Source organism: Streptomyces sp. NPDC002306, from assembly GCF_053593435.1.
Genome location: NZ_JBSFCK010000001.1, coordinates 339256 through 569941 on the forward strand (window position 1 = coordinate 339256; position 230686 = coordinate 569941).

Annotated in this window: 192 protein-coding genes, 3 tRNA genes and 1 pseudogene (2 of these 196 running past the window's edge); 99 read left to right on the forward strand and 97 right to left on the reverse strand. The window is 72.3% G+C overall.

Translation table 11 applies throughout. The features are described from left to right. A protein-coding gene (locus ACWCQK_RS01485) for a Tex family protein (protein WP_451150626.1) crosses the window boundary here: on the forward strand, window positions 1–1075 show its final stretch. Its footprint begins 1397 nt before the window's first position; the window shows 1075 of its 2472 coding nt (coding positions 1398–2472); the start codon falls outside the window, past its left edge; the stop codon is at window positions 1073–1075. A 52-nt stretch (window positions 1076–1127) separates the two neighbouring features. Here ACWCQK_RS01485 and ACWCQK_RS01490 read toward each other — a convergent pair whose 3' ends face one another. The 3 genes from ACWCQK_RS01490 to ACWCQK_RS01500 all read right to left on the reverse strand — a co-directional run bounded on the left by ACWCQK_RS01490 (window position 1128) and on the right by ACWCQK_RS01500 (window position 6085). After that, window positions 1128–2768: an ABC-F family ATP-binding cassette domain-containing protein gene (locus ACWCQK_RS01490; RefSeq protein ID WP_451150628.1), complete on the reverse strand. Its 1641-nt coding sequence runs from the start codon at window positions 2766–2768 to the stop codon at window positions 1128–1130. A gap of 73 nt (window positions 2769–2841) precedes the next feature. Further along, on the reverse strand, window positions 2842–3867 hold the full coding sequence (locus ACWCQK_RS01495) for an oxidoreductase (RefSeq protein ID WP_451150630.1): 1026 nt from the start codon (window positions 3865–3867) through the stop codon (window positions 2842–2844). A gap of 256 nt (window positions 3868–4123) precedes the next feature. Then, window positions 4124–6085, reverse strand: a complete 1962-nt coding sequence (locus ACWCQK_RS01500) for a Xaa-Pro dipeptidyl-peptidase (protein ID WP_451150632.1) — start codon at window positions 6083–6085, stop codon at window positions 4124–4126. Window positions 6086–6315: 230 nt separating this feature from the next. Here ACWCQK_RS01500 and ACWCQK_RS01505 point away from each other — a divergent pair, with 230 nt between their 5' ends. Continuing rightward, entirely contained in the window at window positions 6316–7803 is a 1488-nt protein-coding gene (locus tag ACWCQK_RS01505) for a M1 family metallopeptidase (RefSeq protein ID WP_451150634.1), read from the forward strand. 150 nt (window positions 7804–7953) lie between these two features. On the opposite strand, the gene ACWCQK_RS01510 is transcribed toward ACWCQK_RS01505, so the two are convergent. From ACWCQK_RS01510 to ACWCQK_RS01520, 3 genes are read right to left on the reverse strand one after another with little or no spacing between them, the layout of a single operon-like run. After that, window positions 7954–8877 carry an adenosine kinase gene (locus ACWCQK_RS01510; RefSeq protein WP_451150636.1) on the reverse strand — a complete coding sequence of 308 codons (924 nt, stop codon included), beginning with the start codon at window positions 8875–8877 and terminating at the stop codon, window positions 7954–7956. After that, window positions 8874–9362: a macro domain-containing protein gene (locus tag ACWCQK_RS01515; RefSeq protein ID WP_451150638.1), complete on the reverse strand. Its 489-nt coding sequence runs from the start codon at window positions 9360–9362 to the stop codon at window positions 8874–8876. Before ACWCQK_RS01515 ends, ACWCQK_RS01510 begins: the two co-directional genes overlap by 4 nt. Before the next feature lie 42 nt (window positions 9363–9404). Next, window positions 9405–10877: an amino acid permease gene (locus ACWCQK_RS01520; protein ID WP_451150640.1), complete on the reverse strand. Its 1473-nt coding sequence runs from the start codon at window positions 10875–10877 to the stop codon at window positions 9405–9407. A 373-nt stretch (window positions 10878–11250) separates the two neighbouring features. Here ACWCQK_RS01520 and ACWCQK_RS01525 point away from each other — a divergent pair, with 373 nt between their 5' ends. After that, window positions 11251–11961, forward strand: coding sequence for a MerR family transcriptional regulator (locus ACWCQK_RS01525; protein WP_451150642.1), 711 nt, complete (start codon window positions 11251–11253; stop codon window positions 11959–11961). An 84-nt stretch (window positions 11962–12045) separates the two neighbouring features. On the opposite strand, the gene ACWCQK_RS01530 is transcribed toward ACWCQK_RS01525, so the two are convergent. The 3 genes from ACWCQK_RS01530 to ACWCQK_RS01540 form a co-directional block, all read right to left on the reverse strand. After that, a complete protein-coding gene (locus ACWCQK_RS01530; RefSeq protein ID WP_451150644.1) occupies window positions 12046–14223 on the reverse strand; it encodes a 3-hydroxyacyl-CoA dehydrogenase NAD-binding domain-containing protein in 2178 nt (725 codons plus the stop codon). 42 nt (window positions 14224–14265) lie between these two features. Beyond that, on the reverse strand, window positions 14266–15480 hold the full coding sequence (locus tag ACWCQK_RS01535) for an acetyl-CoA C-acetyltransferase (protein ID WP_451150646.1): 1215 nt from the start codon (window positions 15478–15480) through the stop codon (window positions 14266–14268). A gap of 63 nt (window positions 15481–15543) precedes the next feature. Next, window positions 15544–16680 carry a CaiB/BaiF CoA transferase family protein gene (locus tag ACWCQK_RS01540; protein WP_451150648.1) on the reverse strand — a complete coding sequence of 379 codons (1137 nt, stop codon included), beginning with the start codon at window positions 16678–16680 and terminating at the stop codon, window positions 15544–15546. Window positions 16681–17099: 419 nt separating this feature from the next. On the opposite strand from ACWCQK_RS01540, the gene ACWCQK_RS01545 reads away from it, so the two are divergent. Continuing rightward, window positions 17100–18278: a saccharopine dehydrogenase family protein gene (locus tag ACWCQK_RS01545; protein WP_451150650.1), complete on the forward strand. Its 1179-nt coding sequence runs from the start codon at window positions 17100–17102 to the stop codon at window positions 18276–18278. A gap of 192 nt (window positions 18279–18470) precedes the next feature. Continuing rightward, window positions 18471–19604, forward strand: coding sequence for a pyridoxal phosphate-dependent aminotransferase (locus ACWCQK_RS01550; protein WP_451150652.1), 1134 nt, complete (start codon window positions 18471–18473; stop codon window positions 19602–19604). Here the strand turns inward: ACWCQK_RS01550 and fxsT (ACWCQK_RS01555) are convergent, their stop codons facing one another. From fxsT (ACWCQK_RS01555) to ACWCQK_RS01580, 6 genes are all read right to left on the reverse strand, one after another. After that, window positions 19605–21752, reverse strand: coding sequence for an FxSxx-COOH system tetratricopeptide repeat protein (gene fxsT, locus ACWCQK_RS01555; RefSeq protein ID WP_451150654.1), 2148 nt, complete (start codon window positions 21750–21752; stop codon window positions 19605–19607). A gap of 89 nt (window positions 21753–21841) precedes the next feature. Next, window positions 21842–22300, reverse strand: a complete 459-nt coding sequence (locus tag ACWCQK_RS01560; RefSeq protein ID WP_451150656.1) for a hypothetical protein — start codon at window positions 22298–22300, stop codon at window positions 21842–21844. A 182-nt stretch (window positions 22301–22482) separates the two neighbouring features. Continuing rightward, complete coding sequence (mmpA, locus tag ACWCQK_RS01565) at window positions 22483–22629, reverse strand: morphogenic membrane protein MmpA (RefSeq protein ID WP_451150658.1); 147 nt, start codon at window positions 22627–22629, stop codon at window positions 22483–22485. Between the two features lie 49 nt (window positions 22630–22678). After that, entirely contained in the window at window positions 22679–23377 is a 699-nt protein-coding gene (locus ACWCQK_RS01570) for an endonuclease V (protein ID WP_451150660.1), read from the reverse strand. Window positions 23378–23449: 72 nt separating this feature from the next. Continuing rightward, window positions 23450–23779, reverse strand: coding sequence for a plasmid stabilization protein (locus tag ACWCQK_RS01575; protein ID WP_451150662.1), 330 nt, complete (start codon window positions 23777–23779; stop codon window positions 23450–23452). A gap of 136 nt (window positions 23780–23915) precedes the next feature. Beyond that, window positions 23916–25049 carry a WD40/YVTN/BNR-like repeat-containing protein gene (locus tag ACWCQK_RS01580; RefSeq protein WP_451150664.1) on the reverse strand — a complete coding sequence of 378 codons (1134 nt, stop codon included), beginning with the start codon at window positions 25047–25049 and terminating at the stop codon, window positions 23916–23918. A gap of 261 nt (window positions 25050–25310) precedes the next feature. Between ACWCQK_RS01580 and ACWCQK_RS01585 the strand changes: the two genes are divergently transcribed. The 7 genes from ACWCQK_RS01585 to ACWCQK_RS01615 all read left to right on the forward strand — a co-directional run bounded on the left by ACWCQK_RS01585 (window position 25311) and on the right by ACWCQK_RS01615 (window position 31730). Further along, window positions 25311–25727 (forward strand): SsgA family sporulation/cell division regulator, encoded by a 417-nt coding sequence (locus tag ACWCQK_RS01585; protein WP_451150666.1) that lies wholly within the window; start codon window positions 25311–25313, stop codon window positions 25725–25727. 428 nt (window positions 25728–26155) lie between these two features. Next, complete coding sequence (locus ACWCQK_RS01590) at window positions 26156–27769, forward strand: ABC-F family ATP-binding cassette domain-containing protein (protein ID WP_451150668.1); 1614 nt, start codon at window positions 26156–26158, stop codon at window positions 27767–27769. 171 nt (window positions 27770–27940) lie between these two features. Next, window positions 27941–28717 (forward strand): dimethylargininase, encoded by a 777-nt coding sequence (gene ddaH, locus ACWCQK_RS01595; RefSeq protein ID WP_451150670.1) that lies wholly within the window; start codon window positions 27941–27943, stop codon window positions 28715–28717. Between the two features lie 228 nt (window positions 28718–28945). Further along, window positions 28946–29923 (forward strand): acyl-ACP desaturase, encoded by a 978-nt coding sequence (locus ACWCQK_RS01600; protein ID WP_451150672.1) that lies wholly within the window; start codon window positions 28946–28948, stop codon window positions 29921–29923. 69 nt (window positions 29924–29992) lie between these two features. Then, window positions 29993–30832, forward strand: a complete 840-nt coding sequence (locus ACWCQK_RS01605) for a hypothetical protein (RefSeq protein WP_451150674.1) — start codon at window positions 29993–29995, stop codon at window positions 30830–30832. 248 nt (window positions 30833–31080) lie between these two features. Next, window positions 31081–31512 carry a VOC family protein gene (locus ACWCQK_RS01610; protein WP_451151768.1) on the forward strand — a complete coding sequence of 144 codons (432 nt, stop codon included), beginning with the start codon at window positions 31081–31083 and terminating at the stop codon, window positions 31510–31512. Window positions 31513–31541: 29 nt separating this feature from the next. Then, the gene (locus ACWCQK_RS01615) at window positions 31542–31730 is read left to right on the forward strand and encodes a bleomycin resistance protein (RefSeq protein WP_451150676.1); all 189 of its coding nucleotides are present in this window, start codon (window positions 31542–31544) and stop codon (window positions 31728–31730) included. 34 nt (window positions 31731–31764) lie between these two features. On the opposite strand, the gene ACWCQK_RS01620 is transcribed toward ACWCQK_RS01615, so the two are convergent. After that, window positions 31765–31840, reverse strand: a tRNA-Trp gene (locus tag ACWCQK_RS01620). Window positions 31841–31931: 91 nt separating this feature from the next. On the opposite strand from ACWCQK_RS01620, the gene ACWCQK_RS01625 reads away from it, so the two are divergent. Together ACWCQK_RS01625 and ACWCQK_RS01630 are read left to right on the forward strand one after the other, a co-directional pair. Beyond that, complete coding sequence (locus ACWCQK_RS01625; protein WP_451150678.1) at window positions 31932–33338, forward strand: DUF2201 family putative metallopeptidase; 1407 nt, start codon at window positions 31932–31934, stop codon at window positions 33336–33338. After that, window positions 33339–35162: an AAA family ATPase gene (locus ACWCQK_RS01630; protein WP_451150680.1), complete on the forward strand. Its 1824-nt coding sequence runs from the start codon at window positions 33339–33341 to the stop codon at window positions 35160–35162. It begins immediately after the preceding gene. A 37-nt stretch (window positions 35163–35199) separates the two neighbouring features. On the opposite strand, the gene ACWCQK_RS01635 is transcribed toward ACWCQK_RS01630, so the two are convergent. From ACWCQK_RS01635 to ACWCQK_RS01650, 4 genes are all read right to left on the reverse strand, one after another. Continuing rightward, complete coding sequence (locus ACWCQK_RS01635) at window positions 35200–36426, reverse strand: ribonuclease inhibitor (protein ID WP_451150682.1); 1227 nt, start codon at window positions 36424–36426, stop codon at window positions 35200–35202. Next, on the reverse strand, window positions 36420–37748 hold the full coding sequence (locus ACWCQK_RS01640; RefSeq protein ID WP_451150684.1) for an SDR family oxidoreductase: 1329 nt from the start codon (window positions 37746–37748) through the stop codon (window positions 36420–36422). The genes ACWCQK_RS01635 and ACWCQK_RS01640 overlap by 7 nt, the downstream gene beginning before the upstream one ends. Before the next feature lie 31 nt (window positions 37749–37779). After that, window positions 37780–37851, reverse strand: a tRNA-Asp gene (locus ACWCQK_RS01645). 155 nt (window positions 37852–38006) lie between these two features. Further along, complete coding sequence (locus ACWCQK_RS01650; RefSeq protein ID WP_451150686.1) at window positions 38007–38252, reverse strand: WhiB family transcriptional regulator; 246 nt, start codon at window positions 38250–38252, stop codon at window positions 38007–38009. 231 nt (window positions 38253–38483) lie between these two features. Here ACWCQK_RS01650 and ACWCQK_RS01655 point away from each other — a divergent pair, with 231 nt between their 5' ends. Next, the gene (locus tag ACWCQK_RS01655; RefSeq protein WP_451150688.1) at window positions 38484–39275 is read left to right on the forward strand and encodes a VOC family protein; all 792 of its coding nucleotides are present in this window, start codon (window positions 38484–38486) and stop codon (window positions 39273–39275) included. 122 nt (window positions 39276–39397) lie between these two features. Here ACWCQK_RS01655 and ACWCQK_RS01660 read toward each other — a convergent pair whose 3' ends face one another. Next, window positions 39398–40435: a LacI family DNA-binding transcriptional regulator gene (locus ACWCQK_RS01660; protein ID WP_451150690.1), complete on the reverse strand. Its 1038-nt coding sequence runs from the start codon at window positions 40433–40435 to the stop codon at window positions 39398–39400. A 99-nt stretch (window positions 40436–40534) separates the two neighbouring features. Further along, a complete protein-coding gene (gene ligD / locus ACWCQK_RS01665) occupies window positions 40535–41677 on the reverse strand; it encodes a non-homologous end-joining DNA ligase (RefSeq protein ID WP_451150692.1) in 1143 nt (380 codons plus the stop codon). Window positions 41678–41750: 73 nt separating this feature from the next. Between ligD and ACWCQK_RS01670 the strand changes: the two genes are divergently transcribed. Next, window positions 41751–42821 carry an ATP-dependent DNA ligase gene (locus tag ACWCQK_RS01670; RefSeq protein WP_451150694.1) on the forward strand — a complete coding sequence of 357 codons (1071 nt, stop codon included), beginning with the start codon at window positions 41751–41753 and terminating at the stop codon, window positions 42819–42821. Window positions 42822–42875: 54 nt separating this feature from the next. Here ACWCQK_RS01670 and ACWCQK_RS01675 read toward each other — a convergent pair whose 3' ends face one another. Together ACWCQK_RS01675 and ACWCQK_RS01680 are read right to left on the reverse strand one after the other, a co-directional pair. Further along, a complete protein-coding gene (locus ACWCQK_RS01675; protein WP_451150696.1) occupies window positions 42876–44066 on the reverse strand; it encodes a zinc-dependent alcohol dehydrogenase in 1191 nt (396 codons plus the stop codon). 107 nt (window positions 44067–44173) lie between these two features. Beyond that, complete coding sequence (locus tag ACWCQK_RS01680; RefSeq protein ID WP_451150698.1) at window positions 44174–44602, reverse strand: hypothetical protein; 429 nt, start codon at window positions 44600–44602, stop codon at window positions 44174–44176. A gap of 333 nt (window positions 44603–44935) precedes the next feature. Between ACWCQK_RS01680 and ACWCQK_RS01685 the strand changes: the two genes are divergently transcribed. After that, on the forward strand, window positions 44936–45952 hold the full coding sequence (locus ACWCQK_RS01685; protein WP_451150700.1) for a DUF3048 domain-containing protein: 1017 nt from the start codon (window positions 44936–44938) through the stop codon (window positions 45950–45952). 78 nt (window positions 45953–46030) lie between these two features. Here the strand turns inward: ACWCQK_RS01685 and ACWCQK_RS01690 are convergent, their stop codons facing one another. Next, window positions 46031–46495 carry a MarR family winged helix-turn-helix transcriptional regulator gene (locus tag ACWCQK_RS01690; RefSeq protein WP_451150702.1) on the reverse strand — a complete coding sequence of 155 codons (465 nt, stop codon included), beginning with the start codon at window positions 46493–46495 and terminating at the stop codon, window positions 46031–46033. 307 nt (window positions 46496–46802) lie between these two features. Between ACWCQK_RS01690 and pcaH the strand changes: the two genes are divergently transcribed. From pcaH to pcaDC, 4 genes are read left to right on the forward strand one after another with little or no spacing between them, the layout of a single operon-like run. Then, on the forward strand, window positions 46803–47576 hold the full coding sequence (gene pcaH, locus ACWCQK_RS01695) for a protocatechuate 3,4-dioxygenase subunit beta (protein ID WP_451150704.1): 774 nt from the start codon (window positions 46803–46805) through the stop codon (window positions 47574–47576). 6 nt (window positions 47577–47582) lie between these two features. Beyond that, window positions 47583–48188 (forward strand): protocatechuate 3,4-dioxygenase subunit alpha, encoded by a 606-nt coding sequence (gene pcaG, locus ACWCQK_RS01700; protein WP_451150706.1) that lies wholly within the window; start codon window positions 47583–47585, stop codon window positions 48186–48188. Then, on the forward strand, window positions 48185–49516 hold the full coding sequence (gene pcaB / locus ACWCQK_RS01705) for a 3-carboxy-cis,cis-muconate cycloisomerase (protein WP_451150708.1): 1332 nt from the start codon (window positions 48185–48187) through the stop codon (window positions 49514–49516). The genes pcaG and pcaB overlap by 4 nt, the downstream gene beginning before the upstream one ends. Further along, window positions 49513–50640, forward strand: a complete 1128-nt coding sequence (pcaDC, locus tag ACWCQK_RS01710; RefSeq protein WP_451150710.1) for a bifunctional 3-oxoadipate enol-lactonase/4-carboxymuconolactone decarboxylase PcaDC — start codon at window positions 49513–49515, stop codon at window positions 50638–50640. The genes pcaB and pcaDC overlap by 4 nt, the downstream gene beginning before the upstream one ends. A 51-nt stretch (window positions 50641–50691) precedes the next feature. Here the strand turns inward: pcaDC and ACWCQK_RS01715 are convergent, their stop codons facing one another. Beyond that, window positions 50692–53373, reverse strand: a complete 2682-nt coding sequence (locus tag ACWCQK_RS01715; RefSeq protein ID WP_451150712.1) for an ATP-binding protein — start codon at window positions 53371–53373, stop codon at window positions 50692–50694. Between the two features lie 308 nt (window positions 53374–53681). Between ACWCQK_RS01715 and ACWCQK_RS01720 the strand changes: the two genes are divergently transcribed. Next, window positions 53682–54662 carry a DUF2510 domain-containing protein gene (locus tag ACWCQK_RS01720; protein WP_451150714.1) on the forward strand — a complete coding sequence of 327 codons (981 nt, stop codon included), beginning with the start codon at window positions 53682–53684 and terminating at the stop codon, window positions 54660–54662. A gap of 195 nt (window positions 54663–54857) precedes the next feature. Here the strand turns inward: ACWCQK_RS01720 and ACWCQK_RS01725 are convergent, their stop codons facing one another. Beyond that, on the reverse strand, window positions 54858–55472 hold the full coding sequence (locus ACWCQK_RS01725) for a TetR/AcrR family transcriptional regulator C-terminal ligand-binding domain-containing protein (RefSeq protein WP_451150716.1): 615 nt from the start codon (window positions 55470–55472) through the stop codon (window positions 54858–54860). Between the two features lie 227 nt (window positions 55473–55699). Here ACWCQK_RS01725 and ACWCQK_RS01730 point away from each other — a divergent pair, with 227 nt between their 5' ends. Both ACWCQK_RS01730 and ACWCQK_RS01735 read left to right on the forward strand, forming a co-directional pair. Continuing rightward, a complete protein-coding gene (locus ACWCQK_RS01730; RefSeq protein WP_451150718.1) occupies window positions 55700–56572 on the forward strand; it encodes a phosphatase PAP2 family protein in 873 nt (290 codons plus the stop codon). Beyond that, window positions 56569–57522, forward strand: a complete 954-nt coding sequence (locus tag ACWCQK_RS01735) for a hypothetical protein (protein WP_451150720.1) — start codon at window positions 56569–56571, stop codon at window positions 57520–57522. The genes ACWCQK_RS01730 and ACWCQK_RS01735 overlap by 4 nt, the downstream gene beginning before the upstream one ends. Before the next feature lie 165 nt (window positions 57523–57687). On the opposite strand, the gene ACWCQK_RS01740 is transcribed toward ACWCQK_RS01735, so the two are convergent. Together ACWCQK_RS01740 and ACWCQK_RS01745 are read right to left on the reverse strand one after the other, a co-directional pair. Further along, window positions 57688–58521, reverse strand: a complete 834-nt coding sequence (locus ACWCQK_RS01740; protein WP_451150722.1) for a phospholipid scramblase-related protein — start codon at window positions 58519–58521, stop codon at window positions 57688–57690. Between the two features lie 76 nt (window positions 58522–58597). Then, a complete protein-coding gene (locus tag ACWCQK_RS01745) occupies window positions 58598–60652 on the reverse strand; it encodes a phosphocholine-specific phospholipase C (RefSeq protein WP_451150724.1) in 2055 nt (684 codons plus the stop codon). Between the two features lie 486 nt (window positions 60653–61138). On the opposite strand from ACWCQK_RS01745, the gene ACWCQK_RS01750 reads away from it, so the two are divergent. From ACWCQK_RS01750 to ACWCQK_RS01765, 4 genes are all read left to right on the forward strand, one after another. Beyond that, window positions 61139–61990 (forward strand): hypothetical protein, encoded by an 852-nt coding sequence (locus tag ACWCQK_RS01750; RefSeq protein ID WP_451150726.1) that lies wholly within the window; start codon window positions 61139–61141, stop codon window positions 61988–61990. A gap of 166 nt (window positions 61991–62156) precedes the next feature. Then, on the forward strand, window positions 62157–62705 hold the full coding sequence (locus tag ACWCQK_RS01755) for a hypothetical protein (protein WP_451150728.1): 549 nt from the start codon (window positions 62157–62159) through the stop codon (window positions 62703–62705). Further along, entirely contained in the window at window positions 62702–64924 is a 2223-nt protein-coding gene (locus ACWCQK_RS01760; protein WP_451150730.1) for a M48 family metalloprotease, read from the forward strand. Before ACWCQK_RS01755 ends, ACWCQK_RS01760 begins: the two co-directional genes overlap by 4 nt. 69 nt (window positions 64925–64993) lie before the next feature. Further along, window positions 64994–65983 carry a hypothetical protein gene (locus ACWCQK_RS01765; protein ID WP_451150732.1) on the forward strand — a complete coding sequence of 330 codons (990 nt, stop codon included), beginning with the start codon at window positions 64994–64996 and terminating at the stop codon, window positions 65981–65983. Window positions 65984–66102: 119 nt separating this feature from the next. On the opposite strand, the gene ACWCQK_RS01770 is transcribed toward ACWCQK_RS01765, so the two are convergent. The 3 genes from ACWCQK_RS01770 to ACWCQK_RS01780 form a co-directional block, all read right to left on the reverse strand. Further along, window positions 66103–66729: a DUF1345 domain-containing protein gene (locus ACWCQK_RS01770; RefSeq protein WP_451150734.1), complete on the reverse strand. Its 627-nt coding sequence runs from the start codon at window positions 66727–66729 to the stop codon at window positions 66103–66105. A 153-nt stretch (window positions 66730–66882) separates the two neighbouring features. After that, entirely contained in the window at window positions 66883–67542 is a 660-nt protein-coding gene (locus ACWCQK_RS01775; RefSeq protein WP_451150736.1) for a hypothetical protein, read from the reverse strand. A gap of 15 nt (window positions 67543–67557) precedes the next feature. After that, window positions 67558–69957: an FdhF/YdeP family oxidoreductase gene (locus tag ACWCQK_RS01780; protein WP_451150738.1), complete on the reverse strand. Its 2400-nt coding sequence runs from the start codon at window positions 69955–69957 to the stop codon at window positions 67558–67560. Window positions 69958–70101: 144 nt separating this feature from the next. Here ACWCQK_RS01780 and ACWCQK_RS01785 point away from each other — a divergent pair, with 144 nt between their 5' ends. After that, window positions 70102–70581 carry a GreA/GreB family elongation factor gene (locus ACWCQK_RS01785; protein WP_451150740.1) on the forward strand — a complete coding sequence of 160 codons (480 nt, stop codon included), beginning with the start codon at window positions 70102–70104 and terminating at the stop codon, window positions 70579–70581. Window positions 70582–70600: 19 nt separating this feature from the next. On the opposite strand, the gene ACWCQK_RS01790 is transcribed toward ACWCQK_RS01785, so the two are convergent. The 3 genes from ACWCQK_RS01790 to ACWCQK_RS01800 all read right to left on the reverse strand — a co-directional run bounded on the left by ACWCQK_RS01790 (window position 70601) and on the right by ACWCQK_RS01800 (window position 72934). After that, complete coding sequence (locus tag ACWCQK_RS01790; RefSeq protein ID WP_451150742.1) at window positions 70601–70885, reverse strand: hypothetical protein; 285 nt, start codon at window positions 70883–70885, stop codon at window positions 70601–70603. A gap of 223 nt (window positions 70886–71108) precedes the next feature. Next, on the reverse strand, window positions 71109–71948 hold the full coding sequence (locus ACWCQK_RS01795) for a family 1 encapsulin nanocompartment shell protein (RefSeq protein WP_451150744.1): 840 nt from the start codon (window positions 71946–71948) through the stop codon (window positions 71109–71111). After that, a complete protein-coding gene (locus tag ACWCQK_RS01800; protein WP_451150746.1) occupies window positions 71945–72934 on the reverse strand; it encodes a Dyp-type peroxidase in 990 nt (329 codons plus the stop codon). The genes ACWCQK_RS01795 and ACWCQK_RS01800 overlap by 4 nt, the downstream gene beginning before the upstream one ends. Before the next feature lie 294 nt (window positions 72935–73228). Here ACWCQK_RS01800 and ACWCQK_RS01805 point away from each other — a divergent pair, with 294 nt between their 5' ends. Then, window positions 73229–75076 carry an FUSC family protein gene (locus tag ACWCQK_RS01805; RefSeq protein WP_451151770.1) on the forward strand — a complete coding sequence of 616 codons (1848 nt, stop codon included), beginning with the start codon at window positions 73229–73231 and terminating at the stop codon, window positions 75074–75076. Between the two features lie 109 nt (window positions 75077–75185). Here ACWCQK_RS01805 and ACWCQK_RS01810 read toward each other — a convergent pair whose 3' ends face one another. The 3 genes from ACWCQK_RS01810 to ACWCQK_RS01820 form a co-directional block, all read right to left on the reverse strand. Beyond that, on the reverse strand, window positions 75186–76043 hold the full coding sequence (locus ACWCQK_RS01810; RefSeq protein WP_451150748.1) for an endo alpha-1,4 polygalactosaminidase: 858 nt from the start codon (window positions 76041–76043) through the stop codon (window positions 75186–75188). Between the two features lie 50 nt (window positions 76044–76093). Beyond that, window positions 76094–77371: a sensor histidine kinase gene (locus tag ACWCQK_RS01815; protein ID WP_451150750.1), complete on the reverse strand. Its 1278-nt coding sequence runs from the start codon at window positions 77369–77371 to the stop codon at window positions 76094–76096. Between the two features lie 146 nt (window positions 77372–77517). Beyond that, complete coding sequence (locus ACWCQK_RS01820) at window positions 77518–78195, reverse strand: response regulator transcription factor (protein ID WP_451150752.1); 678 nt, start codon at window positions 78193–78195, stop codon at window positions 77518–77520. Window positions 78196–78466: 271 nt separating this feature from the next. On the opposite strand from ACWCQK_RS01820, the gene ACWCQK_RS01825 reads away from it, so the two are divergent. After that, on the forward strand, window positions 78467–79000 hold the full coding sequence (locus ACWCQK_RS01825) for an NAD(P)H-dependent oxidoreductase (protein WP_451150754.1): 534 nt from the start codon (window positions 78467–78469) through the stop codon (window positions 78998–79000). A 131-nt stretch (window positions 79001–79131) separates the two neighbouring features. Then, complete coding sequence (locus tag ACWCQK_RS01830; RefSeq protein ID WP_451150756.1) at window positions 79132–80238, forward strand: DNA alkylation repair protein; 1107 nt, start codon at window positions 79132–79134, stop codon at window positions 80236–80238. On the opposite strand, the gene ACWCQK_RS01835 is transcribed toward ACWCQK_RS01830, so the two are convergent. Further along, window positions 80216–80755, reverse strand: coding sequence for a winged helix-turn-helix transcriptional regulator (locus ACWCQK_RS01835; RefSeq protein ID WP_451150758.1), 540 nt, complete (start codon window positions 80753–80755; stop codon window positions 80216–80218). The genes ACWCQK_RS01830 and ACWCQK_RS01835 overlap by 23 nt on opposite strands. A 223-nt stretch (window positions 80756–80978) precedes the next feature. On the opposite strand from ACWCQK_RS01835, the gene ACWCQK_RS01840 reads away from it, so the two are divergent. The 7 genes from ACWCQK_RS01840 (at window position 80979) to ACWCQK_RS01870 (ending at window position 86775) form a co-directional block, all read left to right on the forward strand. Then, window positions 80979–82046: an aromatic ring-hydroxylating dioxygenase subunit alpha gene (locus tag ACWCQK_RS01840; protein WP_451150760.1), complete on the forward strand. Its 1068-nt coding sequence runs from the start codon at window positions 80979–80981 to the stop codon at window positions 82044–82046. Next, the gene (locus ACWCQK_RS01845) at window positions 82043–82309 is read left to right on the forward strand and encodes a hypothetical protein (RefSeq protein ID WP_451151810.1); all 267 of its coding nucleotides are present in this window, start codon (window positions 82043–82045) and stop codon (window positions 82307–82309) included. Before ACWCQK_RS01840 ends, ACWCQK_RS01845 begins: the two co-directional genes overlap by 4 nt. Then, complete coding sequence (locus ACWCQK_RS01850) at window positions 82306–83241, forward strand: PDR/VanB family oxidoreductase (RefSeq protein WP_451150762.1); 936 nt, start codon at window positions 82306–82308, stop codon at window positions 83239–83241. Before ACWCQK_RS01845 ends, ACWCQK_RS01850 begins: the two co-directional genes overlap by 4 nt. A 171-nt stretch (window positions 83242–83412) precedes the next feature. Beyond that, window positions 83413–84384 (forward strand): ABC transporter substrate-binding protein, encoded by a 972-nt coding sequence (locus tag ACWCQK_RS01855; RefSeq protein WP_451150764.1) that lies wholly within the window; start codon window positions 83413–83415, stop codon window positions 84382–84384. Further along, complete coding sequence (locus ACWCQK_RS01860) at window positions 84381–85154, forward strand: ABC transporter permease (protein ID WP_451150766.1); 774 nt, start codon at window positions 84381–84383, stop codon at window positions 85152–85154. Before ACWCQK_RS01855 ends, ACWCQK_RS01860 begins: the two co-directional genes overlap by 4 nt. Then, a complete protein-coding gene (locus tag ACWCQK_RS01865) occupies window positions 85151–85930 on the forward strand; it encodes an ABC transporter permease (RefSeq protein WP_451150768.1) in 780 nt (259 codons plus the stop codon). Before ACWCQK_RS01860 ends, ACWCQK_RS01865 begins: the two co-directional genes overlap by 4 nt. A gap of 20 nt (window positions 85931–85950) precedes the next feature. After that, window positions 85951–86775, forward strand: coding sequence for an ABC transporter ATP-binding protein (locus ACWCQK_RS01870; RefSeq protein ID WP_451150770.1), 825 nt, complete (start codon window positions 85951–85953; stop codon window positions 86773–86775). Between the two features lie 57 nt (window positions 86776–86832). Here the strand turns inward: ACWCQK_RS01870 and ACWCQK_RS01875 are convergent, their stop codons facing one another. The 6 genes from ACWCQK_RS01875 to ACWCQK_RS01900 form a co-directional block, all read right to left on the reverse strand. Beyond that, complete coding sequence (locus tag ACWCQK_RS01875) at window positions 86833–88440, reverse strand: glycoside hydrolase family 13 protein (RefSeq protein ID WP_451150772.1); 1608 nt, start codon at window positions 88438–88440, stop codon at window positions 86833–86835. Between the two features lie 30 nt (window positions 88441–88470). Continuing rightward, window positions 88471–89349, reverse strand: coding sequence for a carbohydrate ABC transporter permease (locus ACWCQK_RS01880; protein WP_451150774.1), 879 nt, complete (start codon window positions 89347–89349; stop codon window positions 88471–88473). After that, a complete protein-coding gene (locus ACWCQK_RS01885; RefSeq protein WP_451150776.1) occupies window positions 89346–90308 on the reverse strand; it encodes a carbohydrate ABC transporter permease in 963 nt (320 codons plus the stop codon). The genes ACWCQK_RS01880 and ACWCQK_RS01885 overlap by 4 nt, the downstream gene beginning before the upstream one ends. Window positions 90309–90314: 6 nt before the next feature. After that, complete coding sequence (locus tag ACWCQK_RS01890) at window positions 90315–91658, reverse strand: ABC transporter substrate-binding protein (protein ID WP_451150778.1); 1344 nt, start codon at window positions 91656–91658, stop codon at window positions 90315–90317. Between the two features lie 154 nt (window positions 91659–91812). Beyond that, a complete protein-coding gene (locus ACWCQK_RS01895; protein ID WP_451150780.1) occupies window positions 91813–92808 on the reverse strand; it encodes a LacI family DNA-binding transcriptional regulator in 996 nt (331 codons plus the stop codon). 290 nt (window positions 92809–93098) lie between these two features. Next, entirely contained in the window at window positions 93099–93761 is a 663-nt protein-coding gene (locus tag ACWCQK_RS01900; RefSeq protein ID WP_451150782.1) for an MmyB family transcriptional regulator, read from the reverse strand. Between the two features lie 240 nt (window positions 93762–94001). On the opposite strand from ACWCQK_RS01900, the gene ACWCQK_RS01905 reads away from it, so the two are divergent. Together ACWCQK_RS01905 and ACWCQK_RS01910 are read left to right on the forward strand one after the other, a co-directional pair. Beyond that, window positions 94002–94664 carry a helix-turn-helix domain-containing protein gene (locus ACWCQK_RS01905; RefSeq protein ID WP_451150784.1) on the forward strand — a complete coding sequence of 221 codons (663 nt, stop codon included), beginning with the start codon at window positions 94002–94004 and terminating at the stop codon, window positions 94662–94664. 32 nt (window positions 94665–94696) lie between these two features. Further along, a complete protein-coding gene (locus ACWCQK_RS01910) occupies window positions 94697–95233 on the forward strand; it encodes a toxin-antitoxin system, toxin component (RefSeq protein ID WP_451151772.1) in 537 nt (178 codons plus the stop codon). Between the two features lie 262 nt (window positions 95234–95495). Here ACWCQK_RS01910 and ACWCQK_RS01915 read toward each other — a convergent pair whose 3' ends face one another. After that, entirely contained in the window at window positions 95496–96443 is a 948-nt protein-coding gene (locus tag ACWCQK_RS01915; RefSeq protein WP_451150786.1) for an alpha/beta hydrolase family protein, read from the reverse strand. Between the two features lie 188 nt (window positions 96444–96631). Here ACWCQK_RS01915 and ACWCQK_RS01920 point away from each other — a divergent pair, with 188 nt between their 5' ends. After that, window positions 96632–97351, forward strand: coding sequence for a TetR/AcrR family transcriptional regulator (locus tag ACWCQK_RS01920; protein WP_451150788.1), 720 nt, complete (start codon window positions 96632–96634; stop codon window positions 97349–97351). Between the two features lie 65 nt (window positions 97352–97416). Here the strand turns inward: ACWCQK_RS01920 and ACWCQK_RS01925 are convergent, their stop codons facing one another. After that, window positions 97417–98466, reverse strand: coding sequence for an alpha/beta fold hydrolase (locus ACWCQK_RS01925; RefSeq protein ID WP_451150790.1), 1050 nt, complete (start codon window positions 98464–98466; stop codon window positions 97417–97419). A 251-nt stretch (window positions 98467–98717) separates the two neighbouring features. Here ACWCQK_RS01925 and ACWCQK_RS01930 point away from each other — a divergent pair, with 251 nt between their 5' ends. After that, the gene (locus tag ACWCQK_RS01930; protein ID WP_451150792.1) at window positions 98718–98957 is read left to right on the forward strand and encodes a hypothetical protein; all 240 of its coding nucleotides are present in this window, start codon (window positions 98718–98720) and stop codon (window positions 98955–98957) included. Window positions 98958–98963: 6 nt separating this feature from the next. On the opposite strand, the gene ACWCQK_RS01935 is transcribed toward ACWCQK_RS01930, so the two are convergent. Both ACWCQK_RS01935 and ACWCQK_RS01940 read right to left on the reverse strand, forming a co-directional pair. Then, window positions 98964–99653 carry a 4'-phosphopantetheinyl transferase family protein gene (locus ACWCQK_RS01935; RefSeq protein WP_451150794.1) on the reverse strand — a complete coding sequence of 230 codons (690 nt, stop codon included), beginning with the start codon at window positions 99651–99653 and terminating at the stop codon, window positions 98964–98966. After that, the gene (locus tag ACWCQK_RS01940) at window positions 99650–100510 is read right to left on the reverse strand and encodes a metallophosphoesterase family protein (protein WP_451150796.1); all 861 of its coding nucleotides are present in this window, start codon (window positions 100508–100510) and stop codon (window positions 99650–99652) included. The genes ACWCQK_RS01935 and ACWCQK_RS01940 overlap by 4 nt, the downstream gene beginning before the upstream one ends. A gap of 330 nt (window positions 100511–100840) precedes the next feature. Here ACWCQK_RS01940 and ACWCQK_RS01945 point away from each other — a divergent pair, with 330 nt between their 5' ends. Together ACWCQK_RS01945 and ACWCQK_RS01950 are read left to right on the forward strand one after the other, a co-directional pair. Further along, entirely contained in the window at window positions 100841–101986 is a 1146-nt protein-coding gene (locus ACWCQK_RS01945) for an ATP-grasp domain-containing protein (protein ID WP_451150798.1), read from the forward strand. Between the two features lie 176 nt (window positions 101987–102162). Beyond that, complete coding sequence (locus ACWCQK_RS01950; protein WP_451150800.1) at window positions 102163–103851, forward strand: carbohydrate binding domain-containing protein; 1689 nt, start codon at window positions 102163–102165, stop codon at window positions 103849–103851. A 198-nt stretch (window positions 103852–104049) separates the two neighbouring features. Here ACWCQK_RS01950 and ACWCQK_RS01955 read toward each other — a convergent pair whose 3' ends face one another. From ACWCQK_RS01955 to ACWCQK_RS01970, 4 genes are all read right to left on the reverse strand, one after another. Continuing rightward, complete coding sequence (locus ACWCQK_RS01955; RefSeq protein WP_451150802.1) at window positions 104050–105300, reverse strand: alpha-L-fucosidase; 1251 nt, start codon at window positions 105298–105300, stop codon at window positions 104050–104052. Between the two features lie 13 nt (window positions 105301–105313). Further along, on the reverse strand, window positions 105314–108385 hold the full coding sequence (locus tag ACWCQK_RS01960; RefSeq protein ID WP_451150804.1) for an alpha-mannosidase: 3072 nt from the start codon (window positions 108383–108385) through the stop codon (window positions 105314–105316). A gap of 114 nt (window positions 108386–108499) precedes the next feature. Then, window positions 108500–109837: a 6-phospho-beta-glucosidase gene (locus tag ACWCQK_RS01965; protein WP_451150806.1), complete on the reverse strand. Its 1338-nt coding sequence runs from the start codon at window positions 109835–109837 to the stop codon at window positions 108500–108502. Further along, window positions 109834–110601 (reverse strand): DeoR/GlpR family DNA-binding transcription regulator, encoded by a 768-nt coding sequence (locus ACWCQK_RS01970; protein ID WP_451151774.1) that lies wholly within the window; start codon window positions 110599–110601, stop codon window positions 109834–109836. Before ACWCQK_RS01970 ends, ACWCQK_RS01965 begins: the two co-directional genes overlap by 4 nt. 147 nt (window positions 110602–110748) lie before the next feature. Between ACWCQK_RS01970 and ACWCQK_RS01975 the strand changes: the two genes are divergently transcribed. From ACWCQK_RS01975 to ACWCQK_RS02015, 9 genes are all read left to right on the forward strand, one after another. After that, on the forward strand, window positions 110749–111768 hold the full coding sequence (locus ACWCQK_RS01975; protein WP_451150808.1) for a carbohydrate kinase family protein: 1020 nt from the start codon (window positions 110749–110751) through the stop codon (window positions 111766–111768). Window positions 111769–111925: 157 nt separating this feature from the next. Next, complete coding sequence (locus ACWCQK_RS01980; RefSeq protein WP_451150810.1) at window positions 111926–113212, forward strand: extracellular solute-binding protein; 1287 nt, start codon at window positions 111926–111928, stop codon at window positions 113210–113212. Next, window positions 113212–114174, forward strand: a complete 963-nt coding sequence (locus tag ACWCQK_RS01985) for a carbohydrate ABC transporter permease (protein ID WP_451150812.1) — start codon at window positions 113212–113214, stop codon at window positions 114172–114174. The genes ACWCQK_RS01980 and ACWCQK_RS01985 overlap by 1 nt, the downstream gene beginning before the upstream one ends. Before the next feature lie 14 nt (window positions 114175–114188). Beyond that, the gene (locus ACWCQK_RS01990; protein ID WP_451150814.1) at window positions 114189–115025 is read left to right on the forward strand and encodes a carbohydrate ABC transporter permease; all 837 of its coding nucleotides are present in this window, start codon (window positions 114189–114191) and stop codon (window positions 115023–115025) included. Beyond that, a complete protein-coding gene (locus ACWCQK_RS01995) occupies window positions 115022–117961 on the forward strand; it encodes a glycoside hydrolase family 2 TIM barrel-domain containing protein (protein ID WP_451150816.1) in 2940 nt (979 codons plus the stop codon). Before ACWCQK_RS01990 ends, ACWCQK_RS01995 begins: the two co-directional genes overlap by 4 nt. A gap of 35 nt (window positions 117962–117996) precedes the next feature. Next, on the forward strand, window positions 117997–119862 hold the full coding sequence (locus tag ACWCQK_RS02000; RefSeq protein ID WP_451150818.1) for a LamG-like jellyroll fold domain-containing protein: 1866 nt from the start codon (window positions 117997–117999) through the stop codon (window positions 119860–119862). 29 nt (window positions 119863–119891) lie between these two features. Next, window positions 119892–121568: a PHP domain-containing protein gene (locus ACWCQK_RS02005; RefSeq protein WP_451150820.1), complete on the forward strand. Its 1677-nt coding sequence runs from the start codon at window positions 119892–119894 to the stop codon at window positions 121566–121568. Then, window positions 121568–122419, forward strand: coding sequence for a hypothetical protein (locus tag ACWCQK_RS02010; protein ID WP_451150822.1), 852 nt, complete (start codon window positions 121568–121570; stop codon window positions 122417–122419). Before ACWCQK_RS02005 ends, ACWCQK_RS02010 begins: the two co-directional genes overlap by 1 nt. Window positions 122420–122570: 151 nt before the next feature. Further along, entirely contained in the window at window positions 122571–123335 is a 765-nt protein-coding gene (locus ACWCQK_RS02015) for an IclR family transcriptional regulator (RefSeq protein ID WP_451150824.1), read from the forward strand. Window positions 123336–123431: 96 nt separating this feature from the next. Here the strand turns inward: ACWCQK_RS02015 and ACWCQK_RS02020 are convergent, their stop codons facing one another. Further along, window positions 123432–124481, reverse strand: a complete 1050-nt coding sequence (locus ACWCQK_RS02020) for a hypothetical protein (RefSeq protein WP_451150826.1) — start codon at window positions 124479–124481, stop codon at window positions 123432–123434. A 425-nt stretch (window positions 124482–124906) separates the two neighbouring features. Here ACWCQK_RS02020 and ACWCQK_RS02025 point away from each other — a divergent pair, with 425 nt between their 5' ends. Continuing rightward, window positions 124907–126310: a glycoside hydrolase family 16 protein gene (locus ACWCQK_RS02025; RefSeq protein WP_451150828.1), complete on the forward strand. Its 1404-nt coding sequence runs from the start codon at window positions 124907–124909 to the stop codon at window positions 126308–126310. 265 nt (window positions 126311–126575) lie between these two features. Here the strand turns inward: ACWCQK_RS02025 and ACWCQK_RS02030 are convergent, their stop codons facing one another. Next, on the reverse strand, window positions 126576–127517 hold the full coding sequence (locus tag ACWCQK_RS02030) for a helix-turn-helix domain-containing protein (RefSeq protein WP_451150830.1): 942 nt from the start codon (window positions 127515–127517) through the stop codon (window positions 126576–126578). A gap of 146 nt (window positions 127518–127663) precedes the next feature. On the opposite strand from ACWCQK_RS02030, the gene tkt reads away from it, so the two are divergent. From tkt to ACWCQK_RS02070, 8 genes are all read left to right on the forward strand, one after another. Beyond that, window positions 127664–129739, forward strand: coding sequence for a transketolase (gene tkt, locus ACWCQK_RS02035; RefSeq protein WP_451150832.1), 2076 nt, complete (start codon window positions 127664–127666; stop codon window positions 129737–129739). Between the two features lie 19 nt (window positions 129740–129758). Next, on the forward strand, window positions 129759–130901 hold the full coding sequence (tal, locus tag ACWCQK_RS02040) for a transaldolase (RefSeq protein ID WP_451150834.1): 1143 nt from the start codon (window positions 129759–129761) through the stop codon (window positions 130899–130901). Continuing rightward, entirely contained in the window at window positions 130901–132487 is a 1587-nt protein-coding gene (gene zwf / locus ACWCQK_RS02045) for a glucose-6-phosphate dehydrogenase (RefSeq protein ID WP_451150836.1), read from the forward strand. The genes tal and zwf overlap by 1 nt, the downstream gene beginning before the upstream one ends. Further along, window positions 132484–133419, forward strand: coding sequence for a glucose-6-phosphate dehydrogenase assembly protein OpcA (opcA, locus tag ACWCQK_RS02050; RefSeq protein WP_451150838.1), 936 nt, complete (start codon window positions 132484–132486; stop codon window positions 133417–133419). The genes zwf and opcA overlap by 4 nt, the downstream gene beginning before the upstream one ends. Beyond that, the gene (pgi, locus tag ACWCQK_RS02055) at window positions 133412–135058 is read left to right on the forward strand and encodes a glucose-6-phosphate isomerase (RefSeq protein WP_451150840.1); all 1647 of its coding nucleotides are present in this window, start codon (window positions 133412–133414) and stop codon (window positions 135056–135058) included. Before opcA ends, pgi begins: the two co-directional genes overlap by 8 nt. 6 nt (window positions 135059–135064) lie before the next feature. After that, window positions 135065–135943 (forward strand): phosphogluconate dehydrogenase (NAD(+)-dependent, decarboxylating), encoded by an 879-nt coding sequence (gnd, locus tag ACWCQK_RS02060; RefSeq protein WP_451150842.1) that lies wholly within the window; start codon window positions 135065–135067, stop codon window positions 135941–135943. Window positions 135944–135951: 8 nt separating this feature from the next. Continuing rightward, on the forward strand, window positions 135952–136539 hold the full coding sequence (locus ACWCQK_RS02065; protein WP_451150844.1) for a histidine phosphatase family protein: 588 nt from the start codon (window positions 135952–135954) through the stop codon (window positions 136537–136539). A 158-nt stretch (window positions 136540–136697) separates the two neighbouring features. After that, window positions 136698–137396 (forward strand): TetR/AcrR family transcriptional regulator, encoded by a 699-nt coding sequence (locus ACWCQK_RS02070; protein WP_451150846.1) that lies wholly within the window; start codon window positions 136698–136700, stop codon window positions 137394–137396. Window positions 137397–137442: 46 nt separating this feature from the next. On the opposite strand, the gene ACWCQK_RS02075 is transcribed toward ACWCQK_RS02070, so the two are convergent. Both ACWCQK_RS02075 and ACWCQK_RS02080 read right to left on the reverse strand, forming a co-directional pair. Continuing rightward, the gene (locus ACWCQK_RS02075) at window positions 137443–137853 is read right to left on the reverse strand and encodes a VOC family protein (protein ID WP_451150848.1); all 411 of its coding nucleotides are present in this window, start codon (window positions 137851–137853) and stop codon (window positions 137443–137445) included. A 135-nt stretch (window positions 137854–137988) separates the two neighbouring features. Next, complete coding sequence (locus ACWCQK_RS02080; RefSeq protein WP_451150850.1) at window positions 137989–138426, reverse strand: PPOX class F420-dependent oxidoreductase; 438 nt, start codon at window positions 138424–138426, stop codon at window positions 137989–137991. Between the two features lie 110 nt (window positions 138427–138536). On the opposite strand from ACWCQK_RS02080, the gene ACWCQK_RS02085 reads away from it, so the two are divergent. Together ACWCQK_RS02085 and ACWCQK_RS02090 are read left to right on the forward strand one after the other, a co-directional pair. Beyond that, the gene (locus ACWCQK_RS02085; protein WP_451150852.1) at window positions 138537–139127 is read left to right on the forward strand and encodes a TetR/AcrR family transcriptional regulator; all 591 of its coding nucleotides are present in this window, start codon (window positions 138537–138539) and stop codon (window positions 139125–139127) included. A gap of 159 nt (window positions 139128–139286) precedes the next feature. After that, a complete protein-coding gene (locus tag ACWCQK_RS02090; RefSeq protein WP_451150854.1) occupies window positions 139287–140516 on the forward strand; it encodes a serine hydrolase domain-containing protein in 1230 nt (409 codons plus the stop codon). Between the two features lie 19 nt (window positions 140517–140535). Here ACWCQK_RS02090 and ACWCQK_RS02095 read toward each other — a convergent pair whose 3' ends face one another. The 4 genes from ACWCQK_RS02095 to ribA all read right to left on the reverse strand — a co-directional run bounded on the left by ACWCQK_RS02095 (window position 140536) and on the right by ribA (window position 144719). Further along, window positions 140536–141687, reverse strand: coding sequence for a saccharopine dehydrogenase family protein (locus tag ACWCQK_RS02095; protein ID WP_451150856.1), 1152 nt, complete (start codon window positions 141685–141687; stop codon window positions 140536–140538). Beyond that, window positions 141680–142816 (reverse strand): saccharopine dehydrogenase, encoded by a 1137-nt coding sequence (locus ACWCQK_RS02100; RefSeq protein ID WP_451150858.1) that lies wholly within the window; start codon window positions 142814–142816, stop codon window positions 141680–141682. The genes ACWCQK_RS02095 and ACWCQK_RS02100 overlap by 8 nt, the downstream gene beginning before the upstream one ends. Beyond that, window positions 142813–143958, reverse strand: a complete 1146-nt coding sequence (locus ACWCQK_RS02105) for an NAD(P)/FAD-dependent oxidoreductase (RefSeq protein WP_451150860.1) — start codon at window positions 143956–143958, stop codon at window positions 142813–142815. Before ACWCQK_RS02105 ends, ACWCQK_RS02100 begins: the two co-directional genes overlap by 4 nt. Window positions 143959–144059: 101 nt before the next feature. Then, window positions 144060–144719 (reverse strand): GTP cyclohydrolase II, encoded by a 660-nt coding sequence (gene ribA, locus ACWCQK_RS02110; protein WP_451150862.1) that lies wholly within the window; start codon window positions 144717–144719, stop codon window positions 144060–144062. Between the two features lie 38 nt (window positions 144720–144757). Between ribA and ACWCQK_RS02115 the strand changes: the two genes are divergently transcribed. Further along, on the forward strand, window positions 144758–145579 hold the full coding sequence (locus ACWCQK_RS02115; protein WP_451150864.1) for a creatininase family protein: 822 nt from the start codon (window positions 144758–144760) through the stop codon (window positions 145577–145579). Between the two features lie 227 nt (window positions 145580–145806). On the opposite strand, the pseudogene ACWCQK_RS02120 reads toward ACWCQK_RS02115, so the two are convergent. The 5 genes and pseudogenes from ACWCQK_RS02120 to ACWCQK_RS02140 all read right to left on the reverse strand — a co-directional run. Continuing rightward, window positions 145807–146865, reverse strand: a pseudogene (locus tag ACWCQK_RS02120) (lysylphosphatidylglycerol synthase transmembrane domain-containing protein); the annotation flags it as partial. Next, on the reverse strand, window positions 146862–148004 hold the full coding sequence (locus tag ACWCQK_RS02125) for a trans-aconitate methyltransferase (protein WP_451150866.1): 1143 nt from the start codon (window positions 148002–148004) through the stop codon (window positions 146862–146864). The pseudogene ACWCQK_RS02120 and the gene ACWCQK_RS02125, both read right to left, overlap by 4 nt. Then, on the reverse strand, window positions 148001–149182 hold the full coding sequence (locus tag ACWCQK_RS02130) for a glycosyltransferase family 4 protein (RefSeq protein ID WP_451150868.1): 1182 nt from the start codon (window positions 149180–149182) through the stop codon (window positions 148001–148003). Before ACWCQK_RS02130 ends, ACWCQK_RS02125 begins: the two co-directional genes overlap by 4 nt. Next, window positions 149179–149577 (reverse strand): 6-pyruvoyl trahydropterin synthase family protein, encoded by a 399-nt coding sequence (locus tag ACWCQK_RS02135; RefSeq protein WP_451150870.1) that lies wholly within the window; start codon window positions 149575–149577, stop codon window positions 149179–149181. The genes ACWCQK_RS02130 and ACWCQK_RS02135 overlap by 4 nt, the downstream gene beginning before the upstream one ends. 113 nt (window positions 149578–149690) lie before the next feature. Continuing rightward, on the reverse strand, window positions 149691–150671 hold the full coding sequence (locus ACWCQK_RS02140; RefSeq protein ID WP_451150872.1) for a dehydrogenase: 981 nt from the start codon (window positions 150669–150671) through the stop codon (window positions 149691–149693). 107 nt (window positions 150672–150778) lie between these two features. Between ACWCQK_RS02140 and ACWCQK_RS02145 the strand changes: the two genes are divergently transcribed. Next, the gene (locus ACWCQK_RS02145) at window positions 150779–151549 is read left to right on the forward strand and encodes a CDP-alcohol phosphatidyltransferase family protein (RefSeq protein WP_451150874.1); all 771 of its coding nucleotides are present in this window, start codon (window positions 150779–150781) and stop codon (window positions 151547–151549) included. A 156-nt stretch (window positions 151550–151705) separates the two neighbouring features. Here the strand turns inward: ACWCQK_RS02145 and ACWCQK_RS02150 are convergent, their stop codons facing one another. Continuing rightward, on the reverse strand, window positions 151706–152446 hold the full coding sequence (locus tag ACWCQK_RS02150; RefSeq protein ID WP_451150876.1) for a YcnI family copper-binding membrane protein: 741 nt from the start codon (window positions 152444–152446) through the stop codon (window positions 151706–151708). A gap of 39 nt (window positions 152447–152485) precedes the next feature. Further along, window positions 152486–153106, reverse strand: coding sequence for a hypothetical protein (locus ACWCQK_RS02155; protein ID WP_451150878.1), 621 nt, complete (start codon window positions 153104–153106; stop codon window positions 152486–152488). Window positions 153107–153354: 248 nt separating this feature from the next. Between ACWCQK_RS02155 and ACWCQK_RS02160 the strand changes: the two genes are divergently transcribed. From ACWCQK_RS02160 to ACWCQK_RS02175, 4 genes are all read left to right on the forward strand, one after another. After that, a complete protein-coding gene (locus ACWCQK_RS02160) occupies window positions 153355–154302 on the forward strand; it encodes an ATP-binding protein (RefSeq protein WP_451150880.1) in 948 nt (315 codons plus the stop codon). Window positions 154303–154349: 47 nt separating this feature from the next. Beyond that, the gene (locus ACWCQK_RS02165; RefSeq protein ID WP_451150882.1) at window positions 154350–154742 is read left to right on the forward strand and encodes an SCO5389 family protein; all 393 of its coding nucleotides are present in this window, start codon (window positions 154350–154352) and stop codon (window positions 154740–154742) included. A gap of 453 nt (window positions 154743–155195) precedes the next feature. Continuing rightward, entirely contained in the window at window positions 155196–156662 is a 1467-nt protein-coding gene (locus tag ACWCQK_RS02170; RefSeq protein ID WP_451150884.1) for a hypothetical protein, read from the forward strand. A gap of 81 nt (window positions 156663–156743) precedes the next feature. After that, entirely contained in the window at window positions 156744–157364 is a 621-nt protein-coding gene (locus ACWCQK_RS02175) for a hypothetical protein (RefSeq protein WP_451150886.1), read from the forward strand. 58 nt (window positions 157365–157422) lie between these two features. Here the strand turns inward: ACWCQK_RS02175 and ACWCQK_RS02180 are convergent, their stop codons facing one another. The 9 genes from ACWCQK_RS02180 to ACWCQK_RS02220 all read right to left on the reverse strand — a co-directional run bounded on the left by ACWCQK_RS02180 (window position 157423) and on the right by ACWCQK_RS02220 (window position 168991). Then, window positions 157423–157608 carry a DUF397 domain-containing protein gene (locus tag ACWCQK_RS02180; protein WP_451150888.1) on the reverse strand — a complete coding sequence of 62 codons (186 nt, stop codon included), beginning with the start codon at window positions 157606–157608 and terminating at the stop codon, window positions 157423–157425. Continuing rightward, complete coding sequence (locus ACWCQK_RS02185) at window positions 157605–158477, reverse strand: helix-turn-helix domain-containing protein (RefSeq protein ID WP_451150890.1); 873 nt, start codon at window positions 158475–158477, stop codon at window positions 157605–157607. The genes ACWCQK_RS02180 and ACWCQK_RS02185 overlap by 4 nt, the downstream gene beginning before the upstream one ends. A gap of 221 nt (window positions 158478–158698) precedes the next feature. Next, window positions 158699–160585, reverse strand: a complete 1887-nt coding sequence (locus ACWCQK_RS02190) for a discoidin domain-containing protein (protein WP_451150892.1) — start codon at window positions 160583–160585, stop codon at window positions 158699–158701. 136 nt (window positions 160586–160721) lie between these two features. Beyond that, window positions 160722–162086: a GH1 family beta-glucosidase gene (locus tag ACWCQK_RS02195; protein WP_451150894.1), complete on the reverse strand. Its 1365-nt coding sequence runs from the start codon at window positions 162084–162086 to the stop codon at window positions 160722–160724. A gap of 44 nt (window positions 162087–162130) precedes the next feature. Continuing rightward, window positions 162131–162985, reverse strand: coding sequence for a carbohydrate ABC transporter permease (locus tag ACWCQK_RS02200; protein WP_451150896.1), 855 nt, complete (start codon window positions 162983–162985; stop codon window positions 162131–162133). After that, complete coding sequence (locus tag ACWCQK_RS02205; protein WP_451150898.1) at window positions 162978–163976, reverse strand: carbohydrate ABC transporter permease; 999 nt, start codon at window positions 163974–163976, stop codon at window positions 162978–162980. Before ACWCQK_RS02205 ends, ACWCQK_RS02200 begins: the two co-directional genes overlap by 8 nt. Window positions 163977–163981: 5 nt before the next feature. Next, on the reverse strand, window positions 163982–165298 hold the full coding sequence (locus ACWCQK_RS02210; RefSeq protein ID WP_451150900.1) for an ABC transporter substrate-binding protein: 1317 nt from the start codon (window positions 165296–165298) through the stop codon (window positions 163982–163984). Window positions 165299–165659: 361 nt separating this feature from the next. After that, window positions 165660–167840, reverse strand: a complete 2181-nt coding sequence (locus tag ACWCQK_RS02215) for an elongation factor G (RefSeq protein WP_451150902.1) — start codon at window positions 167838–167840, stop codon at window positions 165660–165662. A gap of 425 nt (window positions 167841–168265) precedes the next feature. After that, a complete protein-coding gene (locus tag ACWCQK_RS02220; protein WP_451150904.1) occupies window positions 168266–168991 on the reverse strand; it encodes a nucleotidyltransferase domain-containing protein in 726 nt (241 codons plus the stop codon). 318 nt (window positions 168992–169309) lie between these two features. Between ACWCQK_RS02220 and ACWCQK_RS02225 the strand changes: the two genes are divergently transcribed. The 12 genes from ACWCQK_RS02225 to ACWCQK_RS02280 all read left to right on the forward strand — a co-directional run bounded on the left by ACWCQK_RS02225 (window position 169310) and on the right by ACWCQK_RS02280 (window position 182431). Further along, entirely contained in the window at window positions 169310–169615 is a 306-nt protein-coding gene (locus ACWCQK_RS02225) for a hypothetical protein (protein WP_451150906.1), read from the forward strand. Between the two features lie 141 nt (window positions 169616–169756). Beyond that, entirely contained in the window at window positions 169757–170584 is an 828-nt protein-coding gene (locus tag ACWCQK_RS02230; protein WP_451150908.1) for a hypothetical protein, read from the forward strand. 40 nt (window positions 170585–170624) lie between these two features. Beyond that, window positions 170625–171779 carry an NAD(P)/FAD-dependent oxidoreductase gene (locus tag ACWCQK_RS02235; RefSeq protein ID WP_451150910.1) on the forward strand — a complete coding sequence of 385 codons (1155 nt, stop codon included), beginning with the start codon at window positions 170625–170627 and terminating at the stop codon, window positions 171777–171779. Beyond that, complete coding sequence (locus ACWCQK_RS02240) at window positions 171776–172072, forward strand: (2Fe-2S)-binding protein (RefSeq protein ID WP_451150912.1); 297 nt, start codon at window positions 171776–171778, stop codon at window positions 172070–172072. Before ACWCQK_RS02235 ends, ACWCQK_RS02240 begins: the two co-directional genes overlap by 4 nt. Next, window positions 172065–173483, forward strand: a complete 1419-nt coding sequence (locus ACWCQK_RS02245) for an FAD/NAD(P)-dependent oxidoreductase (RefSeq protein WP_451150914.1) — start codon at window positions 172065–172067, stop codon at window positions 173481–173483. Before ACWCQK_RS02240 ends, ACWCQK_RS02245 begins: the two co-directional genes overlap by 8 nt. A gap of 48 nt (window positions 173484–173531) precedes the next feature. After that, window positions 173532–174428 (forward strand): dihydrodipicolinate synthase family protein, encoded by an 897-nt coding sequence (locus ACWCQK_RS02250; RefSeq protein WP_451150916.1) that lies wholly within the window; start codon window positions 173532–173534, stop codon window positions 174426–174428. A gap of 74 nt (window positions 174429–174502) precedes the next feature. Then, window positions 174503–175504, forward strand: coding sequence for a proline racemase family protein (locus tag ACWCQK_RS02255; RefSeq protein WP_451150918.1), 1002 nt, complete (start codon window positions 174503–174505; stop codon window positions 175502–175504). Window positions 175505–175561: 57 nt separating this feature from the next. After that, a complete protein-coding gene (locus ACWCQK_RS02260) occupies window positions 175562–176239 on the forward strand; it encodes a GntR family transcriptional regulator (protein ID WP_451150920.1) in 678 nt (225 codons plus the stop codon). A 315-nt stretch (window positions 176240–176554) separates the two neighbouring features. Beyond that, window positions 176555–177766, forward strand: a complete 1212-nt coding sequence (locus ACWCQK_RS02265; RefSeq protein ID WP_451150922.1) for a hypothetical protein — start codon at window positions 176555–176557, stop codon at window positions 177764–177766. A gap of 143 nt (window positions 177767–177909) precedes the next feature. Continuing rightward, window positions 177910–178881 carry a hypothetical protein gene (locus ACWCQK_RS02270; RefSeq protein WP_451150924.1) on the forward strand — a complete coding sequence of 324 codons (972 nt, stop codon included), beginning with the start codon at window positions 177910–177912 and terminating at the stop codon, window positions 178879–178881. After that, window positions 178878–179990, forward strand: coding sequence for an AAA family ATPase (locus tag ACWCQK_RS02275; protein ID WP_451150926.1), 1113 nt, complete (start codon window positions 178878–178880; stop codon window positions 179988–179990). The genes ACWCQK_RS02270 and ACWCQK_RS02275 overlap by 4 nt, the downstream gene beginning before the upstream one ends. A gap of 125 nt (window positions 179991–180115) precedes the next feature. Next, on the forward strand, window positions 180116–182431 hold the full coding sequence (locus ACWCQK_RS02280; RefSeq protein ID WP_451150928.1) for a hypothetical protein: 2316 nt from the start codon (window positions 180116–180118) through the stop codon (window positions 182429–182431). 24 nt (window positions 182432–182455) lie between these two features. Here ACWCQK_RS02280 and ACWCQK_RS02285 read toward each other — a convergent pair whose 3' ends face one another. The 3 genes from ACWCQK_RS02285 to fxsA form a co-directional block, all read right to left on the reverse strand. Beyond that, window positions 182456–183469 (reverse strand): hypothetical protein, encoded by a 1014-nt coding sequence (locus tag ACWCQK_RS02285; RefSeq protein ID WP_451150930.1) that lies wholly within the window; start codon window positions 183467–183469, stop codon window positions 182456–182458. Between the two features lie 52 nt (window positions 183470–183521). Beyond that, on the reverse strand, window positions 183522–187223 hold the full coding sequence (gene fxsT / locus ACWCQK_RS02290; RefSeq protein WP_451150932.1) for an FxSxx-COOH system tetratricopeptide repeat protein: 3702 nt from the start codon (window positions 187221–187223) through the stop codon (window positions 183522–183524). 145 nt (window positions 187224–187368) lie between these two features. After that, window positions 187369–187587 carry an FxSxx-COOH cyclophane-containing RiPP peptide gene (gene fxsA, locus ACWCQK_RS02295; protein ID WP_451150934.1) on the reverse strand — a complete coding sequence of 73 codons (219 nt, stop codon included), beginning with the start codon at window positions 187585–187587 and terminating at the stop codon, window positions 187369–187371. 286 nt (window positions 187588–187873) lie between these two features. Between fxsA and ACWCQK_RS02300 the strand changes: the two genes are divergently transcribed. The 5 genes from ACWCQK_RS02300 (at window position 187874) to ACWCQK_RS02320 (ending at window position 197476) form a co-directional block, all read left to right on the forward strand. Continuing rightward, the gene (locus ACWCQK_RS02300; RefSeq protein WP_451150936.1) at window positions 187874–189679 is read left to right on the forward strand and encodes an FxsB family cyclophane-forming radical SAM/SPASM peptide maturase; all 1806 of its coding nucleotides are present in this window, start codon (window positions 187874–187876) and stop codon (window positions 189677–189679) included. Then, window positions 189676–191040 carry an aKG-HExxH-type peptide beta-hydroxylase gene (locus tag ACWCQK_RS02305; protein ID WP_451150938.1) on the forward strand — a complete coding sequence of 455 codons (1365 nt, stop codon included), beginning with the start codon at window positions 189676–189678 and terminating at the stop codon, window positions 191038–191040. The genes ACWCQK_RS02300 and ACWCQK_RS02305 overlap by 4 nt, the downstream gene beginning before the upstream one ends. Window positions 191041–191255: 215 nt before the next feature. Then, window positions 191256–191525 (forward strand): hypothetical protein, encoded by a 270-nt coding sequence (locus tag ACWCQK_RS02310; protein ID WP_451150940.1) that lies wholly within the window; start codon window positions 191256–191258, stop codon window positions 191523–191525. An 88-nt stretch (window positions 191526–191613) separates the two neighbouring features. Next, on the forward strand, window positions 191614–192744 hold the full coding sequence (locus tag ACWCQK_RS02315) for a HupE/UreJ family protein (RefSeq protein ID WP_451150942.1): 1131 nt from the start codon (window positions 191614–191616) through the stop codon (window positions 192742–192744). 31 nt (window positions 192745–192775) lie between these two features. Next, complete coding sequence (locus ACWCQK_RS02320; protein WP_451150944.1) at window positions 192776–197476, forward strand: outer membrane protein assembly factor BamB family protein; 4701 nt, start codon at window positions 192776–192778, stop codon at window positions 197474–197476. 392 nt (window positions 197477–197868) lie between these two features. Here ACWCQK_RS02320 and ACWCQK_RS02325 read toward each other — a convergent pair. From ACWCQK_RS02325 to sucC, 4 genes are all read right to left on the reverse strand, one after another. After that, a tRNA-Leu gene (locus tag ACWCQK_RS02325) sits at window positions 197869–197956 on the reverse strand. A 338-nt stretch (window positions 197957–198294) separates the two neighbouring features. Beyond that, entirely contained in the window at window positions 198295–199923 is a 1629-nt protein-coding gene (locus ACWCQK_RS02330; protein ID WP_451150946.1) for an aldehyde dehydrogenase family protein, read from the reverse strand. 175 nt (window positions 199924–200098) lie between these two features. Further along, window positions 200099–201040: a succinate--CoA ligase subunit alpha gene (sucD, locus tag ACWCQK_RS02335; RefSeq protein ID WP_451150948.1), complete on the reverse strand. Its 942-nt coding sequence runs from the start codon at window positions 201038–201040 to the stop codon at window positions 200099–200101. A gap of 14 nt (window positions 201041–201054) precedes the next feature. Beyond that, window positions 201055–202185: an ADP-forming succinate--CoA ligase subunit beta gene (sucC, locus tag ACWCQK_RS02340; RefSeq protein WP_451150950.1), complete on the reverse strand. Its 1131-nt coding sequence runs from the start codon at window positions 202183–202185 to the stop codon at window positions 201055–201057. Window positions 202186–202328: 143 nt separating this feature from the next. On the opposite strand from sucC, the gene ACWCQK_RS02345 reads away from it, so the two are divergent. From ACWCQK_RS02345 to ACWCQK_RS02360, 4 genes are all read left to right on the forward strand, one after another. Then, on the forward strand, window positions 202329–204011 hold the full coding sequence (locus tag ACWCQK_RS02345) for a thiamine pyrophosphate-binding protein (protein ID WP_451150952.1): 1683 nt from the start codon (window positions 202329–202331) through the stop codon (window positions 204009–204011). 10 nt (window positions 204012–204021) lie between these two features. Then, window positions 204022–205272, forward strand: a complete 1251-nt coding sequence (frc, locus tag ACWCQK_RS02350; protein WP_451150954.1) for a formyl-CoA transferase — start codon at window positions 204022–204024, stop codon at window positions 205270–205272. A 4-nt stretch (window positions 205273–205276) separates the two neighbouring features. Continuing rightward, window positions 205277–207421, forward strand: coding sequence for an acetate--CoA ligase family protein (locus ACWCQK_RS02355; RefSeq protein ID WP_451151776.1), 2145 nt, complete (start codon window positions 205277–205279; stop codon window positions 207419–207421). Window positions 207422–207545: 124 nt separating this feature from the next. Then, window positions 207546–208937, forward strand: a complete 1392-nt coding sequence (locus ACWCQK_RS02360; RefSeq protein WP_451150956.1) for an OFA family MFS transporter — start codon at window positions 207546–207548, stop codon at window positions 208935–208937. A 169-nt stretch (window positions 208938–209106) separates the two neighbouring features. On the opposite strand, the gene ACWCQK_RS02365 is transcribed toward ACWCQK_RS02360, so the two are convergent. From ACWCQK_RS02365 to ACWCQK_RS02410, 10 genes are all read right to left on the reverse strand, one after another. Beyond that, window positions 209107–210105: a sugar phosphate isomerase/epimerase family protein gene (locus tag ACWCQK_RS02365; RefSeq protein WP_451150958.1), complete on the reverse strand. Its 999-nt coding sequence runs from the start codon at window positions 210103–210105 to the stop codon at window positions 209107–209109. Between the two features lie 13 nt (window positions 210106–210118). Continuing rightward, a complete protein-coding gene (locus ACWCQK_RS02370; protein WP_451150960.1) occupies window positions 210119–211327 on the reverse strand; it encodes a Gfo/Idh/MocA family protein in 1209 nt (402 codons plus the stop codon). Between the two features lie 80 nt (window positions 211328–211407). Then, window positions 211408–212460, reverse strand: coding sequence for a substrate-binding domain-containing protein (locus tag ACWCQK_RS02375; protein ID WP_451150962.1), 1053 nt, complete (start codon window positions 212458–212460; stop codon window positions 211408–211410). Between the two features lie 17 nt (window positions 212461–212477). Next, window positions 212478–213497 carry an ABC transporter permease gene (locus ACWCQK_RS02380; protein WP_451150964.1) on the reverse strand — a complete coding sequence of 340 codons (1020 nt, stop codon included), beginning with the start codon at window positions 213495–213497 and terminating at the stop codon, window positions 212478–212480. After that, window positions 213494–215011: a sugar ABC transporter ATP-binding protein gene (locus ACWCQK_RS02385; RefSeq protein ID WP_451150966.1), complete on the reverse strand. Its 1518-nt coding sequence runs from the start codon at window positions 215009–215011 to the stop codon at window positions 213494–213496. The genes ACWCQK_RS02380 and ACWCQK_RS02385 overlap by 4 nt, the downstream gene beginning before the upstream one ends. Window positions 215012–215249: 238 nt before the next feature. Continuing rightward, on the reverse strand, window positions 215250–216431 hold the full coding sequence (locus ACWCQK_RS02390; RefSeq protein ID WP_451150968.1) for an ROK family protein: 1182 nt from the start codon (window positions 216429–216431) through the stop codon (window positions 215250–215252). A gap of 388 nt (window positions 216432–216819) precedes the next feature. Beyond that, complete coding sequence (locus ACWCQK_RS02395; RefSeq protein WP_451150970.1) at window positions 216820–217497, reverse strand: GntR family transcriptional regulator; 678 nt, start codon at window positions 217495–217497, stop codon at window positions 216820–216822. A gap of 153 nt (window positions 217498–217650) precedes the next feature. Next, window positions 217651–218598 (reverse strand): beta-ketoacyl-ACP synthase III, encoded by a 948-nt coding sequence (locus ACWCQK_RS02400; protein ID WP_451150972.1) that lies wholly within the window; start codon window positions 218596–218598, stop codon window positions 217651–217653. A 164-nt stretch (window positions 218599–218762) separates the two neighbouring features. Continuing rightward, window positions 218763–218900, reverse strand: a complete 138-nt coding sequence (locus tag ACWCQK_RS02405) for an MFS transporter small subunit (protein WP_451150974.1) — start codon at window positions 218898–218900, stop codon at window positions 218763–218765. Beyond that, entirely contained in the window at window positions 218866–220200 is a 1335-nt protein-coding gene (locus tag ACWCQK_RS02410) for an OFA family MFS transporter (RefSeq protein WP_451150976.1), read from the reverse strand. Before ACWCQK_RS02410 ends, ACWCQK_RS02405 begins: the two co-directional genes overlap by 35 nt. Before the next feature lie 214 nt (window positions 220201–220414). Here ACWCQK_RS02410 and ACWCQK_RS02415 point away from each other — a divergent pair, with 214 nt between their 5' ends. Genes ACWCQK_RS02415 through fdhD form a run of 5 tightly spaced genes read left to right on the forward strand, consistent with a single transcriptional unit; the run spans window position 220415 to window position 226856 of the window. Then, complete coding sequence (locus ACWCQK_RS02415) at window positions 220415–221386, forward strand: 2-dehydropantoate 2-reductase (protein WP_451150978.1); 972 nt, start codon at window positions 220415–220417, stop codon at window positions 221384–221386. Continuing rightward, window positions 221383–223308, forward strand: coding sequence for a molybdopterin oxidoreductase family protein (locus ACWCQK_RS02420; protein ID WP_451150980.1), 1926 nt, complete (start codon window positions 221383–221385; stop codon window positions 223306–223308). The genes ACWCQK_RS02415 and ACWCQK_RS02420 overlap by 4 nt, the downstream gene beginning before the upstream one ends. A 4-nt stretch (window positions 223309–223312) precedes the next feature. After that, window positions 223313–225145 carry an NADH-ubiquinone oxidoreductase-F iron-sulfur binding region domain-containing protein gene (locus ACWCQK_RS02425; RefSeq protein WP_451151778.1) on the forward strand — a complete coding sequence of 611 codons (1833 nt, stop codon included), beginning with the start codon at window positions 223313–223315 and terminating at the stop codon, window positions 225143–225145. After that, window positions 225142–226002, forward strand: coding sequence for a 2Fe-2S iron-sulfur cluster-binding protein (locus ACWCQK_RS02430; protein ID WP_451150982.1), 861 nt, complete (start codon window positions 225142–225144; stop codon window positions 226000–226002). The genes ACWCQK_RS02425 and ACWCQK_RS02430 overlap by 4 nt, the downstream gene beginning before the upstream one ends. 5 nt (window positions 226003–226007) lie before the next feature. Then, window positions 226008–226856 carry a formate dehydrogenase accessory sulfurtransferase FdhD gene (fdhD, locus tag ACWCQK_RS02435; protein ID WP_451150984.1) on the forward strand — a complete coding sequence of 283 codons (849 nt, stop codon included), beginning with the start codon at window positions 226008–226010 and terminating at the stop codon, window positions 226854–226856. Between the two features lie 117 nt (window positions 226857–226973). Here fdhD and ACWCQK_RS02440 read toward each other — a convergent pair whose 3' ends face one another. Both ACWCQK_RS02440 and ACWCQK_RS02445 read right to left on the reverse strand, forming a co-directional pair. Beyond that, window positions 226974–227519, reverse strand: a complete 546-nt coding sequence (locus ACWCQK_RS02440) for an isochorismatase family protein (RefSeq protein WP_451150986.1) — start codon at window positions 227517–227519, stop codon at window positions 226974–226976. Window positions 227520–227538: 19 nt separating this feature from the next. Then, window positions 227539–227976, reverse strand: a complete 438-nt coding sequence (locus ACWCQK_RS02445) for a MarR family winged helix-turn-helix transcriptional regulator (RefSeq protein WP_451150988.1) — start codon at window positions 227974–227976, stop codon at window positions 227539–227541. Window positions 227977–228079: 103 nt separating this feature from the next. Between ACWCQK_RS02445 and ACWCQK_RS02450 the strand changes: the two genes are divergently transcribed. Together ACWCQK_RS02450 and ACWCQK_RS02455 are read left to right on the forward strand one after the other, a co-directional pair. Then, window positions 228080–228220: a hypothetical protein gene (locus ACWCQK_RS02450; RefSeq protein WP_451150990.1), complete on the forward strand. Its 141-nt coding sequence runs from the start codon at window positions 228080–228082 to the stop codon at window positions 228218–228220. A 332-nt stretch (window positions 228221–228552) separates the two neighbouring features. Continuing rightward, window positions 228553–230421, forward strand: coding sequence for an exo-alpha-sialidase (locus tag ACWCQK_RS02455; RefSeq protein ID WP_451150992.1), 1869 nt, complete (start codon window positions 228553–228555; stop codon window positions 230419–230421). A gap of 111 nt (window positions 230422–230532) precedes the next feature. On the opposite strand, the gene ACWCQK_RS02460 is transcribed toward ACWCQK_RS02455, so the two are convergent. After that, window positions 230533–230686, reverse strand: the end of a protein-coding gene (locus ACWCQK_RS02460) for a bile acid:sodium symporter family protein (RefSeq protein ID WP_451150994.1). The gene runs 893 nt beyond the window's last position; the window shows 154 of its 1047 coding nt (coding positions 894–1047); its start codon lies off the right edge, out of view — the gene reads right to left on this strand; its stop codon occupies window positions 230533–230535.

Sequence of the window (230686 nt, forward strand, 5' to 3'; positions counted from 1 at the left end):
GAAGATCGACCCGAAGTCGATCGGTGTCGGCCAGTACCAGCACGACCTGTCCGAGGTGAAGCTGTCGCGTTCGCTGGACGCGGTGGTCGAGGACTGTGTGAACGGTGTCGGCGTGGACGTCAACACGGCGTCCGCGCCGCTGCTGTCGCGCGTGTCCGGCATCTCCTCCGGGCTGGCCGAGAACATCGTGGCCCACCGGGACACGAACGGGCCGTTCCGGTCCCGGTCGCAGCTCAAGGGCGTGGCCCGGCTCGGCCCCAAGGCGTACGAGCAGTGCGCGGGCTTCCTGCGCATCCGGGGCGGCGACGACCCGCTGGACGCCTCCAGCGTCCACCCGGAGGCGTACCCGGTCGTGCGGCGCATGGTGAAGACCTCGGGCCAGGCGGTGGCCTCGCTGGTCGGCAACACGGCCATGCTGCGCTCGCTGCGGGCGGACGACTTCGTGGACGAGACGTTCGGTCTGCCGACGGTGACGGACATCCTCAAGGAGCTGGAGAAGCCGGGGCGCGACCCGCGGCCCGCCTTCAAGACGGCCACCTTCAAGGAAGGCGTCGAGAAGCTCTCCGACCTGTCCCCGGGGATGATCCTGGAGGGGGTCGTCACGAACGTGGCGGCGTTCGGCGCGTTCGTCGACGTCGGTGTCCACCAGGACGGTCTCGCGCACGTCTCCGCGCTGTCGAAGACGTTCGTCAAGGACCCGCGGGACGTGGTGAAGCCGGGCGACATCGTCAAGGTGAAGGTCCTCGACGTGGACATTCCCCGCAAGCGGATCTCCCTGACGCTGCGGCTGGACGACGAGGCGGCGCCGAAGGACGGCGAGAAGCCCGCCGGTGGCGGCCGTCAGCAGCGGGGCGGGCGGCCGCCTCAGCAGCGGCAGCAGCGCCAGGGCGGCCAAGGCCAGCAGGGGCAGGCCGGCCAGGGCCAGCAGGGGCAGGGCCAGGGACAGGGCCAGCAGCGGCAGGGGCGGGCCGGCGGTGGCGGCGGTGCCCGTCCGGCGGCCGCCCCGGCCAACAGCGCCATGGCCGACGCGCTGCGCCGGGCCGGACTGCTGGACCAGAAGAAGAGCCGAGGCTGAAACAGGGACGGGCCCGGCCCCCAGGTGGTACGGGGGGCCGGGCCCGTCGCCGTCAGCGCTCCGTCACCTTGCCGTCCGCCACTTCCAGGCGACGGGTCACCTGGACCGCGTCCAGCATGCGGCGGTCGTGGGTGACCAGGAGGAGCGTGCCCTCGTAGGCGTCGAGGGCCGTCTCCAGCTGCTCGATCGCCGGCAGGTCGAGGTGGTTCGTCGGTTCGTCGAGCACCAGCAGGTTCACTCCTCGGCCCTGGAGCAGGGCGAGAGCGGCGCGGGTGCGTTCGCCGGGCGACAGGCTCGACGCCTGCCGCAGCACGTGGTCCGCCTTCAGGCCGAACTTGGCCAGCAGGGTGCGGACCTCGACCGGCTCGGTGTCCGGGACCGCCGCGCAGAACGCGTCCAGCAGCGACTGCGAGCCGTGGAACAGCTGACGTGCCTGGTCGACCTCGCCGACCAGCACGCCGGAGCCGAGGACGGCGTGCCCCGCGTCCAGCGGCACGCGGCCGAGGAGCGCGCCGAGCAGGGTCGACTTGCCCGCGCCGTTCGCGCCGGTGACCGCGACCCGGTCCGCCCAGTCGATCTGGAGGGACACCGGGCCGAACGTGAAGTCCCCGCGGCGTACCTCGGCGTCCCGCAGGGTCGCCACGACCGCGCCGGAGCGCGGCGCCGCGGCGATCTCCATGCGCAGGTCCCACTCCTTGCGCGGTTCCTCGACGGTCTCCAGGCGTTCGATCATGCGCTGGGTCTGCCGGGCCTTCGCGGCCTGCTTCTCGCTGGCCTCGCTGCGGAACTTGCGGCCGATCTTGTCGTTGTCGTTGTTCGCCTTGCGCCGGGCGTTCTTGACTCCCTTGTCCATCCAGCCGCGCTGCATCTGGGCGCGGTCCTGGAGGGCGGACCGCTTGTCGGCGTACTCCTCGAAGTCGTCGCGGGCGTGCCGGCGGGCCACCTCGCGCTCCTCCAGGTAGGCCGCGTAGCCACCGCCGTAGAGGTTGATCTCCTGCTGGGCCAGGTCGAGTTCGAGGACCTTGGTGACGGTGCGGGTGAGGAACTCACGGTCGTGGCTGACGACGACGGTGCCCGCGCGCAGACCGGCCACGAACCGTTCGAGGCGCTCCAGGCCGTCGAGGTCGAGGTCGTTGGTGGGCTCGTCGAGCAGGAAGACGTCGTAGCGGGAGAGCAGCAGGGAGGCCAGGCCCGCGCGGGCGGCCTGGCCGCCGGACAGGGACGTCATCGGCTGGTCCAGGCCGACGCCGAGGCCGAGCGAGTCGGCGATCTCCTCGGCGCGTTCGTCGAGGTCGGCTCCGCCGAGACCGAGCCAGCGTTCCAGTGTGGTCGCGTACGCGTCGTCGGCGCCCGGGGTGCCGTCGACCAGGCCCTGGGTGGCCTCGTCCATCGCCCGCTGGGCCTCGGCGACCCCGGTACGGCGGGCGAGGAACTCGCGCACGCTCTCACCGGGCCGCCGCTCGGGCTCCTGCGGCAGGTGCCCGACGGTCGCGGTCGGCGGGGAGAGCCTGAGCTCTCCCTCCTCCGGTGTGCTCAGTCCGGCGAGCAGCCGCAGCAGAGTGGACTTGCCCGCGCCGTTGGCACCGACGAGACCGATCACGTCACCGGGCGCGACGACGAGGTCGAGCCCGGTGAACAGCGAGCGGTCGCCGTGTCCGGCGGCGAGGTTCTTGGCGACGAGGGTGGCAGTCATCAGGTCGTCGATCCTAATGGGCGGCGGCGGGCGGGTCGGCGCGCCGGCGCCTCCCGGCCGGGCGGCGGGGCGGTCAGTGGGGCATCGCCTCCACCAGCACGCTGCCCGACGTCCGGGCCACCACGTAGGAGACGCCCCGGACCGCCTTCGCGTCCAGGGCGATGCGGTGGCGGCCGGTGTCCAGGATGCCGTCGAAGACCTCGTGCGTGTGGGCGCGGGAGAGACGGTCGAGGCGGTAGGCGGTGAGGCGGACCCGGCAGGGCGAGGTCACCTCGACGCCCGCCTCGCCGTCGACGGCGACCAGCCTGGTCAGCCGGCGCTGGTCCGCGGGGCTGCGGTCCAGGGCGTGTTCGATCTGGGCGACGAGGAGCGGGACGATCGGGGCGAGGCCGTCGACGTAGGCGACGTCGAGTCCGGCCCGGTCGAAGGAGGCGCGCACGGCGGCGCGTTCCGCCCCGTCGACGGTCGCGCCGAAGGCGACGGCTGCGTAGGCGCGCAGTTCGTCGACGGGGACCTCGTGCGCGTCGTGGGTGATGTCGGCGCCGATGCCGATGGTGCGCAGGGCGGCGGCGAGCTTGGCCAGCAGGGCGACCCGGGCACCGATCAGCAGCACCCGGCGGCGGCCGCCCGTGTGGTCGTGGCCGTTCAGCAGGGAGTGCAGGGCCGCGCGGTACTCCCCGCCGTGGAAGCGGAACGGGCCGATGCCGTGGTAGCCGTTGAGTTCCAGGTCGACGTCCGGCTCCGTCTGCCAGGCGAAGTCCCACCAGACGTAGTCGTCCGTGAGTCTGTCGATGACGGCGGTGACCGCACCGCACGCGAGGTCCGCGCACTCGGGGCAGCCGTAGATGACGTACCGGCCGCCGGGCAGCGGGGCCTCCGCTTCCAGGAGGAGGCTTCTGACCTGCGCGGTGAAGATCGCGGGCGGTACGTCGGAGGCGAGCGGGGAGACGGCGTCGAGGTCGGAGAGCCGGTACAGCAGGGGGCGTCCGTCGACGAGGAAGTCCAGGAAATCCCGGTGGATCTGGTAGCCACCGTCGGCGAGCACGGCACCGGCGCGCATCGCCGGGGCCAGGCCGAAGGTCGCGTACTCGGCAGACATGCTGTGAGTATCCCCAGAGTGAGATGGTTCCGAGCACGGCATGACATATTCCGCTGACGGCCCCTGCGACCGCGCCCAGGAGGCGGCCGCACCGGCCGCCGCCTCCTGAGCACCGACCGACTCCGGTCGTCACAGGGGTCTTACGTCACACGGTTCTGTCATCACAGGGTCCGGCTGTTTCGGGGTCCGGCCGGGACGAGTTGGTCATCGCACAGGCGTCCGACTGTTTCGGGATCCGGCCGGGACGGGGCGGTCGTCACGGGATCCGGGGCGCGGGCAGGGGTGCCCGTACGCCGTCCAGGGGCCCGGCGTACGTCCCGCCCGCCGCCCGGTGGCCCGGGTCGGCCGATCCGGCCGTGGCCTGCGCGAAGGCGGCCGCGCCACCGACGAGCGGGACCCGGGCCGAGGTACGGGCCAGGTCCAGGGTGAGGGTCGGGGTAGTGGACGGCGGGTCGATGAGGTCCCTGTCCGTACCCGCCACGATCAGCGCCAGTCGGTGTCCCGCGGGCACGACGTGGTCGGTGGGGGCCAGGTCCAGGGTGATCGTGTACGCCCGGCCCGGGGTGAGCGGGACGCCCTTGTGGTCGGAGGCGTGGTTGCCGAGGTCGGCCCAGCCACGGCTGAGGACCGTGTACGCGACGTCGGCGGTCTTCGCCCGGGTCTCCTTGAAGCAGGCGCTGTCGCCCGCGTCGCTGGCACCCCAGCAGGTGCGGTCGGTGAGCGTGGTGATCCCCTCGCCGCTCGCCGCGTAGTCGCGGACGGTGTCCGGGCCGAGGTCGACGAGGACGGCCGTGAGGTGGGCCGTCGTGGTCGTCGGGGTCGCGGTGACGGTGACCTCGGAGGAGCCGGACAGCCGCAGGTCGTCGCGGAGCGGTCCGGTGACGAACCCGGCCTTCTCCGGTGTGGTGGTGTCGATCCGGGCGGCCCAGTCGGTCTCGTCGAGCCGCGGGTCGTCGGTGAAGGTCTCGGTGCCGGTGCCCCGGCTGAGGCCGAGAGTGCCGACGCCCGGCAGGGACCCGGTCGCGGGGCGCAGGGTCGTGGTCCGGGTGCCGTGCGGCGGCCAGACCTTGGAGGTGGCCCACTGGTCGGGGTGGCGCTCGATGTCGGCCATGGGTTCGCGGTCGATACCGTTGTCGTAGCCGAGGAGTTCGTGGTCGAACCAGCGGTGCAGGGTGTCGACCCAGGCGGTGCGGCGGAAGTCGAAGGGGTCGACGTGGCCGGTCTGGGACAGCCAGATCTTGCGCTCGACGCCGTTCGCGGCGAGGGCGTCCCACCACTGGCCGAAGTTCTTCGTGCGGACGTTGAGGTCCTGCGCGCCGTGCACGAGGAAGACGCTGGCCCGCACCTTGCCCGCGTTCTTCACGTAGTCCCGCTCGGACCACAGGCCGGTCCAGTCACCGGTGCGCGGGGCCTCGTCGACGAGTTTCCGCTGCACGGCGGCGCACCTGGTGCGGGCGTCGGGGCTGTCGACGTAGTCGGAGAGCCAGTCGGGGCCGGAGTCGTAGAGCGGGGCGCCCTTGGCGAAGTAGTAGTCGTACCAGGAGGAGATGGCGCTGATCGGGACGATCGTCTTCAGGCCCTTGACGCCGGTGGCGGCGACGCCGTTGGCGATGGTCCCGTCCCAGCTCTTGCCGATCATGCCCGTTCTGCCGTTGGTCCAGCCCGCCTTCACCGCCGTCGTGCCGGTGCGGGTGGTGTACGCCCTGGCCCGGCCGTTGAGCCAGTCGACCACGGCTTTCGCGGACTGGATGTCGGAGCGGCCGCCGACGTCGACACACCCGTCGGAGCGATTGGTGCCGGCGAGGTCGACGCCGACGAAGGCGTAGCCGCGCGGCACGAAGTAGTTGTCGTAGAACAGCGGCATCTGGACGACGTCGCCCGCGGCGTCGTACGTCTTCAACTGGCTCTCGTTGCCCCGGCCGCAGCAGGAGTAGTAGGGGCTGGCGTCCATGATGACGGGCACCTTGCGGCCCTGTGCGGCCGCCTCGCGGGGCCGGACGATGTCCGCGGCGACGCGGTCGCTGCGCCCGTCGCCGTCGCCGTCGAGCCCGGTGTCCACCCAGACGGCCTCGCGGACGGCGTCGGCGTAGGAGTAGACGGGCCTGCTCTCCCGGGGCGTGCCGTGGGCCGCCGCCGGTGCGAGGAAGGCGGCCAACAGGGCGGCGACGGCCGCTGTCGCGAGCGTTCTCCAGGTCGTGAAGCGCATGCGTATCGGCATGCGCGGACGGTACATCGGTCAACTCCCGTGCAGAAGAGGGCGATCGGACACCCTCGGGGCGGCGGAGCGCGGGTGGGACGGTGGAGCGCGGGCAGCGCGGCCGCGCTCGTGACGGCCGAATGGCGATCGTGTGACAGCGGGGGCCGTGGACACACGTGGGGGCACGGGGACTCAATAGGCTCCGGACAGCCTTCGTGCCCCTTGGACGTCTTCTACGACTTGGAGCTCTCGTGCACCGCAGAATCCTCGCGCCCGGCGCACTCGCTGCGGCTTCCGTGTTGCTGGCGATCCCGGCGTCCGCCGCGGGCTTCTCCCCCGGCGCGCCGGGCATCGGCGACCCCTACTACCCGGCCTACGGCAACGGCGGATACGACGTCTCCCACTACGACCTCAGACTGACGTACCGGCCGGCCACGGACGAGCTGGAGGGTACGGCGACGATCCTGGCCAGGACCACGCAGGACCTGTCGCGCTTCGACCTGGACTTCCTGCTCGACGTGAGCGAGGTGCGCGTCAACGGCGTCAGCGCGACGTTCGCGACCTCCGGCCAACACGAGTTGGAGGTCACCCCGAAGTCCCCGCTGGCCAAGGGCACGCCGGTCACCGTCGTCGTCCGGTACAGCGGAGTGCCGTCCACGAAGAGCGCGTACGGCTTCTCCACCTGGCACCGCACGCCGGACGGCGCCGTGGCGGCCGACGAGCCCGAGTCGGCCTGGTGGTGGTTCCCGAGTAATGACCACCCGCTCGACAAGGCCACCTACGACGTGTCGGTGGCCGTGCCGGACGGCACCCAGGTGATCTCCAACGGCACGCTCCGGTCGACGAGTTCACGACTCGGCTGGACCCGCTACAACTGGCGGTCCGAGAAGCCGCAGGCGACCTACCTGAGCACTCTGGCGATCGGCGGATTCGACATCACGACCGGCACGTCCGAGGGCGGCGTCCCGGTCGTCAACGCCTACAGCACGGCTCTGGGCGACAACGACGGGGCGGCGCGGGCGAGCGTGGAGCGCACCGGCGAGATCGTCGACTGGCTGAGCGGCTACTTCGGGCCGTATCCGTTCGCCTCGGCGGGCGGCTACGTGCCGAACACGACCACCGGGTTCGCGCTGGAGACGCAGACCCGCGTCTACTACAGCCCGCGGCAGTTCGCGAACGGCTCCAACACCTCGGTGGTCGTGCACGAACTGGCGCACCAGTGGTACGGCGACTCGGTGTCCCTCAAGGGCTGGAAGGACATCTGGATCAACGAGGGCTTCGCGCGCTACGCGCAGTGGCTGTGGTCCGAGCACGAGGGCGAGGGCACCACCCGGGAACTCGCCGACTACGTGTACGCCTCGCACCCGGCCGACGACGTGTTCTGGACCGTCAAGCCCGGTGACCCCGGGCCGGACGCCCAGTTCGACATCGCCGTCTACGACCGCGGCGCGCTGGCGATCCAGGCGCTGCGCGACGAGATCGGGGACGACGCGTTCTTCGCCGTCCTGAAGGGCTGGCCGCGCGAGCACGCGTACGGCAACGCGTCGGTCGCGGACCTGCGGGCGTACGCGGAGCGGGTCTCCGGGAAGTCCCTCACCGCACTGTTCGACACCTGGCTGTTCCAGCCCTCGAAGCCGACGGCGGCGCCGACGGACTCCCTCGCGAGGACCACCACGGCCGCGCCACAACCGAAGTCATGGCGAAAGATCGCGGCCACGAATGATGTACACGAGGACTGACTGACCGCCCCCGGCGGGTGCGATCCGGGGCGGCCGGCCTCGGGGCGACCGTGTTCGAGGCGATCCGGACCTGTGGGCTCGGTCCGGGTCGCCCCGAAGGCGCGAGGGGCAGTCCCAACTGCACCGTCCGGTGGGCCGGGGCAGCCCCCGCTAGCGGGTCGTGGTTCGGGGCTCTGGTTCGGCGGCGCGGGTGAGGAGGTCCTCGCGGGTGATCGCGTCGACCCGGGTCGCCGGGACGGTGCAGGCGTGGGCGCCGGCCACCGCGCCGTAGCGGGCGCAGCGCCGGGGTGCCTCGCGGTTCAGCCAGCCGAAGAGGAACGCGGCCGCGAAGGCGTCTCCCGCGCCGTTGGAGTCCACCACGGGCGACGGCGGGGCGGCCGCCGGTACCCGGGTCAGCTCGTCGTCGGCCAGCAGGTAGGCGCCTTCGGCACCGGCGGTGGCGACGACCACCTCGGCCCGGCCCCGGTCGACGATGCGGCGCATGGTCCGCTCGGCGTCGGGCAGCGCGGTGGCGGACAGGAAGACGACGTCCGCGGCGTACGCGAACGGCTCGTGGTAGGGGTTCACGCCGTCCCAGTTGTGCAGGTCGGTCGAGATGCTCACGCCGGACTCGCGCAGCAGCGGCAGGGCGTGGGCGCACGGCTGGGTGATGGACACGTGCGCGTGGCGGCTGGCCTCGGCCAGGGCACGCACCGTGGCCGGCGGGAGACGGTCGTCGGCGTGGGCGCGGCTGCTGTCGTACAGGGACAGGCGGTGGCCGTCCGGGCTGACGAGGTTGACGGCGCGCTTGGTGCCGGCGGGTTGCGGGATCGCGGTGAGGTCGATGCCCCGCTCCCGGTGCAGGGCGCGCACCAGGTCGCCCTCGGGATCGTCGCCGATCAGGTCGAGGTGGTGGGTGCGCAGGCCGAGGGCGCTCAGACCCAGCGCGACGAAGTCGCCGGTCTGTCCGGCCCGGGCCCGGATGCCGCTGTCGATCATGTAGCTGTCGGCGTACGGGAGCGGCAGCTCCGGCACGGGCACGATGGTGTCCACGCCCGCTCCGCCCAGCACCAGGACGTCGGTGTCACGGCTCAACTCGGACCCTCCCCATGGTCGTACACCGTCACTTGGATGCCCCGTCCGATCAAGCGCTCCTCGATGAGCGGCTCGACGCGGGACCACTTGCCTCCGGCCAGGCCGCAGCCTATCCGGGGCAGGTGGACGGACGCGTCGAGGGCGATCACCCGGTCGGCCAGTCGGCCCAGTGCCGTGTCGATGGCCTCGTAGCGCACGGGGACGCCCTTGCTGCCGGTGCGGATGCCGCGCTGGCCCACCATGTTGGCCACCCACACGTACGGCTCGACCTGGACGAGCTGGAGCGCGCCGAGTGCGAAGTCGTTCTCCGCGCGGGCGCGGTGCCAGGCGCGGTACGCCGCCTCCGGCTCGGGCCAGCGGCGCGACAGCGCGAGCACGAAGCCCTTTCCCCATCCCCCGATGTCGTTGCAGACATGGGCGATCACCTTGACGCCCTTCACCGACGGTGCGGTGGCGTCACCCCGGACATATGTGATCCCCGACATGACGCCACCGTAGGCGATGCCACCGACAATGGCCTTGACCTGCTACTTCGTGTGCTTCGACAGGTCGGTCAGCTCGCGGTCCGCGGTCGCGGCGACCCGGTGGCGCAGCGCGAACCAGCCGACGACCAGCAGCACCGCGACCACCGGGACGAGCAGCAGCGTCCTGCGGCCGACCTCGGGGTCGTTCCACATCAGGCCGAGCACGGCGAGCAGGAAGGCGATCGTGACGCTCTCCGTCACCGGACTGCCGGGCAGCCGGAAGGAGGGCCGGGTCAGCAGGCCGGCCTTGGCGCGGCGGACGAAGACCAGGTGACAGATCATGATGATCACCCAGGTGCTGATGACGCCCAGGGAGGCGATGTTCAGCACGATCTCGAAGGCCTGGCTCGGCATGAGGTAGTTCAGGCCGACACCGAGCACGCACACCGCGCAGGTCAGCAGGATGCCGCCGTAGGGCACCTGGCTGCGGTTCATGCGGGCGGTGAACCTGGGCGCGGAGCCCGCCATCGCCATGGACCGCAGGATGCGGCCGGTGGAGTAGAGGCCGGAGTTCAGCGACGACATGGCGGCGGTCAGGACCACCAGGTTCATCACGTCGTCCGCGGCCGGGACGCCGATCTTCGACAGGACCGTCACGAACGGGCTCTGGTCGGCCGAGTACAGCGAGCCCGGCAGCAGCAGGGCGAGCAGGAAGACCGAGCCGACGTAGAAGAGACCGACCCGCCACATGATCGAGTTCACCGCGCGCGGGACGACCTTCTCCGGCTCGGAGGTCTCGCCGGCGGCGACACCGACCAGCTCCAGGGCGGCGTAGGCGAAGATCACGCCCTGCATCACGAGGACGACGGGCATCGCCCCGTGCGGGAGGAGCCCGCCGTGCTCGGTGATCACGTGCGGGCCCGGCGTACCGCCGCCCACCTCGTGCCGGGTGGCCAGCAGGAAGACGCCGATCAGCATGAAGCCGACGAGGGTGGCGACCTTGACGATCGCGAACCAGAACTCCATCTCGCCGAAGATCTTCACCGAGATGAGGTTGACGGCCAGGACCACCGCAAGGGCGATCAGGGCGAGCAGCCACTGGGGGACGCTCGTGAACAGGCTCCAGTAGTGCGTGTAGAGCGCGATCGCGGTGATGTCGGCGATGCCGGTCGTCGACCAGTTCAGGAAGTACATCCACCCGGCGACGTACGCGCCCTTCTCCCCGAGGAACTCGCGCGCGTACGACACGAAGGAGCCCGAGGAGGGGCGGTAGAGGACCAGTTCACCCAGGGCGCGGACCACGAAGAAGGCGAAGACGCCGCAGACGAGGTAGGCGAGCGCGAGCGCGGGGCCCGCGCTGTGCAGGCGTCCGCCGGCACCGAGGAAGAGCCCGGTGCCGATCGCGCCGCCGATCGCGATCATGTTGACGTGGCGGTGCTTGAGGTCCTTGCTGTAACCGGCGTCGCCCGCGTCCGCGGGCGTCCCGGTCGCCTCGGGACGGGCGACCTGTGCCGTGTGCACGGCGTCCTTGCTCACGGTGTTACCACTCTCTGGTGCGCCCGGTCGTCGTGGTTCCGGGCTTCCGTACGGGGGGTGACGGCCGTGTCCGCCTCTCGTGTCGCGGCACGGACCGAGGCGGTACCGACCAAGGCGGCACCTTCCCAGGGGCCTCTGACCTCATGCGATGGTTCACGTCACATGGCGCCCCTTCTCACACTCCCGTCATATGGATGAGCTCTGTGATTCATCTGCGAGGGATATGTGACCGAAGGGGTGAGACCCGTCGGCGGTGTCGCCGCGGTCCGTGGCGGCCACCGTCATGAACCATGATCATCCTTGGTGGGATCCGTGATCGCCGTTGGTGCGATCCAGGTGTCACAGCGTTGGTGAGACAGCGATACTGCTGCACATGACGACCGACGCCGCGGAGCCGACCCTCACCATCGACGAGCTGGCCGCCCGGGCGGGTGTCACCGTGCGCACGGTGCGCTTCTACGGCACCAAGGGTCTGCTGCCGCCGCCGGCGATCGGTCCGCGCCGGGTGGGACACTACGGACGCGAGCACCTGGCGCGGCTGGAGCTGATCGAGGAGTTGCAGCACCAGGGCATGACGCTGGCCGCCATCGAACGCTATCTGCGCCGGCTGCCGTCGGACCTGAGCGCGCACGACCTCGCCGTGCACCGGGCGGTGGTCGCCTCCTGGGCGCCGGACGCGGAGGAGACGGTGTCCCGTGCGGAACTGGCACGCCGGGCGGGGCGGCCGCTGGCCGAGGAGGAGGTGGACCGGCTGGTGGCGATGGATGTCGTCGAGCGGACCGGGGACGGCTACCGCGTCGACCTCGGGCTGCTGCGGCTCGGGGTGGAACTGCTGGACGTGCCGCTGGCCCACGAGTCGATCCTCGCGGCCAGGAACGTGCTCCGGGAGCACTCCCGCGCGGCGGCGCACGAGCTGTCCCAACTGCTGCGCGGCGAGGTCTCGCAGCGGGACGCGCGGGCCGTGAAGTCGCTGTCGGCGCACATGCAGCCGCTGATCGTGCAGGCGCTGCTGACCACGTTCCAGCGCTCGCTGCGGGAGGAGCTGCGGGAGTGGCTGCCGGACACACCCGCGCCCCGGCCCTGAGGGAACGTCAGCGACGGGGGAACGTCGGCGACGACGGTCTCCGCCCTCGGTGGAGGGAGGAGACCGTCGTCGGCGGACGGAGGGTCAGCGGGCGTCCGTGAAGATCTCGCCGCGCTCGGCCTTCTCCACCAGCAGGGCGGGCGGGGTGAACCGGTCGCCGTAGCGCTCGGCGAGCTCACGCGCGCGTGCCACGAAGCCGGGCAGGCCGCCTTCGTAGCCGTTGACGTACTGGAGGACACCGCCGGTCCAGCCGGGGAAGCCGATGCCGAAGATCGAGCCGATGTTGGCGTCGGCGACCGACGTCAGCACGCCTTCCTCGATGAGCTTGACCGTGTCGAGGGCCTCGGAGAAGAGCATGCGTTCCTGCATGTCCTCGAACGGGATCTCGTGGCCGGGCTTCGTGAAGTGCTCCCGCAGTCCGGGCCACAGACCCGCGCGGGCGCCGTTCTCCCCGTAGGCGTAGAAGCCGGCGCCGCCGCTGCGGCCGGTACGGCCGAACTCGTCGACCATCCGGTCGATGACCGCCTCGGCGGGGTGCGCGGTCCAGGTGCCGCCGGACTCCTCGACGGCCCGCTTCGACTCGTTGCGGATCTTGCGGGGCAGGGTGAGCGTCAGCTCGTCCATCAGGGACAGCACCTTGGCCGGGTAGCCGGCCTGCGCCGCCGCCTGCTCGATGGACGCGGGCTCGATGCCCTCGCCGACCATCGCCACGCCCTCGTTGATGAAGTGGCCGATCACCCGCGAGGTGAAGAAGCCGCGCGAGTCGTTGACGACGATCGGCGTCTTCTTGATCTGCCGGACCAGGTCGAAGGCGCGGGCGAGCGCCTCCTCGCCGGTGCGCTCGCCCTTGATGATCTCGACGAGCGGCATCTTGTCGACGGGCGAGAAGAAGTGCAGCCCGATGAAGTCGCCCTGCCGCTCGACGCCTTCCGCGAGGGCGGTGATGGGCAGCGTGGAGGTGTTGGAGCAGAGCAGGGCGTCGGGCTCGACGATGTGCTCGATCTCCTGGAACACCTTGTGCTTGAGCGACGTGTCCTCGAAGACGGCCTCGATGACCGCGTCACAGCCCGCGAGGTCCTTCGGGTCGGCGGTGGCGGTGATGCGGGCGAGCAGCTCGTCCGCCTTCTGCTGGGTGCTGCGGCCGCGGGCGACCGCCTTGGCGCACAGCTTCTCGGAGTAGGCCTTGCCCTTGGCGGCGGCTTCCGGCGAGACGTCCTTGAGGACGACGTCGATGCCCGCGCGGGCGCACGAGTAGGCGATGCCCGCGCCCATCATGCCGGCGCCGAGCACGGCCACCTTGCGGACCTGGCGGGGCTCGACGCCCTTGGGGCGGTTGGCGCCGGAGTTGACGGCCTGGAGGTCGAAGAAGAAGGCCTGGATCATGTTCTTCGAGGTCTGGCCGGCGGCCAGCTCCACGAAGTAGCGCGCCTCGATGACCTGGGCGGTCTCGAAGTCGACCTGGGCACCCTCGACGGCGGCCGCGAGGATGTTGCGCGGGGCCGGGTAGGGGGCGCCGTTGGTCTGCTTGCGCAGGCTGGCCGGGAAGGCGGGCAGGTTCGCCGCGAACTTCGGGTTGGACGGGGTGCCGCCGGGGATCCGGTAGCCGGGCTTGTCCCAGGGCTGCTGCGACTCGGGGTTGGCCTCGATGAAGGCGTGGGCCTTGGCGAGCAGGTCCTCGGGGGTGGTGGCCACCTCGTGCACGAGGCCGTTGTCCAGGGCGCGCCGCGGGCTGTACTGGGTGCCCTGGAGCAGCACCTTCAGCAGGGCGTCGGCGATGCCGAGCAGGCGCACGGTGCGCACGACGCCGCCGCCGCCGGGGAGCAGGCCGAGGGTGACCTCGGGGCAGCCGATCTTGGAGCCGGGGGTGTCGAGGGCGACGCGGTGGTGGCAGGCGAGGGCGAGTTCGTAGCCGCCGCCGAGGGCCGCGCCGTTGATCGCCGCGACGACCGGCTTGCCGAGGGTCTCGATACGGCGCAGGTTCCGCTTGATCTCCAGGCCGCCGTCGAGGAGCTCCTGGGCGGTCTCGGGCGTCACCCGGATCAGGTCGCGCAGGTCGCCGCCCGCGAAGAAGGTCTTCTTGGCGGAGGTGACGATGACGCCCCGGATGGAGTCCTTCTCGGCCTCCAGACGGTCGGCGGTCACGGCGAGGGACTCGCGGAACGCCTGGTTCATGGTGTTGGCGGACTGGTTCGGGTCGTCGAGGACGAGGGTGACGACGCCCGTGCGGTCCTGTTCCCAGCGGATGGTGGTGCTCTCGGTCATGACTGGTGTCTCCGTAGAAGTCTGAGGTTCCGCCGGGAAGGGTTAGAGGCGCTCGACGATGGTGGCGACGCCCATGCCGCCGCCCACGCACAGGGTGGCGAGGCCGTACCGCTTGTCCTGGCGCTCCAGTTCGTCGACGAGGGTGCCGAGGATCATCGCGCCGGTGGCGCCGAGCGGGTGGCCGAGCGCGATCGCGCCGCCGTTGACGTTGACCTTGTCCAGGGACAGGCCCATGTCCTTCACGAAGCGCAGGACGACCGCAGCGAAGGCCTCGTTGATCTCGACGAGGTCGATGTCGTCGATGGTCAGACCGGCCTTGGCGAGCGCCTTGCGGGTGGCGGGCGCGGGCCCGGTCAGCATGATGGTCGGCTCGGAGCCGGAGACGGCCGCGGAGATGATCCGCGCGCGCGGGGTGAGCCCGTAGCGCTCGCCGACCTCCCTGGAGCCGATCGCGACGAGCGAGGCGCCGTCCACGATGCCGGAGGAGTTGCCCGCGTGGTGGACGTGGTCGATCTTCTCGACCCAGTGGTACTTCTGCAGCGCCACCGCGTCGAAGCCGCCCAGCTCGCCGATGTCGGCGAACGACGGCTTCAGCTTGGCGAGCGAGTCGGCGGTGGTGCCGGGGCGCGGGAACTCGTCGCGGTCCAGGACGACGAGTCCGCTGCGGTCCGTGACGGGCACGACGGAGCGCTCGAAGCGGCCGTCCTTCATCGCGGTGGCCGCCCGCTCCTGGGAGAGCGCCGCGTACTCGTCGACGTCGCGCCGCGAGAAGCCCTCGATGGTGGCGATGAGGTCGGCCCCGATGCCCTGCGGCACGAAGTTGGTGGCGAGGTTGGTCATCGGGTCGTTGAACCAGGCGCCGCCGTCGGAGGCCATCGGCACCCGGGACATCGACTCCACACCACCGGCGAGGACGAGGTCCTCCCAGCCGGACCGCACCTTGGCGGCGGCCATGTTGACGGCCTCCAGGCCCGAGGCACAGAAGCGGTTCTCCTGGACGCCGGCGACCGTGTCGGGCAGCCCCGCCGCGACGGCGGCGATCCGGGCGATGTCGGAGCCCTGGTCGCCGACCGGGCCGACGACACCGAGCACGATGTCGTCGATGGCGGCCGGGTCGAGGCCCGGGAAGCGGTCGCGGATCTCGTGGATGAGTCCGACGACCAGGTCGATGGGCTTCGTGCCGTGCAGGGCCCCATTGGCCTTGCCACGTCCGCGCGGGGTGCGGATCGCGTCGTAGACGTACGCTTCGGTGCTCACTGACAAGCCTTTCGAGGTGGGTTTCTGGCGAGTGGTGTCGGGGGCGTCGGTGCCGTGGGTCCGTCAGGCGCCGTCCGCCAGGAGTGCGGGTACCTCCCAGTCACGGGCCACGTCGGCCGTGTCGGCGCCCGGCTGAGCGGGGCCGGTGCGCACGGCCGTGGGCGTCGCGGAGAAGCGGGGCGCGGGGGCCGGCTGGGTGATGCCGCCGTGGTCGGTGAAGGTGGCGCGGGCGGCCAGGTGCGGATGGTGCGGGGCCTCGCGCAGCGACAGGACGGGCGCCACGCACGCGTCGGAGCCCTCGAAGACGGCCGTCCACTCGTCCCGGGTGCGGGTCAGGAAGCGGGCCGCGACCGCGTCGCGCAGTTCCCCCCAGCGGGTCCAGTCCTTGCGGGCCGGGCCGAAGTCCTTCAGGCCCACGAGGTCCAGGAACTCGTCGTAGAACTGCTGCTCCAGGGCGCCGACCGCCATGTGCTTGCCGTCGGCGGTCTCGTACGTGCCGTAGTACGGGCAGCCGCCGTCGAGGAGGTTGACTCCCCGGCGGTCCTGCCAGCCGCCGGCGGCGACCATGCCGTGGATCATCGCGGCGAGGTGGGAGGCGCCGTCCACGATGGCGGCGTCCACGACCTGCCCGGTGCCGGTGGCGCGCGCGTGGTGGAGGGCGGCGAGGACGCCGACGACGAGGTAGAGGGAGCCGCCCGCGTAGTCGCCGACCAGGTTGGCGGGCACGGTCGGCGGCGCGTCGGGGGCGCCGATCATGCCCAGGGTGCCGGTGAGCGCGATGTACGCGATGTCGTGCCCGGCGCGCTGGGCGAGGGGGCCCTGCTGGCCCCAGCCGGTCATCCGGCCGTAGACCAGCCGCGGGTTGCGGTCGTGGCAGTCCCCCGGGCCGACTCCGAGGCGCTCGGCGACGCCCGGGCGGTAGCCCTCGATGAGGATGTCCGCGCGGGTGGCGAGGTCGAGGACGCGCGCGGCGCCGTCCGCCGCCTTCAGGTCGACGATCACGGAGCGTTTGTTGCGGTTGGTGATGTCGTAGGCCGGGTCGACGGCGAGACCGGTGCCGCCGGGGCGGTCCACCCGGACGACGTCGGCGCCCAGGTCGGCCAGGAGCATGGCGGCGAACGGGCCGGGCCCGATCCCCGCGAGCTCGACCACGCGCACCCCGGAGAGCGGGCCGCTCTGCGGCGTCGTTGCCGTTGTCATCCAGACCCCTGAAGCCGTGACCGTGACACTAATGATGTAACACCGATGATGGTAGGAACACGTTCTACGCAGCACAAGACCTGGGCGAGCAAGCGCTTAGTCAAGTATGGACGGGACCTCGCGGGTCCGCCGCCCGGCGGCACGCCCGGGGACACCGCGCTCGCCCGTTCGGCTGCGCCGCCGCGGCCGCCACCCGGGTCGTCGGCGCGGTCCGCGCCGGGGTCGGCGGCGGGAAGGCCGAAACCGGGGAATCCTCCGCCGACGGGGACGAACCGTGCCTTCTCCCGCTTCTTCCGGGTGTTCCCGGGCACGGCCACCTGCCACCTCCGGGCTCGTCGTCGGGCTCCGCACTCCTCACGCTAGCCTCAGCCACCGACAGCGGCACGGCTGGACGAGGCAAGGGCGAGGCAAGGGGTGTCATGAGCAGGCTGAACAGGTCCGACCGTCCGTACGACATCGTGCTCTTCGGGGCCACCGGCTTCGTCGGCACGCTCACCGCCGCGTACCTCGCCGCCCACGCGCCCGAAGGGCTGCGCTGGGCGATCGCGGGCCGCAGCGAACGCAGGCTCGAGGAACTGCGCGACCGGCTGCCGGGCGGCACGAAGGTGGGGCTGCTGCGGGCGGACGTGTCCGACCCGGCCTCGCTGCGCGCACTCGCCGGACAGGCGCGCGTGGTGGCCACGACCGTCGGCCCGTACATCACCTACGGCGAGGAGCTCGTCGCCGCCTGCGCGGACACCGGCGCCGACTACCTCGACCTCACGGGTGAGCCGGAGTTCGTGGACCTCGTGTACGTCCGCCACGACGCACGCGCGCGTGAGACCGGCGCACGGCTGGTGCACGCGTGCGGTTTCGACTCGGTGCCGCACGACCTGGGCGCGCTCTTCACGGTGCGACAGTTGCCCGAGGGCGTGCCGTTGACGGTCGACGGCTTCGTGACGGCCGACGCCACCTTCTCCGGCGGCACGTTCGCCTCGGCGCTGAACCAGTTCGCGCGCGGGCCGCAGATGGTGGCCGCCGCGCGGGACCGCGCGCGCCACGAGCCGCGGCTCGTGGGCCGCCGGACGACGGCGCCCGTGGGCGCGCCCCGGTTCGCCGGCGAGGTCGGCTCCTGGGCGGTGCCGCTGCCGACCATCGACCCGCAGATCGTGCGGCGTTCGGCGAAGGCGCTGGAGTGCTACGGGCCCGACTTCCGCTACCGCCACTACGCGGCCGTACGGCGGCTGCCCGTCGTGCTGGGCGGGGTCGCCGCCGTGGGCGCGCTGGCCGTCGCCGCCCAACTCCCGCCCGCTCGGCGCTGGTTGTCCGGCCGACTCAAGCCCGGAGACGGGCCGAGCCAGGAGAAGCGGGCGAAGAGCTGGTTCTCGGTGCGTTTCGTCGGCGAGGGCGGCGGCCGGCGGGTGTTCACCGAGGTCTCCGGCGGTGACCCCGGGTACGACGAGACGGCGAAGATGTTCGCCGAGTCGGCGCTCGCCCTGGCCTTCGACGATCTCCCGCCGACGGCCGGGCAGGTCACCACGGCGGTGGCGATGGGCGACGCGCTGACACACCGACTGCGCCGGGCGGGCATCGTCTTCCGGGTGGCCGCCGTCCGCTGACGTCCCCCGGGTCCCCCACGCGCGAGTGCCCGAACCATCCGTACGTCCGCGAACCGACGTACCGGGGACCGTGAAAGTCACCCATAGGGAAATCACGGGGGAGATCGGCACCTTGCGGATGGCGAGGGCCGGGAGAGACGATCAGAAGCGGTACATGGCGAGGGACGGTCGGCCTGGACACAAGGGGTGAGGGTGATCGAGCGCAATCTCACGCAAGAGGAGGTGGACGCCCTCCCGTTCGAACACAATCTGTCGGACGGCCACGCGTTCCGCTCCTGGACCGACGCCGAATCCGCGATCATCGCCGACTCGGCGCGCTTCTTCGCCGAGTCCGACCGCAGGGGCGGGCGGCGGGCCGAGGCCGAGTACATTCGCCGCTACCTGGCGCTCGGGGCGCAGTCGTACCTCCCGGAACACTTCACCGGGCTGATGTCCTACTCCGCCTCGATGGCCGTCGAGATCGTGGCCAACGTGCTGCGTCTGCGGGGGCTTTCCGTGGCCCTGATCGAACCTTGCTTCGACAACATCGCCGACATCCTGCTGCGCCACGGCATACCTCTCCAGCCGTTTCCGGAGACCGCGCTGACCGAGGGAACGGCCGCGCTGGAGAGGCTGCTGGAGACGCTCACCGCCGACGTGATCTTCCTGGTGAGCCCCAACAACCCCACCGGCACCGTGGTCGGCGAGGAGGCGTTCACCCGCATCGTCGAATACTGCGTGGCCGAGGAGAAGCTCCTCGTTCTCGACGGCTGCTTCCGGGTCTACCTGTCCGACGACCAGGTCTACGACCACTACGGGATCCTCGCCGCCTCCGGAATAGACTGCGTGGTGATCGAGGACACGGGAAAGGTCTGGCCCGCGGCCGAGTTGAAGGCGCCCTTCCTGAGCGTCTCGCCGAGACTGGTCGGCGCCGTCGCGGGGATCCACTCGGACTTCCTCCTCCACCTCTCGCCTTTCACCGTCCGGCTGATCACCGAGTTCGTGCGTCTCGCGGAGGCCGACGGCGGCCGCTATCTGCGTGAACTGGTCGCGCGGAACCGGACGCTCTTCCAGAGCGGGATCCCTGACTCGTTCCTGAGAACGGACGACACCCAGAAGCTGGGCCTGGCCTGGCTGGAGGTGACCGCCGACGGGCTGGACGGGGAGGACGTGCGCAGGCTGCTCGCCGAGCGGGGCGTCCACGTCCTCTCCGGCGAGCGGTTCTACTGGTCGTCGCCGCACCTGGGCCGGCGGCATCTGCGGATGGCCCTGCTGCGCGACCCGGACATCATCGCTCAGGCCTCGGCGGTGATCGCCGGTCTCCGGGCCGAGCTCGGTGACGGCTGATCACCTCGGTGCGTCGCCACCGGTTCCGGGCTCAGCCGCGCAGGCCCGGGCCGAGCGCCGGGTGTCCGGGTGGTCCTCGCCCAGCACCTGGCATCGGCGCCGCCAGGTGTCGCGGTGCAGCGCGCGGGCGCGCGCGTGGTCCTCGAGGGCGCGCAGATCGTCCGCGAAGCTGTAGGCGGAACGCAGGGTGTCGGGATGGTCGTCACCGTGCAGCCGTCGGCGCCGGTCCCAGATGTCCTCGTTCAGCGCCCGCGCTTGGGCGTAGTCGGCCATCCGGTGCAGGGTGATGGCCAGGTAGTGGGTCGAGCGCAGGGTGTCCGGATGGTCCTCCCCCAGGAGCTGCCGCCGCCGGGCCAGCACCCAGCGCTGCATCTCCAAGGCGCGCTCCAGCTCGCCCAGGTCGCACAGGTCGGAGGCGAGATGGTGCGCGGAGTGCAGGGTGTCCGGGTGGTACTCGCCGAGGACCTGCCGGCGCCGCTGCCAGACGTCCTCGTTGATGCCGCGGGCCCGCTCGAGCTCGCCGAGCTCGTACAGGTCGGAGCCCAGATAGTGGGCCGACTGAAGGGTGTCGGGGTGGTGCTCGCCGAGCAGGCGGCGGCGATGGCGCCACCCCTCTTCGTCCAGGGCGCGCGCCCCGGCGAAGTCCCCCAGGTCGCAGAGGTCCGCCGCGAGCTGGTGCGCCGACCGGATGGTGTCCTGATGGTCCATGCCGAGGACCCGCCGCCGCCGGTCCCAGACGTCCTGGTCGACCTCTCGGGCCTCGGCGTACTCACCGAGCTCGAAGAGGTTGGACGCGAGGTTGTAGCCGGAGTGGAGCGTGTCGGGATGGTCGGGGCCGAGCCGGGCCGTCCAGGACTCCCTGGTCATCCGGCAGATGTCGACCGCCGACCGGGACTGGCCGGAGAAGTACAGATACCGCTGCACCTTCAGGACCAGGGTGCGGAACGCCTCCGCGTCCAGCGGGATTCCGGGCAGCGCCGCGGCGGAGGACAGGAGTTCCCGGACATGCGGGACGATCAGCCCGTACTCGGGCCAGGCCTCGGGGGTGTCCGGATCGCCCGGGACGATGGTGGCGAGCAGTTCCTCGGCGGCGTGGTGGATCGCCCCGCGCTCGCCGGACGGAAGCCTCGCCCGGAGCAGGGAATGGACGAGGCGGTGCATCTGCAGGGCGTTGTCGGCGTGCCGGGCCAGCCCCAGGGTGACGATCTTGCGGACGGCCAGCGCGGCCGTCGCGGTGTCACCGAGCTGGACGCCGAACCGGGGCGGCCCGACGGCGGGGTCGGAACCCAGCGGGATCGGCTCCGGAGCGAGGAACGCGAGCCGGTCGAGCAGGGTGGCGGCCGCCGGGCCGGCCGTCGTCACCAGTCGGTCGCGGCTGGTGGCAACCACCGACACCAGGCCGGGGTGCGCCGAGACCGTGCGGTCGTCCAGGCCGCTCGCGGTCGGCTGTGACCTGAGCAGCGTGAGGTAGTCGGCGGTCTCCAGACCGGTCTCGTCCAGGAAGCAGCCGACCTGCTCCACCGAGAGGGGCAGATCGCCCACCGCGGCGGCGACCCGGTCGGCGTCGTCGGGCGACAGGGAGGGACAGCGGCGCGACAGCAGTGAGATCGACTCGTCCCGCTCGAACTCGGTGACGTCGATGCGCGTACCGATCCGCCCGATGCGGGGATCGCGGCCGGTGATGAGCAGCCTTCCTCCGTCGGGTGGGAGGAGGTCGTTCATGGCGCCGAGGTCGTCGAGGTTGTCGTACACCAGCAGCCAGTCCCGCCTGGCCGCCAGTTCCACCCACAGGGCCCGGATCAACAGGGACGGCTGGACGGCGGTGAGTCCCAGATGGGAGGCCAGGGCGGTGAGGCTCGCCATGACCGCGGCGAGCTGGTCGGCGCCCACCCACCACACCAGTCCGTACTCATCGGCGTGGCGATGGGTGTATTCGAGGGCCAGTTGGGTCTTGCCGATGCCGCCCATCCCGATGAGCGACACCACGCCGTGTTCCTCGGTGGCGCCCTCTCCTGTGTGCCGCATGCTGACGTCGACGCGTTCCAGGAGGGCGGTGCGCCCGGTGAACGCCTGGTTGCGTGAAGGCAGCGCGTGGATCGGTCTCGCGCGGGTGACCGGCGCGTTCGGCGGCGGGGGTGTCAGGTGCACATGGTCGATGCGCGTGGCGACGACTCCGCCGGCGATCGCCGCCGTGCCGGCCGTGATCGTCGGCTGGGCGGACGTCTCCCCGGAACCGCTCAGCCCTCGTGCGGTCCCGGCGTCGAAGGGTGGTGTCCGGTCGTCACTCCTCCCGAGACATTCCCTCCGACCACGACGCCACCGGTCTCGACCCGCAGGTCACGTTTCGCGCTGACGCCGCTCTGCTGCGCCAGTCCGGCCTCGTGGCGTTGCAGGCGGTCGACGGACGCCGCCAGCTCGGTGGCGAAACCGGAATCCTCCTCCGCCATGTCGGCGATCGCGTCCGTCGCCCGCCGTGTGGTGCGTTCGGTCACCTCACCGTCTCCTGCCTGCTCCAGCAGGCGCGTGACGGCGGGATCGTCGCCGACGACCCCGCTGACCAGCTCGTGCAGGGCGTCCATGCCGTCGTCGAGGACCCGGTCGACCTCCGCGTCGGCACGGGAACCCACCCTCCGGACCTTCCGCACGAGATAGCCGACCGCCGCTCCGGCAACCAGTTCCAGTCCGGGTATGGGCACTGTCCCTCCCACGCTGTCGTCTGAGTCAAGTAAACACCCCGACAGGGCAGTTGCCGCCGGGCATTCCCGACGACATTCGGGCCGGGGCACCCGCCGAAGATCAGGCCGGTGATCCGGAGGTGCGGCTTCCCGCACGTGCCGAAGACCACCTGTCCCACCGGGAACACGGCGCCACGAGGTGGCTACGACTGCCACGCCGCCACGGTGTAGATCATCCCGGCGATCCAGGCCAGTCCCGCCCCCACGGCGAGGATCAGAGCGGCCGTCACGGCGCGCTCGACGGGCCGGTTCGGGTCGGCGAGGGGCTTCGGGGAACGGTGTGTCGTCATGCGGCCCAGCCTGCCGGGGCGGCGGGCCGGGCCACATCCGTACAGGTACTCAGAACCGGTGGGTCGTCGCCTGCTGGAGTGCGCGTCGGCACAGCGCGTCCGCCCGGCGGGTGGTCTCGGGGAGCCGGTAGGCCGGAGTGAGGGCCAGCGTGTGGGCGCAGGCGTTGTCCAGGCTCACCCGGTGCCCCGCGGAGACGAAGACGGGCTTGACGGCGTCCCTGGTGCGCAGCGCGCGGCCGACCTCCTCGTCACCCGCCATGAGGGGAGCGGCGGATCCGCGCCGGGTGCCGGGGTCGTCGTAGGTGAAGGTGAACGGGTTCTTGGCGACGCCGATGGTGGGCAGGCCGGTGAGGACGCCGAGGTGGCTGGCGAGACCGAAGCGGCGGGGGTGGGCGAGGCCGTAGCCGTCGCAGACGACCAGGCCCGGCGGGCAGGGCAGGGCGTCGAGAGCGGCGCGCACGGTGGGGATCTCACGGAACGCGAGCAGGCCCGGCACGTACGGGAAGGAGATCCGCCCGACGGCCGTGGCCTCGGCGACGACGTCGAGGCTCGCCGCGTCCAGGACCACGGCGGCAGCCGCCACCACGTCGTGCTCGTCGTCGTAGGCGACGTCGACGCCGGTGACGTGTCCCGTCCCGGGCGGCGGTCCCGGATCGTTCCGGACCACCTGCCCGCGCAACTCGTCCTGGACGGCGCGGGCCTGCTCCTCGGTCGCGGGCCAGCCCGCGGGAATGGGTACGGTCGTCATGGTGGGGACGAGCGTACGGCTCCCGGCGTGACGGCCGCGGGTGCGGGCGTCACGCCGGGGTCGGCGACGCGGTCAGCTCTTGCGGCCGAGGGCGCGCTGCAGATCGGCCTTGTTCATGTCCGAACGGCCGTGGATGTCGCGTCGCCGGGCCTCTTCGTAGAGCTGGTCGTAGGTGGGGCCCTGGGAGCCCTTGCCGGACCGCAGGCCACCCCGCCTGCCGGACGAGATGTCCTGCGTCGAGGTGCGGCCGGCGGTCTTCGACTCACCGGCCCTGGCGCGCTCCTTGTTGACGGTGCGTGCCGCGATCTCCTCGGCGCGCTTCGTGCTCTCTCCCCGCTCCTGCGCGCTCTCCTTGATGTGTTCGTACTGGCGTTCCCGCTTGGGACTCGATCCGCGTGGCATGGGGGGTCGCTCCTTCCGTGCCTTCGTGCGTGCGCGCCTCCGTGCTCCAGCGCCTTCGCGCCTTCACGCATCCGCGCCTTTCACGACTGCGGGCCGGGTACCCCGTTCGCGCGCCCCGCGACAGCCCCGGTCGGGGTCAGTTCTCCAGCCGGGCCACGCGCCCCAGCTCGCCCGCGGCCCAGCAGCCGAGGTCGGCGGCACAGTCCACGGTGTCGTACGAACCCGTGTCGACCGTCCGCCAGGTGCGGCCGCCGTCCGTCGTCAGGTCCGTGCCCGTGGGACCGACCGCGAGGGCGGCCGTACGGCTGTGCGGGAGCCAGGTGACGCCGGAGCGGTAGGCGGGCGGCGGCACGGCGGCGGCACGCCAGCCGCGGCCGCCGTCGGACGTGCGGGCCGCCGCCCGCGGGGAGAGCTGGTCGGCGCGGTAGTCGCCGCCGACGGCGAGACCGTGCGTCCGGTCGCGGAAGGCGAGCGCGAACACACCGCGGGCCGGGTCTCCCGCGGGGATCGTGCTGTCGGCGGCCTTCCAGGTCAGGCCGCGGTCCGCCGAGTGCAGGACACGCGCGCGTGCGCCCCCGCCGGTGGCCAGCCAGACGTCCCTAGCTCCGGACGCGACCAGGCACTGGCCGCTCGCGGCGAATCCCGCCTCGCCGTCCAGGGCGGCCGGCATGCCGTCGCTCGGCAGGACCTTCCAGGTGCGGCCGCCGTCGCCGGTGGACAGGATGCGGAACCTGCCGTCCACCGGGTCGCTCATCGCCAGGCCATGGCGCTGGTCGAAGAAGGTGAGGCAGTCGTAGAAGGCCTTGGCGTCGGTGTTGCGGAAGGACTCCGTCCAGGTCGCACCGCCGTCCGTGGTGCGGTACACGCGCGACGCCTCGCCCTCGCCGATGGCCAGCACCACGGCGCGCCGCGCGTCGAACGCCTCGATGTCCCGGAACTGGAGGTCGGCGGCGCCCGGCGGCGAGACGTTCCCCCAGCTCTTCCCGCCGTCGGTGGTGCGCAGCACGGTGCCGCCGGTCCCGGCCACCCAGGCGGTGTCACGGCTGACGGCGGACAGTCCGCGCAGGCGCGTTCCGGGAGCGCCGCTGTCCTTCGGCTCCCAGTGCGGGGCCGGGTGCGGTGTCCGATGCGGTGTCCGGTGGGCCGGAGCGTGTGCCTCGGCCGGTACGGTGGCGAGCGCGGCCAGCGCGACCGCGCACACCCCCAGGGCCGCCAGCCGCCGCGTCCGGATCGTACGTCTCGTCTTCCCCAAGTGCCCCAAGCGTGTCATGGCGGGCGAAGCTAGCCCACTCCCCCGGCCGCGTCCAGAGTGCCTGCGGTCGCCACAACTGCCCTTCCGGGCAAGGGAGAAGCTCCCCGTCACGCCCGCGAATGAACGCGGTGACCGAGGTCACTCGGGATCCGGGTGCACGGATCGGCCGCTTCAGACGTCTCTACCAGTGTCGGGTCTCGTCGCCCCGCGTCCGCCCGCCGTCCGTCCGTTGTCCGTCCGGCCGTCACCGTCCGGCCGGCCGTCCTAGGGAGCAAGGCGTTGCCCACCGTCATCGACCAGCCCGTAGAGGCCCGTCTCGTCGCCGCCGCGCCGCGGATGTCGAGCATTCCCGCCACGCTGCACTACGACCGGCTCGACCCGTTCGCGGTCCGCATGGCCTTCCCGGCCCCGGCAACCCTCGAGGGCGTCGACGTCTGCTGGACCTTCTCCCGCGAACTGCTCGTGGCCGGCCTTCACGGCCCCGAGGGACACGGCGACGTGCGCGTCCGGCCGTACGGGTACGACCGGACCGTCCTGGAGTTCCACGCGCCCGAGGGCACCGCCGTCGTGCACGTCCACTCGGCGGAGATACGCCGCTTCCTGCAGGCCACGAGCGAGCTGGTCGCCATCGGGACGGAACACCTCCACATCGACCTGGACCAGGACCTGGCCGAGTTGCTGCGCGACGCCCGCTGAGGACCGCCGACGACGGCTGACGGCTGACGGCCCCCGCTGACAGACGCCCGCCCGACGGCGTGCACGGCGCCCCACGGCGTGCGCCAGCGGACGGCGCGCGGCGCGGACGGCGTGCGGCGCGGACGGCGTGCGGCGCGGACGGCGTGCGCGGTAATTCGATTGACGCCCCCCGAGGGCGTTCGTACGGTGTAGAGCGTTCCTGTTGTCGTCGATCGGAGAAGGACGTTGCTCGTCTGAGGTCCTGAGACACCGCCGCACACCCCCGAGGGGTGTGTTCGCTGTGCGACCTCGGCGCCCGAGCCGTCCTCAGTCCTGCGGAACTCCCGCGTTCCAGAACTCCTGGATTCCGGCACAGGATCCCGACCGGTTGCCCCGCGGTGTCTCGACACGCGCTTGCCCAGACCGCATCAAGCAACCGCGAGGCCCGTATGTCCGCATCACTCACCTGTACCTCCCTCTCCTACTCCTGGCCCGACGGCACCCCCGTCTTCGACGGCCTGGACGCCGCCTTCGGCCCCGGCAGAACCGGCCTCGTCGGTGTCAACGGGTCCGGCAAGTCGACGCTGCTGAAGCTGATCGCCGGGGAACTCGTCCCGGCCGAGGGCACCGTCCGCGTCGCGGGCGAGGTCGGCTACCTCCCGCAGACCGTCACGCTCGACACCACCCTGCGGGTCGACGAGGCGCTCGGCATCGCCGCCCGGCGGGCCGCCCTGCACGCCATCGAGGCGGGCGACGCCTCCGCCGGGCACTTCGACGTCGTCGGCGACGACTGGGACGTCGAGGAACGAGCGCTCGCCACCCTCGGCGAACTCGGCCTCGGCCACGTCGGTCTGGACCGCACGATCGGCGAGGTCTCCGGGGGCGAGTCCGTGCTCCTGCGGCTGGCCTCGCTCCTGCTGCGCCGGCCCGACGTCCTCCTCCTGGACGAGCCCACCAACAACCTCGACCTGTACGCGCGGCGACGGCTCCACACGGCCGTCTCCGCCTGGTCCGGGGTGATGGTCGTGGTCAGCCACGACCGCGAACTCCTCGAGGTGGTCGACCAGATCGCCGACCTGCGCTCCGGGGAGATCGTCTGGTACGGCGGCACCTTCTCGGCGTACGAGGAGGTGCTCACCGCCGAGCAGGACGCGGCCGAGCGCATGGTGCGGGTCGCCGAGGCCGACCTGCGCAAGCAGAAGCGCGAACTGGCCGACGCGCAGGTCAAGCTGGCGCGTCGCAAGCGGTACGGCCAGAAGATGTTCGAGCAGAAACGCGAGCCGAAGATCGTCATGGGGGCGCGCAGGCGCGCGGCCCAGGAGTCCGCGGGCAAGCACCGCATCCTGCACGAGGAGCGGCTCGCCGAGGCACGCGAACGGCTCGACGACGCGGTGGACGCCGTACGGGACGACGACGAGATCCGCGTCGACCTGCCGTACACGGCCGTACCGCCGGGCCGGACCGTCCTCACCCTCCAGGACCTGGAACTCGCGTACGGCGCGCGCCTGGCGGGCGGCCTGGAGCTGCGCGGTCCGGAGCGGGTCGCGCTGATCGGGCGCAACGGCGCGGGCAAGACGACGCTGCTGCGGACGATCGCCGGCGAGCTGGCACCGGTCGCGGGCGAGGCGACGGCGCACGTCCCGCTGCGTTTCCTTCCGCAGCGGCTCGACGTCCTCGACGGCGAGCTGACGGTCGCCGAGAACGTGGCCCGGTTCGCGCCGGGCGCCACGAACAACCGGGTCCGGGCCCGCCTGGCCCGCTTCCTGTTCCGCGGCGCCCGCGCCGACCAGAGGGCGGACACGCTCTCCGGCGGCGAACGCTTCCGGGCGGCCCTGGCCGCGCTGATGCTGGCCGAGCCCGCGCCGCAGCTGCTGCTGCTCGACGAGCCGACGAACAACCTCGACATGGCGAGCGTGCGGCAGCTCACGACCGCCCTGGAGTCCTACGAGGGCGCGCTGGTCGTGGCCGGTCACGACCTGCCCTTCCTGGAATCCCTGGGCATCACGCGCTGGCTGCTGCTGGACGGCGAGCTGCGCGAGACCACACCGGAGGAGATCGGATAGAGCACACCGGCCGGAAGGGGCCGGACAGCCGCCATGGCCCTCCTGTCGTGTCTCAGGAGGGCCACAGCCTGCCCGAGGGGGGTTCTGCCCGCGGCGACCCGCACTGCATGATGGCCAACCGGCGTCGCATCACAGGTGCCGCGTACACACAGCCGACCACGGAGTTCCCTCGTGCCCAGCAAGAAGGCCCTCGTCCGCCGCCCCAGCCCGCGCCTCGCCGAAGGCCTGGTGACACACATCGAGCGGGAGAAGGTCGACGTCGGCCTCGCGGTCGAGCAGTGGGAGGGGTACGTGGCCGCCCTGGGCGCGCACGGCTGGGAGACGGTCGAGGTGGAGCCGGCCGACGACTGCCCCGACTCCGTGTTCGTCGAGGACACGGTGGTCATGTACAAGAACGTGGCCGTGATCACCCGGCCCGGGGCCGAGTCCCGGCGCGAGGAGACGATCGGCGTCGAGGAGGCCGTGGCCCGGCTGGGCTGTTCGGTGAACTGGATCTGGGAACCGGGCACCCTGGACGGCGGTGACGTGCTGAAGGTCGACGACACCGTCTACGTCGGCCGGGGCGGGCGCACCAACGCCGACGGTGTGCGGCAGCTGCGGGCGGCCTTCGAGCCGCTCGGGGCGCGGGTCGTGGCGGTGCCCGTGAGCAAGGTGCTGCACCTGAAGTCGGCGGTCACCGCGCTGCCCGACGGCACGGTCGTCGGACACATCCCCAAGGTCGACCGGCCGTCGCTGTTCCCTCGTTTCCTCTCGGTGCCCGAGGAGTCCGGCTCTCACGTGGTGCTGCTCGGCGGTGAGAAGCTGCTGATGGCCGCGAGCGCGCCGAAGACGACGGAGCTGCTCACCGACCTCGGCCACGAGGTGGTCGTGGTCGACATCAGCGAGTTCGAGAAGCTGGAGGGCTGCGTGACGTGCCTTTCGGTACGTCTGCGGGACCTGTACGCCTGAACGGGTGACTCCACCCCTCGTTCGGCCCTGGGACCTGCGGGTCGCGAGGCTGCCTCTGGGGTCGGGCGTGACGGTTACGCACACCCGCACAGGGGGGCTGATCAGCAGGCTTTACGCGGTACTTAACCTACGGCAACGTAACCTACGGTTTCGTAGCCTACGATTCCGTAAGTTCCGGCACCGCTCGCCGGACGGTTCCACCGTGTATCGCGTCCCCCTGGAGTTCTCGTGACGATCACTTCCCCTCACCTCGGCAGCCCGGCCGTGTGGACCGACGCCAAGCTGTTGTACGCGCTCGAGGAAGTGGTCGAGACGGAACTCAACCGTCACCTGAAGGTCGCCAAGGACTGGATGCCGCACGAGTACGTGCCGTTCGGCGACGGCCGTAACTTCCCCGGCATCTTCGAGGACGGCGAGGCCTGGGGCAAGGAGCAGTCCAAGGTCACGGAGATCGGCCGGATCGCCCTGGTGGTGAACCTCCTCACCGAGGACAACCTGCCCAGCTACCACCACGAGATCGCCTCCCTGTTCGGCCGGGACGGTGCCTGGGGCACCTGGGTGCACCGCTGGACGGCCGAGGAGGGCCGGCACGGCATCGTGATGCGGGACTACCTGCTGACCTCGCGCGCGGTCGACCCGGACAAGCTCGAACAGTTCCGGATGGCGCACATGAGCGAGGGCTTCGAGTCGGACAACCGCCACTCGATGCTGCACTCGGTGGCCTACGTCGCCTTCCAGGAGCTGGCGACCCGTATCTCGCACCGCAACACCGGCCACCAGTCCGGCGACCCGGTCTGCGACCGGATGCTGGCCCGCATCGCGACCGACGAGAACCTGCACATGGTCTTCTACCGGAACCTGCTGAAGGCCGCCTTCGAACTGGCCCCCGACCTGACCATGCAGGCGGTGCGGGACGTCGTGGTCGACTTCCGCATGCCCGGCCACGGCATGCCCGGCTTCGAGCGGGCCGCCGCGCAGATGGCGATCGGCGAGGTCTACAACCTGCGCATCCACCACGACGACGTCATCCAGCCCGTCCTGCGCCACCTGAAGGTCCTGGGCATCGACGGGCTCGGCCCCGAGGGTCTCCAGGCCCAGGAGGAGCTCGGCCTGTTCATGGACGGCCTCGACACGGAGGCCGCGAAGTTCGACGAGAAGCTCGCCACCCGCAAGGCGCGGATGGCGGCCCGGGCGGCCGCGGTCTGACCGCACCCACGCGCGCGGGGGGCCGATTTCCCGGTGCGGCCCGCCACGGGCCTGCGGCATCATGCCGCCATGCGTGAGAACAGCGCCTCGCGGCAGGCGGTCGGCTTTCTGCTGGACCTGGCCGGGCAGGAGACGGCCGGGCGGGTCCGACGGCGGATCAGGCAGGCCCCGCCCGAGCGGTCCGCGGCCGCGCGGCGCCGCCTGATGTCCTCGTGGGCCCAGCAGCAGGTGCCGTCGTCCCTGCTGCTGTGGATCCTGGAAGAGGACGACCCGGAACTGAACGCCGTGGTGTGGCGGCACATCGGCACGGACGAGGCCCTGCGCCGGGCCATCGTGCGCGGTGTGCCGTTCGGACCGGGCCGTACCGAGCGGGTGCGCGTGCATCCCACGCTGGCCGACCAGGCACCCGCGGTTCCGGAGAGCTTCACCCGCCACGGCCTCGTCGGCGCGCTGCGTACGGCCGGCTCCATGGGCGAGGGACGGGCGGCCGCCTCCATGGTCGTGGAACGCGCCGACTGGCGGACGGTCGCCGAGGCGGACCACGAGCGCCCGTTGCCGGGTTACGCCCGCTGGGCCCTGTCCGTACGCCCGGACTGTCCGCCCGCACTGCGCGCGCAGTTCGGCGCGCACCGCAAGTTCAGCCACCGGGTACGGCAGGCCGGAGTCCTTGAGGGCGGCCCGGCCGAGTACGCGACGTCCCACGGCCCCGCCGTCGAGGTGCTGCGGGTGCTGTCCCTGGGCCACCTGATGTTCCCGGCACGCGTGCGTGCGGCCGAGAACGCCCTGCGGCCGCTGGTGCGCGACCACTTGGGCGACCGCGAGGAGGCCTGGGCGGTCCTGGCGCAGCTGATCGAGACGTTCCACGGGACCGCCCCGGAGCTGGTGGTGACCGCGGGCGCCGTCGCCTGAACCCCCGCCGTCGGCGTGCCGCTCCCGGCGGTCGGCGCTCCCTCCGGGCAGCGGCTCCCCGCGCCGATCGATGTCCGTTACGTCACAATTGCGATGTCGCCCGGTTCAGACGTGACCCGCGGCCGGCGGTCGCGGCTCCGTCGGCGACGCCCGGGTCCGACGTCCCGACCACGCCGGGCATCCGTCACGGGAGGTCACCCATGAGCACCCAGCCACAGCAGGACGACGCCACGGGCGGCGAGCCCACCATGGACATGAAGCTGGAGGTGGTCGTCCTGCCGGTGGCCGATGTCGACCGGGCACTGCGCTTCTACCGGGGCCTGGGGTGGCGGCTCGACGCGGACATCGAGGCCGGACCGGACTTCCGGGTCGTACAGCTGACGCCGCCGGGGTCGCAGTGCTCCGTCCACGTCGGCCGGGGGCTCACCCCGGCGTCGCCGGGCACCGTCCAGAACACCTATCTCGTGGTCACGGACATCGAACAGGCCCGCGCCGACCTGGTCGGCAGGGGCGTCGAGGTCAGCGAGGTCTTCCACGCCGTCTTCGAGGACGAGGCCAGGAACCAGGTCGACGGCCCCGATCCCGACCGCAACAGCTACGCCTCGTACGCCACGTTCAGCGACCCGGACGGCAACGGCTGGATGCTCCAGGAGATCCGGGAGCGACTGCCCGGACGGTGAACAGGCCCCGGAACCGAGGAGACAGCCTCATGGACACCGCCACGCTGGCCGACCTGCTGCGCGAGACCGAGGAACGCCACGGCCCCTACGAGGCGTCGGCGCCCGCGCACCACTGGGCGGACTGGTACGCCGCGTACATCGTCGCCCGGGAGACCGGCCGCTCTCCCGACGAGGCGGCCGACGACGCCGCGTTCCACCTGGAGAGGCTCCAGCGCTGACCCGCCCTGGCGCGGGCGGCCGCGCCGCGAGGGGGGCGGGGCGGCTGGATTCGAACCAGCGTGCTCTGGTTTTGGAGACCGGTGCGCCTGCCTCTGCGCTACGGCCCCGCCCTTGAGGGCCGAGCGTAATGCCTTGGCCCGTTGTCGGTGGGGCCTGGTACCAATGTGTCACGGGGGCGAGTGCGACACGGGGGGCACGGGATGGCGTACGGAGAGCGGGGGCGTCGGCGTCCCCCGGTGGTGGACCTGGCCGACCGCAGGGCGCTGGAGCGGTACCGCCCGGCGGATCCGGCGGTGGTGGAGCGGGCCCGGCGGCTCAAGGAGGCCGCGCTGCTGGACTTCGGGCTGACCGAGTCGGCGGTGGCGTCCTGGCTGTACGCGAAGTGCCGTCACCAGATCCCGACGACCGCCGTGGACACGGCCGCGGTGGTCGCCTCCGGCGACGGCAGCTGCCTGCTGCTGTTCAACCCGGACTTCTTCGTACGACTGGGCCTGGACGGCGTCAAGTTCGTGCTGTTCCACGAGGCGCGCCACCTGGTGCACCGGCATCTGTTCGCCGAACCCGAGCTGCGCGAGGACCCGGTGTTCGAGGTGGCCGCCGAGGTGTCCATCAACCATGTGGCGCTGGTCCGCCTCGGCCGGACGGAACTGCCCCCGCTGGACGGCCGGCCCACCGGTGTCGACCCGCGCGAGGTGCACGCGTCGTACCGCGCGGATCTGACGGCACACGGCCTGGAGCCGGTGGCGTACGAGGTGTTCGTCGAGACGGACATGCGGGTGTACGGCGAGCTGAAGCGGATGCGGCACCCTCCGGTGCCGGCGCGGCAGCTGTGCCTGCACCTGACGCGGGGCGGCGTGCCCGCCGACCCGGAGACCGTCGACGCGGTCGCCTCCTCCGTGCTGCTCAACTCCCTGCTGGCGGCCCGGCGCGGGCACGCGGGCGCGGAGCGCGAGCTGCTCGACCTGATGGGCCGCACCGAGGGCGGCTCGGCGCGGGCCGCACGGATCTGGGGCAACCTCGGGGCGGGCGTGCTGCGCGGCGAGACCTCCCGCACCCGCACGGTCCACTGGTGGCAGCGCTGGCTGGTCGACGTCCTCGGTTCGAAACTGCGCGACGGCGAGCGGCTGGTGTACCCGAAGAAGCGGGGCGCCCTGCTCGCGGCCCTCGGCCAGGACCCGATGCTCGCGCGGCGCGGCCCGGTGCGCGAGAAGGTCCTCGTCGTCGCCTACGACACCTCGGGCTCCATGCCCCAGCACGTGATCACCTGGCTGACCGAACTCGTCGGCCGGATCGACGGGGTCGAGGCGCACTGGCTCTCCTTCGACGCCGTGGTGATGCCGTTCGCGCCGGGAGAGCGGGTGTACGGCGGTGGCGGCACGAGTTTCCAGGCGGTCGCCGACTACGTGGAGGGGCGCACGGAGGTGAACGGGCGCCGTCTCGACGTCTCCCCGGACGCCGTCGTCGTCCTCACCGACGGACACGCCCCCGCGATCACACCCGCCGACCCGCAGAAGTGGATCTGGCTGATCACGGCGGGCGGCAGCGAATGGCCCGAGACGCACACACCTGCGATGGCCTGCCATCGCGTGACCACGGGAACACCGTAGATGACCACGCGGACAGAGCGGTCGCCCCGCGGCGACGACGGGCAGGGGCCCGGTGACGTCTCACGCCTGGAGGCGTTCATCGACGCGATGATCGACCTGGGGCAGACCGGACAGATCTTCGGCGAGCACGGCATCGGCAAGACGGCGACGTTCTTCTCGCACGTCGCCCGCGCCCACCCGGACGCCACGCTGGTGTACGTCCCGGCGGCAAATCTGACGCCGGACGACCTGCTCGTCAACGCGCCGGTGCGCGACCCGCACACCGGTGAACTCGTGCTGCGCCAGCTGGTGATGAACCAGCTGAAGCCGGGGCGGCCGTTCGTGCTGCTCATCGACGACTCGCTCCAGGCGGGCGACACCATCCAGTCGCAGCTGATGCAGATCGCCTGCAACTGGACGCTCGGGGAACACGATCTGCGGGCCCTCGGCTGCATCGGTGTCTTCCTCACCGACAACGAGTCACTGGCGGAGACCTCGGCCCGGCGCAGCGACCTGGCGCTGCTGGACCGCATGGTCACTCTCCGGATCACGGCGAACGACACCTCCTGGCGCCGGCATCTCGCGGCCCGGTACCGGCCGTGGGACCTGCGCCCGGTGTTCTCCCTGTGGGCGTCGCTCTCCCCCGCGCTGCGCGAGCTGCTCTCCCCGCGCACGCTCGACCATGTCCTGGCCAACGCCCGGGAGGGCTTCCCGCTGCGCTGGGGCCTGCCCCTGGTCGACGGCGAGCGGCTGCGGCTGGCCGAGCCGGGACCGGACGGCAAGCCGGGCCACAACCGTACGGCGGAGATCCTCGACCGCGTCGCCGAGGCGCTGGGCGTGCCCAACCCGGCGAGGATCCCCGACCCGGTACGGCAGGTGCTGCGGGCCGCGCTGCGCAACCGCTGGACGGTGCTGCTCCAGGGGCCGCCCGGTTGCGGCAAGACGGAGCTGGTGCGGGAGACGGTGCGGGCCGGCCTCGGGCGGGAGGCACTGTACTTCTCGCTGCCGGTGACCAACGTCGAGGATCTGTGCGCGCCGGTTCCGGCGGCGGACGGCACGCTGGACAACCTGCTGGCCGCCAAGTTCACCGGCCCGCAGGCCAAGGCGATCGTCTGGGACGAGTACAACCGGCCCAAGGACAAGGCCGCGTTCGCCAAGCTGATGGAGATCACCCAGGAGTGGTCGCTGGCCGGGCGGCGCATCGAGAACCTGCGGGCGCAGATCGCCGTGCAGAACCCGCCGTACCATCTGGGCCGCAAGCTGCTGGTGTCCCGGAACAACATCGCGCAGGCGACCCGGTTCACGGCGTCGCTGGAGGTGGAACCCGACGACATCCCGGCCAACGAGTGGCTGCTGGCCCGCTACGGCGCGGACGCGGAGACCGTCCTGGAGTGGTGGAAGCACGACATCGACGACGACGGCCGGGCCTGGATCACCAAGCGCACCCTGGAGCGGCTGATCAAGCTGCACCGGCGCGGGCTGCCGCTGGAGATGGCCACGGTCTATCTCGGCGACGGCGAGTACGCGCCCGTGCCGCTCACCGCGCTGATCGACCGGTTCCGGGGACGCCCGGTGACCGGTCTGCGCGAGCTGGCCCGTGACGTGGACGCCTGGGAGGCCCGGCTGCGGCGGGCGGCCGATCACTCCGCCGAGGGCGGCGACGACAGCGACGTGGTGCACCAGATCCTGGCCAACGCGGAGCTGTCCCAGCTGAGGAAGCACCGCGCGGCGGTGACCCGGCTGGTGTCGTTGCTGCCGGCGAAGCTGCGCGCGACCTACCTGGTGGGCGCCGCGCAGCAGCAACAGCGGTTCTGGACCGAGGTGTTCATGGCGATGCGACGCTGACGGGGCTCGCGAGGTCCTGGGAACCCGCGGGCGCGGCTCACTCGCCACGCCGCGGGGGTCCGCCGGACGGGCCCTGCCGCCGGGGCGGTGCCGTGCGGTGGACGCTGCGCACGGCGGCGACGTCGGCGGGGACCGCCGGGGCCGGGAGATGGGCGCTGAGCGCGTCCAGGCGGCGTTTGACGCTGGCGGCGATGCCCTGGCCGAGCACGAAGCGGGTGGCCGTGGCGGCGCGGGGCGCGGTGTCGAGGAGGCGGTGCGCCTCACGGCTGCGCATCCCGGTGTGGGTGAGCACCAGATGGGTGAGGCGGTGCTCGGCGGCCGTGAGGGCGTGGGCGATGGTCTCGGCGGCCGTCAGGTCGACCTGGTTGTCCGCGGCGCCGAGCACGGCCGCCGCCCGTACCCGGCCGAGGTCCAGCAGGGTGACGCCGGCCGTGGCCGCGGCGGTGACCAGCCGGGCCGCGGCCCGCGGGCCGATGCCGTTGCTGGCCGCGGCCAGCCGGGCGAGCCGCCCGTAGGGCGCCCGCTCCAGGGCGTCGGCGAGCAGCAGCGCGCCCGCGTCGTCCAACCGTGCGGCGGACACGTACAGTTCGTCGACCGCGCCCGCGGCGACCACGGCGGCGAGGGCGCGGGCCCCCGCCTCGCCGAGCGGGTTGCCGCCGACGAAGAGCCGTTCGACGCGCCGTCCGTTGCCGGCGGCGGCGAGCAGCGCGTCCGCGAGGACGGCGACGCCCGCCGGGTCGAGCCCGGTCTGGACGAGGTCGAGGGTGCGCAGCGACCGCGCGGAGTCGAGGAGTTCGGCGGCGGCCCCGCCCGCTCCGCTGCCGAGGGGGTTGCGCTTGAGCCACACGCCGGTGACGACCTGCGGTGAGGCGCGCAGGTGGTCGGCGATCCGGCAGGCGCCGCCCGCGGTGATCCCGTTGCAGCCCAGGTAGAGGGTCTCGACGTGCCCGCTCGCCCCCGCGACGGCGGCGGCACCGTCGTCGCCGAGCGCGTCGGTACCGAGCAGCAGATGCCGTACGGGCGAGGGTCCCTGGCCGAGGGCCTCGGCCACCAGGGCGGCGCCCGCCGCGCCCAGCGCCTGCTTGCAGAGGTCGAGCCGGCCGTCGGGCAGCGCCGTGCCGGCCGTGAAGTCCAGTCGCTCCCCGGCGGGGCGGCCGGCCCGCAACCAGTCCAGGAGCGGGGCGAGTTCGGCCGGTGGACGGGGTACGACGGGCGGTACTCCGGCGAAGCCGTCCGCCGGCCGGTCCGGTCGCCCGCTCACCATTGCGCCTCCCGGTAGTCCTTCAGGAACACCCCGGACAGCGGCTGCCCGGCCTCGCCCCGCACGATCGGGTCGTACACCCGGGCCGCCCCGTCCACGATGTCCAGCGGGGTGCGGAACCCCGCGCGGGCCATCCGCTCCTTCTTCGGCGCCGGGTTCTCGTCGGTGATCCAGCCGGTGTCGACGGCGCACATGTGCACGCCCTGCTCGGCGAGTTCGGCGGCGCTGGTGCGGGTGAGCATGTTGAGGGCGGCCTTGGCCATGTTGGTGTGCGGATGGCCGGCGGTCTTGTTGCGCGCGGCGAAACGGCCCTCGACGGCGGTGACGTTGACGACATAGCGACGCGGGTGCGGGGCGGCGAGCAGCAGTGGCAGCAGCCGGTCGCACAGCAGCGCGGGGGCGAGGGCGTTGACGAGCTGGGTCTCCAGCACCTCGGCCGGGTCCAGCGCGCCGAGCCGGGCCGACCAGGAGTTCTCCGGTGCCGGGTCGGGCAGCAGCCCGGCCTCGTCGGCCTCCCGCAGGGCGGCGGGCAGCACGGCCGCCGAGCCCTCCAGCATCCGCATCGGGCGAAAGCCCGGCGCCTGCCGGGCCCCTTCGGGCAGGCCGTCGTACTCGGCGCCGGCCAGCAGCGCGTACGACTGCGGCGGGCGGCGCACGGTCTGCGCCGCGTTGTTGACCAGGATGTCCAGCGGGTCGCCCGCCCGGCGCAGTTCCTCGCACAGCCCCAGCACCTGGCGCGGGTCACGCAGGTCGACGGCGACCACGGTGAGCCGGTCCAGCCATGCCGCGCTGCCGGGCGCGGCCCGGAAACGGCGCATGGTGTCGTGCGGGAAACGGGAGGTGACGAGCAGCTGCGCGCCGTCGCGCAGCATCATCAGCGCCAGCTGGAAGCCGATCTTCACCCGGCCGCCGGTGAGCAGCACCCGACGGCCGTTCAGGTCGGTGCTCAGGTCACGGCGGGCCGTGTTGTCGGCGGCGCAGCGCGGACACAGCCGGTGGTAGAAGGAGTCGACCTGGCGATAGGACGACTTGCAGACGTAGCAGGTGCGCGGGCGGCGCAGGGTGCCACCGGTGCCGGGTACGGCCAGGGGCGCGTCCTCCCGGCGGTCGGTGGCGCCGGTCGCGGTGGCCGCCATGGTCGCGGCGTCGGAGGCCGAGATGTCGGCGCCGCGGGTCTTGCGGCGCCGCAGGCGTCCGTCACGGGCGAAGGACGCGGCGACCTGTTCCGCCCGCAGGCGTACGGGGTCGTCGACGGGCAGGTCGCGCAGTCTGCCGACGGTCCGGTGGAAGGCCGCCAGCTCCGCCTCGGTGATCGACTCGCCCATCCGCCCCGCCCGCCCCGTGTCCGCCGCGCCGTGGTCCCGACCGGATTCGAACCGGCGTATCCACCCTGACAAGGTGGCGAGTCTGCCTCTGCTCTACGGGACCGCGTACGCATCCGGACGGCCGCGTGCGGACCGGCGTGATCCGCCCACAGCGGGCGTGCGCCTGACGCGGCGCCACGTCCGGACGCGCCCCCGGATCCTAGCCGCAGTCATGTCGGCCCGGCGTCCGGATTTCGTGGCGGATCCGACGTCCGGACGTCAGTGGGACGTGCGCCTGAGCTGCAACCGTTCCTTCTCGGACAGGCCGCCCCAGACGCCGAAGCGTTCGTCGTGGGCGAGGGCGTAGTCGAGGCAGGCGGAGCGCATCTCGCACATGCCGCAGATGAGCTTCGCCTCACGCACCGAGCTGCCGGGCTCGGGAAAGAAGAATTCGGCCCCGGTCTCCGCGCAGAGGGCCTGGGACTGCCAGGCGAGATCGGGTGTGGCGGTGGTGTCGGTGTGCATGGCCAGGATCGTGCCGGGCGGCGAAAAACGTTCGATCAACGCGGGATCAACGCCGCCGTTCAGCGCCTCCGGCCGCCCGATGATGCCCCCTCGGCACACCGCCGCGCACGGCGGCGCGCGGGGCGGGGAGGAACAATCGGTACGAGCGCGGTCACGCTCCGGCAGCGCCTGTCAGTGGGCGGTGCGAGACTCGGCAGTGCACGCAACGGGACCCCGTCAAGGAGGGCTCACATGCTCACCACCCGGTTCGTCACCGGCTCCCCCAACTGGATCGACCTCGGCACACCCGACATCGAGGGCGCCACCGCGTTCTACCAGGCTCTCTTCGGCTGGCGGTTCCAGTCGGCGGGACCCGACGCCGGCGGCTACGGCTTCTTCCAGCTGGACGGGAGGACCGCGGCCGGAGGCATGCAGACCACGCCGGACCAGGGGCCGCCGTCCTGGAACGTGTACTTCCAGAGCCCCGACGCGGAGTCCACCGCGAAGACGGCCGAGCAGGCGCACGGCAGCGTGTTCGTCCAGCCGATGGACGTCATGGGCAAGGGCCACATGGCGATCCTCGCCGACCAGGCGGGGGCGGCGTTCGGCATCTGGCAGCCGGGCCGGACCAAGGGCGTGGACGTGGCGAACGAGCCGGGCTCGCTGTGCTGGGTCGAGCTGTACACGCCGGACATCGCGGCGGCGGCCGCCTTCTACCACAAGGTGCTCGGACACGAGACCTCGGCCGCGCCCTTCCCCGGCGGCACCTATACGTGCGTCAACCCCGCCGACGAGGACCAGGACGCCATGTTCGGCGGCCTGGTCCCGCTGGCCGACGACCCGACGGAGGCGGCCGGTGGCCCGTACTGGCTGCCGTACTTCGAGGTCACCGACACGGACGCGGCCGTCGCGAAGGCGCGGGAGCTGGGCGGCACGGTCCGTATGCCCGCCACGGACGTGCCGGACGTGGGCCGCGTCGCCCGGCTCGCCGACCCGTCCGGAGCCCGCTTCGCGGTGATCAGGAGCGCGCCCCGGCAGACGTGAGCCGGGCGGACGTAGGCCCGGAGGCCGTGAGCACGGTCGTGGGCGCGTCGGTCGTCGCAAGCCCGGCGCACACGGGCCCGGTGGGTCGGTCGCGAGCCGGGCGGGCGGGCGGGCGGCAGGTCCTAGGCGGAGGCGCGGCGCACCAGGGTCGTCGGCAGCACGACGGCGTCCGGTGCGCCCTCCTCGGCCCGGCCGGCGGTGCCGCGGTCGAGGCGGCGCAGCAGGAGGCGGGCCATCAACCGGCCCATCTCCTCGATGTCCTGACGGATCGTGGTGAGCGGCGGGTCGGTCTGTTCGGCGACGGGCAGCATGTCGTCGAAACCGATCACGGCGACGTCCTCGGGCACGCGCCGGCCGCGTTCGCGCAGCACCCGCAGGGCGCCGGACGCGGTGAGGTCGTTGGCGGCGAACACGGCGTCCAGGTCGGGGCGGCGGTCGAGGAGTTCACGCATCGCGCGCTCGCCGCCGGCCGGGGTGAAGTCGCTCTCGACGACGAGCGCCGGGTCGGCGTCCCCCATGACGTCCCGGAACCCGTCGAGCCGGTCCACCGCGGACGTCTGGTCGAGGGCCCCGGCGATGTGGGCGATCCGGGTGCGGCCGAGCCCGACGAGGTGGCGCACGGCCTCGCGGGCGCCGCCGCGGTTGTCGCTGTCGACGTACACGGGACCGGGCGTCCCGTCGCTCCAGTCGGGGCGGCCGCCGAACACGGTCGGCACTCCGGCGCCCTGGATCAGTCCGGGCAGTGGGTCGTCGAGGTGCAGCGAGAACACCAGGGCGCCGTCGACATGGCCCCCGGCGAGATAGCGGCCGACACGGACATGGTCGTCGCGGCCCTCGGTGAGCAGCAGGACGAGCTGGCTGTCGTGAGCCGTCAGTTCCTTGCTGATGCCGCGCAGTTGCAGCGCGAAGAAGGGGTCGGCGAAGACCCGGGTCTCCGGTTCGGCGATGACGACGGCGATCGCGTCGTGCCGCCTGGTCACCAGGCTGCGCGCGGCCTGGTTGGGGACGTAGCCGAGTTCCTCCACCGCGCGCCGCACCCGCTCGACGAGGGGTTCCCGCACCCCGTCGCCGCCGTTGACCACCCGGGAGACGGTGGCCCGGGACACACCGGCCCGCGCGGCCACGGCCTCCAGCGTGGGACGGGCGGCGGTCTCGGTCACTTCGGGGCTCCTCACCGGCGGTTGCGGCTCAGGATAGCCCCGGCCCGCGAACGCCCGTGAGCGCGCTCCCGCCTCCGACCTGCGCCTCCCGCGCCCGCGTCACGACCGGTCCTCGCGGTCACCGGAGGCCTTGGACGCCTTGGAACCCCTGGAAGCCTTGGAGTCCCTGGAGTCGTCGGAGCCGTCGCGGTCGCCGGAGTCCTTCGTGTCCGGCGGTGAGGCCGGCGCACCCTCCTCCCGTCGCGCGCGGCTCGGCTGCACCCGCTTGGGCTCTCCCGGCATCTTCGGGTACTCCGGTGGATACGGCAGATCACCGAGCCCGTGGTCGCGTTCGTCCTTCGCCGCCAGGTCGAGCAGCGCGTCGAGGGAGAAGGCGTGGTCGTCCATGTCGGCGTGGACGTCACCGAGTTCGGCGAAGCGCGCGGGCATCGTCGCGAGGTCGAAGTCCTGGGGGCGCGCGCTGTCCACCTCCTCCCAGCGCAGGGGGGCGGAGACGGGGGCGTGCGGGCGGGGCCGTACCGAGTAGGCGGAGGCGATCGTGCGGTCGCGCGCCGTCTGGTTGTAGTCCACGAAGATCCGCTCCCCCCGCTCCTCCTTCCACCACTTGGTCGTCACCCGGTCCGGCATCCGGCGCTCCAGCTCCCGCCCGGCCGCGATCGCGGCCCGGCGGACCTGGGTGAAGGTCCAGCGGGGTGCGATGGGGACGAAGACGTGCAGGCCACGGCCGCCGGACGTTTTGGGCCAGCCGCGCAGGCCGCCGAACTCGTCGAGGACGGCGCGCAGTTCGTGGGCGGCGCGGACGGCGTCGTCGTAGTCGGTGCCGGGCTGCGGATCGAGGTCGATACGGAGTTCGTCGGGGCTGTCGACGTCGTCGGCGCGCACCGGCCAGGGGTGGAAGGTGAGGGTGCCGTACTGCGCAGCCCACAGGACGGCCGCCTCCTCGGTGGGACACATCTCGTCGGCACTGCGTCCGCTGGGAAAGGTGATGTGGGCCGTCGGGATCCAGTCGGGCATGTTCTTCGGCGCGCGCTTCTGGAAGAAGGACTCGCCGGTCACCCCGTCGGGGTAGCGCTCCAGGGTGGTGGGGCGGTTGCGCAGGGCACGCAGGATGCCGGGGGCGACGGCCCGGTAGTACTCGGCGAGGTCCAGCTTCGTGAAGCCGCGCTCCGGGAAGAAGATCTTGCCGGGGCTGGACAGCCGTACGGTCCGGCCGCCCGCTTCCAGTTCCACCGCGTCACCCATGCGGCCACCGTAGGCCTCCCGCGGATACCTCGCACACCGGGCGTGAGCGAACGTATGCGAGAAGAATGGGCCCATGGATCTGCCTGTCATGCCGCCCGTGAAGCCGATGCTCGCCAAGTCGGTGGCGAGCATTCCGCCGGACATGCAGTACGAGGCGAAGTGGGACGGCTTCCGGGCGGTGGTGTTCCGCGACGGACCCGAGGTCGAGCTCGGCAGCCGCACCGGCAAGACACTGACCAGGTACTTTCCCGAGCTGGTCGAGGCGTTGGCGGAGCGGCTGCCCGAGCGGTGCGTACTGGACGGGGAGATCGTGATCGCGCGCGAGGGCCGGCTCGACTTCGACGCGCTCACCGAACGCATCCATCCGGCCGCCTCCCGGGTGCGGACACTCGCCGAGCGGACCCCGGCGTCCTTCGTCGCCTTCGACCTGCTGGCGCTCGCCGACGAGTCACTGCTCGACGTGCCGCTCAGCGACCGTAGGGCGCTGTTGGACACGGCGTTGTCCGGAGTGACGGCGCCCGTGCACCTGGCCCCGGCGACCACGGACATCGAGGTGGCGCGGCAGTGGTTCGAGCAGTACGAGGGGGCGGGCCTGGACGGGGTCATCGCCAAGCCGCTCACACTGCGCTATCTCCAGAACGAGCGGGCGATGTTCAAGATCAAGCACGAGCGGACGGCGGACGTGGTCGTCGCCGGTTACCGCTTCCACAAGAGCGGTCCCGTCGTGGGCTCCCTGCTGCTGGGCCTGTACGACGAGCACGGCGCCCTTCAGCACGTCGGGGTGTCCGCCGCCTTCGCCATGAAGCGGCGGGCCGAGCTGGTGGCGGAGCTGGAGCCGCTGCGCATGGCGGACGCCGAGGGCCATCCGTGGGCCGCCTGGTCGGACGAGGCGGCCCATGAGAGCGCCCGGCTGCCGGGCGCGCCCAGCCGCTGGTCGGGCAAGAAGGACCTGTCCTGGGTGCCGCTGCGGCCGGAGCGGGTGGCCGAGGTGGCGTACGACCACATGGAGAACGGAGCCCGTTTCCGGCACACGGCGCGCTTCCGCCGCTGGCGCCCGGACCGCACGCCGGAGAGCTGCACGTACGCGCAACTGGAGGAGCCGGTGCGCTACGACCTCACGGAGATCCTCGGCTCTCCGGGCTGACCGGACTTCGCGGGCGCTTGGTCACGGGCGCGGTGGAGCACCAGTGCATGATGATCACGGGTGCATGAGGATCTTCACTGCGCCGTCCTGCTTGCGCTGGAACATCTCGTAGGCGTGCGCCGCCTCGCTCAGCGGCAGCCGGTGGGTGGCGAAGTCGTCGACGCCCAGCGGGTCCTCGTCCGACAGGTACGGCAGGATCTCGTCGACCCAGCGGCGCACGTTGGCCTGGCCCATCCGGATCTGGATCTGCTTGTCGAACAGGGTGAGCATGGGGATCGGGTCGGACGTGCCGCCGTACACGCCCACGATCGAGATCGTGCCGCCGCGGCGGACGAGTTCGATGGCGGTGTGGAAGGCCGCGAGCCGGTCCACGCTGAAGTGGTCCGCGAGCGGGCCGCTCACCTTCCGGGGCAGCAGGGTCGTGGCCTGCTGGGCGAGCCGGGCGGCGGCGCTGCCGTGCGCCTCCGTGCCCACCGCGTCGATGACGGCGTCGGGACCGCGGCCGTCGGTCCGGTCGCGGATCGCGGTGAGCAGTTCCTTCTCGCTGTCGAAATCCCTGAGGTCGAACGTCTCGACACCGCGCTCGCGGGCCCGGCGCAGCCGCTCCGTGACCAGGTCCACGCCGAACACCCGTCCGGCCCCGCGCACCTGGGCGACCCGGCAGGCCATCTCACCGATGGGCCCGAGCCCGAGCACGGCGACGTCGGCCCCCGGCTTGAGGCCGGCGTAGGCGACCGCCTGCCACGCGGTGGGCAGGACGTCGGACAGGTAGACGAAGCGGTCGTCCGGCGGCCCTTCCGGCAGCTTGACGGGTCCGAACTGCGCCTGCGGTACGCGCAGATACTCGGCCTGGGCCCCCGGCACCGCGCCGTAGAGGCGGGTGTAGCCGAACAGGGCGGCGCCCATGTGCTCACCGGTGACCTGCGTGGTCTCGCACTGGGTCGGGAGCCCTTCGAGGCACATCCAGCAGTTGCCGCAGGCGATCTGGAACGGCACCACGACCCGGTCGCCGGCCATCAGGTCGGGTACTCCCGCGCCGACCTCCTCGACGATACCGATGGGTTCGTGGCCGAGGATGTCGCCCGGTGTCATGAACGGCGTGAGGACCTCGTAGAGATGCAGGTCGGAACCGCACAGTCCGGTGGAGGTGATGCGGATGACGGCATCCGTCGGTTCCTGGATCGTCGGGTCGGGCACGTCCTCCACGCGCACGTCCCGCTTGCCCTGCCACGTCACTGCCTTCATCGCGTAGCGCTCCCTCCGGCACACCGCGGAGTCTCCGCCCGGTGCGTGGCGCCCGGGTACCCGTGGGGCACACACCGAACCGCGGCCGGCCCGCGGGCGGCGGCGCGCTACCGGGCGCCCTCGTCGAACGGCGGGACCAGCACCAGCTGATCCGCGATCCAGGGGTCGGCCGGTGCCAGTTGGCCGGCGACCCAGGGGTCGGAGCGGACGTCCGCCGCTTCCCGCCCGTCCGCGGACCCGTGAGCGTCGTACACGCTCGCGTGTCCACGGTGGTTGCGGCCGTCGAGCCGGAGTCCGTGCGGGCCGCCGTCACGACCGTGATGACCGCCGCCATGGCCGTGATGACCGCCACCGTGGCCGTGACGCCCGTGGTGGGCGCTGACGGACCGTACGTCCTCGGCCACTGACTGCCGGGCGAGGGTGGGCCCGGCTGTCTGCGGCGCGGCGGTCGCGAAGCTGCCCGAGCCGAGGAGCGCAGCTCCGACGACCGCGACGGAAAGGCCCGCGGTCGTGAGACGCCTCATGAGCTTCTGCATGGTCTTCCCTCCTTGCGCAGCCCCTTCGGTGCGGGACTGCGAGCGGTGAAATCTGGCCGTTGTTCCGGCGGTGTTCAACCTACGTACACCAGAGTGGTTGAACAATAAACAAATACGGTGAAGAGGGTCACCCGGACGTCCGGGAATAGGCCGCCCCGGCCGAGCGGTCCGACCGGCGGGCCGACCGGGCGGCCCGACCAGGCGGCCCGACCGGACAGATCGGCTGGGCCGATCGGCTCAGCCGGCGCGCGCAAACAGGATCGAGCGGGTAGACGCACCGATGAACCTATAAGCGCACGATCAACGGCACGGGACTTGGTGGCAACGGTGGGCATGGGACGAAGAGGGCGCACGCGGCGTACCGCGTCGACGACGGCGCTGCTGGCCGCCACGGTGGCGGCCGCCCTGGTGGCGGGCTGCTCGGCATCGCACGCCCCGTCCGACGACGGGCGGGGCCGTGGGCAGGAACCGGCACGGAGCACACCGCCCGCATCGAACACACCGACCGGGTCCGCGAGCCCGTCGCAGCCGGGCAACAGCGGTCCGGTGCTCGCCGTGAAGATCGACAATGTGGGCGCGGCCCGGCCGCAGAAGGGCCTGAGCGCCGCGGACGTCGTGTACGTCGAGCAGGTCGAGGGCGGGCTGAGCCGGCTGATGGCGGTGTACGCCACCCGGCTGCCTGACGTCGTCGGTCCGGTGCGCAGTGCCCGCGAGTCCGACCTGGAACTGCTGGGCCAGTTCGACCGGCCGACGCTCGCGTTCTCCGGTGCGCAGGGCAAGCTGCTGCCGCTGATCGACGACGCGCCGCTGCGCGCGGAGCCGCCCGGCAAGGTGTCCGGCGCCTACTTCCGCGGCACCGACCATCTCGCGCCGCACAACCTGTATCTCCGGCCGGAGCGGCTGGTCCGCTCCGCTCCGGGTCCGGACGCGCTGACCACGGGTTACCACTACGGCGCCGCACCCGAGGGCGGCCGGCCGAGCAGCACGCGCACGGTCCGCTTCCCCTCCGCCCGCTTCACCTTCACCTGGTCCGCCGACCGGCACCGCTGGCTGGTCTCCCAGGACGGGACGCCGACGGTGACCGACGGCGGCAGGCGGGTGGCGCCGGCGACGGTCGTCGTGCAGTACGTGAAGATCCACAAGTCCGCCTACCACGACGTCCTCGGCAACTACACGCCGTACACCGAGACGGTGGGCTCCGGGAAGGCGCAGGTGCTGCGCGACGGGCGGGCCTACGACGTCCACTGGAAGCGGTCGACGGCCGCCGACGGCACCACGTTCACGACCGGGGACGGCTCACCGGTGAACTTCGCGAAGGGCCAGGTGTGGGTGGTGCTCGCAAAGGCGTGAGGGTGTGAAGGCGTTAGGGCGTGTGGGCGTGGAAGCGTGACGTGATGCGGCGTACGACCTGAAGGCGTGAGGACGCGATCAGCTCTGGCCGGACAAGGGGCGCGCCGGGTCGCGCAGTTCCTCGGCCGCGTCCGAGACCCGGCGGATCAGTTCGAGGAACCGGGTCTGCTCCTCGGCGGAGAGCGGCGCCAGGAAGACCTGGTTCATCCGGGCCGTGCGGACGGTCAGTCTGCGGTGGGCGCGCAGGCCGTCGTCCGTCAGCCGCAGCAGGAAGCGGCGGCCGTCCTGGGGGTCGCGGACCTTGTCCAGCAGTGCGCGCCGGCCGAGCCGGCTGATCACCTCGGCGATGGTGGACCGGTCCAGCCCGACCCGCTCCCCCACCGTCCGCTGGTCGAGGCCCGGTTCGGCGACGAGCGCGTTGAGCACCGCGAACTGCGGCGAGGTGATCTCCTCGGAGACCATCGCGTTCCACAGCAGGTGGTGCGCCTGCTGGAGCCGCCGGGCCAGGTGCCCGGGATGGGTGGTCAGGTCCACCGCGGCCATGCGCGCTCACGCTCCCGTGGTCGTCGTCCGGGGTTCGGATCAGTTCGTGCACTGAACAATACCGGGACGCGGCCCGGCCTTCTCGCGGACGGGCATACGGGCTGCGCGACCTGGAACCTTACGGACCAAGGCATTTCCTCAAGTCTTGACGCCCGACGGCGCCGGTGGCAGCGTGAGGGACGACTCGCCGAAATACTCAGTGCCCTGACTGATGTGCGATCAGGAGACTCGGCCCCGATCCGCCGTCCGGGCCCCGCCAGGATCCGCCCCGGACCGCCAGGAACCCACCGGAACCGCTAGGAACCCCATGGCTCTCACCCAGCAGGACATCGACCGGGAGATCGCGGCCGAGCACGCCGCGTACGAGAAGCGGGTCGCCGACGGCGGTCCCGTCGAACACCACCCACGACGCGGCTACGCCCCCTACCGTTCCTCGGTGCTGCGTCACCCGAGACAGCCGCCGGTCACCATCGATGTCTCCCAGGACCCGGAACTGGTGGAACTCTCCTCCCCCGCGTTCGGCGAGCGGGACATCGCCGAGGTCGACAACGACCTCACCCGGCACCACCAGGGGGCACCGATCGGCGAGCGGATCACCGTCTCCGGCCGGCTGCTGGACCGCGCCGGGCGCCCGGTGCGCGGCCAGCTGGTGGAGATCTGGCAGGCGAACTCGGCCGGCCGCTACGCCCACCGGCGTGAGCAGCACGACGCCCCGCTGGACCCCCACTTCACCGGCGTGGGCCGCACCCTCACCGACGCCCACGGCCACTACCGCTTCACCACGATCCAGCCGGGCCCCTACCCGTGGCGCAACCACGTCAACGCCTGGCGCCCGGCCCACATCCACTTCTCGGTGTTCGGCGCGGCGTTCACCCAGCGGCTGGTGACGCAGATGTACTTCCCGAACGACCCGCTCTTCGCCTACGACCCGATCCTCCAGTCGGTGACGGACGACGCCGCCCGGCGGCGCCTGATCGCCGACTACGACCACGGTCTGTCCGTGCCGGAGTTCTCGCTCGGCTACCACTGGGACATCGTGCTCGACGGACCGCACGCCACTTGGATCGAAGAGGGACGCTGACCCGCCATGACCGAGACCGAGACGAGCGGCCCGCGGAACGTGCCGCCCACCCCGTCGCACACGGTCGGCCCGTTCTACGGATACGCGCTGCCGTTCCCCGGCGGCGGCGACATCGCGCCGATCGGCCACCCGGACACGGTCACCCTTCAGGGGTACGTGTACGACGGGGAGGGCCGGCCGCTGCCCGACGCCCTCGTGGAGCTGTGGGGCGCCGCTCCGGACGGCACCGTGCCACGGGTGGACGGCTCGATCCGGCGCGATCCCGCGACCGGCGGCCATCTCGGCCGCAACGGCGTGCAGTTCACCGGCTGGGGCCGCGTCCAGACCGACGCCGACGGACACTGGTACGCCCGCACCCTGCGCCCCGGCGCACGCGGACACAGCGCGCCGTACCTCAGCGTGTGCCTCTTCGCCCGCGGGCTGCTCGTGCACCTGTTCACCCGCATCTACCTGCCGGGCGACGAGACGGCGCTCGCGGCCGACCCGCTGCTCGCGCGGCTGGCGGCGGAGCGCCGCGACACGCTGATCGCCCGGGACGGCGGCGACGGCACGTACCGTTTCGACATCCGCCTTCAGGGCGAAGGCGAGACGGTCTTCCTGGAGTTCCAGTGACACCTGCCGAACCCGACACCGGTCTGCTCGCCCCCGGCTGGGCGGGCTCCGACGCCGCCGCCGCGACCACCGACACCGCCTATCTGCGGGCGCTGCTGGACGCGGAGGCCGCGCTGACCCGCGCGCAGGCCGCGCTGGGGCTGGCCCCGGCCGCGGCCGGGGCCGCGGTGACCGAGGCGGCCGACGGCGCCGGCTTCGACGTACGCGATCTCGCGGCGCGCGCCCGCGGCGGCGGGAACCCGGTCATCCCGCTGGTCGCCGAGCTGACGACGGCGGTCGGCGCGGAGTACGGCCCCTACGTCCACCGGGGTGCGACCAGCCAGGACATCATGGACACCGCGACGATGCTGGTCGCCCGGCGCACGCTCGGCCCGGTCCTCGCCGACCTCGACCGCACGCAGCGGGCGCTGGCCGGGCTGGCGGCCGCCCACCGCGACACCGTGATGCCGGGCCGGACGCTCACCCAGCACGCCGTGCCCACGACGTTCGGGCTGAAGGCGGCCGGCTGGCGGTCGCTGGTGCTCGACGCGCGGGACCGGCTGACGGCCGTACGGGACGGACTGCCCGCGCAACTCGGCGGCGCGGCGGGGACGCTGGCCGCCTTCTCGGTGTACGGCGCCGACGACGCCCTCGCCCTGCCCGCCGCCTATGCCCGCGAACTCGGCCTCAGGGAACCGGTGTTGCCCTGGCACACGCTCCGTACCCCGATCGCCGACCTCGCGTCGGGCCTGGCCTTCACGGCCGGGGCGCTCGGCAAGACGGCGGTGGACGTGCTCACCCTGGCCCGCACCGAGATCGGTGAGGTCGCGGAGGGCGACGGCGGGGGTTCCTCGGCCATGCCGCACAAGGCCAATCCCGTACGGGCCACCCTGATCGCCGCGGCGGCCCGGCGGGCGCCGCAGCTCGCGGCCACGCTCCACGGGTCGATGGCCGCGGAGGACGAGCGGCCGGCCGGCGCCTGGCACGCCGAGTGGGAGCCGCTGCGTGAGCTGCTGCGGCTGGTCGGGGGTGCCGCCCGGGACGCCGCCGAACTGGCCGGGGGTCTGCGGGTGCGTCCCGATGTCATGCGCGAACACCTCGGCCTGACGCGCGGGTCGATCGTGTCCGAGCGGCTGTCGGCCGAACTGGCCGACGTACTGGGCCGGTCCCGCGCCAGGGAACTCCTCACCGACCTGGCCGGGCGCTCGCACACCGAGGGTCGATCCCTGGCCGAACTTCTCGCCGAGGAGCCCGAGTTGAGGGCGGTCGACCTGACCGAGTCGACCGACCCCGCCCGTTACACGGGCTCCGCCGGAGCCCTCACCGACCGTGCCCTGGAGCGACGTTGACCGCCACTCTCCTCAACCACCTCACCGAGGGTCCCGCCTCCGCTCCCCCGCTGCTGCTCGGGCCGTCGCTCGGCACGTCGTACGCGCTGTGGGACCAGGTGGCCCCCGAGCTGTCCGTCAACCATCGGGTGGTCCGCTGGGACCTGCCCGGACACGGTGGTTCCGCACCGGATCTCATCGGTCCCGGCGCCACCGTCGGCGACCTGGCGGATCTGGTGCTCGCGCTCGCCGACTCGCTCGGCGTCGACCGGTTCGCGTACGCGGGCGTGTCGCTCGGCGGCGCGGTGGGACTGCAGCTCGCCCTGCACCACCCCGACCGGGTCTCCTCCCTCGCCGTCATCTGCGCGTCGGCGCACTTCAACGGCGCGAAGCCGTGGCGGGAGCGGGCCGCGCTGGTCCGGCGCGAGGGGCTGGCCGCACTGGCGAACGGCGCGGACGCCCGCTGGTTCACGCCCGGGTTCACCGTGCCGCGGCTGGTCCGGGACCACCGGGAGGCCGACCCGGCGGCGTACGCCGCGTGCTGTGACGCGCTGGCCGCGTTCGATCTGCGGGAGCGGCTCGGCGAGATCTCCCCGCGCACCCTGCTGGTCGCGGGCCGCCAGGACCCGGCGACCCCGCCCGCGCATCTGCGGGAGATCGCCGACGCGGTGCCGGACGCCACCCTCGTGGAACTGCCCGGCGCTTCGCACCTGGCGCCCGCGCAGTGCCCGCAGGCCGTGCTGACGGCGCTGCGGGCGCACCTCGACGGCGGTGTCCGGCGCGGGATGGCGGTACGGCGCGAGGTCCTCGGCGACGCGCACGTGGACCGCGCGCAGTCCCGGCAGACCCCGTTCACCGCGCGCTTCCAGGACTTCATCTCGCGCTACGCGTGGGGGGAGATCTGGACCGACCCGACGCTCAGCCGCCGCGAGCGCAGCATGATCACCCTGACGGCGCTGGTGGCACACGGCCACCACGACGAACTGGCCCTGCACGTAAGAGCGGCGCGGCGCAACGGGCTCACCCCCGAGGAGATCGGCGCGGTCCTGATGCAGTCGGCCGTGTACTGCGGGGTGCCGGCGGCGAACTCGGCCTTCGCGACGGCCCAGCGCGTACTGGCCGAGGAGGACGAGAGCCGGGAGTGACCCCAGCCCGTCCGCCGGAGGCACCCGCCGGCACCCGCCGCACCCGCTACGTCAGCGCAGTCCGCGCCCCGTGTCCAGTGCCTCCCGCGCCTGTGCGGCCAGACCGTCCGCGCCGCACGAGCGGGCCAGTGCCAGGCCCCGGTTGAGGTCCGCCACCGAGCGGGCGGCGATGCCGTACTCGACGCGGGCCGCGGCGTGTTCGTACTGGCAGGGCGAGGACTCCAGATAGGCGACGGCCTGGCCGGCCAGCCGGACCGCGCGCTGACCGGTCTCCAGGGCGGCGGCACAGCGCAGGGCCTCGCCGATGGCGGTGTCCGTGCCGAAGCGTTCGGCCTGCCGCCGGGCGTCGGCGGCGAGCCGGGCGGCCCGGGCCGGATCCTCGACCGCCAGCGCCCGGGCGAGATCGACGGTCCACGGGGCCAGTACCGGGTTGTGGCCGCCGCGCGCCTCGGCCGCCTTCTCGGCGGCCTCCAGTTCGTTAATGCCGTCCTTGGTATGTCCGGTGGCGAGCAGCAGGCGGCCCCGCACGGAGCGGGTGTCGGGCAGCACGATGGTCGACGGGTAGGGCGGGGCGAAGCCGTAGCGCCCGGCGACCGACCAGGCCTCCTCGACATGACCGCGGGCCAGCAGCGTGTCGATCAGTCCGCAGGTCGCCGACCAGTACAGGGGCAGGCCGCGGCCGACCCGCTCGGCCAGCCGCAGCGACTCGCGCAGGATGGTCTCGGCGTCCCGCAGCCGGCCCTGCCTGCGGTAGGCGAGGCCGAGGAACGCGTTGGCCAGGGCGAGGTGGCCACCGCTCCAGCCCGCGGTGGTGTAGGCGCGCAGGGCCTCGGCGAACAGGCTCTCGGCGCGGTCGAGCCGGTCGGCGTAGGCGTACGAACTGCCCAGCATCATCAGCAGTTCGACGCCCCACTCGGTGTCGGTCCAGCCGAGGCCCGGGGCGAGGCGGCCGTTGACGAGGGCGCGGTCGCCGAACTCGACGACCTCCTCGGCGTTCTCCCCGTGGGCCATCGCGTCGAAGGCGCGCAGGATGAGCAGGGCGCGCTCGGAGTTGTCGCGGCCGGTGCAGGTGCGGGCGAGTTCCGCGAGGCGCTCCGCGCGGCCCGGTGAGGCCGTCTCGCCGTGGATGCCGTCCCACATGTACTGCACGGCCTGCAACCGCATCCGGGAGGGGCCGGCCCGGTGCCGGGCGGCCTCCGCCTCGACGGTGCGTACGGCCTCCTCCAGTTGGTCGTTGTGGAGCAGTGCCTGGGAGAGGCGGAAGACGGCGTCGACACGTTCGGCGCCGCCGAGGCCGGGCATGCCGAGCGCGGCCCGCAGATGGCCGATGGTCCGGGCGGGCGCGGTCAGCAGGGCCGCGCAGCCGAGTTCGTAGAGCACGCGCGCGTGGACCTCGGGCCGGGGCGGTTCCAGCAGGGCGCGTTCCAGACAGCGCCGGGCCGCGTCCGGGGCGCCGACGGCGAGGTGTTCACGGGCGGCCTCGCGCAGCTGCTCGACGAGTTCCTCGTCGTCGTCCGGGTGGACCTGGAGCAGATGGCGCGCGGCGGCGGCCGCGCCCAGCCCCGAGTCGGTGACGACCTGGGCGGCGATGCCGTGCATGGCGGTGCGCAGGGCGTCCGGGATCGAGTTGTAGACGGCGGAGCCGATCAGCGGGTGGAGGAACTGGAGGTCGCCCTCCTCCGTCGGGCCCGCCGCGCGGTCGGGTTCGGTCAGGATGCGGGCGCTGCGCAGCAGTTCGGCGCAGCGCACGGCGTCGTCCCGGCGCATCGTGGCGAGCCGGGCCACCAGGTCGACGGAGATGCCGGTGCCGAGGATGGCCGCGGCCCAGGCGAACCGGGTGGCGTCGATACCCAGCTGTTCCAGCCGGGCGACGAGGCCGCCGCCGCGGGCCGAGCGGTTCAGGGCACGCAGCTCGCCGGCCGAGGACTCGGCGGGCTCCAGCTCGCTGTCCTGCACCTTGACCAGCAGTTCGATCGTCTCGTAGGGGTTGCCTCCGGTGACGGCCCACACCTCGCGGCAGAACGGGGCGTCGGCGTGCGGGCCGAGCGTGGCCCGGGTGAGACCGGCGACGGCGTCCGGGGTCAGCGCGCTGAGGCTGGTGACGGGGCCGCCCACCGCGGCGGCGACCGTGTCCAGCAGGCGGGCGCTCTCCCCGCTGACCTCGCCGGGCCGGCGGGCCACCACGACGAGGACGGACAGGTCGTCGAGGCGTTCGGCGAACGCGCTGAGCCAGCGCAGGGTCTCCTGGTCCGCCCAGTGGGCGTCGTCGACCAGCAGGACGAGCGGCCAGTCGCGCCTGGCGAGCCTGCGTACGGCGGCGACGAGACCGTCGCACACGCCCTGCGGGTCGGCGCGGCGCCCACCGGGGTCCGTTATGCCGAGGGCGGGGCCCGCGATGTCGTACCAGTCGCCGAGGTACTCCCTGGCCTCCTCCGGCAGCAGGGACACCAGGGCGGGCTGGAGCAGCTGGCGTACGACGTTGAAGGGGACGGACCTCAGGGTCTCGCCGCCGCGGGCGGACCAGACGGCGCAGCCACGGGCCTCGGCGATGCGACGGGTCTCGGCCAGCAGCGCGGTCTTGCCGAGTCCCGCCTCGCCCCGTAACACCAGCAGGCTGCCCGGGGACGAGCGGTCGGCGCACAGGGTGTCCACCGCTCGCACGAGGGCGGCGACTTCCCTGTCGCGCTCCCACAGGGGAGCCGAGGCGACCGCCGGGGGCCTGACCTCCGTCATCCCGCTACCTCCCCGAGTCGCCCGAACGACGTACAGATCTCGAGCGTAGCCGTACGGCCCGCGAAGCGGAGGCCGGTCCGGGTACCTGTTGCCGCGAAGGGTGACGGCTCACGCGCCCGGACGGCACGAAAGGCCTGCGGGGGCCGCCCGGAGCGTCAACGACCGTCGGCGGGCGGCCCCTTGACGTCGGGTTCACGCCAGTGGGGGCCTGGGTCACCGGGGGCGGAGCGACCGGCCCGCGGGAGCGGGCGGAAACCGGAGGGGGGTCCTCTCATCCCTCTTTCACCGATGCCTCATACGGTGGTGTCATGACGCAGGCGACTCCTCCCGGCTGGTATCCCGACCCCGGGCAGAAAAGTGACGGTCCCGCCACCGAACGCTGGTGGGACGGCAGGACGTGGACGGACCAGACCCGCCTCGCGGGCGAGGCCGCCGGATGGGGTCCCCCGACGCAGCCGTCGGGCGACGGGGCCTACTGGGGGACTTCGCCCTATCCGGTGTATCCGGCACAGCCCGGGGGCGGCCGGCGGCGCGGGCTGCGGACCGGCATAGCCGTCGCGGTCGCCGTCGCGGTGCTCGCGAGCATCGGTGTCGGCGTGTACGCGCTGACCAAGGACGACGGCGGCGACACCGGCGCTCGGCAGGGGCAGGGCGCCGACGGCGGACCCTTCGGCGAGTCGGGTGGCCAGGGCGGCCCCGGTGGTTCCGGCGGCTCGGACGGCCCCTCGCCGGCGCCCGACGGGTCGCAGGCTCCCAGGATCGAGAGCGGCTCGGTCACCGACGCGGTGAGCGGCATCAGCATCCCCATCCCGGACGGCTGGTACGGCCAGGAGAGCACGGTGGGCGCGACGGTCACGTCCAACGACTCCTACGACTGCCCCGGCGACACCTCCAAGCGGTGCACCAAGGGCGGCGCCTACTCGGCACCGGCCGCGGCGCTGGGCGTGGCCGGCACCACGGCCGAGGCCGTCGCCAAGGCGGACATCTCCGCGAGTGCCGAGGAGTCCTACGGCGGCGAGGCCTACGGGAAGATCACCTCGCACCAGGTGCTGGCCTCCAAGGCGGTCACGGTGGCCGGGCAGAAGGGCTACCTCGTCCGCTGGAAGGCGGTCACGAGCAAGGGGGCCGACGGCTACGTCGAGTCGCTGGCGTTCCCCGCACCGGCGAACCCCGCGCGGATCGTGGTGGTCCGCTTCGGCCTAGACACCGACCAGAAGCTGTCGGTGCTCGACGAGGTCACCAAGGGCATCAAGGTGGCGACCGGCAGCGGCAACGGCCAGGACGTCTGACCGACCCGGGTACACCGTCCGGCCAGTCATGGACATCGGCCGGCCCGGACACCCCGGGGATACCAGTCGGCCGGGTGGGGCGCCTCTCCGCTCAAGAGGAACCCCACCCGGCCGGGGGGTGCGCGCCGCCCCCGTCCCCACGGTGCGGCGCGAGCAGGTCACCGTCCAGTCATCCCGTGGACGGCGGCCTGGGTATCAGGTGAGGCCGAGTGCCGGCAGCACGGCGGCCTCCACGAACCGGAGAAGGTACTCCCCGCAGGCGTACTCGCCGGCCAGCACGGGACGTACCCGCAGGACGCCGAACATCATGGCCGGTACGTACTCCAGCGCCGGATGGTCGGCCGCGATCTCGCCTCGCTCCACGCCCCGCCGCAGGATCTTCTCCAGCGCGGCGATCTCGGGCTCCACCAGCGTCTCGCGCAGCGCCTGCTGAAGTTCCCGGTCCATCGTGACCGCGTGGCCGAGCGCCTGCAGGAGCCTGGTGTCCTTGCCGGACCAGTCGCCCGCGGCCCACGCCACCTCGCGCAGGTCGCCGGCGAGCGAGCCGGTGTCGATGCCCGTGTAGCGCCCCTGGCGGGTGGAGCGCAGCGCCGCCGCCACGAACTGGGGCTTCGTCTTCCACTGCCGGTAGAGCGTGGACTTGCTGCACCGGGTGCTGACCGCGACGCCCTCCATGGTGACGGAGTCGTAGCCGCACTGCCTGATCTGTTCGAGGACGGCGTCGAAGAACTCCTGCTCGCGCTCCCGCGTGAGTTTGGAGCGGCGCGAGGCGACGACCGTTTCCGGTTCGTCCGCGGCCTGCGACGTCATCGGCTCTCTTCTCCTCGCTGGTGTCCGACGGGCCCGCCGGGCCCTTCTCCAGTGTGGCGCATGTCAATCGATACGCCAGTGTACCGGTACTCCAACGTATCGGTACACTGGCGTATCGGTACGACGACGTATCGATTCCATACACATCCACGCGTACGCAGCCCACCACGAGCCCCACGGGCTCGCAGCACCAGCACACGCACCACCGTCAGCAAAGGGGCCGGGGGATGAATGCCCGTACCGAGCCTGCAGAGGCGGAGCCCGACGCGATAGCGCGGCCACCGCTCATCCGCGAGTTCCTGCTCGTCGCAGGACTCTTCCTCGTCTACAAGTTCGGCCGGCAACTGGCGACAGGCCATACCGGCGAGGCCTTCCACAACGCGCACCGCGTGTGGGACCTGGAACGAGCGGTCCATCTGCCCGGCGAGGGCTCCGTGCAGGGCGTCCTGCTGCACGGCGACGCGGCGGTACACCTCGCGAACACCTACTACGCGACGGTCCACTTCCCCGTCACCGTCGGCTTCCTGATCTGGCTCTACCTGCGCCGCCCCGCGCACTACGTCTGGGCCCGCCGGGTCCTGGCCGCGCTCACCGCGGCCGCCCTGGCGCTGCACCTCGCCTTCCCGCTGGCCCCGCCGCGGATGCTCACGGCGACGGGTCTCCTCGACACCGCGCGGCTGTACGGCCCGTCGGTGTACGGGCCGCCGGCCGACGACCACCTGTCGAACCAGTTCGCCGCGATGCCGTCGCTGCACTTCGGCTGGGCACTCATGGTGGCCATCGGCCTGATCGCCGCGACCCGCTCGCGCCTGCGCTGGCTGTGGCTGCTGCATCCGCTGGTCACCCTGCTGGTGATCGTCGGCACCGCGAACCACTACTGGCTGGACGCGCTCGCGGCCGGCGCCCTGCTCGGCATCGCGCTCGCGGTGATCCACCTGCCGCACCGCACGACCACCACCGCGGGACGCCGCCGCGGCACGCTCGTCCCGGCCGAGGAACTGCTCCCGGCCGGAGACCTCCTCCAGGCCAAGAGCCTCCTCCCGGCCGAGGCCGCCCTCACGCCGTCCGAGAAGCACGCGCTGGCAGGGGCGGGCCGGTGAACGCCACCCTGCTCTCCGTCGTCCTGTCGCTGTTCTCCGCCGTCGCCTACGCGGCCGCGGCCGTCGCCCAGGAACGCCTCGCCGCCCGCACCTCCGGTTCCGGCACGCTCCGGCTGCTGAGCACCGGCGCGTGGTGGAGTTCGGTCGCGCTCAACGCGGGCGCCGCCCTGCTGCACGTCGTGGCCCTCAAGTACGGCCCGCTCACCGTGGTGCAGCCGCTCGGCGCGCTCACCCTGGTCGCGGCGGTGCCGCTGGGCGCCCGCATCGCGGGACGCCGGGTCAGCCGGAACGAGTGGCGGGGCACCGCCTACACCCTGGCCGGACTGAGCGCGATCCTGGTCACGGCGTCCGGCGCCGCGCCCGACGAGGTCCTGAGCCTGCCCGAGGCGCTCTCGGTCGCCGCGGCGACGGCGGCGGCCATCGGCCTGCTGTCACGGCCGGGCGCCCGGCCCGGTCTGCGGCACGCCACCGCCTCCGGCTTCGCCTCCGGGGTCGCCTCGGCGCTCACCCAGACCGTGACGGTGGCCGCGACCGACCGCTCGGGCCCGGTGCTCAGCGTGCAGGTGATCGGGGTGGCACTGCTCGTCGCCGCGTTCGCCGCGGGTGGACTGCTGCTGTCGCAGACCGCCTACCGGGGCGGGCTGGGCGCGCCGCTGGCGGTGGTGACGCTCGCGAATCCGCTGGCCGCCGCCGTGATCGGCCTCGCGCTCCTGGGCGAACGTCTCCAGGGCGGGCCGGCGGGCGTCCTGCTCGCGCTGGCGGGGGCGGGACTCGCCTCGTGGGGTGTCGTCCTGCTGGCGCGCACGGCACCGGACCGGCCGGACCTGTCCGCTCCGGTCGACGAGGAACATCCGGTGGCCGCGGTGCTGGCCCTGGAGGCGGAAGCGGCATCGGCCACCGCGGCGCTGATCCCCAGGCAGCCGGACCCGGGACACCTCACACGGCTGTGAGCCGTCCGCGGGTGGGTGCGGGGGTGCCGGAGCACATGACGCGGCACCCCGCACGCCCCCGCATCCGGGCTGCGGCGTACGGCCTACGGGATCCCGCACCCCGTACGCGTACGGTGCACGAGGATCCCCCCGCGTCTCCGGCCCGGCCCCCCGCCGTCACCGGCGTCAGCCCAGACCCCGCGAGTCCTGCTTCAGGGCCGTGTCGACCGTCAGGGCCGTCGCCACCACGAGGCTCAGCAGCGGCTCGGGCAGCTGGTAGTGGATCTGGAGGACGTAGTTGTCCGCGGTCGTGAAGAGGGTCTTGGCGAGGCCCTCCCAGGTCTTGGTGATCCGGGCGACCTCGTTGTCCGCGTGGTCGACGATCGCGAAGTTCCAGGCCCGCCAGTTCTCCGCCTTGACGGCACCGACCTTCTGGCCGTTGGCGTTGATGGCGAAGTTGATCTTGCCGATCATGTTCTGCTGGACGATCTCGCCGACCGGCTGTCCGTCCGGACGCTGCACGACCACCCGTGACTTGAATATCTTGCGCGGGCGCGTGAGCAGCAGCACGGGCTGGCCGTAGGCGTCCCGGATCTCCAGCTTGTGCGTGAGGAACTGGTCGATGCTGGAGACGAAGCGCAGGATCTTCTTCAGCACGCCCTGGCCGACCTGGACGACCGAGCCGAGCGAGTTGCCGTTCTGATCCATGACCTTGTACTCGTTGGTCAGCTCGATCAGCTTGGCCTTCTGGTTCACCACCAGGACCGGCTCGGTGAACAGCGTGCCGCCGCCGGCGCCGCTCGCGGCGACGCCGGCTTCCTGCTGCACCTGCTGCTGCTGCACGCGCGGGTCGGGGCCGGCCTGCTGGTGCGGCACCTGCGGCGCCGGAGGGGTCTTACCGCCCGGCTGGTCCGCGTGGGTGTGCTGGGTCCACTGCGCGCCGTCCCAGTAACGGAGCGTCTGGGGCGCCCCCTGCGGATCGGGGTACCAGCCTGGAGGAGTGTTCGATTGCGTGGTCACCGGGGCACACTACCCTGCGCGTCCGGGGACCTGACCAGTCCCCAGGACGCGCTGTTCACCGGCCTTTTACAGCGGGTCATCGGGTGACGATGGCGGGGTCACTGACGCCGGGACAACCGTTCTCGACATGTCCGGCAAACCGGCGCAGGAAGGTCGCGTCGGCGCCGGACGTGACGGTCAGGTCGTACCAGCGCTTGCTCGCCGAGAGGTCGACGGTGTGCCGGACGGTGGCGCCGGGCCGCACCTTCAGACTCCGCGCCCTGCCGCCGTACCCGCTGGTCACCTTCAACTCCACCGTGACGGAACCCTTGTTGGTGACGATCAGTTCGATGTCGTCGCCGTGGTGCCGGGCGGTGACCTCGGGGCCGGCCGCACCCTTGCCGGGACCCTTGAAGGTGCGCAGGAAGCCGTTCGGGCCGTGCACCGTCAGGTCGTACGCGCCGGCCGAGTACGCGCTGTTCCAGGTGTCGGAGACGGTCTTGCCGGCCTCGGTGGTGTAGCTCCAGGGCCCGTCCGCGCGGTTGCCGGAGGTGACGAGGAAGGCCGCGCCGGCCCGGGCGCCGGAGGCGAAGGTGAGCGTGAACCTACCGGCCGCCGTGTCCGCGGCGCCGTCCACCGTCGGGACGTGGGCGAGCGCCCGGGTGGGCCGCCCGCCGGGCTCCTGTCCGGGCAGGGCGGGGTGGGCGGGCGGGGTGGGCACGTAGTCGGGGTGCCGGTCGCCGTCCGGGGGCCGGTAGCCGTCGGTGTCCGGCAGGACGACCGGCCTGGTGTCCTTGCGGGAGAAGTCGAACGCCGAGGTGAGGTCGCCGCAGACGGTGCGGCGCCAGGGCGAGATGTTCGGCTCGCGCACGCCGAAGCGGCGCTCCACGAACCGGATGATCGAGGTGTGGTCGAAGGTCTCGGAGCAGGCGTAACCGCCCTTGCTCCAGGGGGAGACGACGAGCATCGGCACCCGCTGACCGAGGCCGTACGGGCCCGCGACATGGCCGCTGTCACCCTTGAACACGTCCGGGCCGACGTCGACGGTGGACTTGCCCTGCGCGGCGGAGGCCGGCGGGAACGGCGGTACCAGGTGGTCGAAGAAGCCGTCGTTCTCGTCGTAGGTGATGAACAGGGCCGTCTTCGCCCAGACCGCCGGGTCGGCGGTGAGCGCGTCCAGGACCTGGGCGACGTACCAGGCGCCGTAGTTGGCGGGCCAGTTGGGGTGCTCGGTGAACGCCTCGGGGGCGGCGATCCAGGAGACCTGCGGCAGCTTTCCGCCCGTGACGTCGGCCCTGAGCTGGTCGAAGAAGCCCTCGCCCTTGCGGGCGTCGGTACCGGTGCGGGCCTTGTCGTAGAGGGGGTCGCCGGGCTTGGCGTCGCGGTACTGGTTGAAGTAGAGGAGCGAGTTGTCGCCGTAGTTGCCGCGGTAGGCGTCGGGGATCCAGCCCCAGCTGCCGGCGGCGTCGAGACCGTCGCCGACGTCCTGGTAGATCTTCCAGGAGACGCCCGCCTTCTCCAGACGTTCGGGGTAGGTCGTCCAGCCGTAGCCGGCCTCGTCGTTGCCGAGGACCGGCCCGCCGCCCTGGCCGTCGTTGCCGGTGTAACCGGTCCACATGTAGTAGCGGTTGGGGTCGGTGGAGCCGATGAAGGAGCAGTGGTAGGCGTCGCAGATGGTGAAGGCGTCGGCGAGCGCGTAGTGGAACGGGATGTCGTCACGGGTCAGGTAGGCCATCGTGGTCGCCGACTTGGACGGCACCCACTTGTCGTACCTGCCCCCGGCGAAGGCCGCGTGTCCGTCGTTCCAGCCGTGCGGGAGGTCCTGGAGGAACGCCATGCCCAGGTCGTCGGCATCAGGATGGAAGGGCAGCACGTCCTTCGTGCCGTCGGACTGGCGCCAGACCGTGCGGCCGGGCGTGGGCGAGGCCGGGTGCGGGTCGCCGAAGCCGCGGACGCCGCGCAGCGAACCGAAGTAGTGGTCGAAGGAGCGGTTCTCCTGCATCAGCACCACGATGTGCTCGACGTCCTGGATGGACCCCGTGCGGTGGTTGGCCGGGAGCGCGGCGGCACGCTCGATGCTGCTCGACAGGGCCGCGAACGCCGTGGTGGCTCCCGCGAGTTGGAGGAAGCGGCGCCGGTTGACCTCGGACATGGGTGAGCGACCTCTCTCGTCGTGGTGCGCCAGTTGCCGGTGCGTGACGGATGCGCGCAAGGAGTGTTCCAAGGGCATCGAACGACAAGGAAGGGTCGGGTGGCGTCGATGTGAAAGTCACCCGTACGCGAGATGCGCGGGGCGCGGGGCGCGGGGCCCGTCAGCGGGCTTGGAGATCGACCTTCCGCAGATCCCCCACCTCGTGGGCGACTTCGACTTCGCCCTCAACAAGCAGGTCCGCCGGCCCAGGTCCGCCCCGCGGTTCGGGCCGCGCGACTCCGGCCGAAAAGGGCTGGCGCGGCAAGGGATTTCCCCGTCGCGTCCGTCGTTCTCATTCTCATGAGTCGCACGCGTCACGGTTATTCACTTTCATCCCTTATCCCTGTAATAAAACACCCCTCCCGTTCTGAGCACTTTATCCTTTAAACTTACTGATATCACGCCAAGAAGCGCGCTGGGGGCGCGCGTGTGGGGGAGCTGATTGCCGTGCGCCGTAGACCGTTTCTCGCCGCCCTGCTGGGCTGTGCCGTTCTTGTCCTCTCGCTGATCCTGTCGGCGGCACCGGCCGGCGCCGCCGACCCGGCCGCACCGTACGCCGAACTGTCCCCCGCCTCGGGTCGGGTGGTGCCCGGCGGCGCCCCGCTGAGCGTCGACGCGCTGTTCCACAACACGCTGGACACCGACATCGCGGACAGCTTCATCGTCGCCGTCGGCCTGCGACTGGCCCCGCCCGCCGCGGCGCTGACGCCCGAACAGGTCACCGTGGAATGGTTCGACTCGGCCGCGTCCGTCTGGCGCGCGGTGGAACTGGCCCCGAGCGAGACCGCGTTGACCGGATACCTCAGCACGGACGCCGGCCTGCCGTCCGTGGGCTCGCTCCCGGCGGGCGGCACCGCCCGGATCGCCCTGCGCGTCTCGCTGGCCGCCGCGGTACCGGCCGCGACCACCCTTCAGTTCGTCACCCAGGGACTCATCCAGCCGTTCCCGGGCATCGACCCGGTGCTCCTGATGGACGGCAAGGCCTCCTACTCCGTCGTCGCCGAGGCCTCGCCCACCACGTCGGCGAGCGCCACCCAGACCGTGCCCGCGAGCGGGACGGCGACGCCGAGCGGCAGCGCGTCCGGCTCCCCCACACCGTCCGCCTCCACCACGTCCGCCGCGCCGACGCTTTCCGCCGCGCCCGTCCCCTCGCCGATGTCCGGCGGCACGCAGGGCGACCAACTCGCCGACACCGGAACTCCCGGCCTGACCGCCGTCGCCGCCGTGGCCTCGTTCGTGTGCGCGGCCGGCATCGCGCTCGCGGTGGCCCGGCGCCCGCGCGGCAGCCGACGGGGCTGACCTCCGCGCCCGGGGCCGTCCAGCACCTCGGCGCCGGGCCCGCCCGGCCCGAGGCACCGGCCGCCGGGCACCCCGGCCACGCATCCCGGGCCGTCCGTCATGAGTCACGCGTCATGGGACAGGGCGCGCATGTGCCCTGTCCCCTCCGTCTCCAGGGGAGGAACTCATGCACCATCGCACGGGCCAGGACGTCCTGCGCGACGTGACCCGTCGCCTGGCCCCGGCCGAACTGGACAAGGTCGACGAGACCTGCCGGGCCTACGCCGCCCGCCCGTACCCGCCGCAGCCGCTGCACCGGCCCGCCACCGACCCGCTCGGCGTCGGCATCGAGACGACCGTCCTGCTGCCGGTCCTCGTCACGGTGGTCGCGCAGGTCCTCGCGGACCTCGCCTCGGGGCGGATCCGGGCGGACGGCAGCCGACTGGCCCGGCGCTGGCGCCAGCGGCGCTCACGCCGTGCCGCGGCCGACGAGCGGCGCGAGGCGCTGGACCGCTCGGTGCCCGAACTCTCCGGCGTGACCCGGCGGGAACTCACGGACTGGGCGCTGGCCCAGAGCCGGGTCGCGGGCCTGTCTCACACCGAGGCCGAGACATGTGCCCACGTCATCGTCATGGCCGTGATACCGACGGCCGAGGCCCCGGCCGCCGGGACCGCGCCGGACTCCCCCGACGGGCCGGGCGACGCCCAGGCACCCGCGAGCCCGCCCTCGTCATGACCGACGCGCCGGGCGCCACGCCGGACGCCACACCTTCCACCACCGACCCCCGAACCGTCGCCCGCGCGCTCGTGTCCAGCCCACTGCCCCTGCCGACCACCACCCGGCTGGCGCTGCTGGTCCTCGTCGCGGGCGCCGGAGCCTCGTTCGGCACCTGGTGGTGGCTGGTCCTCGGACAGGACAACTGGCCGGCCGCCCAACTCGCCTGTCTGCCCGCCGCCGGGGCGTCCCCCGACGCGGTGCTCGACGGGTTCACCGGCTGCGTCTCCGACGTCCGGCTGGCCCAAGCGGCCGTGGTGCTGTGCGGGCCGCTCGCGCTGTCGGCCCTCGCCCTGGTCCACCGGGCCGCCCGACTCCGGCTGGAGCTGTGGTGGTGGCGGGCGAGGCCCGACGACTCCTCCCTCACCGACCGGCTCACGGCCGTCCTCGACGGCTCGGACGAGCCCCGGCCGGCGCTGTGGGTGCGCGGGCGGCGCGTAGGTGTCCAGGCGCGCGCCTCGGGCACGGGGCGCAGGCCGCGGATCGTGGCCGACTCCAACGTCTTCAACCTCCCCGACCGGCAGGTGGAGGCGATGTTCCGCCACGAGCTGACCCATCTGCGCCTGCGGGACGTGGGCCGGGTACGGCTGGCCGACGCCGCCTGGTGGATCCTGCTCACGGCCGTCGTCCTCCCGGTCGGGGGCGCGCTGCTGCTCGAGCCCGCGCTGCTCGGCACCGGGCTGCTGGTGCGGATGGCGGTCGTCCTGCTGGCCGTACGGCTCACCCTGTGCGCGGTGCTGCGGGTGCGGGAGCACGACGCCGATCTCGGCGCGGACGCCGACGCGCGCGCACCCCGGGGCGCCGCCGCCGACCACATCGGCTCCGACCGCCCGCCGAGCCCGCGCCGACGGCTCCTGCGGGCCGTGGGTCTGGCCAGTCATCCCACCTCCGCGGCCCGCCTGGACGTGCTCGCCGACCCCGCGCGGTCCTGGGGCGTCTCGTCCTTCGAGTGCCTGGCCACCGGACTGGCCGCGGGCCTGCTCTTCACCGACCTCGCCCTGCTGGTGGCCGCGCTGATGCCGACGTGGACCCAGCTCGCGTACACGGTGACAGGGCTGCTGACCGGCTGGATGATCGCCGGCGTGGTGACCGTGGCGTGGTGGCGGGCCGTCGCGGTGGGGCACCGGGACGGGGCCGGCCTGCGCCCGGCACGGGCCGGGGCCTCGCTGGGCCTCGGCCTGTTCGCCGGGAGCCAGCTGTCCGGGCGGGCGGCCGGTGACTGGGTGCGCGACACCGGGACCGCGGACGGACTGGCCACGGCGCTCTCCCTGGCCGACGTTCCCCGAACACAGGTGCTGGCCCTGGCCGCGGCCCTGGTGATCGGGGGCTCGCTCTTCGCCGTGTGGACCACGAGCCTCGCGCGCGCGGCACGAGCCACGGTGAGCGGGCCGCGCTCGGCCCCCCTGTGTACGGCGGTCGTCCTGCTGTCCGGGCTCCTGATCGCCGTACCGCTGGGCAGTTGGTTCCTGTTCGCCCGGCTGACCGCGGCCCGTGCCGTGCCGGACATCCGCTGGAGCGTGGTCGACTCGCCCTGGTGGGTGACGGGCCTCGCGGTGAGCGTCGTCGGCGCGCTGGTCCCGTTCGTCCGGCCGGTCCGGTACGTCGGGCGCCGGACGCGGGCCGCCGAGGCTCCCGGGCCTCGCCGCGAAGGAGCCGTCACCGCGGGCCGGATGCGCCCCGTCCCGGTGCTCGCGCTCGCGCTCTCGGGCGTGCTCGTCACGGCGGGGGCCGGCTGGGCTGCGGTCGGCGGCCGTTTCACCCAGAGCCCGACGGCACAGTCCGCCGGGCTGCGGAGCACGCCGGGGTCCACGCCCTCGACGGTCGCGCCGGGCACCGGTGCCTCGTCGAACCCCACCGCTCCCGCCGGCTCACCGGAAGACTCCGGTGACAGGACCGTGCCCCTGGACGAACTCCCCGTCCTCCCGCCCCAGCAGGAGCAGACGGACCGATTCCGCTCGGACCCCGCCCTGGTGTGCCGGGCGCTGACCCTGGGGGGAACCGCCGTCTGGACCGACCCGCGGAGCCGACGCGGCACCGCCGACCTGCTCGGCGGTGTCGACGACACCGTGCTGCGGGCCGCCGCCACCGTCCTGCTGCGCGACCCGTCGGGACCCGTGGACAACCAGGCGGTGATCGCCTCACTCCTCCGCTGCGACCTCTACTTCCGGTACCACCGCTGACCCGCGGCGCGTACGGCGACCCCACCCGACCTGCCCTCCCGACCCGCCCGGCCTTCCCAGGAGGCAAGCGTGAACCAGACACTCGCTTCGGCGTTCCCCGCCGGCCGACGCCGTCACGCCGCCGTCGCGCCGCTCGTGATGACGGTGCTGGCCACGGTCCTGACCGCGTGCGGCACTCCCGGCGGAGCGGGCACCGTCGTACCGACCGCACCCCCCGCGTCCGCGTCACCCGCCACAGGCGGCTCCCCCGCCGCTCCGGGTTCTCCCTCCGGGACACCGAAGGCATCGCCGTCCGGCTCCTCCCCGACCTCCGGCGCGTCGCACGGTTCCGGCGGGACGAGCGGCACCGCGGGCACTGGCGGACCGGGAGGCCCCGGCGGAACTTCCGGAACCGGCGGCTCGGGCGGCTCCGGCGGTTCCACCGGGTCAGGCGGGTCCGGCGGATCAGGCGGTTCGGGCGGACCAGGCGGCTCGGGCCGTCCGCCGACCAGGACCGCGACCCCCAAGCCCTCCCCGCCCCCTCCCCTGTCGACGGCCCTTCTGACCACCGCTCAACTGCCGCCGGGCTACGTGAAGACGGTGCTACGGAACGATCCCCCCACCCGCTCCGACCACGTCGACTGCCTCAACATGCTCAACGCCCTGGAGTCCTACGGCAGCACCCGCGCGGGCGTCGTCGAGGCCAGGGTCACCTTCGCCCAGAGCCAGAGCGGTCCGTTCCTCCAGGAGGTGCTGCGCCGGCTGCCGGGCGGCGCAGCACGCGAGGAACTGGAGCACGCGGCGCACGTGCTGTCCGGGTGCGGCGCGTTCAGCATCGGCTGGAGCGACGGCATGACCGGCACGGAACGTGTGGCGGCGCACGGCTCGGCGGGGATCGGCGACGCCTCGTGGCATGCCACGATCACCGCGACCAGTGAGACGTTCACCGTGCAGGAGACCCTGGTGCTCGTGGTCGTGGGAAGGACCCTGGTGATCCTCAGCGAGGCGGCCGGCCCCACGGCCCCCGCCCGCTCCCGCACCCTGGCCCTGGCCCGCGCCGCGGCGGCCCGCGTCCGCTGAGAACCGCGAAAGGCGCGTCACGTCCGGTCCGTCGAGGCGGCGGGAGCCGCGGAGGGGAAGAGGGCATGACCGTCTCGTACGAAACCGTCAGCGGCAGGTGGTCCTTCCGCGGGCGGGGCTCAGCCGGTGAGGATCCCGACGAAGAGGTTGATGGCGCTGGCGAGGATGCTGGTGCCGAAGACGTAGGACAGCAGGCAGTGCCGCAGCACCATGGCGCGGATCGCCGTACCGGAGACGTCGGTGTCCGAGACCTGGTAGGTCATCCCCAGGTTGTAGCTGAAGTAGAGGAAGTCCCGGTACGCCGGTGGCTGCTGGGAGTTGAAGTCGATCCCGCCGACCGAACGCGGGTAGTAGAGGTACGCGTAGCGGGTGGCGTACATCAGGTGCAGCGCCGCCCAGGCCGCGAACACCCCGGCGAGCGCCGTCACGGCGTGAGCGGAGTCGGAGTTGCCGAGCAGCAGCACGACGATGCCGACCAGTCCGCACACCGCGACCGCGATCACCACGAGTTCCTCGGCGACGGGCCGCAGGTCCTCCCGGCGGGCGTGGCGGCGGGTGGCCTCGGCGTCCATGGGCCACAGCACGATCCAGCCCGCGACCACGAAGAAGGCCTCCGTCGCGGCGATGCCCGCCAGAATGCCCAGCTCCGCGTCGACAGGGACGCCGACGGCGGCCCCGACCGCGGCGCCGACGATCACCGCGCAGGCGAGCCGTGGAATGGCGGAGACCGGCAGCCAGGTAGTCATGCGTCGGGACGCTAACGGTTTCACCGGGCCCGGCACGTCATCGGCCGACGCGTCCGGGCAAGGTGAGCCGGACGCCGCCCGCGCCTAGCCCGCATGGGCCAACGCCGGCGGCGCGGGGGCCGAGGTTCCGGTGGGAGCCGGGCGCGGCGCGTGTCAGGCCGGGGTCGTCTCGAAGGCCTCCTCGATGTCCTGGTGGCAGTGGTCCATGAGCTCGCCCAGGTCGTCGGCACCGGGGTCCAGCCGCGCGGCCTGCGGGGCGATCCGCCGCACGCAGTCCGCCGTCGCGAGCGCGAGCCGGACGGACCGGTACGTCTCCCCGTCGCCGAGCAGGTGCTCGATGCGGGAGGCGAGCGCGGCGATCGTCTCGTCGTCCGTCTCCGGCAGCAGGTACTCCTTGAGTCCGGCCGGATAGGGCGTCCGTTCGCGGAACTCGCGCAGCGCGGTGACGACGGCGTGATTCTCGCTGTAGGTGTCGAGGAGTCCCATGAGCACGTACAGCCGGGCCGTCAGCCGTGGCAGCCCCGCGAAGCCGTCCATCCACTCCATCAGCTTCTGCTGGCCGCCGAGATGGTCGGTGACCTGCGACATGATCGAGGCGTAGGTGTTGGTCTGCACGTAGTGGAAGGGCAGCAGCCGTGCCACCTGCCCGGCCAGCTCCGCCTCCTGCGGCCGCGCGAGCTCACCGGCGAGCAGGCCGTTGACCAGGCCGCCGTCGATGCCGAACCCGGCGGGCCGCGAGCGGTGCTCCGGAGCCAGTTCGTGGCGCAGCCGCGCCAGTTCCTCGCCGATCTTGTTCAGCGGCTTCTCCCGCATGGATCCTCCCGGCCGTCAGTGCTGGTCGTCCGCTGGGGGCGCCGCGCGGGTGATGGTGACCTTGACGTGCTTCATGAGCGGCTGATCGCTCTGGACGCTGTAGTCGCCGATCGCGCACAGCACGTTCATCTCCGGCATGTACCCGGCCGCGCAGCCACGGGGGATGTCGTACGGGATGGCGAGGTAGCCGTCGAGGTGACGGCGGCTGCCGTCCTTGGCGACGGCGGTGATGTCGACGGGGTCGAACTCGCCGACGCCGCGCTCGCGCATGTCGTCCTTGTTCATGAACACCAGCGTGCGCAGGCCCTTGACGCCCCGGTAGCGGTCGTCGTCGGAGTAGATGGTCGTGTTCCACTGGTCGTGGGAGCGCATGGTCTGCAATGCCAGGGTGCCCGCGGCCGGGACGACGTCGGGCAGCGGGGCGGTGGAGAACTCGGCGAGCCCCGTGCCGGTCAGGAAGACCAGTTCGCGGGCGGGCTGCTTGATGCGGAAGCCGAGCGGCAGACGCACCCGGCGGTTGCAGTCCTCGAAGCCGTCGAGGGCCTGGGCCATCGTGTCGCGGATGCGGTCGTAGTCCTCGACGTACCACTCCCACGGGGTGTCGCTCTCGCGGAGGGTGGCGCGGGCGATCCCGGCGATGACGGCGGGCTCGGAGAGCAGGTGCCGCGAGGCGGGGCGCTTCATGCCGATGGAGAGGTGGACCATGCTCATGGAGTCCTCGACCGAGGTGCTCTGGATGCCCCCTCGCTGGTGGTCCTTCTCGGTCCGGCCCAGACACGGCAGGATGAGCGCCCGGCGGCCGTGGACGACGTGGCTGCGGTTGAGCTTGGTGCTCACCTGGACGGTGAGTTCGCAGTTGCGCAGCGCGTCGTAGGTGTACGGGGTGTCGGGCGCGGCGAGCGCGAAGTTGCCGCCCATGCCGACGAACACCTTCACGTCACCGCGGTGCATCGCCTGGATGGTGCCGACGGTGTCGAGGCCGTGCTCGCGCGGCGGGTCGATACGGCAGACCTCGGCGAGCCGCGCGAGGAACGCCTCGGTGGGCCGGTGGTCGATACCGCAGGTCCGGTTTCCCTGGACGTTGCTGTGCCCGCGCACCGGCGAGGGTCCGGCGCCCTCGCGCCCCAGATTCCCGCGCAGCAGAAGGAGGTTGACGATCTCGCGCACGGTGTCGACGCCGTGTTCGTGCTGGCTGACGCCGAGGCACCAGCTGATGATGCTGCGGTCGGCGTCGCCGTAGATGCGCGCCATTTTCAGGATGTCGGCCTGGCTGACGGCGGACTGCCGCTCGATCTCCTCCCAGGGGGTCTCCTCGCACACCTCGCGGTACTCGTCGAAGTACGCCGTGTGGCGGTCGATGAACTCCTGGTCCAGCGCCTTCGGATCGTGTTTGGCCTGTTCCAGGACCGCCTTGGCGACACCGCGCAGGAGCGCCATGTCACCGCCGATGCGGGGCTGGATGTTCAGGGTGCTGGTCCTGGTCGTCTTGAACAGGGCCATGTCCACGAAGTCGTGCGGCACGATGGTGCAGGTGGCGGCCGCCTCGATCAGCGGGTTGATGTGCACGATCTGGGCGCCGCGGCGGTACGCCTCGGCGAGCGCGGTGAGCATCCGGGGGGCGTTGGAGGCCGCGTTGACGCCCATGATGAAGAGCGCGTCGGTGGCCTCCCAGTCCTTGAGGTCGACGGTCCCCTTTCCGGTGCCCAGGGACGCCTGGAGGGCGCGGCCGCTGGCCTCGTGGCACATGTTGGAGCAGTCGGGCAGGTTGTTCGTGCCGTATTCGCGGGCGAACAACTGGTACAGGAACGTGGCCTCGTTGCCGAGCCGGCCCGAGGTGTAGAACGACGCCTGGTTCGGGTCGTCCAGCCCGCGCAGGGTCCGGCCGACCAGTTCGAACGCGTCCTGCCAGCCGATCGGGACGTAGTGGTCCGACTCGGGGTCGTAGACCATGGGCTCGGTGAGCCGTCCCTGGTCCTCCAGGTCGAAATCGCTCCAGCCGAAGAGTTCCGTGACCGTGTGGTCGGCGAAGAACGCGCGGTCCACGCGTTTGGGGGTCATCTCCCAGGTGACGTGCTTGATCCCGTTCTCGCAGATGTCCAGGTGCAGGCCCTTGGTGTCGTCCGGCCAGGCGCATCCGGGACAGTCGAAGCCGGTCCGCTCGTGATTCATCCGCATGATCGCCCGCGGCCCGTCCACGAGGGCGCGCTCCCGCGCCAGGACACGGGTCACGCTCTTGGCGGCGCCCCAGCCGGCGGCGGGATGGTGGTACGGCTTGAAGTGCGGCTCTTCGGTGGGAACAGGCCCTACCCGGGGTTCCAGCCCCGCCTGGTCCTCGCGGGAGCTCACCTGGTCTCCATGGGAGGCGTTCAAGGCATTCACCCCTTTTGCCCATCCTGGGCTGGGTTTGACGGCCATAGCCCTCTCAGGCTATGGCGACGGTTCCCATGGCGCCATGCGACGGTCACGGAGGGTCGCTACACCGCGTCACCGCCTCGGCTACGATGCCCGCAAATAGGTGTTTTTCCACCCTTCCCCGCGTCCCGCCCCGAGGAGCAGGCCATGACCAGCGAACCCGCGCCGATCAGTGACGCCGCCCGGCACGCCCTGGAGCAGGAGCTCGCCGACGTCCGCGCGGAACGCGCGACGGTCGCGGCCGGCCTGCGGGACCCCGACACGGTCGGCGACCACGCCGACCAGGCCGACGAGTTGCGGCGCGCCGACGAACTCGACCGCCTCGACGCCCGGATCGCGGACATCACCCTGCGACTCGACCAGGGAGCGGCGGCCGGGCCGCCCCCCACCGACCTGGTGGGCGTGGGCAGTACGGTCACCGTGCGCTTCGCGGGCGGCTCGGTGGAGACCTTCGAGATCGGCGAGGTGGCGTCGGCGTCGGACCAGACGCTGGTCACGGCCGACAGCCCGCTCGGGCGCGCGCTGCTCGGCCGCCGGGCCGGCGACCCGGTGCGCTACGCCACGCCCGCGGGAAAGGTGACCGCGGTGGTGGTGTCCCTCGGGACGCCTCCCGAGGGACAGGAGTGATCCCTGCTCGGCCCTGGGCTCAGCCCTGGTAGCGGGTCGGCGGGAAGGGGTCCCGGGCCCCGCGGGTGACGTCACCCGTCGGAAGCTCGCCCGAGGCCGCCTCACGGTCGATCTCGTCCTGCTCCGCCCGGTACACGGTCTGCGGGTCCGGCGGGGCCCCGGCGGCCAGGTCGACGTCCCTGCGGTCACGTTCCGTGCGCCGGTCGAGTTCGTCCTGGTCGGGTCGCAGCGGCATGCCCCTGCCGCGCACGTAGTCCGGGTTGCTTCCCTCTACCGCTCGGTTGGACTTGTGGTGGTGTGCCATGTGTCCGTCCTCCTTCGGTGCGCACCCGGGCCTCGATCACCCTCGGTACAGACCGAACGCGTGGCCGGCTCCCGCGGACCGATGTCTCCGCAAGAGGGGAGCAGCGTCTCCGCTCCCTGGTCGCGCACCATGCAACGAGGATAGTCGCGTCGCTCCGCCGGCACGCGGCAGACGGGGCTCAGAGATCAGGGACCGGGCAGGATCCGGCGTCCCGTCCGCGGGGTCAAGCCGTCCCGGGGCCCGGAGCGGCGGACGGGTCGAGCACCACCACGGCTTCGTCCGTGTAGACCAGGAAGGTCAGCGTCTGGCGGAAGTACAGCTCGATGTCGGTGGCGTCGTGGGCCGTGTAACCGATGGCGAGATCCTCGCCGAGCCGCAGTTCGTAGTCGCCGCCCCGGGTGCTGAGCAGAAAGGCGCCTTCGATGGCGGGCGCCCAGACCGGCGGCCCGTCGAGGATCCGGCCCAGGTGCGCGACGACCGGATACCCGTGGTCGGAGGTCTCACTGACCGCCGTGTACGCCTCGGCGCCCAGCAGCAGCGCGTACGGACCCTGGACGCCGGCCAGCCGAAGCGTCGTCAGGGCGCGGCTGACCGCGTCCGGGTAGTCGCGCGGCTCCGCCGGAAGGCGCAGTACGGGGTTGGAGGTGCGCCCGCGCAGTCCGTCGATGCGCGCGGCCGCGTACCCGTCGAAGACGGCTTGGTCCTCGGCGAACGCCATGATGCGCGCGGCGTCCTTGACCGACTGCCAGTCGGAGTCCTTGGCGCCCCGGTCGACGTCGTCGACGGCGGCCCGGCTCACCGTGAACGGCACCCGCAGCTCGACCAGCGGCCGCGCCTCGCGCAACCGTGCGCGGACGCCCTCCGGGCCGTCGATCCCGGTCAGATGGCCGGTCCCGACGGCCGCGAGCCCGGGGCCTTCGGGACCGGAGACGTCCACGACCCGCCGGCCCGCGAGGTTGCGGCGGAAGGTGCGGCGCGCCTCGTCCTCGATCTCGGCCCACGCCGCGGGAGTGATCGGGGCGAGTTCGCGATGCAGATTCGTGACGGCGTCGGGCGTGGTCATGTCCGGACTCCTTTGAGGCTGCCGATACCCAGCGAGCCGCTCGTCCTCGCCGCGCCGACGGGCGGGTCGGGGAGATCGTCGAGGAAGGTGGCGGTCGGCACGTGGAACAGGCATCCGGTGATCGCGGTCGAGAAGTCGAGGATGCGGTCGTACGCGCCCCGGCCGTCGCCGAGGAACATGTTCCGCAGCATCTGTTCGGTCACGTCCGGTGTGCGCGCGTAGCCGATGAAGTACGTGCCGAACTCGCCCTCTCCGATGGTGCCGAAGGGCATGTTCTCGCGCACGATCTTGCGCTCGTCGCCGTCCTCACCGGTGATGGTGTTGAGGGCCACGTGGGAGTCGGCGGGCTTGACGTCGTCGGGGAGTTCGACGTTGGCCGCCTTCGTCCGCCCGATGACCTCCTCCTGCTCCTGCGACGACAGGGCGTTCCACGCCGTCAGGTCGTGCAGGTACTTCTGCACGATCACATAGCTGCCGCCCGTGAAGTCGGGGTCCTCGTCGCCGATGAACACCGCGTCGACCGCGCGCCGCCCTTCCGGGTTCTCGCTGCCGTCGACGAAGCCGAGCAGGTCCCGCTCGTCGAAGTACTTGAAGGCATGGACCTCGTCGACCACCGTGACCGCGCCGCGCAGCCGCTCCCCGATCAGCCGGGCGAGTTCGAAACACAGGTCCATACGGCGGGCTCGCAGGTGGAAGAGGAGGTCGCCCGGGGTGGCGGGGGCCCGATGGCGTTCACCGGTCAACTCCGCGAAGGGGTGGAGTCCTTGGGGGCGCGGCCCGTCGAAGAGCCGGTCCCAGGCCGCCGATCCGATGCCGACGACACAGCTGAGCTCGTCGTCGGGGGCGCGGAAGGAGACCGAGCGGCGCAGGCCCGAGACGTCCTCCAACAGGTCACGGACCGTCTCCTCGCGCCCCGGAGCGATCGTGACCACCAGGAACACGGTGGCCCTGGCCGGTGGGGCGATCACGGTCTGCGGCTCCACCACGAGCGGCCTCCTCATCAGCTGCGGAAAAGGTCTGTCGCACACGGAACGGTCCGTCCCTCTTCCATCCTGCTGGGTCCCGGGCGAATCAGCACGGGGACCGCCCGGCCCGCCCACGGGCCCGCCCACAGACCCGCGCCCACGGGCCCTCCCGTGCGAGGCGACCTCGACGCCATGGCCGGGGCCGCCCCCCGCGGTACAGCCCTGGGGTATATACGAAGCATGCCGATTTTCCGCCGTTTCATCCCCTCCTGGCTGCGGCACGGCCGACGGGACATGGTCGGCGGTGCGCGGCAGATGGCCGGTGGTGCGCGGCACGTGGTCGGCGGTGCGTGGCACGCGCTCTCCCCGCGCGGCGCGCTGACCGTGCAGGACGTGGACGGGGCGGTGCCCTTCGCCGCGCGGGCCGCCCTGGCGATGGGGCTGGCCGGCGTGCCGATCGTGCAGGCGGGACGGCCCGACCTCGCTGTCTACGCCATGCTGGGCTCCTTCACCAGCACGTTCGGCCGCGATCTGCCCTACGCCCGTCGGGCCCGCGTGCTCGCCCTGGTCGCCGTGGCGATGACGGCCTGCGTGGGAGGCGGTACGGCGCTCGCGGTGTGGGCCCGTCCGGCGGAGGGCGGAGCGGGCGCCGCCGTGGTGGTCGCGGCGACGGCGGTCGTCGCGGGGCTGGCGAAGTTCGTCTGCGATGTCACCCGGCTGACCGGACTCGGCGCGGTGCTGCTGCTGTTCGCCTTCGCGGTGGCGGCCAACAAGTCGCCGACGGGCGCCGGCGTGCTCGTCTGCACCGCGCTCGCCGCGGCGGGAGCGGCGTTCGCCTGGCTGCTGGCGGTGTCCGGCCGGCTGGTGCACCCGGACCGGCCGCAGCGGCTCGCGGTGACCACGGCCCTGCGCCGGCTCGCCGACATGATGGAGGCGTCCGAGGGCGCGGACGTGCCACGGCAGATCAGGCACCGGGCGACGGTCGCGGTGCTGCACGCCTACCACTGCCTCGGGCTGCCGCCTCCGCCGCGCGCACGGCCGGCCGGGGCCGGCCCCGACCCGGTCCTGGTCCGGCTGACCGACCTGTCCTGGACGCTGCTGATCGACTGCGCGCGGCGTCCGCCCGGGGATCCGGCCGCCACGGTCCGGCACCTGCGCCGGCAGGCCCGTCTCCTCACCGACCGGCACCGCCGTACACCCCCGGTCCTTCCCGAACTCCTGCTCCTCACCGACGCGCCCCCGCCACCGCCACCGCCGACGGTCGCGCGGGACGCCACGGCGGCCCGGCCCTCGGCCCCGCAGTCCGACACCGAGCCGTCCCCGGCACCACTGTCCGGCCCACCACCGCCCGGCCCGCCATCGCCCGACACGCCCCCGTCCGAGGCGCCGGGCGATCCCGCTGCCGCGCGCGCCACCGAACTGCTGATCGGGCGTCCCGGCGGCCCCGACCGGCTCGTGGCGCTGACCGTGCCCGCCCTGCGGATGACCATCGGCACCGGCGTGGCGGGGGGTCTCGCCGTCCTGCTGAACCTGGAGCACGGCTACTGGGCGGCGATCTCGGCGGCCGCCGTTCTGCACGCGGTCAACCTCCGCACCACGGCCCAGCGCGCCGTCCAGCGGACCCTGGGCACGGCCCTGGGGCTGGTGCTCGCGCTCGGGGTGCTGGCCGCCGACCCGGAGCCGGTGGCGCTCGCGCTGGTGATCGTGGTCCTGGAGTTCCTGCTGGAGTACGTCGTGGTCCGCAACTACGGCCTCGCCGTCGTCTTCCTCACCCCGCTCGCGCTGCTGCTGAGCGACCTCGCCGCCCCCACCCCGGCCGACGAACTGGTCCTCGACCGGGTGCTGGGCAGCATGGTGGGGATCGCGGTGGGGCTGGGGTGCGCGCTGCTGATCGTCCACGACCGGGCCGCGGTACGCGTGGAGCGCGCGCTGGCCGCCTGCCGGACGGCCGCCGACCAGGCCGAACAGGCGCTCGGCGACCCCTTCGGACCGCCGATCCCCGTGGCCCAGGTGAGTCTGGCGCTGTCGGTGGTGGAACTGCGCGAGGCCGACGACACGGCGGCCGGTGAGCTGTGGCCGGCCGGCATCGACCCCACCGAACTCGCCGCCGCCGAACAGCGCGCCTACCTGCTCCTGCACCGGCTGCGGCGTCCGGCGGGCTGACCGGAGCATGCCTCGCACCCACCCCGGCCGACGGTCCCGGCAGCGGTACCGGCCGTCGGCGCCGACGGCCGGTTCGCGGTACGCGGCACGGACACCGTGGGCCGAAGGGTCAGCAGGAACGGAAGGTGTAGTGCTCGGAGCCGCGTGCGGTGACGTCGAGGTCGCGTTGCACGACGCTCAGGGACGTACCCCAGCGGGTACAGGCGCGCCGGTAGCCCGCGGACGTGTACTCGATGTCGAAGACGCGGCCGGCGTACGCCTTGGCGTAGGCGCCGCATTCGTCGTACTGGCCGCATTCCTCGGCGACGGCGAAGTCGAAACCGATCCGCGCCCGGTCGGGAAGCAGTTCGGTGGTGTTCTTCTGCCCGACGGCCAGTCCGCGGGTGTGGGCCTCGCGCGCGAGCAGCTTCGCGAACTCGGCGTTGTGCGCGCGGGTCAGGCGGCCGTGCGACCGCTGATAGGAGTCGAGGTTGTCCGGTTCGACGGCCTGGAAGCCCTTCTCGGCGCAGCCGTCGATCCACTTCCCGACGATCGTGGCCAGCCGGGCGCGTCCGCCGGCCGTGGAGGTGTCCAGGAGCACCTCGTCCCAGTCCTCGTCGACGACCAGGCGCCCGTTCGCGTCCCGCAGGATCAGGTCCGGGTGGTTCTCGCGCCACCAGCCGAGCGCGTCGGGCTGGGCCTGGAAGGCGTTGACGTAGCAGATGTTGTACAGACCGGGCGCTGGCTTCGCGGAGCGGTCCCGGGACACGGCACGTACGCCGGCGGCCGGGGCGTACGGCCCGCCGATCTGGTAGTCGAACGGTGCGTCGGCCACGGGCGGCACGGGCCTGGCGGCGGCCGGGGCGGGGTCCGTCGCGAAGGCGTGGGAGTACAGCAGGCCCGCTCCGAGGACGGCGAGCACGCCCACGACGGCCGTGACGGCCGTGCGCGTGCGGCGGTGGAACGGAGTGGCGGTGTGTCTCGGCATGCGTGCTCCCGGGCGGCGAACGTCCTGACGTCCGCATCCTGCGCCCGAGTTCATGAGTTTTCCGTGAGCCGTCGCCACGGGAGGCGGCAGCGGCGCGCCGGACGGCCGGCCCCCTGGAGCGCCAGCACGAACACGGAGCCGCCTCCGGGCCGCAGCCCGACGGTGATCGATCCGCCGTGGGCGGCCGCCGTCTCCCGCACCAGGGCCAGCCCGATCCCGGACCCGCCGCCCGGGGAGCGGAAACGCCGCAGCAGGTCCGGCAGGTCGGCCGGCCGTACTCCAGGACCGCGGTCGGCGACCATGACGCTCGCGTCGAGGACGGTGACCTCCACCTCGGCGCGGTCCCGCGGATCGCCGGGGGTGCGGCCGTGGCGCAGCGCGTTGTCCAGCAGGTTGCGCACCGCGATACGGACGAGCGCGGGATCGGCTTCGACCACGCTCGCGTGCAGATCTGTCGCGACGCGGTGTCCGCGTCGCGACAGATCGTCACAGACCTCCTCGACCAGCTGGTCCAGCCGCAGCGGCACGGGTGCGAAGGTGTCGGGTGCCGCCCGCAGTCTGCCGCGCGCCAGGACGTTGTCGACGACGTCGGCCAGCCGGTCGGTGGCCCTGCGGATACGGGGCAGATGGGGGCCCGGGCCACGGGGGTCCGTGTCCGCCACGTCGACCGAGCCGCGCATGATCGCCACCGGCGTCCGCAGTTCGTGCGCGGCGTCCGCGAGCAGCCGCTCCTGCGCTTCGAGCGACTGCCAGGCCGGCCGGAGACTGCGTCCGGAGATCAGGTGTCCGGCGATCGCCGCCAGACAGGTCAGCGCCCCGCTGCCGAACAGGACGGCCGTCCTCAACCGGTGGTGCTGGGCGCGGTCGGGGCTCGCGACCGTCACGACCGCCCCGGACGTCCGGTGGGTCTCGTCGTGGTAGAAGGGCAGCGCCAGCAGGTACACGGTCCGGCCGTCCCTGGCCCGCCCCTTCGCGCGCACGGTGGTGTCGTCCGTCATCGCCGAGCGGACCAGCCGCCGGGACTCCTCGTCGGGGATCGACAGGGTGCTCCCGAAGGACGTGAACACGGTCGTGAGCCCGGTGCCGGGCCGCGCGCGCACGACGCCCACCTGGATGGGACCGGTGGTCGCCTCGTCGTCCCGAAGACCGTCCAGGCGCAGCGCGCCGCCGTCGTCGTAGTAGAGCAGCGAGGCGCTCACCGAGGCGCGGCGGTACATCTCGTCGTACGCGGCCGATTCCGCCGAGTGCGCGTCCGTACGGATCACCAGCCAGGCCAGGGCGCCGACCCCGGCCAGCATGGTGAGCGTGTAGGCGGCGGTCAGCCGCAACTGCAGGCCCCGCAGTCCCCTGCGCGCCGACGCACCGGCCCCGGGGGACGGCGACGAACGGGAGCGGCGCCGCCACCGTCCGCGCCCGCTCGCCGAGGATCCCGGGCGGCTCGTCCGGGGCGCGCGCTCCCGCGGCGCGCGGAGGGTCACGGGCGCCGCCCCGCGACGGGTTCCAGGCTGAATCCGTGTCCGCGCACGGTACGGACGACCGGGGGCTCGCCGAGTTTGCGCCGCAGTCCCGCCATCACCGCGTCGACCACGTTCGACATGGGATCCGCCATCTCGTCCCAGCAGTGCTCGATCAGCGCGCTGCGGGTGGTCACCGCACCCTGGTGGACGAGCAGGTGCCGCAGCACGGCGTACTCCTTGGGCGTCAGGGAGAGCAGCACTCCCGCACGGCGCACCTCGCGCCTGGCCTCGTCGAGTTCCACGTCGCCGTGCCGCAGGTACGCCGGCAGCCGGCCGGTGGCGCGGCGGGCCAGGCTCCCGACCCTCATCACGAGTTCGACCATGGCGAAGGGCTTGGGCAGGTAGTCGTCGGCGCCGAGCCGGAATCCGTCCACCCGGTCGTCGAGGGTGTGCAGTGCGGTCAGGCACAGGACGGGCACCGTCCACCCGGCTCGGCGCCGCTCGCTGAGCGCGTGGAGGGTGTCCCCGGAGGCCACCAGCCGGTCCAGGACCACGCAGTCGTAGGGGAACACATCCATCAGGGCGTCCGCGTCGGGCCAGTCCGGCACGGCGTCGACGGCGTAGCCGGCCGCTCTCAGTCCGGCCGCGACGGTGTCCCGGAGATCGGGTTCGTCCTCGACGAGAAGCACACGCATGGGTCGATGTCCTTGGGATGGGCGCCGGTCGCCGGGTGCCGGGGCGGGGGCTTTGGGAGCGGAGTCCTCCGGAGCGGGACGTGTCGGGGCAGGGCGTGGTCGGAGGGCGGAGACCGCATCGTACGCAGCCGGTGAAGCGCGGGGAAAGTTTCCGGCACCGCGCCGCACCCCCGACGGAATAGACGGATCCGGCCGCCGGTTCGTAGACCTCGCACAGCTGCTCTGTCGGAAGACTCGCAGACCTGCTCTGCCGGAAGAAAGGCACCGTCCCATGCCGACGCGCACCCTGCTCCTGCTCGCCCATCCGCACCTGGAGCGTTCCCGTGTCAACGCGGCCCTCGCCGACGCCGTCCGGGACCTGGACGACGTGACCCTGCACGACCTGTACGCGGCCTATCCGGACCAGGTCCTCGACATCGCGGCGGAGCAGCGGCTCGTACGCGAGCACGACGTGATCGTCTTCCAGTTCCCGTTCCACTGGTACTCGATCCCCGGCTTCCTCAAGCAGTGGCTCGACGACGTGATGCTGCGCGACTTCGCCTACGACGACGGCCCGCTCCTGGAGGGCAAGACGCTCCAGATCGTCACGTCGACCGGCGGGGTGGAGGAGGCGTACCGCCCGGGAGGCTTCCACCGCTTCACGATGGCCGAACTGCTGCGCCCGCTGGAGCAGACGGCCCGCCGCATGGGCCTCGCCTACGGCGAACCGCTCGTCCTGCACGACGCCCGGGGCACCGGCGACGAGGAACTGGCCCTGCACGCGAAGCGCTACCGGGAGCTCCTGGCCGGGTTCGCCGGACGCTAGGTCACCCGTGCCGCGGGCACGTTACTGCTAACATCGCAGCGACCTGGTCGCGGGGCTCGCACGACCACCGCGCGCACCCCGCCCATCCCGACGTCCGTCGAGTCCGTCACGGCGGAGACAAGGAGCGCCGCGTGCCGTTGGCCGAGGAACTGCTGGGAAGGGCAGCCGTCGCGGACCTCGCCGACTGCCTCGATCGAGCCGGCAGGCCGAAGGACGCGCGGGCCGTGCGCGCGTGCGGCCCGGCTCTCGACGGACTGGCGCTGCGCGAGCGCTGCGACCTGCTGCGCGACGCGCTCACGGCGACACTCCCCGAGGCGTACCGAGCGACGGACGAGGTCGTACGCGGCGCCCTGACGGATCCCGGGTTCACCGGCTGGATGATCTGGCCGGTGACCGAGGCGGTCGTCACCCGCGCGCTGGACGACGGCGGTCCTGACGCCTTCGACGCGGCCCTCCGGCTGCTGGCGGACCTGACGCCCCGGCTGACCGCCGAGTTCGCCATCCGGCGCATGCTCAGGGCCGACCCGGCCCGGACCCTGCGCGCGGCCCAGGAGTGGACGGGCCATCCCGACGAGCATGTACGGCGTCTGGCCAGCGAGGGCACCCGCCCCCGGCTGCCGTGGGCGATCCGGGTGCCCGCGCTCCTGGACCGCCCCGAACTCACCGTCCCCCTCCTCGACGCGCTCTACCGGGACCCGTCCGAGTACGTACGCCGGTCCGTGGCCAACCATGTGAACGACATCAGCCACGCCGCACCCGACCTGGCCGTCGGGATCGCGACCGGGTGGACGGCCTCCCCCGACGCCCACACACCGCGCGTCGTACGGCACGCGCTGCGCACGGCGGTGAAGAAGGGACACCCCGCGGCCCTCGCCCTCATGGGGTTCGCACCGGCGCCCTCGGTGTCCGTGGCCGAACTGCGCCTGGGATCCGACGAGGTGACCGTGGGGGACGAGATCAGCTTCGCGTTCGACGTCGTCAACGAGGGGAGCGCGCCGGCCAAGCTGGCGATCGACTACGTGATCCACTACCAGAAGGCCAACGGCCATACCGCGCCGAAGGTCTTCAAACTGACCACCAGGACACTGGAGGCGGGCGAGCGGGTCTCGCTCAGCCGTCGCCACTCCTTCCGGCGGATCACCACCCGGGTCTTCCACCCGGGCGGCCACGCCCTGGAGCTCCAGGTCAACGGAGAGGTGCGCGGCCGGGCCGAGTTCACCCTGCTGACGGCTCCCTGAGCGGCGATCGGCCGGCCGGGGGCCGAGCACCGGCCCCGGTGTCCGCGTAGCGGGCACGCATCGCCTCGCCGGCCGCCGGGCCCGCCGTGAACACGAACTCGTCGGTGTCGACGCGCCGTCCGGTCGTCCGGTCGACTACGACGGGGTCGACCTCGTCGCCGGTCCGCGCGTCGACGAGGATCATGCTCCGCCGGTCCGCGTCGAGCCGCGAGTTGCCCCAGGCGGCCAGCGCGACGATGACCGGGCGCAGCGAACGGCCGTACCCGGTGAGGACGTACTCGTACCGATCAGGCCGGGTCCGGTAGCGACGCCGCTCCAACAGCCCCTCGGCCACCAGGGACTTGAGCCTGCTGGTCAGCATGCTGGAGGAGATCCCCAGGTTCTCCTGGAACTGGTCGAACCTGGTGAAACCGTCGAAGGCGTCGTGCAGGATCAGCAGCGTCCACCACTCCCCCACGTGCTGGACGGTCCGCGACAGCGGACACTCACGGTCTTCGGACCGAACCCGGGCCGGCATGCGCGCGCCCTTCCGTCAGTGGCGGACGTCTGGCGACTTCTACGTCAGCAGTAACTGTAGGGCACACCTTCGCCCCGGTGGCCGGGCGCCGGGAACCCTGCCGTCCAGACCGCCGGACCTGTGCCGCTCGTCGGTTCTTCCGTGAGGCGGAAGCGGTGTTGCGCCCCACCGGTGGCCCTCCCGACCATGTCGTCACCACGAGAGACGAGCCGGGAGCCGCCCCATGCCGCACGCCACCGCCTTCGCCAGGAACCAGTGGTACGTCGTCGCCTACGGTCACGAGGTCGGGCGCGAGGAGTTGCTCGGCCGGACCGTCCTCGGGGAGCCGCTGGTCCTCTACCGGACCGAGGGGGACGGGACGCCCGTCGCGCTGCACGACCGGTGTGTGCACCGGCGCTTCCCGCTCTCGCGGGGCCGGCTCGACGGGGACCGTGTCGTGTGCGGATACCACGGGTTCACCTACGACCCGACCGGCACGTGTGTGTACGTGCCGGGGCAGAAGCGCGTCCCGCGCACGGCCCGCGTCGCCGCGTACCCGGTGGCCGAGCTGGACTCCCTGGTGTGGGTCTGGATCGGCGATCCGGCGCGGGCCGACCCCCGGACGATCCCGCGGGCCCGCCACCTCGACTCCCCCGGCTGGACCACGGTCCGCGGCATGGAACCGATCGACGCCGACCACGGTCTGCTGGTCGACAACCTCCTCGATCTCTCCCACGAGACGTATCTGCACGGCGGCTACATCGGCACGCCCGAGGTCGCGGAGACGCCGATCACCACCGAGGTCGACGAGGGCGCGGGCATCGTGCGGGTGAGCCGGCGCATGGACGACGCGGCGTGCCCGCCGTTCTACGCCCGTTCCACCGGCATCGAGGGCCGGATCACGCGCTGGCAGGACATCGAGTACCACGCCCCGTGCCTGTATCTGCTGCACAGCCGGATCGCGCCGGTGGGCGTGCTGCCGGAGGCCGACGGCGGCGACCCGCACGGCTTCCACACCGAGATCACGTACGCGATCACCCCGTCGTCCGACGGCAGGGTGTACGACTTCTGGATGGTCTCGCGGGACTGGGCGACGGACGACGAGGGGGTCACCGAGTTCCTGCGGGCCAACAACCACACCGTGGTGATGCAGGACGTCGACGCGCTCAACCTGTTGCAGCGCGCCCTCGGCACCGAACGCGCCGGCTACCAGGAGCTGAGCATCAACATCGACACCGGTGGTCTGGCCGCCCGCCGCATCCTCGCCCGGCTGGCCGAGGAGGGCGACAAGCCGGTGGAGGGGGTTCTGTGAGCGGGCTCCTTCCTGAAGTCCCCGAGGTTCCCGAAGTTCCCGAAGTTCCCGGAGTTCCCGAAGTCCCCGGGGTCCCCGAAGTCCCCGGCGGCTCCGCGGCCGCCGCGCGGGAGATCTACCGCGTCGACTGGCTGCCGGGGACCGACGCCCTGCGCGGCACCTGCCACTGCGGTGCCGGGCACACCGCCCAGGACCCGGTCGAGATGTGGGCGTGGATGCTCGGTCACCCCGAGGGACACCAGCCGCGAGGACCCGGAGCGTGACCGGGCACGAAGCCGAACTCGTCTTGGCACGGACGGAGTTCGTCGCCGTCGACGTGCTCGCCCTCACCCTGCGCCATCCGCTCGGTGAGCCGCTTCCGCCGTGGGAGCCCGGCGCCCATGTCGACGTCCTGCTCGGACCGGATCTGGAGCGGCAGTACTCGCTGTGCGGCGACCCGGCGGACCGCGCCGCCTGGCGGATAGCGGTGCTGCGGGAGCCCGCCGGGCGGGGTGGATCCGCCTACGTGCACACCCGGTTGAGGCGGGGCGACACCGTTCGGGTACGCGGTCCCCGCAATCACTTCGCCCTGCGACCGGCCGCCCGCTACCGCTTCGTCGCGGGCGGCATCGGGATCACTCCCCTGCTGCCGATGCTGGCGGCGGCACAGGCGCGGGGCGCGCGGTGGTCCCTGCTGTACGGCGGCCGCAGTCGCGATTCCATGGCCTTCACAGGGGAGTTGGCCAGGTACGGGGACCGGGTCACGCTCGTGCCCCAGGACGAGTACGGACCGCTGGACCTCGGCCCGGTGCTCGACGAGCTGACCGAGGGCACCCTGGTCTACTGCTGCGGGCCGGGCCCGCTGCTCGACGCGGTCGAGACGCGCTGCCCGCCCGGCGTCCTGGAGGTCGAGCGGTTCCGGCCCAGCGAGCGTCCGCCGGACGGGGACACCGGCTTCGAGGTCGAACTGGCCCGGAGCGGACGCATGTTGTCGGTCGCGCCGGGCACCTCCGTGCTGGACACCGTCCGCGCCGCCGGTGTCGAGGTGCTGTTCTCCTGCACCGAGGGCACGTGCGGCACCTGCGAGACGGACGTGCTCGAAGGCGTCCCGGACCACCGCGACTCCGTCCTCACACCCGCCGAACGGGAGGCCGGCGAGACGATGATGATCTGCGTGTCCCGGTGCCGGGGGGAGCGACTGGTCCTGGATCTGTGAGTGCGGGACACGGGTCCGCACGGCGCGGTTCGGTAACTGTCAACAATTTTGTCAGCCAAGCCATTGACCCGGCCGGACGACGACATCTACGTTCCGCTGAGCACCAACCGAGCACTACTGTGCGGTGAGCGCACAGCCTGTCGGAACACCGTTGTCTGCACAGGAGGAGCCATGCGTCGTCTGCTCGCCGGTCTCGCGGCCGGTACCTTCCTGCTCGCCACCGCGGCCTGTGGCTCGTCCGGGGACTCCGGCACATCGGGCAAGGACACCTCGTCCGGCGGTACCACCACGGTCAAACTGGGTCTCATCCCCATCGTCGACGTGGCGCCCGTCTACCTCGGCGTGAAGAAGGGCTTCTACTCCGAACACGGCCTGGAACTCTCCCTGACGACCGCGCAGGGCGGCGCGGCGATCGTGCCGGGCGTCGTCAGCGGCCAGTTCCAGTTCGGGTTCTCCAACGTGACCTCGCTGATGGTCGCCCAGTCCAACAACGTGCCGGTGCGGGCCATCGCCAACGGCATCGCCTCGACCGGCGCGCAGGGCGCGGACTTCGGGGCCATCGTGGTGAAGAAGGGCAGTCCCCTCACCTCCCCGAAACAGCTGGAGGGCAAGAAGGTCGCCATCAACACCCTGAAGAACATCAACGAGACAGCGGTGCGCGAGTCGGTACGCAAGGCGGGCGGCGACCCGGACCAGGTGAAGTTCGTCGAGCTCGCCTTCGACCAGATGCCCGCCGCCCTCGACAGCGGCCAGATCGACGCCGCCATGGTGGTCGAACCGGCGCTCGCCACCGTCAAGAGCCAGGGCGGGACGGAGATCGCCTCCCCCCTCGTCGACGTCGCCCCGAACCTCACCGTCGCCATGTACTTCACCTCGACGCAGTACGCGCAGCAGAACCCGGAGGTGGTCAAGAAGTTCCAGGAGGCCACCGCCGAGTCCCTCGCCTACGCCGACTCCCACCCCGACGAGGTCCGCGCGATCGTCACCACCTACACCAAGATCCCGGCCTCGGTGCTCGCCCAGGTCACCCTGCCGAAGTGGCCGGCCGACGCCAACCGCTCCTCCATCGAGGCGTTGGAGAAACTGGGCGAGCAGGACGGTCTCTTCAAGTCGGCTCCCGACCTGGACAAGCTGCTCCCGTGAAGGGCCTGAACCTCGCGCTCGGCGCGGCCGGACTCGCGGCCTTCCTCGCCCTCGGCGAGGCCGTGCCGCGACTCGGTCTGGTCAAGGAGGCCTACTTCCCGCCCACCAGCCGTATCGCCGGCGCCTTCGCCGACGAACTCGCCGAGGACACCTTCTGGACGGCCCTCGGAGACACCCTCGCCGGCTGGGCTCTGGGCCTCGCGCTCGCGGTCGGCGCGGGCATCGCGGTCGGCGTCGTCGTCTCGGTCGTCCCGTACCTGCGTGAGGCCACGGCCTCGACGATCGAGTTCCTGCGCCCGATCCCCTCGGTCGCCCTGATCCCCCTGGCCGTCCTGCTCTACGGCACCGAACTGCGCTCGGTGCTGCTGCTGGTGGTATACGCCTCCTTCTGGCAGATCCTGATCCAGGTCCTGTACGGCGTCCAGGACGTCGACCCGGTGGCGGAGGAGACCGCGCGGTCGTACGGCCTCGGCACCTGGGCCCGGGTCCGGCACGTGCTGTGGCCGACCGCGCTGCCGTACGTCATGACCGGTGTGCGACTCGCCGCGGCGGTCGCGCTGATCCTCGCCATCACCGCTGAACTGGTCATCGGGGCGCCGGGGTTGGGTGCGCGCATCGCCGTCGCCCAGACCTCGCAGGCCGTGCCCGAGATGTACGCGCTGATCGTGGTCACCGGACTGCTGGGGCTGCTGATCAACGTCGGTGCCCGGACGGTGGAACGGCGGGCGCTGGCGTGGCACCAGTCGGTGCGCGGGGAGGTGGCGGTGTGAGGCGCGCGCTGCTGCGGCTGCTGTTCGTGTGCGCCCTGCCGGCCGTGCTGATCGCCCTGTGGTGGGCGGCCTCCGCCGGCAGCACGAACGTGTACTGGCCGCCCCTGCGGACCATCCTGACGACCTTCCCGGACGTGTGGACCGCCGACCGGCTGCGCGCGGACGTCCTGCCCAGCGTGGAACGGCTGGCCGCGGGGTACGCGCTGGCGGGCGTCGCCGGGGTCGCGCTGGGCACGGTCATCGGCTCCCACCGGCGGGTGCGCGCGGTGTGCGAACCGGTCCTGGAGTTCCTGCGCGCGGTGCCGCCGCCCGTGCTCGTGCCGGTCATCATGCTGTTCGCGGGCATCGGCGACACCATGAAGATCGTGGTGATCGCGAGCGGCTGCGTGTGGCCGGTCCTGCTCAACACGGTCGAGGGCGTACGGGCGGTGGACCCGGTGATGACGGAGACCGCCCGCTCCTACGGCATCACGGGCCCCGCCCGGCTGCGGCACCTGGTGCTGCGGTCGGCGAGCCCGCAGATCTTCGCGGGTCTGCGGCAGGCCCTGTCGATCGGCATCATCCTGATGGTCATCAGCGAGATGTTCGCGGCCAGCAACGGCCTCGGCTTCACCATCGTGCAGTTCCAGCGGGGTTTCGCCATCCCCGACATGTGGACCGGGATCCTGGTGCTCGGTCTGCTCGGTTTCGTGCTGTCCGTGCTCTTCCAGGCGGTCGAGCGGCGGGCGCTGGCCTGGTACCACGGGCTGCGCGCCGCCACCCGGCGGTCCTCGTGAACTCCGTGAAAGGTAGGTCGATGCTCGACGTACGCGGCTTGCGGAAGGTCTACGAGAGCGCGGGGCGCCGGGTCGAGGCGCTGCGCGATCTGACCTTCACCGTCGAGGCCGGTGAACTCGTCTGTCTCGTGGGCCCGTCGGGGTGCGGGAAGACGACCCTGCTGAAGTGCGTCGGCGGACTGCTGACGCCGACCGCGGGCGAGGTGCTGCTGGCCGGTCGCAGGGTGACCGGGCCGCCGCCCGGGATGGCGTTCGTCTTCCAGGAGTACGGGCGCAGCCTCTTTCCCTGGATGCGGGTCGGCGAGAACGTCGAACTTCCCCTGAGACAGAAGGATCTGGGCAAGGCGCGACGGCGGGAACTGGTCGCCGACGCGTTGCGGTCGGTGGGGCTCGCGGACGCCGCCGGGGCGTATCCCTGGCAGCTGTCCGGCGGTATGCAGCAGCGGGTCGCGATCGCGCGGGCGCTGGCGTACGAGCCGGCCGTGCTGCTGATGGACGAGCCGTTCGCGGCGGTGGACGCGCAGACCCGCGCCGACCTGGAGGACCTGGTACGGGGGCTGTGGCGGGAGCGCGGGATGACCATCCTGTTCGTCACGCACGACATCGACGAGGCCGTCTACCTCGGCGAGCGCGTGGTCGTCCTGTCCGCCTCGCCCACGGTCGTACAGGAGCAGCTGAAGGTCGATCTGCCGGGCGAGCGGGACCAGTTGCACACGCGGGTGGCCCCGCGCTTCGCCGAGCTGCGCACCCATGTGTACGCGCAGATCCAGGCGGCGAAACGCGGGGTCCCTCAGGACAAGGCCGGACCGAGCCTGGTCAAGACGGACGCGCCCCCACCCCACTGAACCGGCCGGCCCCCAGGACCGCGTGGGGGCAAGGGGACAGCGCGGTGCGGCGACGGCTCAGACACGCAGCCAGGCCGTCGTGTCCTTCGGGAGGCGGCCCCCCTCGTCCAGGGGCGCGCTGGTGAGCAGGACCGCGGTGTGCGCGGGCAGTTCGGCGGGCGCGTCGGCGAGGTTCACCACGCACAGGACGCCCTCCTCCCGCGTGAAGGCGAGGACGCCCTCGGGGGCCGGCAGCCAGGTGAGGGGGGCGTCGCCGAACACCGGCCGCAGCCGGATCGCCTCGCGGTAGAGGGTGAGCATCGAGCCGGCATCGTCCCGTTGCCGGTCGACCGCGTACGACGCCCAGCCGGCGGGCTGCGGCAGCCACGGTTCCTCGCGGGAGCCGAAGCCCGCGTGCGGTGCCCCCGCCGCCCACGGCAGTGGCACCCGGCAGCCGTCGCGGCCCGGGTCGGCGCCGCCGGACCGGAAGTACATGGGGTCCTGGATCCGGTCGGCGGGGATGTCGGCCTCGGGCAGGCCCAGTTCCTCCCCCTGGTACAGGTAGACCACGCCCGGCAGAGCCAGCGACAGCAGCGCGGCCGCCCGGGCCCGCCGGGTACCCAGGGCGAGGTCGGTGGGCGTGCCGAAGGCCTTGGTGGCGAAGTCGAAGCCGGTGTCGGCGCGGCCGTAGCGGGTGACCGTACGGGTCACGTCGTGGTTGCACAGCACCCAGGTCGCGGGCGCGCCGACGGGGGCGTGTTCGGCGAGTGTCTCGTCGATCGACGTACGCAGCCGCGCCGGTTCCCAGGGGCAGGACAGGAACGAGAAGTTGAAGGCGGTGTGCAGTTCGTCGGGGCGCAGGTAGCGGGCGAAGCGTTCGGCGTCGGGCAGCCAGACCTCGCCGACGAAGACCCCGTCGTAGTCGTCGGCGACCCGGCGCCAGGAGCGGTAGATGTCGTGCAGTTCGTCACGGTCGACGAACGGGTGCGGGCCGTCGCCCCCGCCGTCGACGAGGTCGGGCAGGGCGGGGTCCTTGGCGAGGAGGGCCGCGGAGTCGATGCGGACGCCCGCGACACCCCGCTCGAACCAGAAGCGCAGGATGTCCTCGTGCTCCTGCCGGACGGCCGGGTGGTCCCAGTTGAGGTCAGGCTGTTCGGGGGTGAACAGGTGGAGGTACCAGTCGCCGTCGGGCACCCGGGTCCAGACCGGCTCGGTGGAGCCGACGAACTGCGAGGGCCAGTCGTTGGGCGGCAGTTCGCCGTGCTCGCCGCGCCCCGGGCGGAAGTGGAACAGCTCGCGCTCGGGGCCGCCGGCCAGGGCGGCACGGAACCAGGGGTGCTGGTCGGAGACATGGTTGGGCACGATGTCGATGATCGTGCGGATGCCCGCCTCGCGTGCCTCGGCGATGAGCTTCTCGGCCTCGGCGAGGGTGCCGAAGGCCGGGTCGATGGCGCGGTAGTCGGCGACGTCGTAGCCGCCGTCCTTCATCGGCGAGAGGTACCAGGGGCTGAACCACAGCGCGTCCACGCCGAGTTCGGCGAGGTACGGCAGCCGGGCGCGGACGCCCGCGAGGTCCCCGGTGCCGTCACCGTCGCCGTCGGCGAAGCTGCGGACGTAGACCTGGTAGATGACGCCGGAGCGCCACCAGTCGGCCTTCGGGGTGCGGGCAGGGGTGGGCTGTCCCACGGTGCTGGCCTTTCTGTCGGGGGGAGGGCGTCAGCCCTTCGTGCTGCCCGCGCTGATCCCGGCGATGATGTGCCGCTGGAAGACCAGGAACAACGCGACCATGGGGATGCTGGCGATCACCATCGCCGCGATCAGCACGGTCAGCTGGATGTTCTGCGACAGCTGGACGAGTGCCACGCTGATCGGCTGCTTGTCGGTGTCGGAGAAGACCATCAACGGCCACAGGAAGTCCTGCCAGACCGCGACCAGCGCGAAGATCGACACCACGCCCAGGACCGGCCGGGACATCGGCAGCACGATCGACCACAGGATGCGCAGTTTCCCGGCGCCGTCGATCTCGGCGGCCTCCAGCACATCGCGCGGGAGCTGGTCGAAGAACCGCTTCAGCAGGTACAGGTTGAAGGCGTTGGCGACGGCCGGCAGCCAGATCCCGAGCGGGTCGTTGAGCAGGCTGGTGTGGATGAGCGGCAGGTCGGCGACGGTCAGGTACTTGGGGACGACCAGTGCCTGGGCCGGGACCATGAGGGTGGCCAGGATGCCGCCGAGGACCACCTTGCCGAAGGCGGGCCGCAGTCGGGACAGCGCGTAGGCGGCGGCCGTGCAGAACACCAGCTGGAACAGCCAGGCGCCGGCCGCCTGGACGACGGTGTTCCACAGGTGCTGCGGCAGCTGCATCAGGTCCCAGGCGTCGGTGTAACCGCTGAGGTGCCAGCGCTCCGGGATCAGGGTGGGCGGGGTCTGCGCCACCTCGTCCGGGGACTTCGCCGCGCCGGTCACCATCCAGTAGACCGGGAAGAGGAAGGCCACGGCGAAGAGCACGACGACGCCGGTGAAGACGGTCCAGTAGACGGCCCGGCCGCGGGGGCGGGCCAGGGTCGCCGGGGAGACCAGGGTTCGGGTGTCGCTCACACGCCCTCCTCTCCGGAGCGGGTCAGGCGCAGGTAGACGGCGGAGAAGAGGCCGAGCAGCACCAGGAGCATGACGCTCAGGGCGCAGGCGCCGCCGAAGTCGTTGTAGAGGAAGGCGTACTTGTAGATGAGGTAGAGGACGGTGACCGTGGCGTTCTCCGGGCCGCCGCCCGTGATGACGAACGGCTCGGTGAACACCTGCATCGTGGCGATGATCTGAAGGAGCATCAGCATCAGGATGACGAACCGGGTCTGGGGGATCGTCACGTGCCGGATGCGCTGGAGGAGGTTCGCGCCGTCGAGTTCGGCGGCCTCGTACAGCTCCCCCGGGATGGACTGGAGCGCGGCCAGGTAGATCAGGACGGTGCCGCCCATGTTGGCCCAGGTGGCGACGATGACGAGGGAGACGAGGGCGGTGTCCGCGCCGTTGGACCAGTTCGAGGTGGGCAGGTGCAGGAAGCGCAGCGCCTCGTTGGCGAGGCCCGCTCCGGGATCGTAGAACCACTTCCACAGCAGGGCCGTGACCACCGGCGGGATCATCACCGGCAGGTAGACCACGACCCGGAAGAAGGCCTTCGCGTGCCGCAACTCGTTCAGGACGAGGGCGAGTACGAACGGAACGGCGAAGCCGATCAGCAGGGCGAGCAGGGTGAAGGTGAGCGTGTTGCGCCAGGCGGCACTGAACTCGGGGTCGTGCAGGACGCGGGTGAAGTTGGCGGTGCCGACCCACTCCGGCGACGAACCCGGCGTGTACTTCTGGAAGGCGATCACGACGGCGCGGATCGCCGGGTACCAGGAGAAGAGGGCGAAGCAGACGAGTCCGCCCAGGAGGAAGGCGTAGGCGCGGGCCTGGTCGGCGAGGCGGCGCCGCCTCCGGTCCCCTGCCGGAAGCGGCGCCTTCACCGGCCGTACGGCGATCGCCCCGGAGGCGGGCCGCCGTGCTGCGGTGGTTCGGGTCATCTCGGGTCAGCCTCGTGCCAGGATGCCGTCGATCTTGCCGGACGCGTCCTTCAGGAGCTGGTCGATGTCCGCGTCCTTCTTGGTGAGGACGGCGGAGACGACGCCGTCGAGGACGGAGTAGATCTGCTGGGCGTTGGGCGGCTCGATCTTCATCTTCAGGCTCTGGTTGCCGTCGAGGAAGGCCTGGTAGTTCTCCACCGGAACGTTGGCGTTGTCCTTCTTGACCTGCTGGTCCTTGGCGTCGGCGGCACCGGTGAACAGGCGCGGCTCGGGCAGGCCGACCGGGGCGTCGTTCTTCTTGGCGCGGGCGTAGTCGCCGAGGAAGCCGGCTCCGGGGGTGAGGAACATGTGGTCGAGCCACTTCAGGCCGGCCCTGATCTGGGCGGGCGTGTCCTTCTTGTTGAACATGTAGCCGTCGCCGCCGATCAGCGTGCCCTGGCCGCCGGGCATCGGTGCGAGGGCCAGGTCCTTGTAGTTGCCGCCCTTCTCCTTCACCAGGATCGGGATGTTGTCGGGGGCGGAGAGGTACATGCCGAGCTTGCCGGAGCCCATCAGCTGCTGGACGTCGTTGATGACGAGGAGCTGCTTGCTGCCCATCGAGTTGTCCGTCCAGCGCAGGTCGTGCAGGTTCTGCAGGACCGCGTGGCCCTGGGCCGTGTCCACGGTGGCCTTCTTGCCGTCCTCGCTGACGACGTCGCCGCCCTGGGAGTAGAGCTCGGCGGTGAAGTGCCAGCCGCCCTGGTTCTGCGCGCTGTAGTCGGCGTACCCGATGGTGCCGTTGCCCAGTGCCGCGATCTTCTTGGCGTCGGCGCGCAGTTCGTCCCAGGTCGCCGGGGGCTGGTCGGGGTCGAGGCCGGCCTTCTCGAAGAGCGCCCGGTTGTAGATGAGCCCCATGGAGTAGCCGGTACGCGGTACGCCGTAGATCTTCCCGTCGACGGTGTAGATGTCGCGCAGCTGCTGCTGGATGGTGTCGTAGCTCTTCAACTCCTTGACGTACGGAGTGAGATCGGCCGCCTGGCTGATGTCGACGACGTGCTTGGCGTCGGTGAAGTACGTGTAGAAGACGTCCTCCATCTGGCCGCCGGCGAGCTTGGCGTCGAACGTCTTCGGGTCCTGACAGGGGAAGGCGTCGTGCGCGACGACGTCGATGCCCGGGTTCTTCTTCTCGAAGGCGGCGACGTCCGCCTCGAAGAAGGTCCGGTCGACCTTGGCGCTCTTGGGCGGCATGCAGTTGACGGTGATACGGGTCTTGCCGCTCGCCGAGTCGTCGTCGTTCGACCCGCAGGCGGTGAGGGCAAGGGAGCAGACGCTGAGCGCGACGAAGGTACGACGGAACCCGGTGCGTGTCATCGGTGGACCCCTCATGGCAGGAGCAGGAAACCCCACGGCGGCGGGCTGCGTCCCCACCGTGCTGGCGCCGCACACTCAAGCACCGGCGACATCTCTTCGCAAGATGTCGCGCAGAGTCTGTAATTATTTGACAGCGTCGTGGTTCTTCGGGATCTCAGTCCCGGGGTGCTTGCGCGGTCGAACCCCGCACCACCAGCTCCGGCTCGAACAGGAGCTCCTCGGCCGGGACCGGACTGCCGCCGATCTGCGCGTTCAGCACTTCCACCGCCGCCCTGCCCATGGCCTCGATGGGCTGCCGGACGGTGGTCAGGGGCGGCTCGGTGCAGTTCATGAAGGCCGAGTCGTCGTAGCCGACCACGGAGATCTCGGACGGGACCCGCAGTCCCCGGCGGCGGGCCGCGCGCACCGCGCCGAGGGCGATCGGGTCGCTGGCGCAGACGATGCCGGTCACTCCGCGGTCGATGAGCCGGCTGGCGGCGGCCTGGCCGCCTTCGAGGGAGAACATGGCGCGCGCGACATGCTCGTCGGGGAGCTCGCCGAGCGCCCGGGCGGCGGCCAGCTTGCGGGCCGAGGGGACGTGGTCCTCCGGCCCGAGCACCAGCCCGATCCGCTCGTGCCCCAGCGAGGCCAGATGCCGCCAGGCCTGCTCCACGGCCACGGCGTCGTCACAGGAGACGCCCGGGAAGCCGAGGTGTTCGATGGCCGCGTTGACCAGGACCACGGGGATGTTGCGGTCGGCGAGCAACCGGTAGTGGTCGTGGGGCGCGTCGGCCTGCGCGTAGAGGCCGCCGGCGAAGACGACGCCGGAGACCTGCTGCTGCAGCAGCAGGTCGACGTAGTCGGCCTCCGAGACACCGCCCTTGGTCTGGGTGCACAGCACGGGCGTCAGGCCGAGCTGGGCGAGCGCGCCGCCGATCACCTCGGCGAACGCCGGGAAGATGGGGTTCTGCAACTCGGGCAGCACGAGACCGACGAGCCGCGCGCGCTCACCGCGCAGTTGGGTGGGCCGTTCGTAGCCGAGGACGTCCAGGGCGGAGAGCACCGCCTGCCTGGTGGGTTCGGAGACGCCGGGCTTGCCGTTGAGCACCCGGCTGACCGTGGCCTCACTGACCCCGACCTTCTTCGCCACTTCAGCAAGTCGTCGCGTCATGAGCGCAAGTTTAGCGCAAGTGCATGCAAGTGACTTGCACGAGAGGGGGAGCTTGAGCTTGGAGGGAGGGATGGGTCTGCGGGAGTCCGGCACCGGGGACGGCCGGGGATGGATCTGCCCGCGCGGGGGCGGCCCGCCCTCCGGAAGGAGACCGGCCCTGTGGGCGCCCCGGCGGATCCGGCGGGGCGGGACGCGGTCGCGGGCAGCCCCGGCGCTGCCGTGACGCGCGCGGGTGCGGGAAGCTCACTGACCGAAGCGCCGTCGGCGACCTGAACGCCGGCGGTGCCCGGTCAGGACTCGGGGGACGGCACCACGGTGAGGTGGGCCGCCGCGCGGCGCGGCCGCCGGGGCGCGGGCGCCGCGCGGCGGCTCTCCCGCAGAACCATCGTCAGGCGGCTGTAGCCCATGCCGTGGAGGCTCCTGGGCGTCTCGGCGACGATACGGCAGTCGGTGGCGCCCCAGCGCGGATCGGGGTGCAGCAGCGGGCGGACCGCCCCGTCGTGCTCCAGCGCACCCTCGCCCACCGCGCGGATCCAGTGCGGCAGGCCCTGCCGGTAGGCCGCGTCCATGATCGGGTCCTGGGCGATGTCCCTGCGGATCGCCTGGAGGCCGAGGTCGTGGCCGTGCCGCTGCACTGCGGCCTCGAAGTGCGCCAGCATCGGCAGGCACCAGCTCGACTCGTGGTCGCCGAGGACCGTGCCCGCGTCCGGGTGGAACAGCACGAACCTGAGGAAGTTGTCACCCGGCATCGCCGTCGGGTGCGGGCCGACGTCCCGGAAAAGTGACGCGAAAGCGGCGTTGGCCAGGACCACGTCCCACGCGTGGTCGACGACCAGGGACGGAAAGGGGCTCGACTCCAGGAGCACGGCGTAGTCCTGGAGGTACGCCCGGGCCTCGGGACTCTCGGGGACGGGCCGCGGTGCCGACCGCTGCCCTCCTGCCTGATACGCCATCGGGAGGTCACCCCTCTTGCCTCTGCGGCCTTCACGCGGCGCCCTGATCCTGCTGCCCAGACGCGAGGCGTGTCAACTATCGTGGCATTTCATGCTCGTTGACGGCTGAAATTGGCCACAGTTGTGGCGAGACCTGGATGCGAGTTCGAACCACGGGCTAATCTCCGGGCAGTTCACGGTGACCGCCGGAGAGGCGCGCACGCTCGTGAAAGGTCTGTGAGAGACGTAGGAGAACTGTCGGTGTCGGATGGCTTCGAGGTTCCGGACGCCGCGGCGACGTCTGTGCTGCCCGGCGTCGTCGCCCGTGTCGCCGCGCTCGCCGACCGGCTCGGTGTGGCGCATGCGGAGGTCTTCCGCACCGGCCGCCTGTCGGTGGCCTCCGGCGTACCCGAGGTCGTCGTCAGGGCGCTGCTCAGCGGCCGGCCCGCGGGCGAGCCGGACGTCCAGGCGCGTTTCCTGCAACGGCTGGACCTGCTGCGCCGCACCCGGCTCAAGCCCAACGGCCGCAGGTACACCCAGCAGGAGATCGCCGACGGGGCCGGCATGTCCCGGCAGCAGGCGGGCGCCCTCATCAACGGCGACCGGCGGCCCACCATGGAGCACTGCGACGCCCTCCAGCGCTTCTTCCGCGTGCACGCGGGCTTCCTCACCGCCGAGGACCCCGAGGCGCTCGCGGGTGCCCTCCAGCACACCGAGCAGGACCTCCTGCAGAAGCTCGCCGACCGCGAACGGGAGGCCTCCGTCGCGGCCGAGGCCGACGACCCGCTGGAGAGACTCCTCCAGGACCACGGCGTCCGCGGCATCGCCTGGCGGGCCGCGCAGCTGCCCACCGATCAGCACCGCGACAAGGTCGCCGAGTGGCTCGACATGCTCCTGGAGAGCGTCAAGCGGCCCGAGTCGTGATCGGGGGGAGAACTGTGGGCATCGCCAGGAACATGCGCCGCCTCTGCGGCGAGCTGGTCGCGGAGCTGTCACCCGCCGCGCCGCTGCCGCCCGCCGACCTGTACGCCGCGCTGTGCGACGCGATGAGCCGGCGCCGCGGCCGCCCGGTGCGGTTCCGTACGGCCGCCTTCCCGGCCGGCACGGCGAGCGGACTGTGGGTCGACCTCACCGACCAGGACCTGGTCGTCGTCGAGGAACGCACGGCCCCCGACCACCAGTTGGTGATCCTCGGACACGAGCTGTGGCACATGCAGGCCGGACACTGCGGCCACCACGTCGACGGCACGGTGGTCGCGGCGCGCCTGCTCGGCGACGGCGACGGCGCCGACCTCCGGGCGACCGTCCGCGCGGTCGCCGCGCGCACCCGCTTCGACCAGGCCGAGGAGCGTGACGCCGAGGCCTTCGGCCTGCTGCTCGCCAGCAAGTGCCGTACCTGGATGGCGGGTTCGGTGCTACGCGGACCGGTGCCGAGGGATCACCTCGCGGGCCGGATCGAGGCGTCGCTCGGGTACCTGGGGCCCCAGGGCTGACCCGGCCCGCTCAGCGCTCGTGGCCCGCGCGCAGCCAGGCGATGCAGTCGGCGGCGGCTCGTTCGGTGTCGTACGGGGCCTGGTGGCCGGTGTGGTCCTGGAGGCGGCCGATGTCGAGGACCAGGTGCGGTGCGCCGCGTCCGGCGAGGAGGTGATCGGCGAGCTGCTCTGGGAACCGATGATGCCGAGACCTCCGGTGCCGAGGATCATGGCCTGTCCTTCCAGGATCTCCGGATCGTTCCGGAGCCGGAAGCGGGCTCGCTCACTTGCTCTGCAGCTTCCCCAGCGGCCGGGGGTCGTCCTCCAGCGCGGAGACCGCCGCCCGCCAGCTGCCGTCCTGGCCCCCGTCGGAGAGCGCCGTACGGAGGTAGGCCGTGCTGAGGCGCTGGATCAGGGCCACGCGCGCGGGGCTCTCGTCCGTCGTCTCGGCGACCTCGTGGCCGGGAATGCCACCGAGCGAGTGCTCCGCCTCGAACAGCGTGAGCAGGCTCTTGTTCCCCGGGCTGTGGGTGTAGGGGTCGGTGAACCAGTCCGGCCCCCGGGTGGACAGCGGGGACCGGTCGTGGTCTCCGGCCACGATGAGGGCCGGGCCGGTCATGGTGGCGAAGGACGGCTTCATGAAGGGGAAGTGCTCGGCGGCGAACGGGGTCAGCTCGTCGCCCAGGCCGGTCAGCGCGAGCAGGACGCCCGCCGTGACGCGGGGGTCGGACAGATCCTCGCCGGGGACGCCGTCGGAATCCAGGACGCGCGCGCCCAGCAGGGCGCTCGCGGTCTGGGCCCCCCAGGAGTGGCCGGCCACGGCGACGCGGCCGCGGTCGACGCGCCCGCCGAGGCCCGGCAGGGCGGCTTCCAGGACCCCGAGGCCGTCCAGTACGCGCGTGAGGTCCTCGATGCGCAGGCGCCAGATCCGGGGCGTGCGGGGGTCCTCGGCGGGAAGGCCGAGGGTCCGCGAGTCGAGGTGGGTGGGCTGCACGACCACGAAGCCGTGGGCGGCCCAGTGGTCCGCCAGCGGGGCGTAACCGTTCATCGACGAGCCGAAGCCGTGCGAGAGGACGATGACGGGCAGGTCGGCTCCGGTCGCGGGGGCGGACACGCGGACCTGGAGGTCCTCGCCGCGGCCCGGCGCGGGCAGGACGACCGGTTTCGCGGATATCACCGTGGCGGGCAGCTCGGTGGGGTGCGGCGCGTTCAAGGCGTTCGAGTCGGACATGGGGATCCTCCCTTTCGGGGTCTTCACACGTGTGGTCCGGTGAGGGGCCCGGCCGCCGGACGGCGCGACCGTCGGACGGCGCCGTGGTGGGCGGCGCCCCGGTCTGCCATCATGGACGAAACGGAACCTCGTTCCGACAACAATACGGAACACTGTTCCGCTTTGCAACAGCATGAAGGAGCGTCGCGGTGAACGACGGCAACCGGCAGGCGAGCGCGTCCGGATCCCGGCGCGGGGAAACCCAGGACAAGGACGTCCTGGGCAAAGACGTCCAGCCCGAGGACACCCGCACCGAGAACACCCGGCCCGAGGACACCCGGCCCGAGGACACCCGGCCCGCGGCCGTCCCGCCCAAGGACACCCGGCGCAAGGACGTCCGGCGCAATCAGCAGACCCTGCTGGAGGCGGCCACCGCGGCCTTCGTCGCCTCGGGGGTGGACGCGCCGGTGCGGGACATCGCGGCCAGGGCCGGCGTCGGGGTGGGCACGGTCTACCGCCACTTCCCCACCCGGGCGGACCTCGTCATCGCCGTCTACCGCCACCAGGTCGAAGCCTGCGCCGAGGCGGGCCCGGCCCTGCTGGCGGCCGGCCCGACGCCCCACGCCGCTCTGGAACGGTGGGTCGACCTCTTCGTCGACTTCCTGGTCACCAAACACGGCCTGGCCGCGGCGATGCAGTCCGACGACACCGGCTTCGAGGCGCTGCACACCTACTTCCTCGACCGCCTCCAGCCGGTGTGCGCCGAGCTCCTCGACGCCGCCACCGCGGCCGGCGAGATCCACTCCGGCCTCGACGCCTACCACCTCATGCGCGGCATCGGAAACCTCTGCATCGGCGCCGAGAGCGACACCCGCTACGACGCGCGCCGGCTGGTCGCGGTCCTCGTCGCCGGCCTACGCCGACCGTGACGGCCGCGCGGAACGGGACCTGGCCGGGAGGGCCCGGCGCCCGGCCATGACCGGTCCCGGCGACCTCAGGTGGCGCTGCGTTCGCTCGCCTCGCGCAGGTCACGCTGCGTGGCGCGGTCCGGCCCGGGGTCACCGGGGCCGGTGCCGCCGTCCGGGGCGTGCCGTCCGTCGATCAGCAGTTCGCGCCAGTGCTCCCGGCTCCAGTGGGCCGGTGTGGTGGTCCGGGTGAACTCCTTCACCAGGGCGAGGAAGCGGGCCGGGTCACTGTGGAAGGGGAAGTGACCGGCGCCCTCGAAGACCTCCAGCCGGCTGCCCGGCATCGCCTCGTGGGCGCCGTACGCGTGCCGGACCGGCACCACGCTGTCCCGGTCGCCCCACAGCAGCATGGTCGGCATGCCCGCGGTCAGATAGCACCGGTCGAGCATGGTCACCACCTGGCCGCGCCAGTCGACGACCGCGCGCAGGGTGCGGATGAAGGCGTTGCGCGAGGTGCCGTCGGGCAGCGCGTCCACCAGGGTCAGCAGATCGGGGGCGTCCCTGCCGAGGTCGGTGCCCAGCAGGCGCATCAGGCGCACCGCGAGGCCGAGGGGGAGCCGCATGCCGGGCAGCCGCAGCGACGACAGCATCAGGTCGGCACCGGGCAGGGAGACCAGCCGCAGCACGGGGTTGACCTCCCGGCCCACACCACCGGCGCTGACCAGGATCAGCCGCTCGGTGCGCTCGGGGAACTGGTAGGCGAACTGCATCGCCACTCCCCCGCCGAGCGAGTGCCCGACCAGGGTCGCCGACTCGATGCCGAGGGTGGTGAGCAGATCGCGCACGCCGTTGGCGTAGGCGGCGACCGAGTAGTCGGCGCGCGGCTTGTCGGAGGCGCCGTGACCGAGCAGGTCGGGGGCGATCACCGTGTGGGTGCGGGCGAGGTCGGGGATCAGTCCGGCCCAGGTGGCCGAGGAGTCGCCGATGCCGTGGACGAGCACCAGCGCGGGTCCCTCGCCGGTCATGCGGAAGGCCCGGCGGTAGCCGTGCACCACCCGGTAATGCAGTTCCAGTTCCCCGTCGCCCACCGAACGCAGTCGTGCGGTGCGCGCCGGACGCGGCTGTGAGGCGTCGGCCATTCGCCCACCTCCTCGATTCGCCGACCGCGCGCCGGCGGCGGACAACCCTGAGAAAGCACTTCCTCCCAGCTTAGAGCGGTCGTGCGTCGTTGGATTTCCGGGAGGTTTCACCGCCGCTAAGCGGGCGGCCCTGCGAGCGCTCCGGCCGCGTTGTCAGTGCCGGGCGGCAAGCTGGACTCGCGCCGCCGTGCGGGGGCGTACGCGCCGACGGGGCGCGGGGGTGACGAAGCCGACGTGGGGAGAGCCGACCGATGCGCACTGCCGTACCGACCGACCGAGAGCGCACGGCCGTACAGGCCTATCTGCGGCTGCTGCACACCGTGCGGGCCGCTTTCGACGACACGGGTGCGAGTCCACCGGACGGCCGACGGCCGGCCGTGGTGCCGCCCGGGGTGCTCGCGGAGGCGGAGCGGGCGCTGGCGGACGCGGGACTCTCGGGGAACGAGGCGGAGTTCTTCCGGTTGCTGCACACCTGGTGCCCGCGGGCGTGAGCGGGCTCAGGGGTGCGGCACCACGACCGCCGTGGCCACGAGACCGCGCTGGACGGTCCACCGGCCCTCGAAGTGCCGCAACCGGTGGCCGCCCAGCACCGGCCCGGGGACGAGGAGTTCGGCGCGCAGGGTGCCGCGCGGCGGCCCGCCGGGGGTGATCCGCAGGTCGATGTCGGCCTCCGTGAACTCCAGCCACTGTCCGGTGAGGGGGAACCATGCTTTGTAGACGGACTCCTTGGCGCTGAACAGGAGCCGGTCCCAGTGGACCTCGGGGTGTTCCGCGGTCAGCCGCCGCAGCCGCTCCTCCTCCGTGGGCAGCGACACGGCGGGCAGGACGCCCTCCGGCAGCGGCTGGTGCGGCTCGGCGTCGATGCCGAGGGAGGCCAGGTCACCGGCGCGGACCAGGGCGGCGGCGCAGTAGCCGTCGCAGTGGGTCATGCTGCCGGTCAGCCCGGCCGGCCAGCGCGGCGCTCCGCGCTCACCGGGCAGGACGGGCTGCGGCGGCACGCCGAGCTTCTCCATCGCGCGGCGGGCGCAGGAGCGTACGACGGCGAACTCACGGCGGCGTTTGGCGACGGCCTGCGCGACGACCGCGGCCTCCTCGGGGTACAGCGCCGCCTCCTCGGACCCGTCCGTGCCCTCGTCGCCGTGCGCCTCCACGACGACCACCGACCGCGGCAGCAACTCCTCGATCACCGGGCCACGACCTCCTCCGGAAGGATGCGGCGCAGTCGTCCCGGCGGCTGCGGGCGCTTGCGCCACTCGCGGGGGTACCCCACGGACACCTCCTCGAAGCGGACGCCCTCGTGCCGGGTGGTCCGCGGGATGTGGAGATGGCCGTACACCATGGTCGCCACCCGGAAGCGGCGGTGCCAGTCGGCGGTCAGCCGGGTGCCGCACCACATGGCGAACTCGGGGTGCCACAGGACGTCCGTGGGGTGCCGGTCCAGCGGGTAGTGGTTGACGAGGACGGTGGGCAGGTCGGGCGGGATCTCGGCGAGCCTGCGCTCGGTCTCGGCGACCCGGGCCCGGCACCAGGCCTCACGGCTCGGGTAGGGGTCGGGGTGCAGCAGGTACTCGTCGTTGCAGACGATTCCGGTGCCGTGGGCGTACGCCAGTCCCTCCTCCTTGGTGGCGCAGCCGGCCGGCAGGAAGGAGTAGTCGTACAGCAGGAACAGGGGCGCCACGGCGACCGGGCCGCCGGGGCCGTCCCAGACGGGGTACGGGTCCTCGGGGGTGGTCACGCCCAGTTCGCGGCACACCTCGACCAGGTGCTGGTAGCGGGCGACCCCGCGCAGGGTGACGGGGTCCTTCGGGTGGGTCCACAGTTCGTGGTTGCCGGGAGCCCAGACGACCTTGCGGAAGCGGCTCGCGAGGGTTTTCAGAGCCCAGCGGACGTCGGAGACGGTCTCCGAGACGTCGCCGGCGACCAGGAGCCAGTCGGCGTCGGATCCGGGGCGCATCTCCTCGACGAGCGCGCGGTTCTCGGCATAGCCGATGTGCAGATCGCTGATGGCCAGCAGTTGTCCGGCACCGCCGACCGTCGAGGTCACCTCTCGCCTCCCCGTCGCCCGCGCCCGCGTCTGCGCCCGCGTGCACGCCACACCAACGGCACCACGAGATCACATCCGTGTCCGGGGGACAAGAGCGGCCCGCCGGTGCCGGGGACAGCACCGGGATACCGGATGACACCTCCTGGCCGCACATCATCGGAAAATCCGTAACACGCACGTTGCACGCGAGGGCCTCGGCAAGCCGTATGATCGCCCCAACACCACCGCCACGAACTTCCCTTCGCACAGGGCGGTTTGGTGTACCTCCAACCACCTTGCCCGGGCACGGGCCGCTCCGCCCTGCCCGAAAAGCCTCGAAAGGCGGCCTGCATGCTCTCTCGCGTACGCGTCTGGCTCAACCGCACGTACGCGGAGAACGTGTTCTTCATGGATCAGCTGCGGCGAAATCCCAGCGACCGGGCCGTCGAGATCCATGCCACGCACGGCGACGCGGACTCGCCCGTGCTGGCCGCCGCCGACACGGCCGATCTGGAGCCGGAGGGCCTGTCCCCGGCCGCCTACGTCGAGTACGCCCTGGACCAGTGCCAGCGCCGCAGCATCGACGTGTTCGTGCCCCGCCTGCACCAGTCGGAGATCGTGGCGCACCGCGCCGACTTCGCGGCGGTCGGCACGGCGCTGCTCGCGCCGACGCCCGAGGCCGTCGCCGTCTTCCACGACAAGGTGATCGCCTACGAGGCGGTCCAGGCGATCGGCGTGCCCGTGCCGCCGTGGTGGCGGGTGCGTACGGCGGACGAACTGGTGGCCGCGGTCGAGGAGTTGGAGGCGGCGGGGCACAAGGCGTGCTTCAAGCCGGCGTCCGGCGCGGGCGGGGTGGGCTTCCGCGTCATCACGCGCGCTCCCTTCTCGCTCGTCCACCTCAACGGGTTCCCGAGCCCGTACGTGCCGCTCGACGTGGTCGAGGACGCGCTGCGGCGGGCCGAGGAGCAGGTCGACTGGCTGGTGATGCCGCGTCTGGAGGAGCCGGAGGTCTCGGTCGACTGCCTGACCGGCACCGACAACCGCGTCCGGCTGGCCGTGGGGCGCACCAAGAACGGCCGCCGCCGGGGCTTCACGTTGCACGAGCAGTGGCTGGAGCCGGCGCGACGGATCGCGGAGGGTTTCGGGCTGCACCACCTGTCCAACATCCAGTTCCGGATGTTCGGTGACCGGCCGGTCCTCATGGACGTCAACACCCGTCCGGCCGGCGGGCTGCACCAGCTGTCCCTGTGCGGTGTCAACGCGCCCTGGGCCGCCGTCCAGCTGGCGCTCGGCGAGGACCAGGGCGAGATCGTGCCGCCGTTCCTCGGCCAGGACTACACGGTGGTGTCGGGTCCGCGCCCGCTGCGGCCGGTGTCGCTGCCGCAGCAGCGGATCGAGGAGACCGAGCACCTGCTGCCGGCCGTCCCGGCCCAGACGCTGGAGCAGGTCGCGCCCGTCACCTCGGAGGCCGGGGCCACGGCCAACGTCCGGGCGTAGCCGCGGGCCTGCTTCCCGCCGCCTCACCCGGCCACATCTTCATACCGGTCTGGACCAATCATGACGTCGCATCTTGACACCGTGATTGGTCCATACCAACTTGGGTCGCGCACCTCTCGGCACTTCTCCGCACTTCTGTGCACTCCCGAACACCCCCATTTCTTCAGGGAGATCGCGTGCGCCCCACTCTTCTCGTACGTTCCCGACGTCGCCTTCTCGCACTGCTCGGCACGGTGGCGCTCGCCGTCACCGGGGCCGTCGCCCTCCCCGGCACCGCCCAGGCGGCCAACATCCTCACCAACCCCGGCCTCGAATCGGGGAGTCTGTCGCCCTGGTCCTGTACCGGGAACCTCGGCTCGGTCGTCTCCTCCCCCGTGCACGGCGGCTCCAAAGCCCTCGCGGGAGCGGTGAGTTCGAGCGACAACGCCAAGTGCAGCCAGACCGTCGCCGTCAAGCCGAACACCGCGTACACCCTCAGCGGCTGGGTGCGCGGCTCCTACGTCTACCTCGGCGTGGACGGCGGCGCCTCCACCTGGACCACGTCGCCGTCGGCGTACAGCCAACTGACCGTGCCCTTCACCACCGGCGCCTCCCAGACGAGCGCCACGATCTACACGCACGGCTGGTACGCGCAGGGCACCTACTACGCCGACGACATCAGCCTGGACGGACCGGGCGGCGGCGGGGGCGGCGACACCCAGGCCCCGACCACGCCGACGAACCTGACGTCCACCGGCAAGACCTCCTCCAGCGTCTCCCTGTCCTGGGGCGCCTCGACCGACAACACCGGCGTCGCGGCGTACGACGTGTACAGCGGCTCCAGCCAGGTGCTGAGCGTCTCCGGGACGACCGCCACGGTCGGCGGCCTCTCCGCGAGCACCGCGTACACCTTCACCGTCAAGGCGCGGGACGCGGCCGGGAACACCTCCGGCGCCTCCAACTCCGTGAGCGTCACCACCAACGCGGGCGGAGGCGGCGGCACCGGCTTCAAGCAGGCGGCGCCCTACCTCTACCTCGGCTGGGGCGACCCGCCCAGCGCGACCTCGGTGATGAGCTCGACCGGGATCAAGTGGTACACGATGGCGTTCATGCTGGACGGCGGCGGCTGCAACCCGATGTGGGACAGCGCCCGTCCGCTCACCGGCGGCAACGACCAGACCGTCATCAACCAGATCCGGTCCGCGGGCGGTGACATCGTCCCGTCCTTCGGCGGCTGGCAGGGCAGCAAGCTCGGCGCCAACTGCTCCTCCGCGAGCGCCCTCGCCGGGGCCCTGCAGAAGGTGATCGACGCCTACTCGCTCAAGGCGATCGACATGGACATCGAGAACACGGACGAGTTCGAGAACGAGGCCGTGCAGGCGAAGATCCTCACCGCGCTGAAGACCGTCAAGGCCAACAACCCCGGTTTGAAGACGATCGTCACCTTCGGCACCACGACCACCGGCCCGTCCTACTACGGCAACCGGCTCATCGAGCAGGCCAAGGCGCTCAACGCCGACATCGACGTCTTCACGATCATGCCGTTCGACTTCGGCGGCGGATCCGACATGTACGGCAGCACCGTCAACGCCACCGAGGGACTCAGGACCAAGCTGAAGTCCACCTTCGGGTGGGACGACGCCACGGCCTACGCCCACATCGGCATCTCCGGCATGAACGGTCTGTCCGACCAGCAGGAGAACACCACCCCGGCGATCTGGACCCAGATCCGCGACTGGTCCAACTCCCACCACATCGCCCGGCTCGCCTACTGGTCCGTCAACCGCGACCGGCCGTGCCCCGGTGGCGGAGTGGTCAGCAACTGCTCCGGAATCAACCAGAGCACCTTGCAGTTCACCTCCATCACGGCCGGCTTCACCGGCTGAGCGCACCCGAACGGCACGCGTCCCCCCGGGCTTTCGGGTCCGGGGGGACTTTTTTCCGCCCGGGGTGTATCAGGGTGCGGGCCGCGTGCTCTTAAGAGGGAAGGACGCGGGGGAACACGGGGGTACGGGGGAGCACGGGGGCTCGGGTCGGTCGGCCGCTGTCACGGGGGGCGACCGGCCGACCCGAAGGGGAAAGGCTCAGAAGCGCCCCGGCCCGCGGTACAGCTCCAACTCCCCGTCCAGTTCCACGGCGAGCACGGTGGCGTGCGGGTCGAGGTCCGCCGCGGCGGGCGGTTCGATCCACAGCACACCGGGGGTCTCGTGCAGACCGCCGGTGATCCGGTGGGCGAGTTCGGCTCCGCTGCCGAGCACCGTGACCCGCCGCACCGAGCCGAGCAGACCCCGTACGTTGATCTCCGCCCGGGGGGCGTCGAAGAGGATCAGGTACAGCGTGCGGCGGTCCGCCGACAGGGTGCTGGGGCCGTAGTGATGACCCGCGGGCAGCCCGCGCCCGGTCCCGTACACCGCCCGCTCGTGCCGGGCGATCCAGTCGCCGAGTCCCTCCAGCCGCTCGGCGTGTTCGGCCGGGATGGTGCCGTCCTCCCGGGGTCCGACGCTGAGCAGCAGGTTGCCACCGCCGCCGATCGTCTCGGCGAAGTAGCGGATCAACTGGTCGACGGACTTGTGGTGGTGGTCGTGGTGCTGGTGACCCCACGAGTCGTTGACCGTCAGGCACAGCTCCCAGGGGCCCTCGGGCGGGACGACGGGGGCGCCCTGTTCGGGGGTCGCGTAGTCGCCCTCGCTCAGCATGCGGGCGTTGAACACCACGTCCGGCACCTCGGCGCGGACGAGTGCGGCGAGCCGCGGGATGCGCCACTGCTCCTCGCTGCGGTCCCACTCTCCGTCGAACCACAAGAGGTCCGGCCGGTAGCGGGAGGCGAGTTCACGGACCTGGCCGTCCCGGTAGGCCAGGAACCGCTCCCAGGCGTCCGGGTCCTCGGACTCGGCCGCGACCTCGGAGTACCGGTTGTCCGCCAGTTCCGGCGGCCGGCCGGGCTTGCGCGTGGAGGCGTAGTCGGGGTGGCTCCAGTCGGAGTGCGAGTAGTAGAGGCCGACCTTGATGCCCTGCTCGCGCAGCGCGTCGGCGTAGCCGGATATCAGGTCGCGCCCCACGTTCAGGTCACCGTGGGCGCTGTCCCACAGGGCGACGCCGTCATGGTGGCGGCTGGTGAGCACGGCGTACCGCGCGCCCGCGCGGGCGAACAGGGCGGCCCACTCGCGCGGCTCGTAGCGGGCGGCGGTGAAGCGGTCCAGCTGGGACATGTACCGGTCGTACGGGACGATGTCGTCGTAGAACGACCAGGACTCCTGGACGCCGTCGACGGCGTAGATCCCCCAGTGGATGAAGATCCCCAACTTGGCGTCGGTGAACCAGGGTTGCATGGGCATGGCTGCCGCGCTCCTATCGGCCGGCGTCGGCGCGCCGCAGGCGCAGGGTCAGGATCTGGAAGGGGCGCAGCTCGACCGGGACGCCGTCGGCGCCGTCGGTGGCCGCTTCCTCCAGGGGGCGCTCCAGCAGATCGGTGACCTGGGCCCCGGCGAGCGGGAATCCGGTGCGCAGGGTCGCCCGGGCCCGGCCGCCGCGGGACTCGTAGAGACGGACGACGACGTCGCCCGAGGTGTCGTCGGCGAGCTTGACCGCCTCCACGGTCACGCCGTGCGTGCCGTCGTCGTCGCCCTCCAGGGAGACGACCGGACGCGGCGCGCCCGCCGCGTCCGCCACCCGCAGCGGCAGGTTGAGGGCGTACCCCTCGGCGACCGCGTCCTCGATGCTCGCGCCGGGCAGCAGCGCGTAGGTGAAGCGGTGTCTGCCCTGGTCGGCCCCCGGATCCGGGACACGCGGAGCGCGGACCAGGCTGAGCCGGACCGTGGTCGTCGTACCGCCGTCCTCGCGGACCGTGCGGGTCACGTCGTGGCCGTACGTGGAGTCGTTGACGACCGCGACGCCGTAGCCGGGCTCGCCGATGTGCACCCAGCGGTGGCCGGAGACCTCGAAACGGGCCGCCTCCCAGCTGGTGTTGGTGTGGGTGGGCCGCTGGACGTGGCCGAACTGGATCTCGGCGGACGAGTGCGGCGCCCGGATGTCCACCGGGAAGGCCGCCTTGAGGATCTTCTCGGCCTCGTGCCAGTCGATGTCCGTCTCGATGTCGATGCGCGGGCTGCCCGCCCGGACGGTGATGGTCTGGACGATCCTCGACCCCTTGCCGAAGCTCCGCTCCACCCGGATCGAGCCGAGCAGCGGGTCCGTCTCGACGACCGTGACGGAGTCGGCGTCGAGCAGGTCGGTGTAGCGGTTGCGGTAGTGCTTGTCGATGTCCCAGGCGTCCCAGTAGTTCGGGAGGTCGGTGTGCAGGCGCAGCAGGTTGCCGGGTTCGGCGAGGACCTCACGCCGGGCCCGGAGGTCGTACACGGACGACAGGGTGCCGTCCCGCGCCACCTCGACCCGGACCAGGCCGTTGTCGAGGACCAGGCCCGTGACCGTCACCGGCTGCGGGGGTTCGGCGTCGGTGAGCGGCGCGCTGCCGCTCGCGGGCACCTCCACGTACGCGGGCGTGCCTTCGGCGGCGCGGACCACCTCGGCGCGGTCGTACGGGCTCGTGTTGAACACGCGCGCCCCGCCGCCGCCCAGTGCCGCGACCGCCTCGGCCGTCAGCACCTCCAGCTCCTGGGCCACCCGGGCGTACTCGGCCTCCGCCTCCCGGTGCACCCAGGCGATCGACGACCCCGGCAGGATGTCGTGGAACTGGTGCAGCAGCACCGTCTTCCACAGCCGGTCGAGCTTCTCGTACGGGTAGGCGTAACCCGGCGCGTGCAGCGCGGCGGTGGTCGCCCACAACTCGGCCTCGCGCAGCTTGTGTTCGCTGCGCCGGTTGCCCTGTTTGGTGCGGGCCTGGGAGGTGTAGGTGGCGCGGTGCAGCTCCAGATAGAGCTCGCCGACCCAGACGGGCGCGTCGGGGTACTCGGCGCGGGCGTCCGCGAAGAACCTGTCGGGGTGTTCGACGACGACCTTCGCCGAGCCCTCCAGGTCGGCGAGCCGGCGGGCCTTCTCCATGATCTCGCGGGTCGGGCCGCCACCGCCGTCGCCCCAGCCGAAGGGGGCGAGGGAACGCGTGGCGCCGCCCTTCTCGCTGTAGTTGCGCACCGCGTGCGCCATCTCCTCGCCGCTGAAGCAGGCGTTGTAGGTGTCCATCGGCGGGAAGTGGGTGAAGATGCGGGTGCCGTCGATGCCCTCCCACCAGAAGGTGTGGTGGGGGAACTTGTTGGTCTGGTTCCAGGAGATCTTCTGGGTGAGGAACCACTCGTTGCCGGCGAGCTTGGCGAGCTGCGGATAGGCGGCGTTGTAGCCGAAGGAGTCCGGCAGCCAGACCCCCTTGGTCTCGATGCCGAAGTGCTCGATGAAGAACCGCTTGCCGTGGATGAGCTGGCGGGCCATGGCCTCGCCGCCGGGCAGGTTGCCGTCGGCCTCGACCCACATGCCGCCGACGGGCACCCACTGGCCCTTCTTCACCGACTCCTGGATCCGGGCCCAGATTCGCGGGTAGCTGTCGCGCACCCACTCGTACTGCTGGGCCTGGGAGCAGGCGAAGACGAAGTCGTCGTACTCGTCGGCGAGCGCGGTGACGTTGGAGAAGGTGCGCGAGGTCTTGCGCTTGGTCTCGCGGATCGGCCACAGCCAGGCGGAGTCGATGTGCGCGTGGCCGACGCCGGAGACGGTGTGGGCGCTGGCGTGCGCGGGCTTGGCCAGGGCGGGCCGCAGCGCGGCCCGGACCGCGGTCGCGGAGCCGGCCACGTCGTCCAGGTCGAGCAGGTCCAGGGCGCGGTCGAGGGTGTGCGCGATCTCGTGCCGGCGCGGGTCGTGCTCGCCGAGCTCCAGCATCAGTTCGCGCAGCACCTGGAGGTCGAGGTCGAGGTGGAAGACCTCCTCGTCCAGGACGGCGAGGTCGGCGCGGCGGAAGGTGTAGAGGGGCTTGTCGCCCGCGGTCAGGATGTCACCGAGCGGGGTCGGGGCGGCGAAGTCGCCGGCCAGGATGTCCGGGTTGGAGGCCGCCTCGACGAGGTAGTGGATCTCCTCGCCGCCGGTCGCCGGGTCGGCGACCGGGACGTACTGGTTCATCGGGTTGACCGCCTTCAGGGGCGTGCCGTCGATCCGGTGGACGAGGGCCTCGGCCTGGTTTCCGGGCCAGTCGCCCACGAAGCCGAGGTCGATGACCGCCTCGACGCGCCGCCCGGCGAAGGCGGCGGGCACCCGCCCGCGCATCCGGAACCAGGTCGTGCCCCAGGGCGGGCCCCAGGGGGTGTCCATCGCGAAGGGCTCGTAGGGCGCGGCGGCGGCCTCCTCGAAGGGGACCGGCTCCCCCGGCGCCTGCCAAGCCTCGACCTCGAAGGGGACGGTGGCCGCGTAGAGGGCGGGCTTGACGCGCTGGTTGTGGACGCGCTCCGCGCGCTCCTCGATCCGGCGGCGTTCGTCGTGCATGGAAGTCTCCAGGAAACAGCGGGTAGCCGGCGGCCGGAGGCCGAGAGGCCGGGAGGTCAGGGGGAGTGAGACGGCGGGGGAAGCGCTACGCGAGGTGAGACGGCGGGGGAAGCGCTACGCGAGGTACGCGAGGCCCGGATGGACCTCGGCGTAGCCCTCCATCAGCCGTCGGGCGACGTTCACCGAGTCGACGAGCGGGTGCAGCGCGAAGGCCTTCACGGCCGTGGCGCGGGAGCCCGACTCGGCCGCGGCCAGCACCTCACGCTCGACGCCCTTCACCGCGCACACCAGGCCGGTGGCGTGCTCGGGCAGCGGGGCGACGGCGACGGGGTGGGCGCCGTTGGCGTCGACGAGGCACGGCACCTCGATCACGGCGTCCGTGTCCAGGGCGGAAAGGGTGCCCTGGTTACGCACGTTGAGGATCAGCGTGGCGCGCTCGTCGCGCGCGATGGCCCGCATCAGGGCGAGGGCCACCTTCTCGTACCCGCCGGACAGGTCGTCGGCCGCGCGCTCGCCGGCGCCCGCCGTCTCCCGGTTCTCGGCCATGTAGGTGGCCTCGCGCTCGGCACGGGTGCGGTCCCAGGCGCTCAGCGCCGAGCCGTCCGCGCCCCGGGCCTCCTCGTAGAACCGGGCCTGCTGGTCGCGCAGGAACGCGCCGCGGGTCTTCTCGGCCTGCTGGTAGGCGCGTACGGCTTCCCGGTTGAAGTAGTAGTAGTGCAGGTACTCGTTGGGGATCGCGCCCAGGGAGCGCAGCCAGTCGGCGCCGAAGAGCTTGCCCTCCTCGAAGGAGCCGAGCAGGTCGGGGTCGGCGAGCAGGCGCGGGAGTTCGTCACGGCCCCCGACGCGCAGCCCGCGCACCCAGCCGAGGTGGTTGAGGCCGACGTAGTCGATCCACGCCTCGCGCGGGTCGGCGCCCAGGACCCGGGCGATCCGGCGGCCGAGGCCGACCGGGGAGTCGCAGATGCCGATCACCCGGTCGCCGAGGTGACGGGACATGGCCTCGGTGACCAGGCCCGCGGGGTTGGTGAAGTTGATGACCCAGGCGTCGGGGGCCAGCCGGGCCACCCGGCGGGCGATGTCGACGGCGACGGGGACCGTCCGCAGGCCGTAGGCGATCCCGCCCGCGCCGACCGTCTCCTGGCCGAGGACGCCCTCGGCGAGCGCCACCCGTTCGTCGTCCGCGCGGCCCTCCAGGCCGCCGACGCGGATCGCGGAGAACACGAAGTCGGCGCCGCGCAGGGCCTCGTCGAGGTCGGTCGTCACCGTCACCCGGGGGGCCTCGGCCACGGTCGACGCCTGTTCGGCCAGCACCCGGGCGACGGCGTGCAGCCGGCTGTCGTCCAGATCGTGCAGGACGACCTCCGTCACCCGCCCCTCGCCACGGTCCGTCAGCAGCGCCCCGTACACCAGCGGCACGCGGAACCCGCCGCCGCCCAGAATCGTCAGCCTCACGCTGTTCCCGCCTTTCCTGCCAGGACCACCTGTACGCCCGCCTCCTCCAGGGAGGAACGGGTCACCGCGTCCAGCGGCGCGTCGGTCACCATCACGTCCAGGTCCTCGGGACCACAGACCTTCGCCATGCCCGTGCCCGGGAACTTCGCCGCGTCGGCGAGCAGGACGACCTTCTCACCGGCCTTGATCATGGCTCGCTTGACCGGTACCTCGACGACCGTCGTGTCCATCACCTGGCCGCCCGGCCGCACTCCGCTGGTCCCGAGGAACACCCAGTCGGCGTGCAGCTGGCGCAGATTGTCCTCGGTGAGGAAGCCGACCAGGGATCTGTACTCGCGGCGGACCATGCCGCCGAGCAGCACCAGTTCGATGCCCTCGTCGTCGGCGAGCTCCTCGTAGACCACCAGGTTGCTGGTGATCACGGTGAGCCGGCGGCCGTGCAGCTGCCGGGCCAGTCGGAAGGCGGTGGTGCCGATGTCGAGCAGCACCGACTGGCCGTCCGCGACCATCGCCGCGGCGGCCGCCGCTATGGCGTCCTTCTGGGCCACGCGCACCTCGGCGACCTCGGCGAAGGGCTGATCGCCCTCGTCCGCGACGGCGCCGCCGTGTACCCGGGTGAGCAGGCCCTCCTCCTCCAGTCTGAGCAGGTCGCGCCGGACGGTGGCGGGACTTACGCCGAGCTGCTCGGAAAGGTCCGTCACGGCCGCGGGACCGCCGGAGCGCAGGGCCCGCAGGATGAGTTGATGTCGTCGTTCTGCCAGCACGCCGCGAACACTACTCGTCATCTTCAATCATTTCTATGCTCAGTTCTGCTCGGGTATTGACCAAACTCGTCGAGCAGCGCACGATTCCGGTCACCGAATTGAAGAGTTCTGATGACCTCCTGTACATGCCGACGAGAGGAAGCGCGCGTGGACGACGACCGCCCCGATGTGCTGCTGACCGGGCTGCTCTTCTACGACCTCGTCCTCACCGGGCTGGGCGGGCCGCCGACACCCGGCCGGGAGATCTGGACGACGGGCATGGGCTGCGGACCCGGGGGCATCGCCAACCTGGCGGTCGCCGCCTCCCGGTTCGGCCTGCGGACCTCGCTGGCCACCGTCCTCGGGGACGACTTCTACGGCGCGTACTGCGAGGAGATCCTGGCCCGGCAGGAGGGCGTCGACCTGTCCCTCACCCGCCGCGCGGACGGCTGGCCGACCCCGGTCACCGTGGCGCTCGCGCACGGCCAGGACCGGGCCCTGGTCACCCACGGCCAGGAACCCCCGTACACCCAGGACGCGTTGATGGGCGATCCGCCCGCGGCGCGCACGGCCCTCGTGCACCTGGAGGCCGAGCCGCGCGACTGGCTGTCGAAGGCGGCCGCGAACGGCACGCTGATCTACGCCGACGTCGGCTGGGACCCCACCGAGCGGTGGTCCACCGACCTCCTCGACCAGCTCTCCCTGTGCCACGCCTTCCTCCCCAACGAGGAGGAGGCGATGGCCTACACCCGCACCGACAGCGCGATCGCGGCCCTGGGGCGGCTGACCGACCTGGTGCCGGTGGCCGTCGTCACGCGCGGCGGGGACGGCGCCGTCGCCGTGGACCAGACCACGGGCGAGTACGCCGAGGTCCCGGCTCTCGACATCGATGTCCTCGACGCGACGGGCGCCGGCGACGTCTTCGGCGCGAGCTTCGTCGCCGCCTCGCTGGGCGGCTGGCCGCTGGAGCAGCGGCTGCGGTTCGCCGTCCTCGCGGCGGGGCTGTCCGTGGGCCACCACGGCGGCGCGCTCGCGGCACCCGGCTGGTACGGCGTCGACCGGTGGTGGCGCGCGGTCGAGGACCCCGCCCTGCGGCGCGCGTACGGCTTCCTCGACGACCGCGTGCCCGCGGACCCGGGCCCGCCCGTCCGCCACGCCCCCGTGACCCCACCCGTACGGCACTCCTGACCGACCCGGCCCGTACGGCCTTCCTGACCGACCCCGTCCGTACGGCCCTTCCTGACCGACCCCGTCCGTACGGAACTCCTGACCGACCCGGTCCGCACGTCCCGTGCCGACCCCTCGTATGCGACGACCCGAACAGATCCGAAAGGCGGTGGGAGCTGTGCGGCTCTCACGAAGAGGCCTGCTGCGCGCGGGCCTGGCCGGCACGGCCGCCACGGCGCTCGGCGGCCTGGCGACCGGCTGTGCCGTTCCGACCGGCTCGACCGGCCGGGACATGGTCCTGTGGTACTGGAGCGGCGGCCTGAGCGACACGGTCGTGAAGAACGCGAAGGCCCGGTACGACCGTTCCGTCGACCTCCAGGCCATCCAGATAGGCGGCTACTACCGCTCCAAACTGCTCACCACGATGACGGGCCGCGCCCACATCCCCGACATCGCCGGCCTCAAGGGCGAGGACATGGCGTCCTACCTGCCCAACGCCGACCAGTTCGTGGACCTGCGCACGCTCGGCGCGCAGAAGTACCGCGACCGGTACCTGTCGTGGAAGTGGGACCAGGGCATCGCGGACGACGGCACCATGGTCGGCTTCCCCATCGACTGCGGCCCGGTGGCGCACTACTACATGCCGGACGTGTTCGAGAAGGCCGGGCTGCCGTCCGAACCCGCCGACGTCTCGCGCGAACTGGGCACCTGGGACGCGTTCCTGGATGCCGGACAGCGACTGAGGAAGCGGCTTCCGGGCACCTACCTGCTCACCGACATCACCAGCGTGTTCACCATGTCGGTGAACCAGGGCACCCGGCAGTACGTCGACCGGGACCGCCACTTCATCGGCGACCAGGAGCACATCCGCACCGCCTGGGACCGCGCGGTGGACGCCAAGCGGCGCGGCATCGTGTCGGCCCTCGTCAGCGGCACCCCGGACCAGCTGTCGGCCACCGAGGGCGGCAAGCTGCCCAGCCAGCTCAACGCCTCCTGGAACACCAGCGACATGAAGCTCGGCGTTCCGAGGACCAAGGGCCGCTGGCGGGTGGCGAGTTGTCCGGGCGGGCCGTCCAACATCGGCGGCTCGTTCCTGGCGATCACGAAGGCGTGCCGGGAGCCCGAGCGGGCCTTCGAGATCATCACCTGGCTGCTGGACGCGTCCAACCAGGCCCAGGGTTTCGTCGACGCCGGACTCTTCCCCTCGACGCCGGCCTCGTACGGCATGAAGCAGCTCCAGGAGCCGGACCCGTTCTTCGGGGGGCAGGTCACGATGGACGTCTTCGGGCCGGCCGCGGAACGCATCCCGGTCGCCTACAACAGCCCGTACGACATCGCGCTCGGGCAGCCCGTCAAGGACGAGATCAAGAACGTCGGCGTCCTCGGCAAGGATCCGGACCACGCCTGGAGGGACGCCATGAGCAAATGCCGGCGTATCGCCGAGCACCTGGGGGTGAGCTACTGATGGCGACCGTCCCCGCGCTGGAGCGGCCCCCGGCCGCCGTGAGACCGGTGCCCGCGCCGGCGCCCCGCAAGGGCCTCGGCAGGTACTGGCACCTCTACGCCGCGATCTCCCCCTTCTACCTGCTCTTCCTCGCCTTCGGCCTGTTCCCGGTCGGCTTCTCGCTCTATCTGTCCTTCCACCGCTGGGACGGCCTCGGCCCGATGGAGTGGGCCGGACTGTCGCAGTACCGGTACCTGCTGTCCGACGTCGACTTCTGGAACTCGATCGGGAACACGCTCGTCATCTGGGTGCTGGCCACCTTCCCGATGATCTTCCTCGCGATGGTGACGGCCGTGATGCTCAACTCGGCGGTCCGTTTCAAGAACCTCTACCGGTTCGCCTACTTCCTGCCGAGCGTCACCTCCGTCGTCGCCGTGGCGATCGTCTTCGGTTCGGTGTTCTCGACCAACTTCGGCCTGGTGAACGCGGTGTTGCGGGTCGTCGGCGCGGATCAGGTGGCCTGGCTGAACACGCCGTGGGGCATCAAGGTCGCCGTCGCGATGCTGATGACCTGGCAGTGGACCGGCTACAACGCGATCATCTTCCTCGCCGGACTCCAGACCGTCCCGGGCGAGCTGTACGAGGCGGCCCGGATGGACGGCGCCGGTCCCGTGCAGACCTTCTTCCGGATCACGCTGCCGCTGATGCGCCCGGTGCTGCTGTTCGTGCTCGTCGTCTCGACGGTCACCGGTCTGCAGAGCTTCTCCGAGCCGCAGGTGCTGCTCCAGACGACCTCCAACGACTCGACGTTCGCGGGCGGTCCGGGACACGCGGGCCAGACGATGGTCCTCTACTTCTTCCAGCAGACCTTCGACAACAACGACTTCGGCTACGGCGCCGCCGTGGCGTGGGGCATCTTCCTCGTCGTCGTCCTCTTCTCGATCGTCAACTGGCGCCTGGTGCAGCGCCGGGGCGAAGAATAGGAAGGCCGGTCACCATGGCATCCATCAAGGGCTCCCGCCGCCGGGGCATCGCGCTGCACGCCGTCCTCGTGGCCGGTCTGCTGCTGTCGGCCTTCCCGTTCTACTGGGCCGTGATCATGTCGACGCACACGTCGTCGGAGATCTTCTCGTACCCGCCGAAGCTGCTGCCCGGCACCCACTTCCTGGAGAACCTCCGCCATCTCTTCGACGCCGTCGACTTCTTCGGGTCGATGGGGAACTCGCTGCTGGTCGCGCTGACGGTGACGTTCCTGGTGCTGTTCTTCGACTCGCTGGCGGCGTTCGTCTTCGCCAAGTTCGCCTTCCCGGGCAAGCGGGTGCTGTTCGTCCTGATGATGGCGATCTTCATGGTGCCGGCCCAGCTGGCCGCCATCCCGCAGTTCGTCGTCATGGCGAAGCTGGGCTGGATCGGCTCGATGACCGCGCTGATCGTCCCGGCGGCGGCCAACGCGTTCGGCATCTTCTGGATGCGCCAGTACATGAAGGGCGCGATCCACGACGAGCTCCTCGACGCCTCCCGGATCGACGGGGCGCACTTCCTGCGCCAGTACTGGCACGTGGCCCTCCCGGTGGTCCGGCCGGGCCTCGCCTTCCTCGGCATCTTCACCTTCATGGGGCAGTGGAACGACTACGCCTGGCCGCTGATCGCCCTCACCGACCCGGACAACGTGACCCTTCAGGTCGCGCTGTCCCAGCTCAACGGCACCCACGGCACGACCGACTACGGAATGGTCATGACCGGCGCCCTGCTCGCCCTCGTCCCGCTGCTGATCGTGTTCGCGATCGGCGCCCGCCAGATCATCGGCGACCTCGCCAAGGGAGCCATCCGTTGACGGACGCCCTGCTGGCGCTGCGCCCCTGGGAGGCACCCGAGGTGACCTCCTGGGGGCGGCTGCCCATGAACGCCGTGGACCGTCGCGCGGCGGCGCTGTCCCTGGACGGCGAGTGGCGCTTCCAGCTGCTCCCGGCGCCGGACGCGCCGCTCGCGGACCACTGGTCGTCGTCGATCGTGCCCGGCGCCTGGACCATGCAGGACACGGACGACCTCCCGCAGTACACGAACGTCCGTATGCCGTACGCGCAATTCCCTCCCGGATCGCCCGCCGCCAACCCGACGGGTGTGTACGAGCGCGAGGTGGACGTCCCCGCCGAGTGGGCCGGGCGCCGGATCGTGCTCCAGGTGGGGGCCGCCGAGAGCGTGCTGCTCGTGCACGTCGACGGGCGCCCGGCCGGCATCTCGAAGGACTCCCATCTGGCCGCCGAGTTCGACCTGTCGGACATCGTGCGCCCCGGGAAGCGGTCCACCGTCCGGCTGACCGTGGTGAAGTGGTCGGACGCCTCGCACCTGGAGGACCAGGACCAGTGGTGGCACGGCGGGATCACCCGTTCGGTGCTGCTGCACGCGACGGACCCGCTGTATCTCGCCGACGTGACCGTGCGCGCGGCGCGGGACGGCCGGCTGCGGGTCGACTGCCTGGTGCGCGCCTGCGGCGACCGGGCGCTGCCCGAGGGGTGGCACGTCAGCGGGGAGCTGGACGACGGCGGCGCCGCTCCCCGGCCGCTCCCCCAGGACACGGAGTTCGACCGGGCCAACGCCGAGGACGACCGGGTCTCCGACTTCCTCGGTGAGGCACGGCTGACCACGACCGTGCCCGAGGTGCGCACCTGGACCTCCGAGACGCCCGAGCTGTACGGGCTGACCGTCCGGCTGCACCGCGCCGACGGGACGGTGGCCGACACCTCGCGCCACCGCGTCGGCTTCCGTGACGTCGAGATCGCCGGCCGGGACCTGTTGATCAACGGCGAGCGCGTCTACATCAGGGGCGTCAACCGGCACGACTTCCATCCGCTGACCGGGCGCACGGTGTCGTACGACGACATGCGCGCGGACCTCGTGCTGCTCAAGCGGTTCGGCTTCAACGCGATCCGCACCGCCCACTACCCCAACGACCCGACGCTGTACGACCTGGCCGACGAGCTCGGTCTCTACGTCGTCGACGAGGCGGACATCGAGGCGCACGACCACGCCCACGAGATCGCCGACGACCCACGTCACCTGGCCGCGTTCGTGGACCGGGTCTCGCGGATGGTGCTGCGCGACAAGAACCACCCGTCGGTGATCATCTGGTCGCTGGGCAACGAGTCCGACTACGGCGCGAACCACGACGCGGCGGCCGGCTGGGTGCGCCGGCACGACCCGTCCCGGCCGGTCCAGTACGAGGGCGCGGCCAAGCGCGGCTGGGCGGACCCGGACCTGGCCTCCGACATCGCGTGCCCGATGTACGCGCCCCTCGAGGACTGCGTGGCGCACGCCCTGTCCGGGGAGCAGACCAAGCCGCTCATCCAGTGCGAGTACTCGCACGCCATGGGCAACAGCAACGGCACGCTCGCGGACCACTGGGCTGCCATCGAGGCCACCCCAGGACTTCAGGGCGGCTTCATCTGGGAGTTCTGGGACCACGGCATCCTCCAGCGTGTGAGCGACGGAAGACCGGCCGGGCGTGGGGGCGCCGGCCTCTACGACAACGGTGTCGCCGCGCCCGGCCATCGCTGGGCGTACGGCGGCGACTTCGGCGAGACGATCCACGACGGCGCTTTCGTCGCCGACGGGATCGTCCTCCCCGACCGCACCCCCAAGCCCGTGATGTACGAGCACCGGGAGATCGCCGCCCCGGTGCGCCTGGACCTGTTCCCGCACGAGGGGCTCGTGGTCTCCAACCACCAGCACTTCCGCGGCCTGGACTGGCTGGCCGCCGAGTGGGAGCTGTCCCTCGCCGACGGCGGCACGCTGCGGGCCCCCGCCGAGCTGCCCGACCTGCGGCCGGGACAGGCGGCGGCGGTGCCGTTGCCGTTCGAGCTGCCCCGGGACGGCGGCGAGGCGTGGCTGACGCTGCGCGTGACGACGGCCGAGGACCAGCCGTGGGCGCCGACCGGCACCGAGGTGTGCGCGCGGCAGATCCGGCTGCGCCCGGCCCCGGTGCCCGCCCGGGCGCCCGTGACGGGCCTCCCGGTCGAGGTCGACGCCGACGGGCTGCTGGTCCACCCGCTGCTCACGGCCGCTCCGGCGCTGTCGCTGTGGCGGGCGCCCACCGACAACGACGAGCTGGGCGGCACGGCGCTGCGCTGGCGGTCCTGGGGGCTCGACGCGCTCGTGCGCAAGATGGTCTCCGTGCGGCACGAAGAGGGCCGCGTGAGCGTGCTCGCCGAGTACGCCGGCGCGGCGGGCGTCGTCCGCCACCGGCAGGTGTTCACGCCGGTCGAGGGCGGGATCCAGGTCGACGAGGAGGCCGAGCTGCCGGACGCGTTCGACGACGTGGCACGGGTCGGCACGGTGTTCGAGACGGTCGCGGGGCTCGATCTGCTGGAGTGGTTCGGCCAGGGTCCGTGGGAGTCGTACCCTGACCGCAGCTCCGGCGCCCCCGTCGGCCATCACGCGCTCGCCGTCGACGCGTTGTTCACCCCCTATCTCCGTCCGCAGGAGAGCGGCGGCCGGCACGGTGTACGGCGCTTCACGCTGTCCGCGCCGGACGCCACCGGACTCGCGGTCGCGCTGGACGAGCCCCGCCAGGTCTCCGTCACCCGCTACCGCGCCGAGGACCTGACCGCCGTCACGCACCACGACGAACTGGTCCCGCGCCCCGGCTGCGTGGTGCACATCGACGCGGCGCACCGGGGGCTCGGCACGGCCTCCTGCGGCCCCGACACCTTCCCCTCCTACCTCGTCGCGCCGGGCGTCCACCGCTGGAACTGGACCCTGCGCGTGCTCTGAATCCCAGGTTCCCACCGCGACTCCACGGAGCACACGTGTGCACTTCGCATGCCCATGACCAGGGCGAGGCCACGCAGGCCGACGCCGGACGCCGAGGCTTCCTGAGAGCCACGGCACTGCTCGGCGCCGCCGCCACGGCCGGGATCGCGCTGCCGACGGCCGCCGAGGCCGCGCCCGCTTCGGCGGCTTCGGCGGCTCCGGCAGCGCGGTGGCGGCCGGACCCGGACAGTTCCCGCTTCACGCTCGCCGTCATGCCCGACACGCAGTACCTCTTCGACGGGCCGAGCATCGACAGCGCGCCCGTGGAGGCGTCCCTGCGCTATCTGCTGGAGCACGGCGAGGAGGACAACCTCGTCTTCCTGTCCCACCTCGGCGACCTCACGGAGAACGGCGCGCCGGCCGAGATCGCCGCGATCGGCGAGGCGTTCGGGCTGCTGGACCGGCGAGGGGTCGGCTACAGCGTGGTGGCGGGCAACCACGACGTGCGGTCGTCGACCGACGACCAGCGCGGCCCGACACCGTACCTGGAGACCTTCGGGCCCCAGCGCTTCGCGGGCCGTCCGACGTTCGGCGGGGCCTCCCCCGACGGCTACCACACCTTCCACCTCTTCGAGGCCGCCGGACGCACCTGGATGGTCCTCGCGCTGGACTGGCGGCTGTCGGCGCGGGGGTACGCGTGGGCGCGGGACGTGCTCGCCGCGCACCCGCACGCCCCGGTGATCCTGACCACGCACGAGCTGGTGGCCGGCGACGACACCCTGTCCTCGTACGGACAGCAGCTGTGGGACCGGCTGATCGCCGACCACGACCAGATCTTCCTCACCCTCAACGGGCACTACTGGCCGGCCGCCCGGGCGACCCGCCACAACGCGGCCGGACACGACGTCCACCTGCATCTGACGAACTATCAGAACCGCTACTTCGGCGGCGCGGCCATGATCCGCCTCTACCACTTCGACCTGGACCGGAACACCATCGACGTGGAGACGGTCTCCCCGTGGATCCTCGGCCGGGCCGCCCGGGGCCTCAACGAGCTGGAGCGGCAGGAGATCGAACTGAGCGGCGACGCCGACCGGTTCTCCGTCGACATCGACTTCGCGGACCGCTTCTCCGGCTTCGCCCCGGTGCCCGCGCGCCCGGCCCGGCCCGCCTCCCGGATGCTCGTCCGCGGGACGGCCGCCTACTGGCGCTTCGACGGGCACGAGGACGGCGCGGCCGTCACGGGCACGGTCCGGGACCTGTCCGGGCGGGGCAACGACCTCACGGTCGTGACGGTGGGCGGCGGCACGCTCACCTGGTCGGCCGACCACCACCCGGACCAGCCCGGGCACGGCTCGCTGGAGTTCCACGGCTTCAAGTCCCCGCTGACGGGCGCCTATCTGCGCACGGTGGACGGCGCGCCGATCAACAAGGCGACCTTCAGGTCCGGTTACACCATCGAGGCCTTCTACCGCACGCCCGCGGACTGGGACGCCTCCCACCACGCCTGGGCCGGGCTCGTCGGCCGCGCCGGCACCGGCGGCGCGGCGGGCAAGACCGACGGCGACCCGGACGAGCCGCTCGCCACGCTGTCCCTGTCCGACGGCCCCGGCCCGCAGTGGGCGGCTCGGCCGCTCAACCAGCAGGGCATCGCCACCAACTGGGGTGACGAGACCGCGCGGGAGCGGTGGTGGCACGTCGCGGTCGTCAACGACGGCTCGCACACCACGCTGTACGTCCAGGGCTGCCCCGTCGCCCGCAATCCGCACGCCGCCGCGGTCGGCCTCACCACACTCGGCCTGTCCTGGCTGCTGGGCGGCTACGAGTACGCCGGGAAGATCGACCAGATCCTGTACGGCCGTCTCGGCGATGTCCGCATCGTCGAACGGGCGCTGCCCGTCACGTCGTTCATGAACCACTGACCGCACGCTCCCGGCTTCCGAGGACCCTCATGACCGAGCAGCAGCTGCCCTCCTGGGCGGATCCCTCCGTCCCGCCCGCCGGCCTCGACGCCCAGGCCGTCTCCCGGCGCTCCCTCCTGCGCCGCGCCGGACTGTTCGGCACCGCGTTCGCCCTGGGCCCGGCCGCCGTACCGGCGGCGGCCCACTCCGGGCACGAGCACGGCGGCGACGACCCGCACCTCGCCTACCTGGTCGGCGACCACCACATCCACTCCGTCTACAGCCACGACGCGAAGTACACGTTCTCCCAGCTGGCCGCCGCGGGCGAGAAGTACGGCCTCGACTGGATGGTGTTCACCGAGCACTCCAACTTCGGGCACGCCGCGTACGGCGCACCGCTGGAGCACGACGAGATCCGCCGGGCCCGCGCCGAGAACCCGCGCCAGCTGATCTTCCAGGGCCTGGAGTGGTACATCCCGGCCGCCGAGCACGCCACGGTCTTCGCCGCGCCGGGCCCGCACGAGGTGGACCTGCTCACCCGGTTCGAGAGCGCCTACGACGGCAAACTGCTCGGCTACACGGAGGGGGCGACCGGCGCCGCGGACACCGCGCGCAACGAGGCCCACGCTCTCAAGGCGATCCGCTGGCTGGCCGAGCAGCGCCGCTCGGGGTACGTCGACGACGTGCTGGTCCTCGCCAACCACCCGCTGCGCCTGGGCATCGACTCCCCGCACGAGATACGCGGCTGGCGGGACGCGGCGCGCGAGATCGTGATCGGTATGGAGGGCGCGCCGGGCGCCCAGGGCGCGGCCCTGCCCGGTTGGCGCGGTGCCGCCTCGATCCGCGGCGAGTACGAGAACAAGCCGTCCGCGCAGTCGTGGGCCGGCTATCCGGCCGAAGCGTACGTGACGTACGGCGGCTTCGACTGGGCGACCGCGACGGTCGGCGGACTGTGGGACTCGATGCTGGCCGAGGGCCGGCTGTTCTCCGTCACCACCAACTCCGACGCCCACCGGATCGTCTTCGACACCTGGCGCAACGGCGACTGGCCGGCCGGGCGGAACTTCGACAACACCGGCAGGCTGCCCGACCCGGTGAACACCGACACCCCGCAGCCGGGCAGTGACTTCTGGCCCGGCCAGTTCAGCCGCACCCACGTCGGTGTCACCCGCTACGGCTACCGCGCGGTGATGGCGGGCCTGCGCGCGGGCCGGGTCTGGCTCGACCACGGGCACCTGCTCGACGGGCTCGACGTCCGGCTGAAGCGGGACCGCGCCCACGGCCGGGGCGCCACGCTGGGCGGCCGGCTGCGCGTGCGCGAGGGCGACCGGCTCACGCTGGAGGTGACGGTGACCACCGCGTCCCGGCCCAACGCCCAGGGCGTCCTGCCCGAGTTGGCGCACGTGGACGTGATCCGCGGCGCGGTGCGCGGCGCGACCGCCGACCGTGACACCTGGCGGGCGCCGGACACCAGGGTCGTACGCACCGCTGACGTGCACGGCCGCAAGGGGACGTACACCCTGCGCATCCCGCTGACCGCGGGCGACGAGTCCTTCTACGTCCGGCTGCGCGGCAGCGACGGCAAGCGGCACGGGGCCGGCTACCTCGGCGCGTCGGTCGACCCGCACGGGCCGATCCCGCACGAGCCCGGCAACGGTGACCCGTGGGCCGACACATGGTTCTATTCCAACCCCATCTTCGTCGACGTGGCGGGAGCCCAAATCTGATGAAGCGTCAACTTGTCATCAGCGCAGCCTTATTAGGAGCACTCTCGACCGGCGCCGTCCCGGCGCTCGCCGCGGGCGCGCCGCACTGGGCGCAGACCGGCACGGCGTACACGGACACGCTGGGCGGCGGCCAGGGACTGGCGAGCCGGGCCGACGGCTCCCTGCTGTACCGCGGCCTGGCCTCCATCCCCCTCGATCTGCGGATCAAGGGCTGGAACCACGTCGGTGACCCGGACATCGCGCGCGGCCACACCTTCGACGCCTACCAGGGCGCCGACACGGCCACGTCGAAGATGTTCGCGGTCACCACACCGGCCGGGAAGCGCTACGAGTACGTCCACCCGCTCGACCCGGGCGAGAAGCTGAACAACTCCTTCGCCACCGTCTCGCCCGACGGGCGGTGGCTGGTGTCGGGCGAGTGGGGCGACCAGAACAGACTCCAGGTCTTCCCCGCGCCGCTGCTCAACCCGGCCACCCCGGCGACGGGCGGCACGCTGCCACAGGCCCCGCAGATCACCCTGGACAGGCCGGTGCGCGACATCCAGGGCTGCGACTTCGTCACCGGAACCCGCCTGGTGTGCGCCTCGGACGACGCCTCCGGCACGCTGTTCCCCGAGGTGCGTCCGCTGCTCCAGGTCGACCTGGAGCACGCGCTGGACGGCGGGCCGGTCACCGGCGCGGTGACCTCCCTGTTGGCGCTGCCCCAGCGCAGCCTGTGCACGGACGGCACGTTCGAGGCGGAGGGCGTCGACTACGACGTGGCCTCCGCCACCCTGCGCGCTGAGGTCATCCCCCCGGGGGTCTGCGCGCTGGCGACGACCGTCTACGCGTACCGCCAGGTCACCGACTGACGGCCACCGGGAGCGGGAGCGGGCGGGAGCGGCGATTGTCGGCGTCGGCGGGTGTCGCCGGCCGCCGGGGTGCGTCAGACTGGGGACGGCCCGGAGAACGGTTCCCGCCCGAGGCCTCGGCCCCCAGCACGCCCGGCGGAGAGACCCGGACATGACCGCCACCCGTTCCGCGCCCGGCCGGCTGCTGGCGGTGCTGGCCGCGTTCGACCACGCGCACCCGGCGCTGTCCCTGTCGGACATCAGCCGCCGGGCCGGACTGACGCTGACCACGGCACACCGGCTGGTGGGCGCGCTCACCGAGTGGGGCGCGCTGGAACGGGACGCGACGGGTGTCTACCACGTCGGGCTCAGGCTCTGGGAGCTCGCGGCGCTCGCCCCGCGCGGCCTCGCGCTGCGTCAGGTCGCCCTGCCGTACCTGGAGGACCTGTACGAGGCGACGCACGAGAACGTGCAGCTGGCGGTGCGGGACGGAACGGACGTCGTCTACATCGAGTGGCTCGCCGGGCGCTCGTCGGTCGGCGTGCACATCCGGGTCGGCGCGCGCTGGCCGTTGCACGCCACCGGTGTCGGGCTCGCGCTGCTGGCCCACGGCGAGCCCGAGTTCCAGGAACGCTACTGCGCGGGCGACTTGGCGGCCTTCACGCCGTACACCCTCACCGACCCGGCGCGGTTGCGCCGCGAGCTGGCCGAGGTGCGGCGCTCGGGGGCGGCCGTGAGCGACCGTCAGGTCACCGACGACGCGCTATCGGTGGCGGCGCCGGTGCGCGGGGCGGACGGCACGGTGGTCGCCGCCGCGTCGGTCGTCGTGCCCGAGGCAGACGCGCGGGTACCGGTGCTGATACCGGCGGTCCGTCTCGCGGCACGCGGCATCTCCCGCGCGCTGGGCTGGCGCCCGGAGCACCGGCGACAGCCCTGACCGCCGGGGGCACCACTCGCCGGGCCCTCTCCACCCGGCGACGGGCGCCCCGTCACGCAGTCACGCCGTCACGCCGTCACGGCGCGCCGGGGGTGTTCACCGGGCGTAGGTCAGCTGCTCCTCGTACCCGGTGACGCGGACCTTCTTCCCCGAGGGCGGTACCACCGCCATGGCCATGACCGACTCGTTGCGGGTGAGATTCGAGAGGGTGGTCCTGCCGTTGAGGTAGATCTTGGAGACGACGGGCAGGTCGTGGAGTTGGAGTTCGCTGCCGGCGCACTCGGCCTTCGTCCAGTTCGAGTAGACGAAGCCGAAGTCGTAGAGGACCAGCGCGCCGCCGTCCCGCGTCCTCACCCCGTACGCCGTGTCGGCACCGCCCGAACCGGCCTCGTACGCGCCGTCGACGCAGTCGTTCGTGAACGACGCGCGCTTGGCGTAGGCCTTCTTCCAGGCCTTGACGGAGGCCGTCTCGGTGAAGGTCCCGGCCGCCTTCCTGCCGCCCGTGACATAGAAGTCCTGGGACAGCCCGACCAGGTCGCCCGCCTTCACCGAGCCCACCGCGTCGGTGGCCGCGACCGGGGTGGCGAATCCGTCGCCGTCCTCGGCGACGGCCGGCAGTCCGTCGGTGATCTCGCCGACGGCGACCGCCTTCCAGGCCTTGCCGCTCCGGGCCTTCTCGTCGACGACCTGCTTGAAGGCCAGCAGTCGGCGCCGGTCCTTGTCGATGCCCTCGCCGGTCATCCGGGTGTCCACCATGAAGAAGTCGGCGGATCCCTTCGGCGGGATGTAGAAGTGGGCGTCCTCGACGGGGTAGGAGAAGGGTGTCTCGGAGTCCGCCTGCTCCTTCTTCGTCCAGGCCGGGTACTGCTGGAAGGCCGCCTGGCTCTGGGACCGCAGCGCGCCGCTCTCCACGGTCGCCGTCCGCTCGGTGTCCTGCGTGGCGTTGGCCGTGTTGTTGACCTTCACGTACGTGCGCAGGACGGTCTTCGCGTCCGCGAGCGAGAGCACACCCCCCGTGCCCCCGTCGCCCTCGGCCCCGGACGACCCTCCCGCGTCCCCCGTATCGCCCGAGCCGGAGCAGGCGGTGAGGGCGAAAGCGCCCAGGACGGCGCAGACGGGCAGCAGTTGGTGACGGCGCAGACTCATGGTTCCCCTGTCGTGGTCCGGTCGTGACCACGACAGGTTAGCGAGTGCACATCCGCCCGGAGATTCCAGGTGGCGCCGGCGGCCTCGGCGGCCGGAACCACCCGCACGGACCGGGAGGCCGACGGCACGCTCCCGCACATTCACGCATTCATGGGGTGAACTCACCCGCGGCATAAGGAATTTCTCGGTTTCACCTCTTGACGACCGCAGTGCCGGGGAGCACATTGGCCGCACTTTGAGAGCGCTCTCAAGACACCGCTCCGAGTGCTTCCAGTGCTCCGAATGCTCCAGCCACTCCCCCGCACACGCACCACCGCACGCCCGCTCCCCCCGCACCGCCGCGTGACCGTACAGCCGTGCTCCCGCACCACCCCGCGTCCACGCACGCACCCGCGCACTTCACTCCGTACCCGAGAGGCACCCCCATGAGCGAAACCTCCGGCACATCCGGAAGACGGCGCCCCCTCCGGCGCGCCCTCGTCGCCGTGCTCGGCACCCTGGGCCTGGCGGCCGCCGTCGCCACGGCCGCCACCCTGCCCGCCAACGCCTCCGCGCCCACGCCGCCCTCGGGCTGGACGCAGGTCTTCCTCGACGACTTCAACGGCGCCGCGGGCTCCGGCGTCAACACCTCCAACTGGCAGTACGACACCGGCACTTCGTATCCCGGCGGTCCCGCGAACTGGGGTACCGGCGAGGTCGAGACGATGACGACGAGCACCGGCAACGTCTCGCTCGACGGCAGCGGCAACCTGCGCATCACCCCGTTGCGCAGTTCTTCGGGCGCCTGGACCTCGGGCCGTATCGAGACCACCCGGACCGACTTCCAGCCCCCGGCCGGCGGCAAGCTGCGCGTCGAGGCCCGCATCCAGATGCCCAACGTCACCGGTACCGCCGCCGAGGGCTACTGGCCCGCGTTCTGGGCGCTGGGCGCGCCCTACCGCGGCAACTACCAGAACTGGCCGGGCGTCGGCGAGCTGGACATCATGGAGAACGTCCAGGGCCTGAACAGGGTCTGGGCCACCCTGCACTGCGGCACCAACCCGGGCGGCCCCTGCAACGAGACCACCGGCATCGGCAACTCCGTCGCGTGTCCCGGCTCCACCTGCCAGTCCGGCTTCCACACCTATTCCATGGAGTGGGACCGCTCGGCGAGTCCCGAGGCGATCCGCTTCTTCGTCGACGGCGTCAACTACCACACCGTCACGGCGAACCAGGTCGACGCGACGACCTGGACCAACGCCACCAACCACGGCTACTTCCTCATCCTGAACGTGGCGATGGGCGGCGGCTTCCCGGACGCGTTCGGCGGCGGCCTGGACGGCGACACCCAGCCCGGTCACCCGATGGTCGTCGACTACGTGCAGGTGCTCCGGTCGACGGGCGGTGGAGGCGGTACCACGCCGCCCCCGACCGGCAACCGCGACGCCTACAGCGCCGTCCAGGCCGAGTCCTTCGACAGCCAGTCCGGCACCCTCACCGAGACCACGACCGACACCGGCGGCGGCCAGAACATCGGCGCGCTCGCCAACGGCGACTGGGCGCTGTACAAGGGCGTCAACTTCGGCTCCACGGCGGCCACCCAGTTCCGCGCCCGGGTGGCGAGCGGTGCCGCGGGGGGCGTCAGCGGTCTCGTCGAGGTGCGCCTGGACAGCCGTACCGCCACCCCCGTCGGCAGCTTCGCGCTGGCCAACACCGGGGGCTGGCAGTCGTGGCGGACGGTCCCGGCGAACATCGCCGCCGTGACCGGCACCCACGACGTGTATCTGACCTTCACCAGCGGCCAGCCCGCGGACTTCGTGAACGTCAACTGGTTCGACTTCGGCCACTGACCGGGACGCGGAGGCCGGCCACCGATCCGATCCGGATGCGGTGACCGGCCTCCGACCCGGGTGAGGCCGCTCACCGCCGGCGCCGGCGGCCGGACGCCCCCTCGGACGTCGGCCCCCGGCGCTTCGGCGTGCCGCGTGCCACCTGCCGCGTGCCCCCTGCCCCCAGCCGCCAGCCGCCAGCCGCCAGCCGCCAGCGACAGAAGCCCGGCGCCCGCGCCGCGCGCCGCTCCCCCACGCGCGCACGGCCCACCGGCACGCGGTACGGCTAGCGCAGCTCCGCCCGGAACGACGCCGGCGTCAGGTCCGTGTGCTGGTGGAAGAACTTGGAGAAGTTCGCCGCGTCCGGGAACCCCACCGCCGCCCCGACCCGGCCGATCGGCAGTTCGGTGTGGGCCAGCAGACGCTTGGCCTCCAGGACGACCCGTTTGTCGATGAACCCCTTGGGCGTCGCGCCGGTGGCGGCGCGGACCGCGCGGACCAGGGTGCGGCGCGAGTAGCCGAGCGCGTCGGCGTAGGCGCTGACGCTGTGGTTGGTGGCGAAGTCCCGTTCGACCGCGTCCCGGAACAGGGTGAAGGTGGTGTCGGTGCGGCCCCGCTCGGCCTCGGCGGAGCTCGCCGCGAGATGGGCCAGCCGCAGCAGGAACGCGGTCAGGGAGTGCCGCAGCACCGCCGTGTGCAGGCTCAGCGGCAGGGTCGTGCTGTCCTCGTACTCGCGCTCCAGGTGGGCCATGGCCGCACGCAGGCCGGCGAGCTGCGCCGCGTCGGGACGGAGCAGGGGCGGCAGGTCGTACCGGTAGAGACCGGTGGCCTCGACGGTGGCGCGGGGCAGGAAACCCGGCTGCATGGTCAGGACGGTTCCGCGGTACCCGCAGGTCTTCGAGAAGCGGTGGACCTGGCCGGGACGGATCCAGAGCAGGTCGCCGGCCGCGACCTCGTACTCGGCGAAGTCGATCATGTGGCCCACGGGGCCCTCGTCGAAGAGCATCACGACGTGGAAGTCGATGCGGTGGACGCGTTCGAGGGGGGCGTCGAGGTGCCAGGTGCGCTCGTCGCTCATCCGGACGGCCCGCATGCCGACACCGCCGACGCTCAGATCGACCGGGAAGGGGAAGGTCCTGATCGCATCGTCGCCGCCGCTGCCCCTGCCGTCGGCCGCGCCCCTGACCTGGGGCTGCGCGCTCGCACCTTGGGTGGTTGTGTCCGTCATGTCCTTCTCGTACCGCTCTGGTCGCGCTGTCGGTGTCCCACTTTCACCACAGGCTGGCACACCTCCACCTTCCTTCGTAAAAGTCAGACTTTTAATTTTGAACACGTCAGACGATAGTTCCCGCTCCCATCGAGGATTTCTTGAAGATGAGCACGCACCCGACGAACAGCTTCGAGTGGACCGCACTCGACCGGCGTGCCGTCGACACCGCCCGTCTGCTCGCGGCGGACGCCGTGCAGCGGGTCGGCAACGGCCACCCGGGCACCGCCATGAGCCTGGCTCCGGCGGCGTACACGATCTTTCAGAAGGTGATGCGTCACGACCCGGCGGACCCCGAGTGGGCCGGCCGTGACCGCTTCGTCCTGTCCCCCGGCCACACCTCGCTCACCCTGTACACCCAGCTCTTCCTCGCCGGGTACGAGCTGGAGCTGGACGACCTGAAGGCGTTCCGCACGCACGGTTCGAAGACCCCGGGACACCCGGAGTACGGCCACACGGCCGGCGTCGAGACCACCACCGGCCCGCTGGGCCAGGGCGTCGCCAACGCGGTGGGCATGGCGATGGCCGCCCGCTACGAGCGCGGTCTGTTCGACCCGGACGCCCCCGAGGGCGAGTCCCCGTTCGACCACACCATCTGGGCGATCGTCTCCGACGGCGACCTCCAGGAGGGCGTCTCCGCGGAGGCCTCCTCCCTCGCCGGCCACCAGCGGCTCGGCAACCTGGTCTTCGTCTACGACGACAACCACATCTCCATCGAGGGCGACACCGCCACGGCGTTCTCCGAGGACGTGCTGAAGCGGTACGAGGCCTACGGCTGGCATGTGCAGCGGATCGAGCCCACCGCGGACGGCGACATCGACGTGCACGCCCTGCACGCGGCCCTGACGGCGGCGCGGGCCGAGACCGGGCGCCCCTCGATCGTCGCGATGCGCACGATCATCGCGTGGCCGGCCCCTAACGCGCGGAACACCGAGGCCAGCCATGGCTCGGCGCTCGGTGACGACGAGGTCGCGGCCACCAAGCGCCTCCTCGGCTTCGACCCCGAGCGGTCCTTCCAGGTCGACCCCGACGTGCTCGCCCACACCCGTACGGCCCTGGACCGGGGCGCCGAGGCGCACGCCGCCTGGGGCAAGCGGATCCAGGAGTGGCGTGGCGCGGAGCCCGAGCGCGCCCGCCTGTTCGACCGGGTCGTGGCAGGCCTGCTGCCCGAGGGCTGGGAGGACGCCCTGCCCGCCTTCGAGGAGGGCAAGGCCGTCGCCACCCGCGCGGCCTCCGGCAAGGTCCTCCAGTCGCTCGGCGCGGTCCTGCCCGAGCTGTGGGGCGGCTCCGCCGACCTGGCCGGCTCGAACAACACCACCATCGACGGGACGTCGTCCTTCCTCCCCGCGGGCAACCCGCTGCCGGAGGCGGACCCGTACGGCCGCACGGTCCACTTCGGCATCCGCGAGTTCTCGATGGCCGCGGAGATGAACGGCATCGCGCTGCACGGCAACACCCGGATCTACGGCGGCACGTTCCTGGTCTTCTCCGACTACATGCGCAACGCCGTACGCATGTCCGCGCTGATGCAGCTGCCGGTGACGTACGTGTGGACGCACGATTCCGTCGGTCTCGGCGAGGACGGCCCCACCCATCAGCCTGTCGAACACCTGTCCGCTCTGCGGGCGATCCCCGGCCTGAACGTGGTGCGTCCGGCCGACGCCAACGAGACGGTCGTCGCCTGGGCCGAGATCCTGCGCCGGCACAGCTCCGCGCCGGCCCCGCACGGTCTCGCCCTCACCCGTCAGGGCGTACCGACCTACGCGCGGAACCCGGACGCCGCCAAGGGCGGCTACGTCCTGCGGGACGCGTCGACGCCGGCCCCCGACGTCGTACTGATCGCCACCGGTTCCGAGGTCCAGCTGGCCGTCGCCGCACGCGAGTTGCTGGAGGCCGAGGGCATCGGCACCCGCGTCGTGTCGATGCCGTCCGTGGAGTGGTTCGAGGAGCAGCCGCGTGAATACCGCGAGCGGGTCCTGCCGCCGTCCGTGCGGGCGCGCGTCGCAATCGAGGCGGGCATCGGTCTGACGTGGTACCGGTTCACAGGTGACGCAGGACGCATCGTCTCCCTCGAACACTTCGGCGCCTCCGCGGACGCCAAGACCCTTTTCGCCGCGTACGGCTTCACCCCCGAGAACGTCGCCGTGGCCGCCCGGGAATCCCTGGCCGCCGCGCGCGGTTGATCCGACCGCAAGAAAGAAGATGATCACAGTGACCGAAGCAACCGCGACCGCGGGAGCCCTCAAGAGCCTCAGCGACGAAGGCGTCTCGATCTGGTTGGACGACCTCTCGCGCGGGCGGATCACCTCCGGCAACCTCGCCGCACTCGTCGAGAACCGGCACGTGGTGGGTGTCACCACCAACCCGTCGATCTTCCAGGCCGCCATCGGCTCCGGCGCGGGCTACGAGGAGCAGCTCGCCGAGCTGGCGGTGCGGGGCGTCACGGTGGACGAGGCCGTACGGATGATGACGACCGCGGACGTGCGCGCGGCCGCCGATGTCCTGCGTCCCGTCCACGACGCGACCGCCGGCCGTGACGGCCGGGTGTCCATCGAGGTCGACCCCCGTCTGGCCCACGACACCCGGGCCACCGTCGCCGAGGCCAAGCAGCTGTTCTGGCTGGTCGACCGCCCCAACGTCATGATCAAGATCCCGGCCACCGAAGCGGGTCTGCCGGCCATCACCGAGGTCATCGGCCTCGGCATCAGCGTCAACGTCACGCTGATCTTCTCGCTGGAGCGCTACCGCGCGGTCATGGACGCCTACCTCGCCGGGCTGGAGAAGGCCAAGGAGCGCGGCCTGGACCTGTCGCGGATCCACTCCGTGGCCAGCTTCTTCGTCTCCCGCGTCGACAGCGAGATCGACAAGCGCCTGACGGCCATCGGCACGGACCAGGCGCTGGCGCTCAAGGGCAGGGCCGCGCTGGCCAACGCACGGCTCGCCTACGAGGCGTACGAGGACGTCTTCGGCGGCGCCCGCTGGACGGCGCTCGGGGGCTCCGGGGCGAACAGGCAGCGCCCGCTGTGGGCCTCCACCGGCGTGAAGGACCCGGCGTACAAGGACACGCTGTACGTCGACGAACTGGTCGCACCCGGCACCGTCAACACCATGCCGGAGGCCACCCTCGACGCCACCGCCGACCATGGGGACATCCACGGCGACGCGGTGACCGGCGGCTACGCCCAGGCCCGCGCCGACCTCGCCGCCGTGGAGCGGCTCGGCATCTCCTACGACGAGGTCGTCGGGCGGCTCGAGGACGAGGGTGTCGCCAAGTTCCAGGTGTCCTGGCAGGAGCTGCTGGACGCCGTGACGAAGTCCCTGGACAGCAAGGGAGTTGACGCGTGATGGCCGGCACGTCCGACCAGGGGACGGCACCGGAGCCGGTGCGGGTCCCGATCGTCCCGGCGGCGGAGTGGGACAACCCGCTGCGCGACGCGCGGGACCGCCGGCTGCCGCGGATCGCGGGCCCGTCCGGGCTCGTCATCTTCGGCGTCACCGGTGACCTCTCCCGCAAGAAGCTGATGCCGGCCGTCTACGACCTGGCCAACCGCGGACTGCTGCCGCCGGGCTTCTCGCTCGTCGGCTTCGCCCGCCGCGACTGGGAGGACCAGGACTTCGCGCAGGTCGTGCACGACGCGGTCCGCGAGCACTCCCGGACGGAGTTCCGCGAGGAGGTCTGGCAGCAGCTGGCCGAGGGCATGCGGTTCATCCCCGGCGACTTCGACGACGACACCGCGTTCAAGCAGCTGCGGGAGGCCGTCGAGGAGCTCGACGCCTCCCGGGGCACCGGCGGCAACTTCGCCTTCTACCTCTCGGTCCCGCCGAAGTTCTTCCCGAAGGTCGTCCGGCAGCTGAAGAAGCACGGCCTGGCCGACGCCCCGGAGGGCTCCTGGCGGCGCGGGGTCATCGAGAAGCCGTTCGGCCACGACCTGACCAGCGCCCGGGAACTCAACCGCGTGGTGCACGACGTGTTCGAGCCGGACCAGGTGTTCCGCATCGACCACTACCTGGGCAAGGAGACCGTCCAGAACATCCTGGCGCTGCGCTTCGCCAACCAGATGTACGAGCCGATCTGGAACCGCTCCTATGTCGACCACGTGCAGATCACCATGGCCGAGGACATCGGCATCGGCGGCCGGGCCGGCTACTACGACGGCATCGGCTCGGCCCGTGACGTCATCCAGAACCACCTGCTCCAGCTGATGGCGCTCACCGCCATGGAGGAGCCCATCGCCTTCGACGCCGAGTCGCTGCTCACCGAGAAGCTGAAGGTGCTGAAGTCGGTGCGGCTGCCCGGGGAACTGGGCGACCACACCGTCCGGGGGCAGTACGCGCAGGGCTGGCAGGGCGGCGAGAAGGTCGTCGGCTACCTCCAGGAGGACGGCATCGACCCCAAGTCGAAGACCGACACCTACGCCGCCGTCAAACTGGAGATCGACAACCGCCGCTGGGCGGGCGTCCCGTTCTACCTGCGCACCGGCAAGCGGCTGGGCCGCCGGGTCACCGAGATCGCGGTCGTCTTCCAGCGCGCGCCGCACTCCCCCTTCGACTCCACCGCCACCGAGGAGCTCGGCCAGAACGCGATCGTCATCCGCGTCCAGCCCGACGAGGGCATGACGGTCCGGTTCGGTTCGAAGGTGCCGGGTACGTCGATGGAGATCCGGGACGTGACGATGGACTTCGCGTACGGCGAGTCGTTCACCGAGTCCAGCCCGGAGGCGTACGAGCGGCTCATCCTGGATGTACTGCTCGGCGACGCCAACCTGTTCCCCCGTCACCAGGAAGTGGAAGAGTCCTGGAAGATCCTCGACCCCATCGAGGAGTACTGGACGGAGCACGGCGCGCCGGCCCAGTACGCCTCGGGCAGCTGGGGACCCGAGGAAGCCGACGAGATGCTCGCACGAGACGGACGGAGCTGGCGCAGGCCATGAAGATCGACCTGACCGACACCACGGCAAGCAAGATCAACAAGGCGCTCGTGCAGGGTCGCCGGGACATCGGCACCCCCGCCGTGGGCATGGTCCTGACGATGGTCATCGTCACGGACGAGGAGAACGCCTACGACTCGATCAAGGCGGCCGAGGAGGCCTCGCACGAGCACCCCTCGCGCACCCTGGTCGTCATCAAGCGGCACGCCCGCACCCCGCGCGACCGCACCAACTCCCGCCTCGACGCCGAGGTGCGGGTGGGCGCCGACGCGGGCACCGGCGAGACCGTCGTGCTGCGCACCTACGGCGAGGTGTCCGACCACGCCGACTCGGTGGTGCTGCCGCTGCTGCTGCCGGACGCGCCCGTCGTCGTCTGGTGGCCGGTGGACGCGCCCGACGTGCCCGCCAAGGACCCGCTGGGCGCGCTCGCCCAGCGCCGGATCACCGACATGTACGCCGTCGAGACGCCCCTCAAGGCGCTGGAGGCGCGGGGGAAGTCCTACGCCCCCGGCGACACCGACCTCGCCTGGACCCGGCTGACCCCGTGGCGCTCGATGCTCGCCGCGGCCCTGGACCAGGCCCGCGCGAAGATCACCTCGGCGGCCGTGGAGAGCGAGGCCGACAATCCCAGCGCCGAGCTGCTCGCCCGGTGGCTGGAGGCCCGGCTGAAGGTCAAGGTCGACCGCGTGGTCACCGCCGGGCCGGTCGTCACGGCCGTACGGCTGGGCACCGCGAGCGGCGAGATCGTCATCGACCGGCCCGAGGGCCCGCTCGCCACGCTGACCCTGCCGGGCCAGCCGTCGCGCACCCTCGCGCTGAAGGTCCGCACCACCTCCGAACTCATCGCCGAGGAGCTCCGCCGCCTCGACGCCGACGAGATGTACGCCATCGCCCTGCGGGGCGACGGCACCAAGGAGACCCCCTCCCATGCCTGACTCCCCCCTGCCCACCCGGCGCCCGGAGTGGACGGCGCTCGCCGACCACCGCGCCGCGTGGCAGTCCGGCACCCGGCTGCGTGAGCTGTTCGCGGCCGACCCCGCTCGCGCGGAGCGCTACGTGGTGCGCGTGGGCGATCTGCGGATCGACTACTCCAAGCACCTCGTCACCGACGAGACCCTCGCCCTGCTGCGTGAGCTGGCCGCCGCCACCGACGTGTCCGGACTGCGGGACGCCATGTTCCGCGGCGAGAAGATCAACACGACCGAGGACCGGGCGGTGCTGCACACCGCGCTTCGCGCCCCGCGCGGCGCGGTGGTCGAGGTCGACGGCGAGAACGTGGTGCCCGCCGTGCACGCGGTCCTCGACAAGATGGCCGCCTTCGCGGACCGGGTCCGCTCGGGCGAGTGGACCGGTCACACCGGCAAGCGCATCAGGAACGTCGTCAACATCGGCATCGGCGGCTCCGACCTCGGCCCGGCGATGGCGTACGAGGCGCTGCGCGCCTACACGGCACGGGATCTGACGTTCCGGTTCGTGTCCAACGTGGACGGCGCCGACCTGCACGAGGCCACCCGTGACCTCGACCCGGCGGAGACGCTGTTCGTGGTGGCGTCGAAGACGTTCACCACCATCGAGACCATCACCAACGCCACCTCGGCCCGGTCCTGGCTGCTGGCGGGGCTCGGCGGCGAGGACAAGGCGGTCGCGAAGCACTTCGTGGCGCTGTCGACGAACTCCGGGAAGGTCACCGAGTTCGGCATCGACCCGGACAACATGTTCGAGTTCTGGGACTGGGTCGGCGGCCGTTACTCCTTCGACTCGGCGATCGGCCTGTCGTTGATGATCGCCGTCGGCCCGGACCGGTTCCGCGAGCTGCTCGACGGCTTCCACCTCGTCGACGAGCACTTCCGCACCGCGCCCGCCGAGGCCAACGCGCCACTGCTGCTCGGCCTGCTGGGCATCTGGTACGGGAACTTCCACGACGCCCAGTCGCACGCGGTGCTCCCGTACTCGCACTACCTCTCCAAGTTCACCGCCTACCTGCAGCAGCTGGACATGGAGTCCAACGGCAAGTCGGTGGACCGCGACGGCAACCCGGTCGAGTGGCAGACCGGCCCGGTGGTGTGGGGCACGCCCGGCACCAACGGGCAGCACGCCTACTACCAGTTGATCCACCAGGGCACGAAGCTCATCCCGGCGGACTTCATCGGCTTCGCCCGGCCCGTGCCCGAGCTGAGCGGCGAACTCGCCGCCCAGCACGACCTGTTGATGGCCAACTTCTTCGCGCAGACCCAGGCGCTCGCCTTCGGCAAGACCGCCGAGGAGGTCCGCGCGGAGGGCGTGGCCGAGGAGCAGGTGGCGCACCGCACGTTCCGGGGGAACCACCCCACCACGACCATCCTGGCGCCCGAGCTGACCCCGTCGGTCCTCGGCCAGCTGATCGCGCTCTACGAGCACAAGGTGTTCGTCCAGGGCGCGGTGTGGAACATCGACTCCTTCGACCAGTGGGGCGTGGAGCTGGGCAAGGTCCTGGCCAAGCGGGTCGAACCGGCCCTGACCGAGGGCGCGGACGTGCCCGGTCTGGACCCCTCCACCACTGCCCTCGTCGCCGCTTACCGCACGCTTAGGAAGTGAACTGACATGCAGATCGGACTCATCGGTCTCGGCAAGATGGGCGGCAACATGCGCGAGCGGATCCGCCGCGCCGGCCACACCGTCATCGGCTACGACCGCAACCCCGAGGTCTCCGACGTGAGCAGCCTGGCCGAGCTGGTCGACGGCCTCCAGGCGCCGCGCACCGTCTGGGTGATGGTCCCGGCGGGCGCCGCCACCCAGTCGGTCGTCGACGAGCTCGGCGGTCTGCTGGAGGCCGGCGACGTCCTCGTCGACGGTGGCAACTCCCGCTGGACGGACGACGAGAAGCACGCCGAGGAGCTCGGCACCCGGGGCATCGGCTTCGTCGACGCGGGTGTCTCCGGCGGCGTCTGGGGCCTGGAGAACGGCTACGCCCTGATGGTCGGCGGCGACAAGGAGCACGTCGAACGCCTCCAGCCGATCTTCGAGGCGCTCAAGCCGGAGGGCCCGTACGGCTACGTCCACGCGGGCAAGGTCGGCGCCGGCCACTTCTCCAAGATGGTCCACAACGGCATCGAGTACGCCATGATGCAGGCCTACGCCGAGGGCTGGGAGCTGCTGGAGAAGGTCGACTCCGTCACGGACGTGCGCGAGGTCTTCCGGTCCTGGCAGGACGGCACGGTCATCCGCTCCTGGCTGCTGGACCTGGCCGTCAACGCCCTCGACGAGGACGAGCACCTGCACAAACTGAAGGGCTACGCCCAGGACTCCGGCGAGGGCCGGTGGACCGTCGAGGCGGCCATCGACAACTCGGTGCCGCTCCCGGCCATCACCGCCTCCCTCTTCGCCCGGTTCGCGTCCCGCCAGGACGACTCGCCGCAGATGAAGATGATCGCGGCCCTGCGCAACCAGTTCGGCGGTCACGCCGTCGAGTCGGCGAAGTAGACCCGGCCGTGGGTGATCTCCTGCTGGTCCGACACGGCGAGACCGAGTGGAGCGCGTCGGGCCGGCACACCAGTTACACGGACCTGCCCCTGACGGGGCACGGCGAGGAGGAGGCCAAGTCCCTGGCTCCGCTCCTGTCCGCCCGGACCTACGCGCTGGCGCTGACCAGCCCGCTGCACCGGGCGGTGCGCACCGCCGAACTCGCCGGCGTGACGGGGACCGTGACCGATCCCGACCTGCACGAGTGGGACTACGGCGGCTACGAGGGCGTCACCACCGTGGAGATACACCGCACCCGGCCCGACTGGTACCTGTGGGACGACGGCGTCCCGCCGGGCCCGCAGGACCACCCGGGCGAGTCGCCCGCGGAGGTGGGCCTGCGCGCCGACCGGGTGCTGTCCCGGGTCGACGAGGCACTCGCGGACGGTGACGTGCTGCTCGTCGCCCACGCCCACTTCCTGCGGGTGCTGACGGCCCGCCGGCTGGGGCTGTCACCGGCGGAGGGCCGGCTGTTCCAGCTGGCGACGGCCACGGTCAGCCGGTTGTCGACGGAACACGACCGACCGGTGATCGCGGAGTGGAACATGCGGCCGTAGCGCCGCGCACATGGGCCCGGTCCGTTCGGCGAACGGACCGGGCCCATCGCCGCGGCCGGTCGGCGGACGTGACCCGGGCATCCCGGGCCGACCCCGACAGCGCCGACCGGCCCGGCTTCTACAATCACCGGCACTGGCCCTACGCCCGAAGGAACCCGATGCCCAGCGTCGACGAACCGGCACGACCCGACGAGCGGATCCGCGACGCCGCCCGGACCCGGGCCGAGATCCTCGACGTCGCCACACAGGAGTTCGCCCGGGCCGGCTACGACGGGGCGCGGGTGGACGAGATAGCCGCCCGCACCCGCACCACGAAGCGGATGATCTACTACTACTTCGGCGGCAAGGACCAGTTGTTCACGGCCGTCCTGGAGCGGGCGTACGCGGTGATCCGCAGGGCCGAACAGGAGCTGGACGTCGAGCGGCTGGACCCGGTGGCGGCCATGCGGCGGCTGGCCGAGGTCACCTTCGACCACCATGAGCGGCACCCGGACTTCATCCGCCTGGTGAGCATCGAGAACATCCACGGGGCCGTGCACATCGCGGCCTCCGCGAAGCTCGGGCGGATCGGCTCGCCCGCGCTGGACGTGATCCGCCGCATCCTGGTCTCCGGCCAGGAGTCGGGGCTGTTCACGGCCGACGTCGACGCCGTCGACCTGCACGCGATGATCAGCTCCTTCTGCTTCTTCCGGGTCTCCAACCGGCACACCTTCGGCGCCCTGTTCGGCCGCGACCTGGTCGACCCCGCCCGGCGCGAGCGCCACCGCGCCATGCTCGGCGACATGGTGATCGCCTATCTGACGGCGGAGCGCGCGGCGGACCGAGCGCGGGAGAACGCTTCGGGCGCGACCCCGTGACGCCGCGCGCCGCCGCCCCGCCCGTCGGGCCGCCTGTCGGGCCGCGTCAGACGTTGGACCAGCCTCGCCGGCACAGGACCAGCCGGTACCCGTCCGGGTCCTGGACGGTCACGCCCCACTCGTTCCAGTAGGGGTTGGGCGACGGCACCCGCCTGCCGCCGTGTGCTTCGAGCCGGGTGACCAGTTCCTCCGGCACCGGGCCGTCGACGTAGACGACGAGCAGGTCCTCCTCCGTGGGGCGGGGCTCGACGGGAAGGCCGGGCTCGTGCACGAGTTCCAGGTGCCAGTGGGCGTCCGGCCAGCCGAGCATGAGCAGGTCGTGCTCGCCGGGCTCCGTGCCGCCCTCGGCGCGCCAGACGACGCTCAGCCCGAGCCCCGCAGCCCAGAAGCGCTCGGCCACGGCCAGATCGCGGGACGGGCGGGCGATACGGATGTGACTGCGGCCGTCGACGGGCATCAGGACGTCTCCTCACAGGCGGTGATCTGCGAGCAGCCTAGGAAATCCGTGCCCGCCGGACCATCGGCCGTCCGGCCCGGGCCCCGAGTCCTAGGTCTGTCGCCCCGCACGGCCCGATACCGCTGTGTGGCGGGACTAGCGCCGCGGCAGCCCGTACGCGCGTTCGACGCGCAGCCGCAGTACGAGCCGGCCGTCGCGGACCATGGCCGCCCGGTAGTCGTCCCAGTCGGGGTGCTCGCCCTGGATGTCACGGTAGAGGCGGACGAGTTCCTCGACCGTGTCGTCGTGCGGGTCCTTCGCGACCGGAGTCAGGTCCGCCGTGCCCTCGGCGACCGTGTAGGCCCACCGGTCGGCGCTGGTCACGTGGTAGGAGGCGCGCGGGTCCCGGCGCAGGTTGCGGGTCTTGGCCCGGTCGTCGGTGAGCGAGACCCGGATGACCCCCTCGTCGGGGTAGTAGGCGTGGCTGACGTTCGACAGCTGGGGGCGGCCGTCGCGCTTGAGGGTGACCAGCACCCCGCCGCCGCTCTCGGAGAGCAGCTCCAGCAGTGCGTCCTGCGTCGCGTCCTGAGTCATACCCCCGTCAACCGGTCTCCCCGAGCCGCGTATTCCCGTCCGGGCCGGAGTGCGAACGACACGGCGCGTCGACGTAGACAGTGTCTACAACTTGCTGGTAGACAGGGTTCATGTCCACGACAGAGCCCGGGACCGGGCTGCGCGAACGGCTGGTCGACGTCGGCGTCGGCCTGGTCGCCGACGAGGGCGCGGCGGCGCTGACCCTGCGGGAGATCGCCCGCAGGGCCGGTGTCTCGCACGGGGCGCCGCGCCGCCATTTCCCCACCCATCTGGAGCTGCTCTCCGCCATCGCGCGCCGCGGCTTCGCCGACCTGGCCGCCCGGGTGACGGTGGTGATCGACGAGGACCCGGACGCCGGTCCCCGGACGCGGCTGACCCGACTGGGCCGGGCGTACCTGGAGTTCGCCCTGGGCAACCGCGGGATGTATGAACTGATGTTCCGTCATGATCTGCTGGAGAGCGGGCATCTCGGGCTACGGGACGCCAGTCTGCCGCTCTTCGGCGCCCTGGCGGACCTCGTGGGACGGATCCGGCCCGACGCGGACGCCAGGGCCGTCGCGGGCGCGCTGTGGGCGAACCTGCACGGCATCGCCCAGCTGTGGAGCTGGGGCAGCCTCCAACTCGCCACCGGGTCGCGGGACGTGGAACCCCTGCTGCGGTCGACGCTCGACGCGCACCTCGGACCGGAGACAGCCGGATGACCCCGGCGAAACGGCGGCTGCCCGTGCAATACGTCACGGCGGCACTCGAACACACGTCAGAAGGGGCCGGTTCAGGTAATCCTGCGCGACCATGAGGAGTGAGGTGATCGAGGCCGGGTATTCCCGACGGCACCTCGTACGCACGACCGGAGGAGAACGATGGCACAGCTGCGACAAGAGATCGACCCGGGTGAGGCCGGACTGGATCCGAAGGTGCTGAACCGGCTCGACCGGCACTTCGCCCATCAGGTCGACGCGGGGCGGCTGCCCGGCTATCTCGTGGCGATCTCCCGTGGCGGCCGCGTCGCCCACGTGACGACGCACGGCCACCGCGACATCGCCGCCGGTCTGCCCGTCGAGTCCGACACCCTGTACCGGATCTACTCGATGACCAAGCCCGTGACCACGGTCGCCGCGCTGCTGCTGGTGGAGGAGGGCCGACTGTCGCTCGACGACTCGGTCGGCCGCCACCTGCCGGCCTTCGCCCACCCGCGGGTGTACGTCGACGGCTCGGGCGACGGGATCACCACCCGGCCGGCCGACGGGCCGATCCTGATCCGGCACCTGCTCACCCACACCGCGGGCCTGACCTTCGCCTTCTACCACTCGCACCCGGTCGACGCGCTGTACCGCGCGGCCGGACTGGAGTCGTCGGTGCCGCCGGGCGCGAACCTGGCGGAGACGATCGACGTGTACGCGAGCCTGCCGCTGCAGTTCGAGCCGGGCACGCAGTGGAACTACTCGGTCGCCACCAACGTCCTCGGCCGGGTGATCGAGGTGGTGTCCGGGCAGCCGCTCGACGTGTTCCTCGCCGAGCGGATCTTCGGACCGCTGGGCATGACGGACGCCGGCTTCTGCGTCACCGACGAACAGGACCGCAGGCTCTCCGAGTTGTACGGGGAGACCGGCGACGGCGGGATCGAGCCGATCCCGGGACTGCCGCTGCACGGCCGGCCCCGGTTCCTGTCCGGCAGCGGTGGCATGGTGGCGAGCGCGCACGACGTCCACCGCTTCACCGAGCTGCTGCGCCGGCGCGGCGAGCTCGACGGCACCCGGCTGCTCACCGCCGACAGCGTGGACCTCATGACCAGCAACCACCTGCCCGGCGGTGTCGACATGCGCACCTTCGGCAGCCGTCCCGCCCACGACGAGCCCGGCAACGAGGGCGTCGGCTTCGGTCTGGGGGTCTCGGTGGTCATCGACCCGGCCCGTACCAAGGCCGCGACCGGCCTCGGCATGTACGGCTGGAGCGGGGTGGCGACGACGACGTTCTGGGTCGACCCGAGCCGGGACCTGACCGTACAGTTCCTCACCCAGGTACGGCCGCGGACCTCGCACACCCTCTTCCAGGACCTGAAGCGGCTGGTGCACGAGGCCGTCGCGGACTGACGCCGGCCGGCACAGCCCCTCAGTCGCTGGTGCGCAGGGTGAACTCGACTCCGTCCCGGGCGAGTTCGTCCAGCCACCGCTCAGAGCGCGCGGGCGTCCCGGCGGCCCGGTTCAGACCCGCGGGCAGGGAGCCGTCCAGGATGTGGCGGACCCCGAGGGCGAGCGGACGCGAGACACAGCGGGCCATCGCGCTCTCCCCCGCGTCCCCGGCCAGGTCGAGGAGGTAGCCACCGGACCAGGTCCGCCCGCCGCCGCTCACGTCGAGCGACACCGCGAGCACCACCCGGTCCCGGTCGGCGTCCGTGGTGGGGTACGTCCGCGCCAACTCCCGCGCCAGGGCGGTGATGCGCGAGTCGTCGCCGCCCTTCAGCTCCTCGAACACCGCGTCCCAGGCGTGCAGCCAGCCGTCCAGCCGGAGGGTGCCGCGCACGAAGGTCCGCGGCCGCCAGGCGGCGGGCAGACCGTACTGCTCGACGAAGGGCACGCTGTCGCGGTTGGGGTAGACCTCGAAGGTCTCGCCGTCGACGCTGTGCCGCCGGGTGACCTCCCAGGGGCGCGCGGCGGTGGTCTCGACCCCGTCCTCGATGTAACGGGCCGGTGAGCGCAGGGCGTTGAGGACCCCGGCGGGCGCCCAGCTGAAGCGGTACCGGAAGTCGTTCGGGACCGCCGGGACACCTCCGCAGTACGAGGTGAGGGTGTACGAGGCGGCCGTGCCGTCGCCGATCGCCGTCCGGGCCCGGCCCACCAGGCTGTGCGCGAAGAGATGGTCGATGCCCGGGTCCAGCCCGGTCTCGGTGAGCACCACGACGCCCGCCTTGCCGGCCGCCGGGACCTGCTCCAACACCGCGTCCGACACATAGCTGGAGCAGGCGAAGTGGGCCCGTTCGGCCACGCACTCCGCCAGCAGCACCGCGTGCTCGGACGCGGGCAGCATCGACACGACGACGTCACCGGGGGCCAGTTCCGCGGACAGCGCCGGGAGCGTGCAGGCGCGGGGCTCGGCCCGGCCGGTGAGACCCAGCCGGGCGAGGACGTCGGCGGCGCGGTCCTCGGTGCGGTGCCACAGCAGCACCCGGTCGGCCGCCTCGCACAGGGCGGCCAGTCCGCTGCCCGTGGACAGTCCGGCGCCGACCCAGTGGACGGTACCGCTCGCGGGCACCCGCTCAGACATGACAGAAGTCCCCTTCCGTGACGCCGAGTTCACGGCAGGCCCGACGGAACCGGTCGAGACACCGCGCCCATGGGCCCCCGGCCGGGAACTCCAGCAGCTGGGGCAGCAGGGCCGCCGAGAAGTCGGTGCTGGACTCGCGCGGCAGCAGGGACGGCAGGTTGTCGATGGCGATCAGGTCGAACGGGGGGTCCTCGCGCAGTCGGCGCACCGGCTCCGTCCAGTCGGTGGCGCGGTCGTACACGGGCAGGACGTTCAGCGGGGAGCCCGCGTCGCAGGTGACGTCGCAGACCGTGCGCAGCCGTCGGGAGGTGCCGTCCAGGTCCTCGGCGCGCAGGAAGGGCGGGACGGGAGCGGTGGCGAGGACCGCGTTGACCATCAGGTCGTGGTCCAGCAGGGCGCGGCGGTCCAGGTCGCGGGTCTCGGCGAGATCCCAGTTCGTGGGCTCGACGCCGGCCGTGCGCAGGGCCGCACGGGCGCCCCGGCCGCTGCGGCCCAGCGCGCCGACCACCAGGGCAGTGAACTCCGCGTCCCCGGCGGCCGGTCGCAGCGTCTCGTCCAGTTCGTCCTTCTCCGTGGGCCGCAGCGGCGCGGTCAGTCGCCCGCGCCGGTGCAGCACCGCCAGGGCCGCGCCCAGGTAGCCGGCCCAGAAGCCGAAGGCGGCGAGCCGGCGCCCGTCGGCGTCGACCAGGTATTCGAGGTCGAGCAGCGCCCCGCCCCCGGCGGCGAACCGCCGCAGCAGTTCGGCGGCCGCGGGCTGCCCCTTGTAGGCGTGCCCGAAGAAGACATGGCGATGACTCAACTCGGCCGGCACGTCCGGTAGTTCCTTCAGGCCGACGACCACGGCCGAGCGTGGCGCACCGGTGGCCCAGGAGCCCGCGGGGGCGACCGCGCAGCCGGCCGCCTCGTACTCCTCGATCGGGAAGATCCGTTGCGGGGACTCCTCGACGGTCAGGGTCACCCCGCGTTCCACCAGCCGGCGGGCGTCCGACGGCACGAGGGGCGTCCGCCGTTCGGTGACGCGGACCTCGTGGCGCAGCCACAGATGAAGTCGCGGAGGTTCGAGGACTTCCGGGGGTGCCTGGGCTTCCTGGGCTTCGCGGGATTCCTGGGGTTCCTGGCGTTTCGTCATACGCGGTTGACCTCCGGGCGCGGGGCGTCGGCCGCGAACCGGCCGGCGCTCAGGGGACCGACGTCCACGAAGGGTACGCGGCCCAGGTACAGGTCGCGCACGACCTCGCCGACGGCGGGTCCCTGGAGGAAACCGTGCCCGGAGAACCCGGTGGCGTACAGGAAGCGGGAGGGTCCTGGCGCCTCACCGATCAGCGCGTTGTGGTCGGGGGTGACCTCGTACAGGCCCGCCCAGCCGCCGGTGCGGCGCAGCCCGGTCAGGGCCGGGGCACGCCGTTGCATCGCCGCGTACAGCCGGGGGATCCAGCGGTCGTGGGGGTCGGTGGCGAAGCCGGGCCGCTCGTCGGGGTCGGACATGCCGACGAGGAGGCCGGGACCCTCGGCGTGGAAGTAGAGGCTGCTGGCGAAGTCGATCGTCATGGGCAGGTCCGGCGGCAGTCCGGGCACGGGTTCGGTGACCGCGATCTGCCGGCGCAGCGGCTGGACCGGCAGGTCGACGCCGACCATCGCGCCGACCGCCCGTGACCAGGCGCCGGCCGCGCAGATCACGGTGTCGGTGCTGATCCGGCCCAGCGTGGTCGTCACGGCGGTGATGGTGTCGCCGCGCAGTTCGATACCGGTCGCCTCGGTGTGGCGCAGGACGCGCGCGCCGTGGCCGCGGGCGGCGGCCGCGTAGCCGTGGACGACGGCTTCGGGCGTGCAGTGGCCGTCGTCGGGTGAGAAGGCCGCGGCCAGCAGGCCTTCCGTCTCGATCAGCGGGGAGAGCCGCGCGGCCTCCGGCGGGTCGATGATGCGGCTGGGCACTCCGAGGGAGTTCTGCAGGCGCACGCCCGCCTCGAACGCGTCGACCTCCTCGGGCGTGGACAGCAGGAAGAGATAGCCGACGCGGCGCAGCCCGATGTCGGGGCCGATCTCCTCGCCGAACCGGCCGAACGCCTCCAGGCTGCGTGCCCCGAGCCGCACGTTGAGCTCGTCGGAGAACTGCGCCCGTACGCCGCCCGCGGCCCTGGACGTCGAGCCGGAGCCGAGGTCGTCCCGTTCGAGGAGAACGACGTCGCGGACGCCGGCGGCGGCCAGATGGTAGGCGATGCTCGTGCCCATCACTCCGCCGCCGATCACGACGACCGAGGCGTGCGTGTTCAAGGCTGCGGCTCCTCTCGACGGGCGGCCCCGGCGCGGGATCCGGGGCCGTGGCCGACACTGCCGGTGTCGTGCGGTGGGTCAGGACACCGCCAGGAGCGGGGTCAGGACCAGTGCGCCACCGCGTCGAGGTGGGGAAGGTGGTGGTCGAGACGCTCCCGCTTGGTCCTGAGATAGGTGATGTTGTTCTCGCACGGCGGGATCAACAGCGGTACCTGCTCGGCGACCTCGATGCCGTGCCGCAGCAGATCCTCCCGCTTGCGCGGGTTGTTGGACATCAGCCGGACGGAGCGCACCCCGAGGTCGCGCAGGATCCCGGCGGCCACACCGTAGTCGCGGGCGTCGACCGGCAGGCCCAGCGCGAGGTTCGCCTCGACCGTGTCCAGTCCCTCGGCCTGGAGGGCCATCGCGCGCAGCTTGCCGAGCAGGCCGATGCCGCGGCCCTCGTGACCCCTCAAGTAGACGACGATGCCGCTCCCTTCGGCGGCCACCGCACGCAGCGCGGAGGCGAGCTGGTCGCCGCACTCGCAGTGCTGGGAGCCGAAGGCGTCACCGGTGAGGCACTCCGAGTGCAGCCGGGTGAGGACGTTCTCGGAACCGATCTCGCCGTAGACGAGGGCCACTTGCTCGTCACCGCGGTCATGGTCGAGGTAACCGATCGCCTGGAATTTCCCGTACACGGTGGGCAGCGGGGCATTCACGATGCGTTCCACGCCCGTGCGCTGTGGGGACTTCTTGCCGAGTACGCCGATTTTTTCTGTCATGATCTGATTCCTAAGCAGAGACGAAAGGCCGTGAAGAAATGAGTGGTTCGGGCGCGCGTACGGCGGCCTACGGTTTGCCGGCGGACACTACGGAAGACGTACGGACGCGGGGGGCGAGCGTCTCAACACAGATCGCCGTCCTTCCCGTCGGCAGCTTCGAGCAGCACGGTCCGTTCCTGCCGCTGGCGACCGACACCCTGGTCGCCTGTGCCGTGGCCCGGGACATCGCCGACGCGTACCCGGTGCACCTCCTTCCGCCGGTGACGATCTCCTGTTCGCACGAGCACGCGGCCTGGCCGGGCACCGTCAGCATCTCCGCCGTGACCCTGCACGCGGTGGTACGCGACATCGCCGACTCGCTGCGCCGGTCGGGCGTGGACACCCTCGTGGTGGTCAACGGGCACGGCGGCAACTACGTCCTGGGCAACGTCGTCCAGGAGTCCTCCGCGCGCGGGGAGCGGATGGCCCTGTTCCCGGCCGCCGAGGACTGGGAGACGGCGCGGGAGCGGGCCGGGGTACAGACCTCGCTGCTGACCGACATGCACGCGGGGGAGATCGAGGCCTCCATCCTGTTGCACGCTCATCCAGAATTGATCCGTCCTGGTTACGAGTCCGCGGATTTCGTCGCGGACGACCGTCGTCATCTCCTCACCACGGGAATGTCCGCCTATACCGATTCGGGTGTCATCGGCCGCCCTTCGCTGGGTTCCGCGGAAAAGGGAAAGGCACTGTTGGCGAGCCTGACCGATTCCTTCGGCGCGTATTTCGCACTGCTCGGCGGCAAGGACGGCTCCGACGCCGCGCACGGTGAAGGCGCCACGGACGCGGTCATCGCGGGCGCGGACGACGGGCGCGGATAGTCCCCGTCGGGTGTGCGGTCGCCGGCTGTGGGGGCGCGGTCGTCGGACGTACCGTCGCTGGCCGTACGCTCGTCGGTCGTACGGTCGTCGGTCGCCGGGTCCGCCACCGCGGTGCCGGACGCCGGGGCCCTGAGTCCCTGGTACCAGCGGACGACCAGGACCAGCGCGCCCGGCAGGGCGGCCACGAAGCTGAGGACGCCGTACACGACGGCGACGGCCAGCCCGCTGCTCGCGCCGAGCCCGGCGGCGCCGAACGCCCAGACGGTGACGCCCTCGCGGGGGCCGAAGCCGCCGACGTTCAGGGGCACCCCCATGGCGACCAGGGCGAGGACGGCCAGCGGCAGCAGCACGGGGACGGAGGCGCCGACCCCGACGACCCGGGCGGCCAGCACGAACATCGTGAGGTGGCCGGCCAGCACGACCAGGGAGGACAGGGCGACGCCCGGCCCGTTGCGGCGCGACGTCAGCCCCTCGCGTGCCTCGGCGAGCGTCGCCCGCAGCGCCCGCCCGCGACGGGAGGCGGACGGCGCGCGGTTCATGCGCAGGGCGAGGACGACGGCCAGGGCGCCCAGCGCGCCGAGGGCCGCGAGCGGTACGAGGTGCCGGGTCTCGTCCCTGACGGGGGACGGCAGCGTCAGCAGGATCGCCGCTCCGGCCACCGCGAGCGCGATCTGCCCCGCTACCCGCTCCAGCACCACGGCCCGTACCCCGCGCCCGACGTCACCGGCGCTCTGCCCGTGCCGGACGGCCCGGTGCACATCGCCGAGGACGCCCCCGGGCAGGGCCGCGTTCAGGAACAGCGCGCGGTAGTAGTCGGCCACCGCGGGGCCGAACGGCAGCCGCAGCCGCAGGCCCCTGGCGACGAGCGCCCAGCGCCAGGCGCTGAACACCGTCGTGACGGCGCCGATCGCGACCGAGACGAGCAGGGTCACGGCGTCGATCCGGCGCAGCCCGTCCAGGAAGACGCCCGTTCCCAGCCGCCACGACAGCACACCGAGGATCGCGACTCCGGCGACGGTGCCCAGATGGGTACGGACGGCCCGGGAGAACCGGCCGCGGGAGCGCTGCGCGACGACGGAAACCTCGGCGGAGGAGACGGGGACCTCAGCGGCGGAGACGGCGACCGCGCAGGACGCGGCACGGCCCTCGGCACCGGCGGCAGCGGAGACGACGACGGCCTCGGAACCAGCGGCCCGCGCGGGCGTTCGGCCCGCGCCGGTCCGGGTCGCCTGCGTCGGGGGCCGCGTCGCGGCGACGGCCTGCGCGCTCACCGTCTCCGCGGTCATGACGAGGCTCCGCCCGTCGGCCCGGGTAGCGCCAGCAGGTCGCTGTGGTGGACGACGACGCTCAGCTCACCGGCCGCGCAGGCGGCCAGCCGGGCCGCGAGGTACTGCTCGGCGCGGGCGGCCAGTTCGGGCCGCTCCTCGACGGCGGCGCCGACCCAGCCGCGCAGCCACTGGGCCGTCAGCGCGGCGTCGTCGGGGCCGAGCCGCCAGGCGCTCGGGTGCAGCTTCACCGTCGCGCCGTGCGCGGCGAAGGCCTCGCAGGCGACCGTGACGGCGTCCGGGCCGAGCAGGCCGCCTCGCCGCTGGTGGGCGTTGAAGGCCGCGGTGATCTCCGCGTCCAGCGGGTCGGCGGGGGTGAGTTCGACGCGTCCGGCGACGGACAGCGTCAGCAGGGCCGGGCAGCCGGCGCCCGCACAGGCGACGGCGAGGGTGTCGATCTCCTCGCGGGTCAGTACGTCCAGCAGCGCCGAGGCCGTCACCAGCGAGGCGCCGACGAGGGCGTCCGGGGTCAGCCGGGCGACGTCGCCGCGCCGGGTCTCGACGGTGATCCGGCTGCCGTCGGCGGCGGAGCGCGGCGAGGCCACGGCGGCGAAGTGGAGCAGATAGGGGTCGCGGTCGTGCAGGACCCAGTGCTGGGCGCCGTCGAGGCGGGGGGCCAGCCAGCGGCCCATCGAGCCGGTGCCGCAGCCCAGGTCGTGGATGACGGACCCGGACCGGCCGGGCAGGTCGGCGAGCCGGGCGCGCAGCGGGTCCAGCAGGTCCACCGACCGCGCCACGGCGTCGGCGCTTTCGCGCAGTTCCAGCCACTCGGGGGCGTAGCGGGGCGGTTCGTCGGGGCCGGTCTCCCGCAGTCGCACGGTGGCCCGCTCCTCCGTCCGGCCGACGGGACCGGCGCCTGCGATCACGTTCTCCACGGCGTACGCCGCTCCCTTGCCGTCGGTCGTGTCCACCGTCTCGGTCGTGTCCACCGTGCCGGTCGTCGTCACCGTCTCGGTCGTGGTCACCGTGTTCGCCGTGGTCACCGCGTCCTCGGTGGTCACGGTGCTCGCCGTGTCCGCCGCCTGTCGGGGGCCCGGCTGGGCCGGGATCCCCCGGGCGCGCCGCGCCAGGTCCGCCGGTGTCGCCGTGGTCTTCCTCATGCCGCCCTCCGGGGTTCGCTGGGAAGCCGGCCCAGTACGCCGGCGAGGGTCTTGGCGGTCGTCGCCCAGCCGCCGAGGGCGGCGCGCCGGCTGCGCGCGGCGGCCTTCAGGCGGCGCCGTACGTCCGCCTCGCCGAACCAGCCGCGCAGTTCGGCGGCGAGGGCGGCGGGGTTCTCCGGCGGGACGAGGATGCCGGGGACACCCCCGTCGGGGGCGCGGCCCACCGCTTCCGGGAGCCCGCCGACGTCGGTGGCCAGCACCGGGATACCGCGCGCGAGCGCCTCGGTGACCGCCATGCCGTACGTCTCGGCGTAGGAGGTGAGGACCATCAGGTCGGCGGCGGCGTAGCTGGCGTCGAGTTCGGCGCCGACCTGCGGTCCGGCGAGGTGCAGCCGGTCCTCGAGGCCGTGCTCGCGGATCAGGGTGCGCAGATGGGCGACGTACTCGGGGTCCTGGCCGAGGCCGCCCACGCACACGCAGCTCCACGGCAGGTCGGCCGCCGCGGCGAGCGCCTCGACCAGGCGGTGCTGGCCCTTGCGCGGGGTGACCGCGGCGACGCACAGCAGCCGGGAGACGCCGTCGGTGCCGGAGGCGAGGGGGGCGATGTCGGCGCCGGGGGCGGCGACATGGACCCGTTCGGGCAGGAGACCGTGGTGGGAGATGAGACGGCGGACCGCCCAGTCGCTGGTGGCGATCACCGCGGGGACCGCGCGCAGCACGGTGCGCTCGCGGGTGTCCAGGTCGGCGGCCACGTCGGGCGCGAGGCCCGTCTCGTCGCCGAGCGGGAGGTGGACGAGGACCGCGAGCCGCAGGCGTTCGGCCTCCGGGACGACGATCTCCGGGACCCCGCAGGCGACGATCCCGTCCAGCAGGACGACCGACCCGTCGGGCAACTGGCTGAGCGTGCGCGCCAGTTCCGCGCGGGCGGCCACACCGGGGCGGGGCCAGGCGCCGTCCACCGCGTGCTTGTGCACCTGCCAGCCGAAGCCGGGGAGGTCGAGGCTGACCCGGCGGTCGTAGGCGTTGCCGCCACTGGGCGCGGCCGGGTCGTCGACACCGCCCGGCAGCACGAAGTGCACGGAGCGCAGGGACATGGGGATGATCTCGCCGTTCTGCCGGGCCACGGTCTGCACGGGCACATAGGCGAGGGGCGCCGGGCCGATGGTCGTGTCGGTCACAGCCCACGCTCGTAACTCGCCCAGGCGACGTGCGACTCGTGCAGGGTGACGGAGATCCCCGTCAGGCCCCGGGCGCCCTCGCCGAGCGCGCCCTTGTGGATCTGGTCGGCGAGCCGGTCGGCGATGACCTTGGCCAGGAACTCCGTCGAGGTGTTGATACCGGCGAAGTCGGGCTCGTTGTCGAGGTTTCTGAAGTTCAGCTCGCTGACGACGGCCCCGAGTTCCTGGGTGGCCAGACCGATGTCGACGACGATGTTGTCGTCGTCCAGCTCCTCGCGCCGGAAGCTGGCGTCCACCAGGAACGTAGCTCCGTGCAGGCGCTGAGCGGGTCCGAAGACCTCACCGTGGAAGCTGTGGGCGATCATGATGTGATCGCGGACAGTGACACTGAACAACGGACGACCCTCCAGGTGCGGCACGTCTGGTCCCCGGCTGATGTCCACCGGGGTGCCGTGTAGTACGGCTCTTCACTTCCCCGTGTTCAGCCGGATCCCACTCTTTTCTCAGGTCAGGCGCTCTTGTCGTACCGGACCCGGTGACACAGCGCCGGAATCTCGCCGGAGGCGATCTTCGGCATCACCTCCGGGAGGTCCTCGAAAGCCGACTCGCCCGTGACGAGCGCGTCCAGCGCGGGGTCGGCGAGGAGGTCGAGGGCGAGGGCCAGCCGGTCGGCGTAGCTGCGGTTGGCGCGGGCCGGTGAGACGGTGCCGACCTGGCTGCCGCGGAGGGTGAGCCGCCGCGAGTGGAAGGCCTCGCCGAGCGGGAGGGTGACCTTCCGGTCGCCGTACCAGCTCAGTTCGACGACCGTGCCCTCGGCGGCGAGCAGCTCCAGCGACCGGGTGAGGCCCTGTTCCGTGGCGCTGGCGTGGACGACCAGGTCGCACTCGCCGAGGGCTCGCTCGGGGGTGGCGAAGCCGACGCCGAGGGCCTCGGCGACCGCGGCCCGCGCCGGGTCGGCGTCGACGAGCTGGACGCGTACGCCCGGGAACCGGGCCAGCAGGGCGGCCACCGAGCAGCCGACCATGCCGCCGCCGACCACGGCGACGCGGTCGCCGACCAGGGGGGCCGCGTCCCACAGCGCGTTCACCGCGGTCTCCACCGTGCCGGCCAGCACGGCCCGCTCGGCGGGCACGGTGTCCGGCACCGGTGTCACGGCGCTCACCGGCACGACGTAGCGCGTCTGGTGCGGGTAGAGGCAGAAGACCGTACGGCCGACCAGCTCGTCCGGGCCCTCCTCCACGATGCCGACGCTGAGGTAGCCGTACTTGACCGGGCCGGGGAAGTCGCCGTCCTGGAAGGGGGCCCGCATGGCCGCGCGCTGGCCGGCCGGGACCCCGCCGCGGAAGACGAGCGTCTCCGTGCCGCGGCTGATCCCGGACCACAGCGCACGCACGGTCACCTCGCCCTCGGCGGGCTCCGGGAGGGTGAGGTCGCGCAGCTCGCCGTGGCCCGGCGAGCGCAGCCAGAACGCGCGGGCTGAACGGTTCATCGACATCCTCCTGAACGATCGACACGTGGTTCACGTACCGAGATGTGCACAGGCCGCGCACAGTACGCGGCGTTGATCGACTCTGTCACTCGGCCGGAGGATGTGCGGTGGCCCTGAACAACACTTACGACGCAAGGCTGGTCCAGCAGGAGACCGCTGTGGGAGCGGGCGTACAGATCCTGCTGCTGGCTCTGCTCGGCACGGCGATCGGCATGGGGCCGGCCGGCTGGCTGACCGGCCTGGCGTTCGCGATCGCGAGCTGGGCGGTGCTGTCGCGGGCCCTGCACCGTTCCCGGCTGCGTTCCTTCGGCCCGGCGAATCGGGTCACCCTCGGCCGGGCCACCCTGGTCGGCGGGGTGACCGCGCTGGTGGCGGACTCCTTCGAGAGCGCGCCGCCGGTCACGCTCCTGGTCGGCCTGACGGCCGTGGCCCTGATCCTGGACGGCGTGGACGGCAAGGTGGCCCGCCGCACGGGCACGTCGACCGCGCTGGGCGCCCGGTTCGACATGGAGGTCGACGCGTTCCTGATCCTGGTGCTCAGCGTCTACGTCTCCATGGAACTGGGCCCCTGGGTGCTGCTCATCGGCGGTATGCGCTACGCCTTCGTGGCGGCCGCCCGGGTGTGGCCGTGGCTGAACGCGGCCCTGCCGCCGAGCACCGCCCGCAAGACGGTCGCCGCGCTCCAGGGCGTCCTGTTGCTCCTGGCGGGCGCCGATCTGCTGCCGTACGCGGCGAACTTCGGGGTGGCGCTGCTGGCGCTGGGGCTGCTGGTGTGGTCGTTCGGCCGGGACGTGCTGTGGCTGTGGCGGGCCTCGCGCATATCGGAGCAGGCGGCTCCCGCCCCGTCCGGGAAGGTGCTGGAACTGGCCGCGCGCTGAGTCGTCCGCCGTCCGCCCCGATCGACGGACGGACGGCCGTAGGGCCCGGATCACCCCTGGTGGTCCGGGCCCTTCGGCTTTCCTCCGGCGCCGCTCGGCGTCACATCGCGGTGGCCGCCGCCGTCGCTGTGGCTGCCGCCGTCACCGTCGCCGTCTTTACGAGCGTGCGGAACGGGTGCGGACGAACGCGAAGGCCGCCGCGGCCAGTCCGAGTACGCCGACGACCAGACCGGCGACGCCCAGGCCGCGCGCGGTGGAGTCACTGGCGGAGGCGTTGGTGGTGGCAGCGGCGGAGCCCGCCGGTGCGGAGCTCTTCGCGGCCGCGGCCGGGGTCGGCTCGTCGTCGTCCTCGCTCGCCGTCAGTTCGAGGACCGGTGCCGGGTTCTCCGGCTCCTCCGCGCCCGGCTGCTCCTCCTCGATCCAGCGGACGACGTTGCCGTCGGAGTAGGTCTGCAAGGTCTTGAAGGCCAGTTGGTCGGTGTCCTCAGGCAGTTCACCGAAGGCGACGTCGAAGTCCTCGAACTGCCCGGCCCCGATCTTCCCGCCGGTCCAGGTGATCTCGGAGACGGCTTCGGTGATGGTGCCGTCGTCGGTCTTGAACGGCGTCTTGAGCTTGGTGGTGGTCACCTTCGCGGTCCAGCCGTCGTGCGGGCTGACGAGCACGCCGAGCACGGGGTGGTCGGTCGGCAAGAACACCTGGACCTTCGTGGTGCTCGCGGAGTCGTCCTCGTTGGGGACCCGGAAGGTCAGGACGCCGTCGGTGGCGCCCTTCTCGTAGCTCTCCGGGTGGACGGTGACGTGCGCGGAGGCGACACCGGCCGCGGCGAGCACGCCGGCGGCGGCGAGCACGGTGACGAGACCGGCGCGGCGCAGGGTGGTGGCACGGGTGAGGGACATGGGTGAGTGGATCTCCGTACGGAAGAGTGTGGCGGGGGGTCAACTGGCGTACGGGATCCAGGTGGGCGGGCCGCGGCGGCTCACCGCGTGCCGGAGCAGCAGCGTCCGCGGCGGGAGCGTGCCGACCGGCGCGCGGCCGGCGATGGGCAGCGGAGGCGGCGCGGCCGGGGCGCGCCACCAGGCCACGAGTCCGGGCAGGAAGGTGACCGCCCACCGCAGCAGTGACCACACGGCCGCCTCCCCGCGCCGCAGCCACCAGGAGGCGACCAGCGCGGCGAGGACGTGGGCGGCGACCACGCCCGGGTTCATGGCGTGCGCCTGGGTGACCGGGTGGCCGTCGCCGCCGTGCAGGTGTGTCATGTGCGCCATGTGGCCCATGTGCGCCATGTCGGCCATGTGCGCGGCGGGAGCGGTGGCGTGGGAGAAGGCGATGTGCAGTCCCGCCTGGGTGGCGAGCATGGCCGTGCCGATGCCCGGCAGGGACCGCTCGCGTCCGCCGAGCAGCCATCCGGCCGCGAAGACGGCCAGGAAGCCGGCGCCGTCCGCCCACAGCGGTGGCACGTTCCCGGTGGCGAGGCCGTGTCCGGCGGCGGCGAGCAGCACGCACACCGCGGCGAACACCGCGGCGCGCAGGCTCCGTACCGCCGGGGACGCGCTCATGGTCCGGGATCCTCCCACGGACGACGGGTACGCGTGGCGCCGACGCGGCGTCGTGTCGCGGCGCGACGCGGTGGTCCGCGCGCGACGCGGCGGCCGGGGCGCGCGCACCGGGACGACGGCCAGGAGCGGTCGGCCGGGCGGCGGGGTTTCCCCGTCCGCGCGCCTCGCGTGTCGATTTGACGGGGCTCAGGGGCACGCTCTAAACCTAGCAACATGACATTCATTTTCAACACAGAGGCCGGGCGGTAGTGCGCGTCGCGTTCGTCGGCAAGGGCGGCAGCGGCAAGACCACCCTGTCGGCGCTCTTCTCCCGCCGCCTGGCGCGCTCCGGCGCACCCGTGCTCGCCCTCGACGGCGACATCAACCAACACCTCGCCGAGGCGCTCGGCCGCCACGACGAGCCGTTCACCGCTCCACCCCTGAGCGCGCACCTGGGCGAGCTCAAGGACTACCTGCGGGGCGCCAACCCCCGCATCGCCTCCCGCGAGGTCATGGTCAAGACCACCCCGCCGGGGCGCGGTTCACGACTGCTGCGCCTCCTGGGCGACGACGAGGTGCACACCCGCCACGTCCAGCGTGTGGGCGACGTACCGCTGATGGTGACGGGCGCCTTCGACGAGGCCGACCTCGGAGTCTCGTGCTACCACTCCAAGCTGGGCGCGGTGGAGCTGTATCTGAACCATCTGGTCGACGGGCCCGGCGAGTACGTGGTCGTCGACATGACGGCGGGCGCGGACGCGTTCGCCTCCGGCCTGTTCACCCGCTTCGACCTGACCTTCCTGGTGGCGGAGCCGACCCGCAAGGGCGTCTCCGTCTACCGCCAGTACCGCGACCACGCCCGGGAGTTCGGGATCCCGGTCGTGGTGGTCGGCAACAAGGTGACCGGCGAGGAGGATCTCCTCTTTCTCAAGGAGGAGGTGGGCGACGACCTCCTCACCTACCTCGTCCACTCCCCCTGGGTGCGCTCGGCCGAACAGGGCCGTCCGAACGGCGTGCTGGAGCCGCACAACCGGCACGCCCTGAACCTGCTGCGTACGGCCGTCGACGCCCGCCCCAAGGACTGGCCGGCCTTCCAGCGCCACGCCGTCGCGTTCCATCTGCGCAACGCCGAGACGTGGGCGGACCGGGCGACGGGCCTCGACCTGGCACGTCAGGTGGACCCGGACTTCGTCCCGGGGCCGACGGCCCTGGTCTGACTCCCGCGACCGCCCACTCTCCTTGACTACAGACAGGACACTTCAGCATGTCTCTCGACGTCTCCCCCCAGCTCCTCGCCGAAGCCGAGCGCGGTGACCTCCACGAGGAGGACTTCGTGGACACCGTCCGCACGTCCCTCCCCTACGCCTACGACCTGATCGCCTCGCTCGCCGCCGAACTCCGCTCCGGCACGGCCGAATTCACCGACAACCAGACCCCGCCGCCCTCCGAGCGGGAGCGCGGCCAGCTTCTGCGCGCCCTCGCCGGCGACGCCATCCGCGGCAGCCTGGAACGCCACTTCGGCGTGGCCCTGGCCTTCCAGAACTGCCACCGGGTGGCGGCGTTCCTGCCGCAGGCGCGCGGCGGGGAGCGGTACGCGCGGTTCACCTCGACGCGGGCGCAGGTGCTCAACCAGTCGGCGGTACTGCGGGACTGCTGACCCGTCCCACGCGGCACGGCATCCCGCCCGCCCGCGCGGCAGCGCCTCGCCCCGTCCGGCCCGCGCCCGGCGGCGGCTCCGTATCTCCTTCGCGGGCGATACGGAGCCCGCACCGGGCGCACGTCGTCACCTGCCTGCCCGCCGGAGTGCGCGCCATCGCGTCGAGTTCCCGCCGTCGTCACCTGCCCGCCGACGTGCGCGGTGTCGCGTCCGTCGTAGCTGGTCCGCCGGAGCCGGGCGGCACAGCCGCCCCACGGTCTCGTGCAACCTTTTCCCCGTCCGAAGAGTCCGCGTCTCCATGCACGCGGACATCCCGGACCGGCGGCCCTCATCGGGCCGGCTCGTCCCACGACCGGGCCGACCAGGCCTCACCGAGCCACAGGGTCACCACACCCTGCGCGAAGACGCGCTCGGACACGACACCACGCACGGCGGCACAGGGGCGAGACGCAGTTGATCGACAGCACCACTCCACAGCGGGTCGCGCCCACCCCGGTCCCGCCCTCCCCGGCGGAGATACGCGGCGAACGCCGCCGCCTGATCGAGGCGATACGCGCCCTGCGCCGCCTTGTCGACAAGCGCCGCTCCTTCGAGGTCGCCGACCGCCGCCGACTCGACCGTGCGGCCAGGGACCGTGACCGCGCGCGAGCCACCCACGGCAAGGCGCTGCAACGCGTCCACGAGAAGCACGTCCGCCAGGAGCGCTCCCTCACCCGTCGGCTGAACGGCCTCGACGGCAGACGCGACAGCCAGGAAAGGCGAGTCCTCGCCATCCTGCGCCGTGAGTCCGTCGAGCGCGCTCTCCACAGCACCCGCCTCTCGGCGAGCGACGTCAACGGCATCGGCAGCGGCCTGGTCCGCGCCCTCGCCGCCCAAGGCATCTCCACGGCGGCCGACTTCACCCGGGTGAGCTGGGGCAGAGCACCAGGCGGCAAGGGCGGCGAGGTGCTGTACATCCATCGCGCCCATGGCCGCAAGGTCCACATCAACGGCATCGGCGAACACCGGGGCCGCCCTCTGATGGACTGGCGCCGAGCTGCCGTCGCGCGCGCGAAGGCTCGCGCCCCGCGTGAACTCCCCCCGGACGAACGCCACCGCATCGCCGAGATCATCGAGGCCGAACGCGTCCGGCTGACAGCGGAGCCGGCCAAGGTTCCGCACCTCGCGGAAGCGGCTCGCGCGGAGGCGGCGCGCCTCCACACGGACGCACTCGTACACCTCACCGCCGCCGAAGACGCTGCCGCGCGCCGCGCCGCGGAACGCCGGGCCGAGTTCGACGCGATGGCGGAGCATCTCCTCGCTCTTCAGTCGGAGCTGTCCCTCCACATGGGCCGGTACGGCGACGCGGGCCGCCGCTTCCGCCGTGGCCGGTCGTCCCGCGCGCTCCGACCGGTCGGCGCACTGCCCGCTGTCCCCGCTCCGCACACGCAGGACACGCCACAGCTGAGGCCCCAGCCCCGGCCGTCGCCCCGCCCGCCGGTCGATCTCACGAAGACGGACTCGGTCCCGGCCCAGGCCCCCGGGGTCCGGGCGGGCCTCGGCTGGCTGCTGCCGATCCTCTACTTCGGTCTCACGACCGTCGTGGGGGTGGGCGAACTGGGCGGCAACACGGCTTCCGTGTGGCTCATGGTCACCTCCCGGCTCCTGGCCCTGGCGGCCACCGCGGAACTTCTGCGTCTGTGGCTCCCGCGCAGAAGGTGGCGGTCGCCGCGCCCGATGCCCTCCGGGACCGGCCCACAGGCTTTCGGGGTGTTCTTCGCACTGACCGCCGCCGGCATGTTCGCGGACGAGAAGTCCGATGTCTTCGTGGGCGGCTGCGTCACGTCCGTCCTCGCCGGAGCGCTGCTGGTGGCCGGCACCGGCCGCCGTTGGAAGCCGACACGAGACCGCGTGGCCAAGGCTTCCGTGCCCTCCAGCTGATCCGGCGCCCCGCCCCTCCCACCCCACCCCCCGCCCACCCGCGCTGACACCGCGCATCCCGTCCTGACATGGAGTTGCGGCATGACCGACAACACGCCTGAAAGACCCGCCACGACGCCCGAGCCCCCGGCTCCGGGCCCGGTCCCCGGCGCCATCGCCCCGCCCGCGTTCCCCCCGGCGCCGCCGGCCTTCCCTCCGTCGGCCTTCGTCCCGACCGTCCCCCAGCGCCGCTCTCGCACGCGGGCCTTCATAGCCGTCGGTGTCGTCGCGGTGCTGCTCGCCGGCGGGGGCGTCACCTGGTGGGCCCTCAAGGGCGGCGACGACCCCATGAGTCACGTCGAGCTCTCGGGCGGCAAGCTCACGGAGGGCGAGAACAGCCTCCTCGAAGACGGCGAGGAGTGCGACGACATCGACGAGTTCGACTACAACGACTGCGGCGGCAGCACCGAATACATGTTCTCCTACGAGATCACCAACAAGGGCGACGAACCCGCCAACTACTCCGTGATCGTGAACGGCTTCGACGACGACGGCGATTTCGTCGGCCAGACGTTCATCGGCACCACCTATCTCCGCCCCGGCAGGACGGAGGCCGACGCCGGGCATTTCGACGAGTACGTCGAACTCGATGACGACCACGAGCTGTCCGACATCGACTCCATCGAGGTCGCCCACGTCGAGCGGATCGCTCTGGCCAACTGACCGCGCCCGCCGTCGTCCCCGCGGTGCTCGTGACGCCGAGCACCGCCGGAGGACCGCCTCACACCTGCGACACGAACCCCACGAACCGCGTCCAGCCCGCCCGCGGCACCACGAGGTGCGGACGCGTCACGTCCTTGGAATCCCTGACACAGACGGCCTGTTCGGTGAGGGCGACCTCAACGCAGTCGTCACCCTGGCTGCCGCTGAAGCTGGACTTGAACCACGCCAGTTCCGTCGCGCTCATAGCTCTCCTCGGAGTCGCTCCAACAGACCCCGCGAGTCCCGGGCGTTCAGGGCCTGCGAGCGCAGTGTGTCATAGCGCTGGTGGAGCAGACTCACCTCTTTCGGGTCGGAGATCAGCCGCCCGTTCTGCTGGCCTTCGGAGTAGCCGAGCCGCTGCCCCTTCGGGGTCTCCAGGAGTCGCACCGGCCCATCCAGACACGCGTGCAACCCGGCCTCCAACGGCACGATCTGGAGCGTCACATTGCGCGGTGCGCTCAGCTCCAGCACATGGTCGAACATGCCCCGCGTCTGCTCGGCGTCACCGAACCGCCGCCGGAACACATGCTCCTCGACGATGAAGCTGAAGGGTGTCGTCGGCCGCTCGAACAGCAGCCGCTGCCGCTCCATCCGCTTCACCATGAAGCTCTCCAACCGCGCGTCCGGCGCGACCGGCACGGTCCCCTCGAACACCGCCCGCGCGTACGCCTCCGACTGCAACAAGCCCGGCACCAGCCTGCATTCGTACGTGCACAGGCCGACCGCCTCCCGTTCCAGCCGAGCCCACCGCCGGAACCAGGCGGCCAGCCCCACATCCCCGCGCCCCCGTGTCACGAACCGGGAGCCTCGCCGCAGCGCGCCGGTGTTCCCCAGCACCTCGTCCGCCCGCTCCACGAACGCCACATCGGGCATCCGCCGCCCCAGCTCCACCGACTCCACGGTGTGGGTGGAGAACCGGACCAGGTCCGCGAACTCGGCCCTGCTGTACCCCGCGTGCTCCCGCAGCGCCTGCTGCACGGCGCCCCACGTCCGCAAACTGTCCGAGGGATCCGGCTCGCGGTCCTCCTGACCACCCGCCCGGTCGTCGTCGTACTCCCTGCCGCCGTCGTCCATCCGCGGCCACCTCCGGTTCCGCACACACTGATCGCTGCCCCGCACCCGACAGCACCCAGCGTGACGGAAGGACCGCCGTACCGTCCACAGAACGTGCCCGTACGCTCACACACCGTACGGATCGGTCCGCGCGCGGTGCGCCGGGCCCCAGGGGTCCTCGCCGAGGGCCGCGGCCTTCGGCGAGGCCCCCTCACCGGCCGTAGCGCAGCCGTGTGGGACGGTCAGCCCTTCTGTTCCACGCGGACCCAGTCCACCTCCGCCTGTGCTCCCCCGGCGGCGATCCGGTCGACGCTGGACTGGGGCAGGCCCCAGTAGGGGGTGGTGACCTGGTTCCAGCCGGCGGGGTAGGCGCCGCCCAGGGCCAGGTTGAGGATCACGTACTGCTGGTGGTCGAAGACCCACTGGCCGCGGGTGGACTCCAGCTTGTTGCGGGTCGTCTCCTGGACCGGGCGGTCGTCGACGAGGAAGCGCATGCCCGTCGGGGTCCACTCCACCGCGTACGTGTGCCACTGGTCGGCGCGGCCGCCGTTCGGGTAGGTCTGGCGGGCACCGATGTTGCCGTCCGCCGAGTAGCCGGGGCCGTGCAGGGCGGAGCTGGTCCAGTCGGCGTAGCCGATGTTCTCCATGATGTCGGTCTCACCGGAGGCGGGCCAGGAGACGGACGGGTTGTCGACGTTGCTGCCGAGGAGCCAGAAGGCGGGCCAGAAGCCGTCGCCGACCGGGAGCTTCATCCGGGCGCTGACCCGACCGTAGGTGAAGTCGAACTTCGTGTTGGTGTCGATACGGCCGGACGTGAAGTCGTAAGTGCCGCCGCCCGCCTGGGTGCAGCCCTTGCAGTACTTCGACCGGAGGATCAGGCTGCCGTTCTCCGTGCGGACGTTGTCGGTGGAGTCGACGTAGGCCTGCGACTCGCCGTTGACCGGGCCCATCTCCGTGCCGGTGCGTACGACACGCCACTTGGCACGGTCGAGGGCCGTGCCCGTGAAGTCGTCGAAGAACGTCGTCCGGTAGGCGCCCGACTGGTCGCCGGGGAGGGCGGGGTAGGCGGCCGAGGCGCTGCCGCCCGTTCCCCAGACCTCGAACTCGTAGAGCGAGTAGCCGAACTGGGCCGTGTAGGGGGCGGGGTTGTAGAAGGAGCGGCGCTCCTTGCCGAGCATGCGGACGTAGCGGCCGGTCGCCGGCTGTGCCAGGCGCACGGTGTCGTGGAGGCCGACGGCCTCGGACGGCGGCTTGACGTTCGCGCGGCGGGCGGCGATCTCGGCGGCCGAGGGCTGGTGGACCGTGCGCCAGGTGCGGTTGTCGTCGGACACCTGGAGCTGGTAGTCGACGGCGAAGGCCGCCTCCCAGTAGAGGTCGACGGTGTCGATCGTCGAGGTCGCGCCCAGGTCGACCGAGACCCAGCGGTCCGCGTTCCAGTCACTGGACCACCGGGTGGCGTCGGCCTTCAGGTCCGCGGGCCGGCCGCCGTCCGTCACGAACGCCGGTGAGTTGCCCGCGTGCTGGTAGTAGTTCGAGTAGGCCGGGTGGTTCAGGGCCAGGTTGGTGCGGGTCGTCGACGCGGGCGCGGGCTCGCCGCCGTACACCTTGAAGGAGTAGAGGGAGTAGCCGTACGGCGTGGCGCGCTCCAGGCCCCTGAGGCGGACGTAACGGCCGGTCGCCTCCTGGGGATACGTGCTCGCGGTGACCGAACCGCCGGTGCCTGCGGTCTCGGTGAAGAACGGGGTCCAGTCGGTGCCGTTCCTCGACACCTCCAGCACGTAACGCTTCCCGTAGGCGGCTTCCCAGTCGAGGGTGACCCGGTCGACGCGCAGCGTCGCGCCGAGGTCGAGCCGGATCCAGGCGTTGTCGGCGAAGTCGCTGGACCAGCGGGTGGCGCCGTCGCCGTCGAAGGCGAGGCCGGGGGTGGTGCCGCCGTTCTCGCTGCCGGAGGCGGTGACCGCGGCCGGGTTCAGGGCGTACGCGGCGGCCGCGCGGTCGGTGTCCCAGACCGCCGCCGCGGCGGCGGGCCGCGCGGCGGGTGCGGCGAAGGCCGGTCCGGCGGACAGCAGCGTCAGCGCGGCCAGCGCCGTCAGGAGCGTGCGGGGGGTGCGGGGGGTGCGGGATGGCATGCGGCTCTCCTCGATCCCTCGATCATGACGTGTACCTGACATTTTTGTGCGTGTTCGTGCTCCTCGGATCGTGCCGTGGTGACCTGCGGTGGGCGTGGACTCCCGCGCCCACGCCCACCGCAGGGGTTCGAGGACCTCAGGCGGCCCGGCTCGACCGGCCCCGGTGGGCGCGGACGACGTCCGCGTAGCGGTGGCCGGTGCCCTTGATGGTGCGGGCCTGGGTGTGGTAGTCGACGTGGACCAGCCCGAAGCGCTTGTCGTAGCCGTACGCCCACTCGAAGTTGTCCAGGAGCGACCAGGCGAAGTAGCCGGCCAGCGGGGCGCCCTTGCGGGCGGCGGACGCGCAGGCGGCGAGGTGCTGGATCAGGTACTCCTGGCGCTCGGGGTCGTCGACGGTGCCGTCGGGGCGTACGACGTCGGGGAAGGCGGAGCCGTTCTCCGTCACGTACAGCTTGCGCGGGCCGTACTCCTCGGTGAGGCGCAGCAGCAGCGTCTCGATGCCGCTCGCGTCGATCTCCCAGTCCATGCCGCTGCGCGGGACACCCTCGCGGCGCACCGAACGGGCGTGCGGCGCCGGGCCGGTGGGGTCGTCCTCGACGGTGGCCGGGAAGTAGTAGTTCAGGCCCAGCCAGTCGAGCGGTGCGGCGATCGTCTCCAGGTCGCCCGGCCGCTCGGGGAGTTCGACGCCGTAGACCTCGCGCATGTCGGCCGGGAAGCCGCGGCCGTGCACCGGGTCCAGCCACCAGCGGTTGGTGTGGCCGTCCATCCGGCGGGCCGCGGCCACGTCCTCGGGCCGGTCGGAGGCGGCGTACACGGTGGAGAGGTTGTTGACGATGCCGACTTCGGCGTGGGGCGCGGCGGCGCGGATGGCCTGTGCGGCGAGGCCGTGGCCGAGCAGGAGGTGGTAGGAGGCGCGGACGGCGGCCGTCAGGTCGGTCAGACCGGGGGCCATCTTGCCCTCCAGGTGACCGATCCAGGCCGAGCAGAGCGGCTCGTTGAGGGTCGCCCAGTGGGTGACCCGGTCACCGAGGCGCTCGGCGACGGCCGCGGCGTACGCGGCGAAGTGCTCCGCCGTCTCACGCTCGGGCCAGCCGCCGCGGTCCTGGAGCGCCTGGGGCAGGTCCCAGTGGTAGAGCGTGACGGACGGGGTGATGCCCGCCGCCAGCAGACCGTCGACCACCTCGTCGTAGAACGCGAGTCCCTTGGCGTTGACGGGGCCGTCGCCGCCGGGCACCACCCGCGGCCAGGCGACCGACAGCCGGTAGGCGTTGGTGCCCAGGTCGCGCATCAGGCCGATGTCCTCGCGCCAGCGGTGGTAGTGGTCGCAGGCGACGTCGCCGTGGTCGTCGTTGTCGATCTTGCCGGGGGTGTGCGAGAAGGTGTCCCAGATCGACGGCGAACGGCCGTCCTCCGCCACGGCTCCCTCGATCTGGTACGCCGATGTGGCCGTGCCCCACAGGAAGTCGTGCGGCAGTGCGGCGAGGTCGATACGTTCGGACACTGAAGCCCTCTCAGGAATTGGGGGGTCGGTCGCTTCGCCGCTGGTCACTTCACCGCTCCGGCGGTGAGTCCGGCGACGAGATAGCGCTGGAGCAGCAGGAATCCGGCGACCACGGGGACGCTCACGACGAGCGAGGCGGCCATGATCTGGTTCCAGTACACGTCGTTGAGCGTGGAGTAGCCCTGGAGCCCGACGGCGAGCGTGCGGGTGGTGTCGTTGGTCATCACCGACGCGAACAGCACCTCGCCCCAGGCCGTCATGAAGGCGTAGACGGCCACCGCGACGATGCCCGGGATGGCGGCCGGCACCACGACCCGGAACAGCGCGCCGAGCGGGCCGCAGCCGTCCACGAGCGCCGCTTCGTCGAGTTCGCGCGGCACCGAGTCGAAGTACCCGATCAGCATCCAGATCGAGAACGGGAGGGAGAAGGTGAGATACGTCAGGATCAGCCCGCCGCGCGAGCCGAACAGGGCGATGCCCGTGGCGTTGCCGATGTTGACGTACAGGAGGAACAGCGGCAGGAGGAAGAGGATGCCGGGGAACATCTGCGTCGACAGGACGGTGACCGTGAACACGCGCTTGCCGCGGAACTCGTAGCGGCTGACCGCGTACGCGGAGAAGACCGCGATCACCACCGAGCAGGCGGTGGCCGCCCCGGCCACGATCAGCGAGTTCACGAAGTACCGGGCGAGCGGGACGGTCGACCAGATGTCGATGTACGGGCGGATGGTCAGGCCGCTCGGCAGCCAGCGGAACTTGCCGGTGACGTCAGCCAGCGGCTTCAGCGAGCTGGAGATCATGACGTACACCGGCACCAGCACGAACCCGGTGAGCAGGGTGAGGAAGACCCGCCGGGTCCACACGAACGAACTCGGCTGTGCCATCGGGGAGTCAGACATTCGAGGTCCTCCGTCCGCGCGACGTCAGGGCGAGGTACACGCCGGTGACGACGAGCAGGAAGAGCAGCAGGAGCACGGACATCGCCGATCCGGTGCCGAAGTTCCAGGTGACGAAGGAGGCCTGGTAGATGTGGACCGAGATGAGGTCCGCGGCCTCCGGGGCGGCCTTGCCGAACAGGACGTACGGCGTGTTGAAGTCGTTGAACGTCCACAGGAACAGCACCAGGATCAGTACCTGGTTGACCGGGCGCAGCGACGGCAGGGTGATACGGCGGATCTGCTGCCACACACCGGCGCCGTCGAGGGCGGCCGCCTCGTACAGCTCCCGCGGGATGTTCTGGAGGCCGGCCATGACGATCAGGAAGGCGAACGGCCAGCCCTTCCACACGGACACGACGAGCAGCGCGTAGAAGCTGTTGTCGCCGATCAGCCAGAAGGACGGCTGGTCGGTGAGGTGCAGCTGGTCGTGCAGCACGTGGTTCACCAGGCCGTTGTCGTGCTGGAACATGAACACCCAGGTGATGACGGCCGCGTAGACCGGCAGGGCGTACGGGACGAGGAACAGGGCGCGCAGCAGGCCACGGCCGCGGAAGGTGTCCTGCATGCAGATCGCGGCCGCCGTGCCGATCAGCCAGCACAGGCCGACGGACAGCAGGGTGAAGCCGACCGTGACCAGGAACGAGTGGAGCAGTGCCTCGCCGACGGGTGCGTCGAAGTCGACCGACACCGAGTAGTTGTCCAGTCCGGACCACGGCGCCGCGCCCCAGTCGCGGATGTAGAACTGGGTGAGCTCCTTGAAGCTCATCACGATGCCGATCACCATCGGCACCAGGTGGACCAGGAGTTCGAGGATCAGCGCCGGCAACAGCAGGACGTACGGCAGCCCGATACGGCGGAGCCGCCCGGTGCGGCGGCGGGGACCGCGCGCCGCACCGGGGGTGTCCTTGCGCACGACCCGCCCGCCGGCCTCCGAGGAGACAGTGGTGGTCATCGTGCTCACTTCGTCGGCATCTGCTGCTGGGCCTTCTCGAGCTTGGCCTTGACCGACTCGGTGGTGACCGGGCGGCCGCCGGCGGCGTCGGCGAACAGTTCCTTGATCGCCGTACCGACGGCCGTCTCGAACTGGGACTCGTCGGCGACCTGCGGCAGCGCGGCGGCGCTCTTCGCGAGGGTGTCCTTCAGGACGGCGTTGGAGGCGGTGTTGAAGGCGGCGTCCGTCTGCGCGGAGGCGACCGGCGGGATGGAGGTGTACGCGGTGTTGAGGATCTTCTGCTCGGCGTCGCTCGTCATGAACTTCACGAACTTGGTGGCGCCGCTGAGGTTGTCGGAGTTCTTGAAGACGGCCAGGTTGATGCCGGCCACCATCGAGTTGACGTTCGCGCCGGTGCCGGGGGTGCCGGACTGCACGGGCACCGGGGCGATGCCGTAGTCGTCCTCGCTCATGCCCTGGGACTTGAGGTTGGCGGACGCGGACTGCCACAGCAGCATCGCGTTCTTGCCCTTGGCGAAGTCGCTGACGGACTGGTTCTGCGCGTATTCGGCGTTGCCGGGGGCGATGATCTTGTCGGCGGCCATCAGGTCGACGTACTGCTTGACCGCGGCGACCACGTTGTCCGAGGTGAAGTCGGCCTTGCCGTCGGCGGTGAAGAAGTCGGCGCCGTGCTGCTTGGCGAAGACGAAGGCGTGGTGGATGTTCTCCGACACGTTCGCGCCCTCGGCGCCCAGGCCCCACTTGCCGCCCTTGGACAGCTTCTTGCCGTCGGCGACCAGTTCGTCCCAGGTGGCCGGCGGATTGGCTATGCCGGCGTCGGCGAACATCTGCTTGTTGTAGTAGAGCGCGTACGCCATCGAGTACAGCGGCACCGCCGCGGGGTCCTTGCCCTCGGCGCCGGTCGAGCCGAGCGCGGACGCGACGAAGCGGTCCTTGCCGCCGATCGCGGCGAAGTTCTTCGCGTCCCACGGCAGCAGTGCCCCGGTGGCCTGCAGCGAGGCGCTCCAGGTGTTGCCGATGTTGAGGACGTCGGGTCCCTGGCCGGAGGTGGTGGCGGTGAGGATCCGGTTCAGCAGGTCCGACCAGGGGACCACTTCCAGCTTGACCTTGATGCCGGTCTGCTTCTCGAACTTGTCGAGTTCGGGCTGGAGGACCTTCTTGTCGATCTCGATGCTCGCGCCCTGGTTGGAGGCCCAGTAGGTGAGCGTCTTCGGCGAGTCGTCGGACCCGCCGCCCGACGACGATCCGCCTCCGCAGGCCGAGGCGGCAAGGGCGAGTGACATGGTGACGGCGCCGACGGCCGCGGCTCGGAAACTGCGCATGGCTCCTGGTGTCCCTTTCCTGGAGTCGATGCCCGAGACAGACCGCGGAAGTGACACCCCGTTCGACTCCCGAAGCCCCTCATGGCTTAATTTAGGACGTGAGTTAAACCTCGGAAGAAAGGCGCGTCAAGACATCCGGCAGGGTCGTCCGGGGCGAGTCGGGCGCGAACGGGGGCCAGGACGGGTGCGCGTCCCCGCCGGACGGGCTGTGACCTGCGGCGGAGGTGACGCGGCGGCGCTGTACAACGGTTGGGTTTCGACGCGGTGTTGGACGGCTCGACAGGGGGTGTCGGAGCGGCCGGGGCGCGACCGGTCCGCACCACGAGCCTGGACAGCTCGTGGTGCGGACCGGCGGGCGCCGCTACCGGGAACCGCCGGCCGCCGCCGCGTTCGGCGCGGTCACCGGCGCCGGCGCGTAGCCGGTGGGCCGGGCCGTGAACGTGCCGCGGCCCTGGGTCCGGCTGCGCAGACGCGTCGCGTAGCCGAACAGCTCGGCCAGGGGCACGGTCGCGGTGACGACCGCCGAACCACCCCGCATGACGGAGCCCGTGACCCGGCCGCGCCGTGCGGCCAGATCACCGAGCACCCCGCCGACCGCGTCCTCGGGCACGGTGACGGTGACCTCGACGACCGGTTCCAGGAGGACCATCGCGCAGGCGCGCAGGGCCTCCCGCAGGCCGAGCCGGCCGGCGGTACGGAACGCCGTGTCGGAGGAGTCCTTCACATGCGTCGCCCCGTCGGTCAGCGTGACCCGCAGCCCGGTCACCGGATGCCCGCCGAGCGGACCGTCGGCGAGGGCGTCCCGGCACCCGGCCTCGACCGCGCGGACGTACTCCTGCGGGACCCGTCCGCCGACCACGGCCGAGCGGAACTCGAATCCCGGGCCGCCGTGCCCGGCCCGCACCTGCTGCCCATCCTGTCCTCCGTCGTGTCCCTCGTGTCCGTCGTGTCCGTCCGACCCGACCGGCGGGCCCGCCGGTCGCAGTGGTTCCACGTCGAGGACGACGTGCGCGAACTGGCCTGCCCCTCCGTCCTGTTTGACGTGCCGGAAGACGAACCCGGAGACGCCGCCCGCGACCGTCTCCCGGTGGGCCACCCTCGGGCGGCCCACGTTGACGTCCAGGCCGTGCGCGCGCCGGAGCTTCTCCACCGCCACCTCCAGGTGCAGTTCACCCATGCCCGACAGGACCGTCTGGCCCGTCTCCGGGTCAGTGCGGACGACCAGCGAGGGGTCCTCCTCGGCCAGCCGCGCGAGCGCGGTGACCAGCCGATCGCTGTCGGTGCCCCGGCGGGCCTCGACCGCCACGGAGACGACCGGGTCGGCGACACCGGGCGGTTCGAGCACGAGGGGTGCCTCGGGAGCGCACAGGGTGGAGCCCGCGCGGACCGACTTCAGGCCGACGACGGCCACGATGTCCCCGGCCACCGCCCGCTCCAGCTGGGTCCGGCGGTCCGCCTGCACCCGCAGGATGCGGCCGACGCGTTCGGTGCGCCGTGCGCCCGCGTCCATCACCGCGTCTCCCTTCTCGATCGTTCCCGAGTACACCCGCAGGTACGTCAGCCGTCCCGTCGCCGTGGCGTTCACCTTGAACACCAGGGCCGCGAGCGGCGCCGCCGGGTCGGCGGACCGCTCCTGCCGCACGCCGTCGTGGGTACCGCTCACCGCGGGTACGTCCAACGGCGAGGGCAGGTAGGACACGACGGCGTCGAGCAGCGGCTCGATCCCCCGGTTGCGATAGGCCGAGCCGCACAGCACGACCACGCCGTCGCCGCTGTGCGTCAGGTCGCGCAGGGCGGCGGCCAGCGTGCGCGCGGACACCGTCGACCGCGCGCAGAACTCGTCCAACGCGTCCGCGTGCAGTTCGGCCACGGCCTCCTCCAGCATCCGGCGCCGCCGGTGCGCCTCCTCACGCAGTTCGGCCGGCACCGGACCCTCCTCGGCCGCGTCGGCGTCGTCGGCCCAGACCAGCGCACGCATGCGCAGCAGGTCCACCACGCCGGTGAAGCCGTCCTCCGCGCCGATCGGCAGCTGGACCACCAGCGGAGCCGGGTGCAGTCGCCGCCGGATCGAGGCGACGGCCGTGTCCAGGTCGGCGCCCGCCCGGTCGAGTTTGTTGACGAAGGCGATCCTCGGCACGGCGTGCCGGTCGGCCTGCCGCCACACGGACTCGCTCTGCGGTTCCACTCCCGCGACGGCGTCGAACACCGCCACGGCGCCGTCGAGCACGCGCAGCGAGCGTTCCACCTCGTCGGCGAAGTCCACGTGTCCGGGGGTGTCGATCAGGTTGATCCGGTGACCGTCCCAGGCACACGTGACGGCCGCGGCGGAGATGGTGATGCCGCGGTCGCGCTCCTGCGGGTCGAAGTCGGTGACGGTCGTGCCGTCGTGGACCTCGCCCCGCTTGTGCGTGCTGCCGGTCGCGAACAGGATCCGCTCGGTGACGGTGGTCTTGCCGGCGTCGACGTGGGCGAGGATGCCCAGGTTGCGGACGGCGGCGAGCGCGTCGGGGCTGGTGAGGTGACGGTTGAGGTCGGTACGCACGGCCCATGGCCTTTCGAGGTGACGGAGAGAGGGCGGCGCGATCACCGGACGAGGGCGGCGGGGTGGCCCACCGGCGTGCCGCTCGGCGCACGCACCCGCTGACAGCCGATCAGCCGGGCGGCGGATCGGTGCGGTCAGCGGGCCGGTGCGGTCGGCACGTCGGTGTGGGCCACGGCCCGAGAGTTTCGAGAGGTCGGAAGCCGACTCGTCACGGCATCCGGTGCCGGCCGCGCAGCGGGCACCGGGCGGCCGAAGACACGAGGATCACCTCGTACCGGGAACGGGGAACGACGACAGCGGTGCGGTCACACACGGCCGGGCTCCCCTCACTCGTCACGACGACGCGCCACCGTACCGTCGGGGCGCGTGATGTGTGACGAGTGTAGGGAGCGCGAGGACGTCCGGTCACTCGAATTAACGGCGCCTCACGCGCACTTGTCGGCCACCTCGGCCGGGGCGGCCTTTCCGGCCGGGTAGAAGTGCGCCCGCACCCGTCGCAGCCACGCGTCGGCCGCCGCCTCGTCCGGCTGCTCCGGGAGCACGCTGGGGGTCTCCTCGAAGGCCTCCTCGAACCGGCGCAGCAGCGGCAGGGCCGCATCCGGGTCGCCCGCCACCTGTTCGCCGAAGCGGTGATAGCTCTCGGGGTCCTCGACCCGGATGCTCAACCGGCCCGTCGTGTAGAGCTCGTAGCCCTGTCCGCACAGGCGTTTGAGGTGACGGGCGTGCTTGGCGGTCCGCCGACGGGTGTCGGAGGAGAACGACCCGTCGCCGCGGCCGCGCAACTTCCTGAACTGCTGTGTGGCGTAACCGAGGTAGGCGTCGCGAACCCGTCGGGCGCTCAGGAACGACGCCCTGATGTCGATGAGTTCGTCACCGAGCGGGGTACGGACCTCGTACAACTCATCAGGCAGCCAGACGAGTTCCATCACGGTCGGATTGCCGCCCAGGGCCAGTCGGCACCACTTGGCGGCCTCGTGCAGCGTACGGTCCGGTGCCGTGCTGACGTGGGACTCCTTCGGCCCGCGCAGGCCGTGCAGCTCCTCGGTGGGAGCCGCGAACATGCCGAGCCGGTCCACGTCGGAACCCTCGTGGGCGAGTCCGTACGCGGTCGAGCCGACGACGCCGGACAGCAGGATGTTCGGCACGGTCACAGGAGCCCCCGATGGTGGTCGTCGCGCCGGCGCGGGCCGTCGCGTACGGCCGCGGGCGCCGTCCCGTGTCCCGCCCGGCGGTCGGGCGGCGGGACAGCCATGATGCCCTGCCACGACCGCCGCCACCTCGGATTTTCCGCCCAGTCAGGCCGGCGGCCGGGGCGGCCGCGCTTTCCCGCCCTCGTCGGTGTCGGGCGGGGTGTGAGCGGCGCGTCCCACCCGGGAGGGCGTCCAGGTTGCGGGGGCCCGCGTCCGAGTTGCGGGGACTCCGCGCGCGGGGTGCGCTGGAGGTGCTGCGACGGCGAGAGGACCGTACCGATGGCGATGCCGATGTCCACGTCCGGCGCGGAGCACGGACCGGTGTCCGAGACGTTCGCGTTCGTCTGCGGCGACTGCGGGCACGTCTGGGAGGCCGTGTTCCGCGTCATGTTCTTCACCGACCCGACCGACGCCGCGGGGTTGACCACCCAGGAGTACGTCGACGAGGACGGCAGGGCGGTCAGAACCCCGCTGTCGGAGGCGGTCTGCCCCGACTGCGGCGGGCGCCACGTGCGAGTGACCTCACCGGGAGGTCCCGGCGCGGGGCACGGCACGGGGCACGGCACGGGGCACGGCACGGGCTGAGGCGGGCGGGCCGAGGGCCGCGGGTCCGAACGCGTTCACCCTTTCGGCGCCGTGCGCTGGTCGGCCACCGGAGCCGGTGGTGCCGTGGGAGGAGCACCCGGCAGCCCGCGGGAACGTCCACGTCCTCAGGAGGCATCCGCGATGACCCCTCGTCCCTCCCGGCGCGCCCGCGCCCTCGCCTCGGCCCTGGCGGTCGGCACGCTGCTGACCACGGCCGCCTGCTCGGACGACGACGCCGGTGACTCGGGCGGCTCGGACGCCACCGCCTCCGCGACCGCGACCGGGCCCACCGGCGCGGCAGACTCCCCCAGCCCGTCCGCGGCCCTCACCCAGGCCCAGGCGCGGACCGCGCTGATCACGGAGGCCGACCTGGAGGACGCCTGGACCCAGGCGAAGGACGCCGACACCTGGAAGGACTCGCTGCTCGTCGGCAAGGTCGACGCCGCCCAGTTCCTCACCGGCAAGACGGACGTCGCCGACTGCCAGCGTCTGCTCGACGGGCTCTACGGCAAGGATCTCCTGGGCAAGCCCTCCGGCGCGTCGGCGGTCGTGGGATTCACCGAGGGTGACTCCCGGCTTCTCCAGCAGGTCGCCACCTACGACAAGGGCGACCTCGACAAGTCGATGACCTGGCTGAAGAACCTGCCCGACACCTGCGACCAGTTCACCGCGACCGGCTCCGGCGGCGACCGGACCGTACAGGTCGTGGCGACGGCCCTGCCGAAGGCGGCGGGCTCCGCGCAGGCGTTGACCGTGACGGTGCGGGGCAGCGCGGACGGTGCGCCCGTCACCCTCACCCTGGACGTCGCCGCCTCGCAGGTCGGCGCGGACGCCGTGACGGTCACCAACGGCGGTCCGGACGGCGCCGATCACGACAGCACAGCGGACGCGGTTCTGTTCGGCACCCAGCACCTGAAGGACGTACTCGCCGGCAAGTCGCCCGCGCCCGCGCCCAGTCAGTTCGAGTGAGACCGTTCCCGCGCATAGTGGCGTGTGACATAGTACTGGCGTGGGCAACCGACTGACCTGCGACGTCGTTGTGGTCGGAGCGGGCATGGTGGGGGCCGCCTGCGCCCTGTACGCGTCCCGGGCGGGTCTCGACGTCGCCCTGGTGGACCGCGGACCGGTGGCGGGCGGCACGACCGGCGCGGGCGAGGGCAATCTCCTCGTCTCCGACAAGGAACCCGGACCGGAACTCGAACTCGCCCTGCTGTCCGCCCGGTTGTGGACCGAGCTGGCAGACACGCTCGGACCGGACATCGAGTACGAGCCCAAGGGCGGCCTCGTCGTCGCCTCCGAACCCGGCGCCCTGGCGACCCTGGAGAAGTTCGCGACCGGGCAACGGGACGCCGGAGTCGACGCGTTGAGTGTCGATGCCGAGCGACTTCACACCCTCGAACCGCACTTGGCGCCGGGCCTCGCGGGCGGCGTCCTCTATCCGCAGGACGCCCAGGTCATGCCGGCCTTGGCCGCCGCCCACCTGATACGGGCCTCGGGCGCCCGCCTGGAGACCGGGCGGACCGTGACCGGGGTGCTGCGCGGTCCCGGCGCGACGGTGCGCGGGGTGCGCACCGACCGGGGCGAGATCCATGCCCCGGCCGTGGTGAACGCCGCGGGCGCCTGGGGCGGCGAGGTGGCCGCGCTCGCGGGCGTCGGTCTGCCCGTCCTCCCCCGCCGCGGCCATGTCCTGGTCACCGAGCCGCTGCCCCGCATGGTGCGCCATAAGGTGTACGCCGCCGACTACGTGGCCGACGTGGCCAGCGACTCCGCCGCCCTGAAGACCTCGCCGGTCGTCGAGGGCACGGCGGCCGGCCCCGTGCTGATCGGCGCGAGCCGCGAGCGCGTCGGCTTCGACCGCTCCCTCTCCCTCCCGGCCGTACGGGCCCTGGCCGCGGGCGCGACCCTGCTGTTCCCGTTCCTCGAACGGGTCCGGGTGATCCGCGCCTACCTGGGCTTCCGCCCCTATCTGCCGGACCACCTGCCCGCCATCGGCGCCGATCCCCGGGCGCCGGGCCTGTTCCACGCCTGTGGGCACGAGGGCGCGGGCATCGGGCTCGCGACCGGTACCGGCCGGCTGCTCGCCCAGGTGCTCACCGGCGGCGAACCGGATCTCGACCTCACCGCGTTCCGTCCCGACCGCTTCCCCGAGGGGGCCGCTTCGTGAAGCCCGTCAAGCACCGGGCCCGGCCCGGGCCACCGTTCACCCTCACGTTCGACGGCCGGGAGATCGAGGCGCTGCCCGGCCGGACGGTGGCCGCGGCGCTCTGGGCTGCGGGCGTCGTCTCCTGGCGCGGCACCCGGGGCACGGGCCGTCCGCGAGGCGTCTTCTGCGGGATCGGCGTCTGCTTCGACTGTCTGGTCACCGTCGACGGACGCCCTAACCTGCGGGCCTGTCTCGTTCCGGCCGAGCCCGGCGCGGACGTCCGTACGCAGGAGGGGACGGGGCACGATGGCTGAGCGTCCGGCGCCGAACCTCGCGGTGGTGGGCGCGGGTCCCGCCGGGCTCGCCGCGGCGCTCGCGGCCGCCGCGGGAGGCGTGCGCGTGATCCTCGTCGACGCCGCAGGGACGCCCGGCGGGCAGTTCCACCGGCAGCCGGCTCCCGCTCTCGCCGCCCGGCGCCCCCGAGCGTCGCCCCGTCGAGGGCGCTCGTGGCGGCGGCTGCGCGCGGAGTTCGACGCGTATGTCGCCGACGGCCGGATCACCTACCTGGCGGACCATCATGTGTGGCACGTCGAGAGGCGGTCGACCGCTCATCTCGTGCACACGCTGGCCGGCCCGGTGCGGGAGGAGCCCGTCACCGTGCGCGCCGACGCCGTCCTGCTGGCCACCGGCGGCTACGAGAAGGTGCTGCCGTTCCCCGGCTGGACGCTGCCGGGCGTGGTGACCGCGGGCGGCGCGCAGGCCATGCTCAAGGGCGGCCTGGTGCTGCCGGGACGCACCGTCGTCGTGGCCGGCAGCGGACCGCTGCTGCTGCCGGTGGCCACGGGCCTGGCCGCGGCGGGCTCGCGGGTCGCGGCGCTGGTGGAGTCGGCCCGCCCGCGCGACTTCGCCCGCCGCGCCCGGCGACTGGGCGCCGAGCCGGCCAAGTCGGCCGAGGGCGCCCGTTACGCGGCCGGGCTGCTGCGCCGTCGTGTCCCCGTTCTCACCGGCCACGCGGTGGTCGAGGCGCACGGCACCGAACGGGTGGCGGCGGTCACGGTGGCGGCCCTGGACGCCGGGGGCCGGGCACGGCCGGGCACCCTGCGGCGCGTCGCCTGCGACGCCCTGGCCGTCGGGCACGGCCTGCTGCCGCACACCGACCTCGCGGAGGCACTCGGCTGCCGGCTCGAAGGGGCGGGCGTGTACGTCGACGACGAGCAGCGCACCGACGTGCCCGGGGTGTGGGCGGCCGGGGAGAGCACCGGGATCGGCGGCGCGGCCCTCGCGCTCGCCGAGGGGCACATCGCCGGCCGCTCCGCCGCCGCACGGCTGCGCGGCCGGGAACCCGACCCGCGCGACTGGGCCGCGGCGGGGCGGGCCCGTACCCGGCTGCGGACGTTCTTCGCGGCTCTCGAAGAGGCCTACGGGCCGCCCGGGTGGCGGCCGGACCAGGTCGCCGACGACACGGTGGTGTGCCGCTGCGAGGAGGTCACCGCCGGGACCGTCCGGGCCGCGGCCGACCGGCTCGGAGCGGGCGACCTGCGCACCGTGAAACTGCTGACCCGGGCCGGCATGGGCTGGTGCCAGGGCCGGATGTGCGAACCCGGCGTCGCCGCCGTCACGGGTTGCGAACTCAGCTCGGGCCGCCGTCTGTTGGCCCGCCCGGTACCGCTGGGCGCCCTGGCCCGGGAGCCGGGCGACCACCCGGCCGGGCCGGACCGTCAGTGAAGTGAACCGTCCGTGCCACGTCTCACACCCCCTGGGAGGGAACCGTTCATGACCGCCTTGCGGCACCGCCCCTGGCGCGGCGTGCTCGTCGCCACCGCGCTCCCCTTGAACACCGATCTGTCCGTCGACCACGGCCGGTTCGCCGAGCACTGCGCCTGGCTGGTCGACAACGGCTGCGACGGAGTCGTACCGAACGGCTCGCTCGGCGAGTACCAGGTCCTCACACCCGAGGAACGCGCCAAGGTCGTCGAGACCGCCGTGGCCGCCATCGGCGGACAGCGCGTCATGCCCGGTGTCGCCGCCTACGGCTCGGCGGAGGCCCGGCGCTGGGCCGAGCAGGCGCGTGACGCCGGGTGCGCCGCCGTGATGCTGCTGCCGCCCAACTCCTACCGCGCCGACGAGCGTTCGGTCCTGGCGCACTACGCCGAGGTCGCCGAGGCCGGTCTGCCGCTGGTGGCGTACAACAACCCGGTCGACACCAAGGTCGACCTCGTGCCCGAACTGCTCGCCCGGCTGCACGACGAGGGCTGCATCCACGCGGTGAAGGAGTTCTCGGGAGATGTCCGCCGCGCCTACCGCATCGCCGAACTCGCCCCGGAACTGGACTTGTTGGTCGGTGCCGACGACGTCCTGCTGGAACTCGCGCTGGCGGGCGCCAAGGGCTGGGTCGCCGGCTACCCGAACGCGCTGCCCACGGCGACGGTCGAGCTGTACCACGCCGCCGTGACCGGCGACCTGGACACGGCACGGGTGCTGTACCGCCAGCTGCACCCGCTGCTCCGCTGGGACTCGCGCACCGAGTTCGTACAGGCGATCAAGCTGTCCATGGACATCGTCGGCCGCCACGGCGGCCCGTGCCGGCCGCCACGCCTGCCCCTGCTGCCCGAGCAGGAGGCGGCCGTGCGGGCGGCGACCGAGAAGGCCCTCGCGTCGGGTCTGACGTAGCCGCTCGGACGACCTCCCCGCCCCTTCCCGCCCGCGCCGTCCCCGCCCCCGTCCCCGCCCAGAAGGACCCGTCCATGCGCAGCACACTCGTCCTGCACGCCGTCGACTCGCACACCGAGGGCATGCCCACCCGCGTGATCACCGGCGGGATCGGCACCGTCCCCGGTGCGACGATGAACGAGCGGCGGCTGTACTTCCGTGAACACCGCGACGACATCAAGCGGTTGCTCATGAACGAGCCGCGCGGGCACGCCGCGATGAGCGGCGCGATCCTCCAGCCGCCCACCCGGCCGGACTGCGACTGGGGTGTCGTGTACATCGAGGTCTCCGGCTATCTGCCGATGTGCGGGCACGGGACGATCGGGGTGGCGACGGTGCTGGTGGAGACGGGGATGGTGGAGGTGGTCGAGCCCGTCACCACCATCCGCCTGGACACTCCGGCCGGCCCGGTGGTCGCCGAGGTCGCGGTGGAGGGCGGCGCGGCGAAGAGCGTCACGCTGAGGAACGTCCCGTCCTTCGCCGTGGCGCTCGACCGCGAGGCGACACTGCCGGACGGGCGGAGGGTGACGTACGACCTCGCGTACGGCGGCAACTTCTACGCGATCCTGCCGCTGGACGCCTTCGGGCTGCCGTTCGACCGCGCCCGCAAGGACGACATCCTGGCCGCCGGTCTGTCGCTGATGGAGGCGATCAACGCCGACGGCGAGCCGGTGCACCCCGAGGATCCGTCGATCCGCGGCTGTCACCACGTCCATCTCCACGCGCCCGGCGCCACGGCCCGCGCTTCCCGGCACGCCATGGTGATCCACCCGGGCTGGTTCGACCGGTCTCCGTGCGGTACCGGAACCAGTGCGCGCATGGCGCAACTCCATGCGCGGGGCGAACTGCCCCTGCACACGGAGTTCGTGAACGAGTCGTTCATCGGCACCCGGTTCACGGGCCGGCTGCTGGGCACCACGGAGGTGGCGGGGATCCCCGCGGTGCTGCCGAGCTTCACCGGGCGGGCCTGGGTCACCGGCACCGCGCAGTACCTGCTGGACCCGGAGGACCCCTTCCCGGCGGGGTTCGTGCTGTAGGCGGCGTCGATAATGTCCGGTGACCGATCCGGTGACCGACGAAAAGGGCGCCCCGCCATGGCTGCGCAGCACACCCCGGCCCTGCCCGTACTGGGCGGCAGGAAGCCCAGCTACCGGGAGCGGGTCGCCGAGGCGCTGCGCGCCGCGCTGATCACGGGTGAACTGCGTCCGGGCGAGGTGTACTCGGCGCCCGGCCTCGCCGCCCGGTTCGGGGTGTCGGCGACCCCGGTGCGCGAGGCGATGCTCGACCTCGCGAAGGAGGGCCTGGTCGACACCGTCCCCAACAAGGGGTTCCGGGTGACCGAGGTGTCCGAGCGTCAGCTCGACGAGTACACCCACGTCCGCGCGCTGATCGAGATCCCCACGGTCGTGCGGCTGGCCCGGACGGCCGACCCGGTGTCCCTGGAGGCGTTGCGGCCGGTCGCCCGCGAGATCGTCACGGCCGCCGCGGCCGGTGACCTCATCTCCTACGTCGACGCCGACACCCGCTTCCACCTGGGCCTGCTCGCCCTGGCCGGCAACGCGCACCTGGTGGAGGTCGTCCGCGACCTGCGCGGCCGTTCACGCCTGTACGGACTGACCGCCCTGGCCGCGGCGGGCCGTCTGACGGCCTCCGCCGAGGAGCACCTGGAGCTGCTGGACGCGCTGCTGTCCCGTGACGAGGACGCGGTACGCGAGGTGATGAGCCGTCATCTGGGGCATGTACGCGGCCTGTGGGCGGCGGCTCGCCGGTGACCCTGAACCCACAGGGGTGGAATTCGACCGGATACGGCCGCTTCCCGTCCTGCCGTGTTCGCTGAAGCCCCCTGAAGGGCATCGTGCATACAAGGCGGTGCGGCGACGGTGCCGTCCCGCGCGACCACGCGGGCCGGGGAAGTCGTCAACTGCCGTGGACGAGGCCGGTGTCGTGCTTCCGGCGCGGTGTCGGGGACCCCTACCATTCACCTGCCCCACGGCGATGGACGCGCGGCGGCCACCGGTGCCGTGCGGGCGGCGCGCCCTCGGCTGTGCCGGACACCGTGCGGGCCCGGAGCGGAGGGGGGACGAGCCATGGCGACGACGGGGCGTGCCCGTTTCGGGTGGTTGCCGGAGTCGGTTCCCGCCATCGTGCTGGGCGCGGCGGGCACGCTGGTCGTCGGGGTGGTGTGCGGGCTGGTGGTGGACACCTCGGCCCTGGTGGACTCGGGCGGCTATCTGTTCGGCGCGGGGCTGCTGCTCGCCGTCGGCCTGTACGGGAGTACGTACGGGATCGATCTCAGGGAACTGCGGGCCGATCTGACCGGTGTGCTGGCGGCCGTGACGGTGGGTGTGCTGCTGAAGGCCGCGCTGATCGCGGGGGTGATGCTGCTGGTCCTGCGCCGGCCCGAGGCGCTGGTGCTCGGTGTCGCGGTGGCCCAGATCGACCCGCTGTCCGTCGCCGCGCTCGGCCGCGACGGGCGGATGTCGCCGCGTGCGCGGTCGTTGCTGACGGCGTGGGCGTCGTTCGACGATCCGATGACGGTGCTGCTGACGCTGTACCTCGCGGGGTACGCGTACACGGCCGCCGGGCACTCGGGCGCGCCCGAGATCGCGGGCGGCGGCGGGGGCGGCTACGCGGTGGGGCTGGGGCTCAACGCCGCGCTGCTGGCCGGGGTGCTGCTGGTGTGGTGGGCGGGGCGCCGGACGGTCACCCTGCTGCCGGACGCCGGGTCCGTCCGGCGGGCGAGGGGCGCCGGAGTGGTGCTGCTCGTGGTGACGATGGTGGTGCTGGCGGCGGCGCGGGAGTTGATGCTCGCGGTGGCGCTGGCGGGTCTGGTGGTGCGTTCGGCGGTGGTGGGCCGGGTGCTGGGGCGTGCGGTGGGGGGTGCGTTCCTCGCCGCGTTCCTGGCGCTCGGGCTGCTGCTCGCCCAGGGGGTGGCGTGGTGGCCGGGGCTCGTGCTGGGGACGGCGGCCTTCGGGGCGCAGGCGGTGGTGGCGCTCGGGGTGATGCCGTTGTTCGTACGGGGTCTGGGGCGCGGCGACCGGATCGCGCTGGGCCTGGCACAGCAGAACGGCATCACGGCCGTGCTGATCGCGCTGACCCTGGAGCGCGACTTTCCCGGTACGGCGGCCACGGTGGGCCCCGCCGTCATCACGGTGAACGTGCTGCACGCCCTCGCGCAGAAGCTGCTGCCCCGTCCGCCCGGTGTGCGCTCGCGCCGGGGCGGCGGGGAACTCCGCGAGGAGGAGGCGCGTCCCTCCCGGCACGAACGGCTGGTGGCGGACGAGCGGCCGGTCGCGTAGCCGTGGCGGACGGACGGCCGGGAGCCCGTACGGTTCCCGGCGTGTGCGCGGTGGTACGGAGTGGGTGGAGCCGACGGGACCGGCGAGGTCCCAGGGGGCGTACGAAGGCCGGAACGACGGGGCGGCCGGACGGGGAGCGGCGTATGGGACAGGGGACGGGACACGGCCGGCGGGGCGCACCGCCCGGTGGCCGTACACCCGGCGTCCGGCCGGCGGAGCGGGCCACCGCGCCGCCGCGCGGGTCACGGTCCCCTGTGCGCGGCGCTCACGGGCTCACGGCGGCCTGCGGGGCGGTGCTGCTGCTGGCGGCCGCCGCCGCGCCGGTGTCCGCCGCGCCGTCGGCGTCCGGGGAGCGGGACGTGCGGCTGGTGTACTGCCTGGCCCCCGCGCACCGTGCCGACCTGGTCACGGCCGCGGTCGCGCTGGAACTGCTGACGCCGGACGATACGGCGGGGCAGGACTCGGTGCGGCCCGTGGGCTCCGCGGGCCGCCTGACGCTCCAGCAGTGGGCCGGCCGCCGCGAGGAGGACTTCTCCCGGGCGTGTACGGCGCTGATGTCGGCCGCGGCCGACCCGCGGGTGGCGGCAGCGCAGGGCTCCGGCGGTGAGGACGGCTGGTTCGTGACGTTCCTGAAGGGGCTGCCCGTGCTGGCGGTGGGCGCGCTGCTCACCCTGGGCGGCCAGTTCTCCGAGCGGGTGTCGTCCGAGCGGCGGCAGTCGAGGCAGCGGCTGCGGACCGACGAGGCGGCGTTCCGGGGGGCGGCGCGGGCGTATCTGACCGCGTACGAGGGGGACGCGGAGGCGGATCACACGGCGGTGCGGTCGGCGCGGGAGACACTGGCCGGGACGCTGTTCCAGGTGTCGGGTCCGGAGGCGCGGCGGCGGGCCGCGGTACAGGCCGCCGAGGGGCTTCCGCTGGCGGAGCCGCTGCCCTCGGCGCGCGCGGGCACGGTGCTCGGCACGGACGGCCGCGCCGCCGAGTCACGGACGGCCGGGGACGCCGTGAACCGGGTGCTGCGCGCGGTGTCGGACCTCGACCGGGGTGTCGCGCACTGGGTCCGGCGGACGGTACGGGAGTGGCGGGTCGGCCGTGCCGGGTCGGGAGCGGCCATATGACCGGGCCGGTTCAGGACAACCCGTACGGCGTGAACGTGCCGGGCAGCAGGACGAGTCTGCCGTGGCTGCCGCCGTCGGTGCTGGACGACCATCCGCTGGTGCCGTGGGTGGAGGACAGCCACGCCGGTCAGTGGGTGGACGTCGATCACGCCTTGGACCAGGTGAAACAGTTCGAACAGTGCCTGAAACGACTGCCGGAGATGATCCTTCCGAAGGTGGACACGGGGCATCTGGTGGTGGTGACGGGACCCGTCGGCATGGGCAAGACGACCCTGATCCACCGGTGTGTGCATCTCACCCGTCAGCACCTGACGCGCTTCGAGGAGCACTTCGCACGGGTGACACAGCAGGCTCCGCCGTCGGCGCCGGGTCAGCCGGAGGTCATCCGGCCGCCGCACCCGTACGTGGCGTTGACCGGCGGGTACGACAATCGCGCGAACGGCATCAGCACGGACGCGCGGGGGCAGTTCGCCTCGACCCAGGACATCAACGCCGCTCTGCGCGACAAGATCGTCGACGAGTTGAGCGGGTACCTCCCCGAGAAGACCTTGCAGCGGGTGCGGGGCGAACAGGACGTCCACGAGGCGTTCAAGGCGCTCAGCAGGCTGCTCGCCCAGCAGGACGCGCTGTTGCTGGTCCTGGTGCCGCACATGGACTGGCGGGACGGCATGGGCTCCGTGCGCACGGACTTCCTGAGGTCGTGCCTGAAACATGCGCGGAGCCGGATCGTACTGTTCGTCGAGGTGTGTCACCAGGATCCCGACACGGCGCACGAGGTGGTCGAGGAGATCTGGCCGGACTCCGCGCTCACCCATCTCAAGCTCGGCAGCCTCACTTCGGAGGACACCGTGAAGTTCAGCCAGTCCGCTCGCGGCGACCATCCCGACCCCGACGCGCCGGTCGGCTCCGGGGCGTGGCTCACCTCCGACGTACGGCAGTTGCGCAAGCGGTACTTCAGCATCGCCGAGGAGCGGAGACGCACGGGCGGCGAGGTCGTCGTCACCGCGGCCGACCTCGGCGCCCCCGCCCTGGACATGTCGGCGATGGCCCGCAATCCGTCGGCCGGCGCCCCGGTGCCCAGACAGTCCGCTCCCCCGCCGGGCTCCTGACCCCGGCACCCGCGCCTCCGCGGTGCTTCGCGGCCCCCTCGCGAAGCCGGCGGAACCCGCCCGCAGTGACCCCGCACCCGCCCCGCCGCTCGGAAGCCGAATCCGGACACACGAGGAGTGCCATCGTGGCCCCAGACCGTGGAGACATCTGGCACGAGAACCCCTTCCCGCTGATCCCGGTCGTCCGCCTCGGTCCGGCGTCCGATCTGGGAGACCCCACGGTGCGGGGGGCCGACTCGGGCAACGCCCACTTCGACACACCACTCGTCGAGGACCTCCAGGCGCTCGTCGACGACTACTTCGCGCCGCCCGCCGCGCCCGGCCGGCGCGGCCGGGCCATCGCCCTGGTGGGCGGGTTCGGGCTCGGCAAGAGCCACGCGCTGCGCCGGATGTACCAGAAGGCGCGTGAGCGGCACCCCGAGGCGGCGATGTGGATCGTGGACGAGCCCGCGCAGGACATGGGGCGGCTCTACCGCGACCGGCTGCGCGGTCCCGGCGACTCGCCGCAGGGCCGCCAGGCCTTCGAGGAGCTGGTACGGGACTACTACGCGTACGTGACGGCGGGCTGGGTGGGCGCTCAGGACGACGATCCGCGCCGGGAGACGCTCCAGGAGATCGCGACCGGGCTGCGCGAGCGCACGCTCGACCCGGACAAGGTGGTGGCGGCCCTGCGCTACGACCCCGAGGTGATCCACGCCGATCTGCGGGGCACGCTCGGCGAGGTCACCGAGCACCGCCGGTTCGCCACCGCGCTGGCGCTGCTGCTGGAGCCGCCCTTCAAGCGCATGGTGTGGAACTGGCTGGGCGGGGAGGAGCCCGCCGAGCCGTTGCGCGAGCGGGGCATCACCGAGGCGATCGGCCCGTCCGGCGGCGGGGCGGGCACCGCGGCCGGCATCGACCGGGTCTTCGACGCGCTGGCGGTGCAGGGCTTCCTGCACGGCCGCGTCGGCACCCCGTACATCCTGCTGCTCGACTCCCTGGAGAAGGTGCTCGACTGGCCGGAGGAGAACCGGCGCACCTTCCTGGACGCCTTCGAGCGGCTCGTCAACATCTATACGAGCCACGGCGGTCTGCTGGTCTTCTGCACCCCGCCCGAGGGGTTGCGGACCCTGCGGGCGAGCATGCACGAGCGGGTGGTGCAGCTGTGGCCGACCGGCCTGAGCGACGAGCACACCCGGGAGCTGGTCGCCAGGTACCTCGCGGCGAGCGGCGAACGGGTGCCCGCCGGGGCGCCGGTCACGGGACCGTTCCAGGAGGAGGCGCTGCGGCTGCTGCACGAGTTGACCGAGGGCGTGCCGCGCGAGGTGCTCAAGGTGTGCCGGCTGGCGTGGCAGCTCAGCGAGGAGCCGGAGTTCCCCGGCGCCCCGGCGCGGGAGCGGGTCCCGGTGGTGCGTGCGGTGACCGGGGCGACGGTGCTGAAGGCGGTGCGGCAGCTGCACGAGCGGGTCTCGTACCGGCAGGTCCTCGACGACGTGCACGAGGCGCTGGACCTGGGGCAGTGGCGGATCGCCTCGCGTGATCCGGTGCCGGCGCGGCTGTCGCGTTCGCCGGGCGGCCGGGACGAGGTGGTGCACTGGCTGTCCCCCGCTCCGAACGCCTACCTGGCGGTGATCCACACCCGTTCGGTGCTGCTGGCCGACGACGCCGAACGCATCGCGGCCCATGTGCACGGACTGCGCAGCGCGGTGCGCCCGGGGCGGTTCGAGGCGCTGCTGGTGGTCAACGGGCTGGTGTCGCAGGCGATGCAGGACCGGCTGGGGCGGTCGATCGGCTCGCGGCCGCTGGTGTACCGGCAGGGCGGGTTCGCGCAGAGCGTGCACGAGGCGCTGCTGCAGCTGGAGCGGCGGCTGGTGGAGGAGCAGCGGGAGGGCGAACTCGTCGAGCTGGGCGAGCAGATGCGGCGCGACCTGGAGCAGCAGCAGTCGGCCCACCTCGTCGAACTGCGGCGCGTGTTCGCGACGCTGGCGGTGGAGGCGCTGCCGGGGGCGGCCACAGCGCCGACGGCGACCGTGCGGCCGCCGGGTGAACCGGACGCGGGTGGCGCGGAGTTGCCGGTGCCGGTGCGGCGCAGATTCCTCGACGCGCTGGCGATGCTGGAGACGGTGACGCGGCGGGTGGCCGGCCGGGCGGTGAACCGGCGGGCCGCGGCGACGGCCGCGGAGCTCAGCATGCTGGGCTGCGCCACGCTGGTGCGGCAGTTGACGGAGGACTTCCGGGGCGCGGTGGCGGCCTGGGTGCGCGGCGCGGTCCCCGGTGCGCCGACCGAGCTCCAGCTCAGCGAACTGCGCCGGATCTGCCGGGAGTACGAGTGCGCGGTCGAGGTGCTGCCGGTGCATCTGCTGGGCGATGCCGAGCCCCAGCATCCGCTGACTCCGGCGCGTGCGGTGGAGGTGCTCGCGGAGGAGGTGTGGGGCTCCCTCAGCGCGGCCGGCGTGCCCTGAGCCGGCCGGCCGCGGTCCGGCCGGTCAGCGGGGTGGCGGTACGGGGACACCGCCGACGGCCCCCGTCAGCCCCCGGAGTCGGCGTTCGGCGTTGTCGACCTGCCGCTGGTCGAGGGTGACGCCGAGCAGGAAGGCGCCGGGCGACGTCCAGTGGACGTAGACGGCGCCCTCCTGCACGTCGAGGACGAGCCGGTCCACGGGGGCCCGGCCGGGGACGGGCGGGGCGACCAGGGCGAGCGCGTCGGTGAGCCGGACGAGGTGGCCGCGCAGGCTGCGCGAGAGGTCGCGGTAGGCGGTGCGCCGGGTGCGGACGCTGACGTCGATGAAGCGCGGGCCGACCTCGTGGGCGTCGAACACGTCGCCGACGCAGACCAGGGTCCAGTCGCGGTAGTAGCCCGCGTACTGGAGGTCGGTGGTGTTCACGTGGGTGCGCCACAGGCCGCGGAGCTGCTCCTCGTAGACGACGTCCGGTGCGGCGGCCGTACCGAAGTCGACGTGCGGGCCGTCGGGTCCCGCTCCGGTGAGCAGGTGGGCCTTGGCGTCGGGGTCGCCGCCGGGCTTCTCGTCGGGCAACGAGTGCACCTCGGTACGGATCCGGGTGATGAGGTGGTTCATGGCGGCGTCCATCGCGGGGACCCCCTCGGGCAGGTCCGTCACGGCGGCCAGGAACTCGCCGGGGCGGGCGCGCCCGCCCCACAGACCGCCGCGCGTGTTGGCGACGACCGTGCGCATCAGTTCACCGGTGCCCAGCGGCCGCAGGACCGCCCCGAGATCCTGGGCGCACAGCAGCAGCCGGCTGCCGGGCAGCGCCTCGCTCTCCTCCTCGTCGCCCGGCTCCGCGACCAGGCTGCTGAGCGGGGAGCGCGGGAGGCGGAAGACGGTGAAGTCGAGGATGCCGTTGCTGTAGTGGGACAGCGAGCGGATCTGGGGCGTCCCCACGGCCTCCTCCTCGCACAGCGCGGTGATCCGGCCGTGCCGCTTGTCGGTCCAGTGGGACTCCTTCAGCGTGTGGGTGCGGTGAGGTATGGGGGCTGCCACGGGTGCTCGCCTTTCGGTGGGTGAGTGCGGGGCCGGCCGCGTCGGCGGCGCGCTACACGTCGGGCAGTTCCAGGTCGATGTCGTAGCCCGACCGGGGGGCCGGGCGGGCTGTTTCGGCGGTGGTGAGCTGGTCGAGGTGGCGGCTCACCCGGCGCCCGTCGGGGCGGTGCGCGACGCCGAGGTCGCGCAGCCGGCTCAGCGCGACCCCGGCGAGCACGGCCGCCTCGTCGCGGCGGCCGGCGGTGGCGAGCGTGGCGGCCAGGGAGTTCTCCGCGGCGGCCACCCAGGGATGGGCCTGGCCCAGCTTGTGGGTGAGGAGGTTCAGTGCGTGCCGGCCCACCTCCTCGGCCAGCCGGACCTCGCCCGTGGCCCGCAGGTACACGCCGTGGCGCACCTGGCACAGCGCGGTGTACGGGTGGCCCGCGCCGAACCGCCCGGCGAGGGTGTCCCCGCACTGCCGGGCCTGGTGCTCGGCCTCGTCGGCCTTGCCCAGCGCGTGCAGGTCGGCGGCGTAGCTGAACTGGCAGCGCAGGGTGTCGAACCGGTCGGCGCCGAAGCGGCCGATGTACAGGCGCAGCGCCCGCTGGTCGCGTTCGTGGGCGAGTTCGTAGCCGTAGCGGGGGTCCTTGACGGCCGGGAACCCGTCGGCGAGACGGCGTTCGCTGACGGCGAGTCCGACTTCGGTGTTGAGGCGGTCGCCGTCCCAGATGTCGCCGTACCGGCGCAGCCGCTGGCGCAGCAGGTCGTGCGCCTCGCCGTCGCGGCCCGCGGCGCGGTAGAGGTAGGCGAGCAGGTCGGCGCTGTCCCAGGCGACCGCGTCGTCGGCGCCGCCGACGGCCTGCCGGTAGCGGAAGCGTTGCTGGACGCGGCCGAGGGCGCGGGCGACACGGCCGGTGAGGGCCTCGGTGAGGGCGACGTTGTACTCGACCTGGATGGTGGCGGGGTGTTTCCAGCCGAGCAGCAGTTCCAGTCCCTCCAGGGCGGGGCGCAGTTGGAGCAGGGCGTCGTCGAACCTGCCGAGGGTGCGCAGGGTCGCCGCGTAGGAGTCGGCGGACAGCAGGGTGCGGGGGTGGGTGGTGCCGAGGAGTCTGCGGTGTCCGCCGAGTGCCTCCTGGGCGAGGCGGCGGGAGGTGTCGTAGTCGCCGCGCAGGCGGTGGGCGCGGGCGGTGAAGTTGAGCAGCCTCAGGTACTCGGGGGACTGTTCGTCGCCGTCGGCCCGCCAGCTGTCGCGGGCGGCGGCGGCGATCTCCAGGAGCCGGTCGAGGTCGGCGGACTCGGCACGCCGGCTGAGGGCGCTGAGGTGGCGCAGCAGCGAACGGCGCACCCGCGGCCGAGGGTCCTCCCACAGGCGCAGGGAGTACACCTCGCGGGCCCAGTCGGCGGGCAGGTCCTGCTGCTCCTGGGGGGCGTACTCGGCGAGGACGCCCCGGAGCACCGACTCGATGTGCCGGCGGTCCTCGTCGGCCATGGCCGCCCGGATCAGGTCGCGCAGCCCGTGGTGCTGGGCGAGGGGCTGCGCGGCGCGGTCGAAGTCGACGTCGAGGAGGCCGACCCGGGCGAGGGCCCACAGGGCGACGCTCACCATGTGCTCGTCGGGCAGCTGCACGTCGTCGGGGTGGCGGGTGCCGGGGGCGGGCGGCCGGTCGGCGTCGTCGTCACGGGCCAGCTCGGACAGGATGCGGCGCGAGCGCAGCAGTTCCAGTCCCATCCCGCGGCCGGTGAGCAGGGAGGCCGCGTTCAACAGCCAGCCGAGGGCGTCGTGTTCGGGGCTCTCGGCGCGCCACGCGGCGGCGCCGGGCGTGGACTGTACGACGCGCCGGGCGACGCGGACCATCACGGCGACCGGGGCCGCGCCCTCGGTGTGACGCAGGAGTTCGGTCTTGCCGGCGCGGTACTCGGCGAGGACGTCCTCGACGGCGGCGCGCAGGGCGGCGTCCGGGTTCATGTGGTCGTCGCGGCGATGGACCGCGGCGCGTTCGGCGAGGCAGTGGGCGGCCAGGTGCAGGGCGTGCGGGACGAAGTCCACCACGCTCCCGAGCTGTCCGGCCTGCTGCTCGGTGATCTCCGGGACCCGCTCGGCGAGCAGCGCGCGGCTCTCCTCGGGGGTCATCGGGGGGATGACGAGGGGGGTCAGATGCGGGGGGCGGGTCTCCGGGACACCCGGGGCGCCGGAGGCGTCGTCCGGGGTCTCCGGCCGCGGAGGGAGACGACTGGTGATCAGGACGTGCCCGCGCTCGTGCGGCACGGGCAGCAGGCCGTCCAGGGAGGCGGGGTCGGTGACACCGTCGTAGACGAGCAGCCAGGTACCCAGGTCGTCGTCGGGGCGGGACAGGCGGGTCAGCAGACGGGAGACACCGGCGTCGTCGGCGCCGGAGCCGAGCCGTTCCTCAGGGCTGCCGAGGCGGCCGGCCAGCCGCGCGAGACCGCGCTCCACGCGCCGCCGCTCCCAGGAGCGCACCCACCACACCACGTCGTAGCCGGAGCCGTAGCGGTGGCACAGTTCGTACGCCGCGTCGCTCTTGCCCCACCCGCTGGGCCCGTGCAGGACCAGGCAGTCGCCGTCGCGGGCGGCGGCACGCAGCGTGCCGTCGAGCCGGGCGAGCAGGGCGCCCCGGTCGACGGAACCGCCTTCGCGCGCGGGGAGGTTGGTGGTCTCGGGCAGCCGCGGGAAGCGGGCGGCGGCACGCGGCGCGGCATGTTCGGCGGCGCCGAGGCCGAGGCCCCGGTGCAGCAGCCGCAGCGCCTCGTCCTCGGTGGTGCCGCGCAGGTCGATCCGCTCGTGGTGGGCGGCCTCGGTGTGCGGGAACGGTTCGTCGACCAGGACGATGCGTACGTCGGTGTGGGACAGCGCGCCGATCTGGGCGAGCAGCGTCTCGTCGGCGGCGTCGGGCGACAGGAACAGCAGGGCGCCGCCGGAGTCGGGTCGTTCGCCGGAGTAGGTGTCGGCGCGGCGCAGTTCGGTGCGCACTCCCTGCGCGGCGAGCCGGTCGCGCAGCCAGGCGGCCCAGGGGGCGTGCCGGGTGGAGTGGACGACGGTGACATCGGCCAGCCGCGCGGTACGACGGTCGCGCAGCCAGTCGGCGAGCCGCTCGTAGTAGGGGCGCAGACCGGTGACGGTGCCGGCGTCCTCGGCCTCGACGGCGAGGCTGCGGCTGTCCTGGTACATCGGGTTGTACGGGATCTCCAGGAAGGGGATGTCGCCGTCGCCGAGGGTGCGGGCGATCGGGCCGAACTTGCGGCGCACTCGCTCGCGCGCGTTGCGCAGCCGGTCGTGGACGCCGACGTCGCTCTTGAGGCCGAGGGTGAGCAGCCGCGGGGGGCGGTCGGCCCGGCGCGCCGTGATGTCCTCGGCCAGGGCGGCCGCTCCGTCGATGGACCAGGCGGTCATGGCGAAGCCGACGACGAGCGCGTCGGCGTACGCGGCGGGCCGGTTCGCCTCCGCCGCTTCCGGCGTGTCGGGGACCGGCGCCTCGATCAGGACGTGGTCGTACGACGCGGCGACGCGGTCGGCGGCGAGGGCCGCCAGCGCGAGACCACCGATGGCGGTCGTACGGACCTCGCCGGGTGCGGGCGGCAGGAGCTGGGCCGAGGGGCCGTCGGCCGCGGAGCGGCCGTTGACGACGAGGACGCTGCGGTTGGCCTCCGCGAGGATGTCCGCGGCGTTGCGCAGGGTGGTGCTCAGGCCGAGGTTCTCGGAGGTGGCGAGGAAGACGGCGAACGAGGCTCGTCCGTCAGGTGGGTTGACGTCTGGCATGACCTCTCCGCTCGGCGCGGCGCGACAAGGAAGGTGACGGGGGCGGTGATCCACGCAGTGGCCCGGGCGGCCGGAACCGCCCCAAAATAATGACAAAACGGACACTTTGCGGTGTCAGTATAGGGTCGCTCCGCGCACCGGGCACTCATGCGCTCTCTTTGTGCCCGGTGACGAAGGGATCGCCCTCCGCGCAACCGGCGTACACCCGGCGCAGGACCCCGCCGAGCACGGACTCCGGCAGGGCGGCGACGTCCTCGGGTGCGAGCGCGGTGAGGTCCAGGACGGTGGACTCGATGTCGGGCGCCGGCTCGCCGGTCCCACCCGCACGGGCCTCACCAGGGGCGACACCTTCGGCTTCGGCCATGGTGGCCACTCCATGAGGTCTCGTGGGCCGCCGCGGCGGCCCTCCGGACGCCTGCGCGCCGGCAGGCTACGGGACTGCCGTTCCAGGGTAGCGCCGAGCCCCGCTCCGACGGCAGCGGTGGGAGCGCATCGAGCGCCGGGGCGCCCACAATTGCCTCTCGGAAGACGTCCGTTGACTCATTCGTGATGTTGACGCTGGCCGCACCACGAACGAATACTGGTCGAACAGAGTACGCCGCGGACCGTGCCGGGCCGGGTCCGCCGCGTACGCCTTCGGGGGGAAGCGGATGAGTCGACCGCCACTGCGCCATGCCGAGCCGCCCTGGCCGAGGGCCGCCGACGTGGCCGCGTCACAGGCGGCGGGCTGGGTGCCGTACCCCTTCCACTCCTTCGTCCTCAAGGTGCACAGCCGGTGCGACCTGGCCTGCGACTACTGCTACATGTACCGCTCCCACGACCAGAGTTGGCGCACCCAGCCGCGCGCGATGACCCCGGCGACCGTGGCCCGCGCAGCCGAACGCATCGCGGCGCACCTGTCCGCGCACGACGTGACGGAAGCCGGCGTGGTCCTGCACGGCGGCGAGCCTCTCCTCATCGGCGACACGGAACTCGCCCGGACAGTAAGGGTGTTGCGCTCGACGCTCGGCGACGGCATACGACTGCATCTCTCGCTCCAGACGAACGGCCTACGGCTGACCCGCCGACGTCTCGATCTCTGCGGTGAGCTGGGCCTGCGGATCGGCGTCAGCACCGACGGAGGGCGGGCCGCGCACGACCGGCACCGGCGCGGCGCCGACGGGCGCGGCAGCCACACCCGGGTCCGGACGGCGCTGCGCCTCCTGTCCGAGGACGCCTACCGTCCGCTGTTCGGCGCCCTGTTGTGCACGATCGACCTGCGCAACGACCCGGTGCGCACCTACGAGGACCTCCTCCGACACCGGCCGCCGACGGTCGACTTCCTGCTTCCGCTGGGCAACTGGCGCACCCCGCCGCCGGGACTGGACCCCGCCGGGCGGCGCACCCCCTACGCGGACTGGCTGTGGGCCGTCTTCACACGCTGGTACGGCGCCCCGGCCCAGGAGACGCGGGTACGGCTCCTCGACGACCTGCTCGCGCTGCTGCTCGGCGGCACCCCGCAGACGGAGTCGCTCGGCCTGGCCCCCGTGCGGTACGCGGTGGTCGAGACGGACGGCTCCCTCGCCCTGGACGACGCCCTGCGCACCGCGTACGACGGCGCCGTCCGCACCGGACTCGACATCCGGCGCAACTCCCTCGACGAGCTCCTGCGCCATCCGGGCGTCGCGGCCCGCCAGTGGGGTGCCGACGGCCTGTGCGCCCGGTGCCGGGCCTGCCCGTTGCACCCGGTGTGCGGCGGCGGCCACTACGCGACCCGCTACCGACACGACACCGGCTTCGCCAACCCGAGCGTGTACTGCGCGGAACTGACGGAACTGATCGGCCGGGTACGACACCGACTGAGGACGGACATGACGGCAACCGGCCTGATCCAGACGGACACGGGACGGATGCGGGAACAGCCGTCCCACCCACCACGGGAACGGCCCGTCGACGCGACAGGAGAAGCATCTGCCGACGCGGCGCGGGAACGGACGGGGGGCGCGGGGCGGGAACGGGCGACCAAAGCGGCGGAGGACGGGGCGGGCCGCCCTTCGGGGGAACAGCCCGTCGACGCGGCGCGGGAACGGACGCCCGGCGCAACGCAAGACGGGCCGCCCCGGCCGACGCAGGAACGACCAGCCCACACGGCACGAGAGCGGCGAGCCGAAGCAGCGCCCGAACGGCGAACCGAAGCGACGCAGGAACGGCAGATCGAGGCGGCGCGAGAACCGACGGCCGACGCGGCGCCGGAACAGCAGACCGGCGTGGCACGAGAACCGACCGCCGGCCGGCGGCAGGATCCGTCGGCGGACCGGCGCGGAGGATCGCCTCCCGCGCGCGGGCATGACCCGTCGGCCGACCGGTGCCGAGATTCGTCCCCCGCGCGTGGGCATGACCCGGGGGCCGATCGGCGGCGAGGCGCGGACCCGGGCCGGTGGCAGGGTCCGGGTGCGACGGGCGCGGAGGTGGCATGACGCCGTCGCCGCATCGTATGCCGGGCGAACTGTTCGACGAGGTCGCCGCGGGCGGCGGCGGGGCCGGGGCCCTGCGGTTCCTGGCCCGCGCCGAGCACAGCCGGCGCCTGGCCACCATGTACGCCGCGACGGCCGCCGCCCGGGCGGCCGGGGGCGCGGTCGCCGAGGAGGCGGGGCGCGCCTGGGAACTGTTCGCCGCCGCCACGCGCGCGGCCCCCGAGGCGGCGGCCGCCGTACTGACCCACCCGGCGGCCGGGCCCGCCCTGTTCGGGCTGCTCGCGCATGTGACACGGCGGGACGATCCGGAGCGGTCGCCCGTGCGGTGGTTCACGGCGCTGGCCGCCGCCGCGGCGGTGCACGCGAGGCTGCCGGGGCGGGTGGAGTGGCCGGTGGACGGGCCGTGGGTGGCGCTGCCGTCGCTCGGCCGGGCCCGATTCCCCGAGGCCGGCTCCGGCGGTCGCGCCGAACTGCGCGTCGACGCGACCGGCCGGGCCCGGCTCTCGCTGCGCGGGCACTCCACCGGCGCCGCGCCGGAAGCCCTGACGGTGCCCGCGTCCCCGTACCGCGGCGCGGGCCGCTGGCACGGGGCGCACCTGCTCGCCACCTTCGACTCCGGGGCCCCGCTGCTGCTGGACATCCTGGACCAGCCGGGTTTCCCGAACGCGGCGCGCTGCCCCGACGACCTGGACGCCGACGAGGTGCGCCGCTGGGCGGCGGTGGCCCGCGAGGCCTGCGGTCTGCTGCGCGCGGACCACCCGGAGGTGTACACGGAACTGGCGGCGGGACCGCGCCTGTTGGTGCCTCTGGCCGGCCGCGGTCAGGGAACCGTCAGCGGGAGCAGCGCGGAGACGTTCGGGTGTGTGGCGTTGTCCCGGCCGACGACGGCGGCGGGGTTCGCGGTGACGTTGGCGCACGAGATGCAGCACAACAAGTTCGCGGCGGTGCTGCACCTGTTCGACCTGCTGGAGCAGGGCGGCCCGGAAGGCTTCTACGCACCCTGGCGCCCCGACCCCCGCCCCCTGCTCGGCCTCTTCCACGGGTCGTACGCCCACCTGGGCGTGGCACGCTTCTGGGCCCGGCGTCGCGAGACGGAGCCGGATCCGGGGCTGCGCGCGGAGGCACACGTACAGTTCGCGCGCTGGCGCCTGGCGGCCCGGGACGCGACGCTCGTGACCCTGGCCTCGGGCCGGCTCACTCCCCTGGGCGTCCGTTTCGCCGACCGGATGCTGCGCACACTCGACGCCCTGTGCCGCCTGCCGGTCCCCGCGAGTGCCAGGCACCGCGCCGAATCGGCGGCCCTCGCACACCGCGCGGCGTGGCGGGAGCGGAACGGGAGCACGGCACGGATGCTGTCGGCGTGAACCCGGATCCGCAGACCACACGGGAAAACACAGAAGACCCCTGATCAACAGGGGTCTCAGCCATAGCTGGTGTCCGAGGGGCGAGTTGACCACTGACGATACGCTCGTGATCGCGCAAGGTCGGCTCCGGCCAAGACCCACGGCTCCCACAGGAGTACCACTCTTCGCGCTGTCACCATCGTCAATGTGGGCGGAGTGGACTTCTGTTCGCCCCCGTGGGATGGCTGCTGCGCGTGGTGCTGCCGCAGGCGGGAGCGGTGGTCGCGGCGGGTGCGGGCCTGTTGCTGCTCAGCGGGCTCGGCCAGGGGCTGTTGAGCCGCGCCGCCGACGTCAAGGACGTCATGCTCACCTCGTGCGGGGGCCCTTGGCGCCGAGCTCACCCGGCTTCGTACGCGGGCCTCGCGGCCGGGCCCAAAAGCCCAGCTCTCGACGCCCGGAAACCCGGCTTTCGGCTGGTGGGTGACCGGCAGCGGAAGGGTCGGTGAACTGGGGCATCTCCAGTTGCCGGGTGTGGTGCGAGCACTGCAGGGTTGGGGCCGACCGCCGTTCCCCTCACCACGGAAGTGCTCGACTGTGCGTCTGCTGACGTTTCTCGCCGCCCTCGTTGCCGTTCTCTTCGTCGCCCCTCCGGCGCAGGCACACGTCCGAGCGACTTCGGTCGCGGTCGATCTGCGCAGCCAGGGCGACGACGTCGCGGCTGTCGTCGACGTGGAGTACGACGTCCTCGCACGGCTGCTGAGCCTCGACGGTGTCCTGAGCCCGGACGCGGCCGGCGCGGACGGCACGGCCGCCGAGGTGCCGACCGGGGTGCGGCGCAGTTCGCTGGACGCGCACGCGAGCGACGTGGCGGCCTACGTCGGCGAGCGGCTGCGGCTGAGCCGCGGCTCGATCGGATGCGCCGCTGAGGACGGTGCCCGCGTCGAACTCGCCGACTCCGGCGCGGTGCGGGTCGGGCTCGCCTACGACTGCCCGGCGTCCGGCGCGCTCACCGTCCGCAGCGACATCTTCCGCGCCTCCGACGGCGTCATCGACGACACGACCACGATGGTGGCCTACGACATCGATGGCCGCCGCGGTACGACGTTGCTCGACACCGCCCGCACCAGCGTCACGGTGGGGCACACCGACCTGCTCAGCGAGATCCCGCGGTTCGTCCGGCTCGGGGCGGAGCACCTGCTCTTCGGGCTCGACCACGTGCTGTTCCTGCTGGCGCTGCTGCTGGGCGCGAAGCGCCTCCGCGACGTCGTCGAGGTCGCCACGGCCTTCACGGTCGCACACTCGGTGACCCTGGTGCTGGCCGCGATCGGCTGGGTCAGCGTGCCCGGGTGGATCGTCGAGCCGCTCATCGCGCTGTCGATCGCGTTCGTCGCGCTCGACAACCTGCTCTCGCCGAAGACGCGTCACCGGCTGCCCGTGGTCTTCGGCTTCGGGCTGCTGCACGGGCTCGGCTTCGCGGGCGCGCTCAGCGTCGACGGGCCGCTGTCGGCCTCGACGCTGGCCGACCTGGTCTCCTTCAACGTCGGCATCGAACTCGTCCAGTTGACGATCATCGCGCTCGCCTTCCCGGCGCTGCTGTTCCTGCGCAGGGCCGCGACCACGCCGGTCGCCGCCCGCGCCCTCACGCTCGGCACCGTCGCGGCGACCGTCGCCGTCGCCGGTGCCGGTCTGGTCTGGTTCGGCGAACGCTCTCCGTTCCTGACCTGACGCCCACCTCCCCGCGCTCTCAAGGATCCCGATGTCCGTGTTCACCTGGACACGCGCGCACCTGCGCGCTGTCCTGTACACCACCATGCTGGGGCTTGCCTCCACTGTGGTGGCGGGCCCGCTCACGCTGTACGTGGCGACCGCTATCGACCCGCCGGAGGCCACCGTCAGCGGCGTCGCGTACGTCGACGCCGACGGCGACGGCCGGCGCAGCTCCGACGAGGCCGGCCTGGCCGGTGTGCGCGTCTCCGACGGCACGGCCGCCACCACGACCGCCGCCGACGGCTCCTACTCGCTGACGATCTCCACCGACCGTCGCAAGACGGACATCGTGTGGGCCGGTCAGCCGCGGGGGTACCGGTTCGGTCTGGACGAGTACAAGGAGCCGAGGTTCTGGGCGAACCTCGGCCAGCTCGCCGACGACGCCACGCCGACCGCGGACTTCGGGCTCGTCCGTGACGAGATCTCCGACGGCGACACCTTCTCCTGGGCCAACATCGCCGACCCGCACGTCAACGCACAACTGCCCGACCAGATCCGCGAGATCAACTCCACCGGCACCGACCTGCGCTTCATCGCGGTCAGCGGCGACCTCACCAACGACGCCAGCCAGGGACACTTCGACACGTATCGTCACGGCACCCAGCAGTCGGCCGTCGGCGTGTGGCCGGCCGTCGGCAACCACGAGTACGCGAGCGGGTCGGCGTACGAGGACAAGATCGACAACTATCGCAGGAACGTCGGTCCGGAGTGGTACTCGTTCAACTACGGCAACCGGCACTTCGTGGTGCTCGAGAACAACGGCTCGGCGCCGTTCGACGAAGAGCTGAACTGGCTCAAGGACGATCTCGCCGCGAGCGTTCCGCTCGACGACGACCCGACCGACAACATCGAGCTCGTCGTCCTCACCCATCAGCCGATGAACGTCCCGTTCGGCTCGCCGTCGACGTACGACGCCTTCGGTGACGTGCTCGAGCAGTACAAGGCGCAGCTGATCCTCGTCGGCCACGAGCACTCCAACCACGTCGAGAACCACTCGGCGTTCGCCTCGACCGCCAAGCACATCCAGACCGTGTCGAGCTCGTACACCATCGACAACGCGCCCCGCGGCTTCCGCTACATCCACATGGCGGGTGCGGGCTTCGACAATCCGTTCCGGATGTACGGCGAGAACGAGCACCTCACCATCGTCAGTCCCGCGCCCGATTCCAAGGTGCCGGCCGCGAAGTTCCCGGGCATCCAGATCAACGCCTACGACACCGGTGACGAGGTCGTCTCGGCGAGCTACCGGATCGACGGCGACAAGAAGTGGATACCGCTGCGCGACAGCGGCGAGTTCACCTGGCAGGGCGACCTGCCCCACCACCTGCAGAAGGCCGGTGAGCACCGCGTCGACGTGCAGGTGGTCGACGCGGCGGGCAAGACCTGGACCAAGTCAGCGGACTTCACCCTCACCCGCGAGCCGGCGCTCAAGCCGGTCGCCGGCGGTGACTGGAACCAGCACCACGGCAACGAGGCCCACTCCGGTGTCGCGCCGGCGCAGGAGGCCGGCCGCCGTCTGGCCTGGAGCTTCCGCACCGACGGCACCTTCCTCACCGGGTCGCCGGTGATCCACGACGGCGTCGTCTACGCGGGCACCCGCGACGAGAACGGCGACGGCAACAGCCGGATCCACGCCGTCCGGCTCAAGGACGGCAAGGAGCTGTGGAACTTCAAGGTGCCGCAGTCGATCCACGGCAGCCTCGCCTACGGTGACGGCCTGATCTTCGCGCCGACCCTGGGCTCGGAGCTCTACGCCGTCGACGCGAGGAGCGGCAAGCTCCGCTGGAAGGCCGTGCCCGAGCAGGCGCCGGCCCCGAACAACCAGCGCACCTATGGCTACTACTCGCCGGCTGTCTCCGGCCACACCGTGCTCTGGCCGTACCAGGCCCGCTTCGGCATCGGCAGCCAGGGCGTCCTCAAGGCGCTCGACACCCGCACCGGCGAGCAGATCTGGGCCTCCCCGATGTCCGGCGCGACCATGAGCGACGGCACGCCCGCCGTCATGGACGGCACCGTGTACGTCGGCAACGAGACCGCCGACCGCGTGCTCGCCTACGACCTGGCCACCGGCGCCCGCAAGTGGACCGGAGCCGAGTCGCTCGGCAGCTGGCAGGACGGCGTACCGACCGCGGCCGAGGGCAAGGTCTTCATCGGCGCCAACAACGGCATCGCCGCCCGTGACGCCAAGACCGGCGCGACGCTGTGGACCTACCGGAGCTCGCGCTCCTCGCTCGTCTCGAGCGGCTCGACCCCGAGCGCCGCGGCCGTCAAGGACGGCGTCGTCTACATGGGCTTCCCGAGCGGCGCCGTCGTCGCCCTCGACGCCCAGACCGGCAATGTCCTCTGGGAGCGGATGCTGCCCGGCGACATCTACCACGGTGGCGTCATGTCCAGCCCGGTCGTGGCCGGCGGCACGCTCTTCGTCGGCGCCAACAACGGCAGGTTCTACGCCCTGGCCACCGACACCGGCCAGATCCTGTGGAGCCACGAGACCGGCACCTGGGTGGGCGCCGGCCCGGCCGTCAGCGGCAACACCGTCGTGACGGGCGCCTGGGACGGCAACCTCTACGCCTACGTGCCGGGCGGCGAGTCCGCGCGGCGCTGGGCGACCGTGACCGGCACGGTCAGCGACCCGGAGACGGGCGCTCCGATCGCCGGCGCGAAGGTCACCGCCGTCGCCGCCGGTCAGGACACCGCGGTGACCAGCACCGACGCCAAGGGCCACTACCGGATGGGTCTGCCGGCGTCGACTTGGACCGTCACGGCGGCCAAGCGCGGCCTGATCGCCGACGACCGCTCGGAGGTCAGCGTCACGGTCGGCACCACCGGCAACGAGAAGGCCGACCTGAAGCTGATCAAGGTGGTCCACCCGGTCGCCGGCAAGTCGACGTACGCGCCGGACTACGGCAACGGCAGCACGCGCACGGACGTCGTGACGGGCAATGAGTACTACTACCTGGCCAACGACATGATGCGGGCGTCGGTGACTCCGTACGCCGCCGGGAACAACGGCGTCGGCGGTCTGGGCCAAGGCGCGCTGTCGGACGTCATGCTCAACGACGCCAACGGCGCCGAGACCCTCGACTGGGCAGAGATGCTGCTGCGTCCGAGCCTCACGCCGCCCGACTCGTGGGACCGGCCGAACGACCAACTCGACCTGCCCGACCTCGCGGTCGACGGTGCTGCCGTGGTCGGCAACGGTCAGTACCGGGCGAACCCGGCCATCAAGGCGCAGGTCCGCTACGAGACCCTGCCCGACGCTCCGATCGTGAAGATGACGGTCAAGCTGACCAACACCGGCACGACGGGCTACCAGGGCTACTTCAACTACATGATCGACCCCGACAGTTCGGTCGACAACGGCCGGATCCCCGGGTTCAGCGGCACCAACCCGGGTCTGAAGACCTCGGGCTGGACCGGGAACCACGTCTACGTCGGTGCTGACACGGCCACCACGAACGGCCAGGCCGCCCACGGTCTCGCCTGGGCACAGGACACGCCGGCCGCGGTCGGTGCGTACGGCTACGTCGAGGGTCTCTACTACGACGCCACGATGGCGCCCGGCGCCACCAAGCAGTTCAGCTTCTACCACCTGACCGACTACGCGACCGCCGGTGGCGATCCCACCCGCACCATCGCGAAGTGGGCCGACGAGATCGACCTGCACGACGCGGCCGTCCCGGACGCCGCTCGCGCGGCCGGGACGATCACCGCGGGCGGCGCCGCCGTCTCCGGTGCCCGGGTCGCCCTCGAGCAGGACGGCAAGGTGGTCGCGACCACGAGCACCGACGCCCAGGGCAAGTACCGCGTCAAGGCCCCGGCCGGTCAGTACGACGTCCGGGTGTCCAAGCTGGGCTACCAGACGGCCGCGGACAAGGTCACCGTGCCGGCGGCGGGCAGCGGCGTCGCCGACGTCGCGCTGAGCCCGGTCACGGTCGAGGCGAGCTACGGCAAGCAGATCGGCTCGGGTCTGGTCGAGGCGGGCCACGGCGACGTCATGCTCGAGAACGACAAGCTCTCGATGGCGATCGCCGATGCCTTCAACGACTCGCAGCTCTCCGGCAGCACTCGCGGCAAGCCGGTCGACATCGCCGTCCGCGGCATGGCCGACCAGTTCGACTGGATCAACCTGCCCTACGTCTCGGCGACCCAGCCGACCGGCGGTAACGCGTGGGACGTCCGGACGGTGGGAGCGACCGACGTCAAGATCGTCCAGGCGACCGGCGACAAGGCCGTCGTCCGGGTATCCGGGCCGGTCAATGGCTTCACGGGTCTGACGGCGACGACGACGTACACGCTGAAGCCGGGCGACAACTTCGCCACGGTCTCGACGGAGCTGAGCAACTCCGGCTCGGCTCCCCTCAGCCTGTGGACCGGTGACGCGATGGACCACGACGCGGCCGGCCAGGCCAGCATCATCCCGGGCACCGGCATCGTCGCGCCGGGTGCGACGGCGGCGTACACCCCGACCAAGCCGTACATCGGTATGACCGGGACCGACCCGCAGGTGTTCGGTCTCGTCTACGGCACGCCGGCCGGCGCCTTCGACGTCTACGCCGCGGGCAACTGGGTGATGAGCCGATTCAACGTCGACGTGCCGGCGGGCGGTTCCTACACCCTCACCCGCAAGCTCGTCGTCACCCCGGGCACCGACGCGGTGGGCATCCTCGACGAGGTCCCCGCGCCGTAACGCACACCCGCCCCACCACACGGGGCCGGCCCGGACTCCAACCGGGCCGGCCCCGTGCGCCGATCCGCCAGAACCACGCGTCGGGTCGCGTCGGACGGACCGCAACACCACGACCTCCGGTGCGCCGGCGCCGAAGGTCGCCGCTCGCGCGGGTCACTCGGTGGACGTCAAGTTCCCCGGCTCGATCCCAGCGATAAAGCGCCACGACCCCGGGCCGTCACGCAGGCACGCCCTGTTTCCACCGGTGAGAGCTGCTGCCCCCAAACCGCCACAGCGCCGCTCCTCGCCGAACCGATCAGGCGACCCACGGACCTCGGAGACGAAGAAAACCGGCGAGTCATATGACTCGCCGGTTTCGTGAAAACTTCGGGACATCTCATGATCGTCCCAGCTGGTGTCCGAGGGGGGACTTGAACCCCCACGCCCGATAAAGGGCACTAGCACCTCAAGCTAGCGCGTCTGCCATTCCGCCACCCGGACCAGGTGTCTGCCGCCTTGCGGGGTGTGTTCCGCGCGGCGACATGGACAACAATACCAAGCTTTCGGAGTGCGTTTCACCTGCATATCCGCCCCGCCGACCGCCCCGGGTGACGCGCGTGGACCGGAGGGGATCAAGAGGCGCCGGCCTCACCTTCGGTGATCGGACGAACACGGGGATGGGTGTACGAGGGGACCGGGACCGCGGCCTCGCTGTGGGCATGCCGGAGGAGGTGTCCGTGTGTCCGGCGGGAGGGGCGGGCGGCGGCCTTCGACGGTCTCCGGAGACGGAGCCGTGTGCGGCCACCGGACGTCGTCGACGGGTGCCGCCCGCCCGCCTCTCACGGCATGAGGTGGTGGTCCGGGAAGTTGCCCGGCAGTCGCTCCCCCGCCGGGCCCTCGGTCACGGCGCGCACCAGCAGTTCGCCGCCGACGAACGCGCCGCTCCAGGACGCGCCGAAGCCGCCGAACAGTTCGTCCCGGTCGCCGCGGGAGCGGGGCCTGCCGTGGCCGACCTTGAACGCGCGGATCTGCGGCGCCAGTCGTTCGTAGGTGGCCCGGTCGTCGGTGGAGAGCGTGGCGACCAACGCGCCGTTGGACGCGTTCATCGCCGCGAGCAGCTCGGCCTCCGTGTCGACCAGGACGATGGTGTCGACCGGACCGAACGGCTCCGCGTGGTGCAGGGGTGAGGACGGGGGCGGGTTGAGCAGGGTGACCGGCTGGACGTACGCCGACGTGTCCTGGCCGGGCAGGAAGGCCGCGTCGGACAGCTTGCCGCGGTGCAGCGGTACGGCGCCCCGGTCGACGGCCTCGGCGACCTGGTCGTGCAGTTCCTTCGCCTTGGCCGCGTTGATCACGGGACCGAAGTCCAGGTCGGGGTAGGGGTCGTCGCGCCGGTCGACCGCCAGCGGGTGCCCCACCCTGAGGGTGCGGACCGCCGGCAGGTACGCCGCCAGGAACGCGTCGAACAGTTCGCGCTGGACGACGAAGCGCGGGTACGCCGTGCAGCGCTGCTTGCCGTAGTCGAAGAGCTTGGGGACGACGGCGGTGAGGGCGTCCCAGTCCGAGTGGTTCCAGATGCCCCAGGTGTTGAGGCCCTCCTGTTCGAGTACGTGCCGCTTGCCGAGGTCGGCGACGGCCGTGGCCACCGCCGCGCCGGTGTCGCGTCCGCCGACGAAGGAGACGCAGCCGATCTCGGGCGCCCGTACCAGTGCCTCGGACAGCTCGCCTCCGCTGCCGCTGACCAGGGTGACGGGGATGCCCTCGCGGGCCGCGAGCGCGCAGGCCAGGGTCAGACAGGCGACACCGCCGTCGGTCGGGGTCTTGGCGATGACCGCGTTGCCCGCCAGTGCCTGGACCAGCAGGGCGTGGACGAGCACGCTCATCGGATAGTTCCAGCTCGCGATGTTGGAGACCGGCCCCTGGAGCGGGGCCCGGCCGGCGACCATGGCCGCGATGCCGTCGACGTACCAGCGCACTCCGTCGATGGCCCGGTCGACGTCCGCCTGGGCCAGCCGCCAGGGTTTGCCGATCTCCCAGACGAGCAGCAGGGCGAGGAGTTCGCGGTGCTCGGTGAGGGCGTCGAGGGTGGCGGCGACGCGGGCGCGCCGCTCGTCGAGCGGGATGTGGCGCCAGGCCCGGTGCTGGTCGAGCGCGGCGCGGACGGCCTGCCGGGCGGTGTCCCGGTCCAGGCGCGGCGGGCCCGCGATGGGGCTGCCGTCGACCGGGCTGCTGGCGGGCAGGGTCCGGCCGTCCGCCTGCCAGGCGGCGCCCCAGAGGTTGAGGACGCGGTCGTCCCGGAAGGCCTCGGGGGCGACCGTCAGACAGCGCTGCCAGGCGTCCGGCCATGACGTACCCGACTTGAGGGTCAGGACGCGGGGGGTCCGACCGGGGAGGGGAACGGGATCGGGTGCGGGCCCGGGAGTGGGGGCGTGAGTGGGGTCGGACGTGGGCTCGGGGGTGGGGGTCATGAGGGAACTCCGCTCTCGGTGCACAGTCGGGGGCGGGAGGTGATCGGCTCGCGCAGATGTGCGGTCACGTGCGGAGGAACGGCACGCGCCTACGAGCGTCTGGGATGAAGGGGTGTGGCCACCGCCGGGCGGGCGCACGCGGTGCCACCGCCCGGCGGTGTGTCGTCGCTGCGTGTCAAGCGCGCGTGATGCCCTGGTCGTCCTCGTCCCGGGAGAGTGCGGACAGGACCAGCCGCGCGGTCTCCGTCGGTGTGCCGCCCACGCGCACCCCGACGGCCTCCAGGGCCCGTTTCTTCGCCTGGGCCGTGCCGGAGGAGCCGGACACGATCGCGCCCGCGTGGCCCATGGTCCTGCCCTCGGGCGCGGTGAAGCCCGCGATGTAGCCGACGACGGGTTTGGTGACGTGGTCGCGGATGTGGTCCGCCGCGCGTTCCTCCGCGTCGCCGCCGATCTCTCCGATGAGGACGATCAGTTCGGTGTCGGGGTCGTCCTGGAAGGCGGCCAGGCAGTCGATGTGGGTGGTGCCGACGACGGGATCGCCGCCGATGCCGACACATGTCGAGAAGCCGATGTCGCGCAGTTCGTACATGAGTTGGTAGGTGAGGGTGCCGGACTTGGAGACCAGGCCGATGCGGCCCGGCTTGGCGATGTCGGCGGGGATGATGCCCGCGTTGGACTGGCCGGGGGTGATCAGGCCGGGGCAGTTGGGGCCGACGATCCTGGTTCCCTTGCCCCGCGCGTACGCGGTGAAGGCGACGGAGTCGTGCACCGGGATGCCCTCGGTGATGACGACGGCCAGGGCGATGCCGGCGTCGGCGGCCTCGACGACGGCGGCCCGGGCGAACGCGGGCGGCACGAACACCACGGTGACGTCGGCTCCGGTGGCCGCCATGCCCTCGCCGACCGAGCCGAAGACGGGGACGGCGACGGAGGTGCTTCCCAGGCCCTCGGGGGACTGCGGGACGTCGAAGTCGACGGTGCGGCCCGCCTTGCGCGGGTTGACGCCGCCGACCACGTTCGTGCCGGCCGCGAGCATGCGCCGGGTGTGCTTCATGCCCTCGCCGCCGGTCATGCCCTGGACGAGGACCTTGCTCTCCTTGGTGAGGTAAATGGCCATGTCGTCCCGTCTCCTCAGGTTTCGGTGGCGAGTTGGGCGGCCCGGCGGGCGGCGCCGTCCATGGTGGTGGCCTGCTGGACCCGGGGGTGGGCGCGCTCGTCGAGGATGGCGCGGCCGCGGGCCGCGTTGTTGCCGTCGAGGCGGACCACCAGCGGTTTGGTCAAGCGGACGGTGTCCAGGGCCCGCACGATCCCGTCGGCGACCGCGTCGCAGGCGGTGATGCCGCCGAAGACGTTGACGAGCACGGACTTCACCGCCGGGTCGGAGAGGATGACGGACAGTCCGTCGGCCATGGTCAGGGCGGACGCCCCGCCGCCGATGTCGAGGAAGTTGGCGGGCCGCGCGCCGCAGCCCGCGACCACGTCGAGCGTCGACATGACCAGGCCCGCGCCGTTGCCGATGACGCCGACCTCGCCGTCGAGCTTGACGTAGTTCAGGCCCTTCGCGGCGGCCTCCTCCTCCAGCGGGTGGCCGTGTGTGGTGGTGTCGGCGCCCCAACGCTGCTGGCGGAAGCGGGCGTTGTCGTCGAGGGTGACCTTGCCGTCGAGCGCGAGGATCCGGCCCTGCCGGGTGCGCACGAGCGGGTTGACCTCGACCAGGAGGGCGTCCTCGGCGACCAGCACCTCCCAGAGCCGCACCAGGACGTCGACGGTCTGCGGCGGCAGGCCGGCCGCCGCGGCGATCGCGCCCGCCTTGGCCGAGGTGACGCCCTCGGCGGGGTCGACCGGGACGCGCGCGACGGCCTCGGGCCGGGTGGCGGCGACCTCCTCGATGTCCATGCCGCCCTCGGCGGAGGCGATCGCGAGGAAGCGCCCGGCCGAGCGGTCGAGGACGTAGGAGACGTAGAACTCGGTGTCGATGTCGACGGGTTGGGCCAGCATCACCGTGCCGACCGTGTGGCCCTTGATGTCCATGCCGAGGATCTGGCGGGCCGTCAGCTCGGCGGCGGCCGGGTCGGCGGCGAGCTTGACCCCGCCGGCCTTGCCACGGCCACCGGTCTTGACCTGCGCCTTGACGACGACGCGACCGCCCAGTCGGCGGGCGATCTCCCGTGCCTCCTTGGGCGAGTCGGTGACCTCGGCCCGCGGCACCAAGATGCCGTGTTCCTCGAAGAGTTGCCTTGCCTGGTGTTCGTACAGGTCCATCTCGGCTCCTGTCTGGAAAGTGCCGCACGCCCCCTGGACACCACCCACCGGATGCGGGATAACAAGCTTCATACAGTATTCGTCGACTGTATGCAATGTACCGCGAGAGCGTTCCCACCCCTACGAAGGGACAGGACTTCGCCATGCCCGACGACACGCAGGACGTGATTTCCGGCGGCCACCTCGTTGCCAAAGCACTCAAGGCCGAGGGGGTGGACCGCATCTACACGCTGTGCGGCGGCCACATCATCGACATCTACGACGGCTGCGTCGACGAGGGCATAGAAGTCGTCGACGTGCGCCACGAACAGGTCGCGGCCCACGCGGCCGACGGCTACGCACGCATCACGGGCAGGCCCGGCTGCGCGGTCGTCACCGCCGGCCCCGGCACCACGGACGCCGTCACCGGCGTCGCCAACGCCTTCCGCGCCGAGTCCCCCATGCTGCTGATCGGCGGCCAAGGCGCCCTCACCCAGCACAAGATGGGGTCGCTCCAGGACCTCCCGCACGTCGACATGATGACGCCGATCACCAAGTTCGCGGCGACCGTGCCGGACACGGCACGCGCGGCGGACATGGTCTCGATGGCGTTCCGCGAGTGCTACCACGGCGCGCCCGGTCCCTCCTTCCTGGAGATCCCGCGCGACGTCCTCGACGCCAAGGTGCCGGTGGCGAAGGCACGCGTGCCCCGGCCGGGCGCCTACCGCGCCTCGACCCGCTCGGCGGGCGACCCCGAGGCGATCGAGAAGCTCGCCGACCTCCTGGTGCACGCCGAGAAGCCCGCGATCCTGCTGGGCAGCCAGGTGTGGACCACCCGCGGCACCGAGGCCGCCGTCGACCTCGTGCGCACCCTCAACATCCCCGCGTACATGAACGGCGCGGGACGCGGCACGCTGCCGCCCGGCGACCCGCACCACTTCCAGCTCTCCCGCCGGTACGCGTTCTCGAACGCCGACGTCATCGTGATCGTCGGCACGCCCTTCGACTTCCGCATGGGCTACGGCAAGCGCCTCTCGCCGCAGGCCACCGTGGTCCAGATCGACCTCGACTACCGCACCGTCGGCAGGAACCGGGACATCGACCTCGGGATCGTCGGCGACGCGGGCCTGGTGCTGAAGTCGGTGACGGAGGCCGCGTCCGGGCGCGTCGACGGCGGCGCGTCGAAGCGCAAGGAGTGGCTCGACGAGCTGCGGGCGGCCGAACAGACCGCCCTCGACAAGCGGTTGCCCAGCCTGCGGTCGGACGCCTCACCGATCCACCCGTACCGCCTGGTGAGCGAGATCAACGACTTCCTCACCGAGGACTCGATCTACATCGGCGACGGCGGCGACATCGTCACCTTCTCCGGGCAGGTCGTGCAGCCCAAGTCGCCGGGCCACTGGATGGACCCGGGTCCGCTCGGCACCCTCGGTGTCGGCATCCCCTTCGTGCTCGCCGCGAAGCAGGCACGGCCCGACAAGGAAGTGGTCGCGCTCTTCGGCGACGGAGCGTTCTCCCTGACCGGCTGGGACTTCGAGACCCTCGTCCGCTACGACCTGCCCTTCGTCGGCATCGTCGGCAACAACTCCTCGATGAACCAGATCCGTTACGGCCAGGCCCAGAAGTACGGCCTGGAGCGGGAGCGGATCGGCAACACCCTCGGTGACGTCCGCTACGACGAGTTCGCCCGGATGCTGGGCGGTCACGGCGAGGAGGTCCGCGACCCCGCGGACATCGGGCCGGCGCTGCGCCGGGCCCGCGAGTCCGGCAAGCCGTCGCTGATCAACGTCTGGGTCGACCCGGACGCGTACGCCCCCGGAACCATGAACCAGACCATGTACAAGTGAGGTGGCCTTCATGACCGCAACGACCGGAACGCCGCCCAGGGCCCTCGACGGCATCCGCGTCCTGGACATGACCCATGTGCAGTCCGGGCCCTCCGCGACCCAGCTGCTCGCCTGGCTCGGCGCGGACGTCGTCAAGCTGGAGGCGCCGACCGGGGACATCACGCGCGGGCAGCTGCGCGACCTCCCGGACGTCGACTCCCTCTACTTCACGATGCTCAACTGCAACAAGCGGAGCATCACCCTCAACACCAAGACCGAGCGCGGCAAGGAGATCCTCACCGAGCTGATCCGGCGCTCCGACGTCATGGTCGAGAACTTCGGCCCCGGCGCGGTCGACCGGATGGGCTTCACCTGGGACCGCGTGAAGGAGATCAACCCGCGGATCGTCTACGCCTCCATCAAGGGGTTCGGCGACGGCCCGTACACCGATTTCAAGGCGTACGAGGTCGTGGCGCAGGCCATGGGCGGGTCGATGTCGACCACCGGTTTCGAGGACGGGCCCCCGCTGGCGACGGGCGCCCAGATCGGGGACTCGGGCACGGGTGTGCACGCCGTGGCGGGGATCCTCGCCGCGCTGTACCAGCGGGAGCACACCGGGCGCGGGCAGCGGGTCAACGTGGCCATGCAGCACGCGGTGCTCAACCTGTGCCGGGTGAAGCTGCGCGACCAGCAACGCCTGGCGCACGGGCCGCTCGCCGAATATCCCAACGACGACTTCGGCACGGAGGTTCCCCGGTCGGGGAACGCGTCCGGCGGCGGCCAGCCGGGCTGGGCGGTCAAGTGCGCGCCGGGCGGCCCGAACGACTACGTGTACGTCATCGTGCAGCCCGTCGGCTGGCGGCCGCTCACCGAGCTCGTCGGCCGGCCCGAACTCGCCGACGACCCCGAGTGGGCGACGCCGCGGGCCCGGCTGCCGAAGCTGGGCAAGATGTTCCAGCTGATCGAGGAGTGGTCCTCCACCCTGCCCAAGTGGGAGGTGCTGGAGCGGCTCAACGCCCACAACATCCCGTGCGGGCCGATCCTGTCCACCAAGGAGATCATCGAGGACGAGTCGCTGGTCGCCAACGAGATGGTGGTCACCGTGCCGCATCCCGAACGCGGCGAGTTCGTGACCGTCGGGAGCCCGCTCAAACTCTCCGACTCCCCCGTGGACGTGCGGAGTTCGCCCCTGCTCGGGGAGCACAACGAAGAGGTCTACGTCGGCGAGCTCGGGCTCGGCGACGAGGAACTGCGCCTGCTCAAGTCGAACGGGGTGATCTGACGTGATGGCCGAGGACCGGCTGCCGAGGGTACGCGCGCTCCTGGACTCCGTCCGGGCGCAGGGGCGCACCGCGCTCACCGCGCCCGAGGGCAAGGTGATCGCCGACGCGTACGGGATCGCCGTACCGGGCGAGGAACTGGCGACCGACGTGGACGAGGCGGTGGCGTACGCGGCACGCTTCGGCGGGCCCGTCGTGATGAAGATCGTCTCCCCCGACATCCTGCACAAGACCGACGCCGGCGGTGTCGTCGTCGGGGTCGAGGGCGCGAGCGACGTGCGGGCGGCGTTCCACCGGATCGTCGAGAACGCCCGGGCGTACGACCCCGAGGCCCGCGTCGACGGCGTCCAGGTGCAGGAACTGCTCCCGCGCGGGCAGGAGGTCATCGTCGGCGCGGTGACCGATCCGACGTTCGGGAAGGTCGTGGCGTTCGGGCTCGGCGGGGTGCTCGTCGAGGTGCTCAAGGACGTGACGTTCCGGCTGGCGCCGGTGGACGCCGACGAGGCGCTGTCCATGCTGGACTCGATCCGCGCGGCGGAGATCCTGCGCGGGGTGCGCGGCGCCCCGGCCGTGGACCGGTGGGCGGTCGCCGAGCAGATCCGCCGGGTGTCCGAACTGGTCGCGGAATTCCCGGAGATCGCGGAGGTGGACCTCAACCCGGTGATCGCGACCGCGGACGGCGCGGTCGCCGCCGACATCCGGGTGATCCTCGCCGAGTCGCAGCCTCCCCCGCGCCGCCGCTACACCCGCGAGGAGATCCTGACCAGTATGCGGCGGCTGATGCAGCCGTCCTCCGTGGCCGTGATCGGCGCCTCCAACGAACAGGGCAAGATCGGCAACTCGGTGATGCGCAACCTGGTCGACGGCGGCTTCGCCGGAGAGATCCATCCGGTGAACCCCCGGGCCGATGACATTCTGGGCCGTAAGGCGTACAAGAGTGTCACCGACGTTCCCGGTGAGGTGGATGTGGCGGTCTTCGCGATCCCCGCCAAGTTCGTGGCCTCGGCCCTGGAGGAGGTGGGACGCAAGGGGATCCCCAACGCCGTGCTGATCCCCTCCGGTTTCGCGGAGACCGGCGAGCACGCGCTCCAGGACGAGATCGTGGCGATCGCCGAACGGCACGGCGTCCGGCTGCTCGGACCGAACATCTACGGCTACTACTCGACGTGGCAGGACCTGTGCGCCACGTTCTGCACGCCGTACGACGTCAAGGGCGGGGTGGCGCTGACCTCGCAGTCCGGTGGCATCGGGATGGCCATCCTGGGCTTCGCCCGCACCACGAAGACGGGGGTGTCGGCGATCGTCGGCCTGGGCAACAAGTCGGACCTGGACGAGGACGACCTGCTGACCTGGTTCGGCGAGGACCCGCACACCGAGTGCATCGCGATGCACCTGGAGGACCTCAAGGACGGACGTGCCTTCGTCCAGGCGGCGCGCGAGACCATCACCAAGAAACCCGTCGTCGTCCTCAAGGCGGGCCGTACGGCGGCCGGAGCGAAGGCGGCCGGCTCGCACACGGGCGCGCTCGCGGGCGACGACGCCGTGTACGACGACATCCTCCGGCAGGCGGGGGTCATCCGGGCACCGGGGCTCAACGACATGCTGGAGTACGCACGCGGGCTGCCGGTGCTGCCCACCCCCAAGGGCGACAACGTCGTGATCATCACGGGGGCCGGCGGCAGCGGCGTACTGCTCTCGGACGCGGTGACCGACAACGGTCTGTCGCTGATGGAGATCCCGCCCGACCTGGACGCGGCCTTCCGCGCGTTCATCCCGCCGTTCGGGGCCGCGGGCAACCCGGTGGACATCACCGGCGGCGAGCCGCCGTCGACGTACGAGGCGACGATCCGGCTGGGTCTCGAGGACCCGCGCGTGCACGCGCTGGTGCTCGGCTACTGGCACACCATCGTCACTCCCCCGATGGTGTTCGCCGAACTCACCGCTCGCGTGGTGGCCGAGTTCCGCGAACGCGGCGTCGAGAAGCCGGTGGTGGCCTCGCTCGCTGGTGACGTCGAGGTCGAGGAGGCCTGCCAGTACCTCTACGAGCGCGGGGTCGTGGCGTACCCGTACACGACCGAGAAGCCGGTCGCCGTACTGGGCGCGAAGTACCGGTGGGCGCGGGCCGCGGGCCTGTTGGGGGGCGAGTCATGAGGTGAGTGGGCGCGGGGGCGGCCGACGGTGCGCGTCGGCCGCCCCCGGGGACCCGTGCGCGCACGAAAGGCATTTGGACAGGGGGCGCTGGCCAGATCTTTCGACGCAAGGGGTGCTGAGCGACATGACAACCACCGACTACTCGACGTCCGTCCCCTACAGGGAGGTGACGGACCGCAACGGCCGCGTGTACCGGATCGGCGAGACCGACCGGGACATCATGCGGCGGCCACGCTGGACCATGGTGCTCTTCCCGTGGATGGGCATGCTGGGCATCAGTTCCTCGGAGTACGCGTTCACCTCGGCCGAGGACACCCTCCACGAGGCGCATCTGTGGAGCAGCGGGCACATCTTCTGGCTGATGGGCGTCTGGATATTCTTCCAGGCCGCCGTGGCCTTCCCGGCCGGACAACTACGGGAGAGCGGCAGGCTGCCCGCGCGGTACGCGATGATGCTCGGCGCGCTGGGCACGGTCCTGGGCTATCTGTCCCTCGCGTACGCGCCGCACGTGATCGTCGCCTATCTCGGCTTCGGCATGTGCAGCGGCATCGGCGCCGGCCTCGTCTACGCGACCTGCGTGAACATGGTCGGCAAGTGGTACCCGGAACGCAAGGGCGGCAAGACCGGCCTGGTCAACGGCGGTTTCGCCTACGGCTCGGTGCCCTTCGTCTTCCTGTTCACCTCGTACATGGACCTGAGCAACTACAAGGGCGTCCTGGTGGCGGTGGGTCTCGTCTGCTGCGCCGTCGTCGCGTTCGCGGGCTGGTTCTTCAAGGACCCGCCGAAGAACTGGTGGCCGCGGCACGTCGACCCGCTCAAGCTGACCGACGACCCGAAGATCCGGCGGGCGCTGGAGAAGAACCCGCCGGCGGTGAAGCAGTACACGCCCAAGCAGGCCTCCCGCACTCCCGTGCTGTGGATGATGTGGTTCTGTCTGCTGTGCACGGCGGGGATCAACATCTTCGGCATCGCCTTCCAGGTGCCGTTCGGCAAGGACATGGGCTTCGCGGGCGGGATCGTGGCGACCGCGATGTCCCTGAAGGCGATCGTCAACGGCACCGGACGCGGGGTGATCGGCTGGATCTCCGACAAGTTCGGCCGCCGCAACACGCTGGTCATCGTGTGTGTGGTGCTGGGGACGGCCCAGTTCGGGGTGCTGATCTCCGGCCAGATGGGCAGCATGCCGTTCTTCCTGTTCTGCTCCATGGTCTCCGGCTTCGGCGGCGGCGCGATCTTCCCGCTGTTCGCGGCCATGACGGCGGACTACTTCGGCGAGAACCACAACGCCTCCAACTACGGGATGGTCTACAGCTCGAAGCTCATCTCGGGGCTCGTGGGCTCCGGTGTCGGCTCGATCGTGGTCCGCACCTGGGACTACGAGGGCGCGTTCGTCATCGCCGGTTCCATCGGGCTGGCGTCCGCGGTGCTCGCGCTCTTCCTCAAGGCGCCCGGACGGCCGCAGGCGCGGCGCCGCGTCGTTCCCAACCCGCAGCCCCTCGGCGAGGAGACGGCCTGACGGGCCGGCGGCACGGGCCCGGCCCGCGAGCCGACGGCGCCGGACGCGGGCCCGTCGCCTGACGAGCGCGTGCGGCGGCCCTCCCCGGAACACGGGGAGGGCCGCCGCACGCGCTCGTGTCAGGCTCGTCCGCCGTGAGGGGGCGGCCGGGTCGACGGGGACCGATGGGTCAGTTCGAGAACGCCGCGTCGAAGGAGGCCGACGGCGGCTCGAAGTCGTAGGCCTTGAGGCGGGTCAGCGCCTCGGGGGCGCCCTGGAGGCGGTCCATGCCGGCGTCCTCCCACTCCACGGAGACGGGGCCCTGGTAGCCGATGGAACGCAGCATGCGGAAGACGTCCTCCCACGGGACGTCGCCGTGCCCGGCGGACACGAAGTCCCAGCCGCGCCGCGGGTCGCCCCAGGGCAGATGGGAGCCGAGGCGGCCGTTGCGCCCGTCGAGGCGCTTGCGGGCCTCCTTGCAGTCCACGTGGTAGACGCGGTCGCGGAAGTCCCACAGGAAGCCGACCGGGTCGAGGTCCTGCCACACGAAGTGGGAGGGGTCGAAGTTGAGACCGAAGGCCGGTCGGCGGTCGACCGCGTCCAGAGCGCGCTGGGTCGTCCAGTAGTCGTAGGCGATCTCGCCGGGGTGGACCTCGTGCGCGAACCGCACGCCCTCGGCGTCGTAGACGTCCAGGATCGGGTTCCAGCGTTCGGCGAAGTCCGCGTAGCCGCGCTCGATCATCGACTCCGGAACGGGCGGGAACATGGCGACCAGGTGCCAGATGGCGGAGCCGGTGAAACCGATGACGGTGTCGACGCCGAACGCGGCCGCCGCCCGCGCGGTGTCGGCGATCTCGGTGGCGGCCCGCCGCCGTACCCCCTCCGCCTCCCCGTCGCCCCAGATCCGGGGCGGGAGGATGGCGCGGTGGCGCTCGTCGATGATGGCGTCGCAGACCGCCTGGCCGACCAGGTGGTTGGAGATCGCCCAGCATTTCAGGCCGTACTTGTCGAGGAGTTCGTGGCGCGAGGCGAGGTACCCGGGATCGGTCAGGGCCTTGTCGACCTCGAAGTGGTCTCCCCAGCAGGCGAGTTCGAGTCCGTCGTAGCCGAAGTCGCGGGCCAGTCGGCAGACCTCCTCCAGCGGGAGGTCGGCCCACTGGCCGGTGAAGAGTGTGAAGGTGCGCGGCATGTCGGGGGCCTCCTCAGACCGCTATGGGGGTGTAGACGGCGTTCTTCGCGGCGCTCTCCTCCACCGCGGCGAGGACCCGCTGCACCTGGAGCCCGTCCGCGAAGGAGGGTTCGGGGCGGCGGCCCTCGGCGATCGCGTGGACGAGATCGCGGGCCTGGTGGACGAAGGTGTGCTCGTAGCCGAGGCCGTGGCCCGGCGGCCACCACGCGTCCAGGTAGGGGTGATCGGGTTCGGTGACCAGGATGCGGCGGAAGCCGGCGTGCGTGGCGGGCTCGGTGCCGTCGTGGAAGGAGAGTTCGTTGAGGCGTTCCAGGTCGAAGGCGAGCGAGCCGCGGGCGCCGTTGAGCTCGATGCGCAGGGCGTTCTTGCGGCCGGTGGCGTACCGGGTCGCCTCGAAGGAGGCGAGGGCGCCGGAGGCGAACCGGCCGGTGAAGACGGCCGCGTCGTCGACGGTGACCGGTCCGGTGCCCGCGGCGGACACGGTGGCCAGGCCCGCGGTCGGGCCGCCGGGCAGCGGGCGCTCGCGGACGAAGGTCTCGGTGAGCGCGGAGACCCCGGCGAGCGGCTCGCCGGCGAGGTACTGGGCGAGGTCGACGATGTGGGCTCCCAGGTCGCCGAGCGACCCGGATCCGGCGTGTTCCCTGCGCAGCCGCCAGGTGAGCGGGAACGCGGGGTCGGTCAGCCAGTCCTGAAGGTACGTCACCCGTACGTGCCGCAGGGTGCCGACCCGGCCGTCGCGGACCATCCGCCGGGCCAGCGCGGCAGCGGGCACGCGGCGGTAGTTGAAGCCGACCATCGTCAACTGGCCGTTGTCGTGGGCGTTTTGGGCGGCCGATGCCATCGCCTCGGCCTCCTCCACGGTGTTCGCGAGCGGCTTCTCGCACAGCACGTGCTTGCCGGCCGCGAGCGCGGCGAGGGCGATCTCGGCGTGGCTGTCGCCGGGGGTGCAGATGTCGACGAGGTCGACGTCGTCCCGGGCGACCAGCGCACGCCAGTCGGTCTCCGTCGCAGCCCAGCCGTGCCGGTCCGCCGCCGCGCGCACGGCGGCGGCGTCGCGGCCGCAGATCGCGGCCATCACCGGCCGCCGGGGCAGGTCGAAGACATGGCCCGCGGTGCGCCAGCCCTGGGAGTGGGCGGCGCCCATGAAGGCGTAACCGACCATGCCGACGCGCAGCGGCGGTTTCGCGGACTCGGGTTCCTCTGACTGCTGCGGCTGTCCCATGGGTCCTCCTCGTCGACGTGGCGCGGTGGGGGGTGGGGCCTGGCCCGGCGGTGCGGGTCAGGCCCGGCGGAGCGAGCGCCTCACTTGAAGCCGGTGGACAGGTACTGGGCGACGTTCTCCTTGTCGACGACGGCGGAGTAGAGCGTGATCGACGCGGGGATCTCGAACTCGGCGAGGCCGCCGACGCCCTTGCCCTGGCCGAGGGCGCGGGCGAGGTCGATGGCGGAGGCCGCCATGGACGGCGGGTAGAGGACGGTCGCCTTCAGGACGCCCTTGTCCTGCTGGATGGCCTGGAAGGCGGAGAGCGCGCCGGCTCCCCCGACCATGAGGAAGTCGTCCCGCCCGGCCTGCTCGACGGCCCGCAGCGCACCCACGCCCTGGTCGTCGTCGTGATTCCAGATCGCGTCGAACTTGGACTGGGCCTGGAGGAGTTGGGCCATCTTGGCCTGCCCGGACTCGACCGTGAACTCGGCGGCCTGACGGGCCACCTTCGTGATGTTGGGGTAGTTCTTCAGCGCGTCGTCGAAGCCCTGGGTGCGCTGCTTGGTGAGTTCGAGGTTGTCGAGTCCCGCGAGTTCGACCACACGGGCGCCGGACTTCCCCTTGAGCTTCTCCCCGATGTAGTGACCGGCGTTCAGGCCCATGCCGTAGTTGTCGCCGCCGATCCAGCAGCGGTACGCCTGAGGGGTGTTGAAGATCCGGTCCAGGTTGACGACCGGGATGCCCGCGCGCATCGCCTGGAGCCCGACCTGGGTGAGGGCCTTGCCGTCGGCGGGCAGCACCACCAGCACGTCGACCTTCTTGTTGATCAGGGTCTCGATCTGGCCGATCTGCGCGGCGGTGTCGTTGGAGCCCTCGGTGATCTCCAGGGTGACGTCGGAGTACTTCTTGGCGCGGTTCTGGGCGTTGTCGTTGATGGCGTTGAGCCAGCCGTGGTCGGCCTGCGGGCCGGCGAAGCCGATGGTGACGGGCTTGCCGGGCCGGTCGTCGGCGGCCGGCCGGTCGCTGGCGGCCGGGCTCTCGTCCTTGGTCTCGTTGCTCGTGCAACCCGTGAGGAAGGCACCGGCGGAGACCGCCGCCGTTCCGAAGAGCAGTCCCCTGCGACTCGTGGTGCGGCTGGTGAGCTGTGGCATGGCGGTGAACCCTTTCCTCAGGTCGTGCTCGCGGTTCGGCGTTGGACCAGCACGGCGGCGACGATGATCGCGCCCTTGGCGATCTGCTGGACATCGCTCTGCAGGTTGTTCAGGGCGAAGATGTTGGTGATCGTGGTGAAGATCAGGACACCGAGGACGGCGCCGGTGATGGTGCCGCGACCCCCGCTGAGCAGCGTGCCGCCGATGATCGCGGCGGCGATGGCGTCGAGTTCGTAGAGGTTGCCGTTGGTGTTCTGGCCCGAGCCGGACAGGATCACCAGCAGGAAGGCCGCGATGCCGCAGCACAGCCCGGACAGCAGGTAGAGGTACAGGCGCTGACGGCGTACGTCGATGCCGGCCAGCCGGGCGGCCTCCGCGTTGCCGCCGACGGCGACCGTGCGCCGGCCGAAGGTGGTGCGGTTGAGCAGCAGCCAGCCGATGATCGTCACGATCGCGAACACCAGGACGAGGGGTGGGACGCCCAGCACGTAGGAGTCCCGCTCGCCCAGCCTCAGGACGCCGTCCACCGTGACGATCTGGGTCCGGCCGTCGGTGATCTGGAGGGCGAGGCCGCGTGCCGAGGCCAGCATGGCGAGGGTGGCGATGAACGGCACCATCCCGCCGTACGCGATGAGCACTCCGTTGACCAGGCCGCAGCCGAGTCCGACGAGTACCGCGGTGAGCAGGATGCCGCCGAAGCCGAAGTCCTGGGTGGCGACCGTGGTCGCCCACACCGAGGCGAGGGCGACGATCGCGCCGACCGACAGGTCGATGCCGCCGGAGGTGATGACGAAGGTCATGCCGACGGTGACGACACCGATCACCGAGGCCTGAGTGAGCACGAGTTGCAGGTTGCGGGTGTCGAGGAACTCGTCGGGCCTGGTGACGCCGCCGATGACGACCAGCGCGGCGAGCACGCCGAGGAGGGAGAGGGTGCGGACGTCGGCGCGGACCACGAGGGTGCGCCAGGCGGGACGGGCGCCGAGCGACGGCACCTTGTCGGTGCCGTCCCGCGGTGGGGAGACGGGTTGCGTCATGACGCCGGGCTTCCTTCCAGGACGAGGTCGAGTACACGGTGTTCGTCGAGCTCGCGGGCGGGTGCCGTGTGCACGACGCGGCCCTCGCGGAGCACCAGCACCCGGTCGGCGAGACCGAGCACCTCGGGGACCTCGCTGGAGACCAGGAGGACGGCCAGGCCCTCGTCCGCCAGTCGGCGGACCACCGCGTACAGTTCGGCGCGCGCGCCGACGTCGACACCGCGCGTGGGTTCGTCGAGCAGCAGCACCCGGCAGCCACGCAGCAGCCAGCGGGCCAGTACGGCCTTCTGCTGGTTGCCGCCGGACAGGGTGCGTACCGGCGCGGACGGGTTGTCGGGCCGCAGTGACAGCTCGCGGGTCGCCGCCCGGGCCGCGCGCTGCTCGGCCCGCCGGTCGATCCAGCCCCCGCGGGCGAAGCGGGCGAGCGAGGAGACGGACACGTTGCGGGTGACGCTCTCCAGCATCAGCAGTGCCTGCGCCTTGCGCTCCTCGGGGGCGAGGCCGAGCCCGGCCCGCACGGCCGCGCGCACACTGCCGGGCCGCAGCGGGCGCCCGTCGACGCGGACCTGACCCGCCCCGGCCCGGCGGGCGCCGTAGATCGTCTCCAGGATCTCGGAACGCCCGGAGCCGACGAGACCCGCGAGTCCGACGATCTCGCCGGGCCGGACGTCCAGGTCGAGGGGGGCGAACTCGCCGTCCCGCGCCAGTCCCCGCACCTCCAGCACCGGGGTGCCGCGCGGCGGCGACGCGGGCCGCTCCGGGAAGACGTACTCGACGTCGCGTCCCGTCATCAGCGCCACCACCTCACGCGTCGGCGTGGTCTTCGCGGGCAGTCCGCCCGCCACCGCCCGCCCGTCCTTCAGAACGGTCACGCGGTCGCCGATGCGGCGGATCTCCTCCAGCCGGTGCGAGATGTAGACGACGGCCACCCCGGCGGCGGTGAGGTCGCCGACGATGCGGAACAGGTTGTCGACCTCGTCCGGGTCCAGGGCGGCGGACGGCTCGTCCATGACGATCAGCCGTACGTCGTGCGAGAGCGCCCGCGCCATCGACACGATCTGCCGCTGCGCCGCCGGCAACTCACCGACGAGGCGGGCCGGATCGATCTCCGGATGCCCGAGCCGGGTGAGCAGCGCGGCGGTCGAGGCGCGCGCGGCCCTGCCCCGGACCACAAATCCGGCGGCCGTGGGTTCATGGCCGAGGTGGACGTTCTCGGCCACCGACAGGTGTTCCACCAGGTCGAGTTCCTGGTAGATGGTGGCGATGCCGAGGCGCATCGCGGCGCTGGGCGAGCGCAGGGTGACCGGCTCGCCGCGCCAGATCACGGTGCCGTCGTCGGGCTGGTGCGCACCGGACAGGATCTTGATGAGGGTCGACTTGCCGGCGCCGTTCTGGCCGAGCAGGCAGTGCACCTCAGCGGCCTGGACGTCGAGGTCGACGCCGTCGAGGGCCCGGACGCCGGGGAAGGTTTTCGTGATGCCGGACATGCTGAGCAGCGGTGGTTCTGGTGCCATGGTGGTTCCCCTCGGCGGACGTGCGGGCCGGTTTCAGGGCAGGGCGGAGCCGGGCGTCGTGCGGGTGAGGCCTACGCGGGTGTGGTGGAGCGGTGCGAAGTGGAGCGGTGCGGGGTGGAGCGGGCGCGCTGGTGCGGGGTGCGGGGTGCGGGGTGCGGTGGAGCGTGCGTGGTGCGGAGTGGAGCGGTGCGGTGTGTGCGGGGTGGAGCGGTGCGGTCCGTGCTGGTGCGGTGTGTGCTCAGGCGGGTGAGAACAGGTGGTCGCTGATGAGCCGGGCCGCGCCGATGACACCGGCGGTGGGGCCCAACTCCCCCAGCACGATGGGAAGGTTGCCGGTCGCCAACGGCAGTGACTGGCGGTAGACCTGGGTGCGGATCGCGGCGAGCAGGGTGTGCCCGACTCCGGTCACCCCGCCGCCGATCACCACCAGGCCGGGGTTGAAGAAGCTGACCAGGCCGGCGATCACCTGGCCGGTGCGGTTGCCGCCCTCGCGGATCAGGTCGAGCGAGGTGGCGTCCCCGGCGGCGGCCGCGGCCGCGACGTCCACCGCGGTGAGACCGCCGTTGGCCTCCAGCCGGGCGGAGAGCTCCGCCGACAGGCCCTGACGAGCGGCTTGCAGGGCGTCGCGGGCGAGTGCCGCGCCGCTGAAGTGGGCTTCCAGGCATCCCCGGTTGCCGCAGGCACACGGATGTCCGTCGGACACCGCCTGGATGTGCCCGATGTCGCCGGCGCTGCCCGTCGTGCCGCGGTAGACCTGACCGCCGACGACGATGCCGCAGCCGATTCCGGTGCCGATCTTGACGCAGAGGAAGTCGGCCACGGTGCGGGCGACGCCCGCGTGCTGCTCCCCCATCGCCATCAGGTTCACGTCGTTGTCGACCATGACAGGGCAGCCGAGGTCCTGGCTGAGCGCCTCCCGCACCGGGAAGCCGTCCCAGCCCGGCATGATCGGCGGCGCGACCGGGACGCCCTCGGGGAAACGGACCGGCCCGGGGACGCCGACCCCCGCGCCGTCGAAGCCCTCCGCGAGCCCCGAAGCTTTCAACTTGGCCGCCATGGACAGCACTTGCTCGAAGACCGCGACCGGTCCCTCGCGTACGTCCATGGGCTGGTTGAGGTGTCCGAGGATCTCCAGTTCGGCGTTGGTGACGGCGACGTCGACCGAGGTCGCGCCGATGTCGACGCCGAGGAACCGCAGGTTGGGGGCGAGCCGGACGTTGTGCGAGCGGCGGCCGCCGCGCGAGGCGGCGAGTCCGTCGGCCACGACCAGGCCCGTCTCCAGCAGTCGGTCCACCTCCACGGCCAGCTTGGACCGGGACAGGTCGACCTGATCGCCCAGCTGCGCCCGGGAGTTGGGACCACCGTCGCGCAACAGCTTGAGCAGCCGGGCCTGATGGGCGTTCGCGGGTCGCGCGGTCATGCGTCTCACGTACCCCTCCCCGCCTTGGCTCGGCCTCTGGTGTCGGGCTTTCGAGGGGAACGTAGCAGCGGCCGCCGAACCTGGGAAGAAGCTGTGCACGGATTGCCGCACACTTTCCCCACTGACAGGACAAAGACGAGCCGAACGCCACCGTGGGCCGACCGCGGGGCCACAGAACCGGGGATGCCGGGCTCAGGCTCAGGACTCAGGTCCCGGACCGGGCAACACCCCAACGCGGGCTCAGGACTCGGCGCTCAGACCCAGCAACACCCCGCGCGGACTCAGCGCTCAGCGCTCAGACCCCGCAACACCCGTGCGGAGTCAGCGCTCAGACCCAGCAACACCCCGCGCCGGCTCAGGGTCGGACCGAGCAACACCCCACGCGGCCTCAGGATTCAGCGCGGGCGTGGTACGAGCGCCGGGTGTGCTCCGTGTGCCGGCGCATGAGTTCGGTGGCCTTCTGCTGGTCGCCCTCCGCGATCGCGGCGATCAGGTCCCGGTGCTCGATCCACGACTGCTGACCACGCTGCCGGGCGACCGGCGTGTAGTACCAGCGCACCCGCCGGTCGACCTGGGCCGCGAGTTCGGCGAGGACCGCGTTGCCCGCCAGCTCCATGATCTTCGCGTGGAAGCGGGCGTTGAGGGTGACCGCCGCGTCCACGTCGTCGGAGGCGACCGCCCGCAGCCCCTGCTCCAGCAGCTCCTCCAGGGCCGCGATGCCGGCGCTGTCGGGGTCCGCCGCGGCCAGCCGGGCCGCCTCGGCCTCCAACAGGGTGCGCACGGTGAGGAGTTGGTCGGCCTCCTCCTCCGTCGGCTCGTGCACGAAGGCGCCCTGCGCGGGCCGCAGGTCGACCCACCCCTCGGTGTTGAGCCGTTGCAGCGCCTCACGCACCGGCTGGCGGGAGACGCCGAGGTGCCCGGCGAGCTCGCTCTCGACCAGGTGCTGGCCGGGCTGGAGGGCGCGCGTGGTGATGAGTTCGAGCAACGCCTCGTAGACCCGGTCGCGCAGCGGTCCGGGCCGCTCCAGTTTGGGCACCGCCCCCTGCGGCAGTCCTGTCGACAACATCGCGGTCCCCCTCCTCGGCGGCCCGTGCGCGGCACCCACGACGCCGGTGTGGATTGGTTTTCGTCTACAGTCTACGGCGCTCGGGGGCCGCCGGGACGGCGAGATGACGTCATCCCCACACGAGTGACCCGGGTGAGGGCTCGGCGTCAGGGCTCACGGACAGCGCACGACCTGCCCCGCGTACGACAGGTTTCCGCCGAAGCCGAACAGCAGCACCGGGTCTCCCGAGCCGATCTCGCCGCGCTCGACCAGCTTGGAGAAGGCCAGCGGGATGCTCGCCGCGGACGTGTTGCCGGACTCGGTCACGTCGCGGGCCACGACGGCGTTGACCGCGCCGATCTTCCCGGCCAGGGGTTCGATGATGCGCAGGTTCGCCTGGTGCAGGACGACGGCGGCGAGGTCCTCGGGGGTGAGCCCGGCCCGCTCGCAGGCCTGGCGGGCGAGCGGCGGCAACTGGGTGGTCGCCCACCGGTAGACGCTCTGCCCCTCCTGCGCGAACCGCGCGGGCTGCCCCTCGATGCGCACGGCGTGCCCCATCTCGGGCACCGACCCCCACAGCACGGGCGCGATGCCCGGCTCCTCGTCCGCCGCGCAGGCCTCGACCACGGCGGCCCCCGCGCCGTCGCCGACGAGTACGCAGGTGGTGCGGTCCGTCCAGTCGGTCACCTCGGACATCTTGTCGGCGCCGATGACCAGGGCGCGGGTCGCGGCGCCCGCGCGGACGGTGTGGTCGGCGGTGGCGAGGGCGTGGGTGAAGCCGGCGCACACCACGTTGACGTCCATCGCGGCGGGCGAGGGGATGCCGAGCCGGGCGGCGACCCGGGCGGCCATGTTCGGGGAGCGGTCGACGGCCGTGGACGTGGCGACGAGGACCAGGTCGATGTCGCCGGGCGTCATGCCGGCGGCGGCGAGCGCCTTGGCGGCGGCGTGCGCGGCCAGCTCGTCGACGGGTTCGTCGGGGCCTGCGATGTGCCGGGTCCGGATACCCACCCGGGACCGGATCCACTCGTCACTGGTGTCGACCATGCCCGCCAGTTCCTCGTTGGTGAGCACCCTGGCGGGCTGGTAGTGGCCGACGGCGGCGATGCGCGAGCCGTGCATGGGGGGTCCCCTCGTTGCCGTGAGTAGCGGGATCCTCCAGTCTGATCAGTGACTCACGGGTACGGGGAAGGGTGATGCCACAGGAATCCCGGGCCGGGGTTGTCGGCTTCTGTCAGGCCCTCGGACGTCCGCCCACCTGGGGAACACGTATCCCGGGCGGGGCGTCAGCCGGTGAACAGCTTCGTGGCCTTCTGTACGAGCTCGTACAGCCCGTAGGCGAGCGGCGCGCTCACCCACAGCCACGCGAAGGCGATGAGCCCCCGCCGGTCAGGCGGACTCTGGCTGCTGTCGTGATCCGACATCGGCGGCCTTTCTCGGGGCGGGGATGTGGTGACGCTCGTGGACGGGCCGGACGAATTCGTTGGCGACGAGTCCGATCACGAGGAGCCCGATCATGATGAAGAACGACAGTCCGTACAGGGCGGAGCCGTGCTTGCCGGCCTCCTCCTGACGGTCGGCGATCCAGTTCACGATCAGCGGTCCGAGGACGCCGGCCGTGGACCAGGCGGTGAGCAGCCGGCCGTGGATGGCGCCGACCTGGTAGGTGCCGAACAGGTCCTTCAGATAGGCGGGGATCGTCGCGAAGCCGCCGCCGTAGAAGGAGAGGATCACCAGCGCGCACAGGACGAACAGCGGCTTGGAGGAGTCGCCGAACAGCGCGATCATCGCGTACATCACGGCACCGACACCGAGGTAGACGCGGTAGATGTTCTTGCGCCCGATCAGGTCGGAGGTCGACGACCAGCCGATACGGCCGGCCATGTTGGCCGCCGAGAGCAGGGCGACGAAGCCGGCGGCCGCCGTCGCGGAGACCGGGGTGGAGGTGTCGGCGAAGAAGTCCGCGATCATCGGGGCGGCCTTCTCCAGGATCCCGATGCCGGCCGTCACGTTCATGCAGAGCACGATCCACAGGCACCAGAACTGGGGCGTGCGCACGGCACTGCGCGCCGACACCTGGACGCCCTCGACCACGCTGGGCGCCGTCGCCACGGGCTTCTCACCGCGCGGCACCCGCACCAGCAGCACACCGAGCAGCATGAACACCGCGTACGAGAGTCCGTGCACGAGGAACGCGAGCGCGATCCCGGAGCTGTCGGAGCCGAACGACTCCAGCATCTGCGCCGACCACGGCGAGGCGATGAGCGCGCCTCCGCCGAAGCCCATGATGGCGATGCCGGTCGCCATGCCGGGCCGGTCCGGGAACCACTTGATCAGTGTGGAGACGGGCGAGATGTAGCCGATGCCCAGGCCGATCCCGCCGACGAAGCCGTAGCCGAGGACGATCAGCCAGTACTGCTCGGTCGCGGCGCCGAGCGCGGAGATCAGGAAGCCGGACGAGAAGCAGACCAGGGCCACGGTCATCGCCCAGCGCGGCCCGTTGCGCTCCACCAGCGTGCCGCCGAACGCGGCCGACAGGCCGAGCATCACGATGCCGAGCTGGAAGGGCAGGGCGCTCTGGGTGCCGCTGAGGCCGAGCGCGGATTCGAGGGGTGGCTTGAACACGCTCCAGGCGTAGGCCTGGCCGATGGAGAGATGAACGGCGAGCGCGGCGGGCGGAACCAGCCAGCGGCTCCAGCCCGCAGGCGCGACGGGGGGACTCATGTGCCCGGACGGTAGGGAGGGACCGGGGAGAGGGGAAAGCGGGGCGTCGACAGTATGCGGTGAGCGGTATCCCGTGTGCGCTGAACGGTCATGGCGCAGACCCTTGCCCGGGCATCCTCCATACTGTAGACAATATTTCGTCGACACAAGGTGTCCCGCCGTCGACGCCCGCCTGCCTCCGCGGTACTCCCTCGACCGGACGGAGCGTTTTGACGTGAAAGTCGCAGTCCTCGGCGCCGGCGCGATCGGCGCCTACGTGGGTGCCGCACTCCACCGTGCCGGTGCCGACGTCCACCTCATCGCCCGTGGACCGCATCTGGCGGCCATGAGGCGGGACGGGGTTCGGGTGCTCAGCCCGCGCGGCGACTTCGTCGCCCGCGCCCACGCCACCTCCGACCCGGCCGAGGTCGGCCCGGTCGACTTCGTCTTCCTGGGCCTGAAGGCCAACTCGTACGCGGCGTGCGGGCCGCTGATCGAGCCGCTCCTGCACGACGGCACGGCGGTCGTGGCCGCCCAGAACGGCATTCCCTGGTGGTACTTCCACCGGCACGGCGGCCCCTACGACGGCCACCGCGTCGAGAGCGTGGACCCGGCCGGCGCGGTGAGCGCGGTGCTCGCGCCCGAACGGGCCGTCGGCTGTGTCGTCTACGCGGCGACCGAGCTGGAGGCCCCCGGTGTCGTACGGCACCTGGAAGGCACCCGGTTCTCCCTCGGCGAGCCCGGCCGCGGTGCTTCGCCGCGGTGCCTGGCGTTCAGCGAGGCCATGCGGGCCGGCGGGCTGAAGTGCCCCGTCGAGCCGGATCTGCGCAACGACATCTGGGTCAAGCTGCTCGGCAACATCTCCTTCAACCCGATCAGCGCCCTCGCCCGCGCGACCATGCGGCAGATGTGCCTGCACGGCGGCACCCGCAAGGTCATCGAGACGATGATGCGCGAGACGCTCACCGTCGCCGAGGCGCTCGGGTGCGAGGTCGGCGTCTCCATCGAACGCCGGCTCGCGGGCGCGGAACGCGTCGGCGACCACCGCACCTCCACCCTCCAGGACCTGGAGCGCGGCAAACCGCTGGAACTCGACGTCCTGCTCGCCGCCGTCGTCGAACTGGCGGAGATCACCGGCGTCGACGTGCCCACGCTGCGCACCGTGCACGCCATCTCGGACCTGCTCGCGCTGAGGAGCGCCGCATGAGGAAACGCGACCGGACCCCGACGACCTACACCCGCCTCACCCATCCGCTCGTCAGGGACTCCCGCGACGAGCCGTTCCGGCAGGCGACCTGGCAGGAGGCACTGGACCGGACGGCCAGGGGCCTGGCCGCGGCACGCGGCGCGTTCGGCCTGTTCTCCTGCGCCCGCGCGACCAACGAGACCAACTACGTGGCGCAGAAGTTCGCCCGGGTCGTGATGGGCACCAACAACGTCGACTCCTGCAACCGCACCTGTCACGCGCCGAGCGTCGCGGGCCTGTCGGCCGCGTTCGGCTCCGGCGGCGGCACGTCGTCGTACGAGGAGATCGAGCACACGGACCTCATCGTGATGTGGGGCTCCAACGCCCGCTTCGCGCACCCGATCTTCTTCCAGCACGCGCTGAAGGGGATCAGGAACGGCGCCCGGATGTACGCGGTCGATCCCCGGCGGACGAGTACCGCCGAGTGGGCGGAGAGCTGGCTCGGCCTCAACGTCGGCACCGACATCCCGATGGCGCACGCGATCGGCCGCGAGATCATCCACGCGGGCCTGGTCAACGAGACGTTCGTCGAACGGGCGACGAGCGGCTTCGAGGAGTACCACGCACTCGTCGAGCCGTGGACGCTGTCGCTCACCGAGAAGGTGACGGGCGTACCCGCCGCCGCCATAAGGGAGTTGGCGCACGCCTACGCCCGCGCGGAGCGCGCCCAGCTGTGCTGGACCCTCGGCATCACCGAGCACCACAACGGCACGGACAACGTCCGCGCGCTGATCAACCTCTCCCTGCTGACCGGCCACGTGGGCCGCCTCGGCTCCGGTCTGCAGCCGCTGCGCGGCCAGAACAACGTGCAGGGCGGCGGCGACATGGGCGCCATCCCCAACCGCCTGCCCGGCTTCCAGGACATCCTCGACCCGCGGGCGCGGCTGAAGTTCGAGTCGGCCTGGGACACCGTCGTCCAGCCGCACTACGGGCTGAACCTGACGGAGATGTTCGAGGCGATGGAGGAGGGCTCGCTGAAGGCCGTCTACTGCATCGGCGAGAACCCGGCGCAGTCGGAGGCGGACAGCGAACAGGCGGTACGGCGGCTGAGCGCCCTCGACTTCCTCGTCGTCCAGGACATCTTCCTCACGAAGACGGCACAACTCGCCGACGTGGTCCTGCCCGCCACCGCCGGCTGGGCGGAGACGGACGGCACGACCACCAACAGCGAGCGGCGGGTCCAGCGCGTGCGCCGGGCGGTCACCCCGCCGGGCGAGGCGCGCGAGGACATCGACATCCTCTGCGACCTGGCGGGCCGGCTCGGCCACGAGTGGAAGTACGCCGACTCCGAGGCCGTCTGGAACGAGCTGCGCTCGGTCTCGCCGGACCACTACGGGATGACGTACGAACGCCTGGCGGAGCACCAGGGCATCCAGTGGCCGTGTCCGAGCACCGACCGGATCGAACCGAGCTATCTGCACGGGCGGTTGTGGGAGCGGGATCCGGGACGGCGGGGACCGGCAGCGCCGTTCGGGCTGGTGCGGCACGATCCGCCGGTCGACCTCACCGACGAGGAGTACCCGGTCCGCCTGACGACCGGGCGGCGGCTCGACTCGTACAACACCGGTGTGCAGAGCGGGGGGTTCGCGTCCCCGCTGCGGCGCGGGGAGTACATCGAGCTGTGCCCGGAGGACGCCGAACGCTACGGCGTGGCGGTCGGCGAGGAGGTACGGGTGTCGTCGCGGCGCGGCGCGGTGGTCGCGCCGGTGTGGATCGACCTCGGCCTGCGCCCCGGGCTCGCGTTCATGACCATGCATTTTCCCGACGAGGTGGACACCAACCAGCTGACGATCGAGGCGAACTGCCCGATCGCGGGGACGGCGGAGTTCAAGGCGTCGGCGATCCGGATCGAGAAACTTCCGGTTGCGACCCAGGTGAGGTGATGTGGTGGACCTGCACTTCGGCGACAGCAAGCCCACGGACGAGGAGCGGGCGGCCGTCGACGCCCTGCTCGGCCCCGCGCCGTCCTCGTGGGAAGGAGCGGACCGCGACGAGATGCGGGCCGCGGACCTGCGGTGGGCGCGCGGCGGACGAGCGGCCCGGGACCGCCGCGACCTGCTGCTGCCGGGGCTGCACGCGATCAACGACCGGATCGGGTGGATCAGCGAGGGCGCCCTCGGCTACCTCTGCCGCCGGCTGACCGTGCCACCGGCGGAGGCGTACGGCGTCGCCACCTTCTACGCGATGTTCTCGGTCGCGCCCCGGCCCGCAACCGTGCTCCACGTGTGCACGGACCTCGCGTGCACGGCCGCCGGGGCGTCGCAGCTGTGCGCGGGCGTCGAGGCCGCGCTGGGCGTCGGCAGCGGGGTGAGCGTCGAGCGCGGTCCGTGCCTCGGGCTGTGCGAGCGGGCTCCGGCGGCGCTCGCGGTCCGGGCCGGGGATCCGGTGCGTACGGCCGTGTCGGCGCCCGCGACCGCGGCCGCGGCCGTCCTCGCGGCGCGCTCGCCCGACTCGGCGCCCGAGGAGCCGCCGGCCGAACGGGCGGTACCGCAGGCGGGGGACGCGTCCTTGACGCTGCTGCGCCGCGTCGGCGTGGTGGACCCCCGCTCTCTCGACGACTACCGCGCCCACGGCGGCTACACCGCGCTGCGCCGCGCGTTCGAGCTCGGTCCCGCCGGGGTCATCCGCGAGGTCACCGACTCCGGGCTGGTCGGGCGCGGTGGCGCCGCCTTCCCGACCGGCCGCAAGTGGCAGGCCGCCGCGTCCCAGCCCGATCATCCGCACTACCTGGTGTGCAACGCCGACGAGTCCGAGCCGGGCACCTTCAAGGACCGTGTGCTCATGGAGGGCGACCCGTACGCGCTCGTGGAGGCGATGACGATCGCGGCGTACGCGGTCGGCGCTCACCGGGGCTATCTGTATCTGCGCGGCGAATATCCGCGGGCGATCCGGCGGATGCGGCACGCCGTCGACCAGGCGCGCGCCCGCGGCCTGCTCGGCGACGACGTCCTCGGCCAGGGCTACGCCTTCGACATCGAGATCCGGCGAGGCGCGGGCGCGTACATCTGCGGCGAGGAGACCGCGCTGTTCAACTCCATCGAGGGGTACCGGGGCGAGCCGCGCGCCAAGCCGCCGTTCCCGGTGGAGAAGGGCCTGTTCGGCAAGCCGACCGTCGAGAACAACGTCGAGACCCTGGTCAACGTCCTGCCGATCCTGACCCTGGGCGCGCCCGCCTACGCGGCGATCGGGACCGGCGGGTCCACCGGCCCGAAGCTGTTCTGCGTGTCGGGCGGTGTGCGGCGCCCCGGCGTCTACGAGCTGCCCTTCGGCGCCACGCTCGGCGAGCTGCTCACCCTCGCCGGGGTGCGCGAGGGGCTGCGGGCGGTGCTCCTCGGCGGCGCGGCCGGCGGCTTCGTACGGCCCGACGAGCTGGACATCCCGCTGACCTTCGAAGGCACCCGGGAGGCGGGCACGACCCTGGGATCGGGCGTCGTGATGGCGTTCGACGACACGGTCCCGCTGCCCCGGCTGCTGCTGCGGATCGCGGAGTTCTTCCGGGACGAGTCGTGCGGGCAGTGCGTGCCGTGCCGGGTCGGGACCGTGCGCCAGGAGGAGGCGCTGCACCGGATCGTGGAGCGCACCGGCGCGGCCGCGGCCGACGACATCGCCCTGCTCAGAGAGGTCGGGCGCGCCATGCGGGACGCCTCGATCTGCGGTCTCGGACAGACCGCGTGGAACGCCGTGGAATCCGCCGTGGACCGACTGGGGGCGTACGAATGACCGTGACACCGCTGGGGATCCCCCGCCGTCTGCTGGAGTTCACGATCGACGGGGAGCCGGTGCGGGCGCCCGAGGGCTCGACCCTCCTGGACGCCTGCCGGGCGGCCGGGAAGGACGTGCCGACGCTCTGCCAGGGCGACACCCTCACCCCGAAGAACGCCTGCCGGGTCTGTGTCGTCGAGGTGGCGGGCTCGCGCACCCTGGTCCCGGCCTGCTCCCGGGCGGCGGAGCCCGGCATGGAGGTGCGCACCGACACCGAGCGCGCCCGGCACAGCCGGAAGATCGTCCTGGAGCTGCTGGCCTCGTCGGTCGATCTGTCGACGACCCCGGGGGTCGCCGAATGGCTCAAGGAGTACGAGGCGAAGCCGGACCGTTTCGGCCCCCGGGCGGCCCGGCTGAACGAGGAGCCGAGGGTCGACAACGACCTGTACGTGCGCGACTACGACAAGTGCATCCTCTGCTACAAGTGCGTGGACGCCTGTGGCGACCAGTGGCAGAACACGTTCGCGATCTCCGTGACGGGCCGGGGCTTCGACGCCCGGATCGCGGTCGAGCACGACGCGCCGCTCACCGAATCGGCGTGCGTGTACTGCGGCAACTGCATCGAGGTGTGCCCGACGGGCGCCCTGTCCTTCAAGTCGGAGTTCGACCGGCGGGCGGCGGGTACCTGGGACGAGTCGGCACAGACCGAAACGACCACGGTGTGCGCGTACTGCGGTGTGGGTTGCAACCTGACACTGCACGTGCAGGACAATGAGATCGTGAAGGTCACCTCGCCGCACGACAACCCGGTGACCCACGGCAATCTCTGCATCAAGGGCCGTTTCGGCTACCAGCACGTACAGAACCGGGACTGAGACACATGGGACGAGTCACGGAACGACGCAAGGTGATCCGGATCCGGGACGGGGTGGTCTCCAGCCGCCCGGACACGCTCGTCGCCGAGGAACCGCTGGAGATCAGGCTCAACGGCAAACCCCTCGCCATCACCATGCGCACCCCGGGCGACGACTTCGCGCTGGCCGCGGGGTTCCTGGTGAGCGAGGGCGTGCTGGCCGCCGCGTCCGATCTGCAGAACATCGTCTACTGCGCGGGCGCCACGGCCGACGGCTCGAACACCTACAACGTGGTCGACGTGCGGACCACGGCGGGCGTGGTCCTCCCCGACATCACCCTGGAGCGGAACGTCTACACGACCTCGTCGTGCGGGCTGTGCGGCAAGGCGAGCCTGGACGCGGTGCGTACGACGGCCCGCTTCCCCATCGCCGACACTCCCCCGGTCCGGGTGGACCCCGAACTGCTCGCGAGCCTCCCCGACCGGCTGCGCGAGGCTCAACGGGTGTTCGACCGGACCGGGGGTCTGCACGCGGCCGCCCTGTTCCGCGAGGACGGCGAGCTGCTCGACATCCGCGAGGACGTGGGCCGGCACAACGCGGTCGACAAGCTGGTCGGCCGCGCCCTGCAGAACGGCGATCTGCCGCTGTCGCGCGTGATCCTGCTGGTGTCCGGACGGGCCTCGTTCGAGCTGGCGCAGAAGGCGGTCATGGCCGGGATCCCGATGCTGGCGGCGGTCTCGGCGCCGTCGTCGCTGGCGGTGGACCTGGCCGCCGAGACCGGGCTGACCCTGGTGGGTTTCCTGCGGGGCAGTTCCATGAACGTGTACGCGGGTGAGAGCCGTATCGCTCTGCGGGCCGCGGCCGCCCAGGGCTGACCCGGCTCCCCGCGGCACGGCGGTGGGGCCCCGACCGGCGGGGAGCGCCCCCTGCGCCGCAGGGGCCCCGCCTCGGCCTCGTGCGTGACGCCCGCGCGGGCCCGGCGGCCCGGCCGCTCACCCCGCCAGGAAGCGCACCTCCGAGGCCCTCACCACGGTCCCCAGCCGGGGGAAGTCCAGCGTGACCGACGCCTCGTGCTCGGCGGCGGTGAACGCGGCCATGGCGTCCTCGACGAAGACGAGGTCGTAGCCGAGGTCGGCCGCCGCGCGGGCGGTGGACTCGACGCCGAGGTTGGTGGCGATCCCGCCGAACACCAGGGTGGTCACGCCCCGCTCGCGCAGCCGCTCGTCCAGGTCCGTGCCCTGGAAGCCGCCGATCGTCCGCTTCACGATCTCCAGGTCGCCGTCCGCGGCGAGACCGGCCGCCAGGCCGCTGCCCGGAGGCTGTTCGGTGATACCGGAGCGCTCGACGCGGATCAGGGCCACGGTCGCGCCGGCGGAGCGGAACCCGGCCGCCAACTCCTGCGCGACGGACAGGACTTCGGTCCCCTTGTGCGGACCCAGAGGCAGCGCGACGATGCGGTCCATCAGGTCGACGAGCACGAGGGCGCTGCGCGCGGGGTCGAGCGCGAGCCGGGGTTCGGAGGTCTGCGGTGCGTTCATGACGGAACGTTAGCCCGCGTCACACGTCCAGATCGGAAATCAGGATCAACAGGGACATGAACCGGTCGCGTTCGGCCGTCGGCAGGGGGGCGAGGAGCGTCTCGTTCGCCGTCCGCACCGCGGCCTCGCAGCGCCGCAGCAGCCGCTCGCCGTCGGGCGTGAGCGACACGGCGTTCTTACGGCGGTCCCCCGGATCGGGCGCGCGGACGACATGGCCCCCGGCCTGGAGGTCGTTGAGGACGCCGACCAGGTCCTTGGGATCGAGTCCGACGGCGCGGCCGAGGTCGGCCTGGGCCACGGGGGCGAGGTCCCGCACGGCGGAGAGCACCACGTGGTGCCACATCCTCACGCCCTCCGCCGCCAGCGCCTCGGCGACCAGGACCCGGCCCCGGGCGGCGGCGCGGCCGAGGCGCCAGCTGGCGAGGGAGCGGATCGCGGAGAGCGGTGCTTCGGACATGGCGTCAGTTTAGCTAGGATTCATTGGACTTCCCCATGATACGGCGATACCGTTGGGACGCCCAATGAAGTCATGAGGATTCCCGACGATCCCTGGAGGTCGCATGCGCCGCGTTCGGTACGCGTCCACCGGCGGCCCCCTCGTGGTGAAGCCGCGCGGCACGGCCCGCGTCGCGGGCACCGCCCGAGCCACCACCAGGACAGATCTCATACGCCCCCTCGGCGCGGGCGAGCTGCCCGGCTAGGGCGCCGACGGTCGCGGCGAGCCCGTCGACCGACGCCCGGACGCCGTCCGCGGCAACCCCGCTCGACCCGTCGGCGCCCGCACTCGCGGACGGCTGACGCCGTACGGCCCGGGCGACGGGACACGGCGGGGCGGGACACGGCGAGGGCGCGCGAGGCCATCGCGGCGCGCGGCGCCCTCGGCAAGGTCGTCCCGATCCCCTGCCGCACGCTTCTTGTGGGGCACCGGAGGCCCCAACTAACGTCTGTGAAACACCCTTTGGGACATGGGATGTCCAGACCTCCAGATGTGCAGACGTATTGATGTCCAGACGCATGAAGGGCAGGTCGCACCATGCCGTCGCGTGTTCGCACACGTCTGAGATCCACCCTCACCGCCACGCTGGCCGCCGTCTCGCTGCTGACCCTGCCGAGTCCGGCGCAGGCCCGATCCACCGGCACCGCACCCGAGTTCGCACAACAGGTCCTGTTCAAGGCCGCCCAGGACCCCGGCTACGCCTGCTTCCGGATCCCGGCGATCGTCACCACCACGGACGGCACGCTGCTGGCGTTCGCCGAGGGCCGCGTCCTCAACTGCGGTGACGCGGCCGACATAGACATCGTCGTCAAGCGCTCCACGGACGGCGGCCGCACCTGGGGGCCGCTCCAGGTCGTCGACGAGGGCGGCGGCGACACCCACGGCAACCCCGCGCCGATCGTGGACCGCGAGACCGGCCGCATCCTGCTGGCCGAGACCTACAACACGGGACGTACGGACGGCGCCGGCTGCTCCGTCCCCTGCGACCGCACCCCGCACCTCCAGTACAGCGACGACGACGGGCTCACCTGGTCCCGGCCGCGCGACCTGAGCTCCGAGATCCTGCCCGCGGACTGGAACTCCTGGTACGCGACCGGCCCGGTGCACGGCATCCAGCTCACCCGGGGCCGGCACGCCGGTCGGCTCGTCTTCGGCGTCAACACCGAGACGTGGAACGGCAGCAGGGTCTCCGCCAACCACGCGGCACTCATCGTCAGCGACGACGGGGGCGACCACTGGCGGCCCGGCGCCGTCGACACCTGGCCGATCGCGGACGACGGCACGTTCCGTCAGAAACCCTCCGAGGTGACCCTCACCGAGCGCACCGACGGCTCCGTGCTGGTCAGCGGACGCGAGCAGGACGGCACCGACCTCGGCCACCGCACCCAGGCCGTCAGCCGCGACGGCGGCGACAGCTTCACCGGTCCGTTCCGCGACCTCCCCGACCTCTACGCGCCCCAGGTGCAGTGCTCGACGCTGCGCCTCGACGAACGCCTCCTGCTGGCCTGCCCCGGCGACCCCGACCGACGCCGGAGCATGATGATCCGCTCGTCCTACGACGGCGGCCGCACCTGGGACAGCCTGGACCGCGGCACGACCGTCACCTCGGACTGGTCCGGCTACTCCGACCTGGCGCGCGTCGACCGGGACACCGTGGGACTGCTCTACGAGGGCGGTGCCGTCGACGCCCGGGACGAGATCCGCTTCGCCCGCTTCGACCAGGACTGGCTCGCGCCGCGCCGCGGGCCGGACCCGACCACCGCCGACCTCGCCCGGCACGCGGACCGGGCGGCCGTCCTCGGCGGCGCCGGGGCGACCGACGGGGTGTCCGGCCGCGCACTGTCCTTCGACGGTGTCGACGACGCCGTACGCCTGCCGTATCGCGACGGACTGCCGCTCGGCACGAAGGACTTCACCGCTTCCCTGTGGTTCCGCTACAGCGCCACCACCGGATCGCAGCCACTGCTGTGGATGGGGGGCGTCGGCACCACCCAGCCCCAGGTCTGGCTGCGCGGGGAGCCGGCGAGCAACCGGGTACGCGGCCTGATCACCGTGCGGGACGGCGCGACGGCCGTACGGACGGCGTCGGTGATCCTCGCCGGTGCCTACAACGACGGGCAGTGGCATCGCATGACCCTGCGGCGCGGTGGCGGTCAGCTGACCCTGTCCGTCGACGGCTCGCGGTCCGCCGTGGCCGACGTGACGGGCTCGGTCAGCCGGAACTCACCCTTCGGTGTACACGTCGGACAGCGGATGGACGGCCGGGAGTTCTTCACCGGCTCGATCGACGAGGTCCACGTCTGGGACCGGGCCCTGACCGACGAGGAACTGGCCGCCGGACGGGCCGCCTCCTACCGGGACACCGTGCTGTGGCTGCCGATGGACCACGTGAACGGCGGCCACTAGCGGTCACCGAGCCGGGCGCCGGCCCGCGTGATCCCGAACCGCCGTCCCGCCCCGTCCCGCCCTGTTCCCCACGGACCGGGCGGGACGGGGCGGTTCGGCGAAGGCGGGGCGTCAGCGCGAACGCGGCGCCGGCCCCGACCCCGTGCCGACCGCGGTGCGTGACGGTGTCGCCGACGCGGACGCGGTGGCCGGCTCCGGGTCGCGTGCCCGGCGCTTGGCGATCACCGCGCACACCATCAGCTGCATCTGGTGGAAGAGCATCAGC

Excerpts from the sequence above, each read along its gene's own strand:
- ACWCQK_RS01490 (WP_451150628.1), bottom strand. The coding sequence starts at position 2,768 with ATGACTGCCACCCTCGTCGCCAAGAACCTCGCCGCCGGACACGGCGAC.
- ACWCQK_RS01495 (WP_451150630.1), bottom strand. The coding sequence starts at position 3,867 with ATGTCTGCCGAGTACGCGACCTTCGGCCTGGCCCCGGCGATGCGCGCC.
- ACWCQK_RS01500 (WP_451150632.1), bottom strand. The coding sequence starts at position 6,085 with ATGCCGATACGCATGCGCTTCACGACCTGGAGAACGCTCGCGACAGCG.
- ACWCQK_RS01515 (WP_451150638.1), bottom strand. The coding sequence starts at position 9,362 with ATGTCGGGGATCACATATGTCCGGGGTGACGCCACCGCACCGTCGGTG.
- ACWCQK_RS01525 (WP_451150642.1), top strand. The coding sequence starts at position 11,251 with ATGACGACCGACGCCGCGGAGCCGACCCTCACCATCGACGAGCTGGCC.
- ACWCQK_RS01530 (WP_451150644.1), bottom strand. The coding sequence starts at position 14,223 with ATGACCGAGAGCACCACCATCCGCTGGGAACAGGACCGCACGGGCGTC.
- ACWCQK_RS01540 (WP_451150648.1), bottom strand. The coding sequence starts at position 16,680 with ATGACAACGGCAACGACGCCGCAGAGCGGCCCGCTCTCCGGGGTGCGC.
- ACWCQK_RS01545 (WP_451150650.1), top strand. The coding sequence starts at position 17,100 with ATGAGCAGGCTGAACAGGTCCGACCGTCCGTACGACATCGTGCTCTTC.
- mmpA (WP_451150658.1), bottom strand. The coding sequence starts at position 22,629 with ATGACGACACACCGTTCCCCGAAGCCCCTCGCCGACCCGAACCGGCCC.
- ACWCQK_RS01570 (WP_451150660.1), bottom strand. The coding sequence starts at position 23,377 with ATGACGACCGTACCCATTCCCGCGGGCTGGCCCGCGACCGAGGAGCAG.
- ACWCQK_RS01575 (WP_451150662.1), bottom strand. The coding sequence starts at position 23,779 with ATGCCACGCGGATCGAGTCCCAAGCGGGAACGCCAGTACGAACACATC.
- ACWCQK_RS01580 (WP_451150664.1), bottom strand. The coding sequence starts at position 25,049 with ATGACACGCTTGGGGCACTTGGGGAAGACGAGACGTACGATCCGGACG.
- ACWCQK_RS01590 (WP_451150668.1), top strand. The coding sequence starts at position 26,156 with ATGTCCGCATCACTCACCTGTACCTCCCTCTCCTACTCCTGGCCCGAC.
- ACWCQK_RS01605 (WP_451150674.1), top strand. The coding sequence starts at position 29,993 with ATGCGTGAGAACAGCGCCTCGCGGCAGGCGGTCGGCTTTCTGCTGGAC.
- ACWCQK_RS01610 (WP_451151768.1), top strand. The coding sequence starts at position 31,081 with ATGGACATGAAGCTGGAGGTGGTCGTCCTGCCGGTGGCCGATGTCGAC.
- ACWCQK_RS01615 (WP_451150676.1), top strand. The coding sequence starts at position 31,542 with ATGGACACCGCCACGCTGGCCGACCTGCTGCGCGAGACCGAGGAACGC.
- ACWCQK_RS01625 (WP_451150678.1), top strand. The coding sequence starts at position 31,932 with ATGGCGTACGGAGAGCGGGGGCGTCGGCGTCCCCCGGTGGTGGACCTG.
- ACWCQK_RS01630 (WP_451150680.1), top strand. The coding sequence starts at position 33,339 with ATGACCACGCGGACAGAGCGGTCGCCCCGCGGCGACGACGGGCAGGGG.
- ACWCQK_RS01635 (WP_451150682.1), bottom strand. The coding sequence starts at position 36,426 with ATGGTGAGCGGGCGACCGGACCGGCCGGCGGACGGCTTCGCCGGAGTA.
- ACWCQK_RS01640 (WP_451150684.1), bottom strand. The coding sequence starts at position 37,748 with ATGGGCGAGTCGATCACCGAGGCGGAGCTGGCGGCCTTCCACCGGACC.
- ACWCQK_RS01650 (WP_451150686.1), bottom strand. The coding sequence starts at position 38,252 with ATGCACACCGACACCACCGCCACACCCGATCTCGCCTGGCAGTCCCAG.
- ACWCQK_RS01655 (WP_451150688.1), top strand. The coding sequence starts at position 38,484 with ATGCTCACCACCCGGTTCGTCACCGGCTCCCCCAACTGGATCGACCTC.
- ligD (WP_451150692.1), bottom strand. The coding sequence starts at position 41,677 with ATGGGTGACGCGGTGGAACTGGAAGCGGGCGGCCGGACCGTACGGCTG.
- ACWCQK_RS01670 (WP_451150694.1), top strand. The coding sequence starts at position 41,751 with ATGGATCTGCCTGTCATGCCGCCCGTGAAGCCGATGCTCGCCAAGTCG.
- ACWCQK_RS01675 (WP_451150696.1), bottom strand. The coding sequence starts at position 44,066 with ATGAAGGCAGTGACGTGGCAGGGCAAGCGGGACGTGCGCGTGGAGGAC.
- ACWCQK_RS01680 (WP_451150698.1), bottom strand. The coding sequence starts at position 44,602 with ATGCAGAAGCTCATGAGGCGTCTCACGACCGCGGGCCTTTCCGTCGCG.
- ACWCQK_RS01685 (WP_451150700.1), top strand. The coding sequence starts at position 44,936 with ATGGGACGAAGAGGGCGCACGCGGCGTACCGCGTCGACGACGGCGCTG.
- ACWCQK_RS01690 (WP_451150702.1), bottom strand. The coding sequence starts at position 46,495 with ATGGCCGCGGTGGACCTGACCACCCATCCCGGGCACCTGGCCCGGCGG.
- pcaH (WP_451150704.1), top strand. The coding sequence starts at position 46,803 with ATGGCTCTCACCCAGCAGGACATCGACCGGGAGATCGCGGCCGAGCAC.
- pcaG (WP_451150706.1), top strand. The coding sequence starts at position 47,583 with ATGACCGAGACCGAGACGAGCGGCCCGCGGAACGTGCCGCCCACCCCG.
- ACWCQK_RS01715 (WP_451150712.1), bottom strand. The coding sequence starts at position 53,373 with ATGACGGAGGTCAGGCCCCCGGCGGTCGCCTCGGCTCCCCTGTGGGAG.
- ACWCQK_RS01720 (WP_451150714.1), top strand. The coding sequence starts at position 53,682 with ATGACGCAGGCGACTCCTCCCGGCTGGTATCCCGACCCCGGGCAGAAA.
- ACWCQK_RS01725 (WP_451150716.1), bottom strand. The coding sequence starts at position 55,472 with ATGACGTCGCAGGCCGCGGACGAACCGGAAACGGTCGTCGCCTCGCGC.
- ACWCQK_RS01730 (WP_451150718.1), top strand. The coding sequence starts at position 55,700 with ATGAATGCCCGTACCGAGCCTGCAGAGGCGGAGCCCGACGCGATAGCG.
- ACWCQK_RS01745 (WP_451150724.1), bottom strand. The coding sequence starts at position 60,652 with ATGTCCGAGGTCAACCGGCGCCGCTTCCTCCAACTCGCGGGAGCCACC.
- ACWCQK_RS01755 (WP_451150728.1), top strand. The coding sequence starts at position 62,157 with ATGCACCATCGCACGGGCCAGGACGTCCTGCGCGACGTGACCCGTCGC.
- ACWCQK_RS01760 (WP_451150730.1), top strand. The coding sequence starts at position 62,702 with ATGACCGACGCGCCGGGCGCCACGCCGGACGCCACACCTTCCACCACC.
- ACWCQK_RS01770 (WP_451150734.1), bottom strand. The coding sequence starts at position 66,729 with ATGACTACCTGGCTGCCGGTCTCCGCCATTCCACGGCTCGCCTGCGCG.
- ACWCQK_RS01775 (WP_451150736.1), bottom strand. The coding sequence starts at position 67,542 with ATGCGGGAGAAGCCGCTGAACAAGATCGGCGAGGAACTGGCGCGGCTG.
- ACWCQK_RS01780 (WP_451150738.1), bottom strand. The coding sequence starts at position 69,957 with ATGGCCGTCAAACCCAGCCCAGGATGGGCAAAAGGGGTGAATGCCTTG.
- ACWCQK_RS01785 (WP_451150740.1), top strand. The coding sequence starts at position 70,102 with ATGACCAGCGAACCCGCGCCGATCAGTGACGCCGCCCGGCACGCCCTG.
- ACWCQK_RS01790 (WP_451150742.1), bottom strand. The coding sequence starts at position 70,885 with ATGGCACACCACCACAAGTCCAACCGAGCGGTAGAGGGAAGCAACCCG.
- ACWCQK_RS01795 (WP_451150744.1), bottom strand. The coding sequence starts at position 71,948 with ATGACCACGCCCGACGCCGTCACGAATCTGCATCGCGAACTCGCCCCG.
- ACWCQK_RS01805 (WP_451151770.1), top strand. The coding sequence starts at position 73,229 with ATGGCCGGTGGTGCGCGGCACGTGGTCGGCGGTGCGTGGCACGCGCTC.
- ACWCQK_RS01810 (WP_451150748.1), bottom strand. The coding sequence starts at position 76,043 with ATGCCGAGACACACCGCCACTCCGTTCCACCGCCGCACGCGCACGGCC.
- ACWCQK_RS01820 (WP_451150752.1), bottom strand. The coding sequence starts at position 78,195 with ATGCGTGTGCTTCTCGTCGAGGACGAACCCGATCTCCGGGACACCGTC.
- ACWCQK_RS01825 (WP_451150754.1), top strand. The coding sequence starts at position 78,467 with ATGCCGACGCGCACCCTGCTCCTGCTCGCCCATCCGCACCTGGAGCGT.
- ACWCQK_RS01835 (WP_451150758.1), bottom strand. The coding sequence starts at position 80,755 with ATGCCGGCCCGGGTTCGGTCCGAAGACCGTGAGTGTCCGCTGTCGCGG.
- ACWCQK_RS01840 (WP_451150760.1), top strand. The coding sequence starts at position 80,979 with ATGCCGCACGCCACCGCCTTCGCCAGGAACCAGTGGTACGTCGTCGCC.
- ACWCQK_RS01855 (WP_451150764.1), top strand. The coding sequence starts at position 83,413 with ATGCGTCGTCTGCTCGCCGGTCTCGCGGCCGGTACCTTCCTGCTCGCC.
- ACWCQK_RS01870 (WP_451150770.1), top strand. The coding sequence starts at position 85,951 with ATGCTCGACGTACGCGGCTTGCGGAAGGTCTACGAGAGCGCGGGGCGC.
- ACWCQK_RS01885 (WP_451150776.1), bottom strand. The coding sequence starts at position 90,308 with ATGACCCGAACCACCGCAGCACGGCGGCCCGCCTCCGGGGCGATCGCC.
- ACWCQK_RS01890 (WP_451150778.1), bottom strand. The coding sequence starts at position 91,658 with ATGACACGCACCGGGTTCCGTCGTACCTTCGTCGCGCTCAGCGTCTGC.
- ACWCQK_RS01895 (WP_451150780.1), bottom strand. The coding sequence starts at position 92,808 with ATGACGCGACGACTTGCTGAAGTGGCGAAGAAGGTCGGGGTCAGTGAG.
- ACWCQK_RS01900 (WP_451150782.1), bottom strand. The coding sequence starts at position 93,761 with ATGGCGTATCAGGCAGGAGGGCAGCGGTCGGCACCGCGGCCCGTCCCC.
- ACWCQK_RS01910 (WP_451151772.1), top strand. The coding sequence starts at position 94,697 with ATGCGCCGCCTCTGCGGCGAGCTGGTCGCGGAGCTGTCACCCGCCGCG.
- ACWCQK_RS01915 (WP_451150786.1), bottom strand. The coding sequence starts at position 96,443 with ATGTCCGACTCGAACGCCTTGAACGCGCCGCACCCCACCGAGCTGCCC.
- ACWCQK_RS01925 (WP_451150790.1), bottom strand. The coding sequence starts at position 98,466 with ATGGCCGACGCCTCACAGCCGCGTCCGGCGCGCACCGCACGACTGCGT.
- ACWCQK_RS01930 (WP_451150792.1), top strand. The coding sequence starts at position 98,718 with ATGCGCACTGCCGTACCGACCGACCGAGAGCGCACGGCCGTACAGGCC.
- ACWCQK_RS01945 (WP_451150798.1), top strand. The coding sequence starts at position 100,841 with ATGCTCTCTCGCGTACGCGTCTGGCTCAACCGCACGTACGCGGAGAAC.
- ACWCQK_RS01955 (WP_451150802.1), bottom strand. The coding sequence starts at position 105,300 with ATGCCCATGCAACCCTGGTTCACCGACGCCAAGTTGGGGATCTTCATC.
- ACWCQK_RS01960 (WP_451150804.1), bottom strand. The coding sequence starts at position 108,385 with ATGCACGACGAACGCCGCCGGATCGAGGAGCGCGCGGAGCGCGTCCAC.
- ACWCQK_RS01985 (WP_451150812.1), top strand. The coding sequence starts at position 113,212 with ATGGCGACCGTCCCCGCGCTGGAGCGGCCCCCGGCCGCCGTGAGACCG.
- ACWCQK_RS01990 (WP_451150814.1), top strand. The coding sequence starts at position 114,189 with ATGGCATCCATCAAGGGCTCCCGCCGCCGGGGCATCGCGCTGCACGCC.
- ACWCQK_RS02005 (WP_451150820.1), top strand. The coding sequence starts at position 119,892 with ATGACCGAGCAGCAGCTGCCCTCCTGGGCGGATCCCTCCGTCCCGCCC.
- ACWCQK_RS02010 (WP_451150822.1), top strand. The coding sequence starts at position 121,568 with ATGAAGCGTCAACTTGTCATCAGCGCAGCCTTATTAGGAGCACTCTCG.
- ACWCQK_RS02015 (WP_451150824.1), top strand. The coding sequence starts at position 122,571 with ATGACCGCCACCCGTTCCGCGCCCGGCCGGCTGCTGGCGGTGCTGGCC.
- ACWCQK_RS02020 (WP_451150826.1), bottom strand. The coding sequence starts at position 124,481 with ATGAGTCTGCGCCGTCACCAACTGCTGCCCGTCTGCGCCGTCCTGGGC.
- ACWCQK_RS02025 (WP_451150828.1), top strand. The coding sequence starts at position 124,907 with ATGAGCGAAACCTCCGGCACATCCGGAAGACGGCGCCCCCTCCGGCGC.
- ACWCQK_RS02030 (WP_451150830.1), bottom strand. The coding sequence starts at position 127,517 with ATGACGGACACAACCACCCAAGGTGCGAGCGCGCAGCCCCAGGTCAGG.
- tkt (WP_451150832.1), top strand. The coding sequence starts at position 127,664 with ATGAGCACGCACCCGACGAACAGCTTCGAGTGGACCGCACTCGACCGG.
- tal (WP_451150834.1), top strand. The coding sequence starts at position 129,759 with ATGATCACAGTGACCGAAGCAACCGCGACCGCGGGAGCCCTCAAGAGC.
- zwf (WP_451150836.1), top strand. The coding sequence starts at position 130,901 with ATGGCCGGCACGTCCGACCAGGGGACGGCACCGGAGCCGGTGCGGGTC.
- opcA (WP_451150838.1), top strand. The coding sequence starts at position 132,484 with ATGAAGATCGACCTGACCGACACCACGGCAAGCAAGATCAACAAGGCG.
- pgi (WP_451150840.1), top strand. The coding sequence starts at position 133,412 with ATGCCTGACTCCCCCCTGCCCACCCGGCGCCCGGAGTGGACGGCGCTC.
- gnd (WP_451150842.1), top strand. The coding sequence starts at position 135,065 with ATGCAGATCGGACTCATCGGTCTCGGCAAGATGGGCGGCAACATGCGC.
- ACWCQK_RS02070 (WP_451150846.1), top strand. The coding sequence starts at position 136,698 with ATGCCCAGCGTCGACGAACCGGCACGACCCGACGAGCGGATCCGCGAC.
- ACWCQK_RS02075 (WP_451150848.1), bottom strand. The coding sequence starts at position 137,853 with ATGCCCGTCGACGGCCGCAGTCACATCCGTATCGCCCGCCCGTCCCGC.
- ACWCQK_RS02080 (WP_451150850.1), bottom strand. The coding sequence starts at position 138,426 with ATGACTCAGGACGCGACGCAGGACGCACTGCTGGAGCTGCTCTCCGAG.
- ACWCQK_RS02085 (WP_451150852.1), top strand. The coding sequence starts at position 138,537 with ATGTCCACGACAGAGCCCGGGACCGGGCTGCGCGAACGGCTGGTCGAC.
- ACWCQK_RS02090 (WP_451150854.1), top strand. The coding sequence starts at position 139,287 with ATGGCACAGCTGCGACAAGAGATCGACCCGGGTGAGGCCGGACTGGAT.
- ACWCQK_RS02095 (WP_451150856.1), bottom strand. The coding sequence starts at position 141,687 with ATGTCTGAGCGGGTGCCCGCGAGCGGTACCGTCCACTGGGTCGGCGCC.
- ACWCQK_RS02100 (WP_451150858.1), bottom strand. The coding sequence starts at position 142,816 with ATGACGAAACGCCAGGAACCCCAGGAATCCCGCGAAGCCCAGGAAGCC.
- ribA (WP_451150862.1), bottom strand. The coding sequence starts at position 144,719 with ATGACAGAAAAAATCGGCGTACTCGGCAAGAAGTCCCCACAGCGCACG.
- ACWCQK_RS02115 (WP_451150864.1), top strand. The coding sequence starts at position 144,758 with ATGAGTGGTTCGGGCGCGCGTACGGCGGCCTACGGTTTGCCGGCGGAC.
- ACWCQK_RS02125 (WP_451150866.1), bottom strand. The coding sequence starts at position 148,004 with ATGAGGAAGACCACGGCGACACCGGCGGACCTGGCGCGGCGCGCCCGG.
- ACWCQK_RS02140 (WP_451150872.1), bottom strand. The coding sequence starts at position 150,671 with ATGAACCGTTCAGCCCGCGCGTTCTGGCTGCGCTCGCCGGGCCACGGC.
- ACWCQK_RS02150 (WP_451150876.1), bottom strand. The coding sequence starts at position 152,446 with ATGTCCCTCACCCGTGCCACCACCCTGCGCCGCGCCGGTCTCGTCACC.
- ACWCQK_RS02155 (WP_451150878.1), bottom strand. The coding sequence starts at position 153,106 with ATGAGCGCGTCCCCGGCGGTACGGAGCCTGCGCGCCGCGGTGTTCGCC.
- ACWCQK_RS02165 (WP_451150882.1), top strand. The coding sequence starts at position 154,350 with ATGTCTCTCGACGTCTCCCCCCAGCTCCTCGCCGAAGCCGAGCGCGGT.
- ACWCQK_RS02175 (WP_451150886.1), top strand. The coding sequence starts at position 156,744 with ATGACCGACAACACGCCTGAAAGACCCGCCACGACGCCCGAGCCCCCG.
- ACWCQK_RS02180 (WP_451150888.1), bottom strand. The coding sequence starts at position 157,608 with ATGAGCGCGACGGAACTGGCGTGGTTCAAGTCCAGCTTCAGCGGCAGC.
- ACWCQK_RS02185 (WP_451150890.1), bottom strand. The coding sequence starts at position 158,477 with ATGGACGACGGCGGCAGGGAGTACGACGACGACCGGGCGGGTGGTCAG.
- ACWCQK_RS02190 (WP_451150892.1), bottom strand. The coding sequence starts at position 160,585 with ATGCCATCCCGCACCCCCCGCACCCCCCGCACGCTCCTGACGGCGCTG.
- ACWCQK_RS02200 (WP_451150896.1), bottom strand. The coding sequence starts at position 162,985 with ATGTCTGACTCCCCGATGGCACAGCCGAGTTCGTTCGTGTGGACCCGG.
- ACWCQK_RS02205 (WP_451150898.1), bottom strand. The coding sequence starts at position 163,976 with ATGACCACCACTGTCTCCTCGGAGGCCGGCGGGCGGGTCGTGCGCAAG.
- ACWCQK_RS02210 (WP_451150900.1), bottom strand. The coding sequence starts at position 165,298 with ATGCGCAGTTTCCGAGCCGCGGCCGTCGGCGCCGTCACCATGTCACTC.
- ACWCQK_RS02225 (WP_451150906.1), top strand. The coding sequence starts at position 169,310 with ATGGCGATGCCGATGTCCACGTCCGGCGCGGAGCACGGACCGGTGTCC.
- ACWCQK_RS02230 (WP_451150908.1), top strand. The coding sequence starts at position 169,757 with ATGACCCCTCGTCCCTCCCGGCGCGCCCGCGCCCTCGCCTCGGCCCTG.
- ACWCQK_RS02245 (WP_451150914.1), top strand. The coding sequence starts at position 172,065 with ATGGCTGAGCGTCCGGCGCCGAACCTCGCGGTGGTGGGCGCGGGTCCC.
- ACWCQK_RS02250 (WP_451150916.1), top strand. The coding sequence starts at position 173,532 with ATGACCGCCTTGCGGCACCGCCCCTGGCGCGGCGTGCTCGTCGCCACC.
- ACWCQK_RS02255 (WP_451150918.1), top strand. The coding sequence starts at position 174,503 with ATGCGCAGCACACTCGTCCTGCACGCCGTCGACTCGCACACCGAGGGC.
- ACWCQK_RS02260 (WP_451150920.1), top strand. The coding sequence starts at position 175,562 with ATGGCTGCGCAGCACACCCCGGCCCTGCCCGTACTGGGCGGCAGGAAG.
- ACWCQK_RS02265 (WP_451150922.1), top strand. The coding sequence starts at position 176,555 with ATGGCGACGACGGGGCGTGCCCGTTTCGGGTGGTTGCCGGAGTCGGTT.
- ACWCQK_RS02270 (WP_451150924.1), top strand. The coding sequence starts at position 177,910 with ATGGGACAGGGGACGGGACACGGCCGGCGGGGCGCACCGCCCGGTGGC.
- ACWCQK_RS02275 (WP_451150926.1), top strand. The coding sequence starts at position 178,878 with ATGACCGGGCCGGTTCAGGACAACCCGTACGGCGTGAACGTGCCGGGC.
- fxsT (WP_451150932.1), bottom strand. The coding sequence starts at position 187,223 with ATGCCAGACGTCAACCCACCTGACGGACGAGCCTCGTTCGCCGTCTTC.
- fxsA (WP_451150934.1), bottom strand. The coding sequence starts at position 187,587 with ATGGCCGAAGCCGAAGGTGTCGCCCCTGGTGAGGCCCGTGCGGGTGGG.
- ACWCQK_RS02300 (WP_451150936.1), top strand. The coding sequence starts at position 187,874 with ATGAGTCGACCGCCACTGCGCCATGCCGAGCCGCCCTGGCCGAGGGCC.
- ACWCQK_RS02305 (WP_451150938.1), top strand. The coding sequence starts at position 189,676 with ATGACGCCGTCGCCGCATCGTATGCCGGGCGAACTGTTCGACGAGGTC.
- ACWCQK_RS02320 (WP_451150944.1), top strand. The coding sequence starts at position 192,776 with ATGTCCGTGTTCACCTGGACACGCGCGCACCTGCGCGCTGTCCTGTAC.
- ACWCQK_RS02330 (WP_451150946.1), bottom strand. The coding sequence starts at position 199,923 with ATGACCCCCACCCCCGAGCCCACGTCCGACCCCACTCACGCCCCCACT.
- sucD (WP_451150948.1), bottom strand. The coding sequence starts at position 201,040 with ATGGCCATTTACCTCACCAAGGAGAGCAAGGTCCTCGTCCAGGGCATG.
- sucC (WP_451150950.1), bottom strand. The coding sequence starts at position 202,185 with ATGGACCTGTACGAACACCAGGCAAGGCAACTCTTCGAGGAACACGGC.
- ACWCQK_RS02345 (WP_451150952.1), top strand. The coding sequence starts at position 202,329 with ATGCCCGACGACACGCAGGACGTGATTTCCGGCGGCCACCTCGTTGCC.
- frc (WP_451150954.1), top strand. The coding sequence starts at position 204,022 with ATGACCGCAACGACCGGAACGCCGCCCAGGGCCCTCGACGGCATCCGC.
- ACWCQK_RS02355 (WP_451151776.1), top strand. The coding sequence starts at position 205,277 with ATGGCCGAGGACCGGCTGCCGAGGGTACGCGCGCTCCTGGACTCCGTC.
- ACWCQK_RS02360 (WP_451150956.1), top strand. The coding sequence starts at position 207,546 with ATGACAACCACCGACTACTCGACGTCCGTCCCCTACAGGGAGGTGACG.
- ACWCQK_RS02365 (WP_451150958.1), bottom strand. The coding sequence starts at position 210,105 with ATGCCGCGCACCTTCACACTCTTCACCGGCCAGTGGGCCGACCTCCCG.
- ACWCQK_RS02370 (WP_451150960.1), bottom strand. The coding sequence starts at position 211,327 with ATGGGACAGCCGCAGCAGTCAGAGGAACCCGAGTCCGCGAAACCGCCG.
- ACWCQK_RS02375 (WP_451150962.1), bottom strand. The coding sequence starts at position 212,460 with ATGCCACAGCTCACCAGCCGCACCACGAGTCGCAGGGGACTGCTCTTC.
- ACWCQK_RS02380 (WP_451150964.1), bottom strand. The coding sequence starts at position 213,497 with ATGACGCAACCCGTCTCCCCACCGCGGGACGGCACCGACAAGGTGCCG.
- ACWCQK_RS02385 (WP_451150966.1), bottom strand. The coding sequence starts at position 215,011 with ATGGCACCAGAACCACCGCTGCTCAGCATGTCCGGCATCACGAAAACC.
- ACWCQK_RS02390 (WP_451150968.1), bottom strand. The coding sequence starts at position 216,431 with ATGACCGCGCGACCCGCGAACGCCCATCAGGCCCGGCTGCTCAAGCTG.
- ACWCQK_RS02395 (WP_451150970.1), bottom strand. The coding sequence starts at position 217,497 with ATGTTGTCGACAGGACTGCCGCAGGGGGCGGTGCCCAAACTGGAGCGG.
- ACWCQK_RS02400 (WP_451150972.1), bottom strand. The coding sequence starts at position 218,598 with ATGCACGGCTCGCGCATCGCCGCCGTCGGCCACTACCAGCCCGCCAGG.
- ACWCQK_RS02405 (WP_451150974.1), bottom strand. The coding sequence starts at position 218,900 with ATGTCGGATCACGACAGCAGCCAGAGTCCGCCTGACCGGCGGGGGCTC.
- ACWCQK_RS02410 (WP_451150976.1), bottom strand. The coding sequence starts at position 220,200 with ATGAGTCCCCCCGTCGCGCCTGCGGGCTGGAGCCGCTGGCTGGTTCCG.
- ACWCQK_RS02420 (WP_451150980.1), top strand. The coding sequence starts at position 221,383 with ATGAGGAAACGCGACCGGACCCCGACGACCTACACCCGCCTCACCCAT.
- ACWCQK_RS02430 (WP_451150982.1), top strand. The coding sequence starts at position 225,142 with ATGACCGTGACACCGCTGGGGATCCCCCGCCGTCTGCTGGAGTTCACG.
- fdhD (WP_451150984.1), top strand. The coding sequence starts at position 226,008 with ATGGGACGAGTCACGGAACGACGCAAGGTGATCCGGATCCGGGACGGG.
- ACWCQK_RS02440 (WP_451150986.1), bottom strand. The coding sequence starts at position 227,519 with ATGAACGCACCGCAGACCTCCGAACCCCGGCTCGCGCTCGACCCCGCG.
- ACWCQK_RS02445 (WP_451150988.1), bottom strand. The coding sequence starts at position 227,976 with ATGTCCGAAGCACCGCTCTCCGCGATCCGCTCCCTCGCCAGCTGGCGC.
- ACWCQK_RS02450 (WP_451150990.1), top strand. The coding sequence starts at position 228,080 with ATGCGCCGCGTTCGGTACGCGTCCACCGGCGGCCCCCTCGTGGTGAAG.
- ACWCQK_RS02455 (WP_451150992.1), top strand. The coding sequence starts at position 228,553 with ATGCCGTCGCGTGTTCGCACACGTCTGAGATCCACCCTCACCGCCACG.